General features: G+C 69.2%; 171 protein-coding genes and 1 riboswitch. Of the genes, 87 read left to right on the top strand and 84 right to left on the bottom strand.

Annotated elements, in window-relative coordinates:
* Positions 1–158: 158 nt before the first annotated feature.
* On the top strand, positions 159–1,088 hold the full coding sequence (rsmI, locus tag CDO46_RS05235) for a 16S rRNA (cytidine(1402)-2'-O)-methyltransferase (protein ID WP_087837512.1): 930 nt from the start codon (positions 159–161) through the stop codon (positions 1,086–1,088).
* A gap of 127 nt (positions 1,089–1,215) precedes the next feature.
* Here the strand turns inward: rsmI and CDO46_RS28300 are convergent, their stop codons facing one another.
* Both CDO46_RS28300 and CDO46_RS28305 read right to left on the bottom strand, forming a co-directional pair.
* Positions 1,216–2,094, bottom strand: coding sequence for an IclR family transcriptional regulator (locus tag CDO46_RS28300; protein WP_176400661.1), 879 nt, complete (start codon positions 2,092–2,094; stop codon positions 1,216–1,218).
* A gap of 80 nt (positions 2,095–2,174) precedes the next feature.
* Positions 2,175–2,843: a cupin domain-containing protein gene (locus CDO46_RS28305; protein WP_165963023.1), complete on the bottom strand. Its 669-nt coding sequence runs from the start codon at positions 2,841–2,843 to the stop codon at positions 2,175–2,177.
* 173 nt (positions 2,844–3,016) lie between these two features.
* Here CDO46_RS28305 and CDO46_RS05250 point away from each other — a divergent pair, with 173 nt between their 5' ends.
* A complete protein-coding gene (locus CDO46_RS05250) occupies positions 3,017–4,273 on the top strand; it encodes an MFS transporter (RefSeq protein WP_087837514.1) in 1,257 nt (418 codons plus the stop codon).
* Positions 4,274–4,288: 15 nt separating this feature from the next.
* On the opposite strand, the gene CDO46_RS05255 is transcribed toward CDO46_RS05250, so the two are convergent.
* The 11 genes from CDO46_RS05255 to CDO46_RS05305 all read right to left on the bottom strand — a co-directional run bounded on the left by CDO46_RS05255 (position 4,289) and on the right by CDO46_RS05305 (position 14,291).
* A complete protein-coding gene (locus CDO46_RS05255) occupies positions 4,289–5,275 on the bottom strand; it encodes a septal ring lytic transglycosylase RlpA family protein (protein WP_087837658.1) in 987 nt (328 codons plus the stop codon).
* A 126-nt stretch (positions 5,276–5,401) separates the two neighbouring features.
* The gene (gene rapZ / locus CDO46_RS05260; RefSeq protein ID WP_087837515.1) at positions 5,402–6,319 is read right to left on the bottom strand and encodes an RNase adapter RapZ; all 918 of its coding nucleotides are present in this window, start codon (positions 6,317–6,319) and stop codon (positions 5,402–5,404) included.
* A 346-nt stretch (positions 6,320–6,665) separates the two neighbouring features.
* The gene (gene hprK, locus CDO46_RS05265) at positions 6,666–7,598 is read right to left on the bottom strand and encodes an HPr(Ser) kinase/phosphatase (protein WP_087837516.1); all 933 of its coding nucleotides are present in this window, start codon (positions 7,596–7,598) and stop codon (positions 6,666–6,668) included.
* A gap of 38 nt (positions 7,599–7,636) precedes the next feature.
* A complete protein-coding gene (gene ptsN / locus CDO46_RS05270; RefSeq protein WP_087837517.1) occupies positions 7,637–8,113 on the bottom strand; it encodes a PTS IIA-like nitrogen regulatory protein PtsN in 477 nt (158 codons plus the stop codon).
* A gap of 421 nt (positions 8,114–8,534) precedes the next feature.
* Positions 8,535–8,864, bottom strand: coding sequence for a ribosome-associated translation inhibitor RaiA (gene raiA / locus CDO46_RS05275; RefSeq protein WP_087837518.1), 330 nt, complete (start codon positions 8,862–8,864; stop codon positions 8,535–8,537).
* A gap of 275 nt (positions 8,865–9,139) precedes the next feature.
* Complete coding sequence (locus CDO46_RS05280) at positions 9,140–10,615, bottom strand: RNA polymerase factor sigma-54 (protein ID WP_087837519.1); 1,476 nt, start codon at positions 10,613–10,615, stop codon at positions 9,140–9,142.
* Between the two features lie 9 nt (positions 10,616–10,624).
* Positions 10,625–11,434, bottom strand: coding sequence for an LPS export ABC transporter ATP-binding protein (gene lptB / locus CDO46_RS05285; protein WP_087837520.1), 810 nt, complete (start codon positions 11,432–11,434; stop codon positions 10,625–10,627).
* Positions 11,431–12,039 (bottom strand): lipopolysaccharide transport periplasmic protein LptA, encoded by a 609-nt coding sequence (lptA, locus tag CDO46_RS05290; protein ID WP_132979081.1) that lies wholly within the window; start codon positions 12,037–12,039, stop codon positions 11,431–11,433. Before lptA ends, lptB begins: the two co-directional genes overlap by 4 nt.
* Before the next feature lie 7 nt (positions 12,040–12,046).
* Entirely contained in the window at positions 12,047–12,664 is a 618-nt protein-coding gene (gene lptC, locus CDO46_RS05295) for an LPS export ABC transporter periplasmic protein LptC (protein ID WP_087837522.1), read from the bottom strand.
* A complete protein-coding gene (locus tag CDO46_RS05300) occupies positions 12,661–13,269 on the bottom strand; it encodes an HAD family hydrolase (RefSeq protein ID WP_087837523.1) in 609 nt (202 codons plus the stop codon). The genes lptC and CDO46_RS05300 overlap by 4 nt, the downstream gene beginning before the upstream one ends.
* Before the next feature lie 5 nt (positions 13,270–13,274).
* Entirely contained in the window at positions 13,275–14,291 is a 1,017-nt protein-coding gene (locus tag CDO46_RS05305; protein WP_087837524.1) for an SIS domain-containing protein, read from the bottom strand.
* A 211-nt stretch (positions 14,292–14,502) separates the two neighbouring features.
* Here CDO46_RS05305 and CDO46_RS05310 point away from each other — a divergent pair, with 211 nt between their 5' ends.
* Positions 14,503–15,042: an adenine phosphoribosyltransferase gene (locus tag CDO46_RS05310; protein WP_087837659.1), complete on the top strand. Its 540-nt coding sequence runs from the start codon at positions 14,503–14,505 to the stop codon at positions 15,040–15,042.
* A 37-nt stretch (positions 15,043–15,079) separates the two neighbouring features.
* Here the strand turns inward: CDO46_RS05310 and uvrA are convergent, their stop codons facing one another.
* Complete coding sequence (gene uvrA, locus CDO46_RS05315; RefSeq protein WP_087837525.1) at positions 15,080–17,986, bottom strand: excinuclease ABC subunit UvrA; 2,907 nt, start codon at positions 17,984–17,986, stop codon at positions 15,080–15,082.
* 384 nt (positions 17,987–18,370) lie between these two features.
* Between uvrA and CDO46_RS05320 the strand changes: the two genes are divergently transcribed.
* The 3 genes from CDO46_RS05320 (at position 18,371) to CDO46_RS05330 (ending at position 20,676) form a co-directional block, all read left to right on the top strand.
* Positions 18,371–19,585, top strand: a complete 1,215-nt coding sequence (locus tag CDO46_RS05320) for an MFS transporter (protein WP_254914555.1) — start codon at positions 18,371–18,373, stop codon at positions 19,583–19,585.
* Positions 19,586–19,745: 160 nt separating this feature from the next.
* Positions 19,746–20,258 (top strand): single-stranded DNA-binding protein, encoded by a 513-nt coding sequence (gene ssb, locus CDO46_RS05325; RefSeq protein ID WP_087837527.1) that lies wholly within the window; start codon positions 19,746–19,748, stop codon positions 20,256–20,258.
* A gap of 19 nt (positions 20,259–20,277) precedes the next feature.
* Positions 20,278–20,676, top strand: coding sequence for a VOC family protein (locus CDO46_RS05330; protein ID WP_087837528.1), 399 nt, complete (start codon positions 20,278–20,280; stop codon positions 20,674–20,676).
* A 56-nt stretch (positions 20,677–20,732) separates the two neighbouring features.
* On the opposite strand, the gene CDO46_RS05335 is transcribed toward CDO46_RS05330, so the two are convergent.
* Positions 20,733–20,945 carry a hypothetical protein gene (locus CDO46_RS05335; protein ID WP_087837529.1) on the bottom strand — a complete coding sequence of 71 codons (213 nt, stop codon included), beginning with the start codon at positions 20,943–20,945 and terminating at the stop codon, positions 20,733–20,735.
* A gap of 19 nt (positions 20,946–20,964) precedes the next feature.
* Positions 20,965–21,348, bottom strand: coding sequence for a fluoride efflux transporter CrcB (gene crcB / locus CDO46_RS05340; RefSeq protein ID WP_087837530.1), 384 nt, complete (start codon positions 21,346–21,348; stop codon positions 20,965–20,967).
* A gap of 100 nt (positions 21,349–21,448) precedes the next feature.
* On the opposite strand from crcB, the gene CDO46_RS05345 reads away from it, so the two are divergent.
* Both CDO46_RS05345 and CDO46_RS05350 read left to right on the top strand, forming a co-directional pair.
* The gene (locus CDO46_RS05345) at positions 21,449–22,936 is read left to right on the top strand and encodes an AMP nucleosidase (RefSeq protein WP_087837531.1); all 1,488 of its coding nucleotides are present in this window, start codon (positions 21,449–21,451) and stop codon (positions 22,934–22,936) included.
* A 60-nt stretch (positions 22,937–22,996) separates the two neighbouring features.
* Positions 22,997–24,571, top strand: a complete 1,575-nt coding sequence (locus CDO46_RS05350; protein ID WP_087837532.1) for an EAL domain-containing protein — start codon at positions 22,997–22,999, stop codon at positions 24,569–24,571.
* 6 nt (positions 24,572–24,577) lie between these two features.
* Here the strand turns inward: CDO46_RS05350 and CDO46_RS05355 are convergent, their stop codons facing one another.
* Genes CDO46_RS05355 through CDO46_RS05385 form a run of 7 tightly spaced genes read right to left on the bottom strand, consistent with a single transcriptional unit; the run spans position 24,578 to position 32,484 of the window.
* The gene (locus CDO46_RS05355; RefSeq protein WP_087837533.1) at positions 24,578–25,333 is read right to left on the bottom strand and encodes a citryl-CoA lyase; all 756 of its coding nucleotides are present in this window, start codon (positions 25,331–25,333) and stop codon (positions 24,578–24,580) included.
* A 14-nt stretch (positions 25,334–25,347) separates the two neighbouring features.
* On the bottom strand, positions 25,348–27,465 hold the full coding sequence (locus tag CDO46_RS05360) for an acetate--CoA ligase family protein (RefSeq protein ID WP_087837534.1): 2,118 nt from the start codon (positions 27,463–27,465) through the stop codon (positions 25,348–25,350).
* Positions 27,462–27,947, bottom strand: coding sequence for a MaoC/PaaZ C-terminal domain-containing protein (locus CDO46_RS05365; RefSeq protein ID WP_087837535.1), 486 nt, complete (start codon positions 27,945–27,947; stop codon positions 27,462–27,464). The genes CDO46_RS05360 and CDO46_RS05365 overlap by 4 nt, the downstream gene beginning before the upstream one ends.
* 7 nt (positions 27,948–27,954) lie before the next feature.
* A complete protein-coding gene (gene fabG / locus CDO46_RS05370) occupies positions 27,955–28,701 on the bottom strand; it encodes a 3-oxoacyl-ACP reductase FabG (protein WP_087837536.1) in 747 nt (248 codons plus the stop codon).
* A gap of 43 nt (positions 28,702–28,744) precedes the next feature.
* Entirely contained in the window at positions 28,745–29,707 is a 963-nt protein-coding gene (locus tag CDO46_RS05375) for a tripartite tricarboxylate transporter substrate binding protein (protein ID WP_087837537.1), read from the bottom strand.
* A 49-nt stretch (positions 29,708–29,756) separates the two neighbouring features.
* A complete protein-coding gene (locus tag CDO46_RS05380) occupies positions 29,757–31,223 on the bottom strand; it encodes an aldehyde dehydrogenase (RefSeq protein WP_087837538.1) in 1,467 nt (488 codons plus the stop codon).
* A 4-nt stretch (positions 31,224–31,227) separates the two neighbouring features.
* Complete coding sequence (locus tag CDO46_RS05385) at positions 31,228–32,484, bottom strand: iron-containing alcohol dehydrogenase (RefSeq protein ID WP_087837539.1); 1,257 nt, start codon at positions 32,482–32,484, stop codon at positions 31,228–31,230.
* A 95-nt stretch (positions 32,485–32,579) separates the two neighbouring features.
* Between CDO46_RS05385 and CDO46_RS05390 the strand changes: the two genes are divergently transcribed.
* From CDO46_RS05390 to CDO46_RS05410, 5 genes are all read left to right on the top strand, one after another.
* Positions 32,580–33,365, top strand: a complete 786-nt coding sequence (locus CDO46_RS05390) for an IclR family transcriptional regulator (protein WP_087837540.1) — start codon at positions 32,580–32,582, stop codon at positions 33,363–33,365.
* Positions 33,362–34,387, top strand: coding sequence for a nitronate monooxygenase family protein (locus CDO46_RS05395; RefSeq protein WP_087837541.1), 1,026 nt, complete (start codon positions 33,362–33,364; stop codon positions 34,385–34,387). The genes CDO46_RS05390 and CDO46_RS05395 overlap by 4 nt, the downstream gene beginning before the upstream one ends.
* Positions 34,388–34,430: 43 nt before the next feature.
* On the top strand, positions 34,431–35,636 hold the full coding sequence (locus CDO46_RS05400; protein ID WP_087837542.1) for an MFS transporter: 1,206 nt from the start codon (positions 34,431–34,433) through the stop codon (positions 35,634–35,636).
* Between the two features lie 105 nt (positions 35,637–35,741).
* Entirely contained in the window at positions 35,742–36,833 is a 1,092-nt protein-coding gene (locus CDO46_RS05405) for a glycosyltransferase (protein ID WP_087837543.1), read from the top strand.
* 67 nt (positions 36,834–36,900) lie between these two features.
* The gene (locus tag CDO46_RS05410) at positions 36,901–37,245 is read left to right on the top strand and encodes a hypothetical protein (RefSeq protein ID WP_087837544.1); all 345 of its coding nucleotides are present in this window, start codon (positions 36,901–36,903) and stop codon (positions 37,243–37,245) included.
* A gap of 11 nt (positions 37,246–37,256) precedes the next feature.
* Here the strand turns inward: CDO46_RS05410 and CDO46_RS05415 are convergent, their stop codons facing one another.
* From CDO46_RS05415 to CDO46_RS05480, 14 genes are all read right to left on the bottom strand, one after another.
* Positions 37,257–38,366 carry a sensor histidine kinase gene (locus CDO46_RS05415; RefSeq protein ID WP_176400663.1) on the bottom strand — a complete coding sequence of 370 codons (1,110 nt, stop codon included), beginning with the start codon at positions 38,364–38,366 and terminating at the stop codon, positions 37,257–37,259.
* A gap of 82 nt (positions 38,367–38,448) precedes the next feature.
* Positions 38,449–39,465 carry a UDP-glucuronic acid decarboxylase family protein gene (locus tag CDO46_RS05420; RefSeq protein ID WP_087837546.1) on the bottom strand — a complete coding sequence of 339 codons (1,017 nt, stop codon included), beginning with the start codon at positions 39,463–39,465 and terminating at the stop codon, positions 38,449–38,451.
* Entirely contained in the window at positions 39,462–40,463 is a 1,002-nt protein-coding gene (locus CDO46_RS05425) for a glycosyltransferase family 4 protein (protein WP_087837547.1), read from the bottom strand. Before CDO46_RS05425 ends, CDO46_RS05420 begins: the two co-directional genes overlap by 4 nt.
* Positions 40,456–41,541, bottom strand: coding sequence for a glycosyltransferase family 9 protein (locus CDO46_RS05430; RefSeq protein ID WP_087837548.1), 1,086 nt, complete (start codon positions 41,539–41,541; stop codon positions 40,456–40,458). The genes CDO46_RS05425 and CDO46_RS05430 overlap by 8 nt, the downstream gene beginning before the upstream one ends.
* On the bottom strand, positions 41,538–42,527 hold the full coding sequence (locus CDO46_RS05435) for a glycosyltransferase family 2 protein (RefSeq protein ID WP_254914556.1): 990 nt from the start codon (positions 42,525–42,527) through the stop codon (positions 41,538–41,540). Before CDO46_RS05435 ends, CDO46_RS05430 begins: the two co-directional genes overlap by 4 nt.
* The gene (locus CDO46_RS05440; RefSeq protein ID WP_087837550.1) at positions 42,524–44,263 is read right to left on the bottom strand and encodes a carbamoyltransferase C-terminal domain-containing protein; all 1,740 of its coding nucleotides are present in this window, start codon (positions 44,261–44,263) and stop codon (positions 42,524–42,526) included. Before CDO46_RS05440 ends, CDO46_RS05435 begins: the two co-directional genes overlap by 4 nt.
* A gap of 22 nt (positions 44,264–44,285) precedes the next feature.
* Positions 44,286–45,431 (bottom strand): glycosyltransferase family 9 protein, encoded by a 1,146-nt coding sequence (locus tag CDO46_RS05445; RefSeq protein WP_087837551.1) that lies wholly within the window; start codon positions 45,429–45,431, stop codon positions 44,286–44,288.
* Complete coding sequence (locus CDO46_RS05450) at positions 45,428–46,009, bottom strand: HAD-IIIA family hydrolase (RefSeq protein WP_087837552.1); 582 nt, start codon at positions 46,007–46,009, stop codon at positions 45,428–45,430. The genes CDO46_RS05445 and CDO46_RS05450 overlap by 4 nt, the downstream gene beginning before the upstream one ends.
* Positions 46,000–46,731, bottom strand: coding sequence for an SDR family oxidoreductase (locus tag CDO46_RS05455; RefSeq protein ID WP_087837553.1), 732 nt, complete (start codon positions 46,729–46,731; stop codon positions 46,000–46,002). Before CDO46_RS05455 ends, CDO46_RS05450 begins: the two co-directional genes overlap by 10 nt.
* 16 nt (positions 46,732–46,747) lie before the next feature.
* Entirely contained in the window at positions 46,748–48,040 is a 1,293-nt protein-coding gene (locus CDO46_RS05460) for a glycosyltransferase (protein WP_087837660.1), read from the bottom strand.
* 146 nt (positions 48,041–48,186) lie between these two features.
* On the bottom strand, positions 48,187–48,705 hold the full coding sequence (locus tag CDO46_RS05465; protein ID WP_087837554.1) for a hypothetical protein: 519 nt from the start codon (positions 48,703–48,705) through the stop codon (positions 48,187–48,189).
* Between the two features lie 36 nt (positions 48,706–48,741).
* Complete coding sequence (locus CDO46_RS05470) at positions 48,742–51,462, bottom strand: ATP-binding cassette domain-containing protein (RefSeq protein ID WP_087837555.1); 2,721 nt, start codon at positions 51,460–51,462, stop codon at positions 48,742–48,744.
* Positions 51,463–51,543: 81 nt separating this feature from the next.
* Positions 51,544–52,473 carry a glycosyltransferase family 2 protein gene (locus CDO46_RS05475; RefSeq protein WP_087837556.1) on the bottom strand — a complete coding sequence of 310 codons (930 nt, stop codon included), beginning with the start codon at positions 52,471–52,473 and terminating at the stop codon, positions 51,544–51,546.
* Positions 52,460–53,137, bottom strand: a complete 678-nt coding sequence (locus tag CDO46_RS05480) for a PIG-L deacetylase family protein (RefSeq protein WP_165963021.1) — start codon at positions 53,135–53,137, stop codon at positions 52,460–52,462. Before CDO46_RS05480 ends, CDO46_RS05475 begins: the two co-directional genes overlap by 14 nt.
* Before the next feature lie 111 nt (positions 53,138–53,248).
* Here CDO46_RS05480 and CDO46_RS05485 point away from each other — a divergent pair, with 111 nt between their 5' ends.
* Positions 53,249–54,616, top strand: a complete 1,368-nt coding sequence (locus CDO46_RS05485; RefSeq protein ID WP_087837557.1) for a UDP-glucose/GDP-mannose dehydrogenase family protein — start codon at positions 53,249–53,251, stop codon at positions 54,614–54,616.
* 22 nt (positions 54,617–54,638) lie between these two features.
* Here CDO46_RS05485 and CDO46_RS05490 read toward each other — a convergent pair whose 3' ends face one another.
* Positions 54,639–55,517: a manganese catalase family protein gene (locus CDO46_RS05490; RefSeq protein WP_087837558.1), complete on the bottom strand. Its 879-nt coding sequence runs from the start codon at positions 55,515–55,517 to the stop codon at positions 54,639–54,641.
* 214 nt (positions 55,518–55,731) lie between these two features.
* On the opposite strand from CDO46_RS05490, the gene CDO46_RS05495 reads away from it, so the two are divergent.
* The 5 genes from CDO46_RS05495 to aspS all read left to right on the top strand — a co-directional run bounded on the left by CDO46_RS05495 (position 55,732) and on the right by aspS (position 62,461).
* A complete protein-coding gene (locus CDO46_RS05495) occupies positions 55,732–57,765 on the top strand; it encodes a methyl-accepting chemotaxis protein (RefSeq protein WP_087837559.1) in 2,034 nt (677 codons plus the stop codon).
* A 378-nt stretch (positions 57,766–58,143) separates the two neighbouring features.
* Positions 58,144–59,421, top strand: coding sequence for a putative Na+/H+ antiporter (locus tag CDO46_RS05500; RefSeq protein ID WP_087837560.1), 1,278 nt, complete (start codon positions 58,144–58,146; stop codon positions 59,419–59,421).
* A gap of 188 nt (positions 59,422–59,609) precedes the next feature.
* Positions 59,610–59,939: an FmdB family zinc ribbon protein gene (locus tag CDO46_RS05505; RefSeq protein WP_087837561.1), complete on the top strand. Its 330-nt coding sequence runs from the start codon at positions 59,610–59,612 to the stop codon at positions 59,937–59,939.
* A gap of 46 nt (positions 59,940–59,985) precedes the next feature.
* Positions 59,986–60,585 (top strand): DUF502 domain-containing protein, encoded by a 600-nt coding sequence (locus CDO46_RS05510; RefSeq protein WP_087837562.1) that lies wholly within the window; start codon positions 59,986–59,988, stop codon positions 60,583–60,585.
* 76 nt (positions 60,586–60,661) lie between these two features.
* A complete protein-coding gene (gene aspS, locus CDO46_RS05515) occupies positions 60,662–62,461 on the top strand; it encodes an aspartate--tRNA ligase (RefSeq protein WP_087837563.1) in 1,800 nt (599 codons plus the stop codon).
* A gap of 123 nt (positions 62,462–62,584) precedes the next feature.
* Here aspS and CDO46_RS05520 read toward each other — a convergent pair whose 3' ends face one another.
* Positions 62,585–63,208 (bottom strand): metalloregulator ArsR/SmtB family transcription factor, encoded by a 624-nt coding sequence (locus CDO46_RS05520; RefSeq protein WP_087837564.1) that lies wholly within the window; start codon positions 63,206–63,208, stop codon positions 62,585–62,587.
* A gap of 171 nt (positions 63,209–63,379) precedes the next feature.
* On the opposite strand from CDO46_RS05520, the gene CDO46_RS05525 reads away from it, so the two are divergent.
* From CDO46_RS05525 to CDO46_RS05540, 4 genes are read left to right on the top strand one after another with little or no spacing between them, the layout of a single operon-like run.
* The gene (locus tag CDO46_RS05525; RefSeq protein WP_087837565.1) at positions 63,380–64,486 is read left to right on the top strand and encodes an efflux RND transporter periplasmic adaptor subunit; all 1,107 of its coding nucleotides are present in this window, start codon (positions 63,380–63,382) and stop codon (positions 64,484–64,486) included.
* Positions 64,487–64,499: 13 nt separating this feature from the next.
* Complete coding sequence (locus CDO46_RS05530) at positions 64,500–67,586, top strand: MexW/MexI family multidrug efflux RND transporter permease subunit (protein WP_087837566.1); 3,087 nt, start codon at positions 64,500–64,502, stop codon at positions 67,584–67,586.
* A gap of 10 nt (positions 67,587–67,596) precedes the next feature.
* Complete coding sequence (locus CDO46_RS05535; RefSeq protein ID WP_087837567.1) at positions 67,597–69,009, top strand: efflux transporter outer membrane subunit; 1,413 nt, start codon at positions 67,597–67,599, stop codon at positions 69,007–69,009.
* A complete protein-coding gene (locus CDO46_RS05540) occupies positions 69,006–70,430 on the top strand; it encodes an MFS transporter (protein ID WP_087837568.1) in 1,425 nt (474 codons plus the stop codon). The genes CDO46_RS05535 and CDO46_RS05540 overlap by 4 nt, the downstream gene beginning before the upstream one ends.
* Positions 70,431–70,433: 3 nt before the next feature.
* Here the strand turns inward: CDO46_RS05540 and CDO46_RS05545 are convergent, their stop codons facing one another.
* Together CDO46_RS05545 and CDO46_RS05550 are read right to left on the bottom strand one after the other, a co-directional pair.
* Positions 70,434–70,862, bottom strand: coding sequence for a VOC family protein (locus CDO46_RS05545; RefSeq protein ID WP_087837569.1), 429 nt, complete (start codon positions 70,860–70,862; stop codon positions 70,434–70,436).
* A gap of 125 nt (positions 70,863–70,987) precedes the next feature.
* Positions 70,988–71,869: a LysR substrate-binding domain-containing protein gene (locus CDO46_RS05550; protein WP_369597218.1), complete on the bottom strand. Its 882-nt coding sequence runs from the start codon at positions 71,867–71,869 to the stop codon at positions 70,988–70,990.
* A gap of 127 nt (positions 71,870–71,996) precedes the next feature.
* On the opposite strand from CDO46_RS05550, the gene CDO46_RS05555 reads away from it, so the two are divergent.
* Complete coding sequence (locus CDO46_RS05555) at positions 71,997–72,419, top strand: VOC family protein (RefSeq protein ID WP_087837663.1); 423 nt, start codon at positions 71,997–71,999, stop codon at positions 72,417–72,419.
* Positions 72,420–72,532: 113 nt separating this feature from the next.
* Positions 72,533–72,901, top strand: a complete 369-nt coding sequence (locus CDO46_RS05560) for a DUF423 domain-containing protein (protein WP_087837570.1) — start codon at positions 72,533–72,535, stop codon at positions 72,899–72,901.
* Between the two features lie 81 nt (positions 72,902–72,982).
* Here the strand turns inward: CDO46_RS05560 and CDO46_RS05565 are convergent, their stop codons facing one another.
* Positions 72,983–73,546 (bottom strand): NADPH-dependent FMN reductase, encoded by a 564-nt coding sequence (locus tag CDO46_RS05565; protein WP_087837571.1) that lies wholly within the window; start codon positions 73,544–73,546, stop codon positions 72,983–72,985.
* 137 nt (positions 73,547–73,683) lie between these two features.
* Here CDO46_RS05565 and CDO46_RS05570 point away from each other — a divergent pair, with 137 nt between their 5' ends.
* Entirely contained in the window at positions 73,684–74,556 is an 873-nt protein-coding gene (locus CDO46_RS05570; protein WP_087837664.1) for an endonuclease/exonuclease/phosphatase family protein, read from the top strand.
* Here CDO46_RS05570 and CDO46_RS05575 read toward each other — a convergent pair.
* Together CDO46_RS05575 and CDO46_RS05580 are read right to left on the bottom strand one after the other, a co-directional pair.
* Positions 74,548–75,900 (bottom strand): MFS transporter, encoded by a 1,353-nt coding sequence (locus tag CDO46_RS05575; protein ID WP_087837572.1) that lies wholly within the window; start codon positions 75,898–75,900, stop codon positions 74,548–74,550. The genes CDO46_RS05570 and CDO46_RS05575 overlap by 9 nt on opposite strands.
* Positions 75,901–75,938: 38 nt before the next feature.
* A complete protein-coding gene (locus CDO46_RS05580) occupies positions 75,939–76,718 on the bottom strand; it encodes a M15 family metallopeptidase (protein WP_087837573.1) in 780 nt (259 codons plus the stop codon).
* Positions 76,719–76,783: 65 nt separating this feature from the next.
* Positions 76,784–76,949, top strand: a riboswitch (yybP-ykoY riboswitch).
* An 18-nt stretch (positions 76,950–76,967) separates the two neighbouring features.
* On the opposite strand from CDO46_RS05580, the gene CDO46_RS05585 reads away from it, so the two are divergent.
* The 5 genes from CDO46_RS05585 (at position 76,968) to CDO46_RS05605 (ending at position 84,076) form a co-directional block, all read left to right on the top strand.
* Positions 76,968–77,528 (top strand): TMEM165/GDT1 family protein, encoded by a 561-nt coding sequence (locus tag CDO46_RS05585; protein WP_087837574.1) that lies wholly within the window; start codon positions 76,968–76,970, stop codon positions 77,526–77,528.
* Positions 77,529–77,640: 112 nt separating this feature from the next.
* Positions 77,641–79,605, top strand: a complete 1,965-nt coding sequence (locus CDO46_RS05590; protein WP_087837575.1) for a bifunctional UDP-sugar hydrolase/5'-nucleotidase — start codon at positions 77,641–77,643, stop codon at positions 79,603–79,605.
* 234 nt (positions 79,606–79,839) lie between these two features.
* The gene (locus CDO46_RS05595) at positions 79,840–82,245 is read left to right on the top strand and encodes a 3-hydroxyacyl-CoA dehydrogenase/enoyl-CoA hydratase family protein (protein ID WP_087837576.1); all 2,406 of its coding nucleotides are present in this window, start codon (positions 79,840–79,842) and stop codon (positions 82,243–82,245) included.
* 147 nt (positions 82,246–82,392) lie between these two features.
* A complete protein-coding gene (locus CDO46_RS05600) occupies positions 82,393–83,592 on the top strand; it encodes an acetyl-CoA C-acyltransferase (protein ID WP_087837665.1) in 1,200 nt (399 codons plus the stop codon).
* Between the two features lie 67 nt (positions 83,593–83,659).
* A complete protein-coding gene (locus CDO46_RS05605; RefSeq protein WP_087837577.1) occupies positions 83,660–84,076 on the top strand; it encodes a DUF2007 domain-containing protein in 417 nt (138 codons plus the stop codon).
* Between the two features lie 9 nt (positions 84,077–84,085).
* Here the strand turns inward: CDO46_RS05605 and CDO46_RS05610 are convergent, their stop codons facing one another.
* On the bottom strand, positions 84,086–84,577 hold the full coding sequence (locus CDO46_RS05610; protein ID WP_165963020.1) for a MarR family winged helix-turn-helix transcriptional regulator: 492 nt from the start codon (positions 84,575–84,577) through the stop codon (positions 84,086–84,088).
* 144 nt (positions 84,578–84,721) lie between these two features.
* Between CDO46_RS05610 and CDO46_RS05615 the strand changes: the two genes are divergently transcribed.
* From CDO46_RS05615 to CDO46_RS05635, 5 genes are all read left to right on the top strand, one after another.
* Complete coding sequence (locus CDO46_RS05615) at positions 84,722–86,152, top strand: sulfatase-like hydrolase/transferase (RefSeq protein ID WP_087837579.1); 1,431 nt, start codon at positions 84,722–84,724, stop codon at positions 86,150–86,152.
* 61 nt (positions 86,153–86,213) lie between these two features.
* The gene (locus CDO46_RS28580) at positions 86,214–87,182 is read left to right on the top strand and encodes a tripartite tricarboxylate transporter substrate-binding protein (RefSeq protein WP_087837580.1); all 969 of its coding nucleotides are present in this window, start codon (positions 86,214–86,216) and stop codon (positions 87,180–87,182) included.
* A gap of 52 nt (positions 87,183–87,234) precedes the next feature.
* Positions 87,235–87,558, top strand: a complete 324-nt coding sequence (locus CDO46_RS28585) for a 4a-hydroxytetrahydrobiopterin dehydratase (RefSeq protein ID WP_254914562.1) — start codon at positions 87,235–87,237, stop codon at positions 87,556–87,558.
* A 9-nt stretch (positions 87,559–87,567) separates the two neighbouring features.
* Positions 87,568–88,458, top strand: a complete 891-nt coding sequence (gene phhA, locus CDO46_RS05630) for a phenylalanine 4-monooxygenase (protein ID WP_087837582.1) — start codon at positions 87,568–87,570, stop codon at positions 88,456–88,458.
* 1 nt (position 88,459) lies between these two features.
* Positions 88,460–89,167 (top strand): SDR family NAD(P)-dependent oxidoreductase, encoded by a 708-nt coding sequence (locus tag CDO46_RS05635; protein WP_176400664.1) that lies wholly within the window; start codon positions 88,460–88,462, stop codon positions 89,165–89,167.
* Positions 89,168–89,174: 7 nt separating this feature from the next.
* Here the strand turns inward: CDO46_RS05635 and CDO46_RS05640 are convergent, their stop codons facing one another.
* From CDO46_RS05640 to CDO46_RS05650, 3 genes are all read right to left on the bottom strand, one after another.
* Positions 89,175–90,110, bottom strand: a complete 936-nt coding sequence (locus CDO46_RS05640) for a TIGR03571 family LLM class oxidoreductase (protein WP_087837584.1) — start codon at positions 90,108–90,110, stop codon at positions 89,175–89,177.
* A gap of 7 nt (positions 90,111–90,117) precedes the next feature.
* Positions 90,118–90,810 carry a substrate-binding domain-containing protein gene (locus tag CDO46_RS05645; protein WP_087837585.1) on the bottom strand — a complete coding sequence of 231 codons (693 nt, stop codon included), beginning with the start codon at positions 90,808–90,810 and terminating at the stop codon, positions 90,118–90,120.
* Positions 90,811–90,908: 98 nt separating this feature from the next.
* Entirely contained in the window at positions 90,909–91,262 is a 354-nt protein-coding gene (locus CDO46_RS05650; protein ID WP_087837586.1) for a VOC family protein, read from the bottom strand.
* A 167-nt stretch (positions 91,263–91,429) separates the two neighbouring features.
* Here CDO46_RS05650 and CDO46_RS05655 point away from each other — a divergent pair, with 167 nt between their 5' ends.
* Positions 91,430–92,674 (top strand): DUF445 domain-containing protein, encoded by a 1,245-nt coding sequence (locus CDO46_RS05655; protein WP_087837666.1) that lies wholly within the window; start codon positions 91,430–91,432, stop codon positions 92,672–92,674.
* 16 nt (positions 92,675–92,690) lie between these two features.
* On the opposite strand, the gene CDO46_RS05660 is transcribed toward CDO46_RS05655, so the two are convergent.
* The 5 genes from CDO46_RS05660 to CDO46_RS05680 all read right to left on the bottom strand — a co-directional run bounded on the left by CDO46_RS05660 (position 92,691) and on the right by CDO46_RS05680 (position 96,851).
* Entirely contained in the window at positions 92,691–94,235 is a 1,545-nt protein-coding gene (locus CDO46_RS05660) for an MFS transporter (protein ID WP_087837587.1), read from the bottom strand.
* Positions 94,236–94,242: 7 nt separating this feature from the next.
* Positions 94,243–95,523, bottom strand: a complete 1,281-nt coding sequence (locus CDO46_RS05665) for an RNA polymerase sigma factor (protein WP_087837588.1) — start codon at positions 95,521–95,523, stop codon at positions 94,243–94,245.
* Between the two features lie 4 nt (positions 95,524–95,527).
* Positions 95,528–95,935 carry a VOC family protein gene (locus tag CDO46_RS05670; protein ID WP_087837589.1) on the bottom strand — a complete coding sequence of 136 codons (408 nt, stop codon included), beginning with the start codon at positions 95,933–95,935 and terminating at the stop codon, positions 95,528–95,530.
* 36 nt (positions 95,936–95,971) lie between these two features.
* Positions 95,972–96,382: a YciI family protein gene (locus tag CDO46_RS05675; protein ID WP_087837590.1), complete on the bottom strand. Its 411-nt coding sequence runs from the start codon at positions 96,380–96,382 to the stop codon at positions 95,972–95,974.
* A 115-nt stretch (positions 96,383–96,497) separates the two neighbouring features.
* Positions 96,498–96,851 (bottom strand): YciI family protein, encoded by a 354-nt coding sequence (locus CDO46_RS05680; protein WP_087837591.1) that lies wholly within the window; start codon positions 96,849–96,851, stop codon positions 96,498–96,500.
* A 252-nt stretch (positions 96,852–97,103) separates the two neighbouring features.
* Between CDO46_RS05680 and CDO46_RS05685 the strand changes: the two genes are divergently transcribed.
* The gene (locus CDO46_RS05685; protein WP_176400665.1) at positions 97,104–98,114 is read left to right on the top strand and encodes a tripartite tricarboxylate transporter substrate binding protein; all 1,011 of its coding nucleotides are present in this window, start codon (positions 97,104–97,106) and stop codon (positions 98,112–98,114) included.
* Between the two features lie 5 nt (positions 98,115–98,119).
* A complete protein-coding gene (locus CDO46_RS05690) occupies positions 98,120–99,460 on the top strand; it encodes an amidohydrolase family protein (protein WP_087837668.1) in 1,341 nt (446 codons plus the stop codon).
* 31 nt (positions 99,461–99,491) lie between these two features.
* Here the strand turns inward: CDO46_RS05690 and CDO46_RS05695 are convergent, their stop codons facing one another.
* Positions 99,492–100,400 carry a LysR family transcriptional regulator gene (locus tag CDO46_RS05695; protein WP_087837592.1) on the bottom strand — a complete coding sequence of 303 codons (909 nt, stop codon included), beginning with the start codon at positions 100,398–100,400 and terminating at the stop codon, positions 99,492–99,494.
* 81 nt (positions 100,401–100,481) lie between these two features.
* Entirely contained in the window at positions 100,482–101,060 is a 579-nt protein-coding gene (locus CDO46_RS05700; RefSeq protein ID WP_087837669.1) for a type 1 glutamine amidotransferase domain-containing protein, read from the bottom strand.
* Between the two features lie 141 nt (positions 101,061–101,201).
* Here CDO46_RS05700 and CDO46_RS05705 point away from each other — a divergent pair, with 141 nt between their 5' ends.
* Together CDO46_RS05705 and CDO46_RS05710 are read left to right on the top strand one after the other, a co-directional pair.
* Positions 101,202–101,834 carry an OmpW family protein gene (locus tag CDO46_RS05705; RefSeq protein ID WP_087837593.1) on the top strand — a complete coding sequence of 211 codons (633 nt, stop codon included), beginning with the start codon at positions 101,202–101,204 and terminating at the stop codon, positions 101,832–101,834.
* Positions 101,835–101,893: 59 nt separating this feature from the next.
* A complete protein-coding gene (locus tag CDO46_RS05710) occupies positions 101,894–103,333 on the top strand; it encodes an MFS transporter (protein ID WP_343927774.1) in 1,440 nt (479 codons plus the stop codon).
* 25 nt (positions 103,334–103,358) lie between these two features.
* On the opposite strand, the gene CDO46_RS05715 is transcribed toward CDO46_RS05710, so the two are convergent.
* A complete protein-coding gene (locus CDO46_RS05715) occupies positions 103,359–103,961 on the bottom strand; it encodes a CoxG family protein (RefSeq protein WP_087837594.1) in 603 nt (200 codons plus the stop codon).
* 138 nt (positions 103,962–104,099) lie between these two features.
* Positions 104,100–104,471, bottom strand: a complete 372-nt coding sequence (locus tag CDO46_RS05720) for an acyl-CoA thioesterase (protein ID WP_087837671.1) — start codon at positions 104,469–104,471, stop codon at positions 104,100–104,102.
* A gap of 174 nt (positions 104,472–104,645) precedes the next feature.
* On the opposite strand from CDO46_RS05720, the gene CDO46_RS05725 reads away from it, so the two are divergent.
* The 6 genes from CDO46_RS05725 (at position 104,646) to CDO46_RS05750 (ending at position 110,533) form a co-directional block, all read left to right on the top strand.
* Positions 104,646–105,557, top strand: coding sequence for a LysR family transcriptional regulator (locus tag CDO46_RS05725; RefSeq protein ID WP_087837595.1), 912 nt, complete (start codon positions 104,646–104,648; stop codon positions 105,555–105,557).
* Positions 105,558–105,707: 150 nt separating this feature from the next.
* A complete protein-coding gene (gene aspA, locus CDO46_RS05730) occupies positions 105,708–107,141 on the top strand; it encodes an aspartate ammonia-lyase (RefSeq protein WP_087837596.1) in 1,434 nt (477 codons plus the stop codon).
* A gap of 128 nt (positions 107,142–107,269) precedes the next feature.
* Entirely contained in the window at positions 107,270–108,175 is a 906-nt protein-coding gene (locus CDO46_RS05735; protein WP_087837597.1) for an amino acid ABC transporter substrate-binding protein, read from the top strand.
* A gap of 132 nt (positions 108,176–108,307) precedes the next feature.
* Positions 108,308–109,060, top strand: coding sequence for an amino acid ABC transporter permease (locus CDO46_RS05740; RefSeq protein WP_087837598.1), 753 nt, complete (start codon positions 108,308–108,310; stop codon positions 109,058–109,060).
* A 12-nt stretch (positions 109,061–109,072) separates the two neighbouring features.
* Entirely contained in the window at positions 109,073–109,765 is a 693-nt protein-coding gene (locus tag CDO46_RS05745; RefSeq protein ID WP_087837599.1) for an amino acid ABC transporter permease, read from the top strand.
* Between the two features lie 33 nt (positions 109,766–109,798).
* Entirely contained in the window at positions 109,799–110,533 is a 735-nt protein-coding gene (locus CDO46_RS05750) for an amino acid ABC transporter ATP-binding protein (protein WP_087837600.1), read from the top strand.
* 306 nt (positions 110,534–110,839) lie between these two features.
* Here CDO46_RS05750 and CDO46_RS05755 read toward each other — a convergent pair whose 3' ends face one another.
* Entirely contained in the window at positions 110,840–111,760 is a 921-nt protein-coding gene (locus CDO46_RS05755; protein WP_087837601.1) for a LysR substrate-binding domain-containing protein, read from the bottom strand.
* 141 nt (positions 111,761–111,901) lie between these two features.
* Between CDO46_RS05755 and CDO46_RS05760 the strand changes: the two genes are divergently transcribed.
* Together CDO46_RS05760 and CDO46_RS05765 are read left to right on the top strand one after the other, a co-directional pair.
* Positions 111,902–112,969, top strand: a complete 1,068-nt coding sequence (locus CDO46_RS05760; protein WP_087837602.1) for a tartrate dehydrogenase — start codon at positions 111,902–111,904, stop codon at positions 112,967–112,969.
* 8 nt (positions 112,970–112,977) lie between these two features.
* Positions 112,978–113,877, top strand: a complete 900-nt coding sequence (locus CDO46_RS05765; protein ID WP_087837603.1) for an alpha/beta fold hydrolase — start codon at positions 112,978–112,980, stop codon at positions 113,875–113,877.
* Positions 113,878–113,880: 3 nt separating this feature from the next.
* On the opposite strand, the gene CDO46_RS05770 is transcribed toward CDO46_RS05765, so the two are convergent.
* Positions 113,881–115,140, bottom strand: a complete 1,260-nt coding sequence (locus CDO46_RS05770) for a citrate synthase family protein (RefSeq protein WP_243724393.1) — start codon at positions 115,138–115,140, stop codon at positions 113,881–113,883.
* Positions 115,141–115,257: 117 nt separating this feature from the next.
* Here CDO46_RS05770 and CDO46_RS05775 point away from each other — a divergent pair, with 117 nt between their 5' ends.
* The gene (locus CDO46_RS05775; RefSeq protein ID WP_087837604.1) at positions 115,258–115,968 is read left to right on the top strand and encodes a glutathione S-transferase N-terminal domain-containing protein; all 711 of its coding nucleotides are present in this window, start codon (positions 115,258–115,260) and stop codon (positions 115,966–115,968) included.
* Between the two features lie 144 nt (positions 115,969–116,112).
* Positions 116,113–117,396 carry a glycerate kinase gene (locus CDO46_RS05780; RefSeq protein WP_087837605.1) on the top strand — a complete coding sequence of 428 codons (1,284 nt, stop codon included), beginning with the start codon at positions 116,113–116,115 and terminating at the stop codon, positions 117,394–117,396.
* Here the strand turns inward: CDO46_RS05780 and CDO46_RS05785 are convergent.
* On the bottom strand, positions 117,362–118,567 hold the full coding sequence (locus tag CDO46_RS05785) for a M20 aminoacylase family protein (RefSeq protein WP_087837606.1): 1,206 nt from the start codon (positions 118,565–118,567) through the stop codon (positions 117,362–117,364). The two genes, CDO46_RS05780 and CDO46_RS05785, sit on opposite strands and share 35 nt — an antisense overlap.
* 170 nt (positions 118,568–118,737) lie before the next feature.
* Between CDO46_RS05785 and CDO46_RS05790 the strand changes: the two genes are divergently transcribed.
* The 3 genes from CDO46_RS05790 (at position 118,738) to CDO46_RS05800 (ending at position 123,060) form a co-directional block, all read left to right on the top strand.
* Positions 118,738–119,901, top strand: coding sequence for an aminopeptidase (locus CDO46_RS05790; RefSeq protein WP_176400666.1), 1,164 nt, complete (start codon positions 118,738–118,740; stop codon positions 119,899–119,901).
* Between the two features lie 39 nt (positions 119,902–119,940).
* Positions 119,941–121,635, top strand: coding sequence for a long-chain-fatty-acid--CoA ligase (locus CDO46_RS05795; RefSeq protein ID WP_087837608.1), 1,695 nt, complete (start codon positions 119,941–119,943; stop codon positions 121,633–121,635).
* 81 nt (positions 121,636–121,716) lie between these two features.
* On the top strand, positions 121,717–123,060 hold the full coding sequence (locus tag CDO46_RS05800) for a phospholipase A (RefSeq protein ID WP_087837609.1): 1,344 nt from the start codon (positions 121,717–121,719) through the stop codon (positions 123,058–123,060).
* A gap of 7 nt (positions 123,061–123,067) precedes the next feature.
* Here the strand turns inward: CDO46_RS05800 and CDO46_RS05805 are convergent, their stop codons facing one another.
* Positions 123,068–123,952: an inositol monophosphatase family protein gene (locus CDO46_RS05805; RefSeq protein WP_243724377.1), complete on the bottom strand. Its 885-nt coding sequence runs from the start codon at positions 123,950–123,952 to the stop codon at positions 123,068–123,070.
* A gap of 336 nt (positions 123,953–124,288) precedes the next feature.
* Between CDO46_RS05805 and mnmC the strand changes: the two genes are divergently transcribed.
* Both mnmC and CDO46_RS05815 read left to right on the top strand, forming a co-directional pair.
* Positions 124,289–126,178, top strand: coding sequence for an FAD-dependent 5-carboxymethylaminomethyl-2-thiouridine(34) oxidoreductase MnmC (mnmC, locus tag CDO46_RS05810; protein WP_343927784.1), 1,890 nt, complete (start codon positions 124,289–124,291; stop codon positions 126,176–126,178).
* 333 nt (positions 126,179–126,511) lie between these two features.
* On the top strand, positions 126,512–128,740 hold the full coding sequence (locus tag CDO46_RS05815) for a TIM-barrel domain-containing protein (RefSeq protein WP_087837612.1): 2,229 nt from the start codon (positions 126,512–126,514) through the stop codon (positions 128,738–128,740).
* 256 nt (positions 128,741–128,996) lie between these two features.
* Here the strand turns inward: CDO46_RS05815 and CDO46_RS05820 are convergent, their stop codons facing one another.
* On the bottom strand, positions 128,997–129,815 hold the full coding sequence (locus tag CDO46_RS05820) for a copper resistance protein NlpE N-terminal domain-containing protein (RefSeq protein WP_087837613.1): 819 nt from the start codon (positions 129,813–129,815) through the stop codon (positions 128,997–128,999).
* Between the two features lie 192 nt (positions 129,816–130,007).
* Between CDO46_RS05820 and CDO46_RS05825 the strand changes: the two genes are divergently transcribed.
* Together CDO46_RS05825 and coaE are read left to right on the top strand one after the other, a co-directional pair.
* Positions 130,008–130,862, top strand: a complete 855-nt coding sequence (locus CDO46_RS05825; protein ID WP_087837614.1) for an A24 family peptidase — start codon at positions 130,008–130,010, stop codon at positions 130,860–130,862.
* Positions 130,856–131,497: a dephospho-CoA kinase gene (gene coaE, locus CDO46_RS05830; RefSeq protein ID WP_087837615.1), complete on the top strand. Its 642-nt coding sequence runs from the start codon at positions 130,856–130,858 to the stop codon at positions 131,495–131,497. Before CDO46_RS05825 ends, coaE begins: the two co-directional genes overlap by 7 nt.
* A gap of 15 nt (positions 131,498–131,512) precedes the next feature.
* Here coaE and CDO46_RS05835 read toward each other — a convergent pair whose 3' ends face one another.
* Entirely contained in the window at positions 131,513–132,469 is a 957-nt protein-coding gene (locus CDO46_RS05835; protein ID WP_087837616.1) for a tripartite tricarboxylate transporter substrate binding protein, read from the bottom strand.
* Between the two features lie 126 nt (positions 132,470–132,595).
* Here CDO46_RS05835 and CDO46_RS05840 point away from each other — a divergent pair, with 126 nt between their 5' ends.
* The 3 genes from CDO46_RS05840 to CDO46_RS05850 all read left to right on the top strand — a co-directional run bounded on the left by CDO46_RS05840 (position 132,596) and on the right by CDO46_RS05850 (position 134,738).
* Positions 132,596–133,561: a LysR family transcriptional regulator gene (locus tag CDO46_RS05840; protein ID WP_087837617.1), complete on the top strand. Its 966-nt coding sequence runs from the start codon at positions 132,596–132,598 to the stop codon at positions 133,559–133,561.
* A 167-nt stretch (positions 133,562–133,728) separates the two neighbouring features.
* On the top strand, positions 133,729–134,484 hold the full coding sequence (zapD, locus tag CDO46_RS05845) for a cell division protein ZapD (protein WP_087837618.1): 756 nt from the start codon (positions 133,729–133,731) through the stop codon (positions 134,482–134,484).
* A gap of 38 nt (positions 134,485–134,522) precedes the next feature.
* Positions 134,523–134,738, top strand: a complete 216-nt coding sequence (locus CDO46_RS05850) for a DNA gyrase inhibitor YacG (RefSeq protein WP_087837619.1) — start codon at positions 134,523–134,525, stop codon at positions 134,736–134,738.
* A 7-nt stretch (positions 134,739–134,745) separates the two neighbouring features.
* Here CDO46_RS05850 and CDO46_RS05855 read toward each other — a convergent pair whose 3' ends face one another.
* A complete protein-coding gene (locus tag CDO46_RS05855; RefSeq protein WP_087837620.1) occupies positions 134,746–135,654 on the bottom strand; it encodes a LysR substrate-binding domain-containing protein in 909 nt (302 codons plus the stop codon).
* A gap of 120 nt (positions 135,655–135,774) precedes the next feature.
* Here CDO46_RS05855 and CDO46_RS05860 point away from each other — a divergent pair, with 120 nt between their 5' ends.
* Positions 135,775–136,923 carry an FAD-dependent monooxygenase gene (locus tag CDO46_RS05860; protein WP_087837621.1) on the top strand — a complete coding sequence of 383 codons (1,149 nt, stop codon included), beginning with the start codon at positions 135,775–135,777 and terminating at the stop codon, positions 136,921–136,923.
* A gap of 61 nt (positions 136,924–136,984) precedes the next feature.
* Positions 136,985–137,947 carry a tripartite tricarboxylate transporter substrate binding protein gene (locus tag CDO46_RS05865; RefSeq protein WP_087837622.1) on the top strand — a complete coding sequence of 321 codons (963 nt, stop codon included), beginning with the start codon at positions 136,985–136,987 and terminating at the stop codon, positions 137,945–137,947.
* Positions 137,948–137,993: 46 nt separating this feature from the next.
* Here the strand turns inward: CDO46_RS05865 and CDO46_RS05870 are convergent, their stop codons facing one another.
* The 6 genes from CDO46_RS05870 to CDO46_RS05895 all read right to left on the bottom strand — a co-directional run bounded on the left by CDO46_RS05870 (position 137,994) and on the right by CDO46_RS05895 (position 144,575).
* A complete protein-coding gene (locus CDO46_RS05870; RefSeq protein WP_303395831.1) occupies positions 137,994–139,103 on the bottom strand; it encodes a thiamine phosphate synthase in 1,110 nt (369 codons plus the stop codon).
* Between the two features lie 144 nt (positions 139,104–139,247).
* Positions 139,248–140,144 (bottom strand): ATP-binding protein, encoded by an 897-nt coding sequence (locus tag CDO46_RS05875; RefSeq protein ID WP_254914557.1) that lies wholly within the window; start codon positions 140,142–140,144, stop codon positions 139,248–139,250.
* A 296-nt stretch (positions 140,145–140,440) separates the two neighbouring features.
* On the bottom strand, positions 140,441–141,667 hold the full coding sequence (gene argJ / locus CDO46_RS05880) for a bifunctional glutamate N-acetyltransferase/amino-acid acetyltransferase ArgJ (protein WP_087837623.1): 1,227 nt from the start codon (positions 141,665–141,667) through the stop codon (positions 140,441–140,443).
* A 51-nt stretch (positions 141,668–141,718) separates the two neighbouring features.
* Positions 141,719–143,002 (bottom strand): glutamate-1-semialdehyde 2,1-aminomutase, encoded by a 1,284-nt coding sequence (hemL, locus tag CDO46_RS05885; protein ID WP_087837624.1) that lies wholly within the window; start codon positions 143,000–143,002, stop codon positions 141,719–141,721.
* A 2-nt stretch (positions 143,003–143,004) separates the two neighbouring features.
* The gene (gene thiE, locus CDO46_RS05890) at positions 143,005–143,688 is read right to left on the bottom strand and encodes a thiamine phosphate synthase (protein ID WP_087837625.1); all 684 of its coding nucleotides are present in this window, start codon (positions 143,686–143,688) and stop codon (positions 143,005–143,007) included.
* On the bottom strand, positions 143,685–144,575 hold the full coding sequence (locus CDO46_RS05895; RefSeq protein WP_087837626.1) for a hydroxymethylpyrimidine/phosphomethylpyrimidine kinase: 891 nt from the start codon (positions 144,573–144,575) through the stop codon (positions 143,685–143,687). The genes thiE and CDO46_RS05895 overlap by 4 nt, the downstream gene beginning before the upstream one ends.
* Before the next feature lie 135 nt (positions 144,576–144,710).
* Between CDO46_RS05895 and CDO46_RS05900 the strand changes: the two genes are divergently transcribed.
* The 9 genes from CDO46_RS05900 (at position 144,711) to CDO46_RS05940 (ending at position 150,090) form a co-directional block, all read left to right on the top strand.
* Positions 144,711–144,875, top strand: a complete 165-nt coding sequence (locus CDO46_RS05900; protein WP_087780643.1) for a rubredoxin — start codon at positions 144,711–144,713, stop codon at positions 144,873–144,875.
* A 27-nt stretch (positions 144,876–144,902) separates the two neighbouring features.
* Positions 144,903–145,469: a YqgE/AlgH family protein gene (locus CDO46_RS05905; RefSeq protein WP_087837627.1), complete on the top strand. Its 567-nt coding sequence runs from the start codon at positions 144,903–144,905 to the stop codon at positions 145,467–145,469.
* Positions 145,462–145,872, top strand: a complete 411-nt coding sequence (ruvX, locus tag CDO46_RS05910; protein WP_087837628.1) for a Holliday junction resolvase RuvX — start codon at positions 145,462–145,464, stop codon at positions 145,870–145,872. The genes CDO46_RS05905 and ruvX overlap by 8 nt, the downstream gene beginning before the upstream one ends.
* Before the next feature lie 12 nt (positions 145,873–145,884).
* Positions 145,885–146,424 carry a bifunctional pyr operon transcriptional regulator/uracil phosphoribosyltransferase PyrR gene (gene pyrR / locus CDO46_RS05915; RefSeq protein WP_087837629.1) on the top strand — a complete coding sequence of 180 codons (540 nt, stop codon included), beginning with the start codon at positions 145,885–145,887 and terminating at the stop codon, positions 146,422–146,424.
* Positions 146,369–147,364, top strand: a complete 996-nt coding sequence (locus CDO46_RS05920; RefSeq protein ID WP_087837630.1) for an aspartate carbamoyltransferase catalytic subunit — start codon at positions 146,369–146,371, stop codon at positions 147,362–147,364. Before pyrR ends, CDO46_RS05920 begins: the two co-directional genes overlap by 56 nt.
* 3 nt (positions 147,365–147,367) lie before the next feature.
* Entirely contained in the window at positions 147,368–148,660 is a 1,293-nt protein-coding gene (locus tag CDO46_RS05925; protein ID WP_087837631.1) for a dihydroorotase, read from the top strand.
* 2 nt (positions 148,661–148,662) lie between these two features.
* Positions 148,663–149,433: a 1-acyl-sn-glycerol-3-phosphate acyltransferase gene (locus CDO46_RS05930; RefSeq protein ID WP_254914558.1), complete on the top strand. Its 771-nt coding sequence runs from the start codon at positions 148,663–148,665 to the stop codon at positions 149,431–149,433.
* A 73-nt stretch (positions 149,434–149,506) separates the two neighbouring features.
* On the top strand, positions 149,507–149,785 hold the full coding sequence (locus CDO46_RS05935) for a YlcI/YnfO family protein (RefSeq protein WP_087837676.1): 279 nt from the start codon (positions 149,507–149,509) through the stop codon (positions 149,783–149,785).
* Positions 149,782–150,090 (top strand): type II toxin-antitoxin system RelE/ParE family toxin, encoded by a 309-nt coding sequence (locus CDO46_RS05940; protein WP_087837632.1) that lies wholly within the window; start codon positions 149,782–149,784, stop codon positions 150,088–150,090. Before CDO46_RS05935 ends, CDO46_RS05940 begins: the two co-directional genes overlap by 4 nt.
* On the opposite strand, the gene CDO46_RS05945 is transcribed toward CDO46_RS05940, so the two are convergent.
* The 4 genes from CDO46_RS05945 to CDO46_RS05960 form a co-directional block, all read right to left on the bottom strand.
* The gene (locus tag CDO46_RS05945) at positions 150,084–151,058 is read right to left on the bottom strand and encodes a LysR family transcriptional regulator (protein WP_087837633.1); all 975 of its coding nucleotides are present in this window, start codon (positions 151,056–151,058) and stop codon (positions 150,084–150,086) included. The two genes, CDO46_RS05940 and CDO46_RS05945, sit on opposite strands and share 7 nt — an antisense overlap.
* 366 nt (positions 151,059–151,424) lie before the next feature.
* A complete protein-coding gene (locus tag CDO46_RS05950; protein ID WP_087837634.1) occupies positions 151,425–152,705 on the bottom strand; it encodes a cytochrome c in 1,281 nt (426 codons plus the stop codon).
* A 1-nt stretch (position 152,706) separates the two neighbouring features.
* A complete protein-coding gene (locus CDO46_RS05955) occupies positions 152,707–153,255 on the bottom strand; it encodes a (2Fe-2S)-binding protein (protein WP_087837635.1) in 549 nt (182 codons plus the stop codon).
* Positions 153,252–156,038 (bottom strand): xanthine dehydrogenase family protein molybdopterin-binding subunit, encoded by a 2,787-nt coding sequence (locus tag CDO46_RS05960; RefSeq protein ID WP_087837677.1) that lies wholly within the window; start codon positions 156,036–156,038, stop codon positions 153,252–153,254. The genes CDO46_RS05955 and CDO46_RS05960 overlap by 4 nt, the downstream gene beginning before the upstream one ends.
* Before the next feature lie 292 nt (positions 156,039–156,330).
* On the opposite strand from CDO46_RS05960, the gene CDO46_RS05965 reads away from it, so the two are divergent.
* The 10 genes from CDO46_RS05965 (at position 156,331) to CDO46_RS06010 (ending at position 168,205) form a co-directional block, all read left to right on the top strand.
* Complete coding sequence (locus tag CDO46_RS05965) at positions 156,331–158,511, top strand: indolepyruvate ferredoxin oxidoreductase subunit alpha (protein ID WP_087837636.1); 2,181 nt, start codon at positions 156,331–156,333, stop codon at positions 158,509–158,511.
* Positions 158,508–160,076, top strand: a complete 1,569-nt coding sequence (locus CDO46_RS05970; protein WP_087837637.1) for an indolepyruvate oxidoreductase subunit beta family protein — start codon at positions 158,508–158,510, stop codon at positions 160,074–160,076. Before CDO46_RS05965 ends, CDO46_RS05970 begins: the two co-directional genes overlap by 4 nt.
* Positions 160,077–160,135: 59 nt before the next feature.
* Positions 160,136–161,128 carry a TRAP transporter substrate-binding protein DctP gene (gene dctP / locus CDO46_RS05975; RefSeq protein ID WP_087837638.1) on the top strand — a complete coding sequence of 331 codons (993 nt, stop codon included), beginning with the start codon at positions 160,136–160,138 and terminating at the stop codon, positions 161,126–161,128.
* Positions 161,125–161,655: a TRAP transporter small permease gene (locus tag CDO46_RS05980; protein ID WP_243724374.1), complete on the top strand. Its 531-nt coding sequence runs from the start codon at positions 161,125–161,127 to the stop codon at positions 161,653–161,655. Before dctP ends, CDO46_RS05980 begins: the two co-directional genes overlap by 4 nt.
* Entirely contained in the window at positions 161,652–162,968 is a 1,317-nt protein-coding gene (locus tag CDO46_RS05985) for a TRAP transporter large permease subunit (RefSeq protein ID WP_087837639.1), read from the top strand. The genes CDO46_RS05980 and CDO46_RS05985 overlap by 4 nt, the downstream gene beginning before the upstream one ends.
* A 461-nt stretch (positions 162,969–163,429) precedes the next feature.
* A complete protein-coding gene (locus CDO46_RS05990) occupies positions 163,430–164,683 on the top strand; it encodes a Rieske 2Fe-2S domain-containing protein (RefSeq protein ID WP_087837640.1) in 1,254 nt (417 codons plus the stop codon).
* A gap of 13 nt (positions 164,684–164,696) precedes the next feature.
* A complete protein-coding gene (locus tag CDO46_RS05995) occupies positions 164,697–165,203 on the top strand; it encodes an aromatic-ring-hydroxylating dioxygenase subunit beta (RefSeq protein ID WP_087837641.1) in 507 nt (168 codons plus the stop codon).
* A 31-nt stretch (positions 165,204–165,234) separates the two neighbouring features.
* Entirely contained in the window at positions 165,235–166,209 is a 975-nt protein-coding gene (locus CDO46_RS06000) for a tripartite tricarboxylate transporter substrate binding protein (RefSeq protein WP_087837642.1), read from the top strand.
* A 2-nt stretch (positions 166,210–166,211) separates the two neighbouring features.
* Positions 166,212–167,414: a sulfurtransferase gene (locus tag CDO46_RS06005; RefSeq protein WP_087837643.1), complete on the top strand. Its 1,203-nt coding sequence runs from the start codon at positions 166,212–166,214 to the stop codon at positions 167,412–167,414.
* On the top strand, positions 167,414–168,205 hold the full coding sequence (locus CDO46_RS06010) for an alpha/beta fold hydrolase (RefSeq protein ID WP_087837644.1): 792 nt from the start codon (positions 167,414–167,416) through the stop codon (positions 168,203–168,205). Before CDO46_RS06005 ends, CDO46_RS06010 begins: the two co-directional genes overlap by 1 nt.
* Positions 168,206–168,241: 36 nt before the next feature.
* Here the strand turns inward: CDO46_RS06010 and CDO46_RS06015 are convergent, their stop codons facing one another.
* Entirely contained in the window at positions 168,242–169,144 is a 903-nt protein-coding gene (locus CDO46_RS06015; protein ID WP_087837645.1) for a LysR family transcriptional regulator, read from the bottom strand.
* A 135-nt stretch (positions 169,145–169,279) separates the two neighbouring features.
* On the opposite strand from CDO46_RS06015, the gene CDO46_RS06020 reads away from it, so the two are divergent.
* From CDO46_RS06020 to CDO46_RS06030, 3 genes are all read left to right on the top strand, one after another.
* Positions 169,280–171,388 (top strand): CHAT domain-containing protein, encoded by a 2,109-nt coding sequence (locus tag CDO46_RS06020; RefSeq protein ID WP_254914559.1) that lies wholly within the window; start codon positions 169,280–169,282, stop codon positions 171,386–171,388.
* Between the two features lie 3 nt (positions 171,389–171,391).
* A complete protein-coding gene (locus CDO46_RS06025; RefSeq protein WP_087837647.1) occupies positions 171,392–173,032 on the top strand; it encodes a ShlB/FhaC/HecB family hemolysin secretion/activation protein in 1,641 nt (546 codons plus the stop codon).
* Between the two features lie 67 nt (positions 173,033–173,099).
* Positions 173,100–180,287: a filamentous hemagglutinin N-terminal domain-containing protein gene (locus CDO46_RS06030; protein ID WP_087837648.1), complete on the top strand. Its 7,188-nt coding sequence runs from the start codon at positions 173,100–173,102 to the stop codon at positions 180,285–180,287.
* Positions 180,288–180,299: 12 nt separating this feature from the next.
* On the opposite strand, the gene CDO46_RS06035 is transcribed toward CDO46_RS06030, so the two are convergent.
* Both CDO46_RS06035 and CDO46_RS06040 read right to left on the bottom strand, forming a co-directional pair.
* Positions 180,300–182,195: a hybrid sensor histidine kinase/response regulator gene (locus CDO46_RS06035; protein ID WP_087837649.1), complete on the bottom strand. Its 1,896-nt coding sequence runs from the start codon at positions 182,193–182,195 to the stop codon at positions 180,300–180,302.
* A gap of 14 nt (positions 182,196–182,209) precedes the next feature.
* Complete coding sequence (locus CDO46_RS06040; protein ID WP_254914560.1) at positions 182,210–183,235, bottom strand: ABC transporter substrate binding protein; 1,026 nt, start codon at positions 183,233–183,235, stop codon at positions 182,210–182,212.
* Between the two features lie 312 nt (positions 183,236–183,547).
* Here CDO46_RS06040 and CDO46_RS06045 point away from each other — a divergent pair, with 312 nt between their 5' ends.
* Entirely contained in the window at positions 183,548–184,159 is a 612-nt protein-coding gene (locus tag CDO46_RS06045) for an OmpA family protein (protein WP_087837650.1), read from the top strand.
* 38 nt (positions 184,160–184,197) lie between these two features.
* Positions 184,198–184,587, top strand: coding sequence for a DUF4280 domain-containing protein (locus CDO46_RS06050; protein ID WP_087837651.1), 390 nt, complete (start codon positions 184,198–184,200; stop codon positions 184,585–184,587).
* Positions 184,588–184,612: 25 nt separating this feature from the next.
* On the opposite strand, the gene CDO46_RS06055 is transcribed toward CDO46_RS06050, so the two are convergent.
* From CDO46_RS06055 to CDO46_RS06085, 7 genes are all read right to left on the bottom strand, one after another.
* The gene (locus CDO46_RS06055; RefSeq protein ID WP_087837652.1) at positions 184,613–186,826 is read right to left on the bottom strand and encodes a hypothetical protein; all 2,214 of its coding nucleotides are present in this window, start codon (positions 186,824–186,826) and stop codon (positions 184,613–184,615) included.
* Between the two features lie 562 nt (positions 186,827–187,388).
* A complete protein-coding gene (locus CDO46_RS06060) occupies positions 187,389–188,012 on the bottom strand; it encodes a peptidoglycan-binding protein (RefSeq protein ID WP_087837653.1) in 624 nt (207 codons plus the stop codon).
* Between the two features lie 3 nt (positions 188,013–188,015).
* Positions 188,016–190,286 carry a type VI secretion system tip protein TssI/VgrG gene (gene tssI / locus CDO46_RS06065; RefSeq protein WP_087837654.1) on the bottom strand — a complete coding sequence of 757 codons (2,271 nt, stop codon included), beginning with the start codon at positions 190,284–190,286 and terminating at the stop codon, positions 188,016–188,018.
* Between the two features lie 5 nt (positions 190,287–190,291).
* Positions 190,292–192,943 (bottom strand): type VI secretion system ATPase TssH, encoded by a 2,652-nt coding sequence (gene tssH, locus CDO46_RS06070; RefSeq protein WP_165963018.1) that lies wholly within the window; start codon positions 192,941–192,943, stop codon positions 190,292–190,294.
* A complete protein-coding gene (tssG, locus tag CDO46_RS06075; RefSeq protein WP_087837655.1) occupies positions 192,934–194,013 on the bottom strand; it encodes a type VI secretion system baseplate subunit TssG in 1,080 nt (359 codons plus the stop codon). The genes tssH and tssG overlap by 10 nt, the downstream gene beginning before the upstream one ends.
* A 4-nt stretch (positions 194,014–194,017) precedes the next feature.
* On the bottom strand, positions 194,018–195,850 hold the full coding sequence (gene tssF / locus CDO46_RS06080; protein WP_087837656.1) for a type VI secretion system baseplate subunit TssF: 1,833 nt from the start codon (positions 195,848–195,850) through the stop codon (positions 194,018–194,020).
* Positions 195,851–195,958: 108 nt separating this feature from the next.
* Positions 195,959–196,504, bottom strand: a 546-nt coding sequence (locus CDO46_RS06085; protein WP_254914561.1) for a 3D domain-containing protein, incomplete at its 5' end; no start/stop codon positions are given.

A 196,504-nucleotide genomic window follows, 5' to 3' on the forward strand; every position in this document is an offset into this window, starting at 1 on the left:
GGCCTGCTGCGTGGGCGAGCGGCGGCGCGGCGACTCCGCTTCCTGCCGGCGGCCCGGCCGGGGGCGGCGGCGCGCCGCCCGCCGCTGCGCCGCATGGGCCAGGGCGTAGGCCTGCGTGTCGGCAGCCGTCATGCGCGCCCTCGCGGTATCCTCGCGCCATGGACAACGAATTCGAATCTTCCGGGCCCGCCACCGGCGCCTGGGAACGGTTGGCCGGCAAGGTCGCGGCGCAGCACTGGCCCGCCCCCGCGCTGTATGTCGTGGCCACCCCCATCGGCAACCTGGGCGACCTGAGCCTGAGGGCCCAGGCCTGCCTGCAGCGGGCCGACGTGATCGCCGCCGAAGACACGCGCATGACGCGCCCCCTGCTGGACGCCTGGGGCATTTCCACGCCCTTGATGGCGGCCCACCGGCACAACGAGGCGCAGGCGGCCCAGGCCATCGTCGGCCGGCTGGCCGCGGGCGAGCGGGTGGCCCTGGTTTCGGACGCCGGCGCGCCCGGCGTCAGCGATCCCGGTTCGCGCATCGTGCGCGAGGTGCGCGCGGCCGGCTACCCGGTGGTGCCGGTGCCCGGCGCCAGCGCCGTGATCGCCGCCCTGATGGCCAGCGGCGCAACCTCGGACGAGAATCCGGCGTTCGTCTTCGCCGGTTTCCCGCCTCCCAAGGCGGCCGCCCGCCAGCGCTGGCTGGCCCAGTGGTGCGCGCTGCCGGCGCCGGTGGTCATGTACGAGTCGCCGCACCGGATGGCCGCGACCATGGCCGACCTGCTGGCGGTGTGCGGCGCCGCGCGGCGACTGACCGTGGCGCGGGAGCTGACCAAGCGTTTCGAGGAGATCGCCGCCATGCCGCTGGCCGAGGCGCAGGCCTGGCTGGCCGCCCATCCCCAGCGGGCGCAGGGAGAGTTCGTGCTGATCGTGGAGGCGGCGCCCGAGGAAGCCGCCGGGGCGCTGGATGCCCGGACGGACGAGGTGCTGCGGGCCTTGCTGGATGTGCTGAGCGTGCGCGATAGCGCCAAGGTCGCGGCCCGCATCACCGGCGCGCCGCGCGATGCCTTGTATGCCCGTGCGCTGGCGCTGAAGGAAGCGTAGCGGCAAGGGAAAGCCACGGCGGGGCGGATAGGGAAGGGACATGGCATGGCGACCCGGGATGCGAGTCGCCCAGCATGCCTCAATCGGACGGGCGCCGGCGCGCCGGTAGGACAGGCGTGTCCCGGTCTCAGCCCGGCGCGGCCGCGCCCGCCTGGCCCGCGCCCAGCACGGCGGACACCGCGGCGGCCGCCTGCATCAGCTCCCGCACGGTATCCGGATGGGCCCGCGCCGGCAGGTAGTGGATCGAGGCGACGATGGCCAGCGCGCCGAACAGCGAGCCGTCGGCCTGGAAGATCGGCGCCGCCAGGGCGTTGATGCCGGTGAAGATTTCCTCGGGCGCCTCGGCCCAGCCGCGCTGGCGCACGAGCTGGATCTCGGCGCGCAGGCGGTCGGGGTCGGTGATGGTCTTGGGCGTGCTGGCCGCCAGGGGCTGGGACAGCATCGCGTCGCGCAGCGACGGCGGACCGAAGGCCAGCACGACCTTGCCCTGCGCCACGGTGTGGAAGCCGGGGAACTGCGTGCCGGGACTGAGCAGGATTTCCAGCGCGCTGCGGCCGCGCACGACGTCCAGCACGACGACCTTGTTGGGATCGAAGGTGGTGATGACGATGGTCTGCCCGACGCGGTTGCGCAGGTCTTCCATGATGGGCTTGGCCAGCGATACGACGTCGAACTGCTGCACCAGCTTGCGTCCCAGCAGGAACAGGCGCCAGCCCACGCGGTAGCGGCTGGTGCGCTTGTTCTGCGTGACGTAGCCCTGCTGGCGCAGGGCGGACAGGTGGCGATGCACGCGCGCCTTGGGCATTCCGAGCAGTTCGGCCAGTTCCGTGACCCCGCATTCGGTGCCCTGGGCCGCCATCAATTCCAGGATGCGCAGGGAGATGACCGAGGTCGACGAGATCGCGGCCTCGTCGCCCGAGGTCGGCAGCGCATGGCCGGTCTGGGCGTCGTCCGCGGCGGGTGCGGTGGCGTCGGAGGGAAGAAGGTCCGGGGCGGGGGGATGCATGGATCGAAGCGTGTCTTGGCAAGGCCGGTGGATTCTCGATGGACGCATGCCCGCCCCGTGCCTGGGCCGGGAAGCGCCCGTCAGGGCAGGGTCAGCATGCGCTCGCCGTACACATGATAATGCTGACGCTTGGGCTTGCCGGCGTCTTCCGGCAGAACATAGCGCAGGGAACTGCGCAGGCGGCATCCCTGGGGCAGGATGAAGCAGCGGATGAAGCTGGTGTCCGTGGCCTCGGTGGTGGGCGCCAGGACCGGGGCGTGGCCGAGCTCGAACCACGCCGAGCCTGCCGGATGCACCGTGGTCTTGCCCTGGGTCTCGATGGTGATTTCGCCCTTCAGGCAACAGCGTATGCCGGGGCCCTGGTGCACGTGCGTCAGCGCCACGCCGCCGGGCGGGAAGTCGACGCGGTCGCAGCGCATCAGCCAGTCGAACTGGCTGTCCAGCTCGATTTCCTGTTGCAGCTTGAGGGTGGACGTGGCGCCCGGGGCGCTGCGCAGCGTGCCCGCGGGAGCATCGGGCGCCACCAGTTCCCAGCGCCACAGCACGGCGTCTTCCTCGCCCGCCACCAGCGCGATCTGGTCCTGCCCGACCCAGGCCGATTCCTGGCGCTGGTGCTGGGTGCCGTCCGAGAACTCCACCGTGATCCCGCCCTGCACCACGTAGACCGACCGCGGCATCCGCGGCAGGTAGACCGGCGCGTGGCCGGCGGGGATGCGGTCTTCGTAAAGCCTGATGATGAAACTGCGCATGGATGACTCCTGAAGATATGGCCGGCCCCATGCCGGGCAACGGACCATTTGTATCGATAAACAATACGTTCGTATCATTTATCGTAAACCATGAATGCATGGCTTGGGAATATTCGGATAGAATATTTATCGATACGTTTGTATCGTTGATCGATACACCAAGGAGACGAAGCATGGCATCCTCCGCGACCTCGCTATCCGGCGTGGCCCAGGAAAAATGGTACGTAGGGCGTACCAAGGAACAATGGCGCGCGTTCGGTTCGGCCTACATAGGCTGGATGCTGGACATCATGGATCTGATGCTGTTTGCCATGGTGATCACGCACATGCGGGCCGAATTGAATTTCGACAGCGGCGCGGCCGGGGTCATCGCCTCGATGACGCTGCTGGCCACGGCCTTCGGCGGTCTGATCTTCGGTTTCCTGGCCGACCGGCTGGGCCGCACGCGGTCGCTGGTGCTCAGCATCGCGTGCTATTCCATCGGCACGGCCCTGTGCGGGTTCTCGCAGAACGTCACGCAGCTGCTGATCTTCCGCTTCCTGCTGGGACTGGGGATCGGCGGGGAATGGTCGGCGGGCGCGGCCCTGGTCACCGAGACGTGGCCGGCCAAGCACCGCGGCAAGGTGATGGCCTGGGTGCAGAGTGCCTTCGCGGCGGGCTACGCGCTGGCCGCCATCGTCGCGGCGCTGGTATTGCCCACGCTGGGCTGGCGCTGGGTGTTCGCCGTCGGACTGGCGCCCGCGCTGTTCGCGTTCTGGGTGCGCCGCCATGCGTCCGAGCCTGAAATCTGGGCGGGCCAGAAAGAGCGCCTGGGCGTCGGGGCGACCCTGAAGCTGCTGTTCGGGCAGCATCTGCGCAGCACGGTGGTCGGCCTGGCGTTCACGGCCGCCGCCATGTGCGGCTACTGGGGCTTGTTTACCTGGATTCCCACCTATCTCGCGACGCCCGTCAGCGCAGGGGGCGCCGGCCTGGACCTGACCAAGTCCACGACCTGGATCGTCATCATGCAGGTGGGCGCGGCGCTGGGTTTCGTCTGCTTCGGCTACATCGCCGACCGGATCGGCCGCCGCATGGCCTTCATCCTGTTCTTCCTGCTGTCGGCCGTGTGCGTGCCGCTGTACGTGCAGATCGAGTCCAGCCTGGTGCTGCTGGCGTTCGGGCCGCTGGTCGCGTTCGTGGGCACGGGCTTCTACAGCGGTTTCGCGCCCACCTTCGCCGAACTGTTCCCGACCAGTATCCGCGCGACCGCCCAGGGCTTCATCTACAACACCGGCCGGGCCACCAGCGCGCTGGCGCCGGCCGCCGTGGGGTTCTTCTCGGCCACCCACGGCGTGGCGAGCGCCCTGGGCGCCACTGCCGGGTTCTTCGCGCTGGCCGCGGTCATCGTGTATTTCTTCCTGCCCGAGACCAAAGGCGGCGAACTGGAATAGCGATCGCGCGCCCGGTCAGCGCACGACGATGACCGGGGCGATGTCCAGCCGCGCCTGCACGCGCTGCGCGGCCGCCAGCGCGCTCTCGCGCGAGGGGTAGGGGCCCAGGTGCACGCGGTGCAGGCTGTCGGTGTTCACGATGCGCAGCGGTTCGGCCTGCTCCCCCAGCTGGGACCGGATCCGGGCCGCCAGGTCTTCGGCGTTGCGCTGGCCGCTGAAGGCGCCTACTTGCAGGAAGATGCCCGATTGCGGCGCCGAGACCACCGGCGTGGTGGCGGCCAAGGGGACCTGCACGCCGCTCGCCATGGGACGAGGGACTGCCTGCATGGCGTTGCCGTCCGGCGAGGCGGACGCCAGCGGCGGCAGTTCCCGTATCTGGCTGGCCGGCGCCTGCGTGGCCACCGGAATGGCGACCACCTCGGCTTCGGCCGCCGGCGCGGGGGCGGCGGCCAGCATGGGGGCGCTGCCTCGCTCGCTGCGGATCCTGGCGATTTCCTCCGGTCCCAGCCACTCGACCTCGACCTCTCCGCTGCCCTGTGAGAGCAGGCCCAGCTTGTAGGCGGCCGTGTAGGAAAGGTCGATGATGCGGTCGCTGTGGAAGGGGCCGCGGTCGTTCACGCGCACGATCACCGACTTGCCCGTCCCGACCCGCGTGACGCGGGCGTAGCTGGGGATGGGCAGCGTGGTGTGGGCCGCGGTCATCGCGTACATGTCGTAGATCTCGCCGTTCGACGTGCGCGCGCCATGGAACTTGCGCCCGTACCACGACGCGATCCCGCGCACCTTGTAGGGCTGCATGGACGTGTCGGGCACGTAGCGCTTGCCGAAGATCACATAGGGCTTGTTGGCGCCGCTGGCCAGCGGCTCGACGGCCGGCAGCGGGTCGGGCACGAGATCCAGGTTGGCGGGCGGGTTGGACGGCGGACCGTCGTCCTTGTAGTAGCCGCCGCCGCGCGAACCCGAGGACCCCTTGGGCGTGGTGCCGCAAGCGGCCAGCAGCATCGCTGCGCAGACCGCCGCCAGGAGCAGGGGGCCTTCGGTCCTTCCGCGCGGTGGGCGGCTGGTGGTGGGGCGCGCGCCAGGCAAGGGAAGCCGGTCGGTCTGCTTCATCGTCTAGGGTCCTGAATGCTAAGGTCTGGCAAGCGGCGGCGCCTCGGTGGGGCCACCGCCCGGATCATAAAGGTCGAACTGCTTTTGTGCACGGTGGCGCACCAGCACCTGTCCCTGGCCCGCGAACATGGCGGCCAGTTGCTCCACCACGTAGACCGACCGGTGCGTCCCGCCCGTACAGCCTATGGCCACCGTCAGGTAGCTGCGCGTGTCCTGCATGTACTCCGGCAACCAGGTGCGGATGAAGGCGGCGATGTCGTCGATCATGCGCCCCACGCTGGGAATGGCTGCCAAAAAGTTCGCCACCGGGGCGTCCCGCCCCGTCAACGGCCGCAGGACCGGGTCGTAGTGGGGATTGGGCAGGCAGCGCACGTCGAACATCAGGTCCGCGTCCAGCGGCACGCTTTCCTTGAACGCGAACGATTCGAAGGTCAGGACCAGCGGCACGGTATCGGCCTGCACCACGTTGCGCACCCAGGACCGCAGTTGCGAGGGCGTCAGGCCCGTGGTGTCGATGACGTGCCCCAGTTCGCGCAGCGGCCCCAGCAACTCCCGCTCGTGCGCGATACAGGCTTCGACCGAGGGCGCCACGCCTTCGTGGAACAGCTTGTCGGTCAGCGGATGGCGGCGGCGCGATTCCGAATAGCGCTGCACCAGCGTGCCGGTATCGGCGTCCAGGAACACTACGCGGATCTCGGTGCCCAGCGCGCGCAGCGCATTGATGGTGCCGGGCAGGCTGGCGATGGCCCCGCTGGAACGCGCATCGATGGACACCCCGACACGCTGCAGCCCTTCATCGTGCGCGGCCGCGATGAAATCGTGAAGAAAGCGGACCGGAAGATTGTCGACGCAGTTGTAGCCGGCATCCTCCAGGGTACGAAGAGCCACGGACTTGCCCGAGCCCGAGATACCGGTGATGAAAACGACACGTAACACAGCAGGCTTTGCCTCGTAGGAGGTTCATTCATCGAAGCCTGAACAATAACGCACATTCGTCGCCCCCCCTACGCGCTTCGCGCGCCCCCCAGGGGGCGAAACCGGCGGACCGGCAAAGCCGGATCCGCGGTTTCCTGGGTCTAGGGAAACTATCTTGGATCGAAGCACTGTTGCTACCGCTGGCAGCCAGCGAAGCAACGGTGCCACAAACCAAGATAGCGGCACCAGACCCAGGATGCGGTGGATCCGGCTCCGCCGGTCCACCCGCATCGCCCCCTTGAGGGGGCCCGCGCAAGCGGGTAGGGGGTGGGCTTCCCTTGCGCCCGAAGGGCGTAGGGGGGGGCCTCTACGGCTCGCCGTTCTGGATCGCGTCCATCTGCCGTTCCATGAATTCGGTCATGGTGTCGATGCCACGCAGTTGCAGGATGGCGTTGCGCACCGCGGCTTCGACCAGTACGGCCAGGTTGCGGCCGGCGGCCACCGGCAGGACGACCTTGCGTATGGGCAGGGCCAGCACGTCCTGCGTCAGGGCCTGGAGGGGGAGGCGTTCGAAATTGGCTTCGGGCGAGGTGGTGCGGACCAGGTGGACGATGATCTTGAGCTTCATCTTCCGGCGCACCGAGGTCTCGCCGAAGATCGCGCGGATGTCCAGCAGGCCCAGGCCTCGCACTTCCAGCATGTTCTGCAGCAGCGGGGGGCAGCGGCCTTCGATGATGTTGGGCGCGATGCGGGAGAACTCCACCGCGTCGTCGGCCACCAGGCCGTGGCCGCGGGAGATCAGTTCGAGCGCAAGCTCGCTCTTGCCCAGGCCGGATTCGCCGGAGATCAGCACGCCCATGCCGAGCACGTCCATGAATACGCCGTGGACGGTGGTGACGGGGGCGAGCTTCTTGCCCAGGTAGATGCGCAGGAGGTCGATGACCTGAGCCGCCGAGCGGGGCGATGCCAGCAGCGGCACGCCGCGCTGTTCGCAGTGCTCCAGCAGGTCGGCCGGCGCGGCCAGGCCGTCGGCCATGATGATGGCCGGCACGCCGCTGGCCAGCAGCTCGTCCAGGTGGTGGGCGCGTCGGCGTGCTTCCAGCCGGGCATAGAACGCCAGTTCCTCGTGGCCGAAGACCTGGATGCGCGACGGGTGGATGAGGTTCAGGTGGCCGACCAGGTCGGCGGCGGCCAGGCAGGTGTCGGGCAGCGGCGAGCGATTCGCGTTCGAGCGCCCGGCCAGCCAGCTCAAGGAAATCTTGTCGGTGTTCTCGTCGACCAGTTTTTCGATAGTAAGCATGGGGCACACGGAGAAGGCGGCCGGCCGGGTCCGCCGGGTCAGACCGCGGCGTCGGACTGGGCCGGCTCCCAGTGGGTCAGCAGCGAATGGATCGCGCTGGCCGACGGTTCGGTGGCCAGGGCCTCGCGCAGCGCGCGGTTGGACAGCATCTGCGCCAGCTCGGACAGGATTTCCAGGTGTACCTGCGTAGCCTGCTCGGGCACCAGCAGGAACACCAGCATCTGCACCGGCTTGCCATCGGGGGCGTCGAAATTGATGGGCTGGGCCAGGCGCACGAAGGCGGCCACGGCATCTGTCAGTCCCTTGATGCGGCCGTGCGGCACGGCAACGCCTTGCCCCAGGCCGGTCGAGCCGAGCCGTTCGCGCGCGAACAGGCTGTCGAACACCACCGAGCGGGCGATGCCGTGATTGTTCTCGAACAAAAGGCCGACTTGTTCGAAAACGCGCTTCTTGCTGGTGACTTCCAGATCAAGCAGCACGTTCGAAGGGGGGAGTATCCGCGAGATCAGATTCATAACGTATGCGCCGGTCGGGCGATACAAATTCGCACAATAGATGGACCAGGCGACATCTTTTGGAGATGGACGTCGATTATAGCCACCGGCCCGGTTCTGTCACGGAAAGCGGCACTTTTGTGCCCCGCAAACAACCCGTCCGTATCCCGACCCGGCATCACATGCCCTCGTCCCACGAAGGAAGCGCCCACCCGGGACCCTACACAGTCCCTCGAAAACCATGGCGCAGCGCGGCATTTCTCGATCCCGATCACGGCTAACTGGACGCAAACCCATCCCTTAAACGTTACAACGGCGGGAAAAGCCTCCTTTCCCCGCCGACCGATGTTTACCCCCAGGGCACAGCGGATCCGACTTTGCCGGTCCGCCAGTGCCGCCCCCTTGAGGGGGCGCGCGAAGCGCGTAGGGGGTGGGCTTCCTTTCAGGGCGAAGGGGGGGGCACCCTCTTTATTGCTTCCTCGACCCGAGGTCGCTGGACCTTGTCCTTGTACTTGATGACCTGGCGGTCGACTTTATCGACAAGGGCATCGATGGCCGCGTATAGATTTTCTTCTTGGGCCTCGCAATGGACGTCCTTGCCTCGGAGATGCATGGTGATTTCCGCGCTGTGGCGCAGTTTTTCCACGGAAAGCAGCACCTGGATATCGATGACGTGATCGAAATGCCTCAGCACCCGCGTGAGCTTGTTCAGGACGTACTCACGTATGGCAGGGGTCACGATGAGGTGATGTCCGCTGATGCTCAGATTCATGTAAAGCCCTCCTTGAAGCAATGTACCGGGAGACTTCCCCGGAGCCCGCGCCCATGTCCGCAGGGCATGGGCGCTTGTGGCACGAGCGTGCCACTTTGCTTGCGTCGCTCCGATGTTCCGGATGTCGCCACGCAATCGAAGTGGCTGGCACATGCGTTTTCAGCGGTTGCTATAAAGATGAGCCTTTATCCGGGGCTTTCAAGTACGGTCTAACCCTAGCATCGCGATTGGGTGATGGATACGCGGCATGCGATGCCGCGCGGGCGCGATCCGTACTAGATGCTCTTACGCAGCGAAACCGGCGGAATCTTGAGCGCTTCGCGGTATTTGGCCACCGTGCGGCGGGCCACGACGATACCCTGCTCCCCCAGCGTCTGCGCAAGTTGGCTGTCGGATAGTGGCTGGGTAGGATCCTCCGCACCAATGAGTTGCTTGATCAGCGCACGGATCGCCGTGGACGATGCCGCTCCTCCGGTCTCCGTGGCGACGTGGCTGCCGAAGAAATACTTGAGCTCGAAAGTCCCCAGGGGGGTAAGCATGTATTTCTGCGTAGTGACGCGTGAGATCGTCGACTCATGCAAGCCTAGTGTATCTGCTATTTCGCGTAATACAAGAGGCCGCATGGCGACTTCGCCATGGTTGAGGAAACCCTGCTGCCGGTCGACGATGGCCTGGGCCACGCGCAGGATGGTGTCGAAGCGTTGCTGGACATTGCGTATCAGCCAGCGCGCCTCCTGCAGCTGCGAGGACAGCCCGGGATGGGCCGAGCTGCGTTCCGATTTCAGGATCTGCGCGTACATCTGGTTGATGCGCAGCCGCGGCATGGCTTCGCCGTTGAGCGTCGCGCGCCACTGGTTGCCGACCTTGCGCACGATCACGTCGGGCACGACGTAGTCCGCCGCGGGCGACGAATAGCGCGAACCGGGCCGGGGGTCGAGCCGGCGGATCAGGCTCTGGGCCGCGCGCAACTGGTCGTCGTTGCAGCCCAGCGCCTTGCGCAGCTTGGCGTAGTCACGCGCACCCAGCAGGGGCAGGTGCTGGGCCGCGATCTGGCGGGCCAGCGCCAGCACCTCGGCATCGCGGGCCTCGGGCAGGCAGTCGAGGTCCGGCGTGCGCAATTGCAGGCAGAGGCATTCGGAAATGTTGCGGGCGCCCACGCCGGCAGGGTCGAAGGACTGGAGCAGCCCCAGCGCGGAGCGCAGTTCGTCGGCGTCGATTTCCAGCTCGGGCGGGAACAGCGCGGCGAGCTCTTCCAGCGACACGTCCAGATAGCCGTTGTCGTCCAGCTCGTCGACCAGCGCCGTCACCAGCGCCGCATCGCGCGGCGTGGCCTGCGTGAGCGCGAGCTGGCCCAGCAGGTGCTCGCGCAGCGACGCGTCGGGCGCGGCCAGTTGCGGCGCGGTGTCGTCGTCGTGTTCGCCGCCGGGGCGGTGCAGCTCCGGCATGTCGGGCAGGTCCGGTCCGTCGCCGGCGTCGGCCGGCGTCGGGGCTTCCACGGTCTCGCCGCCGGGTTCCCCGTCGGCTTCCGGCGCGGCGGGCGCGGTCGTGTGCATGCTGCCGTCGGCGTCGACCCGCAGCGTAGCCGCCACGGGATCGTCCTCGCGTTCGAGCAGCGGGTTCTCTTGCAGGATCTGCTCGATCTCGTGCTCGAGTTCGAGGGTCGACAGCTGCAGCAGCTTGATCGACTGCTGCAGCGCCGGCGTCAGCGCCAGGTGCTGGGAGGTGCGAAGTTGGAGTCCGGGTTTGAGCATGGGCACCGCTTACATGCGGAAGTGTTCTCCGAGGTAGACCCGCCGCACGGCCGGATCGCCGACGATCTCCTCGGGGTGTCCGCTGGCCAGTACCGTGCCGTCGCTGATGATGTAGGCGCGGTCGCAGATGCCCAGGGTCTCGCGCACGTTGTGATCGGTGATGAGCACGCCTATGCCGCGTCCCTTGAGGAAGCGCACGATGCGCTGGATCTCGATGACGGCGATGGGGTCCACGCCGGCGAAGGGTTCGTCCAGCAGGATGAAGCGCGGATTGGTGGCGAGCGCGCGCGCGATCTCGACGCGGCGGCGTTCGCCGCCGGACAGCGAGATTGCGGCGTTGCTGCGGATGTGTCCGATCTGCAATTCGTCCAGCAGCGATTCCAGGCTTTCGTTCACCTGTTTCGCGTCCAGCGGCGCGCCCTGTTCGTTGCGCTGCAGCTCGAGCACCGCGCGGATGTTCTGTTCGACGTTGAGCCGGCGGAAGACCGAGGCGTCCTGGGGCAGGTAGGAAAGCCCCAGCCGCGCGCGCTTGTGGATGGGCAGGCTGGTGACCGAGACGCGATCGATATCTATGCTGCCGGCGTCGGCGGGCACCAGTCCGACGATCATGTAGAAGCAGGTGGTCTTGCCCGCGCCGTTGGGGCCCAGCAGTCCCACCACCTCGCCGCCGTCCACGTGCAGCGACACGTTCTTGACCACCGTGCGTCCTTGATAGGACTTGCGCAGGCCTTCGGCCCGCAGGCGGCCGTCGCCCCGGGCGGACTCTTCGGCGCGCGGCGCCCCGGCCGGCGTTCCGGCCTCGACGAGCGGCGCGTTCATTGTGCCGCCTTGCCCGAGGTCGGGGCGCCGCAGCCCGCCGCCGGCGCGCCGGCGGCCGTCTGGCCGCGCGGCTGGATGATGGTGCGCACGCGCTGGTTGGACGTCGGGGCTTGCGGCCCGCCGGTGGCGGTGTAGGTATCGGTGCGCTGGTTGTAGGTCACGCGCTGGCCGCGCACTTCGTCGACCATCTGTTCGCAGGCCAGGCGCTTGACGACCGCCTTCGAGATGAAATGGATCAGCTCGCCGCGTCCGTCGTACTCGACGCGTTCGGCCACGCCCTCGACGTATTCGTCCGTGCCTTCGCGCCGCTGGCGCACGTTGACCAGCTTGCCGCCGTTGGCGGTGGCGACGCCGAACTGGTAGCCCTCGGCGTCCTCGCGCAGCTCGAGGCGGTCGGCGCGCAGGATCAGCGAGCCCTTGGTCAGCACGACGTTGCCGGTGAAGATGCTGGTCTGCTTCAGGTCGTCGTAGCGCAGCGCGTCGGCATCCACCGTCGTCGGCTGGTTGCGGTCGGCGGCGGCCGCGAGCGCCTGGGCGCCGCAGGCGAGGGCCGCCAGGGCGAGCATGGCCTGGGCGGCGTATCGGGAAAATCGGTGATGTGGCACGGTGTTTCTATCCTTTGGATGGCTGTCGGGCCGAGGGAGCGGCCGGCCGCGTGCTGCCCGGCACGATCTGCACCCGCGTCTGCTCGTTGACCTTCAGTTCGCGCGAGACGTTGTCGTAGCGCATGCCGCGTCCCTGTATGCGCGTGGTGCCGTTGACCACGGTGGCGGGCAGGTCCGTGTAGGCGACATCCTCGTCGGGCAGCAGGGTGACTTCCTCGCTGCGTATGTCGAGCTCGGGACGTCCCTGCCCGGCCAGCCTCCGCAACTGGACGTCGCCGCGCATGACCACGCGCGCGCCGTCCTGGTCCATCCTGGCGTGCTGCGAGGTCGCCGTCATGGTCGGCCGCTCGGTGCGCTGGCTGACCGCGCGGAACTGCGTGACTTCCGAGGAGTCGTCGTCCGGGTAGTGCTCCAGCCGGTCGCCTTCCATGCGCGTCATCGGCATGCCGTGCTCGTCGCTGCGGACCATGACGAACTGCTCGACGAAGGAGTCGATCTCGTGGGTCAGCCGGCGCGGAGGATCTTCCTTGACCGCCCGCTTGGCATAGTCGGCCGCCCACCACGTGCCGGCCACCAGGGCGGCCAGCAGCGCGATCGATACCCCGGAGGCGAGTCGGTCTTTCATTGGGGAGAGGATCCGGCGGTGATGGTCGTGCGGGTGCGGCTGGTGATGTAGCCGCCCAGCCGGCCCTGCGCGGCCAGGATCAGGTCGCAGCACTCGCGTGCCGCGCCATCTCCGGCGGGGCGGGTGGCCACCCAGTGGGCGGCCTGGGCGACGTAGACCGGCGCTTCCGCCACGCTGGCGGCGAAGCCCACGCGCTGCATGGCGGCCAGGTCGATGATGTCGTCGCCCATAAAGCCGACCGCGTCCAGCTCGACGTTGCAGCGCTGCGCCAGCGCGGTCACGGCCGCGCTCTTGTCGCGCACGCCCTGCTGGACCTCGGAGATGCCCAGCTCGGCGGCGCGCCGCGATACGGTGGGCGAGTCGCGCCCGGTCATGAACACGACCTCGATGCCGCTTTCGTGCAGCATGCGCAGCCCGAAGCCGTCCAGCGCATGGAAGCGCTTCACGGTCTCGCCGTGCTCGCCGTAGTAGAGGCGGCCGTCGGTCAGGACGCCGTCGACGTCGAAGATCATCAGTCGCAGCCGGGAGACGCGTTCGCGCACGTCTTGCGGCACGCGGGCCAGGATCAGGGCTTCGGCCGGATGGGGAGTGAGGGGGATCGCCATGGAACTCAGAGCACCTTTGCTGCCATCAGGTCGTGGGTATGGAGGGCGCCGACCAGCCTGCCGGTGGCGTCGAGCACCAGCAACTGGTTCTTGCGGTTGTCGTCCATCAGCGCGGCTGCCTCGGTGGCGAGCGCGTCAGGACCGATGTGAAGGGGGTTGCGCGTCATGCCGGCGACCACGGTCAGGTTGCGGATGTCGCCTTCGCGCTCGATCAGGCGGCGCAGGTCGCCATCGGTGAAGATGCCGACCACCCGGTCGCCGTCGAGGACTGCGGTCATGCCCATGCTCTTGCGGGTGATTTCCACCAGGGCTTCGGTGACCGAGGCCGTGACCGGCACGATGGGCAGGTCCTTGCCGGTGCGCATGACGTCGCTGACATGGGTCAGCAGGCGGCGGCCCAGGGCGCCGCCCGGGTGGGACCGGGCGAAATCCTCTGGGCCGAAGCCGCGCGCCTCGAGGCAGGCCACCGCCAGCGCGTCGCCCAGCGCCAGCGCGGTCGTGGTGCTGGCGGTGGGGGCGAGGTTCAGCGGGCAGGCTTCCTGGGGCACGCTGGCGTCCAGGTGCACGTCGGCGAGCTGGGCCAGTTCGGAATCCGGGTTGCCGGTGATCGCGATCAGCGGCGATCCCAGGCGCTTGACGACGGGCACGATGGTCAGCAGTTCGGCCGTCGTGCCCGAATACGATATCGTGACCAGCACGTCGTTGGCGGTGATCATGCCCAGGTCGCCGTGGACGGCCTCGGCCGCGTGGACGAAGAAGGCCGGCGTGCCGGTCGAGGCGAACGTGGCGGCGACCTTGCGGGCGATGTGCCCGGACTTGCCGATGCCGCTGACCACCACGCGTCCGGGGCAGGCCAGCAGGATGTCGACCGCGCGCACGAACGTGCGGTCCAGGCGGCTGGACAGGGCCTTGAGCGCCTCGATTTCCACCGCCAGGGTGCTGCGGGCCGAATCGATGATGTCGACGGGGCCGGAAGCGCCGGGAACGTATACGTTGGACGTGCCGTTGTCTGAGGTGTTCATGATGGGTCTGAGCCGGTACCGTGGAAGGGCGGGCAGCGAAAAACGCGCCTCGTGTCGCCTTGCGCGGCAACGGTCATTCAATTGCGATGATCTACCAGTATAGTAGCAAGGGCACGATCCTTGCTTCACGCTCTTTGCGTTACAGTGGCGTCCTGTGTCGCCGGGGCCTCCCATCCCGGTTTCCTCCGATTCCTTCCTGTCCGAGCCCGCCATGTTCCTGGACCCGAACTACATCCGAGACCGCATACGCACGGTGCCCGACTGGCCCGAGCCCGGCGTGCAGTTCCGGGACATCACGCCGCTGCTGCAGGACCCGCGCAGCTTCCGCGTGCTGATCGAGCTGTTCGTCTACCGCTACATGAACCAGCGCCTGGACCTGGTGGCGGGCATCGATGCGCGGGGATTCATCGTGGGCAGCGTGATCGCGCACGAGCTGAACCTCGGTTTCGTGCCCGTGCGCAAGAAGGGCAAGCTTCCCTACGACACCATCGCCGAGCAATATGCCCTGGAATACGGCAGTTCGACGGTGGAGATGCATGCCGACGCCGTGCGCCCCGGGCAACGGGTCGTGCTGGTGGACGACCTGGTCGCCACCGGCGGCACCATGCTGGCCGGCATGAAGCTGCTGCAGCGGCTGGGGGCCAACGTGGTCGAGGCGGCCGCCGTCATCGACCTGCCGCGGTTGGGCGGATCGAAGGCGATACGCGATTCGGGACTGAACCTCTACACCGTCTGCGAATTCGACGAGTAAGCGGCCCGGCCTTCGGGGGCCGGCCGGGCCTGGCGCGTCAGCCGGCCTTGCGCCGGGGCGCGCGCGCCGCCCTGGCCGGCGCGGAAGGGGCGCCGGCGGCCAGGAATTTCTTCAGATAGCTGCCGGTATGGCTGCCGGGCGCCTGCGCGATCTCCTCGGGCGTGCCCTGGGCCACGATGCTGCCGCCGCCGTCGCCGCCTTCCGGACCCATGTCGATGATCCAGTCCGCGGTCTTGATGACGTCCAGGTTGTGCTCGATCACGACCACGGTGTTGCCGGCGTCCACCAGGTGCCCGATCACTTCCAGCAGCAGCGAGATGTCGTGGAAATGCAGGCCGGTGGTGGGTTCGTCCAGGATGTAAAGGGTGCGGCCGGTGCCGCGCTTGGACAGTTCCTGTGACAGCTTGACCCGCTGCGCCTCGCCGCCCGACAGGGTGGTGGCGCTTTGTCCCAGGCGGATGTAGCCCAGCCCCACGTCGATCAGCGTCTGCAGCCGCCGGGCGATGGCCGGCACGGCCTCGAAATACTCCAGGGCCTGCTCGACGGTCAGGTCCAGCACCTCGCTGATGTTGCGGCCGCGGTAGCGGATTTCCAGCGTTTCGCGGTTGTAGCGGCTGCCATGGCAGACGTCGCAGGGGACGTAGATGTCGGGCAGGAAGTGCATCTCCACCTTGACCACGCCGTCGCCCTGGCAGGCCTCGCAGCGGCCGCCCTTGACGTTGAAGCTGAAGCGGCCGGGATCGTAGCCGCGGGCGCGGGCTTCCGGCACGCCCGCGAACAGCTCCCGTATCGGGGTGAACAGGCCGGTGTAGGTGGCCGGGTTGCTGCGCGGCGTGCGGCCGATCGGGCTCTGGTCGACGCTGATGATCTTGTCGAAATGCTCCAGCCCCTCGATGGACTCGTAGGGCGCGGGCTCGGTCTGGCTGTTGTACAGGTGGCGCGAGACCACGTTGACGAGCGTGTCGTTGATCAGGGTCGACTTGCCCGAGCCCGAGACCCCGGTGATGCAGACCAGGCGGCCCGCCGGGATGCGCAGGTCCACGCCTTTCAGGTTGTTGCCCGAACAGCCCCTGAGCTCCAGCCACGGCAGTTCGTCCTGGCCCGCCACCGGCCGGCGGGGCGGGATGGCGATGGACTTCTGGCCGCTGAGGTATTGGCCGGTCAGGGACTGCGGGTCGGCCACGATGTCGGCCGGCGATCCCTGCGCCACGACTTTCCCGCCGTGTTCGCCCGCGCCGGGGCCCATGTCCACGACCCAGTCGGCCTCGCGGATCATGTCCTCGTCGTGCTCGACCACGATCACGCTGTTGCCGAGGTTGCGCAGGTGCCGCAGGGTGCTGATCAGCCGGTCGTTGTCGCGCTGGTGCAGGCCGATGGAGGGTTCGTCCAGCACGTACATCACGCCGGTCAGGCCCGAGCCGATCTGGCTGGCCAGGCGGATGCGCTGGGCCTCGCCGCCCGAGATGGTATCGGCGCTGCGGTCCAGCGACAGGTAGCTTAGCCCCACGTTGTTCAGGAAGGTCAGGCGGGCGGAAATCTCGCGCACGATGCGGTCGGCGATCTCGCGCTTGGCGCCGGTCAGCGCCAGTTCCTCGAACCAGTGCAGGCAGTCGGACAGCGGCAGGGCTTCCAGCTGGTAGATCGCGCGTCCCTGGTCATCCTCGCCCACGCGGACGTTGCGGGCCTCGGCGCGCAGCCGCGAGCCGCCGCAATCGGGGCAGGTCCGCACGTTCCTGTACTTGCCCAGTTCCTCGCGCACCGTGGCCGAGTCGGTTTCCTTCCAGCGGCGCTCGAGGTTGGGAATCACCCCCTCGAAAGGGTGCGAGCGCACGGTCGTGCGTCCTTTCTCGTTCACGTAGGTGAAGGCGATTTCCTGGTCGCCCGAGCCGTACAGCACCCGCTGCTGGGTGTCCTCGGACAGTTCCTCGAACGGGGTGTCCACGTCGAAGTCGTAGAAGGCCGCCAGGCTGGTCAGCAACTGATGGTAGAACGGGTTGCGCCGGTCCCAGCCGCGAATGGCGCCGCCGGCCAGGCTCAGTTCGGGAAATGCCACCACCCGTTTCGGATCGAAGAAGCCTACGTGGCCGATGCCGTCGCAGCTGGGGCAGGCGCCGATGGGATTGTTGAAGCTGAACAGCCGGGGCTCGAGCTCCGGCAGGCTGTGCCCGCATACCGGACAGGCATAGCGGCTGGAGAACAGATGCTCGCGTTCGTGGCCATCGGCATCGGCGTCCATCTCCAGCACGATGGCCCGCCCCTCGGCCAGGCCGATGGCCGTCTCGAAGCTCTCGGCCAGCCGCTGCTGGGCCTCGGGCCGCACGCGCAGGCGGTCGATCACCACGTCGATGCTGTGCTTCTCGGTCTTCTTCAGCGGGGGGACGCTGTCGATGTCCAGCACCTGGCCGTCCACGCGCACCCGCACGAAGCCCTGGGCCTGCAGGCTGGCCAGTTCGTCCTCGAAGCTGCCCTTGCGGTCGCGTACCAGCGGCGCCAGGATCGCCAACCGGCTTTCGGCCGGCAGCGCGAGGGTGATGTCCACCATCTGGCTGATGCTTTGCGCCTGCAGCGGCAATTGGTGGTCGGGGCAGTAGGGCGTGCCCACCCGCGCGAACAGCAGGCGTAGGTAGTCGTGGATTTCCGTGACCGTGCCCACGGTCGAGCGCGGGTTGTGGCTGGCGGCTTTCTGCTCGATGGAAATGGCCGGCGACAGGCCCTCGATCAGATCGACCTCGGGCTTGTCCATCAACTGCAGGAACTGGCGGGCGTAGGCGGACAGGCTTTCCACGTAGCGCCGCTGGCCTTCCGCGTACAGGGTATCGAACGCCAGGGAGGATTTGCCCGAACCGGATAGCCCAGTGATCACGACAAGCTGGTGGCGGGGCAACTCCAGCGAGACGTTCTTCAGATTATGGGTGCGCGCACCCCTGATGCGGATGACATCCATCAAGCAAACCTTTACGCGAGCGGTGGCGAAAGCCAACTTGGTAATATAACCCCCCCGTACGCGCTGACGCGCGCCCCCCAGGGGGCGGGCGGCGGGGGACCGGCGGAGCCGGATCCCCCGTGCCCTGGTCTAGTGGGGCTTTCTTGGGATGTGGCGCTGGTGCTGTCGCTGGCTGCCGGCGTTCGCGATGGGTGACATGACAAAGAGACTCGTATTGGATTCAGAGGATTGCGGGTTCGGTTCCGCCGGCCGGTCACTGTCCTTCGGGCAAAGGCCCGCGTTGCGAAACACGGTTACACGACTCAGGATGCCGCGGATCTGGCTCCGCCAGTCCGCAGGCATCGCCCCCTGGGGGGCGCGCGTCAGCGCGTACGGGGGGGCCCAATGACTTCATTTCGGATGACCCCTTTCGAGCGCCGCGCCAGCTTGTCGCTGGCGGCGCTGTTCATGTGCCGGATGCTGGGGTTGTTCCTGCTGCTGCCGGTGTTCGCGGTGGCGGCGAAGGCCTTGCCGGGGGGGAACGATCCGGCGCGGGTGGGATTGGCGCTGGGCATGTATGGGCTGACCCAGGCGTTCATGCAGATCCCGTTCGGGCTGGCCTCGGACCGCTGGGGCCGGCGGCCGGTGGTGGTGATGGGACTGGTGCTGTTCGTCGCCGGCAGCGTGGTCTGCGCCACGACCGACGACCTGTTCTGGATCACGATCGGGCGGGCCATCCAGGGCTCGGGCGCGATTTCGGCGGCGGTGACGGCGTGGCTGGCCGATGCCACGCGCGACGAGGTGCGGACCAAGGCCATGGCCATGATAGGCGCCTCGATCGGCCTGACCTTCGCGGTGTCGCTGGTGCTGGCTCCCGTGCTGGTGGGCTGGGGCGGGCTGACCGGCCTGTTCTGGACCATCGCCGCGCTGGGCGTGGCCGCACTGGGCGTGGCCGCCTGGGTGGTTCCGGCCGCGCCGCCCGCGCCGCGGGGCGAACCCGCATCCATGTCCAGCGTGCTGTCGCACCCCGACCTGCTGCGACTGAACCTGGGCGTCTTCACCCTGCACCTGATCCAGGTGGCCCTGTTCGTGGTGGTACCCGCCGCGCTGGTGCACACCGGCGGCCTGGACACGGCCACCTTGTGGAAGGTCTACCTGCCGGTGGTGCTGGCCTCGTTCGTCGTCATGGTGCCGGTGATCGGCATCACCGAACGCTACGCCACCCACCGCAAGACCCTGCTGGGCGCGATCGCCGGGCTGGTGCTGGTGTGCATGTTCCTGCCGTGGGCCCAGGACCACTATGGATGGCTGGTGGGCGCCATGATCGCCTTCTTCTCCGTCTTCAACATCCTCGAGGCCATGCAGCCTTCGCTGGTATCCCGCGTGGCGCCGCCGTCGCTGAAGGGGCTGGCCCTGGGTTTCTATAATACGAGCCAGGCCATCGGGCTCTTCGCCGGCGGGGCGCTGGGCGGCTGGCTGGTCTCCCACCTGGGGTCCGCGGCGGTATTCCAGGCGGCGGCGGGGCTGGCGGTAATATGGCTGCTGGCGGCCTGGGGGATGAAGCCCCTGCCCGCCAGGCGGACCGCTCGGCCGGATCGGGTGTCCCATCCCGCGTCCTGAGCCCTTCCTGTCCCATTTACGCACGAGACCGTATTGCGGTCGGCGCATTTTCAACCAATGATGTTTTTTTTCTTGTGGCCCGTGGCCGCGCCGGGCGGGGGTGGCTACAATCCACCCGCCTCGCCGCGGGCCGGTGAATACAGTCAATAGGAGTGTGGTAATGGCATCCGTCAACAAAGTCATCCTGGTCGGCAACCTGGGCCGCGACCCCGAAGTTCGCTACACGCCCGACGGCGCAGCGATCTGCAACGTGTCCATCGCCACCACGTCCCAATGGAAGGACAAGAACTCGGGCGAACGCCGCGAGGAAACCGAGTGGCACCGCGTGGTGTTCTACAACCGCCTGGCCGAGATCGCCGGCGAATACCTGAAGAAGGGCCGTTCGGTGTATGTCGAAGGCCGCCTGAAGACCCGCAAGTGGCAGGACAAGGACACCGGCGCCGACAAGTACACGACCGAGATCGTCGCCGACCAGATGCAGATGCTGGGCGGCCGTGAAGGCGGTGGCGGCGGTGGCGAAGGCGGCTACGGCGGTGGCGGCGGCTATGGTGACTCCGCGCCGGCCCAGCGCCCGTCCAACCGTCCGGCCAGCGGTGGCGGCGGCCAGCGTCCGGCCTCGCAGTCGAGCTCGGCGCCGAACTTCGCCGACATGGACGACGACATCCCGTTCTGACGGGCGCGCCATCCCGTCGATGCTCCATCACCTTTCTTTCGGCGTGGCCGACCTGCGTGCCGCCGCCGATTTTTATGATGCGGTGCTCAGGCCTCTGGGGTACGAGCGTGTCTGGACGGATTTCGACGGCGAGCCCGACAGGCAGGCCGTCGGATACGGCCTTCCCGGAGGGGGCGACAAGTTCGCGCTCAAGCAATGCCCGAAAGGCGGGGCCGTACCCGGGCCCGGCTTTCACCTCGCTTTTTCCGCGCCAAGCCGGGATGCCGTCGACCGTTTCCACGAGGCGGCCCTGCGCCATGGGGCCGTCGACAATGGCGCTCCGGGGCTGCGGCCTCGCTACGGCCCGGATTACTACGCGGCGTTCGTGATCGATCCGGAAGGCAACCGCATCGAGGCCGTCATCAGCACGGCGGCCTGACGAGCCGAACCCCGCCCGACCCGGCGGGGTTTTTTGTTGCAACCGATCCTGGCGTTTCAGCCCGCCGCCGGCGCCCGAGCGCCCACCCGCCCGAACTCCACCGGCTGCTTCACGTAGAACAGGTCGATGGGTTCTTTCGCCAGGGCGTCCAGCAGGGTGCCGCCCAGGGCGCCCTGGGCCTGGGCGAAGGCCAGCAGCCAGTGGGCCAGGGGCTGGCCGCCGTGGCGCCGGTCCTGCCGGGTGAAGAAAGTCAGTTGGAAACCGTTCACGATGCGTCTCCTTGCAGGGTCAGGACTGCCGCAACCCGGCGTAGGTGGCGATGCCGAGCAAGGTCATCGCGACGGAACCGCCCACGTGGACCAGGATGGTCGCGGCCACCCAGCCCAGCCGCTGCTGCTGGATCAGGGCGACCAGTTCGGCCGAGAAGGTGGAAAAGGTGGTCAGGCCGCCGCAGAAGCCGGTGATGATCAGCAGCCGCCAATGCGGCGGCAGGGCCGGGTTGCCGGCGAAATAGGCCACGGCCAGGCCGATGATGTAGGCGCCGATGAGGTTGGCGGCCAGGGTGCCAGGCGGCATGGCGGGCAGCAGGGCGTTCAGGCCCAGCCCCATGACCCAGCGCAGCAGCGCCCCGACGGCGGCGCCGACGGCGATCGCGATTACCGCGAGCAGCATGACGGACTCCTTGCGAAGGCGGGCTAGTGTAGTACGAGGCCGCGGGACCGGCCAGGCCGCGGTAGGCTAAGCTATATCAGGACCTTCTCCAACTCCGATCATGACCCCGCCCGCCAGTGTCCTCCTTCGCCATCCCGCCCCCTGGCCCACCGAGTCCTTCCGCGATCCCGACGCCGCCGTCCAGCGCCTGATCGACATCTACGCGCGCAATACCGCCTTCCTGTGCGACAGCTTCCGCGAGGTGGTCGCCACGCAGGCATCCTCGCCCGGGCGGTTCCGCGCCTGCTATCCGTTCATCCGGATCAGCGTGGACACCTACGACGAGGTGGATTCGCGCCTGTCGTATGGGCACGTGGCCGAGCCCGGCGTCTACCAGACCACCGTCACCAAACCCAGGCTGTTCCGCTCCTACCTGACCGAGCAGCTGCGGCAATTGATGGCGAACCATGGCGTCGCGGTCGAGATCGGCGAATCCGACGTGCCCATCGCCCTGCACTTCGCGTTTCCCGACGGCATCTATGTCGAGGGCGAGGACATCGAGGCGCTCAAGCGGCCCCTGCGGGACCTGTTCGACACGCCCGACCTCGCGGTCACCGACGACGCCATCGTCAACGGCACCCACCGCCATCCGCCGGACGGGCCGCAGCCGCTGGCCCCGTTCACGGCGCCGCGCATCGACTACTCGCTGCATCGCCTGCAGCACTACACCGCCACCGCGCCTTCGCACTTCCAGAATTTCGTGCTGTTCACCAACTATCAGTTCTACGTGGACGAGTTCTGCCTGCGCGCGCGCACGCTGGTGGCACAGGGGCACTACGACGCGCTGGTCGAGCCGGGCAATCGCGTCACCCGCGCGGGCGACCCGCTGCCGGACCCGGCGGCGCCGATGTCGCGGCTGCCGCAGATGCCCGCCTATCACCTGGTGCGCGAGGGGCATTCGGGCATCACCCTGGTCAACATCGGCGTGGGGCCGTCCAACGCCAAGACCATCACCGACCACATCGCCGTGCTGCGTCCGCATGCCTGGCTGATGCTGGGGCATTGCGCCGGGCTGCGGGCCTCGCAGCGGCTGGGCGACTACGTGCTGGCACACGGCTACGTGCGCGACGACCACGTGCTGGACGCGGATCTGCCGACCTGGGTGCCGATTCCCCCGCTGGCCGAGGTGCAGGTGGCGCTGGAGCAGGCGGTGGAAGAGGTGGCCGGGCTGTCGGGCTGGGAGCTCAAGCGCATCATGCGCACCGGCACGGTGGCGACCATAGACAATCGCAACTGGGAACTGCGCGAGCACCTGGAGCCGGTGCAGCGTTTCTCGCAGTCGCGCGCCATCGCGCTGGACATGGAGTCTGCCACCATCGCGGCCAATGGCTTTCGCTTCCGCGTGCCCTACGGCACCTTGCTGTGCGTGTCGGACAAGCCCCTGCACGGCGAGCTGAAGCTGCCGGGGATGGCCAGCGCGTTCTACCGCCGGCAGGTGGGCCAGCACCTGGACATCGGGCTGCGGGCGCTGGAGATCCTGAGCAAGATGCCGCCCGAGCGGCTGCATTCGCGCAAGTTGCGCAGCTTCCTGGAGACCGCGTTCCAGTAGCGGGGTGTGCCGCCCGCACGGTAGGATGCGATCCATGATCGGTACGTGCAAGGGGGGCGCGTGACGACCGGGGAACGGCAGAACAAGCGGTGGTGGCTGAGGTGGCTGCTGGTGGCGGCCGCCGCCGCCTTGCCGCTCGCGGTGGCGGTGCCCTTCGTCTACATGCAGGCCGGCCTGCTGGCGCGCCACGACGCGCGTGGCGCGGCCGAAGTGGTGATGCGCCAGGCCGATGCCATTTTCGCCGAGGCCGACAGGCTGGCGGCGGAGATGGCGCCGCAGGCCGGCAAGTCCTGCGCCGAGGCCGACTCCACCCTGCACGATGCGGCCTTCCAGCCCTACTTCCGCGCCATCGTCCTGGTGCGGCACCGCGTGCTCTATTGTTCCTCGATCACGGACGCCTTCACGCTGCCGCTGGCGCAACTGCTGCCGGACAGCGCAGTGCCGCCGGGGCGGTCCTTTCATTTCGTTCCCGGCACACCCATGGTCCCGGACCGGCCCGCGGTAATGGCGGTCCGGCTGGACGCGGCCGGGGACGGCGTCATCGTCACGGTGGACGGCCGCTATCTGCGGGACCTCCTGGACGCGGTGGGCGGCAGCGGCCGCTACCGGATCGGCATCGAGTCGCTGGATGGCCGGCAAGGCCTGGCGGGCCGGCGCGCGGGCGTCCCGCCGCCCGGCGCATCGTCCGTGCGGGAGGTGGTGTCGACGATCTATCCGTTCCGGGTGCGGTCCCTGGCGGATGCCGCGCTGCTGGCCGAATACCGGAAGCGGCTGGCGGGCAGCTATGCGCCTTTCGTCGTGCTGCTTGCCCTGCTGCTGGGCTATCTGTGCCACCACTTCCTGAAGTACCGGTTCTCGCTGGTGGCCGCCATCAGGCGCGGCATGCGGCGGGGCGAGTTCGAGGTCCACTACCAGCCGGTCATCGACCTGCGCGATGGGTCCTGCGCGGGTGCCGAGGCGCTGATGCGCTGGTTCCGCCCGGGCCTGGGCGCGGTGCGGCCGGACCTGTTCTTCGCCGTGGCCGAGTCCAGCGGCCTGGCGATTCCGCTGACGCGGCACCTGTTCAAGCTGGTGGGGCGCGACCTGCGCCGCTGTCCGATGGGGCCGCTATTCCGCGTGGGCCTGAACATCACCGCCAGCCATCTGGTGGAGCCGGGCATCGTCGACGACGTTGCCCGCCTGCGCAAGGTGGTCGGGTCGGGGGCGGCGGACTTCGTGCTGGAGATCACCGAGCGCGAGCCCTTGCCTCCCATCGAGCAGGTCTACCGGAACATGGGCGTGCTCAGCGCCAGCGGCGTGAAGCTGGCCATCGACGATTTCGGCACGGGCCACAGCTCGCTGGCCTACCTGGAGCGGTTCCCGGTCGATTACCTGAAGATCGACCGCGGCTTCGTGGCGGCCATCGGCACGGACGCGGTCAATGCCTCGGTGCTGGAGATGATCATCGGGCTGGCCGCGCGGCTGGGGGTGGAGCTGACGGCCGAGGGCGTGGAGACGCACGGGCAGCGCGACTATCTTGCCGCCCAGGGCGTGCACTACGCGCAAGGCTTCCTGTATGCGCGGCCCATGCCCATCGAGGCCCTGCGCGCCTGGGTGGATGAGCTCCGCGGCGGGCCGATGCCGGCGGAGCCCTGAAGGCGGTCAGGCCTGCAGCTTGCCCGCCGCCATGTCCCACACCTGCTGGCCCAGGGGGGTGCGCTGTTCCTCCAGAATGTGCGCCATCAGGCCCGCCGTGCGGCCGATCAACGTCAGCGCCTTGCCCTGCTCCGGCGTCAGCCCCATGTCCAGCGTGATCGCGCCCTTGGCGCCCGTGGCGTTGAGCGGAATCTTGCGGCCAGTGGCCCGGCTGGCGGCGGCCGCCAGTTCCACCGCGAAGCGGCAGTAGGCGCCGTAGTAGCCGCAGTCGCGCGCGATCTCGAACATCTTCTCGCAGCGCGGGTCGCCGTCCACATGGACGGGGTGGCCCACGCCTGGGATCTTGCGCTTGGCCGCGCGCGTCTCGCGCACGCAGCGCTCGGCGGCTTCGCGCAATTGTTCGTCGGTCCAGCTTTCCTGCCGGGGCAGCGCATCGCGCAGGAAGCGCGCGCTGTATTCGATCACGCCCAGGAAACGGCTGCCGGCGCCCAGCAGGCCGGCGGCCAGCGCGCCCTGCATGGCCTCGGGCGCGCCATGCAGCGTCAGGCGCGCCGACAGGGCGCTGGGGGTCAGGCCATGATCGGTGGCGCTGACCAGGAACAGGTTGAGCATGCGCTTGAGCCTGTCGTCGGGAAACCTGCCCAGCAGCTCCAGCGACATCACGTCGATGAAGTCGCGTTTGTCGAACAGGTCGTGCACGAGGTCATGGCCTCGCACGGTGATGCGGTGGGCGTCGCCGCCGCCGATTTCGCTGCGTATCATCCGGGATTCCATCATCAGTGAATGACGCCGTCCAATGCGACGGCGCCCTGGCCCTGTTCGAGCACGAGCAGGGGGTTGATCTCCAGCGCTTCCACGCCGTCGCCCAGCGACAGGAAGAGCGCCGCGGTTCTTTCTATCGCATCGACCAGGGCATTCCGGTCGTAGGCGGGCCGGCCGCGGTGGGCCGGCAGCAGCCGCGCCACCCGGGTCTGGTCCACCATGGCTTCGATGGCCGGGCGGTCGGCGGGCAGGCGGCACCGTGCCACGTCGGCCACGATTTCCACCGCCACGCCGCCCGCGCCGAAGGACAGCATGGGGCCGAACACCGCGTCGCGATGCACGCCGACCAGGGTTTCGATGCCACCGCGCACCATCTCCGCGACGATGACGCCGCGTATCGCGGACGCGGCCACGCCGTGCCGTGCCGCCGCGTCCATGATGGAGGCGAAGGCGCGTTCGGCGGCGGCCTCGTCCCGCACGCCCAGCACGACGCCGCCGACATCGCTCTTGTGCTGCACACCGTCGGCGACCAGCTTGAGCGCCACCGGAAAGCCTATCCGGGTAGCCGCCTGCGCCGCCTCGCGCGCGGTGGCCGCCGTGGCCTCCCGGGGAACGCGGATGCCGTGCCGGGCGAAAAGGGCCTTGGCCTGCGCCTCGTTCCACGGTCCGGCCGCCGCCGGCGTGGCGGGAGCGGCCAGCGGCAGGCCGGCCAGCCGCTCCCGCGGCGCGCGCACGTAGGCGTCGCAGCGGGCCATGGCCCGCGTGGCGTTGCGCAGGCTGTAGAGCGGCGCGAAACCTTGTTCGATGAGCAGGTCGTGGGCCGGGCCGCGCCGGCTGCTCATCCAGACCGGGACGAAGGGAATGGGCGCTTCGCGGGCGATGTCCATCAGGTTGCGCACCGAGGTTTCGGTGGTGGCGGCGTAGTTGGACGTGATCGGATAGATGACCGCGTCGATGCCGGGATCGGCGAACAACGGCACCAGGCAACGGCGGGCCAGCGCGGTATCGGTCAGGGCCTTGGTGGTCAGGTCGACGGGATTGGCCAGCGCGGCATAGGACGGAGCATGGCGCGCCATCTCCTGGATCGTGGCGGCAGACAGTTCCGCCATCTCCAGGCCCGCGGCGCTGATCATGTCGGCCGCCAGCACGCCCGCGCCGCCCGACGACGAGTACACGCAGATGCGCCGGAACGGCCGCCCGCCCGCTCGTGCCAGCAGGCTGGCGACGTCCAGCATCTCATCCAGGTCGTCGACGCGGATGACGCCGTACTGGGCGAACACGGCTTCGTTGACCGCATCCTCGCCCGCCAGTGACGCCGTGTGCGATTGCGCGGCCTGGGCGCCGAAGCTCGACCGGCCGACCTTGAGCACCGCGACCGGCTTGCCCGCCCGGTGGGCGGCCTGGATGGCGGCCAGGAAGCGGACGCCGTCCTTGAGGCCCTCCATGACCACGCAGATCGCCCGCACGTCGTGCTGCCGCGCCAGCCACGCGATGAAGTCGGCGCTGTCCAGGTCCACTTCGTTGCCGGTGGAGAACCAGCGGCCGAAGCGCACGCCGCGGTCGCTGCCCTGCATCAGCGATCGTCCCAGTCCGCCGCCCTGCGTGACCAGCGCCAGCGGGCCGCCGTGGCCGTCGTTGCGGAACTCGGTGGAGAACGTCAGGCCCAGGCGCGGTGCCAGCGAGGTCAGACCCGCGCAGTTGGGGCCGTAGATGCGCATGCCCGTGTCGCGCGCCAGGTCGCGCATGGCTCGTTCGGCCGCCTTGCCGTCGTCGCCGACCTCGCCGAAGCCGCCGGTAAAGACCACGGCCGTGCCCACGCCGCGCGCGGCGCAGCGGCGCAGCGCGTCCAGGGCGGCCTCGGCGGGCACCAGCAGCAGCGCCACGTCGATGGGGCCGGCGGGGACGCTGTCGATGTCGGGATGGAGCACATGTCCCTTGAGCTCGCCGCCGCGGGGGTTGACCAGATGGACGTCGCCCTGGAAGTCGGAGTGCTCCAGCACATTCTCCACCGTCGTGTGGCCCAGGGAACCGGGCGTGGACGAGGCGCCCACGATCATGATCGAGCGCGGCTTCATGAGCCGGTCGAGGTCGGCGAAGGAAATGCCGGCCGTCGTCGTTGCGGATGCCGTCATGCCTGCGACTCGCGAAGTTTCATCAGGGTGATCCAGGCGCTTTCCATGACGACCTCCCCATGCTGGTTCAGCACGGTGCGCTCGAGCGTGACCTTGCCCGTGCCGGGACGCCTGCCGGACAACCGCTTCTCGCCCACCGACAGGGCGACCTGGATCGTGTCGCCGATGAACACCGGCTTGCGCCAGCGGCACGACAGTTCGGTCAGCGCCAGCCGCGATGGGTCCATCAGCCGGTAGACCGGCATGCGTGTCGTCAGGCCCGAGGCAATCGCCAGCGTCAGCAGGCCGTGCGCGGCACGTTGGCCGAAGGGGTGCTGCGCCGCGTGGACGGCGTCGGTGTGCAGCGCGTTGTAGTCGCCGGACAGGCCGGCGAAATTGACCACGTCCGCCTCGGTGACCGTGCGGCGCGGGCTGAGCCATTGCCCGCCGGGTTCGAGGTCGTCGTAGTAGAGCGCCTCTTGCAGGTAGCGTTCGATGTCCATGCCGGCCTCAGGAGCGGCCGCCGGTGACGTGCACCGTCTCGCCTGTGATGAAGCCCGCCAGCGTCGAGGCCAGGAAGGCGACGGTGGCCGCCACGTCCTCCGGGTCGCCCAGGCGCGCGACCGGCGTGTTCTGCCTGGCCCGTTCGGTCAGCGTCTCGTAGTCGGCGCGCTGGCGCATCCGGGGCGTGGAGATCACGCCGGGGGCCACGGCGTTGGCCGTGATCCCGAACTTGCCCGACTCCAGGGCCAGAGAACGGGTGAAGCCGATCAGGCCGGCCTTGGCCGCCGAGTAATTGGTCTGGCCCGGGTTGCCGCGATGCGCGCGGGAGGCGATGTTGACGATGCGCCCGAACCTGTTCTGCATCATGCCGGGCAGCACGGCGCGCGAACAGTGGAAGGCGCCTTGCAGCGTGACGTCCAGCACGGCCTGCCAGTCTTCTTCCTTCATCCGGGTCAGGTAGGCATCGCGGGCGAAGCCGGCGTTGTTGACCAGGATGTCCACGCCGCCGAAGCGTTCCTGCGCCCGGGCCACGGCCGCGCCGACCTCGTCGCGCGAGGTGACGTCGGCACGGCACCCCAGCACATGGGCGCCTTCGCCCTCCAGGATGCCCACGGCACGGGCAATGGCTTCTTCGTTGGCGTCGCAGATGACGATCCGGGCCTGTTCCCGGGCGAGGCGCTGAGCCACCGCCAGCCCCAGCGTGCCGGCGCCGCCGGTGATGAATGCGGTGCGGTCCTTGATTCCTAGATCCATGATTCCTGTCGCAAGTGTTGTAAAGAGTCGGGGTCGGGCAGGTTCAGTCGATACGGATCCTGGCCCGTTCGATCAATTCCTTGGCGGCCTTGCGTTCCTTGTCCAGGAACACGGCGAACTCGTCGGGAGTGCTGCCGACCAGCGGCGTATTGATGGAGGCGAAGCGTTCGCGCACGACCGGGTCCTTGAGCGTGTCGCGCAAGGCGGAGGCCAGCTTGTCGATGACGGGGCGCGGCGTTCCGGCCGGAACGACCACCGCCTGCCAGGTGGTGACGGAGAAGCCCGGCACGCCGGCCTCGGCCACGGTGGGCACGTCCGGCAGGTCTTCCACGCGCTTGGGACCGGTCAGGGCAAGCGCGCGCAGCGTGCCGCTCTTGATGTGCGGATTGGTGGTCGAGCGACTGTCGGCCATGAAATCCAGCCGGCCGGCCAACAGGTCCTGGATGGCGGGGCCGCTGCCCTTGTAAGGTACGTGAGTCATGGATCCGCCCAGCGCGAGGGCGAGCGAGGCGCCGGCGATGTGCATGGAGCTGCCGTTGCCCGCGGACCCGTAGGCCAGCGGCGTTCCTTTCCTGGCCGCGGCGATCAGGTCGCCCATGGTCTTGTAGGGCGAGTCCTTGGGAACCACCACCACCAGCGGCGAATCGGTCAGCTGGGTTACCGGCGCGAAGGCCTTGGCCGGATCGAGCTTGTTGCCGGCGTACAGGTACTGGTTGACCGCCAGCGGGCCGACGTTGGCCCACAGCACGGTGTAGCCGTCGGGCGCGGCGGCGGCCACCGTGTCGTTGGCGATGTTGCCGTTCGCGCCGGGCTTGTATTCCGGCACCACGGGCTGGCCGAGCCGCTTGGACAGTTCGTCCTGCACCATGCGGAACGCGATGTCCGAGGCGCCGCCGGGGGCGAAGCCGATCACGACCCGCACGGGCTTGGCGGGATAGTCGGCCATGGCGGGCGCGGCGGCGGCCAGTGCGGCGCCGAGCAGCAGGGGCCGGTGGAAAGTGGTCATGCCTGTCTCCTTGTACTGGGGTGAAAGGGTGGGGCGCCGCGGGCAGCCCTCATAGCGAGGTGTCGTATTTCACGTTCTTGAGCTGGGTGTTCTCCAGGATGGCCTCCAGCCCCCGCTCCTTGCCGATGCCCGAGTGCTTGTAGCCGCCGAAGGGCGCGTCCACCGACGTCCTCACGCCGGTATTGACGGCCACGCTGCCGGATTCCAGGCGCCGGGCCATGCGCAGGGCGCGCCCACCGTCGCGGGTGAACACGACCGCGGCCAGTCCATAGCGCGTGTCGTTGGCGATGCGCAGCGCCTGCGCCTCGTCCTTGAAGCCGATCAGCGACTGGACGGGACCGAAGATCTCTTCCTGCGACGTTCTCATGCCGTTGTCGGCCGTGGTCAGCAGCGTGGGCGGGACGTAGAAGCCGCGCGCCGTCTCCGGGCGGCTGGCCGGATCCGGGTAGGACCGTGGCGTGGCGCCTTCCTGCCGGGCGATGTCGAGGTAGGCACGCACGCGTTCGGCCTGGGCGCGGCTGACCAGCGGCCCCATCTGGGTCTGCGGGTCGGCCGGATCGCCCATCCGGATCGCGGCCAGGCGGGTTTCCAGTCTTGCCTGGAAGGCTTCGCGGATGCCGTCCTGCACCAGCAGCCGCGTGCAGGCGATGCAGACCTGGCCCGAATTCTTGACGATGTCGCCCACCGCCACGTCCACCGCCGCATCCAGCGCGGCGTCGTCGAACACGATCAGCGGCGACTTGCCGCCCAGCTCCAGCGTGACGCGCTTGACGTCGGCGGCGGCCGCGGCCTGGATCGCGGCGCCGGTGGCGGTGTCTCCGGTGAACGAGACGCGCGCGACGCCCGGATGCCGCACCAGCGCTTCGCCCACGCTGGCGCCGGAGCCGTTGACGACGTTCACCACGCCATCCGGAAAGCCTGCCTCGGCGAACAGCGCCGCCAGCGCCAGGGTGGAGAGCGGCGTGATCTCCGAGGGCTTGATCACCACCGTGTTGCCCGCCGCCAGCGCCGGCGCCAGCTTGTGCAGCGTCAGCGTCATGGGGTAGTTCCATGGCATGACCAGCGCGCACACGCCCAGCGGCTCGCGCAGCGTGAAATTCAACACGCTGGCGTGGTTGAGCATGGGAATGGTGTCGCCTCGTACCGCCGGGATGATGCCGGCGAAATAGTCCAGCGAGGCCGGCATGGCGGACAGCGATTCGCGCGAATGGGTGATGGGCTTGCCGACGTTGCGGGTCTCGATCCAGGCGAGCTTCTCCACTTCGCGCTCGAACAGCGCCGCAAGCCGGCGCAGCAGCCGGGCCCGTTCGCGCGGCGTCGTATCGCGCCAGTGTTCGTCGTAGGCGCGGCGTGCCGCGCGGACCGCCGTGTCCACGTCGCGCGCGGTGGCGGCGTGGACCTGTGCCAGGACGTCGCCCGTGGCGGGATCGTAGGTGGGGAACAGGGCGCCTTCGCCGCCGGCCTGCCAGCGGCCGTCGATCAGCATGCGATAGGGTTGGTCGTCGATGGGGTTCATGTCGCTACGGGGCGGGAAGGATGACGGTGGATGGGGCGGCTTGGCTGCGCGCGGCGATGTCCAGGTAGAGGCCGGCGATGTCGTCGCGGTCGAGGGCGCGCGGGTTGAGCCGGGTCGATGGGCTGAGCAGGGCCTGGTCGGCCAGCGCCAGGGCGTCGTCGCGTGTCAGCGCCAGCGGCGGCAGGCGGTCGGGCAGCCCGCCCAGGGCGCGCATGCGGCGTATCGCGTCCAGCAGGCGGCCGGCGGCCTGCGCGTCGTCTTCATCGGGGCCGGCCAGGCCGCAACGGCGCGCCGCACGGGCGTAGCTGGCGGCGGCTTTCCGGGCGGTGTGGTCCGCGATGGGATCGAAGATGGCGGCCAGGACTTCGGCATGGGCCATGTCCACCCGGCCTTCGAGCGGCGTGCACAATCCATGCACGGCATCCACGCGCTTCATTCCTATCGCGACGCCGGCCAGGTAGCTGGCCATCAGCATGGCGGCACGCGCGTCGGCATCGTCGGGCGTGGCCAGGACGCGCGGATAGGCATGAAGCGCCCGGACCAGGGATTCGGCGGCCAGGGCCGCGCCCACCGGAGCGTCGCAGTCGTTGACCAGGGCCCCCATGGCATGCAGCAGCGCGTCGAAGCCGCCGGCGGCCGTGGCCGCGCGCGGCAGCCCCAGCGTCAGTTCCGGGGCCAGGACCACGGCTCCCGGACGGCTGCGCGCGCTGCGGAACATCAGTTTGCGGCCGTGCTCGTCCTTGACGAGCGCGGCGGTGCTGCTTTCGCTGCCGGTGCCGGCGGTGGTGGGCACGGCCAGGAAGAGCGGGTCGTCGGCCTGCGGGGCGCCAGCCATCCAGGCATTGCCGGGGGCCAGCAGGTCGGCGGGGTCGGCCTGGCCGCCGAACACGGTGGCGTAGGCCACCTTGGCGGTGTCGATCGCGCTGCCGCCGCCGATCGCTACCAGCGCGTCGCACCGGTCCGCGCGGATCGCGGCCGCCGCGGCGCGGACCTCGTCCAGCGACGGATTGGGGCGCACGCCGTCGTACACGGCGGCGATGCGGCAGCCGGCCCGGTCCGCCGCGCGTTGCAGCGCCGGTGATGCCAGCGGCCAGACCCGCGGGTCGGCGATGACCGCCACGCGCCGCGCGCGGCGCAGGACCTGGGCCGCGAAGGGCCACGCCGCCTGGCCATGGCCGCAATGCCCGGGCCACAGGACGACTCGCTCCAGATCGGCAAGCACGGCGGCATCGCCAATGGCGGGCGCACTTGCGTTTGACATGCGTCTCCTTTATAATTTGCACAGCGAATTAGTAATTCGCTAAACGGATTCAGATTAACGTCCAAGCTTTCCGTCCGTCAATCCCTGGAGGCTGCATGGCCGACGCTCCCGCTCGCTCCGAACCCGAAGACCGCCAGTTCGTCGTGGCGCTGGCACGCGGGCTGGAGATCCTGCGCTGCTTCGACGCGGAACACCGCCAGCTCGGCACGACCGAGATCGCCGCCCGCACCGGGTTGCCCCAACCCACGGTGTGGCGGCTCGCCCATACCTTGCAGAAACTCGGCTACCTGGTCATGGAGTCCGGCGCGGACAAGCTGCGCCTGGGGCCCGCGGCCGTGGCGCTGGGGGGCGCCGCGCTGGCAGGCCAGGAGTCGCTGGACATCGCGCGGCCGCGCATGCAGGAATTGGCCGATCGCTACCAGGCGGCCGTCGCGCTGGGGCGGCGGGACGGCGACAGCATCGTGTACCTGGCGCGCTGCCAGGGCGACTCGCCGCTGCTGATGAACCTGCGGGTGGGGTCGCGCATCCCCCTGTACCGCAGCGCGATCGGCTGGGCCTACCTGGCCTCGGGAGCCGGCGGCGAACGAGACCTGGCGCTGGCCGAGGCGGGCGCGCCCGGGCCCGAGGCCCTGCAGGCGTTCCAGGACGCCGTGGACCTGTACGACGAGCGCGGTTTCGTCATCCATTGCCGGCCGCAGCATCACGTCAACACCGTCGCCACCGCCATCGTGGTACAGGGCAACGACCGCTATGCCATCAGTTGCGGCGGCCCGGCGTCGGCCCTGCCGGTGGAAGCCATCCTGGACGAAATCGGGCCCGCGCTGGTCAAGCTCGCGGCCGAACTGCAACCCATCTTCCTGCTCGGCAGGCGCTACGCATGAACTCCGCATCCGCTGCCCAGGCTCCGGCCATCGATACGCCCATCACTCGCCTCTTCGGCATCCGCTATCCCGTGCTGCTGGGCGGGATGATGTGGCTGTCGGACGCCTCGCTGGTGGCCGCGGCCGTCAATGCGGGAGCCATGGGCTTCATCACGTCCCGCTCCTCGGCCGACGTCGGCGCCTTCCGGGAACAACTCCAGAAATGCCGCGCGCTGACGGCGGGCAAGGCCTATGGCGTGAATCTCACGCTGTCGCGGCGCCAGGGCGCCAACGACATCGTGTCCGACATGCTGCGCGTCGCCCTGGACGAAGGCGTGCGCCATTTCGAGACCGCCGGCCTGCCGCCTTCCCCGCTGCTGCCCGCGCTGCGCGAGGCGGGCGCCGTGGTCGTGCACAAATGCGCCCACATCCGCCACGCCGTCGCGGCCGAACGCATGGGGGTCGACGCGGTCACCCTGGTTGGCATGGAAGAAGGCGGGCATCCCGGCTCCAACCCGTTGCCGACCTTCGTCAACGGCGCCTTCGCGCTGGACCGCCTGTCGATCCCGCTCGCGCTGGGAGGAGGCATCGGCCACGGCAGGCAGATCGCCGCCGCGCTGGCCATGGGGGCGGCGGGCGTGGTCATGGGCAGCCGCTTCACCACGGCGGCAGAGACACCGGCGCATCCGGCCTACAAGCAGCGCGTGGTCGAGGCGGACGAACACTGCTCGCGCACCGTGCTGTCCACGTTGGGCGATACCTGGCGCGTCCTGGACAACGAAAACGCGCGCCGCGTGGCGCGGTTGGAAAACGAAGGGGCCCGCAGCTACGAAGCCTTCGGCGAATGGATACGCGGCCATCGCGCACGTGACTACGCCTATGCCCAGGGCCTGCACGAGGAAGGCATGCTGTCGCTGGGGCCGGCCGCCGGCTTCTCGCGGGTGGTCGAGCCCTTCGCGCAGACGCTGCAGGCGCTCATGCTGCAGTGCCGGGAAGCCCTGCTGGGCGCCGGCAGGCTGGCGGGCGGGGGCGAAGCGCCGTGAGCTAACATCCTGGGACGTCCCGCCCACTCACGCCGCCCCTCCCATGCTGCAGCTCGAACGCGTATTTCCCGCATTGTCCGAACCCACGATGCGGCGCTACCTGATGGGGCAGGGGGTGTCGGTGCTGGGCAGCTGGACCCAGAACGTGACGCTCAACCTGGTCGTCTACCATCTGTCGGGCTCGGCCGCCGTGCTCGCCCTGCTCAATTTCCTGCTGTACGGACCGCAGCTGGTGATCGCGCCGCTGGCGGGGGCGCGGGTCAACGCGGGCAACGCGCGCCGGTCTACGCTGAGCGTGCTCTATTCCTCGATGACCGTCGCCTGCGTCCTCGCGGTGCTGTCGATGCTGCACTGGCTGACCTTGCCCATCATCCTGGCCCTGGCGCTGTGCGCCGGCGTGCTGAACGCAATCGAGACCCCATCGCGCCAGGTCCTGCTGCTGACCGGCCTGGAGGATCCGGCGCTGCTGCCCAACGCCATCGCCATGAACACCATGGTCTACAACGTGGGGCGCATGGTCGGGCCGAGCATGGCCGCCATCATCTATCCCACGTTCGGCCAGGCGGCGGCCTTCCTGACCTATGCCGCCGCGCTAGTGTTCATGGCCTGGTGCGTGCGATCGATGCCGCGCCGCGCGACGGCGGCGGCATCGCCCTCGCACGACCGGGGAGGGCTGCGCAATGCACTGGTCTACGTGCTGGACGACCGCTTCACCGCCAAGTACCTGTCCATCCTGGCCTGCATGGGCCTGCTGGCAGGCAGCTACCAGACGCTCGTGCCGCTGCTGGCGGACCGGGTCTTCCACGACGCCGCCCGCTACACCGGCGTGTTCTTCGCCTGCGCGGGCATGGGGGCGCTGGCCGCCGCGGTCGTCCTGTCCTCGTCCATCGCGTCGCGCACCGCCAGTCTGCTGCGGTTCGCCCCCTGGATCGCGTGCGCGGCGCTGGCCCTGTTGTCCACGAGCTGGAGCAGCGTCGTCAGTGGAGCCGCCTTCGTGCTGCTGGGCTTCTGCCTGAGCTTCTCGGCCACCTCCACCAACGCGACCATCCAGCGGCGCTGCCCGGAGTCCGTCCGCGGCGCCCTGGTCGGCCTCTACGGCATGGCCTACAACGGCACCATGCCTTTCGGCTATCTGCTCGTGGGGTCGTTCTCGGAGGCCTTCACGGTGACCGGGGCGTTCGGCACCATGGCCGTGGTACTGGCTGCGTGCATCGGTTTCTTGACGCTGCTGTACTGGCGCAAGACCTGAAGGGAAAGCGCCGATCAGAGGGAGGATTCGCACGCTGGAGCATCGACTCCCGCCCGCCATGGCCGGTAGAATGGACTGCGCTTCGAGCAAGGTTCGTTTTTCTCCATGCGCGTGCTCCATATTTGCAGAGTCTATTTTCCCGATGGATGCGGCGTTGCCGAGCGTTCCGTCCACGGCATCGCTTCCAAGGGCGGCGCCCACGGGATCGACAGCCGCGTGTTGACCGTGTCGGCGCGTGGGGGCTGCGACGAGGCCGATCTGTCCGGATATCGCATCAAGCGCTATCCCGCATGGCGCAGTGGCGTTTCTCCCTCTTTCATCGCCAGGTTCCGCGGCGAGGCTGCGTGGGCCGACCTGCTGCACTTCCACTTTCCATGGCCATGCGCCCAATGGGCCTACCTGCTGGGCCGCGTGGCGGTGCCGGCCCTGGCGACGGTCCATGCCGATGCGGCGGGCGGCGGATTCCTGGCCCGGTCCGCGCGAGACGGTTTCCTGCACCGCATGCGGCGCATCATCGTGACTTCGCCGAATTACCTGGCGGGCAGTGCGGTCCTGCGCGGGCTGCAGCAGCGGACGGAAGTGGTGCCCACGGGCGTCGAGGATGTTCCTGCGCGCGATCCCGAGGCCGTGTGGCGCTGGCGGCAACGCATCGGCCAGCGCTTCTTCGTGTTCCTGGGGGGCTTGCGCGACTACAAGGGCCTGCATCACCTGCTGGACGCCATGGAAGGGCGCGATTACCCCCTGGCCGTCGCCGGAGACGGGCCCGAGCGGTCCTCGCTCGACGCCCATGCCCGGGCGGCAGGGCTGCGCAACATACGTTTCCTGGGACCGCTGGACGACGAGGACAAGCACGATCTGCTGGCCGCGGCATACGGCTTCGTCCTGCCGTCCTGTCGCCGCGACGAAGTCTACGGGCTGGCGCTGGTCGAGGCATCTGTCCATGGGTTGCCCATGATCTCCTGCGAAGTCGGAACGGGCACGAGCTACATCAACCTGAACGAGGAAACCGGCCTGGTCGTCCCTCCTGGCGATGCCCGTGCACTGGGAGCCGCGCTGGATCGATTCTGGCTGGAGCCCGGGCAGGTCCGGGCCTGGGGCGGCGCCGCCCGCCGGCGCTACGTGGAGCGGTTCACCGACGAGGCGATGGTTGCGCGACATGCCGCATGCTACGGCGAGATACTGGGGCAAGCCGCCTGACGCAGCGGGCGTCCGGGCGGCGGGCACGCGCATTGCTGATCGATGCAGTGATTCCAAGGAGACCACCATGCCCATCGACTCCAGGCGCGGCCAGCCCCCATCGTCCGCGCATCGCCCCGGCGGCCCCTCCGCCCCCGCCAACCTGCCCGAAGCCGCGGTGGACGAGACCGGCAATGAAGATCCGGGTGCCGAATTGACCGAACTGCCGGATCACGAACAGCAGGAACAGGCCGGCACCCCGCCGCGCGAGCGGGATGGGCAAGCCGGGCGCGAACGCACCATCGGCAATCATCCCGTGGATCCGAACAGCATGCCCTCGCGCATCGGACTGCCGGTGGGCGTCGATCGGGAGACCGCCGCCGACCCGGGAAACCAGACGCCAGACGCCCCGGAGACGGACAACCGGAGCTGAGCAACGCCGTGTCAGTCCGGGGACGGATCGTCGGGCAGCCATAAGGTGAAGGTGGTGCCCGATTCGGACGAGGCGACGGTCAGCGTGCCCCGGTGTGCCACCGCGATCTGCCGGGCGATGTACAGGCCGAGCCCCAGCCCCGTACGGCGTCGCTCGGTGCCGGGACGCTGTCCTCGCATCAGCGGGTCGAAGATCTGGTGCCGCATGTGAGGCGGGATCGGCGCTCCCTCGTTATGGACTTCGGCGATCACGCAGCCCTCGTCGCGGCGCACCCGCAGCGCGACCGGGCGGCCGGCGTAGCCATGCTGGACCGCGTTGCCCAGCAGGTTGGCCAGCAGCTGGGCGAGGCGATTGGCGTCCCAGCGGCCGGCAAGCCGTCCGTGGCATTCCAGCAGAAAAGTCTGCTCGGGATGGATGGCCCGGATCTCGTCCAGGGCGCGCGTGCAGATGTCTTCCAGGTTGGCGTTCGAGAGCGCCAGCGGCAGCGGACTGCCCAGGCGGGTACGGGTAAAGTCCAGCAGGTCGTCGATCATGCGCTGCATGCGCGAGCCGCTGTGTCCGATGCGCGTGGCGGCTTCCCGGCACCGGCCGGGCAGTTCGTCGGCGAGCATGAGCGCCTGCGCGGACATGGCGATGGCGCCCAGCGGCGTCCGCAAGTCGTGGGCGAGAATGCCGACGAACAGATCGCGCGCCCGCTCGAGGCCCGCTGAATAGCGGGAGATCGATTCCTTCAGCGCCTGGTCCAGCGCCTGGTTGAAGCGAACCAGGTCGTCGTGGGCTTGGGCGTCCATTTCACCGTTTTCGCGCGCCCATCGTTCCAGGATGTTGGCACGCAACGCGCAGAACTCCGACACCATCTCGGTCAGGGTAAAGCCGGCCCGCAGCCGGTTGCGGGCATGGACGTGCGCCAGGCGGGTGGCGCCGGACGGCCGGTGTCCGGCGGAGGGCTCGTGGGGCTGGGCCCGCAGGTCCGCGGCAAGCTGCCGCAGCAGCGACCGGGCCGACGTCTGCAAGGCGTGCTCGGATACGGCCGTTCGCCGCAGGTCCAGTTGCCGGGCGAACGCGCGCCAGTCGCTTAGAAGCAGGTCCAGGTTCGCGTCGATGAAGTCGGCCAGTCTCATAGCCCCTCCCGGCATATATGGCCACGCGTGGGACAGCGCTGCACGGCAGGGCGCCAGCATGTCTGCCGGCAGATTGTAGATCCTAGGGCGGACTGGCGGCCGCATGAGCAAAGCTGGTTACAACGTTGGCGGCGGGAGCGGGTGCATGCTGGAAGAAATGCTCCCGGAAATAGTCCAGGGTGCGGCGCAGTCCTTCTTCCAGGGGCGTAGCCGGCTCCCATCCCAGCATGCGGCGGGCGAGATCGATGTCGGGGCAGCGCCTGACCGGATCGTCCTGGGGCAGCGGCCGCAGTTCGATGTCCGAAGCCGAGCCGGCCAGGCCGCGGATCGTGCGCGCGATATCGAGCACCGTGGTTTCGTGGGTGTTGCCCAGATTGACCGGCCCGTGGAAATCATCGGGGCTGTTCATCAGGCGCACCAGGCCGTCGATCAGGTCGTCCACGTAGCAGAATGACCGTGTCTGCCCGCCGTCGCCATAGACGGTCATGGGCTCGCCTGCAAGCGCCTGCATGATGAGATTGGATACCACGCGTCCATCGTCGGGCCGCATGCGGGGACCGTAGGTATTGAAGATGCGGGCGATCTTGACCTGCAGTCCATACTGGCGCTGGTAATCGGCGAACAGTGTCTCCGCGCATCGCTTGCCTTCGTCGTAGCAGGCGCGTATCCCGTTGGGGTTGACGTGGCCCCAATAGTCCTCGCGCTGGGGATGGCGGTCGGGGTCGCCGTACACCTCGCTGGTCGACGCCTGCAGGATGCGGGCGTTCAGCCTCCGGGCCAGGCCCAGCATGTTGATGGAGCCGTGCACGCAAGTCTTGGTGGTCTGCACGGGGTCGTGCTGGTAGTGCACCGGCGAGGCCGGGCAGGCGAGGTTGTAGATCTCGTCGGCCTCGATGTAGAGCGGGAAGGTGATGTCGTGGCGCAGCAGCTCGAACGAGGGGTGGCCGATCAGGTGCGCGATGTTGGCCTTGGTGCCGGTATAGAAATTGTCGACGCACAGGACTTCGTGCCCGGCCTCGATCAGGCGGGTGCACAGGTGCGATCCCAGGAAGCCGGCGCCTCCGGTGACGACGACGCGGCGTGGCAGGCGCGGGTTCATGATGACATCTCCTCGGGTTGGTCGACGTGCTCGGCGGCCGTGCGGGTCGCTTGTGCGAAGACGTCCATCCAGTCGCGCACGAAGCGGTCGATGCCGAAGCGCTGCAAGGCGCGCAGGCGCGCCTCCTGGCCCCAGGCGCGCGCCAGTTCGGGATCGGCCAGCAGCTCGTGCATGACATCGGCCAGGCAGTCCAGGCGCGTGTCCACGTAGCCGTTGACGCCGTTCTCGATCACCGTGCTCATCTCCGTGGTGGCCAGGCCGACGACGGGAACGCCGGCCATCATGGCTTCCACCACCGCCAGGCCCAGGCTGGTATAGCGTATGGGATTGAAGAAGAACCGATAGCGGGCCATGAGCGCCGGCAGCTCCAGGTTGGGCACTTCGCCCAGGCCGCCCAGCGACTGCGCATCCATGCCGGCCAGGTCCAGCGGAACGCGCGCACGCAGGGCATCGAAGACATCGGCCCCCAGGCGACGGCCGCGCCGTTTCAGGTGGTTCACGACGACGATCCCGCGCGGCGTCGTGCCCTGGTACTCGACGTCGGGCGGAAGCCGCACGCCATGCTCGACCACCCGCATGGGAGTGCAGCCGCTATCCCACATCAGGGCATTGAACGGCGTGACGTGCACCAGGGTTCCGCGCGGCTCCTGGAACCAGTGCACCGTGTTGGTCGGATGCAGCTGCGGCGGGTCGTGCTCCAGATAGATCTGGGGCAACTGGCGCTGCGCGGCCGACAGCAGTTGCTCCCTGTCCTCCAGGTAGGCCTGCTTGGACTGGTAGAGCACGCAGTCGAAGCGCATGTCGCGCACCTTGTCCGCGGAAACCTCGTGGACGTTGCGGCCCCAGGGCAGTCCGGGGCCCAGCGGCGCGTAGCCGGGGCCGCCCTCGGGGCGGATGACGACATGGAATTCGTGCGGCACCTGTGTCAGGTAGTAAAGATAGTTGCCGTGTACGTGCCAGGTCAGGATGCGCAGTGGCCGCGCGAGGGTTTCAGGCATGAGTGGGCTCCTTGCAAAGCATGCGTTCGGCCTGGAGGATCACGTCCGAGGCCTTGACTCCGAGCGCGCACGGGTGGCCGATCGGACAGTCGGGGAAGGCGCAGGGCCGGCAGGCGACGTGGTGCCAGAGCACCACGTGCCGCGAGCGGTCGGCCGGCGCCCAGCGATGTACGTCGCTGCCGCTGGCGATCACCACGCTGGGCGTGCGCATCGCCGCCGCCACATGGGAGACGCCGGTATCGTTGCAGACCAGCAGGCGGCTGCGTTCGAGCATCGCCGCCAGCGTGCCCAGGCCCGTGCGGCCGGTCAGGTCGCGCAGCGGCTCGCTGGCCAGCCGGGCCACCTGGCGCGTCAGGGGGCGTTCTTCGTCGGTTCCCGTCAACGCCACGTCGAAGCCTGTCCGGGCGATCGCGGAGGCCACGGCGGCATAGCGTTCGGCCGGCCAACGGCGCGACGACAGGCGGGCGCCGGGGTGGACGAGCACCGTGCGGCCCGGCCTGAGTCCTTCCTGCCCGGCCAGCATGGCGGCCGAATCGCGGTCTTCGTCCGTCAACGGGAACTCCAGCGTGGCGTCGGGGCAGGGAATGTCCAGGAACCGCATCAGCGCCAGATAGCGTTCGACTTCGGGCAGGTGGTCGGGCCAGGCCAGCCACCAGGCGTCGCGTTCGGAATCGCGCGCCTGTCCGGGCTGGAAGCCGGCGATGCGCGCCGCTCCCAGGCGGCGAACGATATCGTTGGTCAAGCGGCCGCTGCCGTGCAATTGCAGGGCGACGTCGAAGCGCTGCGCCCGGGCCCAGTCGAAGAAGGCAGGCAACGCCTCCTCGCGGAACGGCTGTTCCGGCATTCCTTCCATTCCCGGAAAGGGGGCCAGTTCATCGACATAGTTGGCGAAGCGTTGCTGGAACGCCTTTGCGCCGGCCAGGCCGATCAGGGTGATGCGGGCCCGGGGAAAGCGCGCGCGCAAGGCCCGCAACGCCGGCACGGTGCACAGCATGTCGCCCAGTTGCAGCGCGCGGAACACGGCGATGCGGCCGGGTTCGGGCTGCCACAGCGGATGGGAGCCGGGTACGCGCGTCATAGGAACCTCGCCTTGAAATGCCAGGCCCCGCGCAATCTCCAGAATAGCGAAAGCGGGGGAATGAGCACCGACGTGACCAGCATCTCGATCACGTGCGACGGCGCGAGCGACGCGCCGCGCAGCCGCGCGATGCAGAAATGCAGCGTCAGGGCCGACCAGATCGCCAGTCCGCCCCACGCGAGCCAGGCGAGACCGGCCGCCGCGCCCGTGACGGTGGCCAGTGCGCCGGCGACGATGGCGAAGTAATTCCAGGGCGGCCGGCGGCGTATGCGGGAGCGGTAGAGCGACGGATGTTTCTTGTAGAGAAGGGCATCGAAGAACACCTTGCGCTGCTGGCCCACGCTGATGCCGATGGGAGCGGGCCTGACGGGATGCAGGACGATGGCGTCCTCGGCCCTGGCGATGCGATGCCCGCGCGCCAGCAACATGAATTGCAGGTCGGAGTCCTCCCGCCAGGCCAGCGTGAACCGTTCGTCGAAGCCGCCGACGGCGACGAGCGCGCGCTTGCGCACCAGGCAGTTGGCCGTGGCGAATTCCGCCCGTTCCAGTCCTCCCGTATCTCGTTCGTGATCGCGCGGCCTGTCCGGCAGCGGTACGCGTATCCGGCCCACCACGGCATCGACCCCGTCCGTCATCGCATCCAGGCCATGGCGCAGCCAGGACGGGGTGGGAATCGTGTCGTCGTCGGTGAAGGCCACGACCGCCGCACGCGCCTGTTCCCAACCCCGGTTGCGCGCGCCCGACGGCCCCTGCGTGCCTTCCGCCTCGAGATAGCGCACGGTCAGTCCACGTGGGGCGTGTTCCCGCGCGAGCGTCTCCACCACGCGCCGGGTGTGGCGATCGGGCCCATCGTCGACCACCAGTATCTCGAAGCGGCGGGGATCGATGTCCTGCCACGTCAGCGCCCGCAGGCAGCGTTGCAGCATGTCGGGCCGGCGATACGTCGGCACGACCACCGACACCAACAAGTCCGAAATGCCGTTCATGCCGCTTTCTCCAGCAGGAAGGAGCCGATGGCCAGGGCATCGAGCGGGGAAGTCCAGAAGCATTCGATCGCATCGCGCGGCGAGCACACGACCGGTTCCCCGCGGGTATTGAAGGAGGTGTTCACCAGCACGGGCACCCCCGTGCGCCGCTCGAACGCCGCGATCAGGTCGTAGTACGCGGGATGCTGTTCGCGCCGCACCGTCTGCACCCGGGCGGTTCCGTCGGTGTGGCGCACGGCCGGGATGCGGTCGGCCTTGTCCGCCAGCAGGTCGAAGACGAACAGCATGAAGGGCGCGACGATGGGGCCCGGGCGGGACGTGGCGAACCATTCTCGCGCGCGTTCTTCCATGACGACCGGCGCCACCGGGCGGAAATCCTCGCGGTCCTTGATCTCGTTGAGCCGGGATTGCATGTCCGGGGAGATGGGCGAGGCCAGGATGGACCGGGCGCCCAGGGCCCGGGGACCGAATTCCATGCGGCCCTGGAACCACCCTATGATCTTGTCCTGGGCCAGCAGCTCCGCGGTGGCCTCGGCGATGTCCGCCGGCTTGCGGTAGGGCAGCTTCGAGCGTTGCAGGAACGCCTCGATCTCGTCATCGTCGAACGCCGGCCCGAGGAAGGCATGATCCATGGTCCAGCTGCGGCCTTGTCCCGGGCGCTGCTGGCTGTCCACCCATAGCGCGGCGCCCAGGGACGTGCCGGAATCACCCGCGGCGGGTTGCACCCAGACCTCGCGAAAGGGACCGCGTTCGCGCAGGCGCGCGTTCATGACGCAGTTCAGCGCCACGCCGCCGGCCATGCAGAGATTGGGCGAGCCCGTCTCGCGATGCAGCCACCGTGCCATGCGCTCGACCGTCTGTTCCAGCGCGAACTGCAGCGACCGGGCCAGATCGTAGTGGTGCTGCTCCAGGGGGCCGCCGCGCAGTCGCGCCGGACCGAAGCGCTGCGCCAGCGACAGCGGCGATACCGTATAGCCGCCATCGTCGCCCACGCGCATGACCTCCTCGAAGAAATCCGCATGGCGCGGTTGGCCGAAGGAAGCCAGCGCCATCACCTTGTATTCGTCGGAAGAATGCAGGAATCCGAGATGGCGGGTGACTTCCTCGTAGAGCAGGCCCAGCGAGTGGGGAAGATCGATCTGCTTGATCCGGCGGTAGCTGCCGTCGACGTAGTGCCCGTAGCTGGTGGTTGCGCGCTCGCCCCGGCCGTCCATCGTCAGGACCGCGGTATCGTCGAAGGGAGCGGCCAGGAAGGCGCTGGCCTCGTGCGCCAGGTGGTGCTCGACGAAGTGCCAGCGGCGCTGGATGTCGCCGGACGTGGCTCCGCGAAAGCGTTCCTGCAGGTGATGCGGGGCGCCGTCGGCCAGTTGCCGCGGCGCGTTGACCACGTAGGACAGGAACAGGGGGTCCCAAGGAGAACTCGTGGCCGTGGGGCTGCCGCTGCGCGAGGGCTCCAGCGGCAGGGTGATGTGGCCGTCCGCGGCCTGCTCCTGCAGCAGCAGGGACGGGTCGTACGAGTAGGCGAAGTGGTCGACCTGGTGGATGTCGATGCCCGCCTGCGCCAGGCAGTAGTCGATGGCGTGGAAGGGCAGTTGCCATGTCGTGAACGGCAGCGGGCGCTTGCCATGCTTGACGCGGGAGAACCGCTCCTCTTCCGCCGCCGCCAGCACCACGCCGTCGCGGACCAGCGTGGCGGAACAGTCGTGGTAGACCGCGTTGATTCCCAGTGTGTACATGGACGGACTCCTTGAAAGGTGTTCAGGCGGCCTGTGTGGCGGCGGGGGAGTGACGCCGCCACGCCAGCAGTTCGTGCGCTGCCTGGACGACGGCCGCGGGGTCGACGCCCGTCAGGCAGGCGTGATGGCCTTCCGGGCAGACGCTGCGGTAGCAGTACTTGCACGGCACGTCGCGATTCAGCAGCCGATGCTCGACCCCCCAGGGCGCGTGCTGGGGATTGGTCAGCGCATACAGGTCGGCCACCGGCGTGCCGACGGCCGCGGCCAGGTGCACGGGTCCGCTGTTGTTCGATACCAGTACCGCCGCGTCGGCCAATAGCGCGCCCAGTTCCCCCAGGCCCAGCTCGCCCGACATGTCGGTCGCGCGTCCGCCCGCCAGGACGTTGACGTGCCCGGCCAGCGGCCGTTCGCCGGCATCCCCGGTCAAGACGACGGGAGCGGCGGCGGACAATTCGCGGACGACCTGCGCGAACAACTCGGGCGGATAGCGCCGCGAGGGCGCGCTGGCGCCCGGATGGACCACGATGCACGAGGCCACGTCGGCGATGCCGCGCGCGGCAAGCTTTCCCCGCATGGTCTCGCGGTCGGCCGGCCGCACGGCGAACTCCAGTCCTTCGGCGGCCGGGCGCACGCCGATCGATGCCACCAGATCGAGTTGCCGGCGGGTTTCATGGCGCCCGCCGTCCATGGGGGCGTCGTCCTTGACCCACTGCGTGACCAGCCGGTAGGGGTTCTCGCGCGCGTGGGCCAGGATGCGAGGGATGCCGGCCAGCCTGCACATCAGGGCCGCGGGCAGCGCGCTCTGGCTATAGACCGTGAAGATCACCGCCGCATCGAAGTTCCCGGCGCGCAATCGTTCGATCATCGCCAGGTCGGGGGCGGGGTTGGCGGTGCGCAGGTTCTTCACCCAGGGCGCGTCGTAGGCGATCGCCGCATCCACGCTGGGCAGGTAGGGGGCCAGGCGCGCGCCCGCCGGCGAGCACAGCAGCGTGATGCGCCGGCCGGCCGTGGCGCCCTTCAGGGCACGTACCGCCGGTGTGGTCATCAGCACGTCGCCCAGGTTGTCCAGCCGGACACACAGGACGTTCGCCGCCCGGTCCCAGTCCGCGCGGGCCGTGTCCTCGTCCAGGCGCTGCGCGACGTCGTCGCCATGAATGGCCGCGTTCATGCCACCTCCCTGGCGCGCAGCGCCACCGCCACGATGGCCGCGGCCTGTTCGAATCCGTCCACGATGTAGTCGGGCTCGCGGAACGGGCCGCGCACCCATTCGGTCTCGTGGCCGTTGTTCAGCAGCACGGTGCGGCAGCCGGCGCGCCGGCCGGCCTCCACGTCGTCCAGGATGTCGCCGATGAACCAGGAGCGTTCCAGGTCCAGGTCCAGGTCGCGCGCGGCCTGGCGCAGCAGTCCGGGCTGGGGCTTGCGGCAGGTGCAGGGCAGGGCGTAGGGGCGGCGCACCCCGCGTGCCAGGTGGGGGCAGTAATAGAATCCGTGCAGCCTCGCATGGGCGTTCTCGAACATGCGGGCGAGCTGGAGATGCACGCCGATCAGCGCCTCTTCCTCGAACAGTCCCAGCGCGACGCCCGGCTGGTTGGTGATGACGACCATCGGGGCGCCCGTGCTTCCCAGGCGGCGCAGCCCCGCTTCCACGCCTTCATCCAGCCGCATCCGCGCGGGATCGACGTTGTAGGCGTCGTTCACCAGCAGCGTGCCGTCCTTGTCCAGGAATACCGCCGGTTTCAAGGCCATGACGTTTCTCGCATCGGCAGTACCATCACCTCCGGTATGACGGTTTCATCGGGTTGCAGCAGGACGAAGCGCACGGTGCGCGCCACGTTGGCCGGATCCTGGAGCGTGCCCGCGTCGATGTCGGGAAAGCGGTCCAGCAGGAAAGGCGTGCGCATGCCGCCGGCGACCACCGCCGAGACCTTGATGCCCTGGGGGCGAAGCTCGGCGTGCAGCGCATGCGACAGGCCCAGCAGGCCCCATTTGGTGGCGTGGTACACGGCGGCGTTGGGCCAGGCGCGCTTGGACGCCGTCGAGGCGATATTGACGATATGGCCATGCCCGCGTTCCTTCATGTGGGCGCACGCGTGCCGGGACACCAGGAAGGGGCCGGTCAGGTTGGTGCGCAGGATGCGCTCCCAGTCCGCCAATCCCAGCTCGTCTATGGGGACGGTCAGGTCGATCGCGGCATTGTTGACCACGGCATCCAGGTGGCCGAAGCGCGAAATCGCGCGATCGATGGCCGCCCGCACGTCGCTTTCGTTGCCCACGTCGAAACCGATCGCGTCGGTGTGCGCGCCGATGCGCCGGGCCATCGCATGGGCCTTGCCCTCGTCGATGTCGCCGATCAGCACATGGGCTCCGTCGGCGGCGAGTTCCTGGCATATCGCCGCGCCCAGCCCCTGGCCGCCGCCTGTCACCAGTACCGTCCTGCCCGCCATGTTCGTAGGTGTCCGGGATGTCATGCATTTCTCCTTGAAGTCATTTGGCGGCCAGCGCGGGCTCGGCCATGGGTTCCCGCCGCATGCGGCGGGACGCGGTCGGCGCCTGGGTCAGGCCGGCGTAGGCGCGCAGCATGTCGCGGGCAACGAAGGTCCAGGTGAACATCTTCTGTGCGCGCCGCAGGCCATTGCGCCCCAATCGCCTGGCGGTCTGTTCGTGCCGCGCCAGAAAGGCCAGGCGTTCGGCCAGCGCCTCGGGGTCGCGGGGCGGGACGAGATAGCCGGTCTTGCCATCGATGACGGTCGACCGTATGCCGCCCACCGCGGCGCCCACCACCGGCCGCGCGCAGGCCATGGCCTCGACCGGCGTGATGCCGAAGGGCTCGTACCAGGGCGTGGTGACGAACACGTCGCAGGCTCCGTAGAACATCGACAGGCGGTCGCGGTCGCACCTTCCGCAGAAGTGCACCGCCTCGCTCACGCCTTCCTCGTCCGCGATGCCGCGTAGCCGTCCCAGTTCGGGCGTGGCCAGGTCGTCGGGCCGCACCGCGTCGCCTCCCACCACGCGCAGGACGGCGTCCACGCCATGGCGGCGGCGCAGGATGGCAAGTGCGCGGATGACGTTGTCCACGCCCTTGCGCGGCACCATGCGGCCGAGCTGGAGCAGCGTGAACCGTCCCGGCTCCCATCCCAGGGCCATGCGCGCGGCGGTCCGGTCCATGGGGGCGAGCTCGGTGGCGTCGAAGCCGCAGGGAATGATGTCTATCTTCGCCGGGTCGGCGGCATAGTGCTCGACCAGGTCTTCCAGGTCCTGCGGGCATTCGGCGATCAGCTTCTCGGCCCGGCGCACGAGCTCGAGCTCGATGGCATAGCGTTCCGCGGGAAACTGGTCGGCACTGCCCTGATGCTTGCGGCGCACGCGGTCCAGCGCATGGAAGGTCATGACCAGCGGCACGCCGAATTCCCGCGTGACCGGCAGGGCCGCCAGCCCGGACATGAAGAAATTGGCGTGGACGACGTCGTAGATTGGCCAGTTGTTGCGGAAGTAGTGAAGCAGGAACTCCGAGAAGTGCCCCATGTATGGCAGCAGCGCTTCCTTGGGGATCGGGCGCGCCGGTCCGGCGGGAACATGGATGACCCGCACGCCGGGCTGCCAGGCCAGCGTGCGGGGGAGCGAGGGATCGTCCTGGCGGGTGAATACGTCGACCCGGTTGCCCTGGGCCGCGAGTTCGCGCGCCAGGTGGGCGACATAGATGTTCTGGCCGCCGCTGTCCACGCTGCCGGGAGGAGCCAGCGGGGAAGCATGTTCACTGACGAGGGCGATGGTGCGCATGGTGATGTCCCTTTCGTTGATCAGCACAACTACAGGGGCAGCCATGGCATCTTCCGTTCCCGGCCCGAGAAGCGGCTCCAGTGCCCATGGGGCTCCCGGCTTCACCAGTAAGGTCTACACAAGCGTGAACTTCTTGCCGGGTTTGCCTACAGGACCAGTCCTCGGGACTCCGACAGCGCGCGGCCCTTGACGATCGCCCGCAGGCAGGCCGCGACCGTCATCGCGAAGGCTTCGTCGTACCAAGGGTTGACGCCGCTGGACGCGACCACGTAGCCGTCCAGGCACGCGGTGCCCCACAGCGTGGAGTCGTTCTTCTGCAACAGGTGCGGATAGGCGGTCTGCACGAGATGGCTTTCGAGTCCCGTGCGCCAGCTGATCCGGGCCTTGCCGCGCGCGAAGGCGGCATAGTCGGCGTCCCACTGCTCCGGGTCGCCCACCGCGTGCTCGTAGAGGATGGCTTCTTCGAACTGGTCGCGATCGGGACAACTGGCCGGGTCCATGATGACGAGATAAAGAAAGCCGCTGTCGCCGACGTGGGGATCGCGCATCGCGGCTTCGATCATCGGCATCGCCATGCGGACGGCCTGCGCCGCGGCCTGCCTGTCCGCGTAGAAGCTCGGCGCGGACACCGTGGGGGCCGAGGCCAGGAAGGGATTGCCGTTCATGGGGATACTCCTCTGTCGTGGGAATGTCGGACAAGCTCAGGCGGCCGGGCCGGGCGGGGGAGCGGGCCGGGCGTGGTCGCGCGCCAGCGTGGCGACCGTGGCGGCCAGTTCGTCGGGGTTCACGGGCTTGGCCAGGTGAACCTGGAATCCCGCCAGCAGCGCGCGCATGCGGTCCATGGGTTGGGTGCGCCCCGTCAACGCGACGGCCGGCATGAGGTCCGGCAGCGAGATCGAGCGCCGGGATTCGAGGGCCCGGATCTCCTGCAGGACCTGGTGGCCGTCCTCGTCGCCCAGCGACAGGTCGCACAACAGTACGTCCGGCCATTGTTCCGAAGGGGTGCGTTCCAGGTACGACAGGGCGGCGCGGCCGGAGTCCATGGGCAGGACCTTCGCGCGGTAGGTCTCCAGCACGGCGCCGATCTGATCCAGCACCTCGGCCTGGTCATCGACCGCCATCACTGTGATGCCGTCCAGCAAGACCTCGCCCGCCTTGCCGTGCGCGGGGGGCGTTTCCTCGGCGACTGCGCGCAGGGGCAGGCTGAGCACCCGCGTCTCGCCCCGGCCGGTGCGGACGGCGTGCGTCGTGAGCTTGCCGCCCTGGCCCTCGACCACCGCCCGGATGTGCATGGGGTCGAAGACCGCCGAGCCGTCCGGCGGCAAGGGCGGCGGCGCGGCGCCGTGCTCCAGTGCGACGATGGCCTCGTCATCGCGCCCGTCGGTGATGGACAACTGCGCGTTGCCGTCCGTCGTATCCAGCCGCAGTTCCATGCGGCCGCCAGGGGGGCTGACGGCGATGGCGTTCATGCAAAGCTCGGACACGACTTGCTGCAAGGTGCTGGGGTCGCCGGTGACCCGATAGGGATGGGATCCCATGAAGGTGTAGAGCTCGATGGCGCGTTCCTCGATCAGCGGACGCAGGCCGTCCAGCACGCTGGCGACCAGCGCCACCATGTTGACGGGCTGCCTGCTGAGCTGGCGGCTGGTGCGTTCCAGCTCGCTCTGTTTGAGTTGCAGGTTCCACATCTGGGCATACATGCCCTGGCCGGCCAGCAGGGCTTCGTGCGTACCCCGCTCGACGATGCGGCCCTGGTCCAGCACCAGGATCTCGTCGGCATCGACCACGGTGGACAGCCGGTGGGCGATGATGAGCGTGGTCCGGTCGCGCGAGAGCTGCGCGAGCTCGGTCTGGATGGCGCGTTCGGCCATGGTGTCCAGCGCCGAGGTCGCCTCGTCGAAGATGAGAATGGGAGGATTCTTCAGGATCGCGCGGGCGATCGCGATGCGCTGGCGCTCGCCGCCGGACAGCTTCACGCCGCGTTCGCCCACCATCGTGTCGTACTGGGCGGGCAGGGCATTGATGAACTCGTGGATGCGCGCGGCCCGCGCCGCTTCGATGATTTCCGCCATCGAGGCGCCGGGCCGTCCGTAGGCGATGTTGTAGGCCACGGTCTCGTTGAACAGCGCGGTGTCCTGCGGCACCATGCCGATATGGGCGCGCAGGCTCTTCTGGTCGACGCCGGCCAGGTCCTGATCGTCGATGGTGATCCGGCCGGTGTCGGGTTCGTAGAAGCGGAACAGCAGTCGCGCCAGCGTCGATTTCCCCGAGCCGCTGCCGCCCACCACGGCCACCGTCGCGCCGGGCGGGATCCGGAAGTCCACGTTCCAGAGTATCTGCCGGCCGGGCTCGTAGCTGAAATCGACCGATTCGAACCGTACCTCGCCCCGCTTGAAATCCAGCGGCGGCAACTGGCGCGCCTCGTCCGCTTCGGGCGGCGTGTCCAGCAGCGCGAACAGGCGTTCCGCGTTGATGATGGCGTCCTTGGACTGGCGGAACACCATGCCCAGCGTATTGAGCGGCAGGCTGATCTGGATGATGTAGGCATTCACCAGAACCAGGCTGCCCACGGTCATGTGGTCCAGGACCACCTCGCGGCCGGCCAGCAGCATGACCGAGGCCACGCCCATCGCGATGATGGCGCTCTGGCCGACGTGCAGCACGGACAGGGCGTGCTGGTTGGCCACGCCCGCCTGGCGCCATCGTTCCAGCAGCTTGCGAAAACGCACCAGCTCGTAGCGTTCGTTGGTGTAGAACTTGACGGTTTCGTAGTTCAGCAGGGTATCGACCAGGCGTCCGCTGGTGGCCGAATCCGCAACGTTCATCTCCCGCTGCAGCGCGGCCCGGCGTTCGGTCAGCGCGAAGGTGAAGATGCCGTAGCCCAGCAACGCCAGCACCACGATGACGGTGAACCAGATGTCGTAGCCGATGGACAGGACGACCGCGACCACGCCGATCTCGAACAGGGTCGGCACGACGGTGAACAGCGTGGTGCCGAGCAGGAACGTGATTCCCGCCGAGCCGCGGTCCACGTCGCGCGCCAGCGATCCTGTCTGGCGTGCGATGTGGAAGCGCGGCCCCAGGCGGTGCAGATGCGCGAACGTGCGCTCGTTGAACTCGGCCACCACCTGGTGCAGCACCGGCGAAAACACCACGTCTCGCAGTTCGTTGAACAGGGTGCCCAGGAAGCGCAGCAGCGCATAGGCCAGCAGCAGGAAGACGGGCAGCACCAGGGGATGGGTGGGCTGGCTCAATTCGTCCACGACGCTCTTGAGCACCATGGGAACCGCGACCATGACCAGCTTGGCCAGGATGAGCAGGGCAAGCGCCGTGAGCACCCGCCGTCGCGCCGCCCATATGGGCGGCCCCAGCGTGCGGGCGAGTTGTTGAACGAGGGGCTTGGCGCTCGGGTCCTGGGCCATGGACGACGGACTCCCGTGGCGGCGCGGTCGCGCCGGAACGCGGCCCACAGCAATATGCATACCCGGGGAATCCGGGTAGCGTCAGCGTTCGCGCGAGGATGGGGCCGAGCGCCGGCCCGGCAGCGGCACGGGGCCCGCGCCGGCCTGCGCATCGTGCGCCAGCGTCCGCCGCATGGCCAGGACTTGCGGCGGAACGACCCGGCGCTGGCCGGGAATCCACAGCAGTCCCCGCAACGCCGACCAGGCAACGCCAAGGCGGGCGGTTCCCCGCAGGCCGCGCAGGATACGCAGGGTTTCACGGCCTGCCTCGGCCAGGGGCAGGCGCAGCCACGCCGTCCAGATCTCGTTGCGGGCCAGCAGTTGCCGCCGCAGCGGAGCGTCGCGCCGGGCAGATGGGTAGTGGCGTGTGAAGATGCGCGGGCAATAGACCATGCGCCAGCCTGCCGCCGCGAAGTCCAGGGCCATCAACGCTTCCTCGGCCCCGATGAAGAAGGCGGGATGATAGCCCCCGGTCTCGAGGAAGGCGCAGGTCCGCATGACGGCGGCACCGGCCAGGAAGCCGAGCAGGGCCTTGCCCGGCATCCCGCGCGACGGCAGCGGACTGCGCGCCATGCGCTCGCATGCGGGATCGGGCCGTCCGTCGTCACCCACCTGTACCTGTGCGCAAAGCACGGCGATGTCCGGATGGCGGTCCAGGATGTCGGCGGCCAGGTCCAGCGAATGAGGCTGCCAGCAGGTGTCGTCGTCGCAGAACGCGACGTAGGGCGTGCGGGCCCACCGTACGCCCAGGTTGCGCCCGGCGGCGCCCAGGTTGCCGCCGGCCTCGATGACGTGCACGCCGGGAAAGGCCGCGCGCAGCGCGTCCGCGCTTCCGTCCCGGCTGCCGTTGTCCACCACGCACCGCCGTACCCTGTCGGGCAGTGCGCTCAGTCCGCCGACCGTGCGCAGCACTTCGTCGCACCTGTCATGAGTCAGTACCACGACGGTGACGCGGGGTTCAGCCGATGTCATGGCGCTCCAGCCTCCAGAGTCGTTCAGGCAGGTCCGTATCCTCGTAGCCGCCTTCGCCGAAGGCGCGCAACTGGCTCGCATAGGCCCTTACGGCGCGCGCCTTGGCGCCTGACGCGGAGGTTGGCGCGATGACCGGCGTGAGCCGCCATCCCGATCGCAGCAGCGAGGCCAGGCGGTCCTGCAGCAGGCCCGGCAGTCGGCGGTACAAGGCGTCCTCGTAGCACAGCCACTCGAGTTCCGGATGCCCCGCATGCAGGCGCAGGCACGCCTCATGGACCACCTGATGATCGGAGTGGAACAGGCCCAGCGGCACGGCCACCATGCCGCCGCGCCGGCGGTCCAGGCAGGGGGCGAGATGCTGCTCGATGTCCTCCGGCCGATAGGCGCCGCCGTACTGCGCGTCCAGCAGGTCCAGCCATACCGGGCTGGCGCCCAGCATCGCCAGCGCCTTGGCGTCCTCGGTCCGGCGCGCCTGCATGGCTGCTTGCGCGCTTGCGAAGCCGCATTGCCGATCCCAGTCGGTCAGCGGGGCGTCCCGGGGCGTTCCGGCGAAAACGGTGACGACCGTGGCCCCGGGTGTCCGCTCGAGCAACGTGCCGCAGCTGAACACGGCATCGTCCAGGTGCGGGGAAACGATGGTCAGGGAAGAGAGTGATGGGCTCATGGCGGCTACCTTGCCACCGGCCGGCGGGAACAGGTGTAACCAGATTGAGGCGTTCGCCGGGGGAATGGAACTTGCTGGATGGGGGTACCGATATCCAAAGGGAGCAAGGCCATGAATCTCGCCGTCATCGGCGCCGGCTATGTGGGACTCGTGACCGGAGCCTGCCTGGCCGACGTGGGCAACCGGGTGCATTGCGTGGATCGCGACGCCGCCCGGCTGCATCTGCTGCGGGGCGGCCACCTGCCCATCTATGAACCCGGGCTGGACACGCTCGTCGCGCGCAATGCGGCGGCGGGCAGGCTGGTGTTCACCGACGACCTGCCGGCTGCCGTGGCGGATGCCGACGCCGTCTTCATCGCGGTGGGTACGCCCTCGAGGGAGGATGGCGCGGCGGACATCGGCCAGGTGTTGCAGGCGGCGGGAGACGTCGCGCGCTCGGCCACGCGCGACCTGCTGGTGGTGGTCAAGTCCACCGTCCCGGTGGGCACGTGCGACCGCGTGCGCGAAGTCGTCGAAGCCGAGCTGGCTCGTCGCGGCGCGCCGTGCGAATTGCGGGTGGCCTCCAATCCGGAGTTCCTGAAGGAAGGCCACGCGGTCGAGGACTTCCAGCGGCCGGACCGCATCGTGATCGGCACGTCCGACGACGATGACGGCGCCTTGCTGCGCGCGCTCTACGCGCCCTACAACCGCAACCACGACCGGCTCATCTGCATGGACATCCGGTCGGCCGAGTTCACCAAGTACGCCTCGAACGCGATGCTGGCGGCCCGGATCTCGCTGATGAACGAACTCGCCTGCCTGGCCGAGAAAGTCGACGCCGACATCGAATCGGTGCGTCGGGGCACCGGCGCGGATCCCCGCATCGGCTACGACTTCCTGTATGCCGGGGCGGGATACGGCGGGTCCTGCCTGCCCAAGGATGTGCGCGCGTTGATACGGCTGGCCGACGAGTATGGCGCGGCGGCCGATATATTGGGCAGCGTGCAGGCGGTCAACCTCCGCCAGCGGACGCTGTTGTACGAAAAACTCGAACGCTTTTTCCGGGGCCGCCTGGCCGGCCGCACCATCGCGGTATGGGGGCTGGCCTTCAAGCCGGCCACCGACGACATCCGAGAGGCGCCCTCCATCGACCTGATCGGACGTCTGTTGCGCGCCGGCGCTTCGGTGCGCGGCTACGACCCCGTGGCCGGTGCGAACGCGCTGCGCGCCCTGGGGCAGGACGGATTCTCCATCGCCGACGATGCCCGCGCCGCGTGCCGCGGCGCCGACGCGCTCGTGGTCATGACCGAATGGCGCGAATTCAAGTCGCCCGATTTCCGCGGCCTTGCCCAGACCCTGCGCGCGCGGGCCGTATTCGACGCCCGCAATCTGTACGATCCTGCCTACGTGAGGTCCTGCGGCCTGCACTACGAGGGCGTGGGGCGGGCCGCCGGCCGCCCCGCGCGGCGGGCGGCGCCCGCCGCGGCCACGGTACGCTAGCGGCCGGGCCGCCGCCCGGGCGTCAGCGCCCGGCTTCCGACCCCAGTTCCGCCCCGGTGGTCGGATCCACTTCCGGATCGGAGGCCGTGCGGGTGGCAAGATCCTCCAGCGCGGCTTGCTCATCCGCGGTCAACGTTACCTGCGGCTGGCCGTCGCCCCCGTCCACCGCGCACTGTTCCTCGCGCTCGGAGACGTAGGTGAAATGGCCGTCGTCGTTCCAGGAGCCGCGCATGTCGCCTTCGCCCTGCGACATATTGAAATACACGTTGGTGAAGTGGGGGTCGCCCGGGAGCTTGCCGGGAGGGAAGTTGGGCGTGATCGCGTACAAGGCCTTCTCGAAGGACTGCTGGTGCGCGACCTCCCGCGTCATGAGGAATTGCAGCGCGTTCTTGACGCCCGGGTCGTCGGTCAGGTTGATCAGGCGCTCGTAGATGATCTTGGCGCGGGCCTCGGCGGCGATGTTCGACCGCAGGTCCGCGGTGGGCTCGCCTATGGAGTCGATGTAGCCGGCATGCCAGGGGGCGCCGCCCGAGTTGATCAGGGCCGGCCCACCGCCGTAGAGAACCTGGGTCAGGTGAGAATCGTTACCCGCTCCGGTGATGGAGCGGTAGAGCTCCGCGGTTTCCTCGGCCGCCTCGGCCAGCTTGCCCTTGGCGCCCTTGTTGAGCATGGCGACGATGGTCCCGATCACCTCGAGATGGCTCAGCTCCTCGGTGGCGATGTCCAGCAGCATGTCCTTGCGGCCGGGATCGTCCTCGGCCAGCCCCTGGGTGAAATAGCGACACGCGGCCGCGAGTTCTCCCTGCGGGCCGCCGAACTGCTCCAGCATCAGGTTGGCCAGGCCCGGGTTGCATTCCGAGACGCGGACGGTGTATTGCAGGCGTTTGTTGTGCGCGAACATGAGGATCTCCTTGAAGGGCGAGCGCTTCGCTCCGCAGGAATCATTCCCATGCCGCCTACCGGGATATCCCTGGTAGGCCGGCCCGCAATACTCCCGCAAAAAATGCTCAATTCCCGGCCCCCGCTGCCGTAAACACGGACACGCCCGCCCGCGAAGGGAACGCGAGCGCACGAAACGACCGGCACGAGCCGGCAACAACGGTTTGGGGTAAACAATGGCTGTGTCTCTCGGCTTGGGTCAGCGATCTCTGGCCAAGCAGGTACTGGTGCTGGCGCTTTCCGTCAGCGCCGTCGTCTCGCTGGTGACCGCCGTCGTCGTGGCCTGGCAGGGACTGCAAGCGGGCAAGGAGGCGGTCGAGCGCGAGATGATGGACGCGCTCGGTTCGATCAATTCCAGCCTGGTGTCCTCTTTCGAGTCCTCCCGCGGGCGGGTCGAACGCCAGCTGCTGGTATTCCAGCGCATGCTGGGCGAACTGCCGTCGCCGGATGGCACGATGACCGAAACCGGCGTCGCCGGCGAGGTCATGACCGTGCGCGCCGGGGAAAACGTGCTCAACGGCAACTCGGCGATCCTGCAGCGCATGCGCAGCTATACCGGTGCCGAGCCCGAACTGGTCGTGCGCCACAACAACCGGTGGATCCGCGCCGCGACGCTGCTGCGCGGGCCGGACGGCTCGCCGATGACCGGCCAGCCCATTCCGGCCGACGATTTCGTCGCGACCACCATGGATACCCAACAGGCCGCGACCAACATCGTCTATCGCAACAAGCGCTGGTACGCGCTACACGTGCGGCCGCTCAAGGACGATACCGGCAAGATCTTCGGCGGCATCACGCTCCAGGTCGACCTGTCGGACGACGTCGGCAGCGCGCTGGAGTTCATCGAGAAAACGCAGGTGGCGGGCTACGGCACCATGTTCGCGATGACGCCCAGGATGAACGGCACCTCGGAGTTCCTGGTCCATCCGCTCTACAAGGGCAAGACGGTCGAAGAGGCCGCCGAGGCCGACCGCTCCTTCTACTACCACATGGTCGACCAGGACCGCGGTTTCCTGGAAGCCACGCGTTCCACCGACGACTCCACCATGCTGGTCGCCTTCCAGACCGTGCCCAACTGGGGCTGGACGCTGGTGGCGACCGGGCCCAAGGCCGAGTTCATGGCGGCGCAGTACCGGCAGATCGGGTTGATGGTGGCGCTGCTGGTCGTGGGCGGCCTCCTGACCGGCCTCCTGACCTATTACCAGATGTCCACCGCGCTGCGGCCGGTGCGCGACGTGGTCGAGGGAATCGGGCGGCTGGGCGATGGCGACCTGACGCGCGACGTGCCGGCGGGGCCGCGCGGATCGCGCAACGAGATCCACATCATGGCCGACCGCATCAACGCCACGCGGGCGCGCATCGCCCACCTGGCCCAGCAGATGAATTCGACCGGGTCGCAGGTCGCCACGGCCACGACCCAGACGCTCCAGGCCCTGCACCAGATCGGCAAGGGTACCGAGGTGCAGTCCGAGGCGGCCAGCGGCGTCGCGGCCGCGGTCGAGCAACTGACCGTGTCGATCTCCCAGATCGCCGACAACACCCGCGAAGCCAACAGCTTCTCGCGCACGTCCAGCACGGCCGCCGAGGAAGGCGCGGTGGTCGTGACCCAGACGGTGTCCGAGATCGAGAAGATGGCCAGCCAGGTGGCCAGTTCCGCCGAGGTGGTGCAGGAACTGGAGGCCTCGTCGCGCCAGATCTCGGCGGTGGTCAAGACCATCCAGGAGATCGCCGAGCAGACCAACCTGCTGGCGCTGAACGCCGCCATCGAGGCGGCCCGCGCCGGCGAGGAAGGGCGCGGCTTCTCGGTGGTGGCGGACGAGGTACGGGGCCTGGCCGAGCGCACGAAGTCCTCGACTTCCCAGATCGCCCAGGTCATTGCCGCCGTGCAGAAGCAGACCGCGCTGGCCGCCGACGCCATGCGCCAGGTCAATGCCGACATGCAGCGCTCGGCCGAGGGCGCCCGCCAGGCGGGCGACGTGCTGGTCCGCATTCGCGAGGCCGCCGGCCGCACCGCCGAGGTCATCGCCGACATCTCGAACGCCGCGATGGAGCAGAAGTCGGCGTCCGAGCAGATCGCCAGCCGGGTCGAGCAGATCGCCCAGTACTCCGAGGAATCGGCGGCCGCGGTGCAGCAGTCGGTCGCGTCGGCCGAGTCGCTGCAGAACCAGGCGCAAGTCCTGGACGAGACCATCCGCACGTTGAGGACGTGATTGGGGCCCCCCCTACGCGCTTCGCGCGCCCAGAATGGTGGGCCCCCAGCCGCTACGCGGCAGCCCCCCAAGGGGGCCGGGACCCGCCTTGGGGCGGCCCGGCGCCGGGTCCCGAGGGGGCGAAACCGGCGGACTGGCGGAGCCAGATCCGCGGTTTCCTGGCTCTAGGGAAACCATCGTGGACTGAAGCACGATTGCTACCGCTGACAGCCAGCGAAGCACCGGCACGACAACCCAAGACAGCGGTACTAGACCCAGGATGCGGTGGATCCGGCTCCGCCGGTCCACCCGCATCGCCCCCTTGAGGGGGCGCCCGAAGGGCGTAGGGGGTGGGCTACACTCCACAGGCACCTTGCCAGTCTAAGACGCCCACCAGCAATGACTCCTGCCTCCGTCAGCGCGATCGAGCTGATCGCCACCGTCCTGTTCGCGATCGCGATCATCCACACGTTCTCGGTGCCCGTCTTCGCCGCGCTGGCGCACAAGGGGGGGCGGCATGCGGGGCTTTGGCACATGCTGTCCGAGGTCGAGGCCGTGTTCGGATTCTGGGCCTTCGTGCTGTTGGTGGCGATGGCGGGCCTGGCGGGCGCCGGGGCGGCGGTCGAGTACATGGACACGCGCAATTTCACCGAGCCGCTGTTCGTGTTCGCCATCATGGTCATCGCCGCCAGCCGGCCGATCCTGAACCTGGTCACGCAACTGGTGGGCGCCGTCGCGGCGGTGGTGCCGGGCAGCCGGTCGGTCGCGGTCTATTTCCTGACCTTGTCGGTGGTGCCGCTGCTGGGGTCGTTCATCACCGAGCCGGCGGCCATGACGCTGGCCGCGGTCATGCTGCGCGACACCAGTTTCCATCGCATCGACAGCTCCCGCTTCAAGTACTTCACCCTGGGCGTGCTGTTCGTCAACGTCTCGATCGGTGGCGTCCTGACCTCCTACGCGGCGCCGCCCGTGCTGATGGTGGCGTCCACCTTCGGCTGGGACAGCGCCTACATGCTGGCCCATTTCGGCTGGCGCGCGGCATGCGCGGTGGTGCTGAACGCGCTGATCGTGACGCTCTGCTTCCATCGGCTGGTCCGGACGCACGCGCCGGCGGCGTCCGGCCCGGGAGGCGAGGAACGCCGGGTGCCGGCCACCGTGACGGCCGTGCACGTGGCCTTCCTGGCCGCGGTCGTGCTGTTCGCGCACCATCCGGCGGTGTTCGTGGGCCTGTTCCTGCTGTTCATCGGCTATACCGAGGCCTACCGGAAGTACCAGCGTCCGCTGATGATCAAGGAAGGGCTGATGGTGGGCTTCTTCCTGGCCGGGCTGGTGGTGCTGGGAGGCCTGCAGAAATGGTGGCTGCAGGACCTGCTGGCGGATATGTCGCCGCTGGTGCTGTACTGGGGGGCGACCGCCCTGACCGCCGTCACCGACAACGCGGCGCTGACCTACCTGGGCTCGCTGGTGGACGGCACCTCGGAAGCATGGCGCACCATGCTGGTGGCGGGCGCCGTCACCGGCGGCGGGCTGACTGTCATCGCCAACGCGCCCAATCCGGCCGGTTTCGCGGTCCTGAAGGGCTCTTTCCCGGGCGGGACCATCACGCCGGTGGCGCTGCTGATGGGCGCCTCGCTGCCCACGGCGATCGCGGCGGTCTTCTTCCTGCTGCCGGTCTAGGGACGGGGGATATTTCCCGCCCGCGCCGTTTTTCCACCTCGTCGCGCTAAATACCCAAAAAATCGCTAAAATTCAAGGCTTTGATTAATTTCCCGAAGTCCGGCCCGCCGGTCCAGATAGCTTTGGCCGCTCTTTGAGTGTTCCCCGCTGACGTGGGGATGAACCGGTATGCCTGAGGAGTCTTGGCGATGCCTATCTACGCCTACAAGTGCAGTGCCTGCGGACACCAGCAGGATGTATTGCAGAAGCTGTCCGATGCCCCGTTGACCGACTGTCCCCAATGCGGACAGTCCACGTTCTCCAAGCAATTGACCGCGGCTGGCTTCCAGCTCAAGGGGTCGGGCTGGTACGTGACCGATTTCCGCAACAACAGCGGCGGCAAGTCCGGCGGCTCGGCCTCGCCAGCCGCCTCGTCCACGGAAAGCAGCTCGTCCGCCGCAAGCGCTTCGTCCGGCTCGGATTCGGGAACTTCGTCGACGCCCGCCGCGCCGGCGCCGAGCACGCCGGCCTCGACCTGACCGGGGCGCGGCGCTGGCGGCGCCGTCCGCTCCTACTGGAACCTTCGTGTTCAAACGCTACTTCGTCACCGGTTTGCTGATCTGGGTCCCGCTGGTCATCACCTTGTGGGTGCTGGGCCTGGTCGTGTCGACGCTCGAGGCCGTCGTGCCCTCGGTGCTCACGTCCGAGTCGCTGTTCGGCACCCATATTCCCGGGTTCGGCCTGGCGGTGGTGATCCTGGTGGTGCTGCTGACGGGCATGGGCGCGGCCAACCTGCTCGGGCGCAAGCTGCTCGAGGTCTGGGAAGGCCTGCTGGGCCGCATCCCGCTGGTGCGTTCGATCTACAACTCGGTCAAGCAGGTCAGCGACACGGTGCTGGCGCCCAATGGCCAGGCCTTCCGCAAGGCGGTGCTGGTGCAGTATCCCCGCGCCGGATCCTGGACGCTGGCCTTCCTGACCGGGACGCCCGGCGGCGAGGTGGCCGAACACCTGCCCGCCGACTGCGTGAGCGTTTACGTGCCGACGACGCCGAATCCGACGTCGGGTTTCTTTTTGATGGTGCCGCGCGCCGATATCGTCGAGCTCGGCATGTCTGTGGATGCGGCCTTGAAGTACATCGTATCGATGGGGGTGGTGGCGCCGGGTTCCCCGGCGCGGGGCAATTGACGTCGCCAAGGACGTCCGGCGCGCGCGTGCGCGGCCCGGCCCTGCATCGATACACACCAATTTAGACGGAGATTCCATGCGTACCTGCTATACCGGCCAGGTCTCGACCGAGCACCTGGGACAAACCGTGACCCTGTTTGGCTGGGTGCACCGCCGCCGCGACCATGGCGGCGTCATCTTCATCGACCTGCGCGATCGCGAAGGCCTGGCCCAGGTCGTCTGCGATCCCGACCGCGCCGACACCTTCCAGATCGCCGAGCGCCTGCGCAACGAATTCTGCGTGCGCGTCACCGGCCTGGTGCGCAAGCGCCCCGAGGGCACGACCAACCCCGCGCTGAAGTCGGGCGAGATCGAAGTGCTGGCGCACGACATCGAGATCCTGAACGCGTCGGTCACGCCGCCCTTCCAGCTCGATGACGAGAACCTGTCCGAGACCACCCGCCTGACGCACCGCGTGCTGGACCTGCGCCGCCCGCAGATGCAGCAGAACCTGATGCTGCGCTATCGCGTGGCGATCGAGTCGCGCAAGTACCTGGACGGCCTGGGCTTCATCGACATCGAGACGCCCATGCTCACCAAGAGCACGCCGGAAGGCGCGCGCGACTACCTGGTGCCCTCGCGCGTCAACCCGGGCCATTTCTTCGCGCTGCCGCAATCGCCCCAGCTGTTCAAGCAACTGCTGATGGTGTCGGGCTTCGACCGCTACTACCAGATCGTCAAGTGCTTCCGCGACGAGGACCTGCGTGCCGACCGCCAGCCCGAGTTCACGCAGATCGACTGCGAGACCTCGTTCCTGAACGAGCAGGAAATCCGCGACATCTTCGAGAACATGATCCGTCACGTGTTCAAGGAAGTGAAGGGCGTCGAACTGGCCAACCCGTTCCCGGTCATGCCGTGGAGCGAGGCCATGGGCCGCTTCGGCTCCGACAAGCCGGACCTGCGCGTCAAGCTCGAGTTCACCGACCTGACCGACGTCATGAAGGATGTCGACTTCAAGGTCTTCGCCAGCGCCGCCAACAGCGCGGGCGGCCGCGTCGTCGCCCTGCGCGTGCCGGGCGGCGCGGAATTGAGCCGCAGCGAGATTGACGCCTACACCCAGTTCGTCGGCATCTATGGTGCCCGCGGCCTGGCCTGGATCAAGGTCAACGAACTGGCCAAGGGCCGCGAAGGCCTGCAGTCGCCCATCGTCAAGAACATCCATGACGCCGCCCTGCAGGAACTGCTGGGCCGCAGCGGCGCCCAGGACGGCGACATCCTGTTCTTCGGCGCCGACAAGGCCCGCATCGTCAACGACTCGATCGGCGCGCTGCGCGTGAAGATCGGGCACAGCGAGTTCGGCCGCAAGCAGGGCCTGCTGGAAGGCGACTGGAGGCCGCTGTGGGTGGTCGACTTCCCGATGTTCGAGTACGACGAGGAAGAGCAGCGCTACACCGCCGCCCACCATCCCTTCACCTCGCCCAAGGACGGCCACGAGGACCTGCTGGAAACCGATCCCGGCGCCTGCCTGGCCAAGGCCTACGACATGGTGCTGAACGGCTGGGAAATCGGCGGCGGCTCGGTTCGTATCCACCGCGAGGAAGTGCAGAGCAAGGTGTTCCGCGCGTTGAAGATCGATGCCGAGGAAGCCCAGGTCAAGTTCGGCTTCCTGCTGGACGCGCTGCAATACGGCGCGCCTCCGCACGGCGGCATCGCCTTCGGCCTGGACCGCATCGTCACGATGATGGCCGGCGCCGAGTCCATCCGCGACGTGATCGCCTTCCCCAAGACCCAGCGCGCCCAGTGCCTGCTGACCGGCGCGCCGTCGGAGGTGGACGAGAAGCAGCTGCGCGAACTGCACGTGCGCCTGCGCGCCGCCGAGGTCAAGACGGCGCAGTAAGCGGCCGGCTTCGCCGCACGCCATCCGGGCCCCGCTTCGCAAGAGGCGGGGCTTTTTTCATCGCCGGACCGTCGCCAGGATGAAAAGGCCCCCTTGGGGGGCGGCGCCGCCGCGAAGCGGCACCTACACCTTGTGGATGCGGTACACGCAGCGGCCGCCTCCCGCCAGCAGGTGCTGCTCGCGCGCCACTTGCGTGTCCTTGCCCGCGATCTCCTGGAACAACTGCAGTTCCGAGCGGCAGAAACCCTGGCATGCCTGCGCCGCCGCGCAGATCGGGCAATGGTCCTCCACCAGCAGCCAGTCGGCGCCGTCGCGTTCCACTCTCGCCATGTAGCCCTCGTTGGAGCGGACCTGCGCCAGCTGGCGCAGGCGTTCCTCCAGGCTCTTGCCGTCGCACGCCGCCGCATAGGCGGCCCTGGCTTCGGCTTCGCGCTTGGCAATCAGGCGGTCCAGTCCTTCCTCGCCGAACAACTGCCGGATCGAGTCGATCAACTGCGTCGTCAACTGGGCGTGCGTATCGGGAAAACGACGATTGCCCGCCTCGGTCAGGACCCAGTCCTGGCGCGGCCGGCCGGCACCCGCCGCGGGCTGCTGGCGGCCCTCGACCAGGCCTGCCGCCACGAGCTTCTGCACTTGCTGGCGCGCGGCTTCGGTGGTCAGGTCCAGCTTGCGGGCGAGGGTGGCGGTGGAGACCGGCCCATGGGTCTTGATGAAGAACAGGATGCGATCGGCGGTGGGGAATACCATTCAATTTTCCAAGGTCTTTCTTGCATAAATAAAAGACGCTCTCTAATATGCAAGAAATTTCTTTGATAATAGGCCCTGCCGGTCCCGTTGTCGAGGAATCCGGCTTGCGTTCGCGTTCCCGGGTTCTCCGGCCGTGTCCGAACGGGCCTCTCCTCCTTCAAGGTCCGCATCATGCGCAAGAAAATCCTGGTGGGCACGGCGATACTGGCCGCCGTCGTCCTGGCCGGCGTGCGCGTCGCCGCATCGGGCGGCGACGAGCCTCCCCCCGCCGCCTATCCCGCGCCCAAGGTGGCGGTCGCCAGCGTGCAGCGAGCCCGATTGCCCCGGGTCTACGTGGGCGTCGGCGAACTGGAGGCGGTGCGCCAGGTCCTCCTGGCCACCGAAGCGGGCGGGCGCATCACGCGTATCGCGTTCGAGTCGGGCCAGCGGGTCAAGGCCGGGCAGGTGCTGGTGCAGCTGAACGACGCACCCGAGCAGGCCGAGGCGCGTCGCCTGGAGGCGCAGTTGCGCAATGCCGAACTCCAGCACGCCCGCGTGCTGCGGCTGCTGGAGGAGGATGCCGCCACGCGCGAACAGCTCGACAACGCCCGTGCCGCGCGGGACATGGCGCAGGGAGAACTGCAGCGGGTCCAGGCCCTGATCGCGCAGAAGACGGTGCGCGCGCCCTTCGACGGCGTGCTGGGCCTGCGCCGCGTCCATGCCGGCCAGTACCTGAACGTCGCCGATCCCATCGCATCCCTGGTCGATGCCGCGTCGCTGCGGGCCAACTTCTCGCTGGACGAACAGGCCGTTCCACGGCTGCGTGCCGGCCAGCCCGTGGAGGTGCTGGTGGACGCCTATCCGGGCCGGCGCTTTCGCGCCACGATCAACGCGATCGATCCGATGATCTCGCGTTCGCGCACCGTGCGGGTCCAGGCAACCCTGCCCAATCCGGAAGGCGCGTTGAAGGCGGGCATGTACGCGAGCGTCAGGGTCGAGCGCCAGGACGGCCCGGCCTCGGTGCTGGCGGTGCCCGAGACCGCGGTCACCTATACCGCCTACGGCGATACCGTGTTCGTCGTGCAGGACGCGCCGGGCAAGGGGCTGGTGGCCAAGCGGGTGGCGGTCAAGGTGGGCGCGCGCCACGAAGGCCTGGTCGAGATCGAAGAGGGCTTGCGCGAAAGTGATCGCGTGGTCACTTCGGGCCAGCTCAAGCTGAACGACGGGATGCCGGTGGAGCCGAGCGCGGGCGATACGCTGCGCGAGACGGTGTCCGCCACGCGCGTCTCCGGCATCTGAACCGGGTGCCGCCATGACGTTCACCGACGTATTCGTCCGCCGCCCGGTCCTGGCCCTGGTGGTGAGCGCGCTCATCCTGCTGCTGGGCCTGTTGTCCCTGACCCGGCTGCCGATCCGCCAGTATCCGCTGCTGGAGAGTTCCACCGTCACCATCACGACCGAATATCCCGGCGCTTCCGCCGAGCTGATGCAGGGCTTCGTCACGCAGCCCATCGCCCAGGCCGTGTCCTCGGTGGAAGGCATCGACTACCTGTCCTCGTCCTCGGTCCAGGGCCGCAGCGTCGTGACGGTGCGCATGGAGCTGAACCGCGATTCCACGCAGGCCCTGGCCGAGGTCATGGCCAAGGTCAACCAGGTGCGCTATCGGCTGCCCGAGCAGGCCTACGATCCGGTGATCGAACGGTCGGCCGGCGAGTCCACCGACGTGGCCTATGTCGGCTTCGCCAGCGACACGCTGTCGATGCCGGCCCTGAGCGACTATGTGCGGCGGGTGGTGGAACCGAAGTTCTCCGGCATCGAGGGGGTGGCCAAGGTCTCGGTCTACGGCGGGCAGCGGCTGGCGATGCGCCTGTGGCTGGATCCCGACCGGCTGGCCGGCCGCGGCCTGACCGCGGCGGACGTGGCCGAGGCGGTACGGCGCAACAACTACCAGGCGGCGCCCGGCAAGGTGAAGGGCATGTACGTGATCGCCAACGTCCGGGTCAATACCGATCTCATCAGCGTCGAGGAATTCCGCGACATGGTGGTCCACAGCGGCGCCGACGGACTGGTGCGGCTGCGCGACGTCGGTACCGTGGAACTGGGCGCGGCCTCGACCGAGAGCAGCGCCACCATGGACGGCACGCCGGCGATCTTCGTGGGCCTGGCCTCGACGCCGTCCGGCAACCCGCTGGTGATCGTGGACGGCATACGCAAGCAACTGGCCGAGATCGACAAGACGCTGCCGCCCGGCGTGCACGCGCGGCTGGCATTCGAGACCTCGCGCTTCATCAAGGCCTCCATCGACGAGGTCGTGCACACATTGATCGAGGCGCTGGTCATCGTGGTGGCGGTGATCTTCCTGTGCCTGGGGTCGCTGCGCACGGTGCTGGTGCCGATCGCCACCATCCCGCTGTCCATGCTGGGCGCGGCGGCGCTGATGCTGGCCTTCGGGTTCAGCGTGAACCTGCTGACGCTGCTGGCCATGGTGCTGGCCATCGGACTCGTGGTGGACGATGCCATCGTGGTGGTCGAGAACGTCCACCGGCACATCGAGGAAGGGCGTTCGCCCGCCGCGGCCGCGCTGATCGGCGCGCGCGAAGTGGCGGGTCCGGTCATCGCGATGACGTTGACCCTGGCGGCCGTGTACGCCCCCATCGGCCTGATGGGCGGGCTGACCGGCGCCCTGTTCAAGGAGTTCGCTTTCACGCTGGCCGGCTCGGTGGTGGTGTCCGGCGTGATCGCGCTGACGCTGTCCCCGGTGATGAGCTCATTCCTGCTGCCCGCGCAGCAGAACGAGGGACGCATGGCGCGGCTGGCCGAGCGTTTCTTCGGCGGCCTGACGCGCGGCTACGCGGCGGTGCTGCAACGTTCGCTGCGGCACCGCTGGGTAACCGGCGCGCTGGCGCTGGCGGTCTGCGTGAGCCTGCCGGTGCTGTATTCGATGCCGCAGCGCGAACTGGCACCGGTGGAGGACCAGGCCAGCGTGCTGACCGCGGTCAAGTCGCCGCAGTATGCCAACCTCGATTACGTCGAACACTACTCGCGCAAGCTGGACGACATCTACAAGAGCCTGCCCGAAACCACGGGGCGCTGGATCATCAACGGCAGCGACGGGCTGGCCTCCAGCATCGGCGGCATCGACCTGTCGGCGTGGGGCGAGCGCGAGCGGTCGGGGGCCGAGGTCCAGTCGGCGCTGCAGGCGGCCGTGAACGACGTCGAGGGCAGCAGCATCTTCGCGTTCCAGTTGCCTGCGCTGCCCGGCTCCACCGGGGGACTGCCGGTGCAGATGGTGTTGCGCAGTTCAATGGACTACCGCACGCTGTTCGACGCCATGGAAGACATCAAGCAGCGGGCGCGCCAGAGCGGCCTGTTCGTGGTGGTGGACAGCGACCTCGACTACAACAACCCCGTCGTGCAGGTGAAGGTGGATCGCGCCAAGGCGAACAGCCTGGGCATAGGCATGCGCGACATCGGCGAATCGCTGGCGGTGCTGGTGGGCGAGAACTACGTCAACCGCTTCGGCCTGGACGGCCGTTCGTACGACGTGATCCCGCAAAGCACGCGCGAGCGGCGGCTCACGCCCGAGGCCCTGGCGCTCCAGTACGTGCGCACCGCCGACGGCGACCTCGTGCCGCTGTCGGCGGTGGTCGCGGTGTCGGTGCAGGTCGAGCCCAACAAGCTGACCCAGTTCGACCAGCAGAACTCGGCCACCTTCCAGGCCATTCCCGCGCCTGGCGTGACGCTGGGCGACGCGGTGGCGTTCCTGGAGTCGGTCGCGGCGAGCCTGCCTGCCGACTTCAGCCACGATTGGCAATCGGACGCCCGCCAGTACAAGCAGGAGGGCAATGCGCTGGCGCTGGCCTTCGCCGCGGCGCTGATCGTCATCTACCTGGTGCTGGCGGCCCAGTACGAAAGCCTGGTCGATCCGCTGGTCATCCTGATCACCGTGCCGCTGTCCATCTGCGGCGCGCTGGTGCCGCTGGCGCTGGGCGGGGCCACGCTCAACATCTATACGCAGATCGGGCTGGTGACGCTGATCGGCCTGATCAGCAAGCACGGCATCCTGATGGTGGAGTTCGCCAACGAGCTGCGTGCCGCCGAAGGGCTCACGCCCATCGAGGCCGTGCTGCGCGCCGCGCAGATCCGCCTGCGGCCCATCCTGATGACCACGGCCGCCATGGTGTTCGGGCTGCTGCCGCTGCTGGGCGCCTCCGGCGCGGGCGCGCAAAGCCGCTTCGGCCTGGGCATCGTCATCGTCTGCGGCATGGTGGTGGGCACGCTGTTCACCCTGTTCGTGCTGCCCACCGTCTATTCGCTGCTGGCCCGCGACCACGCCACCGGCGCAGCGCGCCGGCGCGAGCTGGCCGAGGCCGGCGCCGCCGCGCCGCAGGCGCACTGAGGAGCATCGCATGTACAAGCAACCTGTCATGCCCGCCATGCTGGCCATGGCGGCACTGATCGCCGGATGCGCCGTCGGGCCCCGCTACGAGGCGCCGCAGGTGGCCCCGATTGCGCTGGCCAGCCCCGAGCAGGCCCGGTTCGCCGCCGAGCCTTCCACGGCGCCCTGGTGGTCGTTCTTCGACGATCCCGCGCTGGAACGCCTGATCGCCGCCGCGCTGGAACACAACCACGATGTCCGCCAGGCCTATGCCAGCCTGCAAGGCGCGCGGGCGATGTACGACGAGCGCGAGCTGGACCGCTATCCCGCCGTTACCGCGCAGGCCGCCTGGCGCCGCGGCGTCCAGCAGCAGGCCATGGCCACGGGCGATCCCGAGCGCAAGCCCTTCGAGAACTTCCGCGCCGGGTTCGATGCGCAGTGGGAAATCGACCTGTTCGGCCGCCTGGCCCACCTGGCCGCGTCGGCCCAGGCGCAGGCCGATGCGGCGCGGGCGGACCTGGACCGCGTGCGGCTGGCCATCGCCGCCGACGTCGCCCGTTATCACTACGAGTACCAGGGCTTGCAGCGCCGCCTGGATGTCGCGCGGGCCCAGGCCGAGAGCTGGCGCCAGACGGTGCGGCTGGTGGACGCCAGCGTCCGCGCCGGCAGCGGACTGCGGGAGGATCTGGAAAACGCGCGCGCCAACCTGGCCCGCAGCGAGGCGGCCATCGCGCCGCTGTGGGCGGCCAGCCAGGAGACCCGCTACCGGCTGGACGTGCTGCTGGGGCGGCGGCCGGGCGAGACGGCTGCGCCGGCCGATGCCGGCAGGCAGGCTCCGCTGGTGGGCCGCCTGCCGCTGGGAGACGTTGATGCGCTGATCCGCAACCGGCCCGATGTGGTGCGCGCCGAAAGACTGCTTGCCGCCAGCACCGAAAACGAGGGCGCGGCTACCGCCGACCTCTATCCGCGTGTGAGCCTGGGCGGGTTCATCGGTTTCTTCGCACTGCGCGGCGGCGACCTCGGCGGCGCCGCGCGGGCGTTCGAAGTCGCGCCCACCGTCGACTGGCCGGCGTTCCGGCTGGGCAGCGCCCGCGCACGCCTGCGCGCCGCTCACGCGCAGTCGACCGGCGCGCAGGCGCGCTACGAGCAGACGCTGCTGCTGGCGCAGGAAGAGGTCGAGGGGGCGTTGACGCGGCTGGCCCGCCAGCAGGAGCGCCTGGCCGCGCTGGCGCGCTCCGCGGAGCATGCGCGCGCCGGACTGGAGATCGCCACGCGGCGCTACCGGGCCGGCGCGGGGCCGTATCTGGCCGTGCTGGAGAACCAGCGCAGCTACTACCAGATCAGCCAGGAGGCCACGGAAGCGGAGACCGCCTCGTACGTGAACGCGGTGGCCCTGTACAAGGCCCTGGGCTGGGGCATGGGCACGGACGGAGGAAATTCATGAGCGCATCGACCTTGCCCGAGGCTTCCTGGGGCGAACTGCTCCATGGCCGCAACGCGTTGCGGTCCATCGCGCTGGCCGGCGGCGTCGCGCTGCATGCCATCAACGTCTACGTCGTGACCACCATCCTGCCCAGCATGATCGCCGACATAGGCGGCCTGGAGTACTACGCCTGGAACACTTCGCTGTTCGTCGTCGCGTCCATAGTCGGGTCGGCGCTGTCTGCCCGCCTGCTGGAACTGCTGGGTCCTCGCGGCGCCTACCTGCTGGCGCTTTGCGCCTTCGCGGCGGGGTCGGCGTGGTGCGCGTTGTCCCCGTCCATGCCCAGCCTGTTGGCCGCGAGAACGGTGCAGGGCTTCGGCGGCGGCGTGTTGCTCGCGCTGAGCTATGCGCTGATCCGCCAGGTGTTCGAGGCGCGGCTGTGGCCACGGGCCATGGGCCTGGTGTCGGGCATGTGGGGCGTGGCGACGCTGTGCGGCCCGGCGGTGGGCGGGCTGTTCGCCGGGCAAGGGCACTGGCGCTGGGCCTTCTGGTCGCTGATCCCGGTGGCCGCCGTGCTGGCCGCGATCGTATCCGTCCAGTTGCCGGGCCGGAGCCGTTCCGCCGGCGACACTGGCATGCGGCCGCCCTACGCGACCATAGGCCTCCTGGTGGTATCGGTGCTGGCCGTGTCCCTGGGCAGTCTCAGCACCAGCGCCGCGTGGAACCTGGCCGGCGTGGCGGCGGGTTGCGTGCTGGCCGTGGGCATCGCGGCGATCGACCGGCGCGCGGCCGCGCGGCTGCTGCCGGCTGGCGCATATTCGCTGTCGGCGCGGCTGGGCCTCCTGTATGCGCTGATGAGTCTGCTGGTGGTCGGCATCACGACCGAGATATTCGTGCCGTACTTCCTGCAGGTCATCCACGGAATGACGCCGCTCGCCGCCGGTTACCTCACCGCCGTCATGGCCGGCGGCTGGACGCTGGGTTCGGTGGGCAGCGCCGGCCGGCGCGGCGCCGCGGCCGACCGGATGGTGCGGGCCGGCCCTTGGATCAGCCTGGGCGCGCTGGTGGCCATGGCGGTCCTGACGCCACGTGCCGGGTGGCTGGAGGGCGTGCCCGGACTGGCGCTGTATTGCCTGGCGCTGGCGGGCGTGGGGCTGGGCATAGGGGTGGGCTGGCCGCACCTGCTGACGCGGCTATTCGTCGCGGCGCCGCCGGGGGAAGAAAACCTGGCCTCGGCATCCATCACCACGGTGCAGTTGTACGCCATGTCGCTGGCCTCGGCGCTGGCCGGCATGGTGGCGAACGCGGCCGGATTGGCCGATCCGGGCGGCGTGGCCGGCGCCCAGCGGGCCGCCCTCTGGCTGTTCGGCACTTTCGCCATCGCGCCCGCGCTGGCCGTGCTCCTGTCGCGCCGCGTGGCCGGACGGCAGGAGACGGCGTAAGGACTACGGGGGATTCAGTTCCGAGTCCTGCCACGGGTCGTAGCTCCCGAAGTGCCAGACATAGCCTTCGGGATCGGCGAGCGTATAGCCCTTGCCGCCGTAATCTTCCTCCTGGATGGGGCGCACGATGCGGGCACCGGCCTTGATGGCGGTGGCGTAGTGCGCGTCGGGATCGGCGACGACGACGTAGGGCGTCTGGGTCTGCCGGCCGCCGATGTCGGCCGGCAGGGCGGTAAGCTGGCGCATGAGTTCGCTCGTACCCGAGCCGAGCATGATCATGCCGTCTCCCAGGGTGAGCTGGGCATGGGCGATGGTTCCGCCGTCCCCGGGCACCACCAGGTGCTGGGTGAAGCCGAAGGCCTGGCACAGCCAGTCGATGGCGGCGGGGGCATCGCGGTAGACCAGGCAAGGCATGATGGAGGTGCGTGTCATGGGCGGTCTCCTGGCAGGCAGGCGTCGGAACGTACGAAAACCGTAGCATGGCATGCGCGCGATGGACAAGGCGCCGCGCCGCCCGCATCGTTTCCGGGGATGTCCGTGCCAGCCGGCGGGCGGCGTCAGGCGCGCGCCTCCAGCTCGACCGCCTGTTTCCGCATGCTTTCGACCAGCGGTGCCAGCACGGCTTCGTTGGCCTCGCGCGGATGCGCGACCACGCCGATCTCGCGGAAGAAGGGCGGACCGGGCAGCTCGACGATGCGCACCTGCCTGTCGGCGGCCGCATCCACCAGCGTGCCCGGGATGACGGCGCAGCCCAGCCCCTCGCGGACCATGCGCAGGATGACGGCCGGTTCGTCCAGTTCCATCAGCTCGTCCACGCCGGTCGACAGGCGGCGCAGGAACTGGTCGACCAGATGGCCGCCATGCGACTTGCGGTTGTAGCGGATGAACGGCAGCGCCGCCGCCACCGCCTCCCAGTCCCCCCGCGTTCCGCGCGGCGCGATGCCGACGTAGCGCTCGCGCATCAGCGCGGTCCATTTCAGGTGGCGCGGCAGGTTCAGGTTGGGCTTGATCAGCACGGCCAGGTCGAGTTCCTGCTCGTCCACCTGCGCGAGGAGCTGCGAGGACATGCCCGGCACCACGTTGACATGGACGGCGGGCAGGGACTGCCGGAAGCGCCGCAGCGCGCCGGGCAGCAACCCCGTCTGTGCAGTGGAAATCGCGCCCACGGTGATGGCCACCGGCGCCGGCTGCCGGCTGGCGCCGCGCATGGCCTGGTAGCGCTGCACGATGTGCTCGGCCTCGGGCAGCAACTGGCGCCCGCGTTCGCTCAACCGGACCGACTTGCCCGCCCGCTCGAACAACAGGCAGCCCAGGTCTTCCTCTAGCCGCTTGATCTGGGTGCTGACGGCCGACTGGGTCAGCCCCAGGCGCGCGCCGGCGGCCGAGAAGGACGAAGCCCGCGCGGCGGCCATGAAGGTTTGCAGGTAGCGGATCACCATGGGGATGCCTGGGTGCTAATAGAAAAAATCGATGACAAGGCCGGGAAACTTTCGTTTCGCATCGGAAGTTTCGTTCAATACAATCATAGCCCGGGCCCGGATGGCGGGCCTGCACCGGAGTTTCCTCATGGCTGGCATCCCGCTCTTTCACCTGGCTTTCCCCGTCGACGATCTCGCGCAGGCGCGAGCCTTCTATGGCGGCCTGCTCGGCTGTCCCGAGGGCCGCAGCTCGGACGCGTGGGTCGATTTCAATTTCTACGGGCACCAGATCGTGGCCCACCTGTCGCCGGGCGAGGCCCGCACGCGCCATACCAGCGCGGTCGACGGGGACGACGTCCCCGTGCGCCACTTCGGCGCCATTCTTCCCATGGACGAATGGGAGGCCCTGGCCGAGAAACTGCGCCAGGCCGGCACCCGGTTCGTGATCGAGCCACACGTCCGTTTCAAGGGGGAAGTGGGCGAACAGGCTACTATGTTCTTTTTGGATCCTTCGGGCAACGCGCTCGAATTCAAGGCATTTGGCGATCTCGGCCAGGTGTTCGCGAAGTAGCCGGCCGGCGGCGCGACCCGGGCCCGACCGGTTTTTCATCGCCGGGCCGCCCCTGGCGGGGCAGCGCCGCCGCGCGGCGGCAAGCGTGGGGCCATTTTTCAAGGAAGCGCTGCATGTTGTTATCTTCTCGAGTCTTGCTGGGCTGCGCCGCACCGATGGGCGCGGCCGGCGTCATGCTGGCCGCCATGGCCACGCACCTGACGGGTGGAGGCATCCTGTCCACCGCCGCGTTGTTCCTGCTGCTGCATGCCGCCGCCATCACCGGCCTGGCCGCCGTGGTGCCCCACGTCCAGCGCGGCCGCACCGCCCTGATCGGCGCCGCGGCCCTGATCATCGCCGGCACGCTGCTGTTCTCGGTGGACCTGGCCCTGCGCCAACTGGCCGGCATGAAACTGTTCTGGGGCACCGCCCCCTTCGGCGGCGGCGCCATGATCGTAGGCTGGCTGGGCGTCGCCATCGCCGCCCTCATGCCCAACCGCTGACCCCCACCAGCCCGTTGGTTGCCAGGGCACAGCGGATCCGGCTCCGCCGGTCCGCCAGTGCCGCCCCCCGGGGGGCGCCCGTCAGGGCGTAGGGGGGGGAAACTTCTCCATCCACCCCACGTACCGATCCACGAATCCCTGGATGAACTTGGCGCTGGCCTCATTGGTGATCTTGCCGTCCGCATCCACCAGCCCGCCGGTGTACTGCACGAAGATGCTCGGCTGAGGCAGCACGGGCACGTCCAGCGCCGACAGCACCATGCGCAGGTGTTCCTGCGCCAGGGCCGTGCCGACCTGGCTGGGCGAGGCGCCCATGATGCCGGCGGGCTTGCCCGGCCACGAACTCTTGCCCCAGGGGCGCGAGCCCCAGTCCAGCGCGTTCTTGAGCACGCCGGGGTACGACCGGTTGTATTCCGGCGTGAAGAACAGCAGGCCGTCCGCGGCTTCCACCTGCCGCTTGAACGTGACGACGGGCCCGGGCAGGGCGGTATCGAGATCCTGGTTGTACAGGGGGAGATCGCCGATGGCGATTTCCTCCGTCTGGAAGTTGGATGGCAGCAGTTTCGTCACGGCCTTCGCCAGCTGGCGGTTGAACGATTCCTTGCGGAGACTGCCGATGATCACGCCGATCTTGTAGGTGCTCATGAAGATTCCCGGATCTGGATGAGAAAAGGGGATGCCGGAGCGCGGCCGCCGGCCGCACCGGAGCGGGGGAACTGCCGATTCATGATAGCGCAGCGAATCCACTAGAATGAATCCCTTGTCCCCCCTTGATGCTCACGATGTCAGTCGTTCGTATCGTCAGCTACAACATCCACAAGGGCGTGTCCGCCCTGGGCAAGCGCGAGTCCGTGCAGGAACTGCGCCTCGGCCTGCACGGGCTGCGCGCCGACCTGGCTTTTCTCCAGGAAGTCCAGGGGCGCAACGACAAGTCCGGTACCTTGCACGAGCAGCATGAGATGCTGGCCGCGGCCCTGAGGCTGGAGGCCGCCTATGGCCGCAATGCCGTCTACCGGCACAGCGATCATGGCAACGCGCTGCTGTCGCGCTTTCCCATCCTGTCGCACCAGAACCAGGACATCTCCGATCACCGCCTGGAGCAGCGCGGCCTGCTGCATGCCCGCGTGGGCATCGGCGGCCACGAGGTGCATTGCTTCGTGGTGCATCTCGGACTGTTCGCCGGCAGCCGGTCGCGCCAGGTGGGAGCGCTGGTGTCGCGCATCGAGGAAGTCGTGCCGTCGTCGGATCCCATCCTGATCGCCGGGGACTTCAACGACTGGACCAACGTGCTGTCGGACATCCTGGTCGAACGCCTGGGCTTGCACGAGGTGTTCGCGACCGCGCCTCGGGGCAACAACGTGGAACTGCCGCGCCTGCGCGATTCGGTCCGCATGCTGGGCCGGGTGCTGCGGGGCGGGGAAGCCTCGCCCTGGCGGCTGCGGCCCGGGTTCCAGGGCCCGCCCAAGCTCGGCATGGGCAACGAACTGATGGCGCCGCGTCCGCCCCGCACTTTCCCCGCCATCTTTCCGTGGCTGCGGCTGGACCGGATCTACCAGCGCGGATTCTCGGTCAGGCAGGCCAGCGTGTTGTACGGCAGGCCCTGGACACGCCTGTCGGACCACGCGCCGCTGCTGGCCGAGCTCGAACTACCTTGACATGCGGGTGCCTGGCCGCGCCGCGCTGACCGCGGACGCCGCGGCCAGGAAGACGGCGGCCAGCACGAGGCCCGTGGTCGGCCCGTGCGCCGAGGCGGCGGTGAACGCCAGTGCCACCAGCGCCGCGCCCAGTGCCATGCCGAACTGGCGCGCCGTGGCCTGCAGGCCGCCCGCTCCGCCGCTGCGATGGCGCGGGGCCGCGGTCAGCATGACCCGGTTGTTGGGAGTCTGGAACATGCCGAAGCCGGTGCCGCAAAGCACCATGCAGGCCATGATCCAGCCGTTGGGCGTGCTGGTGGGCAGCAACGAGATGACCACCAGGCCGCCGGCGACCAGTCCGGCACCTATCGAGCACAGGATCGAGGGTGCGACGGATTCCGACAGGCGTCCGGCCACGGGGGCCGCGATGGCCACGGCCAGCGGCCAGGGCACCATCAGCATGCCCATTTCCAGCTGGCTGCGGCCCAGGATCTGCTGGAAGTAGAACGGCAGCGAAATATAGGAAATGGTCTGGCCCGAGAACGCGCAGACCGAGGCGCCGACCGAGAACGCGAACTGGCGGATGCGCAGCAGGTCGAGCGGCAGCAGCGGCGTCGCCTGGGTCAGTTCGCGCCGGACCAGCGCCAGCCCGGCCACCGCGCCGCCGGCCAGCAGCGCGAGCGCCGTCATGAAATCGTGCAGCAGCCGGTCCACGCCCACCACGATCAGGCCGAAGGTCAATCCGCTGAGCGTGGCGCTGAGCGCATCGAAAGGACGCTTGGCGAGTTCGGTCTCGGGCAGCATGCGGCTGCCGATGGACAGGATGAACAGGCCGATGGGAAGGTTGACCGCGAACAGCCAGGGCCAGGAGGCGACCGACAGGATCAGCGACCCTATCATCGGCCCGGCGGCGGACGAGGTCGCCACGACCAGGGCGTTATAGCCGATGGCCCGGCCGAACTGCTTCTGGGAATAGATGAAGCGCAGCAGGGCCGGCGTGACGCTCATGACCGCCGCCGCGCCCAGGCCCTGGAACACGCGGAAGGAAATGAGCATCGTGAACGACTGCGACATCGCGCAGCCCGCCGAGGCGATGGTGAAGGCCGTCAGGCCCGCGCCGAACACGCGCCGGTAGCCCAGGATTTCTCCCAGCGACGAGAAGGGCAGCAGGGCGACGACGATCGCGAGCTGGTAGGTATTGACGATCCAGACGGCCTGGGCCGGAGAGACGCCCAGGTCCCGCGCGATGGACGGCAGCGCGACGTTGGTGATGGTGGTTTCCAGGACGGTCATCGCCATCGCCAGCATCGTGGCTGCCAATGCCCAGTACTTGCGCGGCGGGGTGAGTCCGTCCAGGGGATGCATCTTCTTGTTGTGCGTGCGCCGTGCGCGCGGCGCGCGGATCAGCGTACGGGGAAATTGAAATAGGTGTCCGGATACGGTTCTTCGTCCAGAGTGTAGTGCCACCACTCTTCGGGCAGGTTGCGAAAACCGTGCCTGGCCATCAGTTCCTTCAGGAACCGGCGATTGTGTCGGACAGCCTCGGGTAAATCAGGATTGTCTGTATGCGACTTTACATCAAAAAGATCGAAGGGGGTTCCCATGTCGACCTCGCCGCCGGCCAGCAACGGACCGCGGGTGGGCAGGGCCGAGGCGGCTCCGGGCTCCAGCGCGGCCAGGGTCAGGTCCACCGTGCTGCCCCGGCTATGGCTGGATCGCTCGGCGATGTAGCCCAGGTCGAGCAGCGCGGCCTTGTCCACGCCGGGGAAGTATTCGGCCTTGGTCTTCTGGTCGGCGGCGTCGCGCGTCCAGGCCACGAAATCGGTCACGGCGCGCTGGGGCCGGTAGCAATCGAAGACCTTCAGCGTCAGGCCCTGGGGCCGGATCTCGCGCTGCACCGCCAGCAGGCGCCGCGCGGCGGGCTCGGTCAGGATGCAGGTGGGGGCGTCGTAGCCCGCCGCCGGCCGGCCCATGAAATTGGCGCTGCCGTGATAGCGGATGTCCAGCCGCACGGTCTGGGCGACGTCGGTCAGGTGGACGAAGCCGACCGGGATGGGAAGCGGATCGTCCTGGGCGTGGGCGACCGGCGAGAGCAGCGCCGCGGCGGCGAGGCAGGCGCCGGTGACCTGGGCCAGCGGGTTGGCCGGGCTCCGGTCGTCCTGGTCGGAGGAGCGGTTCTTCATGCGGACATTCCATCTTGAAGCAGCGCATATTATGCGGCGTACGGCGGAGCAGTTGCGCTATACTTGCGCCCGTCATTGGGGAGTAGCCTCCTTGCCCTCGGGTGCAAGGGCCTGCGTCAACACACTTGCCTACGGGCATGGCGCAGGCGGTCCAGGACTTGGCAAGACCTTTGATCGTGCAGCTTCCGGTGGGCCGGGGCTGTTGCACGATCATTCGGTCAACCGTCCGGCCCGGAGCGCGTATCAAACATGGAAGCCTTCCTCGTCTCGACCGGCATCGTGGCCCTGGCCGAGATCGGCGACAAGACCCAACTGCTCGCCCTGTTCCTGGCCGCCCGCTGGCGGCGCCCCTGGCCCATCATCCTGGGCATCTTCACCGCGACCATCGTCAACCATGCCCTGGCCGGCGCCGTTGGCGCGTGGCTGACGCAGGTGATCGGTCCCGACGCGCTGCGCTGGATACTGGGCGTCTCCTTCATCGCCATGGCGGTCTGGATGCTGGTTCCCGACAAGCTCGACGCAGCCGAGACCGGCAAGCTCAGGCTGGGCGTGTTCGGCACCACGGTGGTGGCATTCTTCCTGGCGGAAATGGGCGACAAGACGCAGGTGGCGACCGTGGCGCTGGTCGCGCAATTCCATGCCTACTACGCCGTGGTGGCCGGCACCACGCTCGGCATGCTGATCGCCAATGTGCCCGCCGTGCTGCTGGGCGACAAGCTGGCCCATCGGCTGCCGGTGCGGCTGGTGCATGGCATCGCGGCACTGATCTTCGCCTGTCTGGGACTGGCCGCGCTGCTCGGCCTGTTCTGATCGCGGGGCTCGTCCCCGGACGGCCCGGGGACGGTGCAACACGATCTTCATGCAAGCTTCACGACCGTTTCATGACACGCCTCCATCCTTCGAGTCCTTCAGTGACAAACGGATGAAAACCATGAAAAGACTCGTGAGCGGCGGTGTGGGGCTCGCCGCGGTATTGCTGGCGGCAGGATGCCTGTCCTCGGGCGATGACGATCCCATTCCCGTCAATCCGGAGCCGCAGGGGCGGCCCCTGGCCCTGACCATCCTGCACGTCAACGACCATCATTCCCACCTGGATGCCACCTCGGCCACGCTGCAACTGAAGGTGGCCGACGGATCGCGCAAGGCCGTCGCGGTATCGGCCGGAGGCTTTCCCCGGGTGAAGGCGGCGATCGACCAGCTGGCGGCGAAGTCGACCCACGTGCTCAAGCTGCACGCGGGCGACGCGCTGACCGGCACGCTGTATTTCAACCGGGCGGGCGAGATGGGCGAGCCCGATGCCGCCCTGATGAACACGGTCTGCTTCGACGCCTTCGCGCTCGGCAACCACGAGTTCGACAAGGGCGACAGCGGCCTGAAGCATTTCATCGACCTGCTGCACGCCGGCAGTTGCAGAACGCCCGTGCTGAGCGCGAACGTCAGCTTCGCCGCGTCCTCGGCGCTGCATCCCTCGCGCGCGGCGGGCGCGGTATCGCCGTCGACGGTCGTGGTGCGCGACGGCCAGAAGATCGGCATCATCGGACTGACGATCGCGGCCAAGACCCAGGCGTCCTCGAGCCCGGACAAGGGTACGGTGTTCGAGGACGAGGCGGTGGCGGCGCAGCGCGAGATCGACGCGCTGCGCAAGCACGGCATCGACAAGATCATCCTGCTCAGCCACACCGGCTACGGGTACGACAAGCAGATCATCGCCAGGCTCGATGGCGTGGACGTGCTGGTGGGCGGGGACTCGCATACATTGCTCGGCCCCGACGCGATGGCGGGCACGTACGCGCTGGGTGCGACGCCCGGTGGCGCCTATCCCACGCGGATGACCGACAAGCAGGGCAAGCCCGTGTGCCTGGTCCAGGCCTGGGAATACAGCCGGGTGGTGGGCGAGCTGAAGGTGGAGTTCGACGCCAGGGGCGAGATCAGCAAGTGCGAAGGCACGCCGCATGTGCTGATCGGCGACGATTTCGCCATTGGCGGCGCGGCGGCGGGTGCGCCGGACCGGGCCGCGATCCTGGCCGACGTGCAGGCCAGCGGTTTCCTGAAAGTGGTGGCGCCGGACGCCGCGGCGGCGCAGCTGCTGCAGCCGTTCAAGCTGCAGGTGGATGCGTTCAACAAGACGGTCGTGGCACAGGCGCCCGACGAACTGTGCTCGCGCCGCGTGCCGGGCGGCTCGCCCACGCAGACGGCCGGCTGGAACGACTACGGCCGGTCGAGCGCGGCCTGCAACGCGCTGGGCGACGTGACCCGGCGCGGCGGCGACATCCAGCAGATCGTGGCGCAGGCCTTCCTGGAAATTGCGCAGAAGGCCTATGGCGGTGCCGACCTGACGCTGCAAAGCGGCGGTGGCGTGCGGGTGCCCCTGCAGGGCGACATCACCGCGGGCCGCGCCATCGAGGTCGTGCCTTTCGGCAACCAGCTGTATCGCCTGGAGGTGACCGCGACGGAGATCAAGAACCTGCTGGAGGACGGCATCGAGGCCACCTATGGCGGCACCGGCGCCACGGGGCCCTATCCCTACACCGGTGGGCTGCGCTGGGACGTGGATGCGACCCAGCTCAAGGGCAGCCGGGTCAGCAACATCGAGCTGCGCGACAGTGCCACGGGGAACTGGGGATTGCTGGACCTGGGCAACGCCACCCGCACCTACAAGCTGTTCGTGCTGAGCTTCAACGCCAACGGCGGCGATGGCTACGCCACCCTGGCGGCCGTGCCGGCCGCGCGGCGGCTCGACGTGGGCGTGCTGGATGCCGACGTGTTCCTGGAATACATCGCGGCGCAGCCCAAGGGGACGAACGGCCTGCCGCAACTGCGCAAGCTGGAACCTGGCCTCTATAGCACCAAGTCCCATAAGGACGTGTGGACCCTCTCTACGCGCTGACGCGCGCCTCCCGGGTCTAGTCCCAGGGCGCGGCCATCGGCCGCGCGGGGCGGGCTTTCCTTCCGGCCCGCCAGCGCCGCTCCCTTCAAGAGGTAGACTATGCGAGTAGGCAGTTGCTGCGATGAGGCGTGGCGGCTGCGCGTGTCTTTAGTCCCGAATCGCCCGTGCGCGGCGGCTGTCGCGCATGCCCTAGATTGGGCCGGCCGCTCCGGCCCGTTTATCGCCAGGAAGACCATGTCGAATTTCCTCGTCCGCAAAGTCGCAGTGCTGGGTGCCGGAGTCATGGGCGCCCAGATCGCCGCGCACTGCGTCAATGCCAAGGTGCCGGTGGTGCTGTTCGACCTGCCCGCCAAGGAAGGCCCCAAGAACGGCATCGTGCAGAAGGCCATCGACAACCTGCGCAAGCTCAGCCCCGCTCCGCTGGCGGTGCCGGAACTGGCATCGCTGATCGAGCCCACCAATTACGAAGACGACCTGGCCAGGCTCAAGGAATGCGATCTGGTGATCGAGGCGATCGCCGAACGCATGGACTGGAAGCATGATTTGTATGCGAAGGTCGCCTCGGCGATCGGTCCGCGGGCCATCTTCGCCACCAATACTTCGGGCCTGTCGATCACCGAGCTGTCCAAGGGCATGGCCCCCGCGCTGCTGCCGCGCTTCTGCGGCGTGCACTTCTTCAATCCGCCACGCTACATGCACCTGGTGGAACTGATTCCCACCGCGCATACCGAACCCGCCATCCTGGACCATCTGGAGGCTTTCCTGACCACGGTGCTGGGCAAGGGCGTGGTACGGGCCAAGGACACGCCCAATTTCATCGGCAACCGCGTGGGCGTGTTCGGATTGCTGTCCGCGATGATCGAGGCCGAGCGCTTCGGGCTGACCTACGACGTCGTGGACGACCTGACCGGCGCCAAGCTGGGCCGGGCCAAGTCCGGCACTTTCCGCACCGGCGACGTGGTCGGGCTGGACACGCTGGCGCACGTCATCAAGACCATGGAAGACTACCTGCCCGATGATCCGTTCGCCGCGCACTACGGCACGCCGCCGGTGCTGGCCGGGCTGATCAAGCAGGGCGCGCTGGGGCAGAAGACCGGCGCGGGGTTCTTCCGCAAGCAGGGCAAGGCCATCCTCAGGCTGGATCCGGCCAAGGGCGAGTACGTGCCGGCCGACGGCAAGGCCGACGATGCCGTCGCCCGCATCCTGAAGAACAAGGACGCCGGGCAGCGCCTGCAGGCGCTGCGCGACAGCGAGCATCCGCAGGCCCAGTTCCTGTGGGCCATCCTGCGCGATACCTTCCAGTACATCGCCGTGCACCTGGCCGACATCGCCGGCACCGCGCGCGACGTGGACTTCGCCATGCGCTGGGGATTCGGCCATGGCGTGGGCCCGTTCGAGCTGTGGCAGCAGGCCGGCTGGCTGCAGGTCGCGCAATGGGTGCAGGCCGACATCGCGGCAGGCAAGACGCTGTCCAGCGCGCCGCTGCCGGCCTGGGTGACCAGCGGCCCGGTGGCCGAGCGCGGCGGCGTCCATACGCCGGAAGGGTCGTGGAACCCGGCCGCGGGCAGGTTCGAGCCGCGCTCCAGCCTGCCGGTCTATGCGCGCCAGATCTTCCGCGCGCCGCTGGTAGGAGAGGGCATCGTGCCGCTGGCCGCCGGCAAGACCGTCTTCGAGGACGAGGCGATCCGCCTGTGGACCCTGGACCGCGCCGGCCTGGACGATGTGCTGATCGCCTCGTTCAAGACCAAGATGCACACCATCAGCCCCGCCGTGACGCTGGGGCTGCTGCGGGCCGTCGACCTGGCCGAGCAGGACTACCGCGGGCTCGTGGTCTGGAATCCGGGCGAGCCGTTCTCGGCCGGCGCCGACCTGCAGGCCATCGTGCCGCTGTTCATGAGCGGCGGCGTGCAGGCCGTCGCGCCCGAGGAGGAACGCCTGCAGCAGTTGATGCTGCGGCTGCGCTACGCCCAGGTGCCCACGGTGGCCGCGCTGGCGGGCATGGCGCTGGGCGGCGGCTGCGAGCTGTCGGTGTATTGCGCGCGCCGCGTGGCGCATTTCGAGACCTATCTCGGCCTGGTCGAGGTGGGCGTGGGCCTGATCCCGGGCGGCGGCGGCCTGACCTACCTGGCCCGGCGCGCGGCGCAGGAGCGGGCGCTGGCGCCGGACATGCCGCTGATGGCCTTCCTGAAGAAGTACGCCTTCCAGGCCGCCACCGCGCAGGTCTCCAAGTCCGCGGTCGAGGCCCGGCGCATGGGCTACCTGCTGGACGACGACCCCATCGTCTTCAACGTGCACGAGGTGCTGTACGCGGCCATCCGCGAGGCGCAGGCCCTGCACGACACGGGCTGGCGCGCGCCATGGAAGGAGCCGTTCGCGGCCGCCGGCAGCGAAGGCATCGCCATGCTGAGCGCGCAACTGGTGAACATGCGCGACGGCGGCTTCATCTCGGACTACGACTACCGCCTGGGCCATGCGATTGCCGAGATCCTGTGCGGCGGTGAGATCGAGGCGGGGTCGCTGGTGGACGAACAGTGGATCATGGCGCTGGAGCGCAAGACGTTCATGTCGCTGCTGGGCGAACCCAAGACCCAGGAGCGCCTGATGGGCATGATGCAGACCGGCAAACCTATAAGGAATTGATGTGGCCCCCCCCTACGCGCTGACGCGCGCCCCCCAGGGGGCGATGCGGGTGGACCGGCGGAGCCGGATCCACCGCATCCTGGGTGAGCAGGGCTTTGGAATATGGCGGCGCTTGCCGGCGCCACGGACGAATTGAAGGAGATGGGGATGTCACGTCAGGTTCAGGATGCGTATGTCGTTGCCGCGTCGCGCACGCCGATCGGGAAGGCGCCGCGGGGAGCGTTGCGGACGGTGCGGCCGGATGATTTGTTGATCCATGTGCTGCGCGCGGCGCTGGCGCAGGTGCCGGGGCTGGATCCGGGGCGTATCCAGGATGCCATCATCGGCTGCGCGATGCCCGAGGGCGCGCAGGGGATGAACGTGGCCAGGATTTCCACCCTGCTGGCCGGCCTGCCGCAAAGCGTGGGCGCGGTCACGGTGAACCGTTTCTGCGCGTCGGGGCTGACCGCGGTGGCGATGGCCGCCGACCGGATCCGCGTGGGCGAGGCCGACGTGATGATCGCGGGCGGCACCGAATCGATGAGCATGGTGCCGATGATGGGCATCAACCCGTCGCTGAATCCGCGGGTGTTCGAGGGCGACGAGAATATCGGCATCGCCTACGGCATGGGCCTGACCGCCGAGAAGGTGGCCGCCCAGTGGCAGGTGTCGCGGGAAGACCAGGATGCGTTCGCGCTGGCCTCGCACCAGAAGGCGCTGGCCGCCCAGCAGGCGGGCGAGTTCAAGGACGAGATCGCTCCCATCGAGGTGGTGACGCACTTCCCCGACCTGGAGGCGGAGAAGGTGGCGGTGCGCAAGCGCACGATGTCGCTGGACGAAGGGCCGCGTGCCGACACCAGCGCCGAGGCGCTGGCCAGGTTGCGGCCGGTGTTCGCGGCCAAGGGCAGCGTGACCGCCGGCAACAGTTCCCAGACCTCGGACGGCGCGGGCGCGCTGGTGCTGGTGTCCGAGAGAGCGCTCAAGGAATTCAACCTCGTGCCGCTGGCGCGTTTCGTGACCGCCACGGTGCGGGGCGTGCCGCCGGAGATCATGGGCATCGGCCCCAAGGAAGCCGTGCCCGCCGCGCTGCGGCAGGCCGGCCTGTCGCTGTCCGATATCGACTGGATCGAACTCAATGAGGCGTTCGCCGCGCAGTCGCTGGCGGTGATCCGCGACCTGGGCCTGGACCCGGCCAGGGTCAATCCGATGGGGGGCGCGATCGCGCTTGGCCACCCGCTGGGGGCGACCGGCGCGATCCGTGCCTCTACCGTGGTGCATGCGCTGCGGCGCAGGAACCTGAAGTACGGCATGGTCACGATGTGCGTGGGCACGGGCATGGGCGCCGCGGGAATCTTCGAGCGGGTCTAGTCGCGTGGTCGAGACGGGGCGTGGCGATTCCTGGCGGGACGCCGCGCGGCGACGGGAGGGGCGTGCAATGGCGGAGTTCGTCACCCTGGAAGTCCATACCAACCCTTGGGACGCCCACATCACCCGTGGGCTGCTGGAAAGCGAGGGCATCCCGGTGCTGCTGCAGAACGAGCACCAGGTATGGGCCAACTGGCCTTTCTCGCTGGCCCTGGGCGGTGTGCAGGTGCAGGTTCCCGCCTTGTCGCTGCCGCGCGCGCAGGCGGTGCTGGCGCGCCGCAACAGCGGGGAGTATCAGCAGGAAGTGTTCGACCAGCCCGTCGCCGCGCGATGCGAGGCCTGCGGCGGCACGCGGTTCGCGCGCGACGTGAACTGGCCGCAGGTGGCGCTGGCACTGGTGACGCTGTGCTGGAGCAGCGTCATCTTCCCGCCTCGCAGGGGACCGATGAAATGCGTGGACTGCGGAACGCCAGCTGGCGAGGCCTGAGCCGGGCGGCTACCGGCCCTTCGCGCGATCGGCGTTCTCCTGCATCCGGCGCAGCAGTTCCAGCAAGCGTTCCACCTCTTCCCTGTCGAATCCTTCCAGCATCCTGGCCTGCCTGTCCATGGCCCGGGCGATCAGCGCCTGGCCGGTCTGCCGGCCCCGCGGCGTCACGCTGAAGATGGTGCGGCGCGCGTCGGCGGGATCGGGGATGGAGCCCACCAGTCCCGCCTGAGCCAGCTTGGCCAGCGTGCGGCTGACCCAGGCCTTGTCGATGTGCATGATCTGGCACAGGGGCGTGACGCCCATGTCGCCGCGCGTGGCCAGGACCACCAGGCAGCGGTATTCGGGCAGCGTGAGGCCGGCCACTTCCTGCGCATCCCGTTCGGCCAGGCCGCCCAGGCTGGATGACAGCCGGAAGATGACGAAGCCCAGCAGCGAGGTCAGGTCGAAATCGACCGGCGCGGTTCCGCGCCGGCGGGACGAGGATCGGGAGGGGGCGGTCATGGGCATCGGCCGGGACGAAAGTGGAACGGACAGGCGCCATGTTGACAGAAGAGCGTGCCGGCCGCCAATTGGTTGTCAAAACATCATTGACAACACAACAAAAAGCGCGCATCGTCTCTTCCGCAGCGTTCAACGATCCGTTTCATGGCTTCCAATCTCCTGATCATCCTGTCGGACGAACACAGCCCCGGCGTCATGGGCTGCGCCGGCCATGGCGAGGTGTCGACTCCGCACCTGGATGCGCTGGCGGCGTCGGGTACGCGTTTCGCCAACGCGGTATGCGCCAGCCCCATCTGTGTGCCGACCCGTGCCGCGCTCGCCACCGGGCGGGCGGTGCACGAGGCCGGCTACTGGGACAATGTCGATGCCTACGACGGTGCCGTGCCCAGCTGGCACCACGTGCTGCGCGAGCACGGGCATGAAGTGGTGTCCATAGGCAAGCTGCACTATCGCGGCGCCCCGGGCGAGGACTACGGTTTTTCCGAAAGCCTGCTGCCCATGCACATCCATGGCGGCCGGGGCGAGGTCAAGATGCTGCTGCGCGATCCGCCCGCCTCGCTGGGCGACGGCGCGAACATGCTGGCCTCGGCGCGTGCGGGCGAGTCGGACTACAACCGCTACGACGACCGCATCTGCGACACGGCGGTCCGATGGTTGCGTCGCAAGGCGGCGACGCCCACCCCGGACAAGCCCTGGGTACTGATGGTATCGCTGGTCGCGCCGCATTTTCCGCTGACGGTGCCGGCGCCCTTCTTCGACCGCTATGCCGCGCAGCCCCTGCGCCTGCCCAAGGCCTATCGGTTCGGCATCGACGAGGCGGCCCATCCCTTCATCCGCCAGTATGCGCGCGAGACCGGCTACAACGTCCATTTCCGCGACGAATCGGATGTCAGGCGGGCGCTGGCCGGCTACTACGGCCTGGTCAGCTTCCTGGATGCCAAGGTGGGCACGCTGGTGCGCACGCTGAAGGAGTGCGGGCTGGACGACGCGACGCGCATCATGTACCTGAGCGACCATGGCGACAACGTGGGGGCGCGGGGCCTCTGGGGCAAGAGCACCATGTATGCCGAGTCGGTGGGCATACCGATGATCCTATCCGGTGCCGGCATCGAGGCCGGACGGGTCGAGCGCACGCCCGTCGGCCAGACCGATGTCTACGATACCGTGCTGGACGCGGTGGGCGTACCCGCCGATGCCGGACGCGTGTCGCCATCGGCGCGTTCGCTGCTGCGGGAGCTGCCCGCCGACCGCGCGGTGCTGTCCGAATACCATACCGTGGGTTCGCGCGCGGCCGTCTTCATGCTGCGCGACGTCCATACCAAGTACGTCCACTATTGCGACCATCCTCCCCAGTTGTTCGACCTGGACGACGATCCGGACGAACTGCACGACATCGCCGCGAAGTCGCCGGGCCGCGTGCATGCCTGGCGCGAGCGGCTGGCCGGGTTCTGCGACCCCGACGAGGTCGATCGCCGCGCCAAGGCGCGACAGGCCGAATTGATCCGGCGCCATGGCGGCGACGCGGCGATCCGGGCCGGGACGGGCATAGGGGGATACACGCCGGTCTTGGCGTGAGGAGCGGATTCCATCGCGGCGCCCGGCGCCGCATCATCACAAAACCGGCAGGAGACAAGACATGAAGTACCCCAGGGTCCTACGCGGACTGATCGCGGCCGCGCTGGCCGCCGTGGCCGGCATGGCCCAGGCACAGCAGGCCGGCGCGCGGTTGCTGGTGGGCTATCCGGCCGGCGGGGCGCCCGATGCCGTGGCGCGCGTGTTCGCCGAGCACCTGCGGCAGGTCGCCGGCTTTCCCGTGGTGGTGGAGAACCGCGCCGGCGCGACCGGCAAGCTGGCCATCGATGCGGTGCAGGCCGCCCCCGCCGACGGCCAGACGCTGATGGTGATGCCGGCCAGTTCGCTGCTGCTGACGCCCATGGTGCTGAAGTCCGCCCACTACGACGCAGTCCGGGATTTCGCGCCGGTGTCCGCATTGGCCGAATACGGCTTCGGCGTGGCGCTGGGGCCCGCCGCGCAGGGCGCCACGCTGGCGGCGTTCATGGCCTGGGCCAAGGGCCATGCCGACCAGGCCAACTACGCGACGCCCGGCCTGGGGACGCCGCAGCACTTCCTGGGCGCGGAGCTGGCCAGGCAGGGCGGCACGCCGTTGACGCACGTGCCCTACCGCGGAGGCGCCAATGCCGTCACCGACGTGCTGGGCGGGCAGGTCGCGGCGCTGATCACCACCGAGCAACTGCTCGTTCCCTACCAGGCCCAGGGCAAGCTGCGCGCCGTGTTGATCACCTCGCCGCAGCGCAATGCCAAGCTGCCGGGCGTGCCGACCGCGCGCGAAGCCGGCCTGCCGCAGCTCGAGGCGGTGGATTGGTTCGGCCTTTTCGCCAAGGCGGGAACGCCGGCCGACCGGCTGGCGCAGTGGCAGGCGCGGGCCGATGCGGTGCTGGCCAGCCCCGCCTATCGCAAGGCGATCGCCGACCTCGGCTACGCCCTGCCGGCTCAGCCCACCGCCGGGCTCGGGTCCAGGCTGGAGCGCGAACGTGGCCAGTGGCGCGACCGGATGCGGGTTTCCGGTTTCCAGGCAACGGAATAAGATTTGTCGGGGAGCGCAGGCCGCGCGACAGCCGGGGCGCGGCTGCGGTGCGATCTCCCGGCGCAAGGAGCAGGCCATGCAGAAGTTGAGTGCGCAGGACATCGAGCAGGCGATGGCGAAGCTGCCCGAGTGGCAGCTGGACGCGCAGCGGGGCGCCATCCGGCGCCGGTTCCAGTTCCAGGATTTCAGCCAGGCCTTCGCGTTCATGACGCGCATCGCCCTGTATGCGGAAAAGAACGATCACCATCCCGAGTGGTCCAACGTCTACAACCGGGTGGACGTCACGCTGACCACCCATGACGCGAACGGCCTGACACAGCGCGACATCGACCTGGCGCGCCACGCCGACGAGGCTGCGCGCGCCCATTCCGGATAAGAGGCCAGGATGAAGCACCCATCGACCGCGCCCAAGCACGGTCTTGCCGCCGGCGACGCGGGCCGGCCGGAGCGGGCGGACTGGACCATAGACCAGGGCTGGGAGCGCTACACCCAGGAAGAGCACGCCGTCTGGAGGTTCCTGTTCGAGCGGCAGTCCAGGCTGGTGCCGGGCCGCGCCTGCCGCGAGTTCGAGGAGGGCATGCGCGACCTGCCCATAGGCGCGGACCAGATTCCCGATTTCCGCCGCCTGAGCGACGTGCTGTCGCGGCGCACCGGCTGGCAGGTGGTGGCCGTGCCCGGCCTGGTGCCCGACGACGTGTTCTTCGAGCACCTGGCCAACCGGCGTTTTCCCGCCGGGCAGTTCATCCGCCGCGCCGACCAGCTCGACTACCTGGAAGAGCCCGATGTCTTCCACGACGTCTTCGGCCACGTGCCCATGCTGATGAACCCCATCCTGGCGGATTTCGTGCAGGCCTACGGCGAAGGCGGGCTGCGTGCCCAGCGCATGGGTGTGCTGCCCAACCTGGCGCGCGTGTACTGGTACACCGTGGAGTTCGGCCTGGTGCAGCAGACCGAGGGGTTGCGCATCTACGGCTCGGGCATCATCTCGTCGTACGCGGAAAGCCTGTTCGCGCTGGCAGACCCCTCGCCCAACCGGGTCCGCTTCGAACTGGAGCGCGTGATGCGGACGCGCTATCGCATCGACGATTTCCAGGAAACCTATTTCGTGCTGCACGACCTGGAAGAACTGCTGGAGCTCGCGCGGGTCGATTTCGCGCCCGTCTACGAGCGCGTACGCCAGCAATCCGAACTGGAGCCGGGCATCCTGCTGCCGGGGGACGACATCATGACCCGGGGTACGGGCGCTTACCATGCCGCGCGGGCGGAAGGGAACTGACATGGCATCGACACATACGGGGCGGCGCACGGTCATGGTCACCGGCGCGGCTGGAACGTTGGGCGGCGCCGTTGCCGCCGCCTTTGCCGCCGAGGGCGCCAACCTGGTGCTGCTGGACCGCCGCGAGGCGCAACCGCCGGCGGGGCTGGGCGCGGCCTCGTGCCTGATCGCGCCGGTGGATCTGCTGGATGCCGGGCAGGTCGCGGATGCGGCGGACCGCGCGCGGGACCGCTTCGGCGCGATCGACGTGCTGTGCAACATCGCCGGCGGTTTCCGCATGGGCGAGGCCGTGCACGAGATCCGCGACGCCACCTGGAATTTCCTGCTGGACCTGAACGCCCGCAGCATCGTCCATACCGCGCGCGCCGTCGTGCCCGGCATGGTGGCACGGGGTGAAGGCCGGATCGTCAACGTCGCCGCCCATGCCGCCTTGCGCGGCACGGCCGGCATGGGCGCCTATTGCGCCTCGAAAAGCGCGGTCATGCGGCTGACCGAGTCCATGGCAGCGGAGCTGCGCGAGCGGGGCATCAACGTCAATTGCGTCATGCCCACCATCATCGATACGCCCGAGAACCGGCGCGACATGCCGGATGCCGATCCCGCGCGCTGGGTGGCGCCGGCCGACCTGGCCGAAGTGATCCGCTTCCTGGCTTCGCCGGCGGCCCGCGCCGTCCACGGCGCGGCATTGCCGGTGACGGGCCTGTCCTGAAGGCCGTTCAGGACAGCTCGGCGTTCAGCGGGGCCAGCTCGGCGATGACATCCGGCAGCGGCCGGGCGCCTGCGGGCAGGTTCAGGCTGACATGGTGGGTGCCGGCTTCGCGCATGCGCGCCAGGATGCCGGCCAGCGCCCGTGCGCCGGTGCGATAGCCCAGTTCGATGGCTTCGGCCGGGGCTTCGGGGCGGTCCAGCAGTTCCACGCGCATGGCGACGCCGAAGGCACGGAACTGGCCCGGCGCGGCGCGTTCCACCGCCTGGCGCCACATCCCGTGGCGGCCGCGCTGTACTTCCGGCGGACGGTGGTAGGTGGTCCAGCCCACCGCGTGGCGGGCGATCCAGTCCAGGCTCTGGCCGGCCGAACCGACGGCCAGCATGGGCACGGGCGTGGCGGGGAGCGGCCGCAGGCTGAAGGCCACGGGCGGATCGTCCTGCACGTCGGGCACGACGCGCGGCGGGGTCCCCAGCGCGGCCGACAGTTGTTCCCAGCGCGCGCGGAAATCCTCGCGCCGGGTGGCGGCATCACGGCCGAACGCCAGGTATTCGGGCGGCCGGTCGCCCGATCCCAGTCCCAGCACGAAGCGTCCCGGCGCCAGCGAGGCGATCGAGACGGCGCCCTTGGCGACGTGCAGCGGATGGCGCAGCGTCAGCACGACGGCACCCGTCACGAGGCCGATGCGCCGGGTGCGCGCGGCCAGCGCGCCCAGCCATGTCCACGGATCGAGATGGCCGATGGCTTCGGGATAACCGGGATGGTTCAGCGGCACGTCGCGCACCCACAGCGCGGCGAAACCCGCCGATTCGGCCTGGGCCGCCAGTTCCAGTTGATGGTGGAAATCGACTTCGCGCCGGCCGGCATGTTCGGCGGCGTCGACCCAGGGCAGGGCCAGTCCCAGCGTCAGCCGGTCGGCCTGGAACAGGGACGCCGCGGCGTTCATGGCGGCCCTAGGCGGGGTCCATGCCGTTCTTGCGCTTGATCTCGGCCGCGTCGGCGCTGGCCATGAAGGCCAGCAGTTCGCGCACGGTGTCCTGCCGGGTGCAGGTGGCGGCCACGCCGGCGGAGAAGGTGGTCATGACCTGCAGGCCGGGGGGCAGGGGACCCACGATGTCGATGCCCGGCACGTTCATCATTTCGCTCAGTTGCTGGAATCCGAGATCGACTTCGCCCTTGGCGATCAGGGTCCCCACCGGGATGCCGGGCTTGGCCTGGACGGTGCGGTCCTTGATCTGGTCGGCGATGCCCCAGCGTTCGAACAGTTTGGACAGGTAGACGCCGCTGGGACCGGTGGAGTAGCCGATGGTGCCAGCGTCCAGCACGGCCTGCCTGAGGGCGGTTTCGGAGCCGATGTCCGGGCGCGGCGCGCCGGCGCGCACGGCCACGTAGACGCCCGATACGACCAGGTCCACGCGGCTGCCCGCCACGATATGCCCGGCTTCGGTCATCTGGTCGATGACGTTGGCGGCCAGCACGACGGCGTCCAGGGCTTCGCCGGACTGCACGCGCCGGGCGGCATCGACGCCGCCGACGGATTCCACGAGGATGTCCTGCTGTGCGTGCGATTGCTGGAATTGGGCGACGAGATCGGCAAGCAGCTGCTTGGTTGCCATCGAGGAAAGGATGTGGATCTGGGATGCCATGGTTTGCGTCCTGTGAGTCGGCGGCCGGCACGGCCCTGCCGGCAGATTAGAACATAGGGGCGTCGCGCGTCGGGACGCCTGCTCGGCCGGGTGCCGGCCTACGAGCGATGCGTCAGGATGTTGACCAGATTGCCGAACGGGTCGCGCACGTAGAAGCGCCGCACGCCCCAGGCTTCGTCGCAGGGCCCGTAGACGATCTCGGCCCCGTGCGCGCGGGCGCGGGCCAGCACGTCGTCCACGTCGTCGACCTCGATGGACAGCGCCGGCACGGGCGTGCCCGAACCGCCTTCGCTGGCCACGCTGACCTGGGGCGTCTGGCTGCCGCCGGACGCGAAGGTCATGAGCCAGCCGTGGTCCATGACCACGTCCAGGCCCAGCAGCCTGCCGTAGAACTCCCGCGCGAGGGCGGGGTCGGGGGTGGAGAGATTGGCGACGATGCGGCGGACGGTCATGGCGGTCGTGCTCCGGAAGCGAATCTTGACCGGAGATTCTATCGCCCGCGACCCCCGCGGCTGGAAGCGCGCCGCGGCCGTGGGTAAAGTGGAGGCTTGCCCACCGAAGCACCGCCGTCTTGAATCCTTCCCCATCCGCCGATCCCCGCCTGGCCCGCCTGCGCCGCATGAAACTGGGCGCGCTGGGCCTGCTTGCCGCGTCGTTGGCGGGTTTCGGGCTCAGCCATGCGATGGGCGGGCAGGGCGCCTGGGCCTGGGTCCGGGCCTTCTGCGAGGCCGCCACGGTGGGCGCGCTGGCCGACTGGTTCGCCGTGGTGGCGCTGTTCAAGCGGCCGCTGGGCCTGCCGATTCCCCACACCGCCATCGTTCCCGCCAACCAGGCGCGCCTGGGGGACAACCTGGCCGTGTTCGTGCGCGATCATTTCCTGGCGCCCGACGCGCTGCTGGCCAGGCTCCAGGTATTCGACCCGGCCAGCCGGCTGGGCGCATGGCTGAGCGAGCCGGCCCAGGCGCGCATGGCGGCGGGCATGGCGCGCACGTGGCTGTCGCAGGCGCTGGACCTGCTGGACGAGCGGGTCGTGCGCGAGGCCATCCAGTCTTTCGTCGTCGCCCGCCTGCGGGCCTGGGATGCCGGGGCGACGGCGGGAGAGGTGCTGGGATTGCTGACGCGCGACGGCCGCCATCATCAATTGCTGGACGAGGCCCTGCGGCGCCTGGGGGGCTACCTGGACGACGAGGGCGTCAAGGAGCGGGTGTCGGATCTGATGGTGAAATACGCGCGCAAGGAATGGCCCAGGATCGTCGGGACCGTGAACCTGGTGAAACCGGTCGAAGGGATCGCCGACAATCTGGCGGACCGGCTGGCGCGCGCGCTGCTGGATGAACTGCACGAGGTGTTGTCGCGGCCCGATCATCCGCTGCGCCAGGACTACGAGGCCTGGGTGGCGGACTACGTGGCGCGGCTGCGCGACGATCCGCAATTGCGCGAGCAGATCGACGGCATCAAGTCGCGGCTGATCGATCACCCCTCGGTGCAGGCGTACGTGCAGGGGCTGTGGGCAGAGATCCACGCGGCCCTGCGCCGCAACCTGGATGCGCAGGACTCGCCGCTGGCGCGGCACCTGGAGCAGAGCCTGCTGGGACTGGGCCGCCAGCTGGCCGCCAATCCCGCCCTGCGCGAAGCGATCAACGAACATGTCATGACCGGCGCGCGCAGCCTGGCGGCCCGGCTGCGCGAAGGGGTCACCGAGCATATCGCCCAGACCGTCAGGGGCTGGGACGAAAAGCGGCTGGTGCAGGCGCTGGAGCTGAGCGTGGGCCCCGACCTGCAATACATCCGCTACAACGGCACGCTGGTGGGCGGGCTGATCGGGATCGGCCTGCACGCGCTGGTGCTCGCCTTCGGCGGCTGAGCGGCGGCCGGCCGCGCTACGCCGCGTCGTCGCGCAGTGCCTGGGCGCGGGCGGATCCGCCGCGCAGGATGCAGGCCGCGGCCACGGCCGCGCACAGTGTCAGTACGGCGCCGACCGCCGCGGAGAGTTGCAGCGCATCGACGAACGCCCCGCGCGCCACCGCCAGCATGGCGTCGGCCTGCGGCGTGGGCAGCGCATGCGCCGCCGCCACCGCGGCGCCCAGCGTCGACGAGGCGGTCTCGGCTACTTGCGCCGGGATGCCCTCCGGCATGCCCGCCGATAGGCCGGAACGGTAGATCATCGTGCCCATGCTGCCGAATACCGCGATGCCGAGCGCGCCGCTGAATTCGGCGCTGGTTTCGGAGATGGCCGAGGCCGAGCCCGCCCGCTGCGGCGGCGCCGAGGTGATGATCATCTCGTTGCCGATGGTGAACACCGGCGCCATGCCCAGACTCATCACGATCAGGCCCGCCATGATGGCTTCGAGTCCGTAGGGGCGGTCGGCCAGCAGCACCATCAGGAAACCGGCGGCGGCCGCGAGCAGTCCGCCCACGAAGATGGACAGCGGCGGCACGCGCCGGGCCAGCCTCGGGGCGAGCAGCGAGCCCGCGACGAAGCCCAGCGCCCAGGGCACGGTGACCAGGCCCGCCCGCAGCGGGTCCAGGCCCAGCACCAGTTGCAGGTACTGCGTGATGAAGATGTAGACGCCGAACATGGCGAGGCAGGACAGCGCGTAGGCGGCGATGGCGGCGCTGAAGGCCGGCCGCATGAACAGGTTCAGGTCCAGCAGCGGATAGGGCAGGCGCCGCTGGCGCCGCACGAAGGCCACGCCCACCGCGAATCCCGCCGCGATGATGGCGGCGGCGGTCCACGACGCGCCGTGCTGGGCGATCTGCTTGAGTCCGTAGATCATCGCCAGCACGGCGAACAGGGACTGCGCCACGCTGGGCGGGTCGATGCGGCCGGCGTCCGGGTCGCGGTATTCCGGCAGCAGCACCGGGCCGAGCACGAGCAGGAGCAGCATCACCGGCACCGCGACCAGGAAGACCGATCCCCACCAGAAGAATTGCAGCAGCACCCCGCCCACCAGCGGCCCGATGGCGCTGCCGAGCGAGAAGCTGGCGATCCAGACGCCGATCGCGAACTGGCGCTCGTGCTCGTCGTGGAACATGTTGCGGATCAGGGACATGGTCGATGGTGCCAGGGTGGCGCCCGCGATGCCCAGCAGGGCCCGCATGGCGATCAGCATGCCCGCGCTGTCGGAGAAGGCCGCGATGGCCGAGGCGACGCCGAACGCCGCGGCGCCGATCAGCAGCAGCTTGCGGCGCCCGATGCGGTCGCCCAGGGTGCCCATGGTGATGAGCAGGCCCGCGACCAGGAAGCCGTAGATGTCGATGATCCACAAGAGTTGCGAACTGGACGGGTTGAGCTGGGCGCTGATGGCGGGCAGGGCCAGGTTGAGCACGGTCAGGTCCATCGCGTAGACCATGCAGGGCAGCGCGATGACGGCCAGTCCTATCCATTCCTTGCGGGTGGCCTTGGGAGACGGGGATGAGGTCATGGGAGGATCAGTGGGAAGGGAGGGCTTGGGCAGCACGCTCCAGGAGAAGTTCCTGTTCCCGTAGGTTGCGGGTCATGGCGGCGGCGCGCAGGAATTCCTCGCGCGCCTCGGCGTGGCGCCCGAGTTTCTGCAGCAGGTCGCCGCGCACGCTGGGCAGCCAGTGGTAGTTCGCCAGGGCCGGCTCGGAACGCAGCGCGTCCGCCAGCGCCAGGCCGGCGGCGGGGCCGAAGGCCATGCCGACCGCCACGGCGCGGTTCAGCTCGACCACGGGGGACGGGGCCACCTGCGCCAGGGCGTCGTACAAGGCCACGATGCGTTCCCAGTCGGTCTCGTCCGGCGTCCGGGCCCGGGCATGGCAGGCGGCCAGCGCGGCCTGCAAGGCATAGGGGCCGTGCGCTCCGCCCAGGGCTTCGGCCCGGGCCAGGGCCGCCAGGCCGCGCCGTATCAGCAGCGGGTCCCAGCGCGTGCGATCCTGGTCCATCAGCAGGACGGGGCGCCCGTCGGCGTCGGTGCGGGCCGGCAGACGCGAGGCCTGGATCTCCAGCAGCGCGCACAGGCCATGCACCTCGCCCTCGTCCGGTGCCAATCCCGCCAGTACGCGCGCCAGCCGCAGCGCCTCGCCGCACAGCGCCGGCCGCATCCAGTCGTCGCCGGCCGTGGCCGAATAGCCCTCGTTGAAGACCAGGTAGATCACTTCCAGTACCGAGTCCAGGCGGGCCGCGCGCTCATGCGCGTGGGGCACCTCGAACGGCACCCTGGCCGCCGACAGGGTGCGCTTGGCACGCACGATGCGCTGGGCGATGGTGGCCTCGGGCACCAGGAAGGCGCGGGCGATCTCGCCGGCCGTCAAGCCGCCCAGCAGGCGCAGCGTCAGCGCCACGCGGGCGTCGGTGGACAGGACGGGATGGCAGGCGGTGAAGATCAGGCGCAGCAGGTCGTCGCCCACTTCGTCGTCGCGTGCGGCTTCGACCAGGGCCGCCGGATCCGGCGCATGGCCCGCGCCCAGCACTTCGGTCTCGTGGCCGTACTCCTCGTGCTTGCGCGCGTGCAGGGCGGCCTGGCGCAGGCGGTCCAGCGCCCGGTTCTTCGCGGTGGTCATCAGCCAGGCTCCGGGATTGTCCGGCACGCCATCTCCGGGCCATCGTTCCAGCGCGGCCACCAGCGCGTCCTGCGCCAGTTCCTCCGCCAGGCCGACGTCGCGCACCAGCCGCGCAACGCCCGCGATGATGCGGGCCGATTCGATCCGCCAGACGGCTTCGATGGCCCGGTGGGTGGCGGCCTGGGTCACAGGCTCAGCCCTGCTCGACCGTGGCCGGGTCCATGTAGAAGACCTCCCATGCATGGCCGTCCGGGTCGTCGAAGCCATGGCTGTACATGAAGCCGTGGTCCTGCGGAGGCCGCGGTGCCGTGCCGCCGGCGGCCAGGGCCTTGCGCACCATGTCGTCGACGGCTTCCCGGCTGTCGCAGGTCAGGGCCACCAGGACTTCGGTGCTTTCCCGGGCATCACTGATCGGCTTGCTGGCGAAACCGCGGAAAAAATCCGTGGTGAGCAGCATGGCGTAGATGTTCTCGCCGATGACCATGCAGGCGGCCTTTTCGTTGGTGAACTGGGCGTTGAAGGTGAAGCCGAGCTGGCCGAAGAAGGCCTGGGTGCGCGGCAGGTCGGCGACGGGCAGGTTGACGAAGATCTGCTTGTGCATGATGGATTCCTTGGGAAGAGAGGGGCGCGCGGCGCGTTATCGGCTGGTCGTTTCCAGCTTCCGGAAGCGGTCCACCGCTTCGCTCGGGCCGAGGTCGTCCAGCTCGAAGAGCTCGCGCACCTCGATCTCGCCGTCGGCCTCGGCCATGGGCGAGGGAAAGCGCCGGGCCCATTCCATGGCTTCCTCGCGCGAGCGGACCTGGATCAGCGTGTAGCCGGCGATCAGCTCCTTGGTCTCGGCGAAGGGGCCGTCGATGACGGTGCCCTTGCCGGCACGGTAGCGGATACGCCAGCCCCGGGACGAGGGCTTCAGGCCGTTGGCGTCCAGCAGCACGCCGGCCTTGGCCAGTTCCTCGTGGTAGGCGGTCATCGCGGCTAGCAGGGGTTCCTCGGGCATGACGCCGGCCTCGGTGTCGGCGGTGGCGCGGACGATGATCATGAATCGCATGGCGGTTTCTCCGGTGGTTGCAAGCCCGGGCGTGGGCTCTTGTCCCTACGACGATCGGCGCGGGCCGGAATCGACATGGCGGAGACGGCCTAGGGAAACTACCAGGTCGAGCGGTTCAGCGGTAGCAGGGAGCCACCTCGCGGACCTCGACCGTGCACCATTGCGCCGCCGGGCAGGCTTGCGCGATGGCTACGGCCTCCTCGCGCGTGGCGCAGTCCAGCAGGAAGAAGCCGCCTATCATTTCCTTGGCTTCGGCGAACGGCCCGTCCACCAGGCGGGTGCGGCCGTCCCGCTTCTGCACGCGCACGGCGCCGTCCTGCGAGGCCAGCGATTCGGCGGCCAGCAACAGGCCGCGCGTCTTCAGATCGGCGCCGAAGGCGACCATGCGGTCGTAGAGGTCGCGGCCCGCCGCCTCGCTGCGTTCGGCGCGCTGGCCGGTGGGTTCGACGATGAGCAGCATGTAGGCCATGGGGACTCGCAAGAGAGGGCCGCGGGGCGCGGCCGGCGAAGGCGGAGCGCCCGATTCTTGCAGATTTCGCGTCTTTTTTCATGACAGCGTGTAAGCGCGGCGGGAGCACGTATTTAGATGGCCAACTGATAGAACTACAAATTTTTCTCGTTTGCCTGTCCCGCCGCCCGCGGGTGAAATGCCTGCCATGTCGCCGCGGGACATCGGAAGGCGGGCCTTGCTTTCCGGGCCGTCCGGCGGGAAGGAGAAGTGATGAGGCAAGCAAGTACAGCGGCGGCGCAGGGTCGCCGCCGGTGGCTGGCGGCATGTGCCGCGGCCCTGGGCGTCGCGGCCGCGGCGCCGGCGATGGGGCAGCCGGCCTGGCCGGCGCGGCCGGTGCGCATCGTGGTGCCCTATGCGCCCGGAGGCGGCGTGGACGTGATCGCCCGCGCCCTGGCCGAGCGCCTGGGGCAGAAATGGGGCCGGCCGGTCATCGTCGAGAACAAGCTGGGAGCGGCTTCCATCATCGGCGCCGACGCCGTCGCCAAGGCGGCGCCCGATGGCCACACCCTGCTGGTCACCAGCGAATCGACCATCACCAGCAACCTCTTCCTGTACGACAAGCTGCCCTACGATGCCGTGCGCGACCTGGCGCCGATCTCGCAACTGGTCAGCCTGCCACAGATGGTGCTGGCGCATCCGTCCGTGAAGGCCGCCACGCTCGACGAACTGGTCGCGCTGGCGAAGGCCAGGCCCAACGAGCTGAACTACGCCTCGATGGGATCGGGCAGCCTGCCCCATCTGCTGTTCGAGGGGCTGCGGCACAAGACGGGCATACGGATCACCCAGGTGCCCTACAAGGGCATCATGCCGGCCGTGACGGCGCTGATCGGCGGCGAGGTGCAACTGGCCATGGTGGGCGCGGCCATCGCCGAGCCTCACATCCGCGCGGGCAAGATGAAGCCGCTGGCCATCGCGCGGGCCAGCCGGCTGGCGTCCGAGCCCGACGTGCCTACCCTGGCGGAGGCCGGCCATGCCGACGTCGACCCGCGCGAATCCTGGTTCGGCCTGTTCGCCACCGGCGGCACGCCCGACGCCGTGATCCAGCGCATCCATGCCGACGTGAAGGCGATCGCCGCCGATCCGGAATTCCAGCAGCGCTTCGTGGCCGCGCGCGGCTTCGACCCGGTGTTCTCGGCGCCGGCTGAATTCGCCGCCGCGCTGCGCGACGAAATGCGCCACAAGGAACGCCTGATCCGCCTGACCGGAGCCAAGGCCGACTAATGGGCATGCAGTCAGCAAGATGGCACGAGGCGGCCGGACACGTGTCCGGCCTGCCCGCGCGCGAGGAATTCGTGATACGGGGCGGCCATGTGATGACCATGGCCGACGGCATGGACGACCTGCCCGATGCCGACGTCCATGTCCGCGACGGAACGTTGGTGGCGATCGGCCGCGGACTGCGCGCGCCGGGGGCGCGGGAGCTGGATGCGCGCGGCATGATCGTGATGCCGGGCTTCATCGACACGCACTGGCACCTGTGGAACTGTTCGCTGCGCGCGCTGATCAGCGGCGACGAAGCTGCGCGCGGCTATTTTCCGGTGACCTTGTCCATGGGGCCGCGCTTCACGCCGGACGACTCCTACCACTCGGTGAGGCTCGGGCTGGCCGAGGGCCTGGCGAGCGGTATCACCACGGTCCACAACTGGTCGCACAACACCCGCACGCCCGATCACGCCCGCGCTGAACTGGCGGCCATGCGCAGCCTGGGCATACGGGGCCGCATGGCCTATGGCTGGGGGCAGGACCTGCCGCTGGGGCGCGCGATGGACCTGGATGGCCTGGCGGAAATCGCCCGGGCCGAGGGCGGTGATCCCATGATCCACCTGGGCGCGGCGCTGCGGACGCCGGTATCCAATCCGCGCGGCACCGTGCCCATCGACATCGTGCGCGCCGAGTTCGCGGGCGTGCGGCGCCTGGGCCTGCCGATCACCATGCACGCGCGCCCGGGGGTGGTCTCGGTGCTGGACGCGCACGGCCTGCTGGGGCCCGACCTGCAACTGGTGCACCCCCAGGGCGTGTCGCAGCAAGAACAGCTGCGGCTGGCCGCCTGCGGCGTCTCGTTCTCGTGTTCACCGGTGATCGAGGTGTTGTACGCCCAGGCATCGCGCGGCGTGATCCAGTTCCACGAGCTGGAGTGCGCCTGCGTGCGGCAGAGCCTGTCGGTGGACAGTTCGTCGGCCTCGGCCAACGCCGATTTCTTTGCCTGCATGCGCGCCCTGCTGTGGTCGCATCGCCAGCGTTTCGGCGCCGAGGTCCCGCTCACGGCGCGCCGCCTGCTGCGGCTGGCCACGCTGGACGGCGCGCGCGACCTGGGCATCGCGGACCGCGTCGGTTCGCTTGAGGCGGGCAAGCGGGCCGACGTCATCCTGGTCCGCACCACGGACCTGAACATGGCGCCGGTGGCGGACCCGGCCTTCTCGCTGGTCTACTCGGCCCAGCCGGCCAACGTGGATACCGTCATCGTCGACGGGCGGGTCTTGCGTCGGCACGGGCAGTGGACCGCCTGCGATCCCGCGCAGATCGTGCGTGACGCGGCCCAGTCCGTGCGCGAACTGGCAGCGCGGTGAACGTGCGCCGGCCGGGACGGCCGGCGCGGCATCAGCCGCGTTCCTCGAATTCCTTGCAGTGCGCCGCCAGGTGGGCGCGGAAGGACGCCGCCGCCGGCGACAGCGAACGGCCGGGCTGCGTGACCAGTTCGATCTTGCGATACACCACCGGGTCGTGCAGCACGCGAAAGCGCGCGCGTTTCGATCGGGCCAGCAGCCCCGCGTAGGACGGCATGACCGCGATGCCCAGGCCGGCCTCGACCAGGCCGATGGCCGACCACAGGTAGTGCACTTCGAAGCGCGGCTGGGCCGCGATTCCCGACTGGTGCAGCACGCGGTCCATCTGCGGCAGCGATCCGCTCAACTGCGGCACGACGATCATGGGCTGGCTGGCCAGGTCGGCCCATGTCAGGTCCCGTCTCTTTCGCGCCAGCGGCCACGCGCTCGGGATCATGGCGCCCAAAGGGTGCCGCAGCAGCAGGCTGCGGTTCAGCTCCACCTCGTTGCCGGTGAACACGCCCACGCCCAGGTCGGCCTCGCCCTGCTGCACCTGCCGCAGGATGACGTCGGGCGGGGCGTCGGACATCCTGACGTCGATGGCGGGATGGGCGGCCTGGAAGGCCGCGATGGCATCCGGTAGCAGCGTGGCCGCCATGACCGGAGTGGTCGCCACCGTGACGCGCCCACGGCGCATCTGCACCAGGTCCTGGGTGCGGCGGATGGCCTGTTCCACCTCGCCCAGGATGCGTTCCGCGTGCTGCAGGAATTCCGTGCCGGCCTCGGTGACCGCGAGCTTGCGCGTGGACCGGTCCAGCAACTGCAACCCCAGTTGGCCTTCGAGCTCCCGCACCAGCAGGCTGGTGGCGGACTGGGTCAGGTGCAGCCGGCGCGAGGCCGCGGTGAAACCGTCGCAATGCACGACTTCGACGAACGCGCGCATCTGGCGCAGGGTCACATTCATACGGCGGCGCTACCTATACTTGCCTGGTCGCGGCAAGTATAGGGGTTGCCGGCCGCCCCCGCGCCGGGCACATACCCGGGGTCAGGTAGGCTGCGCGCCCGATGGCGTGTCGGCGCTCTCGACGTTGGACAGCGCGGCGATCAGCTTCGCGTTGAATGCCGGCAGGTCGTCGGGCTTGCGGCTGGTGATGAGGTTGCCGTCCAGCACGACTTCCTCGTCCACCCACTGTCCGCCGGCATTGCGGATGTCGTCCTGCAACGATGGCCAACTGGTCAGTTGCCGGCCGTCGACCATGCCGGCCGACACCAGCAGCCAGGGGCCGTGGCAGATGACGGCCACCGGCTTGCCCGTGTCGTGCAGCGCCTGCACGAAGCGCTGCGCGCCCTTGTCGGTGCGGATGACGTCCGCGTTGAAGACGCCGCCGGGCACGACCACGCCGGCGTAGCGGGTGGGGTCGGCGTCGTTCCAGCTCGCCTCCACGCGGAAGCGGTCGGCCTTCTCGTCATGCTTCATGCCCCGGATCTCGCCGGCCTGGGCGGAAAGAATGTGCACCGTGGCACCCGCGCGTTCCAGCGCTTCCTTCGGGCTCGTCAGTTCGACCTGTTCGAAATTGTCGGTTGCCACGATGGCAACGGTGAGTCCTTGCAACGGCTTGGCCATGTCGATCTCCATAGTGGGGCGCCGCGTGGGCAGCCGGATGCCCCAGCAAGCGGCGTGCCCGAGGGCGGCTTGATCTGGGACAAGGCGCGCGGGGCGAGGGGCTGCCAAGCTGGAGCCTCATCGTTCGATATGGAGCTCCTCATGTTTTCCCGCCGCACGCCGCCCATCCTGCTTGCCGCCCTTCTTGCCGCGGCGTTTTCGGCCGCGCAGGCGCACGAAGCCGGCGACTGGCTGCTCAAGGCCGGCATCAGCCAGGTCCGGCCGAAATCGGACAACGGCACCGTCCTGAACGGGGCCGTGCGCCTGGACGCCGGCAATTCGACGCGGCCCAGCGCCAGTCTGACCTACATGGCCACCCGCAACGTCGGGATCGAGCTGCTGGCCGCCGTACCCTTCCGGCACGACATCGGCGCTTCCGGCGCGGTGGGCGGCAACATCGGTTCGTCCCGGCAACTGCCGCCCACGCTTAGCGTGCAATGGCACTTCCTGCCCGATTCGCAGGTGCAGCCCTATGTCGGCCTGGGCGTGAACTACACGCGCTTCTTCCACACCCGGGCCGCGGGCGCCCTGGCCGGCCAGGACCTGAGCCTGGGCGACTCGTGGGGGCTGGCAGCGCAGGTAGGGGTGGACGTGAAGATGGGCGAGCGCTGGTTCCTGAACGCCAGCCTGCGCTACATCGACATTTCGTCCAAGGTGAAGCTGAACGGCAGCCAGATCGGCAAGGCGCGCATCGATCCGTGGGTGCCGACCATCGCTATCGGCTATCGCTTTTGAACGGCGGGCCATTGGGGGGGTAGGGGTATACCCGGGGCGCGGTATATGATTATGCGCAAATGTCCGAGAACCCGCCGCACCCGCCATCTCCGCCCGGGAACGCCAGTCCCCACCCGCCTTCCGACCTCGCTTCACCGGTAGAAGACCAGCGCCAACTGATCCTGGCGCTGATCGGCATCTGCGCGGTCGTGATGCTGGTGGCGCTGGATTCGACCATCGTCGGCACCACGCTGCCGCGCGTGGTGGCCGAACTGGGCGGCATGCCGCTTTACGCCTGGGTCGGCACCGGATATCTGCTGGCCTCGGCCATCGTCATTCCCATCTTCGGCCGCCTGGGCGACCTGTTCGGACGCAAGTACTTCATCCTCGTCTCGCTGGGCCTGGTGTCGCTGGGCTCGGTGCTGTGCGGCATCAGCCAGTCGATGCCGCAACTGATCGCGGCCCGCACCCTGCAGGGTGTGGGCGGCGGCATGATGATCGCCACCGCCTTCGCGGCGCCCGCCGACCTGTTTCCCGATGCCATGCGGCGGGTGCGCTGGCAGGCCCTGATCTCGACGTCGTTCGCGGTGGCCAGCGGCGTGGGGCCGCTGCTGGGCGGGGCGATCACCGAATCCTTCGGCTGGCGGGCGGCGTTCTTCGTCAGCCCGGTGATGGGGGTGATCGCCTTCGTGATGCTGTGGCGGTATTTCCCGCCGCTCAAGCCCCGGCACGACACGCCACCGCGCATAGACTGGCTGGGCGGGGCGCTGCTGGCGCTGGCCGTGGGCACGCCCATGGCGGCGCTCGAGCTGGGCTTCTCCACCCACCCGCGTCCGGTGCTGGGCCTGGTGTTCCTGGCAGTGGCCGCCGTGTCGGTCTTCCTGCTCGTCTGGTACGAGCGCCGCCTGGAACAGCCCATGTTCCCGTTGCGCGTGCTCGAGCGCAGGGAGTCGCGCCTGTTGAACGTCGTCGGCGTGATGACCGGCGCGGTGATGTTCATCCTGATCTACTACGGCCCGCTGCTGCTGCAGGTGGAGGTGGGGCTGAGCCCCACCCAGGCGGGCATGATCCTCGCGCCGCTGGTGGCCTGCATACCGGTGGGCAGCGTCATCAACGGGCGCCTGTTCCCGCGCCAGAGCCAGCCTCAGCGGCTGATGGTGTTCGGCGCGCTGCTGCTGGCCGTGGGCTGCCTGGGCGTGATGTTCCTGGAGCGTGGATCGTCCATGGCCTTCGCCGTGGTCTCGTTCGGCCTGGCCGGCGTGGGCATGGGCTTCATCATCCCCAACCTGACGCTGTTCATGCAGATGATCGCCGAGCGCCGCGACGTGGGCGTGGCCTCGGCGCTGATCCAGACCATGCGCACCCTGGGCAGCGCGGTGGGCACCGCGCTGGTGGGGCTGGTCATCGCCCGCACGTCGGTCAATACCGGCATCGAGGCCGGCATGGTGATGGCCATCGTGTTCTGCGTCGCGATGATGGCCCTGTCCCAGCGCATCAAGATGAAGAACGTGCGCCGCTGAACGCCGCGGCGCGCCGTTGCCGCGCTCAGTGCAGGAAGGTGTGGTAGACCACCAGGCCCGCGATGACGGCCAGCGCGGCCAGCCACGACAGCCGGTTGACCCATTGCGAGGGCAGGTGCAGGGCATGCGCGCCGCCGGCGGCCATCGGCCTGGCCACGCGCGGCGGACGGGGCGCGGGACGTTCCAGCGCCCGGCACGCGCAGACCGAGAACAGCGCGAAGAAGTTGTCCATCATCTTGCGCGCGATCTTCTCGGCCTGGTCCGTGCGCAACTGGGCGAGCTTGCCTTCCAGGTCGGCGTGGGCGGTGTACGAGACCCGCGTGCCGTCGCCTTCCGGCGTCAGCCGGATGTCGGCGTAACCCTTGGCCGATCCGGCCACGCCGCCTTCCCCCTCGAAAGTGAGGTGGTAGGAGTCCTGGGGCCGGATGTCGGTCAGCTGCAGCCGGCCGTGGAAGCGGGCCGACAGCGGGCCGACCTCGGCCCGCAGGTTGACCCGGTATTCGTTTTCGGAGAGGCGCTCGACCTTTTCGCATCCGCTGATACAGACCTTGAGGGTCTCGGGAGCGACGAGCTTGTTCCAGGTGCGTTCCTGGGACGCTGGAATCAGGCGCGAACCGGATATGTCCATGGTGAGTCTCCTTCGCCTTGGGGGCAGGGCCTGCGTGCCTGCCGTGTTGGCTGGCCGGCCGGTCTGTGCCGGCTGGGCTGGGGCGGTGACGTCCTTGTGGTCAATGTGCCACTAATCGCCATGGGTGTCCAGACGGGTTCAGTCCGCGCGCAGGTCCGGCAGGGGGCGCGGGCGCCGCTGGTGGTCGGTCGCCACGTAGACCAGGGTGGCCTCGGTGACCTTGACGACTTCCGAGTTGAGGCGGATGCGTTCGGCGTAGACCTCGACCGCGACCGTGATCGAGGTGCGGCCGGTCTTGACGATGTGGGCGTAGAAGCTGAGCAGGTCGCCCACGAACACCGGTTCCTTGAACACGAACGAGGTCACGGCCACGGTGGCGACGCGGCCGTTGGCGCGGCCCTGGGCGGGCACCGACCCGGCAAGGTCGACCTGGGCCATGATCCAGCCCCCGAACACGTCGCCCGACGGGTTGGAGTCGGCGGGCATGGGGATGACGCGCAGCACCGGCATCTGGCCGGCGGGCAGCGAATTGGGGGCAGGGGGCGGGTAGGGGAGCGAATCGGTCACGCTGGACTCCACGAAGATGGTCGGTGCGGCGCGGGGCCATGCGGCAAGTGTATGCCCGGCCGGGCGCGGCACCGGCCCCACGGTACAATTTCCGCCGGTTCCTCCACGGTTGCAAGCATGGAAGCCAAGTGGCTCGAAGATTTCATCGCGCTGGCCGAGACCCGTTCGTTTTCGCGGGCGGCCGAGCTGCGACACATCACGCAGCCCGCCTTCTCGCGCCGTATCCAGGCCCTGGAGGCCTGGGTCGGCACCGATCTGGTCGACCGCGCCGTCTACCCCACCCGCCTGACGCCCGCCGGCGAGACCTTCCGCGCCGAAGCCATCGCCATGCTGGCCAAGCTGGACGAGACCCGCGCGATGCTGCGGGGCATGCGTCCCGCCTCGCAGGCGGTGATCGACTTCGCCGTACCCCATACCCTGTCGCTGACCTTCTTCCCGCGCTGGCTGAGCCGTATCCGGGCCGAGGCCGGCCTGCCGGATTTCACGGCCAGGCTGATGGCGCTGAACGTCCATGACGCCGCGATCAGCCTGGTGCAGGGCGGCAGCGACCTGGTCATGGTCTATTACCATCCCCGCCAGCCGGTCCAGCTCGATCCGCGCCACTACGACATGCTGGTGCTGGGCAGCGAGGCGGTCTACCCCTATGCGCGCAGCAAGCCCGACGGCACGCCCGAGTACGTCCTGGGCGGGGGCGGCCCGGTGCCCTACCTGGCCTACGCGCCCAACGCCTACCTGGGCCGCATCGTCGACCTGATCCTGGCGGGCGCCCAGCCCCGGCCGCCGCTGGACGAGCGCTACGAAACCGACATGGCCGAGGGGCTGAAGGCCATGGCGCTCGAGGGGCACGGGGTGGCCTTCCTGCCCGAGAGCGCGGTCAGCCGCGAGGTGGCCGCGCGCCGCCTGGCCTGCGCGGGCGAGGCCTATACCGAGACCATGGAGATCCGGCTCTACCGCGAACGCGCGCCGGCCGGCGTTCCCGCCAAGCCGCTGGTCGACGCCCTTTGGGACTATCTGTCCGCCGCGCGCTGACGCGTCCCTGGCCGCCGGGCATTTTCCTGGCAATGCAAAAAAAACATTGGCCAATGCGAACACGGCATTGGCGCTATCGCGGGGCGCCTGCCTATAGTGTTTTCCATCGGGCGCCGCATGGTGCGGCGGCCTTTCCGATGGACATCGAACATGAGCAGCAATGCCGCTTCCGGCCTCTTCCGCATCGAACACGACCTGCTTGGCGAGCGCGAGATTCCCGCCGACGCCTACTGGGGCATCCATTCCCTGCGCGCCCGCGAGAACTTTCCGATTTCCGGCTCGACCATAGGCGGCCAGGCCGACCTGGTGCGGGCCCTGGCCTGCGTCAAGCTGGCGGCGGCCCGCGCCAACCAGGACCTGGGCGTGCTGCCCGCGGAACGGGCCGGGGCGATCGTCCAGGCCTGCCAGGAGATCATCGAAGGCGCGCTGCACGACCAGTTCATCGTCGACGTGATCCAGGGCGGGGCCGGCACCTCGACCAACATGAACGCCAACGAGGTCATCGCCAATCGTGCGCTGGAGCTGCTGGGGGCCAGGAAGGGCCAGTACGACGTCCTGCACCCCATCCAGGACGTGAACGCCTCGCAAAGCACCAACGACGTCTATCCGACCGCGCTGCGCATCGCGATGTGCTTTTCCTTGCAGCGCCTGCTGGTGGCCATGGCCGAACTGCGCGGCGCCTTCGAGGCCAAGGCGCTGGAGTTCGACGACGTGCTGAAGATGGGGCGCACGCAGTTGCAGGACGCGGTGCCGATGACGCTGGGCCAGGAGTTCCTGACCTATGCCGTCATGCTGGGCGAGGACGAGGCGCGGCTGGGCGAGGCCCGGACACTGATGGTGGAAGTGAACCTGGGCGCGACCGCCATCGGTACCGGCATCAATACCGATCCCGACTACAGCCCGCTGGCGGTGCGGTACCTGGCCGAGATCACGGGGCTGCCGCTGGTGCGCGCGGCGAACATGATCGAGGCGACGCAGGACACGGGCGCGTTTGTGCAGTTGTCCGGCGTCCTGAAGCGCGTGGCCTGCAAGCTGTCCAAGACCTGCAACGACCTGCGGCTGCTGTCGTCGGGACCGCAGTCGGGGCTGAACGAGATCAACCTCCCGGAGCGCGCGGCGGGCAGCTCCATCATGCCGGGGAAGGTGAACCCCATCATTCCGGAAGTGGTCAACCAGGTGGCCTTCGAGGTCATCGGTAACGACATGACGATCACGATGGCGTCCGAAAGCGGCCAGCTGCAGCTCAATGCCTTCGAGCCCATCATCGCGTGGAGCCTGGTCAAGAGCATTTCGCACCTGGAAGCGGCATGCACCACGTTGACGCACAACTGCGTCAAGGGGATCACGGCGAATCGCGAGCGGCTGGCGCAGGCCGTGAAGCGGTCGGCGGGGCTGGCGACGGCCCTGAATCCGGTGCTCGGGTACGAGGCGGCGACGCGGATCGCGCGGGATGCGATGCGGACGGGCCGGCCGGTGGCGGATCTGGTGCTGGAAGCGGGGCTGCTGGATGCGGAGACCCTGGAGCAGGTCCTCAAGCCGGAGGTGTTGACGCGGCCCTACCGGTTCAAGAAAGTGGCGGTTTGAGATGAGGGGTGGTCCGGGAGGGTGACGGCACGTTCCCGGGCTTCGGCTCGGGTAAAAATCCATGTCCGTACTGTCGGCTTGTTGCTACACTCGGCCGACATCGTTACTAGTTACGGAAGGGAGATTCCATGAAGAAACTCGTGCTGCTCTCCGCCGCGCTGACCCTGGTCGCCGTGTCGTCTGTCTCGGCGCAAGACCTGACCGGCCGGCTCAAGAAGATCAAGGACACGGGGACGCTGACGCTTGGCTATCGCGATTCCTCCATTCCTTTCTCCTACCTGGACGACAACCAGAAATCCATCGGTTACTCGATGGACATCTGCTACAAGATCGCCGACGCGATCAAGAGCCACCTGAAGCTGCCCAAGCTGAACGTCGCGCTTGCGCCGGTCACCTCGGCCACCCGTATTCCCCTCATCGCCAACGGCACGGTGGACCTCGAATGCGGGTCGACCACCAACAATGCCGAGCGCCAGCAGCAGGTGTCGTTCGCGCCGACCACGTTCGTGACGGCCACGCGTTTCGTCGCCAAGAAAAGCTCGAAACTGAACGACCTTTCAGACTTCAAGGGCAAGACCGTCGTCTCCACGGCCGGCACCAGCAACCTGAAGTGGCTGACCGAGACCAACGGCAAGGAAAACCTGGGCATGCAGATCATCCCCGCCAAGGACCATGCCGATGCCTTCCTGATGGTCGACAGCGGGCGCGCCGCAGCCTTCTTCATGGACGACATCCTGCTGTACGGGCTGGTGGCCAACTCCAAGAGCCCGGACCAGTGGATGGTCAGCAGCAAGGCCTATACCGTCGAGCCCTACGGCATGATCGAGCCCAAGGACGACCCGGCGTTCAAGAAGGTGGTGGACGACGCCGTCGTGGCGATGATGAAGTCGGGCGAGGTCGAGAAGCTCTATCAGAAGTGGTTCAACTCGCCCATTCCGCCGCGCAACGTCAACCTGAAGGTGCCCATGAGCGATTCGCTCAAGAAGGTGATCGCCAATCCCACCGATTCGGGAGACCCAGCAGCCTATCGCTGATTGCCGGGCCGGAAGGCCAGGCAGCCGGCCATGCGCTGCGCATGATCGAGCAGGATTCCAGGGGACCCGAGCGGTCCCCTGTTTCCATGGGGCCGGCCCCGTGCCGGACCGGGTAAGCACGTCGGAGCCGCGATGAACTACAACTGGAACTGGAAGATCTTCTGGGAGCTGTCGCCAGACGGCCAGGGCACCTACATGGACACGTTGCTGTCGGGCCTGCAGTGGACGCTGGCCACGGCCCTGGCGGCATGGGTGATCGCCTTCGTGCTGGGCTCCATCGTCGGCGTGGTGCGCACCACGCAGGTCAAGTGGGCGGTACGCCTGGCCGGGGCCTACGTGGAGCTGTTCCGCAACATCCCGCTGCTGGTGCAGCTTTTCCTGTGGTATTTCGTGCTGCCCGAGCTGCTGCCCGAGGCGCTGGGCAACGCGATCAAGCAGATCGCGCCGCCGTGGGGCGCGTACTGGCCGGCGGTGCTGTGCCTGGGGTTCTTCACCTCGGCGCGGGTAGCGGAACAGGTACGGGCCGGCATCGAGTCGCTGCCGCGCGGGCAGCGCATGGCGGCCACCGCGCTGGGGCTGCGCGGCACGCAGGTCTATCGCTATGTGTTGCTGCCCATCGCCTACCGGGTGATCCTGCCGCCGCTGACGTCCGAGTTCATGAACATCATCAAGAACTCGTCGGTTGCCATGACCATCGGCCTGCTGGAACTCACGGGCCGCGCCCGGTCGATGCAGGAATTCAGCTTCCAGGTGTTCGAGGCCTTCGCCGCGGCCACGGTGCTGTACCTGATCGTCAGCCTGGTCGTCGTCACCTTCATGCGCTGGGTGGAGCGGCGCGTGGCGGTGCCCGGCTTCATCGGGCCCGCGCGCGGCGGCTCGCACTGAACGGGGGCGGACATGTTCGGCAATTTCGATTTCGACGTCATCTGGCGCACGCTGCCCTACCTGTTCAAGGAGGGCATGACCTTCACGCTGACGCTGACCGCGATGGCGACGGCGGGCGGCATCGTCTTCGGCACGTTGCTGGCGATGATGCGGCTGTCGCGCTTCCGCTGGCTGTCGGCCGTGGCGGGCGCCTACGTCAACCTGATGCGCTCGCTGCCGCTCTTGCTGGTGATCTTCTGGTTCTATTTCCTGGTGCCCTACATCGGCGCGTGGATCATCGGGTCGTCCACGCCGATCAAGGTCGGCGCCTACTGGTCCTCGGTCATCACCTTCACGATGTTCGAGGCGGCCTTCTTCTGCGAGATCATGCGGGCCGGCATCCAGTCGATTTCGCGCGGGCAGACCTACGCCGCCTACGCGCTGGGCCTGAACTACTGGCAGACCATGGGCAGCGTGGTCCTGCCGCAGGCCTTCCGCAACATGATTCCGGTGCTGCTGACGCAGACCATCGTGCTGTTCCAGGACACGTCGCTGGTGTATGTGCTGTCGATCACGGATTTCCTGGGGGCGGCGTCGAAGGTGGCGCAGCGCGACGGGCGGCTGGTCGAGATGTACGTGTTCGCGGCGGTGGTGTATTTCATCATCTGCTTTGCGGCGTCCAGGCTGGTGCGGCGCTTGCAGCAGCGGGTGGCGATCGTCCGCTGACCCGGCCCGGGGATATTTTCAGGAGAGTCTCGAATGATCGAGATCAAGCATGTCAGCAAGTGGTACGGGTCTTTCCAGGTGTTGGCCGATTGCACGACGTCGGTGGCGACCGGCGAAGTGGTGGTGGTGTGCGGGCCATCGGGGTCGGGCAAGTCGACGTTGATCAAGACGGTCAACGCGCTGGAGCCCTTCCAGGAAGGGGAGATCGTGGTGGACGGCATCTCGGTGGGCGATGCGAAGACGAATCTGCCGAAGCTGCGCTCGAAGGTGGGGATGGTGTTCCAGCATTTCGAGCTGTTTCCCCATTTGTCGGTGATGGACAACCTGACGCTGGCGCAGGTGAAGGTGCTGGGGCGCGGGAAGGACGAGGCCGAGGAGCGGGCGCAGAAGTTGCTGGACCGGGTGGGGCTGAAGGCGCATCGGGAGAAGTTCCCGGGGCAGTTGTCGGGGGGGCAGCAGCAGCGGGTGGCGATCGCGCGGGCGTTGTCGATGGACCCGGTCGCGATGCTGTTCGATGAGCCGACGTCGGCGCTGGATCCCGAGATGGTCAACGAGGTGCTGGATGTGATGGTGGATCTGGCGAAAGAGGGAATGACGATGATGGTGGTGACCCACGAGATGGGGTTCGCCAGGAAGGTGGCGCATCGGGTGGTGTTCATGGACGGGGGAAGGATCGTGGAGGACACCGACAAGGAAACGTTCTTCGATCCGTCGGCGCAGCGGTCCGAGCGTGCCCGCCATTTCCTGTCGAAGATCCTGCCGCATTGATTTAGAAAGGGGGGCGGTCTGTACGGCGGCAGGGGGCGGCTGGCGGGCACGGCCCTGTAAGGGCTAGCGAAGCCGGTCTCGGCTTCGCCGAGACTTCCCGGGTTTCAGGCGTCCGTCGGGGCGGGCGCAGAACTCGCGCGGGGATAGCCCCCCGGGCTATCCCTACTGCCGCGCTCGAACAGCTGCGCCCTTGCTTCCCCGCCGGACGCCTGAAACCCGGCGGCTCCGAATAGCCCTCACAGGGCCGTGCCCGCCAGCCGCCCCCTGCCGCCGTACAGACCTGGAAGAGGGGGCGAGGTATCCCCGTTACCACGACAACCCTTCTTCCCTGTCCCGTCGCCGATGCGCGAACCGTTCCGCCAGGAAATCCACGAAGGCGGTGGTCTTGGCGGACAGATTCTGGCGTTCGGGGTAGAGCGCGAAGATGTCGGCCGAGGGGGTGTGCCATTCTTCCAGGACGGCGACCAGCCTGCCCGAGCGCAGGTAGGCGCCGACTTCCCATTCCGAACGCATGATGATGCCGTGGCCCTCCAGGGCCCAGTACAGGGCGCTTTCGCCGTCGTTGGCGCTGAGGGGGCCGCGCACCTTGACGGTTTCGGCGCGGGTACCGGAGCGCAGGTGCCAGGTGCCGTAGGCGGTATCGCTTTCACGGATGACGATGCAGGGGTGGCGGGCCAGGTCGCGCGGGGAGGCGGGGGGCGCGTGGCGCTTCAGGTAGATGGGCGAGGCGCACAGCAGGCGGCGGTTGGAGGCGATCTTGCGGGCGGTCAGGCGGGCGTCGGGGAGGTCGCCGATGCGGATGCAGACGTCGAAGGATTCGTCCAGCAGGCTGGCGGGGCGGTCGGTCAGGTGCAACTGGGCCTGGACGGCGGGGAAGCGTTTGAGGAAATCGGACAGGGCGGGGGCGATGTGGTGGCGGCCGAAGCCCAGGGTGGCGTTGATGCGCAGCAGGCCCCGGGGTTCGTCGCGGCTGCGGCCGACGGTATGTTCCAGTTCCTCGACGTCGGCCAGGATGCGGTTGCCTTCGCGCAGGTAGAGCTCGCCCTCGTGGGTCAGCGCGATGCGGCGGGTGGTGCGGTTGAGCAGGCGCACGCCCAGGCGCCGCTCCAGCCGCTGCAGGCGCTTGCTGACGGCCGGGGTGGACAGGCCCAGTTCGCGGGCGGCGGAGGACAGGCTGCCCTGGCGGATCAGGAGCGAAAAGAAGGCGAGGTCGGAGATGGTGTCCATTGTTAACTTCCATTCAACAATGGTTTTTATCTCGTTCAATTATGAAGGACAAGCGCGAGATACACTTGATCCATTCCATCCCGCACCGGTTTTCGCGACAGGCTTGCGTGCCGGCGCCATCACGACAAGGACGTTTCATCCATGGCCCACCGCATTGCAGTGATCCCCGGCGACGGCATCGGCACCGAGGTCGTCCCAGAAGGCTTGCGTGTCCTGGAGGCGGCGGCGTCGCGCTTCGGCATCGGCCTGTCGTTCGACCGGTTCGATTTCGCCTCGTGCCAGTACTACGCCCGGCATGGCGCGATGCTGCCCGACGACTGGAAGGAGCAGATCGGCGGCCATGACGCGATCTTCTTCGGCGCGGTAGGCTGGCCGGCCACGGTGCCGGACCACGTCTCGCTGTGGGGTTCGCTGTTGAAGTTCCGCCGCGAGTTCGACCAGTACGTGAACCTGCGCCCCGTGCGGCTGATGCCCGGCGTGCCCTCGCCGCTGGCCAACCGCAAGCCGGGCGACATCGATTTCTACGTGGTGCGCGAGAACACCGAAGGCGAGTATTCCAGCGTGGGCGGCCGCATGTTCGAAGGCACCGACCGCGAAGTCGTGCTGCAGGAAACGGTCATGACGCGCACCGGGGTCGACCGGGTGCTGAAGTTCGCGTTCGACCTGGCGGCGTCGCGGCCCCGCAAGCACCTGACTTCGGCCACCAAGTCCAACGGCATCGCCATCAGCATGCCGTACTGGGACGAGCGGGTGGAGGCGATGGCGGGCACGTATGGCGACGTGCGCGTGGACAAGTTCCACATCGACATCCTGACCGCCAATTTCGTGCTGCATCCCGACTGGTTCGACGTGGTGGTGGCGTCCAACCTGTTCGGCGACATCCTGTCCGACCTGGGGCCCGCCTGCACCGGCACCATCGGCATCGCGCCCTCGGCCAACCTGAATCCCGACCGCCGCTTCCCGTCGCTGTTCGAGCCGGTGCACGGCTCGGCGCCCGACATCGCCGGCAAGGGCGTGGCCAATCCCATCGCGCAGATCTGGTCGGGCGCATTGATGCTGGAGTTCCTGGGCCACAAGGCGGGGCACGACGCCATCCTGTCTGCCATCGAGACCGTGTTGTCCGACGGCCCGCGCACGCCCGACATGGGCGGCAAGGCGGTCACGGCCGACGTCGGCAAGGCGGTGGCGGAAATCGTCGCGAAAAGCTAGGGGCCGCCATGTCCGAGATCTCGCTCTTCAACGACCGGCTGCAGCACTTCCACGTCAATGGCGTGGACATCGCCACGCGCGTGGGCGGCACCGGGCCGGCGCTGCTGCTGATGCACGGACATCCCCAGTCCCATGCCATGTGGCACAAGCTGTGGGCCCGGCTGACCAACCGCTATACCTGCGTCGCCATCGACCTGCGCGGCTATGGCGACAGCGGCATGCCGGCGGACGAGCCGGCCGGGCACGAGGCCTTCTCCAAGCGCACGATGGCGGTGGACGCGGTGGAGGTGATGCGCTGCATCGGCTACGAGACTTTCGGCGTGCTGGCCCACGACCGCGGGGCGCGCGTCGCGCACCGGCTGGCGCTGGACCATGCCGAGCGGATCGAGCGCATGATGCTGCTGGACATCGCGCCCACGCTGGACATGTACGAGGGCACCACGCGCGGTTTCGCGCAGGCCTACTACCACTGGTTCTGGCTGATCCAGCCGGCGCCCTTTCCGGAAAAGCTGATCGGCGCCGATCCGGCGTTCTATCTGCGTTCCGTGATGGGCGGCCGCCACGCGGGCCTGGCTCCCTTCGCCGATCGCGCGATGGCCGAGTACGAACGCTGCGCGCGCCATCCGCATTGGGCGCACGCGATCTGCGAGGACTATCGCGCGGCCGCCACCATCGACCTGGAACACGATCGCGCCGACCGCGACCAGGGCAACCGCGTGGATTGCCCGCTGCGGGTGCTGTGGGGCGGGAAGGGCGTGGTGGGGCGCTATTTCGACGTACTGGACCTGTGGCGCAGGCAGGCCTCGCAGGTCGACGGCCGGGCGCTGGACTGCGGCCACTACATCGCCGAGGAAGCGCCCGACGCGCTGTGGGCCGAGATCGAGTCGTTCTGGCCCGCGGCCGACTGAGGTTCAGGGGTCGCCGGCGGCGCCCACGAACTTGGCCCGGGGCCGCAGCAGCATGCCGCTCAGGCGCTGCTCCTGCACGTGGGCGACCCAGCCCGCCATGCGCGCCAGCGTGAACAGCGTGCCCACCGATTGGCGTGGCACGCCCATGGCCATGGCCAGGACGATGCCGCCGAGCTCATGCCGGGGATGCAGGCCGAACTCGCCGCGCACGTCGTCGATGAAGCGATGGACCTGTTCGAGCGCCGCCTTCTTGCGCGGCCGGTTGCGGGCCAGTTCGAGCAGCAGCTCGGCGCGTTCGTCGCCCTTGGGATAGAGCGGGTGGCCGAAGCCGGGCACGCTGGCGCCGCGCTCGTGTTGCGCGCGCGCCCGCTGCATGAGGCCGGCGGCGTCGTCGGCGCTGCGCAGGAAGTCTTCGATCCGGTCGTACATCCGCCCCAGGTGCACGCCGGCCGAGCTGCAGATGGCCGATGCGACGCAGCTGTGCAGGGTCGATCCGCCCGAGGCCGCCACGCGCGCGGCGAAGGTGCTGGGCGAGAGCTCGTGGTCGGCGAACAGCACCAGGAAGGCTTCCATGGCTTGCAGGTTGGCCGGGCTGGCGGGCAGGTCCAGGGCCGCCAGCAGGCCCTCGGCCATGGACGCCTCGTCGGGTATGGCATGGAAGCGCCGCCGGCGCGACACCAGGCCCATGCAGCCGGCCAGGGTCTTGATCAGCTGCCGCGCGGCTTCGTGCATGTGGCCGCCGCGCATGCGGTCTTCCACCGATCCTCGCGACATGCCCAGGCGCAGGGTGACGATGGCCATGATCTCCAGCAGCCCGCTGTTGGACTTGGGCGGCGCCAGCGATTCCAGCAGGGTTTCCTGGAGCCGGGGCGTGATGCCCGTATCCCAGCGGCGCGGCGCATCGTGCCAGACGCCGGTCCACAGCAGCTCGCACACGGCTTCGTAGCTGGCGTGGCCGCGGGCCAGCCGTACCGCGGAATGGCCGCGGTAGTGCGGACCGTCGGAACGGATCTCGGTGATCGAGGTGGGAATGATGGGCTCGCCCCAGTTCATGGCCGAGGCGGCCACCGCCCCGTGCCCCGAGCGGGCGGTGGAGCGCGCCTTGACCCGCAGGACGTCCTCGTGCAGGTACAGGCGCTGGCGCGTGTCCGGCTGCTTGACGCTGCGTATCCATCCCTTGCTGACGTAGGCATAGAGGGTCTGCATGCGTATGCCCAGCAGCTCCACGGCTTCCTTGGCGCTGAGATAGTCCTTGTGCGGCATGGTCTTCAAGGTTGATCGATCTTCATCAATATTCTACGGCCCCGCCCCCCTGCGTGGCTGCCGTGCACGGCTGGTATAGTCGGGCGGACCGACACTTCCATCGAGCAAGGATTCCCCATGACGGATCTTTCCGCTTTCCCGATCACCCGCAAATGGCCCGCGCAGCATCCGGACCGCATCCAGCTCTATTCGCTGCCCACGCCCAATGGCGTGAAGGCCTCGATCATGCTCGAGGAAACCGGCCTGCCGTACGAGCCGCACCGGGTGGCGTTCGACACCCAGGACCAGATGTCGGCGGAGTTCCTGTCGCTCAACCCGAACAACAAGATTCCCGCCATCCTCGATCCCGACGGCCCGGGCGGCAAGCCGCTGCCGCTGTTCGAGTCCGGCGCCATCCTGATCTACCTGGCCGAGAAATCGGGCAAGTTCATCCCGCGGGATCCCGCCGGCCGCTACCAGGCCATGCAGTGGGTGATGTTCCAGATGGGAGGCATCGGCCCCATGTTCGGCCAGGTGGGGTTCTTCCATAAATTCGCCGGCAAGGACTACGAGGACAAGCGCCCCCGCGACCGCTACGTGGCCGAGTCGCGTCGCCTGCTGGGCGTGCTGGACCACCACCTGGAAGGCAAGGCCTGGATCCTGGGCGACGACTACGGCATTGCCGACATCGCCACCTTCCCCTGGGTGCGCAACCTGGTGGGCTTCTACGGCGCGGGCGAGCTGGTCGGGTTCGCCGACTTCGCCAACGTGAAGCGGGTGCTGGATGCCTTCGTGGCGCGTCCCGCCGTGCAGCGGGGCTTGCAGATTCCGGCGGCGCCCGGCGCCTGAGGACGGCTGCGACCAGGTGCCACGCGGGGGCGTGGTGCATGCCGGCGCGATGGGTGGAATAGGGATTTCATCCAGCTAGCCAAGCGGTGGCGGGCAGCCATAATGGCTATCACCACGAAAAGAGACATCAGCCGTTCCCCGCGTATGCATCAACTCCTCCTGGAATCGTTTCAAGCGGCCGTCGCCGCCGCCGACCCCCTCCACATCACCGCCCGCCACCTTCCGGCCCCACCCAGGGGCCGCACGGTCGTCGTCGGCGCGGGCAAGGCCGCTGCCAGCATGGCCCGCGCCGTCGAGGCCGCCTGGCCCGCCGACGCCCCGCTGGAGGGCCTGGTCGTGACCCGCTACGGGCACGGCATGCCGCTCGACCGCATCGCCTGCGTCGAGGCCGGCCACCCCGTGCCCGACGCGGCCGGCGAACGGGCCGCCGGCGACATCCTTCGGCTGGCTTGCGACCTGGGCGAGGACGACCTGCTGATCGTGCTCGTGTCCGGCGGCGGTTCCAGCCTGTTGTCGCTGCCGGTGCCGGCGGTGCCCATGGCCGCGCTGCGCGAGGTCACCCAGTCGCTGCTGCGCAGCGGCGCCCCCATCGAATCGATGAACGTGGTGCGCAAGCACCTGTCGCAGTTGCAGGGCGGACGCCTGGCCGCGTCGACGCGGGCCCGGGTCCTGGGCCTGATCGTCTCCGACGTCGCCGGCGACGATCCGTCCGCCATCGCCTCCGGTCCCACGGTGGCCGATCCCAGCACCTATGCCGACGCGCTCGACATCCTGCGCCGCCACGGCGTGCAGGCGCCGCGGCCGGTGGTCGACTGGCTCGAGGGCGGGGCCGCGGGGCGCCACCCCGAGACGCCCAAGGCGGGCGATCCGGTGTTCCAGCGGGTGGAGAACCACGTCATCGCCACCGCCCAGCAAAGCCTGCAGGCCGGCGCGCGCGTGCTGCGCCGCGCGGGTATCCAGGCGGTGGTGCTGGGCGACACCGTCACGGGCGAGGCCCGCGAGGTGGCCAAGGTCTATGCCGCGCTGGCGCGCCAGATCGTGCGGCATGGCGAACCCTTCGATGCGCCGGTGGCGCTGGTATCCGGAGGAGAATGCACGGTCACGGTGCGTGGAAGCGGCCGTGGCGGGCGCTGCACCGAATTCCTGCTGTCGCTGGCCGCCGAGCTGTGCGGCGAAGCCAGGATCTCGGCCCTGGCCTGCGACACCGATGGCATCGACGGCAGCGAGGACAACGCCGGCGCCTGGTGGGACAGCGAGCGCCTGCGGCGGGCTGCGGCCCGGGGCGTCGCGCCCGGCCCGTGGCTGGACGCCAACGACGCCTGGGGCTATTTCCGGGAACTCGACACCCTGATCACGACGGGGCCCACGCTGACCAACGTCAACGACTACCGGGTCATACTGATCGAGGCCGAGCGAACCAGTCGCTGACCAGCTTCACCCAGAAGCTGGCCCCCAGCGGCAGCAGTTCGTCGTTGAAGTCGTAGCTGCCGTTGTGCAGGGTGCATGGCCCCAGCCCGTGGCCCGCCTCGCGATGCGCGCCGTCGCCGTTGCCGATGAAGACGTAGCAGCCGGGTTTTTCCTGCAGCATGAAGGCGAAGTCCTCGGCGCCCATCGTCGGTTCGGTCGCGGCATCCACCTGGTTGGGCCCGACCAGCGAGCGCAGCACGTCGGTCACGAAACGGGTCTCGTCGGGATGGTTGATCAGCGGCGGGTACTTGCGCTGGAAGTCGACCTCGATGCGGGCGCCGTGGGCCAGCTCCATGCCCCGGGCGATCTCGTGCATGCGCTGCTCGATCAGGTCCAGGACCTCGATGGTGAAGGTGCGCACCGTGCCGACCATCTCGGCCTCGTCGGGCACGATGTTGGTGGTCGTGCCCGCGTGGATCTGGGTGATGCTGAGCACCGCGGTGTCGATGGGCTTCTTGTTGCGGGTCAGGATGGTCTGCAGCGACTGCGCGAGCTGCACCGCGATCATGACCGGATCGATGCCCAGGTGGGGCAGCGCGGCGTGGGTGCCCTTGCCCCGGACGACGATGCGGAAATCGTTGCTGGAGGCCATCATCGGGCCCGGCGTCACGGCGAAGCTGCCCACCGGGATGCCGGGCCAGTTGTGCATGCCGAACACCGCCTCCATGGGAAAGCGCGTGAACAGCCCGTCGTCGATCATGGCCTTGCCGCCGCCGCCGCCTTCCTCGGCCGGCTGGAAGATCAGGTAGACGGTGCCGGGGAAGTCGCGGTGCGCCGCCAGGTGGCGGGCGGCGCCCAGCAGCATGGCGCAGTGGCCGTCGTGGCCGCAGGCGTGCATCTTGCCTGGGTTCACGCTGGCGTGCTCGAAGGTGTTGAGTTCCTGCAGGGGCAGGGCGTCCATGTCGGCCCGCAGGCCGATGGCCGGTCCGTTCCTGTCCGTGCCTTCCAGGACGCCGACCAGGCCGGTGCCCCCCAGGCCGCGCACGACGGGGATGCCCCATCCTTCCAGCAGGCGGGCAATGGTGTCCGACGTGCGGTGCTCCTCGTAGCACAGCTCGGGGTGGGCGTGGAGGTCGCGTCGGATCGTCTTCAGGTCGCTGTGGAAAGCGACGATGGGTTCGAGCAGATTCATGTGGAACTCCTGAACGTTGCCCCGCCGCGGGTGCGAGCGCGCCGCGCCTTGTCCAGGCGGTCGCGAAGGCGGGAAGGGCCGATGTGCCGCGCCGTGTCCGGCGTCGCCGGCGGGGTCGTGTGCCCCGGGGCCGGCGGTTACCATAGCCATTATCTCCAATGAGCTTGTCCATGGCGAGTGTAACGACGAGGGGCCGGGCGGCCTGGGGCGCCCTGGTCCTGGCAGCGGCGCTGGCCGGGTGCGCCGACCTGCGCTACTACGCGCAGTCGATAGGCGGACATTCGTCGCTGCTGCAGGCGGCGCGGCCGGTCGACGAGGTCCTGGCCGATCCCGCCACCTCCCCCGATTTGCGCGAGCGATTGCGTCATGCGCAAGACGCGCGCCGCTATGCCAGCCAGGTGCTGGGCCTGCCCGACAACCGCAGCTACACCGAATACGCCGACGTCAAGCGCCCCTACGTGGTCTGGAACGTGTTCGCCACGCCGGAACTGTCCCTGCGGCTCAAGCAGTCCTGTTTTCCGGTGGTGGGATGCATAGACTACCGGGGCTACTACAGCGAAGCCGAGGCCCGGCGGACGGCCGCCGAACTGAAGGCACGGGGCTGGGACGTGCACGTGGGCGGCGTGCCCGCCTATTCGACGCTGGGCTGGTATCCCGACCCCTTCGTCAACACTTTCATCCGTCTGCCGCCGGCCGAGGTCGCGCGCCTGGTCTTCCACGAACTGACCCACCAGGCGGTCTACGCGAAGAACGACACGACGTTCAACGAGTCGCTGGCCACGGCGGTCGAGCAGATCGGCGTCGAGCGCTGGCTGCGGGAGCCCCGCAACCAGTCGCTGCGGCCGGCCTACGAGGCCTTCGATGCGCGTCGGCGCGATTTCGTCGCGCTGCTGCTGGAGACCCGGCGGCAACTGGCGCAGGCCTATGGCGAGACCGGCGCCCGGCAGGGTCCGGCGCCCACCACGCCCGATCCGGTGGGCCTGGGGCCGGACGAGATCGAGCGGCGGCGCGCGCGCAAGGCCGAAATCATCGCCGACCTGCGGTCCCGCTACGAACGGATGAAGCGCGAGCGCTGGAACGGCTACGCCGGCTACGACGCCTGGTTCGCGCAGGCGTTGAACAACGCGCAGTTCGCGGCCATGGGCGCGTACCACCAGTGGGTGCCGGCGCTGCGGGCCATGGCGCGCCGCTGCGAGAGTTGCCGCGACGGCAGCCTGACGCCGTTCCTGGACGAGGCGCGCGAGCTGGCGCGGCTGCCGTATGCCGAGCGCCGGCGGCGATTGCAGGCGGAAACCGACCGCGTGCAGGCCGCTGGGCTATCATCGGCCCCATAGGCCGACACCACGCGGCACAGACTAGACCAGGAGACGTGCATGCAAAGACCGTGGCTGGCGTACTACCCGCCGGGCATTCCCGCCGACATCGACCCGGGACGCTATCGGTCCCTGATCCAGTTGCTGGAGGAATCGTTCGCGCAGTACGCCGAGCGCCCGGCCTTCGTCTGCATGGGCAGGACGCTTGCCTACGCCGACATCGACGCCATGTCGCGCAAGCTGGGAGCCTGGCTGCAATCGCGCGGACTGCCGCGCGGCGCGCGCGTGGCCCTGATGATGCCCAATGTCCTGCAGTATCCCGTGGCCATCGCGGCGGTGCTGCGGGCCGGCTATACGGTGGTCAACGTCAACCCCCTCTACACCGCCCCGGAACTGGAGCACCAGCTCAAGGACAGCGGCGCCGAGGCCATCGTCATCCTGGAGAACTTCGCCCACACCCTGCAGCGGGTGCTGTCCGCCACGGCCATCCGGCACATCGTGGTGGCGTCCATGGGCGACCTGATGGGCGGCGTGAAGGGCACCGTGGTCAATGCCGTGGTGCGCTACGTCAAGAAGCTCGTCCCGCCGTTCAGCCTGCCGGGCGCGGTAAGCTTCCGGCGCGCGCTGGCGCAAGGGGCGGCGCGGGAACTGGCGCGCCCCGAGATCGGGCCCGACGACGTCGCCTTCCTGCAGTACACCGGCGGCACGACGGGCGTGGCCAAGGGGGCCGTCCTGTTGCACCGGAACCTCGTCGCCAACGTCCTGCAATGCGATGCCTGGCTGCTGACCGACGAGCAGCCCGCCAGGCAGGGCGGACAGCGCACCCAGCACATCTTCGTCTGCGCCCTGCCGCTGTATCACATCTTCGGTCTGACGGTGTGCGCCCTGCTCGGCATGCGGGCCGGCGGCCTCAACGTGATGGTGCCCAATCCGCGCGACATTCCCGACCTGGTCAGGACGCTGTCGGGCTACCGCTTCACGCTGTTTCCCGGCGTCAACACCCTGTTCAACGCCCTGCTCAACAACGAGCAGTTCCGGTCGCTGGACTTCTCGGGCCTGCGCGTGAGCGTGGGCGGCGGCATGGCGGTGCAGAAGGCGGTGGCCGACCGTTGGCGCGAGGTGACCAAGTCCCCGCTGTGCGAGGGCTACGGGCTGTCGGAAACGTCGCCGGTGGCCTGCTGCACGCCCATCAATATCAAGGAATATTCCGGCACCATCGGCATTCCGCTGCCGTCCACCGACGCGGCGATCCTGGACGACGACGGCGCCGCGCTGCCCATCGGCGAGCGCGGCGAGATCGCGCTGCGCGGCCCGCAGGTCATGCCGGGCTACTGGAACATGCCGGAGGAGACCGCCCGCGTGATGACGGCCGACGGATTCTTCAAGACCGGCGACATCGGCATCATGGACGAACGCGGCTACATCCGCATCGTCGATCGCAAGAAGGACATGATCCTGGTGTCGGGCTTCAACGTCTATCCCAACGAGGTCGAGGCCGTGGTATCCCAGCACCCGGGAGTGCTGGAGTGTGCCGCCATCGGCGTGCCCGACGAACATTCCGGCGAGGCCGTGAAGGTGGTCGTGGTCAAGCGCGACCCGGCGCTGACCGAGCAGGACCTGAAGGCGTTCTGCCGCGATCGCCTGACCGGCTACAAGCGGCCGCGCTATGTGGAATTCCGGTCGGAGCTGCCCAAGACCAACGTGGGCAAGATCCTGCGGCGCGAACTGCGGACCGGCACCGAGGCCGCCGCGTAACGGATTATTCCCGGCATGCCCCTACAATGGCGGCGTCTGCCCCATCGCGGGCGTTGTCGGGGAGTCCACATGCCAGGTCGGATGGCTGACCATCGTCTTCGTGCGCCGCATGGCATCGTGCGCCGCGCGCTCGCGCCCGCGGGCCTTTTCGCCCTGATGGCCGCGGCGCCCTTGCGGGCGGACGCGGGCGTGACCTTCAAGCTGGACCGCATGCAGGCCGGGCCGGGCGAGACCGTGCGCATCGAGGCCATGTTCTTCAACGACGGCAACGCCACGGCGACCTGGGACGCGCCGCGCGAGCTGGTGCTGCAATGGCGCGACGCCGCCGGCCGCGTCGTGCGCGCGCCCGCGCGGCTGGACGGCGGCACCGCCGTGCTGCAGATTCCCGTGGGACAGTTTTCGCGCGCGACCTGGTCGGCCGTGGTGCCCGAGCAGGCGCGCGGCCTGCAGGCCATCGCGATCGAAGGCGAGCCGGTGCTGCTGGCGCTGGACGCGACGCCCGCCGAGAAAGGGGCCATCGTGGGGTCGCGCGCGATCGGTCCCATCGTCGATCCGCGCGCGCCCGGCGCGGTGCCGCAGGTGCCGGACAGCGGCGTGCTGGCGGCGGTCAGCGGCCTGTCGGCCGGTTCGGGGCCGGGCAGCACCGCGCTGTCGGGGCCGGCGCCGTCGGACGCCACCGCCCCGGGCAACGACGAGCATGACGTGCTGAGCCGCTTCCGCAGCGCGCTGTCGCCCTACGAGCCCGTGTATTTCAGCTTCGGCGCCCGCCCCAACCTGAACGCGCGCTTCCAGGTCAGCCTGAAGTTCCGGCTGTTCCAGCCCTACGACGGCGAGGAAACCGGTTTTCTCAACAACCTGTACCTGGGCTATAGCCAGACCTCGCTGTGGGACATAGGCGAGAACTCGGCCCCGTTCCGCGACAGCAGCTATCGCCCCGCGGTCTTCTGGCTGTCCGACCGGGTCTGGGAGTCGCAGGACCGCCGCAAGTCGCTGGGTTTCGACGGCGGCTTCGAGCACGAATCCAACGGGCGCGACGGCGATACCTCGCGCGCCATCAATTCCCTGTACGCCCGGCCCACGCTGCGCTATCGCCTGGACGACGGCAGCACGCTCAGCTTCGGCCCCAAGATCAAGTACTACATGACCCGCGAGGGCAATCCGGACATCGCCGACTATCGGGGCCACGTCGACTACCAACTGCGCTGGGCCAAGGATGACGGCCTGATGGTGTCGGCGCTGGTGCGCAAGGGCCACGAGAAGGGATCGCTGCAACTGGACATGGCCTACCCGCTGCGCAAGCTGGGCCTGGGCCGCCTGAACGGCTTCCTGCACGTGCAGTATTTCAACGGCTACGGCGAGACCCTGCTGGACTACAACGTGCGCGCCAAGTCGCAGGTGCGCATCGGCCTGATGATCGTGCGCTGAGCGGTCTTCAGCCCGCGCCGGCGGCCTTGAGGTTGGGACCGATCAGGTCGTGCAAGGCCTTGGCCACGCCGGGGCCGCCGGCGACGATGTTGCCTTGCTCGGGCCAGGGAGCCCGCCCGAACGGGTCGAAGGCCTGCCCGCCGGCTTCGCGCACCAGCAGCGTGCCGGCGGCGACGTCCCACGGCTTGAGCCGCAGCTCCCAGTAGCCGTCGAAGCGCCCGCAGGCCACCCAGGCCAGGTCGAGCGCCGCGGCGCCGTTGCGGCGCACGCCGCGCGTGCCGTGCATGGCGTCGCGCAGCATGGGCAGGTAGCTTTCGGTGAACGACATGTCGCTGTAGGGAAAGCCGGTGGCCAGCAGGGCATCGGCCAGGGTTTCCGTGCGCGAGCACTGGATGCGGTGGCTGTTGAGCCAGGCGCCCACGCCGCGTACCGAGGTGAACATCTCTTCACGACAGGGATCGTAGATCACTCCCACCACGGGCCCGGGCTCGCACCGCGTCTCTTCGAAGGCGATGCCGCAGCCTTCCTGGGCCACCAGCGCGATGGAAACGGCGTAGTGGGGAATGGCATGGACGAAATTGGTGGTGCCGTCCAGCGGGTCGATGTACCAGCTGGCGGGACCGGAAGGCGAGCCCCCCGTCTCCTCGGCCACGATGCCGTATTGCGGCGTGCGCGCGCGCAGGACCTCGATGATCGCGATTTCGGCTTCGCGGTCCGCCTGCGAAACCAGATCGTTGCGGGCCTTCAGGTCGATCACCAGTTCCGAGCGCTTGTGCGCATAGGCTTGCAAGATCGCCGCGCCGGCGTGCGCGGCGGTGACGGCGGCTTCGAGCGCCTTGAAGAGATCCAGCGGGACGGGCTTGTCCATGGTGGCGGCTGCGGGGATGCTCATACAGGGAGTGTACCCCCCCCTACGCGCTTACGCGCGCCCCCCAGGGGGCGAAACCGGCGGACTGGCAAAGCCAGATCCGCGGTTTCCTGGGTCTAGTACGCGCTTCTTGGATTGGATCACCGTTGCTACCGCTGGCAGCCAGCGATAGCACCCGTGCCAAACCCAAGATAACGGTACTAGACCCAGGATGCAGTGGATCCAGCTTTGCCGGTCCACCCGCATCGCCCCCTTGAGGGGGCCCGCGTAGCGGGTAGGGGGTGGGCTTCCCTTCCGGTCCACCCGCATCGCCCCCTGGGGGGCGCCCGAAGGGCGTAGGGGGGGGTTATCATCCTCGCCGTGTTTACCCCCCTGACTCCTTCCCGCCCGGCCTTCGATCAGGACGGCCTGCCTTATAGCCCGCTCTACGGCGACATCTACCATGCCGCCCAGGGGGCGTTGGAGCAGGCTCGCCATGTGTTCCTGGCGGGCAACGGTCTGCCGGAGCGATGGCGCGGACGCGAGCGCTTCACCGTGTGCGAGACGGGATTCGGGCTGGGGCTGACTTTCCTGGCGCTATGGCGCGCCTGGCGCGACGATCCCCGGCGCAGCCGGAGGCTGCATGTGGTGTCCGTCGAGGCCCATCCCTTTGCCCGCGAGGACCTGGCGGAGCTGCTGCGCGCGCGGGTGCCCGCCGGGTGGGACGACATGGCGGCGCAACTCTTGGCGCAGTGGCCGCCTCTTCTTCCCGGCCTGCACCGGCTGGACCTGGATGGCGGCGCGGTGACGCTGACCCTGGCCTTCGGGCTGGCCGAACAGATCGTGCCCCGGCTGGTCCTGCGCGCGGACGCTTTTTTCCTGGATGGATTCAAGCCGTCCGCGAATCCCGGCATGTGGTCCGAGCCGCTGATGAAGGCGCTGGCCAGGCTGGCCGCGCCGGATGCCACGGCGGCGACCTGGGCGAGCGCCGGCGCGGCGCGCCGCGCCTTGCAGGCGGCGGGTTTCGAGGTCGAGCGCAGGGAGGGCTTCGGCGGCAAGCTGCACATGACGGTGGCGCGCCATGCGCCGCGCTTCGAGCGCCGCCACGCGCCGGCCGAGCCGCCGTCCTTCGCCGAGCGCCATGCCATCGTGGTGGGAGCGGGCATCGCCGGGGCCGGTGTGGCGCATGCGCTGGCGTTGCGTGGCTGGCGCGTGTCCGTGTTCGATGCGGCCTGGACTTTTCCCCCGCAAGGTGGCGGCCATCTGGCCGCCGCATTGACGCCGTTGCTGGCCCGGGACGACAGCCCCCGCGCGCGCCTGAGCCGTGCCGGTGCCTTGCGCGCGGCCGCGCGCTGGGCGCCGTGGATGGACGGCGGGATCGTCGCCCGCTGCGGCACCGTGCAGCAGGCCAAATCCGACGACAAAGAGGCCGGCATGCGCGCCATGCTGGAGGAGCTGCGTTTTCCGGCCGACTGGGTGCGACCGGTGACGCGGGACGAAGCCAGCGCGCTGGCGGGTTGCCCGACGGCGCGCGGCGGGGTCTATTTTCCGGGCGGACTGCGGGTGCGTCCGCGCCTGCTGGGGGCGGCGCTGCTGTCCCGGCCGGGCATCGAAGTCCGGGCGGCCCGGGTAGCCCGCATCGAGGCGCTGGCGGCGGACGTGCCGTCGGGCCGCCGGTGGCGGGCCCTCGACCAGGAAGGCGCCACGCTGGCCGAGGCCGAGATCGTGGTGCTGGCCAATGCGGCCGAGGCGCCGCGGCTGCTTGCCGCCAGCGGACTGGCCGCCGACGGCGAACTGCCGGGTTTCTTCGGGCAAAAGGCCATAGCGGGACAGATCACGCTGCTTCCCGCGCAAGATGCCGCCTGGCGCCCGCCGCGCTGCGTGGTGGCGGGCGACGGCTACGTGCTGCCCGCCGTGGACGGCGCCTGCGTGGCCGGCAGCACGTACGTCCACGATGCCTCGCGCGCCGTCGTCACGGCCGAGGGCCACGCGGTCAACCTGGACCGGGCCGCGCGGCTGCTGCCGGCACTGGCCGGGGCCGGCCTGGATCCCGGCGCGTTCACGGGCTGGGCCGGGTGGCGCGCCGTGCTGCCCGGCAGGTTGCCGGTGATCGGCGAATCGCCTGTCCATGGCGGGCTCTGGGCCGCCTCGGGCTATGCCTCGCGTGGCCTGAGCTGGTCGGCGCTGGGAGGCGACATACTGGCCGCTTCCCTGGAGGGAGAACCCATGGTGCTGGAGGGGGATTTGCTGCGCATGATCGCCTGGCGCTGATCCCGGGCCGAATCGTGGGAAAATAGCGGGATTAACAGCAAAAAAGACGTGCCTGGGGGCGCGCGGTGCCCGGCCCGCGTGTCCCGATCCGCTGCTTCCAGGGGCGCGGGATGGCCCCGGATACGGCCTTGCCGGGCCTCTCGCGGCGCCCCGCGAAGCGCGTCCGTGCGGGAGACGGCTTCTTCCACGGTTTATTTGCCTCCCCGAATCCGTCAAAATAGAGGTTTTGGCGAAAAAGTGCGGTCATTTGCCGCATTTGGGGCGGATAGCGGGGCCTCGCGAGGGTTGCGTCTTTGCTATTGCCAATCTGTCGAAAGCGATCGAGGGAAACCTGTGCCACTTCAATTCGACTCCTCCCGCTACCAGCGTCTGGAATCCCTGTCTCTCAACACGACCAGCCCGTCCGCCGTCCGTTTCACGACGGACCAGGGCCAGCCGGTGCTGGTCGAGGCCAGCGCGCCAGGCGTGTTCAGGTTGAGCATGGGCACGCCCGCCGCCACCGGCAAGCCGGCCTCCGGCTCCGCCACGCGCGCCGCCGCCCTGCATGATCTGCTGGCCCGGGACGAGGCCATAGGCGAGGCCGTGGTTGAACAGGCGGATGTGGCCGGCCAGCCCGGCTGGCGCATCGTCCAGGGCGACAACGTACTCGAGATCGCCGCCAATCCCGTGCGGCTGGCCTTGTACCGCAAGGGGCAGCAGGTGCTGGCCTCGTCCGCGGACCAGGACCTGTGCCCGCTCGGCACCGAAGACGCCGCGGCCCCGACGTCGTGGGCCCTGTGCTTCGACCTCGCGGTTGGCGAAGCCGTCCACGGCCTGGGCGAAAGCCGCATCATGCTGGACCGCCGCGCCGAGCGCGTGGTGTCCGACGAGGCCGAGTCGCGCGCCCTGCCGCTGGCCTGGAGCCCGCGCGGCTGGGGGCTGTACGTCAATACGCTCGAATCCGTCGTGCACGACATCGGCCTGCCCGAGTTCGCGCCCGACAGCTACGTGGTGACCGTGGCCGACGCCCAGTTGGACGTGTTCCTGTTCGTGGGCGAGCCGGCCGAGATCCTGAACCAGTACACCCAGTTGACCGGCCGCGCGGGACAGCCCACGCTGTGGAGCATGGGCACGTGGCTGCACCAGGCGCCCGATACCGGCGCCGAGCAGCTCGCCGCCGTGGCCGGCCAGATGCGCAGCCGCGGCGTGCCCCTCGACGCCGTGTCGTTCCGGCCACCCGCGGCCTGGGAGATCCGCGCCAAGCTGAACCTCGAATGGGACGCCGCCCGCTTCCCCGATCCGCGCCAGGTGCTGGGCGAGTTCAAGGGCCTGGACCTGAAGGTGTGCGCACCCGGTTTCCCGGGCGTGCCCACCCACAGCCCCATGTTCGCCGAACTCGAGGACAAGGGCTGGCTGCTGACCGACGAATCCGGCGCCGCGCAGGTGTTCGCCGGCGTGCCCGCCAGCGCGGGCGTCGCCTTCGGCCTGCTCGACCTGACCCACCGCGACGTGTGGACCTTCTGGCGCGACAAGATCCGCCAGGTCATGGACGAGGGCGTCGATGCGGTGTCCTGCGACATCCAGTTCGACATCCCCGACGGCGTCGAGGCGCGCAACGGCGATACCGGAGCGCGGCTGCGCACGGCCTATCCCATGCTGGTCAAGCGCTGCCTGTTCGAGGCGGCGGCCTGGAACAAGACCCCGCCCGAGGGCGTGGTGTGGAGCCGCGATCTCTTCCCGACCGGCCAGCGCCTGCCCATGCAGGCCCCCGTGTCCGTGCCCAACACCTGGGAAGGACTGGCCGAATCGCTGCGCGCCGCGCTGACGGCGGGGGCCAGCGGGCTGCCCGCCCATGCCCACGACATCGGTTCGCCCCAGCATCCGCGCGACGCCATGACGCCCGAGCTGTACCTGCGCTGGCTGGCGGCCGGCGTGTTCAGTTCGCACCTGCGTTTTCACGCCGTGCCGGGGCTGCTGCCCTGGGACTTCGGCGAGGAGGCCTTCCAGCACGCGCAGACGCTGATGCAGTGGCGCTATAGACTCATTCCCTACGTGCTGGGGGTGATCGAGGACGCGGCCCGCACCGGCCTGCCGGTGCAGCGTTCCATGGCCCTGTCCTTCCCGGACGATCCCGAGGCGCATGCCCACGAGCTGCAATACCTGCTCGGCCCGGCCCTGCTGGTCGCGCCGGCCGTGCAGCCCGGCAACCAGATCCGCGTCTATTTCCCCAAGGGCGAAGCCTGGTGGGACCTGAACACGGGCTGGCGCTACGAGGGCGGCACGACCTGGACCTTCGAATGCGGCCTGGACCGCCTGCCCGTGTTCGGCCGCGAAGGCCACATGCTGTGCCTGGGGCCCGCCGCCCAGCACACCGGCGAGTTCAACTCCGCCCGCATCCTGGACGAGGTCTGGCTGTTCGGCATGCCCGTGCACAACCCCAGCGTGATGCGCAACAAGATCCGCGTCATGCAGATGCAGGGTTCGAGCTACGCCAAGGGCCTGGAAGGCCTGAAGATCCTGCCCTCCGAAGGCCTGGAAGTGAAGCGCCGCGGCGCCGAGGTACGTATCTCTCGGGCGAGGTAGAAGCCCCCCCCTACGCGCTTACGCGCGCCCCCCAGGGGGCGAAACCGGCGGACTGGCGGAGCCAGATCCGCGGTTTCCTGGGTCTAGTACCCGTTTCTTGGGTTGTGGCGCCGGTGCTTCGCTGGCTGCCAGCGAAGCACCGGCGCCACAACCCAAGATAAAGGAACTAGACCCAGGATGCGGTGGATCCGGCTTTGCCGGTCCACCCGCATCGCCCCCTTGAGGGGGCGCCCGAAGGGCGTAGGGGGTGGGCCTATCAGTCCTCGCAGGGGCTGTCCAAGGTGCCGCGGGCCAGCTTGTCTACGACCACCGACTCTACCGGGGGTTCGCCGCTGCGGGCGATGTGGCCGTCTATCCACATCAGGACCGGGGTGCCGGGGGCCACGCGCAGTTTGGCGTAGGCGTCGGCCAGGGCCTGGGCCTGGCCGGTGGACGACACCGGATAGCGCTTGCCGGTGCTGCAGATGGCGAAGGTGGGCTGGCCGTCCTTGGCCATCACCTTGCCGCGCATGGTGAAGGTGTCGGTGATGAAGTCCACCTCGAACTGCTGGGTCAGGGCGTAGTTCAACGTGGACTGGATGGGTTCGCCGTTCTGGTCCAGCATGCGCAGCGTGCTGCCGGAGATGAACTCGTAGAGTCCGCCCTCGTTGCGGTCGCCGATCAGGCGGATCTGGTCGGGCGAGTCGAACAGGCGTTCCCAGCGGCCGGTGCTGATGAAGCTTTGTTCCTTGTTGTCGCGCGTGCCGAAATACACCCGGCGCATGCGCCAGGTCCAGTCGGGCAGCAGCGTGAGCGTGACGCGCTGGCCGGCGCAGTCGGCGCAGGGGATCACGCCGCGGAAGGTTTGCGGCTGGGCCAGGGGCACGCCCCTATCCTGTCCGCCTCGCTCGGCCTGTTCCCGCGTCACGGCGGGCGGCGGCGGGATCACCGCGTCGGCGGCGGCCAGGGTGCCGGAGCGCTCGCGGTCGGGCAGGGGGATGGAGCACGCGCCCAATCCGGCCGCCACGGCCAGGGCGGCGGCCAGGGTGGCAAGGCGGGAAGGGGCGGGGCGGGAGGAAAGGGGCGGGTTGGTCATGACGGCTCCGGCTCTTGAGATTTATCGCAAGTCTAACCTGTTGCGTCTGCCGGCATGCGAAGGGAAGCGCGGCGGGCATCGACGGATGCCGTGCCGGGGGCAGGACATTTATTGCCGTGCCCGTCCCACGCGGGGCCCCGGGGGCGGTTAAGCTTGCGGGGGGCCGCCGTGGCGGCGTTTACATCCTTGTCTATGTCATTCGTGCAGATACTCGCGGCCACCCCGTGGCTGGCCTATGCGACCGCCGCCGTGCTGGGGCTGGTGGTGGGCAGCTTCCTCAACGTCGTGATCGCGCGCCTGCCGCAGATGATGCAGCGCGCCTGGCAGGAGCAGTGCGCGGAGCTGCACGGCGCCGCGCAACCCGGGCAGGCCCGCTTCGACCTGGCCTATCCCCCCTCGCATTGTCCGGCCTGCCGGCATCCGATCGCCTGGCGCCACAACATCCCGGTGCTGGGCTGGCTGGCGCTGCGCGGCCGCTGCGCCCATTGCGCCGCGCCCATCTCCTGGCAATACCCGCTGGTGGAACTGGCGTCGGCGGCGTTGTTCGCGGCCTGCGTCGTGGTGTTCGGCGTGACCTGGACCAGCCTGGCCGCCATGGCATTCTGCGCGGCCTGCCTGGCGCTGGCCGTGATCGATCACCAGACCTCGCTGCTGCCGGACGACCTGACGCTTCCGCTGCTGTGGGCGGGCCTGTTCGTCAACCTGTGGGGCGGTTTCGCCTTCCTGCCCGACGCGGTCATCGGCGCGATGGCCGGCTACGGGGTGCTGTGGTCCGTGTACTGGCTGTTCCGCCTGCTGACGGGCAAGGAAGGCATGGGCTACGGCGATTTCAAGCTGCTGGCCGCCATCGGCGCCTGGCTCGGGTGGCAGAGCCTGCCGCTGGTCATGGTGGCGGCCTCGCTGGCCGGTGTGGCGGTGGCCGGGGTGCTGATGATCGCCGGCCGCGTGCGGCGCGACCAGCCGCTGCCATTCGGGCCGTACCTGGCGGCGGCGGGCGTGGCCGCGATGTTCGCGGGCGACGCATGGATTAAGCTGCTGGCATGGTAGGCACACTTCCTTCTTTCCCCGCCCGTCCCTTGCGCGTGGGCCTGACCGGCGGCATCGGATCCGGCAAGACCGCCGTGGCCGATATCCTGGAGGCGCAGGGCGCGGCCGTCATCGATACCGATGCCATCGCGCATGCGCTGACCGCGCCGGGCGGACTCGCCATCGAGCCGCTGCGGCGCGAATTCGGTCCGGACATGATCGGTCCCGACGGCGCGATGGACCGTCCCCGCATGCGGGCCCTGGTGTTTTCCGACGCACAGGCCAAGACGCGGCTCGAGGCGCTGATCCACCCGCTCATCGGCCAGGAGGTCGAGCGCGAGGCCGCCCGGCGCCAGGGGCTCTATCAGGTCTTCGTGGTGCCGCTGCTGGTGGAGTCGGGTCGCTGGCGGGACCGGGTGGACCGGATCTGCGTGGTCGATTGCGACGAGGCCACCCAGGTCCGGCGCGTGCAGCGCCGCAGCGGCCTGGCTCCCGACATGGTCGCCCGCATCATGGCCGCCCAGGCGACGCGCGCCCAGCGGCTGGCCGTGGCCGACGACGTCATCCTCAACGATGGCCAGACCACGCCCGGCCAGCTGTCCGAGCGTACGCTGGCCCGGCATCGCGCGTGGCTCGACCTGCTGGCGCTGCCCTAGCAGGCTGCCCGGGCTTTACTGGATGTCCAGCTTGCGGATCAACGCGTCCCAACGCGCACGCGTGTCGCGCAACCACGCCGTGGTCTGCGCCGAGTCGGCCCAGAACGGCGTCACCGCCATCTGATCCAGTTGCCGGCGCACTTCCGCGCTTTCCAGGATGTCGTGCAGCAGGCCTTCCCACTTCGTCACCACGGCCGCCGGCGTGCCGGCGGGAAACAGGACCACCTGGCTGAATCGCACGTCGAAGTCGGGTACGCCCTGTTCCTGCGCCGTGGGGACTAGCGGCAACTGGGGATTGCGGATGGCGGCGGACGTGGCCAGCGCCTGCAGCGCGCCGGACCGGACATAGGGAAGGGTGTTGGACGAGGCCACGAAGGCCAGCGGCACGTGGCCGGCCACCACGTCCGACAGGGCGGGGGCGTTGCCCTTGTAGGGCACGTGCGTGCCGCGTATGCCGGTGCGGGCCTTCAGGAGTTCGAAGGTCAGGTGGCCGGGCGAGGCCAGGCCGGCCGAGGCGTAGGTCAGGTCCTCCTTCCTGGCCCGGTCCAGGAAGTCGCGGAAATCCTTCAGCCCCAGCCTGGGGTGGGCCACCAGCACCTGCGAGGTGGTGCCGAAGATGCCGGCCGGCACGAGATCGCGGTAGGGGTCCAGTCCCATGTTCCGGTAGACCGACGGATTGATCGTCAGCAGGTGGTCGACGCTGACCAGCGCCGTATAGCCGTCCTTGGGCGAGCGCGCGACGTATTCGGCGCCGATGTTGCCGCCGGCACCCGCCCGGTTCTCGACGATGACGGGCTGTTTCAGGCGCGATGCCGCCTGTTCGGCGATCAAGCGGGCGATCAGGTCCAGCGGCCCGCCGGCGGCGAAGTTGACGACCAGCTTGACCGGATGGTCGGGATAGTCGGCGGCTCGCACCGAGGGCGCGGCGGCAACGAGGGAAAGCACGAGGAAAAGGCGCGCAAGCGGTCGCATGGGGTGTCTCCGTGGAAGGGGGGCGGGCTGGCTGGAGCCAGTCTGGTCGGCGCCGTGCCGGCATTATGGGAACGGAGAGGTATTTGTTTCCAATGATAAAATTCCGCTCTGTCATACATAAAATTCATGGCAATGGACTGGACCCGGCGCCTGCGCATCCGGCAGCTCGAAGTGCTGAGCAGCCTGGCCGACACGTGCAATCTCAGCCACACCGCCGAACGTCTCTGCATGACGCAGCCGGCCCTGTCCAAGTGGCTGGCCGAGCTCGAGGCCGAACTGGGCGTGCCCCTGTTCGAGCGCCATTCGCGCGGCCTCGTGCCCACGCGTTTCGGCACCGCCATGGCCGAACATGCCCGCGTCATGCTGGCCGAGGTCGAGCGGGCCAGTCACGCCATGGCGCTGATGGCCGAAGGGGCGGACGGGCACCTGTCGATCGGGGTGACGGCCACGGTCTCGACCGGCCTGCTGCCGGACAGCGTGGCCTTGCTGCTGGCCCGGCGTCCCGAGACCCGGCTCTCGATCACCGAGTCGACGCTGGACCAGCTTCTGCCGCCCTTGCTCGAGCGCCGCCTGGATTTCGTGGTCACGCGCCTGGAGGGCGACGCCATCGACGATCGCCTGCGCTGCACGCCGGTCTATGGCGAAAGCATCGCGGTGGCCGCGCCTCCCTCGCACCCGCTGGCCGCCCGCCGCGGCCTGGCCTGGACGGATCTGGAAGGATGCGGCTGGGTGGTGCCGCCCCAGGGCAACCCGCTGCGCCGCGAGCTGGACGCCGAGTTCGCGCTGGCCGGCCTGCCCGCGCCGCGCTACCGGGTCGAGGCGGTCGGCATCCTGATGCTGGTGGCCATGATGCAGCGGGCCAACCTGCTGACCGCGCTGTCGCGCCGCGTGCTGGGCTACTTCCAGGCCGCCGGGCAGCTCGTGGCGCTGGACCTGCCCACGCACCGGCAGGGCATGGTGGGCATCCTGCGCCATCGCGACGCGCCCGACACCGCCTTGCATCGCGACTTCCACGAGGCCTTGCTGGAAGCGGCCGGCGCGGCGGGCGTCACAACTCGAAACCGCATTGCCGAGCCGCCTGCTTCAAAGTAAGGGGTGATCGGGCCACGGTTGAGTGTTTTTCCGGTGGGCTCCGTACCTACAATGGAGGTGTTCCGAAGCGCCCGCGCAAGGGCCGTTCGGAAGCGGGCGCGGCAAGTGTCGCCGTGTCCATGCCGTACAGGTATATTTCTACGAAATTCCGATTCCGGACGGTCTACGTGGTTCTTTACGAATACCCATTCAACGAGCGCGTCCGTACGCTGCTGCGTCTGGAAAGCCTCTTCGACAATCTGTTCTTCTTCGTGCGGCAACCGGATGCCCGCGGGCATCACGTCGCATTGACCACGCTGTTCGAAATCCTGGATGTATCGGCGCGCGCCGATCTCAAGTCCGACCTGCTGCAGGACCTGGAGCGCTATCGCCAATCCCTGAGCTCGCTGCGCGAGCATCCCGGCGTCGATCGCCAGACCCTGGACGTCATGCTGTCCAGCATCGAGCAGGCCACGGGTTCGCTGGTGGCACAGGGCAAGACCGGCCAGCCGTTGCGGCAGAACGAATGGCTGACCAGCATACGCAGCCGCCTGGCGATCCCGGGCGGGGCGTGCGAGTTCGACGTTCCTTCCTTTCATGCCTGGAAGCACAAGCCTGTCGAGCATCGGGTCCAGGATCTCGCCCAGTGGGTCGAGCCCTTCCTGCCCATACGCGACGGCCTGGCCATCGTGCTGAAGATGCTGCGCGAATCGGGCCGCCAGGTCGCGGTGGTGGCCGAGGGCGGAGCCTTCCAGCAGATGCTGGGAGGCAAGGCCTATCAGTTGCTGCGCATCTACGTCGACGAGGCGCTGGGCGTGTTTCCCGAGGTCAGCGCCAACAAGTACATGGTGTCGGTGCGCTTCTCGTCGCAGGGGGGCGACCTCAAGCCCCAGCCGGTGGTGGCCGACGTGCCCTTCCAGCTGACGCTGTGCAACAGTTTCTAAGCGCGGCGGCCCCTTCGTCCGCTGGCTACAATGCTGCCATGGTCAAGAACGTCAAATGTCCCACTTGCGCCAAGCTGGCTCCGTGGAGCCCCGAGAACGCCTGGCGGCCCTTCTGTTCCGAGCGCTGCCGCCAGATCGACCTGGGGGCGTGGGCGGCCGAGAAATTCTCCATTCCCGGCGCGCCGCTGGAGACCGACGACCTGAGCGGCGACACCTCGGGGCGCCTGTTTCCTCCGCCGCAATCGGTGAACTGAACGGGCCCTAGGCGTTGGCCAGCAGTGCCCGGATGTCCAGCGACCGCAGCAACTGCATGGTTTCCCGCGTCAACCGGGTCAGCGGCTGCAGCCGTGCCGTGCACATGATCAGATTGTTGTGCATGGACGGCGTGTGTACGCGGGCCGTGGCCAGCGTGCCGGCGCGTCGCTGCGGCCCGATGGCGCTGGCCGACAGCAGCGCGTAGCCTTCGCCGCTTTCGGCCAGCGCCACCATGGTGTGGACCGCGTTGACCTCGGCGACGATGTTCAGGGCGATGCCGCGCCGGCGGCAGGCGGCGTCCACCACCGCGCGGATGGTGTTGGGCTCGCAGGGCAGGATCAGCGGATAGTCCGCCAGGGCATCGACCGGCAGCGATTCGGGCAGCCGCTCGCCCGGACCCGGCACGCATCCCACCAGCATCAGTTCCTCCTGGAATACCGGTTCGTAGTCCAGCGTCTCGCCGGGGGCGGGATCGTACAGCAGCGCGACGTCGACCCGGCCTTCGTGCAGCCATTCCCTCAGGCTCACGCTCAACCCCTCGGTCACGGTCAGCGCGGCGCCCGGCAGGCGTTCGCGAAAACCGCGCACCAGGCTGGGGGCCAGCAGGTGGGCGATGCGCGGCGGAAAGCCGACCACGATCTTGCCGCGGGGCACGGCCTTCAGTTCGTGGATTTCCTGGCGCGCGGTGGCCAGTCGGGCCAGGACGACCCGGGCGTGCTCCAGCAGGCACCTGCCCGCCTCGGTCGGCTCCACGCCGCGGCCGTTGCGGTACAGCAGGTGCTCGTGCAGCTCCACCTCCAGCAGGCGGATCTGCCGGCTCAGGGAAGGCTGGGTCATTTCGAGCACCATGGCGGCGCGCGTGAAGCTGCCGGCATCGACGACCTGGACGAAGTACTCGAGTTGCTTGATATCCATGCCTGTCTCGCGTTACATAGAGAAGTTCTATAGCTGCTAGAGCTGTTCTGCAATTTACTCGATATGTCCCGACTTCAATAATGGGCGCTTCCGCAAAGGCGGACCCATCGGAGGCGTTTCATGAAGAAGTCGGAGTTGCCGGTTGCGATCATCGGCGCGGGCATAGGCGGGCTGGCGGCGGCGACCGCGCTGCGCGCCCAGGGCGTGGAAGTGCAGGTCTACGAACAGGCGCGGCAGTTCGCGCGCATCGGGGCGGGCATCCAGATGACGCCCAATGCCATGCGGGTGCTCGATGGGCTGGGGCTGCGCCCGCAACTGGAATCGATCGCCTTCGCCCCCCGGTCGTCGTTGAACCGCGCGCACGACACCGGCGCCGTGACGAACGAGTTTCCGCTGGCCGGCGCGGTCCTGGAGCGCTATGGCATGCCCTTCCTGGCCATGCACCGGGGCGACCTGCACGCGGCGCTGGCGGCGCGGGTACCGGCGGCGCACATCGCGCTGGGCAAGAAGCTGGTGCACCTGGACCAGGGCGATGGCGAGATCGCGCTGCGCTTCGAGGATGGCACCCAGGCCCGCGCCCGCGCGGTGATCGGCGCCGACGGCGTGCATTCGCTGGTGCGCGAACTGCTGCTGGGCGAGGAGCAGCCGCGTTTCACCGGCCGCGTCGCCTACCGGACGACGTTCCCGGCCAGCCGGCTGGGCTCGCTCGACATCGGCCAGTCGCGCACGAAATGGTGGGGACCGGACCGCCACATCGTCATCTATTACGTCACCCGGAACCAGGACGAAATCTATTTCGTCACCAGCCAACCCGAGGACGCCGGCTGGCTGACCCCTGAATCATGGTCGGCCAAGGGCGACCTGGAGGTGCTGCGGGCGGCCTATGCCGATTTCCATCCCGACGTGCGCGCGGTGCTGGCGGCATGCCCGGACGTGCACAAATGGGCGATCTTCCAGCGCGATCCGCTGCCGAGCTGGGGACGGGGCAACATCGTGCTGATGGGCGACGCCTGCCATCCGATGACGCCCTACATGGCCCAGGGCGCGGCCATGGCATTGGAGGACTCGGTCGTCCTGGCGCGCTGCGTGGCCGCCCACCGCACCGACCTCGATGCGGCGTTCCGCCTGTTCGAGCAGGTTCGCAAGCCCCGCACGTCGGCGGTGCAGGCCGGATCGAGCGCCAACAACTGGATGCGCGAGTCCACCAATCCCGATTGGGTCTACGGTTACGACGCCTGGAACGTGTCCCTGGACGCGGGCGCGCAATAAGCCTTCGCCGGACGGAGCCGGGAGGCCGGTGCCCGTCCGGCGCATCAAAATAGGAGACAGCATGAAGACACGCATCAAGACTTTCGTCGCGGCCATGATGCTCGCGGCGGTCCCGGCCCTGGCGGCGCACGCCCAGTATCCGGACCGGCCCATCAAGCTGGTGGTGCCGCACGGGCCGGGGGGCGTCGCCGACACGGTGTCGCGCATCTTCGCCGATGCGCTGGCGCGCGAGCTTAAGCAGCCGGTCATCGTCGAGAACAAGGCCGGTGCCAGCACCATGATAGGCGCCGAGTACGTCGCCAAGGCCGCCCCGGACGGATACACGCTGTTGATGGCCTCGGTGACCACCTTGTCGATCAATCCTTCGCTGTATCCCAACATCACCTACGATCCCAAGCGCGACTTCGCGCCGGTCTCCATGGTCGCGGCGCTGCCGTTCTACCTGATGGCCAGCCCCACGCTGGGCGTCAAGAACGTGAAGGAACTGGTCGCGCTGGCCAAGTCCAGGCCGGGGCAGCTCAACTATTCGTCGCCCGGGTCGGGCACGTCGCCGCACTTGGTGGGCGCGCTGTTCGCTTCCATGACCGGGGTCGACACCCTGCACGTGCCGTACAAGTCCACCGCCTCGGCCGAGGTCGATCTCAACGCCGGCCGCATCCATTTCGCCTTCACCGGTTCGGGCATGGCGCCGATCCGTTCAGGCCGGGTGGTCGGCCTGGGCGTGACCAGCGGCGAGCGCCTGGCGTCCATGCCCGAGCTGCCCACGCTGAAGGAACAGGGCCTGGACCTGGAGGCGACCGTCTGGAACGGCGTGGTCGCGCCCGCCGGCACCTCGCCGGAGATCGTCCGCAAGCTTGCCGACGCATTGGCCCGCATCGCGCGGTCGCCGGACATCAAGGAGAAAGTGCAGGCCCACGGCGGCATCGCGGTGGGCAATACGCCCGCCGAGTTCAAGCGCCTGATCGACACCGAGGCCGCGCGTTGGGAGAAAGTGATCAAGGAGGCCAGCATCACCGTGCAGTGACGCGGCCGGGAGGCCGGCGGAGGGGGCCGCCGGTCCGTCGCCCGGGTCAGCCGCCCCAGAAGCCGCTGATGCCCGCGATGCCATGCGCGCCGTGCGCCAGGGCCGTCGCGCGCGTGTCCGCCGACTGCCCGCCCAGCGCGAGCACCGGCAGGCCGGCGTGCAGCGCCAGCGTGCCGAAGGTCTCCCAGCCCAGGCCGGGCTGGCCGGGATGCGAGCGCGTGGGCAGCACCGGCGCCAGCACCGCGAAGTCGGCGTCCAGCTGGCGCGCGCGTTCCAGTTCCGCGGCATCGTGGGCCGATACGCCCAGCATCGCGCCGGGCGGCAGCTTGGGGCGCTGGGCCGGGACGTCGGCGGCGCGCAGGTGCACACCGTCGGCATCGGCGATCCAGTCGCGCGGATGCGCGCTGTTGACCAGTACCCGCGCGCCGGCCGGCCGGGCGCGTGCCACCACCTGTTTCAGCACCTGGCGCAGCGCGTCGTCCGCCGCGCCGCCGGGCCAGTCCGGTTCACGGAACTGGATCAGCTTCAGGCCCGAGGCCAGCGCGGCATCCAGGCGCCGCAGGAAGGCATCGACGTTGCCGGGCGAGCCGATATGGGTGATGGCATAGGTATCGGGCACGTGCAGCCACCGCAGCGGCGGCAGCGTGGCCGGCAGCAGGGGGCCGATGCGCGGCTCCAGCGCCAGTCCCAGCGCGTCCTCCGGCGACTGCGCGCGCGCCTGGGCCGTTTCCAGGTCGGTCGGCTGCTCGCCCCGGGCGATGCGCGCTTCCAGCGCCTTCAGCCGTTCCCCGTGATCGCGCCGCGCCGCCTGCACCTCGGCCTCGCTCGCGTCCCGTATCCGCCCCCATTGCAAGGCCTGCGATTCCAGCCCCCGGGGCTCGCCTTCCCAGCGGGTGACCCGGCAGAAATACAGCCTGACGGTGGCGTGCGAGTAGGCGTGCACGTGCGTGACCCAGGTCGACGACTCCAGCACCGTCACCCCCAGTTCTTCCTTCAATTCCCGCGCCAGGGCCTGCAATATCGTCTCGCCCGGCTCCAGCTTGCCCCCCGGCAGCTCCCACCATCCCGCGTAAGGCTTGCCTTCGGGCCGCTGGCCCAGCAGCAGGCTGCCGTCCGGCCGGAGCATCACGCCCACCGCGACATCCACGACTTTCACACCAGAACCCAGAGACCCCATAATCCTTCCAAAAATGCAATCCACACAAGAACAATACCCAGGGCACAGCGGATCCGGCTCCGCCGGTCCGCCAGTGCCGCCCCCTGGGGGGCGCGCGCAAGCGCGTAGGGGGGAGCCCTCCTGTCAGCGCGTAGGGGGGGGGACCTCCCTCCCGGCCCAATCCTTGGCGAACTGCCAGGCGACCCGGCCGGAACGCGAGCCGCGCTCGAGCGTCCATTGCAGCGCGGCCGTACGCGAGCGCGCGATGGATTCCTCGCTGCATCCCAGGTCGCGCAGCCAGTGCGCCACGATGTCCAGGTAGTCGTCCTGCTTGAACGGATAGAACGACAACCACAGTCCGAAGCGCTCGGACAGCGAGATCTTTTCCTCGACGGTCTCGCCGGGATGGATCTCGCCGTCGCTCTGGTGCTTGGCCTGCAGGTTCTCGTGCATGTACTCCGGCATCAGGTGGCGCCGGTTGGACGTGGCGTAGATCAGCACGTTCTGGGTCGATGCGGCGATCGAGCCGTCCAGCACCGACTTGAGCGCCTTGTAGCCGGCCTCGCCTTCCTCGAACGACAGGTCGTCGGCGAAGACCAGGAAGCGCTCGGGCCGCTCGGCCACGGTCTCCACGATCTCCTGCAGGTCGCCCAGGTCGCTCTTGTCGACTTCGATCAGGCGCAGTCCGCGATCGCCATACGTGGCCAGCATGGCCTTGACCAGGGAACTCTTGCCGGTGCCGCGGGCGCCGGTCATCAGCACGTTGTTGGCCGGTTTGCCTTCCAGGAACTGCACCGTATTCCGGTCGATCACTTCCTTCTGGCGATCGATGTGCTGCAGGTCGTCCAGGTCGATGCGCGCGATGTGCCGCACCGGCTCCAGCCAGCCTCGCGTTCCGCGCTTGCGCCAGCGGAAGGCGTGGGAATTCCAGTCCACGGGGGGCGGGGCGGGGGGGAGCCAGGCTTCGAGCTGGGCGAGAACGCCCTCGGCGCGTTTCAGGAAAGAGGCCAGATCGACAGGTGGGGAAGACTCGTTCGGCACAGCAGCGTTCCTATCTTCGGCCGGAGCCGCGCAGGCCCCGGATCGTGTTCTTGAACGACGGATTCCGGCCCGGGCAGGGGCGCCGTCCGATCGAAATCCGCCTACGGCATCGGGTATTGCACCATTTTTTTCAAGGGCGCGCCCGCAGGGCCGGATTGCCTGCCTGGCTACAGGCAAACGGCACCGCACCTGTTCTATGTCGAGAACGGGGACGCTGTCCTGGTGGACGATCAGGGTCATCACCAGGAGAGCAGATCATGCGTATGCACAACCCCGCGCCACCGGAGCGTGGAGGATCAAGATCTGTAGTCGGCGTTGATGCTCACGTACTCGTGCGAGAAATCGCAGGTGTACACCGTCTCGGTCACTTTCCCTCGGCCCAGCGAAATACGCACGGCGATCTCGGCCTGTTTCATCACGCGCTGGCCGTCTTCTTCCCGGTAGTCGGGATTGCGTCCTCCATGCTTCGCTACCCACACGTCGTCCAGCCACAGGTTGACCCGGCCCACGTCCAGGTCGTCGATGCCGGCGTAGCCGATGGCCGCCAGGATGCGTCCCAGGTTGGGGTCCGAGGCGTAGAAGGCGGTCTTGACCAGCGGCGAATGCGCCACCGAATACGCGACCTTGAGCGCCTCTTCCTGGCTGCCGGCGTCCTCGACCCGGATGGTCATGAACTTGGTCGCGCCTTCGGCGTCGCGCACGATCAGTTGGGCCAGCTCGGTCGCCGCGGCCTTCAGCGTGGCCAGCAGCTCGGGGTAGAGCGGATCCGACTCGGACTCGATGCGCAGGCCCGCGCGGCCGGTCGCGGCGATGATGAAGGAATCGTTGGTCGAGGTGTCGCCGTCCACCGTGATGCGGTTGAACGAGACGTCGGCGACCTGGCCCGCCATGCGTTTGAGCAGGGCGGGGGCGATGGCGGCGTCGGTGGCCAGGAAACCCAGCATGGTCGCCATGTTGGGCCGGATCATGCCGGCGCCCTTGCTGATGCCGGTCAGGGTGATCTGGTGGCCGCCGATGTTGGCCTTGCTGGACACGATCTTGGGCAGCGTGTCGGTGGTCATGATGCCGTGCGCGGCCTCGGTCCAGTTGCCCGGCGCCAGCGCCTTGACGGCGGCCGGCAGGCCGGCCTCGATGCGATCCACCGGCAGCGGCTCCAGGATCACGCCGGTCGAGAACGGCAGGATCTGGCGCGGGTCCAGGCCCAGCAGCTTCGCCAGCGCGTCGCAGGTGGCGCGGGCGGCGGCCAGGCCGGGCTCGCCCGTGCCCGCGTTGGCGTTGCCGGTGTTGATGACCATGGCCCGGATGGGCAGCGAATGCGCCAGGTGTTCCTCGCACACCTGGACCGGGGCGGCGCGGAAGCGGTTGCGCGTGAATACGCCGGCCACGCTGGTGCCTTCGGCCAGCCTGAACACGGTCAGGTCGCGGCGGCCGGCCTTGCGGATGCCGGCTTCGGTGACGCCGATTTCGACGCCGTCCACCGGAAAGACGAGTTCGGGAGCGGGAATGTGCAGATTGACGGCCATGGCTGTCCTCGCGGAGCGGAAGGGGCGGGGCGCGGCCTGCGCCCCGCCGGATCAGGGATTGAGTTCGGCAAAGGCCTCGCCGGCGATGGCGACGGTCCGGGCGATGACGTCGTCGTCGTGGGCGATCGAGACGAAACCGGCCTCGAACGCCGACGGCGCGAAGCTTACGCCGCGCACCAGCGCGGCGTGGAAGAATTTGTTGAACGCGGCGGTGTCCGAGGCCGAGACCTCGGCCAGCGAGGTCGGCACCGTGTCACGGAAATACAGCCCGAACATGCCGCCCACGTGGTCGGCGCTGAAGGGCACGCCCGCGCTGGCGGCGGCCGCGCGCAGGCCTTGCACCAGCTTGCCGGTCTGGGCTTCCAGCTTCTCGTAGAAGCCCGGTTCGGCCAGCAGCCGCAGGGTGGTCAGGCCCGCGGCCACCGCCACCGGGTTGCCCGACAGCGTGCCGGCCTGGTAGACGCCGCCCAGCGGGGCGATGTGGGCCATGATGTCGCGCCGGCCGCCGAAGGCGCCGATGGGCATGCCGCCGCCGATGACCTTGGCCAGGGTGGTCAGGTCGGGCACGATGCCGGTGCGGCCCTGCACGCCCTGGGGGCCGACGCGAAAGCCGGTCATGACCTCGTCGAAGATCAGCACCGCGCCGTAGCGGGTGCACTGGTCGCGCAGCGCCTGCAGGAAGCCGGGCACGGGCTGGACCAGGTTCATGTTGCCCGCCACGGGCTCCACGATCACGCAGGCGATTTCGTCGCCGTACTGCCTGAACGCGGCTTCCACGCCGGCGATGTCGTTGTAGTCCAGTACCAGGGTGTGCGAGGTGAACTCGGGCGGCACGCCGGCCGAGGTCGGGTTGCCGAAGGTCAGCAGGCCCGAGCCGGCCTTCACCAGCAGGCTGTCGGCATGGCCGTGGTAGCAGCCCTCGAACTTGATGATCTTGGCCCGGCCGGTGTAGCCGCGGGCCAGCCGGATCGCGCTCATGGTCGCCTCGGTGCCCGAGCTGACCAGGCGCACCTGCTCGATCGAGGGCAGGCGGTGCACGAGCATCTCGGCCAGCTCGACCTCGGCCTCGGTGGGGGCGCCGAACGACAGGCCGTTGACGGCGGCCTCCTGCACGGCCCGGATAACTTCCGGATGGGCGTGGCCCAGGATGGCCGGGCCCCACGAGCCCACGTAGTCGATGTACTGCTTCTTGTCGGCATCCCAGGTGTAGGGACCGGCGGCGCGTTCGATGAAGGGAGGGGTGCCGCCCACCGAGCGGAAGGCGCGCACCGGCGAATTGACGCCGCCGGGAATGGTGCGGCAGGCGCGTTCGAAGAGTTCTGCGTTGCGGATCATGGTCATGCCTTGTTGGGGTTGCCGGCGGGGTCCTCGGCCCAGGCCTGGGCGAAGTCCCGCGCGGCGGCTTCGATGTCGTCGGCGCCGAACAGCGCGGTGATGACGGCCAGCGCGTCGGCGCCCGCCGCCACGGCCAGCCGCGCGTTGGCCGGCGTGATGCCGCCGATGGCGACGATGGCCGGCCGGCCGGCGCCGGGGCGCCGCAGCCCGCGTGCCTCGGTCAGGCAGGACAGCGGGGCGTGCACGGCCGCGGGCTTGGTGGGGGAGTCGAACACCGCGCCGAAGGCCACGTGGTCGGCGCCCGCGGCCAGCGCGGCACGGGCGCGCCCGATCTCGTCGTAGCAGGAGGCGCCCACCAGCAGCGCCGGTCCGCCGGCCTGGCGGGCCTGGGCGATGTCGCCGTCCTCGCGCCCCAGGTGGACGCCGTCGGCGCCGGCCTCGATGGCCAGCCGCCAGTCGTCGTTGATGACCAGGAGCACGCCCAGGCGGTCGCAGGCGGTTCGCAAGGCCCGTGCCTGTTCCAGCCGCTTGGCCGGCTCGGCCAGCTTGCGGCGCAGTTGCACGGCGCGCAGGCCGCCGCGGGCGGCCGCTTCCACCGCGGCCACCAGCCGGGCGGTGTCGTCCCATTCGGGCGTGATGCCGTACAGGCCGCGCAGCGGGTGGTTCAGGGCGGGATCGGCGCTCATGGCTCGGACTCCGTGGAGTGGGGCGCCGCCTCGTCGCCGGCCGCCGCCTGCTCGCCCTGCTTGGCCCAGAAGAAACGGTCGGGCAGCAGCCGGCCCATGCCGGGCTGGAAGCCCGAGGCCAGCGCCTGCCAGGTGTATTCCTGGGCCTCCGCCGTGGCGTCGCGCACATCCATGCCGCTGGCCAGCAGGGCGGCCAGGGCCGCCGACAGGGTCGGGCCGGCGCCCCGGAAGTTGCCGGGCAGCCTTGGCCAGCGGTATTCGCCCGCCGGTTCGGCGGCCGTGTCGCCGCCGCCGCGCAGCGTGTTGACCACGATGTCGCCGGGCTGGTGCAGGCCGGTGGCCAGCACCCAGGCCGCCCCCCGGCGCAGCAGCGCCTGGGCCGCGGTCTCGTCGGCCGAGTCCAGGTCCAGCAGGCCGTCCGCCACCAGTTGCTCCAGCCGCAGGCTGTCGGCCACGACCAGGGTCGACTGGGGCACCAGCAGTTCGATGGTGGCGGCCATGATTTCCTCGGCCGAGTCCTCGGTTTCCGCGTCGTCCGCGTCCGGGGGATCCGCCCCCAGGTGCAGCACCACCGGGACGGCCGAGTAGTCGGCCAGGATCTCGGCCACGGCCGCCACCGCCTCGGCCGAGAACAGCCCGCCGATCTTGAAGGCCCGCACCGGCATGTCCTCCAGCAGGCTGCGGGCCTGGTCGTCTATCCATTCGGGCGCGACGGCTTCGCCGTCTTCCAGCCCGGCCGAGTCCTGCACGGTATAGCCGGTCAGCACGGTCAGCGCATGGCATCCCATGCTGGCACAGGTCAGCAGGTCGGCCTGGATACCCCCGCCGGCGCTGGGGTCGGAGGGGGCGAAGGTCAGAACGAGGGGAGGCGTGGGGGCGGCTGGCAACGAAAAGTCTCGAAAGGCGGCGCCGTCCGGCGGGATCCGGGCGGGGCCCACGGTGTTTCGGTAAGATGCGAGATTCTAATGGATGCCCGATGGTTCCCGGTCCGCGGGGACAGGGCTTGGTAAGATTGAGCGACGATGCGTACCTGGATGTGTCTGATTTGCGGCTGGATCTACGACGAGGCGGCCGGCCTGCCGGAAGAGGGTATCCCTCCTGGAACGAAGTGGGAAGACGTGCCGCCCAATTGGGTTTGCCCCGAATGCGGCGCCCGCAAGGAAGATTTTGAGATGGTCGAGATCTGACCCGCCGCGGGCGTTTACAATTCAGGTATGAGCGAACGCGCCAATATCGATCTCACGAACCAGTTCCTGATCGCCATGCCGGCCATGGCCGATCCGAACTTTGCCGGCGCGGTCATCTATGTATGCGAACACACCCCCAAGGGCGCGCTGGGCCTGGTCATCAACCGGCCCACCGACCTGACCCTGGCGGGCCTGTTCGAGCGGATCGAGCTGTCGCTGGACGATTCCCCCCAGGCGGCGTCCCCGGTGTTCTTCGGCGGGCCGGTCCAGACCGACCGCGGCTTCGTGCTGCATGCCCCGGTGGGCGACTACAACTCCTCCATCAAGGTTGGCGACCTCGCCCTGACCACCTCGCGCGACGTGCTGCAGGCGGTTGCCGACGGCCAGGGGCCCGGCAAGCTGCTGGTCACCCTGGGCTACGCGGGGTGGGGCGCGGGCCAGCTCGAGGACGAAATCTCCGAGAACGCCTGGCTCAGCGTGTCGGCATCGTCCGACATCATCTTCAACGTTCCGCCGTCCGAGCGTTTCGACGCCGCGCTGGCGCTGCTGGGCATCGCCCCGATCATGCTGGCGGGCGAAGCCGGCCATGCCTGACGAAACGCTGCTCGCCTTCGACTACGGAACCCAATTCATCGGCGTTGCCGTCGGCAATACGCTGACCGGCCACGCGCGTCCGCTGGAAGTCATCGCCAACACCACGCGCGAGGCACGCTTCGGCCGCATCGAGCAGTTGCTGGGCGAATGGCAGCCGTCCCGCCTGGTGGTGGGCCTGGCGCTGGATGCCGACGGCGGCGAGCAGCCCATGACGGCCCTGTGCCGGCGTTTCGCCAACCAGTTGAACGGCCGCTACGGCCTGCCCGTGGAACTGGTGGACGAGCGCGGCACCAGCCTGGCCGCCCAGTCCGAGATGGGGGCGGCCGGCCGCGGGCTGCGGGTGGACGCGGTGGCCGCCGCCATCATCCTGCAGAGCTACTTCGACACGCCCCGTTCTCCCTGATCCGAGACTGCCATGAACCCAACTCCTCCCAACCTCGACGCCGAGGCGCTGTATGCGCGGCTGCGCGATGCCGTGCGCAAGCTGCTGGACACGCTGCCGGCCGACCGCACCCACCTGGTCGGCATCCATTCCGGGGGATCGTGGATAGCCGAGCGGCTGCACCGCGACCTGGGCCTGCCCGAGGCGCCCGGCAAGCTGGACATCAGCTTCTATCGCGACGACTTCGCGCGCATCGGCCTGCATCCCCAGGTCAAGCCCTCCGACATCGCCTTCGACGTGGACGACAAGCACCTGGTCCTGGTGGACGACGTGCTCTACACCGGCCGCACCATACGCGCCGCCATGAACGAACTGTTCGACTACGGGCGCCCGGCCTCCATCCGGCTGGCCGTGCTGGTGGACCGGGGCGGGCGCGAGCTGCCCGTGGCCGCCGACTTCGCCGCGGCCACCGTCGATCTGGCGCCGGGACAGAGCCTCGTGCTGTCGCGCGCCGGGGATGCCTTCAAGATCGATTTCGAAACCCTGCCGCCCCAGGAGCCGCACCATGCGTAACCCGCAGCTCAACAGCAACGGCGAACTCACCCACCTGTTGACCGTGGAGGGATTGCCGCGCGCGATCCTGAACCAGATCCTCGATACCGCGGAATCCTTCGTGCCCCTGGCCGACCGCGAGATCAAGAAAGTGCCGCTGCTGCGCGGCAAGAGCGTGTTCAACCTGTTCTTCGAGAACTCCACGCGCACGCGCACGACGTTCGAGATCGCGGCCAAGCGCCTGTCGGCCGACGTCTACAACCTGAACATCAACGCCTCGTCGGCCAGCAAGGGCGAGTCGCTGCTGGACACCATCAACAACCTGTCGGCCATGCAGGCCGACCTGTTCGTGGTGCGGCACGCCTCCAGCGGCGCGCCGCACCTGATCGCCCAGCACGTGGCGCCCCACGTGCACGTGATCAACGCCGGCGACGGCCGCCACGCGCACCCGACGCAGGGGCTGCTGGACATGTACACCATCCGTCACTACAAGAAGGACTTCACCAAGCTCACGGTGGCGATCGTCGGCGACATCCTGCATTCGCGCGTGGCCCGTTCCGACATCCATGCGCTGACCACGCTGGGCGTGCCCGAGGTGCGGGCCATCGGTCCGCTGACGCTGCTGCCTTCCGGCCTCGAGCAGATGGGCGTGCGCGTGTTCACCGACATGGCCGAAGGCCTCAAGGGCGTGGACGTCATCATCATGCTGCGCCTGCAGAACGAGCGCATGCGCGGCGCCCTGCTGCCTTCCGCGCAGGAGTACTTCAAGCACTACGGCCTGACGCAGGAGAAGCTCGCGCTGGCCAGGCCCGATGCGATCGTCATGCACCCCGGACCGATGAACCGCGGCGTGGAGATCGATTCCCCGGTGGCCGACGGCAAGCAGGCCGTTATCCTGAACCAGGTCACGTTCGGCATCGCGGTCCGCATGGCCGTCATGAGCATCGTCGCAGGAGCCTGACCCATGAAAATCCATATCCAGGGCGGCCGCCTGATCGACCCGGCCAACGGCGTGGACGCCGTCAACGACATCTACATCGCCGCCGGACGCGTGGTCGGCATCGGCCAGGCGCCGGCCGGTTTCGTGCCCAACCGCCTGATCGACGCGCGCGGCCTGGCGGTGCTGCCGGGCCTCGTGGACCTGTCCGCCCGGCTGCGCGAGCCCGGCTTCGAGCACCGCGCCACGCTGGAGTCCGAACTGCAGGCGGCGCTGGCGGGCGGCGTGACCAGCCTGGTGCTGCCGCCCGACACCGATCCGGTGCTGGACGAGCCAGGCCTGGTCGAGATGCTCAAGCATCGCGCCCGCCAGCTCAACCAGTCGCACGTCTATCCGCTGGGCGCGATGACGGTCGGCCTGAAGGGCGAGATCATCACCGAGATGGCCGAGCTGACCGAGGCCGGCTGCGTGGCGTTCTCGCAGGCCGACGCGCACGTCACCGACACCAACGTGCTGCTGCGGGCCATGCAGTACGCCCGCACCTTCGACTATGCGCTGTGGCTGCGCCCGGAGGATCCCTGGCTGGCCCGCGAGGGCGTGGCCGCCAGCGGCGCCATGGCCTCGCGCCTGGGCCTGGCGGGCATCCCCGAGCAGGCCGAGACCATCGCCCTGCACACGCTGTTCGAACTGCAGCGGGCCACGCGCGCGCGCCTGCACCTGTGCCGCATTTCCAGTGCCGCCGGGATCGAACTGGTGCGCCGCGCCCGCGCCGAGGGCCTGCCCGTGACCTGCGACGTCAGCGCCCACCACGTGCACCTGACCGACGTGGACATCGGCTACTTCGACGCGCATTGCCGGCTGACCCCGCCGCTGCGCGGCCAGCGCGACCGCGATGCCATCCGGGCCGCGCTGGCGGACGGGACGATCGACGCGATCTGCTCGGACCACACGCCGGTGGACGAAGACTACAAGCTGCTGCCCTTCGGCGAGGCCGAGCCCGGCGCGACGGGCCTGGAACTGCTGCTGTCGCTGGCGCTGAAATGGGCCCGCGACGCCGATCTGCCGCTTTCGCGCGCGGTGGCGCGCGTCACCAGCGAACCCGCCCGGGTCCTGGGCACCAAGGTGCTGGCCTCGTGCGGTCAACTGGGCGCCGGGGCGCTGGCCGACCTCTGCCTGGTCGACCTGGACGCGCACTGGCTGGTCAGCGAGGACAGCCTGCAAAGCCAGGGCAAGCACACGCCGTTCCTGGGCATGGAACTGCCGGGCAAAGTCCGCATGACCATCGTCGCGGGCCACGTCGCGTATGAGGCGGCTGCCTGATCGTGCGCGCCTGGTTTCGCCTGGCCGCGCACCTGCTGCGGTTCTCGCTGCGGTTCCTGCTTGTCACCCTGTGGGTGATATTCGGGCTGATCGTGCTGGCCACCGTGTTCCGGCGGTTCGACGTGGCGCGGCGCGACCGGATCAACTGCTGGTGGTCCCGCTGGCTGCTGCGCTGGTGCGGCGTCCGCGTCTACGTCAGCGGCCATCCGCCGGTCGAGGGCGCGGCCCTGCTGATCGCCAACCACGTGTCGTGGCTGGACATCTACGCGCTCAGCAGCGTGCGCTGCACCATCTTCGTCGGCAAGCGCGAGCTGCGTGACTGGCCGGTACTGGGCTGGCTGATCGCGGGCGTGGGCACGGTGTTCATCGAACGGGGCAACCGGCGCGCCCTGCACCACGTGGCCCAGGCCATGGGCGAGCGCTTCGCGCGCGGCCAGTTGATCGGACTCTTTCCCGAAGGCACGACCTCAGACGGCCTGGACGTGCTGCCCTTCCACGCCGGCCTGTTCGAGCCCGCTCGCCGCGCCGGCGTGCCGGTGCTGCCGGTGGCGCTGCGCTATCTCCATCATGGCGCGCGCAGCACCTTGCCTTCCTACGTGGGCGAAGAAACGCTGATGGGCAATGCCTGGCGGGTACTGGGCTCGACCGGCGTGGCGGTGCAGGTCGTCTACCTGCCGCCCGCCACGGCCGAGAACGGCGACGAGGACCATCGCCATGCGATGGCGGCGCGGGTGCGGGAAGCCATACGGGCCGAGGTGCGCCAGGCGGATTGAATACGTCCCCTGGCTTGCCGATGGCCCTGCGTTGCGTTAATGTATTGCAAATGCGATGCATTTGGGAGTTGCCATGAAAACCGCCACGCTTCCTCCCCTGCGGGTAGAGCCGGAACTGCGCGAGGCTGCTGAAAGAGTCCTCGAAGCAGGGGAGAGTTTGTCCAGCTTTGTCGAGCAGGCTGTTCGTTCGGCTGTATCGCGCCGCGAGGCGCAGGCTGCTTTCCTGGCCCGGGCCTTGGCCTCGCGTGATCAGGCGCGGGAGTCGGGGGACTACGCATCGTCGCAAGCCGTATTGGACAAGTTGCAGCAGCGCCTGGAGGCAGCGAAGGTCGACCGGCGCAAGCGGTCTTGATGTACCGCGTTCGTTTCACGCGGGAAGCCGAGCAGGACCTTCTGCGGCTCTATGATTTTGTCCTGGAGAGGGATCCCGATGATCCGGGCCTGGCCGCCCAGGCCTTGGTCGCAATCCAGGGTGGCGTCGAGATTCTCGAGCGTTCGCCCTATACCTGCAGAAAAGCGACGCCGCATTCGCCCTACCTGCGCGAACTGGTGATTCCTTTCGGCCGTACGGGTTACGTCGCCCTGTTCGAGATCGATGGGCCTGATTCCGTCACCATCCTTGCCGTGCGCCTCCAGCGCGAAGACGACTATCACTGAGGCGCCGCCCGCCGCCGCGCGCGTTTGGCCGGAGCGGCGCCATCCTCGCCCGCCGCGGGCACCCGGAACAGCCTGTGCACCAGCGCCCGTACCCATTGCAGCGAGGGATCGCGCGCCGTGCTGGCGTGCCACAGCAGGCGCACGTCGTAGGCGGGCGCATAAGGCAGGGTCCATACCTTGAATCCATAGCGCGGCTGCGCGTTGCGCGCGTACGTGGTGGGTACGATCGCCAGCATGCGCGAATTCATGACCATCTCGGGCAGCGCGCCGAAATGGCGTGCCCGCACGGCGATACGGTCGTCGAGCTTCATGCGCGTGAGCATTTCGCTGACGCTGTCGTGGAAGGTTGCCGTGGGCGAGGCCACCAGCAGCGATGCGCTGGCCAGTTCGGCGGGACTCAGTGTCTTGCCCTTGTGTCCGGGCGTGGGCGTCCAGTCCGGCGAAGTGATCGCCACATAGGGCTCGTGGAACAGCACGTCGGCCTGGATGCCGCGCTGCTTGGGATGCAGGATGCCCAGGCAGAAGTCGATCTCGCGCGCTTCCAGGGCGGCGGCGACATCGTTGGCGGGCACGGAAATGTTGGTCAGCCGGGAGTGGGGGGCCTCGGTGTGCAGTGCCGCGGCCAGGGTCGGCAGGAAGGTCATTTCTCCCAGGTCGGACATGGAGACTCGCCACTCGACGTGGCTGTGCTGGGGATCGAAGGCTTCGCGTCCGGTCACCGCGGTTTCCAGGGCGCGCAATTCCGCCGCGACGGTGGGTGCGACCTGTTCGCAGATGCGGGTGGGGACCAGCCCCTGGGGGGTGCGCACGAAGAGCTCGTCGTCGAAGAAGTAGCGCAGGCGGGCCAGGGCGTTGCTGGTGGCGGGTTGGGAGAGGGAGAGGAGTTTGCCGGCGGCGGTGACGGAGCGAGTTTGGTGGATGGAGACCAGGACGCGTAGGAGGTTCAGGTCTAGTTGGCGGAAGTTCATGGGGGTTTCTGGTTCTTGAGACGGCTGTGTCCGGGGCGGCCGCCGTGGGGCGCAGAGGAGCCGGTCCCGGCCTTGCCGGGACTTCCCGGTGTCGGGGCGCTTGGCGGGGCGGGCGCAGAACTCGCGCGGGGACAGTCCACTGGACTGTCCCTACTGCCGCGCTCAAACAGCTGCGCCCTTGCTTCCCCGCCAAGCGCCCCGACACCGGCGGCTCCAATGCGCCCCACGGCGGCCGCCCCGGACACAGCCTGCGTCATCTGCCAGTGCAAGGGTGCTGGCGTCCTGGAGGATGGGGTGGGGGTATCCGGGGCCCTTATGGGGATTCTACGGAATATTCAGTGGGCAAATGAAGGGGGCTTGCCCCCTTCATTTGCCCTCGCGCAGTTTCGTCACGTCGGCGGCGGTGATCTGGCCTTCGCGGGCGCCCCAGGTGGTGCGCAGGTAGTTGGTCAGTTGGGCGATCTCGTCGTCGGTCAGGCGGCGGGCGAAGCCGGGCATGTCGCCGATGGTGGTGCCGTCGGGCAGGCGTTGGGCGGGCAGGCCGTCCAGGATGGAGAGCAGCAGGTTGCGTGGGTTTTCCAGGCGGACGGTGCTGTTGTTGGCCAGGGGAGGCATGCCGGGCGGGTGGCCTTCGCCGTCGACGCCGTGGCAGGCGGCGCAGGTGTTCAGGTAGACGCGGCGGCCGGGGGAGGGGGCGGCGTTGTCGGGCTTGGCTTGTGGGGCGGGGGCGGGCTTGGGGGGCTGGTCGCCCAGCAGGAAGGCGGACATGGCCTTCAGGTCGTCGTCGCTCAGGTATTGGGTGCTGTGCAGGATGACGGGGTACATCTCGTCGGCGGCGATGCCCTGGGGGGCGAGTCCGGTGCGCAGGAAGCGTTGCAGGTCTTCCGGCGTCCAGCCGCGTTCGGCCAGGGCCCGAGGGGTCAGGGACGGCGCCTCGAAGCGGTTCAGGGTGTAGCCCTGCAGCCAGTCGTCGCGGTGGAGCTGGCCCAGCTTGCCGCGCGGGGTGTGGCATTCGCCGCAGTGCCCCAGGACGTTGGTCAGGTAGCGGCCGCGCACCCATTGCGCGGAGTCGCCCTGCGAGGCGGCGGGCAGCGGGTCGTGGTCGAAGAACAGCAGGTTCCAGCCCGTCATCAGGATGCGCAGGTTGAGCGGGAAGGGGATCTCCGGTTTCTTGTTGGGCTGGGCGCTGGGGCGCACGCTCATCAGGTAGGCGTAGATCAGGTCGGAATCGGCGCGGGGGATGTCGTGGTAGGCCGTGTACGGCATGGCCGGGTAGAGGTTGCGGCCGTGCGGGGCCTTGCCCCGGGTCAGCGCGCGGTGGAATTCGTCGGCGGTCCAGCGGCCGATGCCGTGGTCGGGGTCGGGCGTGATGTTGGTGCCGTACAGCGTGCCGAAGGGAGTCTGCAGCGGGAAGCCGCCGGCGTAGGCGGCGCCGTCGGCGGTCTGGTGGCAGGCCGCGCAGTCGGCGGCGCGGGCCAGGTAGCGGCCCAGCTGTAATTGTTCCGGCGTGGCCTGGACCTGCTGGGGCGGGCGGTCGGGCGGATCGTCGCGGTTGCCCAGGATCGCCGCGGCGACGGCGACCACGATCAGGACCAGGATGACGAGGGCGACGATGGGACCGCGTCGCCGGGGGGACGGGCGGGCCATCTCAGTTCTCCTTGAGGACGAGGCCGGGGGTGGCGAGGATCACCGCCTTGGCCGCCTCGAAGTAGCGTACGTAGCCGGTGCAGCGGCAGATGTGGCGGCCCAGGTGCTCGGTGATCGTGTCTTCCAGCTGGTCGGCGCGCACCGGGTGGGCCTTGAGTCGTTCCATCAGCGCGGTCGCGCCGATGACGAAGCCGGGCGTGCAGTAGCCGCACTGGAAGCTGTAGTGGTCCAGGTAGGCCTGCTGGATCGGGGTGATGGCGATGATCTTCCGCTTATCGTCGCGCTCGGCCAGGCCTTCTATGGTCCGGATACGCTTGCCGTTGAAGTAGTGGGCACCGGTGATGCAGGTACGGATCTCCTCGGTGCCGTCCGGACCGTCCAGCAGCACCGTACAGGCATGGCAGACGCCGATGCCGCAGCCGAAGCGCGATCCGGTCAGGCCCAGGTACTCGTGCAGGAAGTCGACCATCATCAAGGTGTCGGGCACGTCCATGGGCCCGACTTGCTTGCCGTTGATGGTCAGCGTCAGGGGCGAGGTCGTGATCGTCATGATTCCAGGACCTCCCGTATTTTCTCCGGCGTGACCGGCAGGTCGGTGAAGCGGTGGCCGATGGCATGCGCGATGCCGTTCACGATGGCGGCGACGATGGGGATCATGACGACTTCCGCGATGCCCTTGGGCGGATCGGTGTCGGAGATGGGCGGCAGGATGTCGCCGGTCTGGCTCCAGACGGCCACGTCGTGCGCGCGCGGCAGGTGGTAGCGGTCGAAGTTCCAGGTGCCGTTGCCGGGGCCGTCCTCGTACAGCGGCAGGTACTCGTGCAGCGCGTGGCCGATGCCCATCGCGATGCCGCCCTGCAATTGCCCCGACACCAGTTCCTCGACCACCGGCTTGCCGCATTCGAGCACCGAGTGGTGCGACAGCAGCCGCACCTTGCCGCTGGTCGGGTTGACGGCCAGCTCGGCCAGGGCGGCATTGGCGCTGTAGTAGGTGACGCCGGCGTTGTTGCGCTGGGCCGGCGGATAGAAGACGTTGGCCCGCCTGATGACGTCGTAGGGCCTGGCCGAGCGGCCGCCGTCGCCGTAGCGCACGGCCAGGCCGTCGAGCGGGCGCCGGACGGTCGTGCCGCCCACGTCGAAGTCGGCCTCGGCCCATTGCCAGCGGTTGAAGGTATGGCCCACGGCGGCGGTCACCAGGTTGGCCTCGTAGGCGGCCTTGACCAGGCGCTCGAGCGGCAGCGGTTCCAGGCCGTTCGCGGTCAGGCCGCGTTCGGTCCAGCGCGCGTCCTCGCGCCGCACGACCAGGGGCGCGGCCTGGCCGCCACCCGCGCCGCGGGTCCAGATGGCCATCGCCGCCGGCCACAGTCCGTGCTCGAACACGACACGGGCCGTTTCCTTCGTGGCGTGCCCGAAGAAGTAGACGGAGTTGCTGGCGCTGGAGGGCGAGGCGTGGACCGGCGTCCACATCGGATCGGCGGCCAGCCGGTCCTGTTCCTCCTGCTTGACCGTGTAGGTATCGACGTTGCCGACCATGGGCAGGTCGGACCAGTCGGTAACGGCGGTGCGCACTTCGTCGGCGGGGCGGCCGAACCATTCGGCGCACATCACGGCCTGCGAGGTGCTCATGCCGGTGCCGATCTCGACGCCGGTATGGTGCAGCACGATGCGGCCTTCGCTTGTCAGCTCCACGCGCACGAAGGCGGCCTCGCCGCCGGTGCCGAAGTCCTTCTGCACGCAGGCGAAGCCCACGCCATAGCGTTCGTTCGGATGGGCGGCCTCGTAGTCGAGCTTGCGCTGCGCCCGTTCGGCCCACAGCGGATGGCGGCGCGCGCGCTCGAGCACCTCGTCCACCCGCAGGGCGCCGCCGGCGATGGCGCCCTGGGTGTTCTTCATGCCCGACAGCAGTGCGTTGCGGATACGGAACTCGATCGGATCGAGCCCCAGTTCCGCCGCCATCTCGTCGATCATCATCTCGGTGGCGGCCATGCTTTGCAGCGTGCCGTAGCCACGCGCCGAGCCCGCGTCGATGGCCCGCGTGGCCTCGGCCACGGCGATCAGGTCGTTCTTGGGGAAGTAGTACACCGACTGCGCGGCGGTGGCCGCCACCATGACCACCGAGGGCGAGAAGTTCGCGCGTCCGCCGCCGTTGCCGGTCAGCGTGCCCTGGAAGGACTGGAGCTTGCCGGTCTTGCGGTCTACCGCCATGGTGTACTGCATGTCGAAGGCGTGGCGCTTGAGCGAGGTCTGGAAGTGCTCGAAGCGGTCGACCGCGAAGCGCACCGGATGGCCGTCGCCGTACAGCGCGGCGACCAGGCCGTAGAACGGCACGTTGCAATGGTCCTTGGAGCCGTACCCGACCGTGTAGCAGGGGTGCACGAACAGGTGTTCCAGCGGGAAGCCGCTGTCGGCCACCATCTTGGCGGCGGCCTCGGCCACTTCCTGCGGCGATTGCGTGGCCAGCACCATGTGCAGGGAACGGGTGGCCGGGTCATACCAGCAGTTCGCGTTGTCGGGCTCGAGCGCGGCGGTGTCGATGGACTGCGTGGTGTAGCGTCGTTTCATGACCAGCCAGTCGGCGGGCGGCGAGGCCAGTTCCGCGCCGATCTGCTCGGCCGCGCGCATGCCCTGCGCGTCGATGCTGTCCTCGGCCTTGGTGGAGGGCCAGATCAGTGTCTTCTTTTCCGTGGGGAAGAGCGGGCTGTCTTTCAGGCTGGAATAAGCATCTTCGTCGTCGGGCGAGGCGCCGCCCACGCGCACGTAGCGGAACACGCCCCAGGGCTCGCGGTCGAGCGGCCCCGTGGTCGCGCCGTAGCGGATGACGTCGCGGGCGGCGCGCAGCCGGCCGCGGGCGAGCTGGTAGCGCGCGAAGTCGTGGAAGATCAGGATGGCGACCGCGTGTCCCAGGTAGGCCGGCGTCTTGCCGGCGGGCAGCAGCATGTCGTCGCCGTAGAAGCTGGGGAAGGCGAGCTTGTCGCGGGCCAGATCCTCGGCCGTGACGACGCGGTCGGGCTTGAGGTCATCGCCCAGCGGCGCGAGGTCGAAACCCTCGTAGAGCCGGTCGGCCAGCGTGGCGCGAAGGATCAGCGCGTGGGACTGCTGCTTGGGCCAGTGCGGCATGTCGGCGGCGCGGATGTCGCGGGCGAAGACCTTGCCGCCGACCACCTTCTCGTGGCCGTCGACCCGGAAGCGGGTGCGGCCGCTGGCCCGGTTCCATTCGGGACCGCGGAAGATGCGTTCCTCGAACAGGGCGCCGAAGGCGGCGCTGTACAGGGGGGCGATCCACACCGTGACGCCGCCCACCGCGATGGCCTTCAGGAAGCCACGGCGGGACATGCCGGCTCCGGTGGAGTCCGCGCGGGCCGTCGGGTTCCAGGCAGGATCTTGCTTCACAGCACGCTCCTTGCAGCAAAACCGCAGCTGTCATGCTGGCAGCAAAGGATGGATTTATCAATACCGGAAAATGTAGGGAATCAAGACAGGCCGGGCCGATATTCATGGATGATCCTTATAGGGATTATCCGGGGTATTCACAAAACAAATGTGGGATATACGAATAAACCATTAGCCCACGGCCCGCCGCTGGAGAAGAATGATGCGCTGACACCAGGCAGAGGAGAACGGGACCATGGCGGAGCGTTCGTTCACGAACGAGGTCGGCAAGCTGAAGCTGGGAGAGGGCGAGGAGTTCCGCGGCGAGGGGATCCTGGCGGTGACCAAGGCCCTGCTGCAGTCCGGCGTGTCGTACGTGGCGGGATACCAGGGAGCGCCGATCTCGCACCTGATGGATGTGCTGACCGACGCGAACGACATCCTGGAAGAGCTGGGCGTGCACTTCGAGCACAGCGCCTCCGAGGCGACGGCCACCGCCACCCTGGCGGCCTCGGTCAACTATCCGCTGCGCGGCGCCGTCACCTTCAAGTCCACCGTGGGCACCAACGTGGCCTCGGACGCGCTGGCCAACCTGGCCTCGGGCGGCGTGACCGGCGGCGCGCTGCTGATCGTGGGCGAGGACTACGGCGAAGGCTCCAGCATCATGCAGGAGCGCTCGCATGCCTTCGCGATGAAATCGCAGGTCTGGCTGCTGGACCCCCGCCCCAACCTGGAAAGCATGGTGGGCGCGGTGGAGCGGGGCTTCGAGCTGTCCGAGGCCAGCAATACGCCGGTCATGCTGCAGCTGCGCATCCGCGCCTGCCACGTGCATGGCCGCTTCACCACGCGGGCCAACAAGCGGCCGGCGTTCACGCTCAAGGACGCCATCGAGAATCCCGAGCGCGACGTCAACCGCATCGTGCTGCCGCCGGCCTCCTACCTGCACGAACAGGAAAAGGTGGCCAAGCGCTGGCCGGCGGCGGTGCGCTACATCGTCCAGCACGGCATGAACGAGTTCTTCGGCGCCGACGACCGGGACATCGGCATCGTCATGCAGGGAGGCATGTACAACGGCGTGCTGCGCGCGCTGGAGCTGCTGGGGCTGGCCGATGCCTTCGGCCAGTCGCGGATTCCCCTGTACGTGCTGAACGTGACCTATCCCCTGGTGGACGAGGAGTTCGTCCGCTTCTGCGCCGGCAAGCGCAGCATCCTGATCGTGGAAGAAGGGCAGCCCGACTACATCGAGCAGGCGGTGCACGCCATCCTGCGGCGTGCCGACCTGAACACGCGCGTCCATGGCAAGGACGTGCTGCCGATGGCGGGCGAATACACCGGCGGCGTGCTGCTCAAGGGATTGGCGGAGTATGTGCGCCGCTACGAGCCCGGCCTGCTCGAAGGGCGGACGCTGCCTCGCGCCGCGCGGCCGGCCTCGCCCGCGCGCATGCCGGACAATCCCAAGGCCTTCGCCATCCAGCGTGCTTCCGACCAGGTCCAGGGCCGGCCGCCGTCGTTCTGCACCGGCTGTCCGGAACGGCCCATCTTCACCGCCATCAAGCTGGTCGAGCGCGAACTGGGCCGGCACCACATCAGCTGCGACATCGGCTGCCATCTGTTCTCGGTGCTACCGCCCTTCAACCTGGGCGCCACCACCATGGGCTACGGCCTGGGGTGGGCCGGCGCCTCGGCGCTGAACACGCGCGAGACTTCCCGCCGCACCATCTCCATCATGGGCGACGGCGGGTTCTGGCACAACGGCCTGACCAGCGGCGTGGGCAACGCCGTGTTCAACGAGACCGACAACGTGCTGCTGGTGGTGGACAACGGCTATTCGGCCGCCACCGGCGGACAGGACGTGCTGTCGTCCAAGGCCGAGAACCCCATACGCAGCACCAACAACCCCATCGAGAACGCCGTGCGGGGGGTGGGCGTGAAGTGGGTGCGGACGGTGACGCGCACCTACAGCGTGGCGCAGATGCGCGACACGCTGCGCGAGGCGCTGACCACGCGCGAGAAGGGGCCGAAGGTGGTGGTGGCGCAAAGCGAATGCATGCTGAACAAGCAGCGCCGCGTGCGTCCGCTCATGCGCAAGGCCATAGGCGAAGGCCGGCGGGTCGTGCGCGAGCGCTTCGGCGTGGATCCCGATACGTGCACCGGCGACCATTCCTGTATCCGCCTGTCCGGTTGCCCCTCGCTGACCATACGGGACAATCCCGATCCGCTGCGCACCGATCCGGTCGCGGCGGTGGTGGACAGTTGCGTGGGCTGCGGACTGTGCGGCGAGGTGTCGCACGCGGCGGTGCTATGCCCATCGTTCTACCGGGCCGAGATCATCAACAACCCGGGACGCTGGGACAAATTCAAGGCGCGCGTCAGGAAGGCCGTCATCGGCGCCTTGCAGCGCCGCATCGACCGTCGGCTGGAGGGATTGGCGGCATGAGCATCGGCAACGAGACAGGCGCGCCGCGCGCGCTGACCATCGCGGTGCTGGCCATGGGCGGCGAGGGCGGCGGGGTGCTGGCCGACTGGCTGGTGGACCTGGCCGAGCACAACGGTTACCTGGCCCAGACCACCTCGGTGCCGGGCGTGGCCCAGCGCACGGGCGCGACGGTGTACTACATCGAGATGTTCCGCGAGGCGGACGTGCCGCCGGGCAAGGCGCCGGTCATGGCGCTGGGGCCGGTGCCCGGCGAGGTCGACGTGGTCATCGCCTCCGAGCTGATGGAGGCGGGCCGCGCCTTGCAGCGGGGCCTGGTGGCGGACGACCGCACCACGCTGATCGCGTCCACCCACCGGGTGTATTCCATGACGGAGCGCACGGCGATGGGCGACGACCGGGTCGATTCGGCCGCGCTGCTGGAAGGCGGACGGGTGGCGGCGCGGCGTTTCGTGGCGGCCGACTTCAGCCGGATCGCCGAGGACGCCGGCAGTCCCATCAGTCCGGCGCTGTACGGGGCGCTGGCGGCGACGGGCGCGCTGCCCTTCGGCCGCGAACGGTTCGAGGATGCCATCCGCCGCGGGGGCGTGGGGGTGAAGGCCAGCCTGGAGGCCTTCGCCGCGGGCTTCGACGCCGCCATCGCCGGCCAGGAGACGGTGCTGCACGAGACCACCGTGCGGCGCGAGGTGCCGGCGGCGGCTTCGCCGGCGGAGGCATCCGCGGCCCCCGGCCGGCTGCCCGCTGCCGTCGGCCCCCGGCTGGCGTCCCTGGAAGAGCGGATGGCGCGCGAATTCCCGGCCAAGTGCCACGCGGTGCTGCGCGCCGGCCTGGTCCGCGCGGCCGACTACCAGGACGTGGCCTATGCCGGCGAGTACCTGGACCGGCTGGTCCCGCTGCTGTCCGCGCTGCCGGATCGCGGCGCCGCCAGCATGGAGGTATTGTCCGAGACGGCGCGCCACCTGGCCTTGTGGATGACCTACGAGGACGTGGCGCGGGTGGCGGACCTGAAGACGCGCGGCGCGCGCTTCGCCCGCGTGGCCGCCGAGGTGCGGCTGACGCCGGCGCAGCAACTGGAGATCAATGAATTCATGCACCCCCGGCTCGAGGAACTGGCCGACGCCATGCCCGCCTGGCTGGGACGGTGGATGATGCGCAGCGCCTTCGCGCGGGCCTGCATCGGGCCGTTCACGCGCAAGGGCCGGGTGGTGCGCACCAGTTCGCTGCGCGGTTTCCTGCTGCTGTACGCGGTGGCGGGGCTGCGCGGCATGCGCCGGGCGTCGCTGCGCTATCGGGTCGAGCGCGAGCGCATGGATCGGTGGATGGAGGCCATCGTCTCGCTGGCGGCCGGGCAGCCGGCGCTGGCCGTGGAAGTGGCGCGCGCGCAGCGGCTGATCAAGGGCTACGGCGACACCCACGTGCGCGGCTGGGGCAATTTCCAGCGCATCATGTCGGTGTTGCCGGCGCTGCGGCAGGCCGACGACGGCCCCCCGCGCCTGCGGGCGCTGGTCAAGGCGGCCCTGTCGGACGACAGCGGCCGCGCGCTGGAGGAAAAACTCGCGACCGTCTAGGATGAGGCGGCGCCATCACGCAGCACTTCGTAGGTACAAGAAAAGACAGGAGACAACGCATGAAATTTCCGCTCGTCAAGGCAGCCGCCGCTTTCCTGGCCTGCGCGGCCATGTCCGCCGGCCCCGTCCAGGCCCAGCAGGCCACGCTGCGGCTGATCTCGGCCTTTCCCGAGAACGGCATCTACGTGCAGCACCTGCAGGCATGGGTCAAGAAGTTCAACGAGGAAGGTAAGGGGGTGCTGCAGCTCAACTTCCTGGGCGGCCCCAAGACCATGCCCCCGTTCGAGGTGGGCAACGCGGTCAAGACCGGCGTGGTGGACATCGCGCTGAACACCGGCGCCTTCTACACCAACGTGCTGCCCGAGGCCGACTTCCTGAAGCTCAGCGACGTCCCGGTCGCCGAGCAGCGCAAGAACGGCGCGTTCGAGGCCATCAACAAGGTCTGGAACGAGAAGGGCAACATGCAGTACCTGGCCCGCATGGTCGAACACCAGCCCTTCCACCTGTACATCAACAAGAAGATCGACAAGCCGGACCTGACGGGGATGAAGATCCGCATCACGCCGGTCTACCGCGAGTTCTTCCAGGCCCTGAACGCCAACGTCATCACCACGCCTCCGGGCGAGGTCTACACCGCGCTCGAGCGCGGCGTCGTGGATGGCTATGGCTGGCCGATAGGCGGCATCTTTGACCTGAACTGGCAGGAGAAGACCAAGTTCCGCGTGGACCCGGGCTTCTACGACGCCGAGGTCTCGCTGATCATGAACCTGCCGGCCTACAAGAAGCTGACCCCGCCGCAGCTGGCCTACCTGAACAAGCAGTTGCTGGCCCTGGAAGCGCAGAACGGCTTCTGGGACCGCTACGCCGAGGAAGAAACCGCGCGGCAGGCCAAGGCCGGCATCCAGACCATCAAGTTCGACGATGCCACCGCCAGGCGCTATCGCGACATGGCCTACGAAGTGGGCTGGGCCACCGCGGCCAAGCAGAGCCCCGAGGTCGCGGCGCGCTTCAAGTCGCTGCTGTCCCGTCCGGCCGCCGGCAGCCGTCCATGATCGCGCGCGTGTCCGCCGCCTACGGGCGGCTGCTGACGGCGCTGGCCGCCGTGGGATGCGCGTTGCTGCTGGCCATGATGCTCATCATCGTGGCCGACGTGCTGCTGCGCAACCTCGCCATCGCCGGCCTGCCCCGCGGCCTGGCCTGGAGCAACGAGGTGTCCGAGGCCATGCTGTATCTCCTCACGCTGTGCCTGGCGCCCTGGCTGCTGCGCCAGGGCCAGCACATTCGCGTGGACATCGTGCTGCAGGCCATTCCGCGCCGCGTGGCCTGGGGGCTGGAATGGCTCGGCGACGTCCTGGGCCTGGGATGCTGCCTGGCGATCGCCTGGTATGGCGCCCAGTCGGCCTGGGCCAGCTACCAGTCGGGCGCCATGAACATCAAGACGCTGGTCACGCCGGAATGGTGGATGCTGGCGCCGCTGCCCGTGGTGTTCCTGCTGCTGGCGGTGGAAATGCTGTTCCGCATGCACCGCCTGCTGCATGCCGAGGCGGGCCCGCGCAACGAAGCGGTGAGCGCATCATGAGCTGGCAGATCGCGGCCTGGATCCTGCTGGGCGGATCCACGGTGCTGCTGTTCATCGGCATGCCCGTGGCGCTGACCTTCATCTCCATCAATATCATCGGCGCGTGGCTGTACATGGGAGGCGAGATCGGGCTGATGCAGCTCGCCCGCAATAGCGTCAGCTCGGTGGCGGCCTTCTCGCTCACGCCCATTCCGCTGTTCGTGCTGATGGGCGAGGTGCTGTTCCACACCGGCCTCGCGCTCAAGGTGATCGACGGCATCGAACGGCTGATCACGCGCGTGCCGGGCCGCCTGGCCGTGGTCGCGGTGGTGGCCGGAACGGTGTTCTCGGCCATTTCCGGATCGACCATCGCCACCACCGCCATGCTGGGATCGCTGATGCTGCCGGTCATGCTGTCGCGCGGCTACCATCCCCGCATCGCGACCGGCCCCATCATGGCCATCGGCGCCGTGGACATGCTGATCCCGCCGTCGGCGCTGACCGTGCTGCTGGGTTCGCTGTCGGGCATCTCCATCTCCAAGCTGCTGATAGGCGGCGTGATGCCGGGGATCATCCTGTCGGTGGCCTTCGTGCTGTGGATCGTGGTGCGCGTGCGCATCACGCCGTCCTGGGCGCCGGCGTCCGATACCGGCGAGCGGCGCACCGGCTGGGCGCGATGGAACCTGTTCGTGGCCTACGTGCTGCCCACGCTGTCCATCTTCGGCGTCGTGGTGGGGGCGCTGGCGGCGGGTTGGGCCACGCCCACCGAGTGCGCGGCGCTGGGTTCCTTCGCCACCATGCTGCTGGCCGCGCTCTACCGGCGCCTGACCTGGGAAGCCGTGGTCAAGTCGCTCAAGGGAACGGCTGCGATCTCGGGCATGATCCTGTTCATCATCCTGGGTGCCACGACCTTCGCCCAGATCCTGTCGTTCTCGGGGGCGAGCAACGGCCTGGTGGAGACGATCACCGGCCATGGCCTGTCCACCGGCATGATCGTGCTGGGCATGATGCTGATGCTGATCTTCCTGGGCATCTTCGTCGACCAGATCAGCATGATGATGATCACGCTGCCGATCTTCATGCCCATCGTCGGCGTGCTGGGCATCGACCCGGTGTGGTTCGGGGTCATGTTCCTGATCTGCATGCAGCTCGGCCTCCTGCTGCCGCCGCATGGGCTGCTGCTGATGACCATGCGCGGCGTGGCGCCGCCGTCGGTCTCCATGGGGACGATCTTCATCGCGGTCGTGCCCTACGTGGTCATGAGCCTGTTGTTGCTGGGCGCGGTGTTCTTCCTGCCGGGCATCGCCACCTGGCTGCCGAAGATGATCGGCTAGCCTGGGCTGAATCGCCATGCATGGCATCCATGATGACTGGCCTCAACTGCAGGGACTGAGATATTGAACCGTCCTTGACCGGTGGGGTGGGGCGGCCCGCGGTGGGGCGCAGCGTAGCCGGTCCCGCTGCGCGGGACTTCCCGGAGTTGGCGCGGTTGGCGGGGCGGGCGTGAACTCGCGCGGGGACAGTCCCCCGGACTGTCCCTACTGCCGCGCTCAGACATGCACGCCCTTGCTTCCCCGCCAACCGCGCCAACTCCGGCGGCTCCGAATGCGCCCCACCGCGGGCCGCCCCACCCCACCGATCAAGGACTACGGCGGTGATGAGTGACGCCCATAATTGAATGGGATTTGCATCAAAAGTGGGATGATGAGTTCCAGCCATGTGGCTATGCCCCGGCCGGGCAAGTCCTTACCATCGCTCCGTCGCCCCAAGTTCGCGAGGCGTATTGGAGAAAACGATGGAGGCAGGAGAGGCGCTGGTCGACTGGCCCAGCGAAGGCATCACCCGGGTGCCGTTCCAGGTCTTTTCCGACCGGGAGGTCTACGACAGGGAACAGCAGCGGATCTTCCGCGGCCCGGTCTGGCAGTTTCTCTGCATCGAGCAGGACATTCCCGAACCGGGCGACGTGGTCACGTCCTGGATGGGCGAGACGCCGGTGATCGTCGCGCGTGACCACGATGGCCGCATTAACGCCATGGTCAACCGCTGTGCCCACAAGGGCGCGCTGGTCGCGTTGAAGAGCAAGGACAAGGTCAAGAATCTGACCTGTGTCTACCATGCGTGGTCATACCGGCTGGACGGCCGGTTGCGGTCCATCGCTTTCCAGAACGGCGTCAACGGCAAGGGCGGCATGCCCGAGGATTTCGACGTCGAGGCGCACCGGCTGCAGCCGGTGCGCGTGCAGGCCTTCTGCGGGCTGGTGTTCGGCACGCTGTCGGACGAGACGCCGCCACTGGACGAGTTCCTGGGGCCGCGCATGAGCGCCTTCATCCAGCGCAACTTCGGCCGGCCGCTGAAGGTGCTGGGCCGGCATAGCCAGATCATCCACAACAACTGGAAACTGTATGCCGAGAACGTGCGGGACTCCTATCACGCGACGCTGCTGCATACCTTCTACACCACGTTCAAGGTCAACCGGCTGGACATGGACGGGGGCATCATCCTGTCCGACCGCAAGTGGCACCACATCAGCTATTCCAAGCGCGCCACCTTCAATCTCGACAAGGAGTACCTGACGGCCGAGGTGCACTCCGCCAAGTACGGCGCCAAGCACGGCGAATCGGCGCTGGAAGGCCCCGAACTGCTGGACGCCTGGGAAGAGTTCGACGACGGCATCACCCACAGCATCCAGACCGTGTTTCCCAACGTGGTGTTCCAGTTCACGCTCAACTCCCTGGCTATCCGGTTCTTCGTGCCCCAGGGCGTGGACAGGACCGAACTGAAATGGATATTCCTGGGCTACGAGCGCGACACGCCCGAGCAGTCGAAGATGCGCATCATGCAGTCGAACCTGACGGGCGCGGCCGGCCTGGTGGCCCTGGAGGACGGCTGCATCAACGAGTTCGTGCAGCGGGGCACGGTGGGGGCGGGCCAGCGCGCGGCGTTCATCGAGATGGGCGGCCGCGTGGCCGAGTCGAACGAGTCGTCGCGCGCCACCGAGGCCTCGGTCCGGGGGTTCTGGCACGGCTATCGCGACATCATGGGATTCTGACGGAACGCTGATCATGCAGACCACACTTCGTACTGCTTCTTCCCCCGCCGTGCGCGAGGACGTCCAGGCCGCGATCGTACGGCTGATGGCCGACTATGCCCACGCGCTGGACGACGACGAACTGGAGTCCTGGCCGGACTTCTTCACCGACGATGGCACCTACCGGCTGACCACGCGCGAGAACGTGGCGGCCGGGCTGCCCGTGGGCATCATCCATTGCGAGGGGCGCGGCATGCTGCGCGATCGCATCGCGGCGCTGCGTACCGCCAACATCTTCGAGCCGCATTGCTACACGCACGTGCTGGGACCCAGCCGGGTCGCCGCGGTGGGCGACGGCATCTGGCGCGTGCGGTCGAATTTCAGCGTCTATCGCACGTTCGAGAGCGGGGAATCCCGGCTGTACGGCGTCGGCAAGTACCTGGACATCGTGCATGCCCAGGGCGACGGCCCGCGCCTGCGGGAACGCGTGGTCGTGCTGGATTCGCGCTGCGTCGACGTGCTGACCGTCATTCCACTATAACGGGCGCGCCGCGCACCGGAGGAGACACATCATGAAGAAAAGCTTGAAAGCCGCCGGCCTGGCCGCCGCGGCATGGGCCGCCTGTATCGCGCCGTCGCAAGCCGCCGACGACACCGATTGGCCGCGGCATGCCGTGCGGCTGATCGTGCCCTACGCGCCGGGCGGCATCGCCGACCAGATGGCGCGCATCACGGCCGAGGCGTTGCAGGCCGCGTTCAACCAGCCCTTCGTCGTCGAGAACAAGCCGGGCGCCAGCGGCAGCCTGGCGACGTCCTACGTGGCCAAGAGCAAGCCCGACGGCTATACGCTGCTGGTGGGCCTGGCCGCGCCCCAGACCCTGAACCAGTTCATCTACAAGGTGGACTACCACGGGCTGAACGATTTCGCGCCGGTGGCGTTGCTCAACACCAATCCGCTGATCCTGGCCGTGCATCCCTCGCTGCCGGTCAAGACGGTGGCCGATGTGATTGCGTATGCACGCAAGTATCCCGGCAAGCTGAACTTCGGCGGCGCCGGGGGACTGACGCAGTTCGCCGGCGAGGTCTTCAAGTACGACACCAAGACCGACATGGTGCACGTGCCCTACCGGGGGGGCGCGCCGGCCGTGGCGGCCGCCGTGGCCGGCGACGTGCAGATGACCTTCGCCAACTATTCCGACGTGCAGCCCTGGATCGAGTCCGGCCGGCTGCGCGCGGTCGCCATCACCAGTCCCAAGCGCTATCCCCGCAATCCCGACCTGCCCACCATCGCGGAGTCGGGCGTGCCCGGGTACGGCATGGACGGCTGGACCGGATTGCTGGCGCCCGCCGGCACGCCGCCCGCCGTCGTGCGGAAGATCTCGGCGGTGGTGCGCAAGACGCTGAACGAACCCGCGATGAAGGACAAGCTCGGGGCCATGGGCAGCCCGCCCGGGAACATGTCGCCGGAGGAGTTCCGGACCTTCATGGCCGGCGAGATCAAGCGCTGGCAGGGTTTCGTGGCCGAGTCCGGCATCAAGGTGGAATAGGCATGGCCAACGAGCGTGAAGCCGCCCCGATGCCGACCGGACCACTGATCGCCGCCTCCGACCTGGCCCGCATCGCGGGCAGCGCGGGCGTGGCCATCCTGGACTGCACCAGCCACCTGCCCGCGGAGCGGCGCGACGCGCGCCGCGAATTCGAGGCGGCGCACATACCGGGCGCGCGTTTCGTGGACCTGGCCGAGATCAGCGATCCGGCGTCCGGCCTGCCCACGATGCTGCCGCCGGTGGCGCAGTTCGAGGCCGTCATGCGTGGACTGGGCATCCAGGCCGGGGATCTGGTCGTGGTCTACGACACTCACGGCATACGCACCGCGCCACGGCTGTGGTGGATGTTCCGGGGCTACGGCCACGAGCGCGTGGCGGTGCTGGACGGCGGGTTGCCCGCGTGGCGGGCCGCCGGCGGCGCGGTGGAGCAGGGCCCGGCCGCGCCCGCGCGGGAAGGGGACTGGAGCGCGATGCGCGAGCACGACGCGGTGGCCGATACCGCCGCCACGCGCGCTGCCGCTGCGCACGCCTCGTCCCAGGTGGTGGACGCGCGCAGCGCCGAACGCTTCCGGGGCCTGGCGCCCGAGCCGCGGCCGGGACTGCGCGCCGGCCACATCCCGGGCAGCGTCAACCTGCCTTACGAACAACTGCTCGACCCGGTTTCGCATGCCTACCTGCCTGACGACCGGCTGGCCGAGGTCATGCGGGCGCATGGGCTCGGGCTGGGGCGGGACACCCGCTTCGTCTGCTCCTGCGGATCCGGCGTGTCGGCCTGCGTGCTGGCCCTGGCCTTGCACAAGCTGGGCGAACGCGACGTCAGGGTCTACGACGGGTCCTGGACGCAATGGGGCAGCGATGCGGCCTTGCCGGTCGAGACGGGGGACGGCCATGTCTATGCCTTGAAGACCTACGTGGCGGCTCCCGGCAAGTTCGCCGCCATGCGCGACCGCTTCCTGTCATCGGCCGCGCCCCTGCTGGCCGAGCAAGGGTTGATGCTGGAACGAAGCTGGACGCCGCCCGAGGCGCCCGACACCTTCGTCTACCTGCTGAAATGGCGGTCGGGCGTGGATTTCGACCAGGCCTGGGACGCGTTCGCGCGGGATCCGCGCTGGCTGGAGGTCAAGCGCCGCTCGGAAGCGCAGGGACCCCTGATCGCCCGCCAGGAGTCTATGATGCTGGGTACTTCAACAGGGGAGATGCGGTGATGAGCGCGCAGGGCAAGTTCGATGCGGGGTCGGGCCTTTACTACACGGTGCAGGGGCCGTCGGCGGGCGAGGCGGTGCTGCTGGTCCATTCGATCATGTCCGACGGGGAAAGCTGGGCGCGGCAGGCCGCCTGGCTGGCGCGCACGTACCAGGTGGTCGCCATCGACCTGCCGGGCCATGGCCGGGCGCCTGTCGCCGGCGAGGTGACGCTGCCCGGCCTGGCCGATGCGATCACGCGGCTGGCCGACACGCTCGGTCTTGCGCGCTTCCATTTCATGGGCGTATCGCTGGGCGCCATGATCGGCTTCGACCTGGCCACGCGCCATGCCGCGCGGCTGGCCAGCCTGGTGGCATGCGATGCGCCGTCCAGCACGCCGGACAACTACGGGGCGCTGTGGGACGAGCGGATCGCGCGCGCCAGGCGCGACGGCATGGCGGCGCTGGCGGACGAGACCTTGGCGCGCTGGTTCACGCCGGCCACGCTGGCGGAGCAGCCGGCCCTCGTCGCGCGGGTCCGCGAGCAGATCCTGAAGACGCCGGTGGAAGGCTATGCGCATTGCGCGCGGGCGATCAGCCGCTTCGACTATCGCGACGGGCTGGCGCGCAGCCCGGTCAGGGCAACGCTGACGGCGGGCGAGGCCGACGGGGTCATCGTGCCGGCCATGCGCGAGCAGGCGCGGGCGATGCCGCATGCCCAATGGGTGGAGATACCCGGGGCCGGGCACCTGCCCCAGCTCGAGAATCCGGCCGCCTTCGAGGCCATGATGGCGGGGCACTTCGGCAAGGCGTAGGCGCCTGCGCGGGGTTCCCGCTGGCGTGACCAGGCCCTAAGCGTCCTGCGACTTGCGGATGGCGTCCGCCAGGTATTTGAGCATCGCCCGGGTGGCACGGGGCACGCTGGTGCGCGAGACGATGTAGGCATTGAGCGGCAGGCGGGGCTCCCACTCGGGAACGATGCGCTTGAGGCGTCCGCCGGGCACGTAATCGCGTCCCAGGATCTCGGGGATCAGCCCCACGCCGGTTCCGCAGGCCACCATCTCGCGCAGCAGGCGGATGCTGTTCACGCGCGCCCGCACCCGCCCCAGCGCGGAGCGGCCCGCGCCCGACGGCACGGTGTTCCACAGGCTTTGTCCGGACTGCAGCTCGGTCACCACCCAGTCGAGCGCGGGCAGCGTGGCCAGGGATATGGGCTGGGGCAGGCCGGCTTCATAGGCGGGGCTGCAATAGAGCCCGTAGCGGATCTCGCCCAGCTTGCGCACCGTCAGCCGCGACGGCTTGGGCTCGCCGAAGGCGATCAGGATGTCCACGCCTTCGCCGATCAGGTCGATGGGCCGCGTGGTGGTGTCGACCACGATCTGCAGGTCGTTGTGTTCCAGGGCGAATTCCGAGATGGCCTGCCCCAGCCACGCCGTGCCGAACTCGATGGGCATCGCGACGTTCAGCGTGCCCGACATGCTGGTGGCGCTGCGTGCGATCTTGCGCGCGATGCTGTCGCGGGCGCGCGCGATGTCCGCGCACTCCTGCAGCAGGTCCAGGCCCAGGGCGGTGGGCGAGACCTTGCGCGTATTGCGTTTGAGCAGCATCGCGCCGCAGCTTTTCTCCAGCGCGATCAGGCGGCGGCTGAGCGTGGCGCGCGGCACGCCCAGCTTGTGCGCGGCCGACGTGAGCGAGCCGCTTTCCACCACGGATTGGAACAGCATCAGATCGTCGAGGTCGAGTGACAGATGCATGTCGCGGCCTTACCCCTTTAGCGCTATGTCCTATTGCGTATAGGCATGTTAGCGCACGCTACCTAGACTTCGTTCCTATATCCATGGCGGGACGCACCCGCTGCGAACGTGGAGCGCGAGAGCATGGGGCGGGCGATGCGGAAGGAGAGGATCTGGAGCGGCGCGCGCAAGGCCGTGTGCGCGCTGTCGTTCGGACTGGCCCTTTCGCCGGCATGGGCCCAGGAGCCCGTGCCGGACGCCGAGGTGGGGCAGGTCGCGCAGGAGCGGCTGGCCGATGCCGACACCCTGCTGGCGCTGACCCAGGACGGTGCGATCCTGTATGCCCAGGATCCGGTCAAGCTCAGCGGCTACCAGTATTGCAGCCAGGCGGTGGCGCTGGCCGAACAGGGCGAGTTCCGGCAGAGCGTGCGCGCCGCCAGCAAGGCGCTGCACCTGGCCCAGGCCACCAACGATCCCAACCTGGCCGCGCTGGCCAATCGCGACCTGGCGATCGCCTACAGCTATGCGGGCCGCCTGGACAAGGCGGAGTCCTTCGCGCGCGAGGCGCTGCGGCATCCTCCCAAGGAACCCGAGAAGGTGCTGGGGCCGGTGCACAAGGTGCTGGGCGACGTCGAAGTCCGGCGTGGCGACTACCCCGCGGCGATCAAGAGCTACGAGACCGCGCTGGCGAACAGCTCGGAACGCTATGCGCCGCTGGTGCGCGTGTCGCTGGTCAACGCGCTGGCCGAGAACGGCGATGCCGCGCGGGCGCGGCAGGTGCTGGACGCCACCGCCCAGCCTTCCGACCCGGTCCTGGCCACGCAGTGGCAGCGCACGCGCGCGCGGGTCTTGCTGGCCGAGAACCGGCCGCAGGAAGCGGCGGACCTGTACCGCTCGCTCACGACGCGACGGACCGGCGCCGACAGCGGCTACTACCAGCTGTGGGCGTGGGACGGCGTGGCGCGCAGCGAGATGGCGCTGGGCAACAAGCCGGCGGCGGCCGATGCGCTGGGCAAGGCGCTCGACGGGGTGGACGCGGTGCGCGCGCGTTTCCGCAGCGACGAATTCAAGATGGGACTGTTCTCGGACATGCAGTCGGTGTTCGAGCGCGCGATCGGTTTGTACAGCGACCTGGGCAACGCCTCGGCGGCATTCGAGTTGAGCGAGCGCAGCCGCAGCCGGGCCTTGCTGGACGCGGTGCGCGGGCGGGGCAGCGTACCGGATGCCGCCATGGCCACGTTGTCGCTGTCGGGGCTGCAACAGTCCCTGGCGCCCGACGAACGGGTGATCCAGTTCCATGCCCTGCCCGAGCGCCTCCAGGCCTGGATCGTCGGGCCATCCGAGCTGCGGGAAGTTTCCATCCCGATCGGGCGCGACGACCTGGCCAAGCTGGTCGACGCCTTTCGCGACCTGATCGTCAACGGCAAGCGCGGCGCGGTGGACGGCGCGGCACGGGTGGGCGAACTGCTGATCGCGCCGCTGGGCATCGCGCCCGGGCAGCGGCTGGTCGTGGTGCCGCACGGCCCGCTGCACTACCTGCCGTTCCAGGCGCTGCGCCTGAACGGCGCCTACCTGATCGAAAGCCACGCGATGTCGGTGGCGCCGTCCATGAGCATCGCCGTGCAGCTCGCGCGCAGGACGCCGCGCGTCGCGCCCACGCTGACCGCGTTCGGCAATCCGCGCATCGAGGACCAGTACGACCTGCCCGGCGCCGAGCGCGAGGTGCAGGAACTGGCGCGGCTGTTCCCGCAGAAGAACGTCTACATGGGCACCGCCGCCACCAAGACCCAGTTCAAGGAAGCCGCCGCCCGCGCGCCCCTGATCCACGTGGCCGCCCACGCGCAGGCCGACACCGTGGATCCGCTCTATTCGCGCATCCTGCTGGCCAACGAGGACGGCCGGCAGAGTTTCCTGGAGGCGCGCGAAATCCTGGGGCTGGACATGAACCACACGGCCCTGGTCACGCTGTCGGCGTGCGAGTCGGGGCTGGGCCGGATCGCGCAGGGCGACGAGGTGCTGGGGTTCACGCGGTCTTTCCTGTCCGCCGGGTCATCCAGCCTGATCGCCTCGCTGTGGCCGGTGTCCGACGACGCCGCGGAGCTGTTGATGAGTACCCTGTACGCCGAACTGGCCAAGGGCAACGACATCCAGCGGGCGATGCAGGCCGGCCAGCTTGCCGTCCTCAAGCGCAACAAGATGGCGCATCCGTTCTTCTGGGCGCCGTTCAACCTGATCGGGAACTGGCGCCTGACGGTGGAGGGCTGAAGCATGCGGGGTGCCGACAAGACATGGAATCGCCGAGGTATCGCCGCCGCGGCGATGGGGCTGGCATGCTCGGCCGCGCTGGCCCAGACGCCCGGGCCGCTGGCGCAGGCGCCGTCGCAGCGCCTGCCTGAACCGCCCGCGCCAGCCGCGCAGACGGCCTTCCGCTTGCAGCAGGTGACCTTCACCGGCGCCGCGGCCATACCGGCGGACGAATTGCAGGCGCTGGCGGCCGGGTATGTGGGGCGCGATGTTTCGCTGTCCGACCTGGAAGCGCTGGCGCAGGACGTGACCGGGCTGTACCGCAGCCGCGGCTACTTCCTGGCCCAGGCGCTGGTGCCGGTGCAGACCGTGCGCGAGGGACGGGTCGAGATCAGCGTCGTCGAGGGGCGCCTGGGCAAGGTGGACATCCAGGTCGCGCCGGATGCGCCGATCTCCGAGGGACGCGTCCGCGCCTACCTCGCGCCGCTGCAGCCGGGCCAGCCGGTCAGCGCGCAAAGCTACGAACGCGCCATGCTGCTGCTGTCCGACCTGCCCGGCATCAAGGTGTCGTCCGGCCTGCAGGAGGGCGGCGAGCCCGGCACGACGGACCTGGTGGTCGAGGTGACGCAGGCGCGGCGCGTGACCTTCGCCTTCGACGCGGACAACCACGGCACGCGCGAGTCGGGTCGGGTCCGCGCGGGCGGCACCATGCGCGTGGCCAGTCCGCTGGGGCTGGGAGACAACCTGGACGCCCGGCTCATGATGTCCGAGGGCAATTCGCTGAACTTCGGACGGCTGGGCTACGAGGCGCCGCTGGGCACGGACGGCCTGCGCCTGGGCGCGGGCATCTCGCGGGTGCGCTATGAACTGGGCCAGCCCTGGTCGCAACTGGGCGCCAAGGGCCGGGCGACGGTGGCCGACCTGTCGCTGAACTACCCCGTGATCCGGCAGCGTGGCCAGAATCTGTTCCTGCGCCTGGGCGTGGACCACAAGGACCTGCGCGACGATCTTTCCATGTTCTCGTATTCGGCGCGCAAGAATATCGTCGGCGTGGGACTGGGCTGGAGCTGGGAGCGGCGCGACGAATTGCTCGGCGGCGGCTATTGGGCCAGCACCGGTACCCTTTACCACGGGCGCCTGGACATCAAGGACGACCTGACGCGCGCGATGGACCAGGGGCCGGCGGGCCACCGCACGGACGGCGGATTCACCAAGCTGACCTGGCAGGTGTCGCGCCTGCAATCGGTGCTGCCGCGCCACACCTTGTACGTGTCCCTGGGCGGGCAGCTCACCAACGGCAACCTGGACGCGTCCGAGAAGCTGGCGCTGGGCGGCGCCCGCGCCGTGCGCGCCTTCCCGTCCAGCGAACTGCTGGTGGACGAGGGGGTGCTGGGCGTGGTCGAGTGGCGCTGGTCCGCCACCGAGGACCTGACGCCCTATGTGTTCTACGACGTGGGCAAGGGCCGGATGTTCCATTCGCCCACCAGCCTGGACACCAACAATACCCGCAGCATGCAGGGCTTCGGCATCGGCGCGGTCTGGTCGCGGCCCGGCGATTTCATGGTGAACGTCTCGCTGGCGTGGCGCCGCAACACCTCGGCGCCGGTCACCGACGGCGGCGATCGCAAGCCCAGGATCTTCGTGCAATTCCAGAAAGTGTTTTAAGGAACCGGGGCGGCGGAGACCGGCGCCCAAGGCGGCGCGGACCGCGCTCCGGGACCAGGAGAATCACATGAGTGCAGCCATCCGTTCCCCGCGCAAGGTTCGCGGGCCCGTTTCCGCGGTGCCCCAGGAGCGTTGGAGTCCCCGTCCGCTGGCGCTGGCGCTCGCCCTGGTGGGCACCAGCGCGGGCGCCCAGATGCCGACCGGCTTCAATCCCGTGCAGGGCAGCGTGCTCGCGCCCGTCACGAGCGGCAACGTCATGTCCATCCAGCAACAGAGCGATCGCGCCATCATCGAGTGGAGCACGTTCTCGATCGGCGCGGGCAACGCGGTCCGCTTCCTGCAGCCCGGCGCCTCCAGCATCGCATTGAACCGGGTGCTGGGCGGGGACCTGTCGCGCATCTCGGGAGATCTGTCGGCCAATGGCCGGATCTTCCTGATCAATCCGGCGGGCGTGCTGTTCGGGCAGGGCTCCAAGGTGGAGACCGGCGGCCTGGTCGCCTCGACGCTCAACATCTCCAATGCCGACTTCATGGCGGGCCGCTTCCGGTTCGAGCGCGACGACGCCAACACCGCTTCGGTGACGAACCTGGGCACCCTGACCGCGCCGGGATCGACCATCGCGCTGATGGCCGCTACCGTGGTCAACGGCGGCGAAGGCAAGATCGTGGCCGACGGCGGCACCGTGGGGCTGGTGTCGGCCCGCCAGGTGACGCTGGACTTCCAGGGCGACGGACTGACCACGTTCCGCTTCGCGCCGGACGCCGGCGCCAGCATGGCCGCGGTCACCAACGAAAGCGGCGCGGTGCTCCAGGCCAACGGCGGCCGGGTGGCGGTGCTGGCGGATTCGGCCCAGGTGGCGCAGCGCGTGGTCAACCAGCAGGGCACGATCCGGGCACAATCGCTGACCGCGCGCAACGGCGAGATCATCCTGGGCGCATCCGGCCAGGCGGACGTGGCGGTGGGCGGCACGCTGGACGTGTCGGGCACCGCGGGGGCGTCGGGCGGCACCCTCCGCATCGAGGCCGGCGGCATCCGGACCGGATCGGCGCGCCTGGATGCCTCCGGCGACGGCGGCGGCGGGCACATCGAACTGGCGGGCCGGCGGGCGGTCACCATGGACGAGGGCAGCCGCCTGCACGCGGATGCGCTGGCCGCGGGCAACGGCGGCACCGTCGACATCGGCGCCCCGGGGCTGCATGCGGCGGGCATCATGACGGCGAATGCCGCGGGCGACGGAGCGGGCGGCGTCGTCAAGACGTCGGGCAGCGTGGTCGAGGTCGGGGCGGCCCATGTCTCGGCGGCCGGCGCCGGCAGCGGCGCCAACGGCAAATGGACGATAAGCTCGCAGGGCGACGTGACCGTGGGTACCGCGCCGGCGGCACGGCCCGCCACCGAGGTGTCCGTGGCCGGTGACGACAGCCGGGTATCCGGCGGCGCCGTGGGCGAAGCGCTGGGGAACCGTACCGATGTGACCGTGGCCGCCACCGGCTTCGCGCTCGACGGCGGCCGGGGGCAGAGCGGCAACGTGGTGTTCGAGAGCGACGCGAGCGTGGTCAAGACCCAGGGCGGCACTTCCACCCTGCGCGTGGACGCCATGCGCAACATCGACATGTGGAACGGCGCGCGCATCGAGTCGCAGGCGGGCGCGCTGAACGTCGAGTTCAACGCCGATTCCTCGGGCAAGGCCGCGATGCGCCGGCCGGAAGGCGCCAGCGATTTCGTCGAGGAAAGCGGGGGCAGCATCGACGTGGAAGGCGCCACCATCGCTACCCGGGGTGGCGACCTGCGCCTGTTCGGGCAAGGCGATGCCGCCAACGGCAAGGCCACCGGCGGCACGTCCTTCGTGAATGGCCGGGCGCAGACCCGCCGCGCCGGCATCTTCGTCGGCTGGAGCGACGTGTCGCTGTGCGCCGACGATGCCTGCTCGGCAGGCGGTTCGCTGGCCGCCGCGGGGGCCGGCATCACCACCGTCGACGCGACGTCCGGCCGCGGCGTGGAAGGGGGCGAGGGCGTCACCCTCAGCGGGACCGGCGTGGCGGCGGGCGGCGACATCACGATAACCGGCCACGGCGGCGTGGCGGCGGCGGGCGTACGGATAGACGGGCGCCGCGAAGGGGGCACGCAGCACCAGTTGAACGCGGCGGGCGACATCACCATCGTCGGCACGGCGGCCAATGCCACGCTGGCCGACAATCTTCCCGTGGAGGTCCCGGAAGCCGGCGTGGCGATCCGGAACACCACCTTGGCGGCCGGCGGCGACGTGACGATCGACGGCAAGGGCTCCAACCTGGACGCGCTGACGCAGTCGCCCGACATCTTCGGCGTGCTGGGCTACGACACCATCGAGGCCGTCGATGGCGTGCACATGCTCGACACCCGGGTGCTGGCCGGTCCGCGCCGCGACATCCTGATCACCGGGGCGGCGGGCGGCGACGGCCTGCTCATCCAGAGCGACGGCGCCTCGGGGGCGACCTTCACCACCATCGCCGCGCGCGGCGTGCGCATCGAGAAAAGCGTCGAGGCCCTGGAGGCGCCGGGCGGGACGGCGCCCGACATCGCCACCGACGGTGGCCGCATACGCATCGCCGGCCGCGACAGCGACGTCTGGCTGGCGGGCGAACCGACCAAGGTGGGCGCGACGCTGCAGGTGGACGCCGGCAGCGCGGACGGCCGGGGCGGCAGCATCGAGGTCACCGGACGCAACGTGGGCGTGCTGGGTGCCACCGCGCTGCTGGCCGACGGCGCCGGCGGCGGGGGCGACGTGACGGTGCGGGCCGAGGCCGTGGCGGCCGTGGACGATTTCGCGCGCGTGCAGGCGAACTCGACCGGCGCCGAGGGCGATGGCGGCAAGGTACTGTTGACGGGGCAGGATGGCCTGCGCGTCCACGGCTCGCTCCAGGCGCGGGGCACGGGCGCGGGCCACGGCGGACGGATCGAGACTTCCGGCGGCGGCGTCGACGCCAGCGGCGTCCGGGTCAATGCCGGGACCGTCACCGGCGCGGCGGGAAACTGGATCGTCGATCCCTATGACGTCCGCATCGTCCACGGCACCGGGCCGGGCGCGCCGCTGGCCGATCCTTTCGAGGCGGTGGCCGACACCACGATCCAGGATTCCAGCATCAACACCGCCCTGGATGCCGGCACGAGCGTACGCATAGGGACGGGGGCCGGCAGCGGCACGGGCGGCGACATCACCATAGCCAGCGGCGTGGATATCCGCCGCACGACCGGCGCGGCGCCGCTGGCGTTCGCGCTGGACGCGTACCGCGGCATACGAGGCGATTCGTTCAGCATCGTGTCCGAGGCGGGCGCGCTCGACCTGGCGTTCAACAGCAACGCAAGCGGCACCTTGTCGGGCGATCAGTCCATCGCCTTCCAGAACGCGACGCTGACCACCAACGGCGGATCGGTCAGCCTGTATGGCCAGAGCGACCCGGTGGCGGGCAGCGCCAGCTCCAATCGCGGGCCGGCCATCCGGTTGGTGGACAGCGTCATCGACACGCGTGTCGGCCAGAGCGATGCCGGCGCCGGCGGGAACGTCCTGCTGCGGGGCGCGGGCGACGGGGTGGCCAGCGTGGACATCGAAGGCGGACGCATCGACGCGGCCAGCGGCAGCGTCACGGTGCGCGGCGTCTCTTCCAGTTATGGAGAGGGCGTGCAGATGACGTCGGGCAGCAGCGACGACACCATCATTACGACCACGTCCGGCAACATCGCCATCGTCGGCATCGGCGGCGGCGATTCGTCGACGGGCGCGGAAGGCGTCAGGATGGAAGGGGCGCACGTGCAGTCCGCCAGTGGCGACGTGGACGTGCGCGGGCTGGCGCGGGGGGCGGGCACGACCGCTTCCGGCGTGATCCTGGAGGACTCTTCGCTGGTCGCGCAGGCCGGCCGGGCGCGCGTGGCGGGTCAGTCCGAAGGCAGCGGCGCCGGCATAGACCTGCAAGGCGGCTCGTCCAGCCTGTCGTCGCATGCCATCGATGGCCAGCAAGGCGTCGTCCTGCGGGCCGACAACGACGGCAGCGCCGATGCGATCGCGCTCGCGGCCTCGGTGCGGTCGGGTGCGTCGATCAACCTGCGGCCGGGCGGCGTCGATGCCGCGGGCAATGCCACCGACCACACGGCGACCCGGATTTCCGTGGGCGGGGCGGGCGGCAACGGGTTCTCGCTGTCGGACGCCGACATGGGGAACCTGGATGCGCCCAACGTCATCGTCGGCAGCAATACCCACGCCGCCGACATCTCGGTGGACGGGCCGGTGGCCACGGCCGGCAACCTGACCCTGCAGAACGAAGGAGGCGGGGCGATCGCGCTGGGCGACAACGTGACGGCCGGCACGCTGGCGCTGCTGGCGGGCGGCAACGTGACCCAATCGCCCACCGCCGCGATCGCCGCGAACGCGCTGGCGGCCCGATCGGCCACGGGCGACGTCGTGCTGACCAACGCGGGCAATGCCGTGGCCACGGTTTCCGGCGGCGCGGCGGGCGACTTCCGCTACGTCGATGCCGACGGCATCACGGTCGGCAACGTGTCGGCCCTGGGCATGGACGCCGCGACCAACGGCGTGCAGACCCGGGCGCTGGATGGCATTTCGGCCGACCGCGCCATCGTGCAGGCCCGTGCCGGGAACATCACGGCCAATGCCGCGATTACCGCGCCGACCGCCATCACGCTGCAGGCGGATGCCGGCGCCATCCAGCTCAACCGGACCCTGGACAGCGGTTCGGTGGGCCTGCTGGCGGCCGGCGCGATCGGCCAGCAGGCGGGCGCCGCCATCACCGCCGGCACGCTGGTCGCCCGTTCGACCGGCGCGAGCGTGACGCTGACGGACGCGGGCAACCGGGTCGGGATCCTGGCGGGCAGCGCGGCCACCGATTTCCGGTATGCGAACGCCGACGGCTTGACCCTGGGAAATGCCGCCGTCGTGGGCCATGACACCGCGGGCAACGTGCAGGCCGTTGCCGCGTCGGGGATCTCGGCCGATACGACGCAGATCGCGGCTCGCAAGGGCGATCTGGACGTCGCCGCCGCCGTCTCGGCCGTCGACCTGCTCAGCCTGCAGGCCGACACCGGGGCGATCGGAGTGGGTGCCGCGGTCCAGGGGCGCACGGTGGCGCTGCTGGCCGGCGGCGACATCACGCAGGCCGCCGCCGGCGCCATTGCCGGCGACGCGCTGTTGGCCCGGTCCACGGCGGGCGACGTCCAACTGGCGGCGGGGAGCAATGACGTGCGTACGCTGGCGGCATCCGCCGCGGGCGACCTGCGCTATCGCGGCAGCGGCGACCTGGCGGTGGCAACGGTGACGGCGGGGGCGCTGGACGCCAGCGGCACGCCGCAGACCGTCGCGGCTTCGGGCCTGACGGCCACCGATGCGATCGTCCAGGCGACCACGGGCAACCTGTCGGTCCAGGCGGCTTCGAACGCAGCCAACGGGCTGACCTTGCAGTCGGACGCGGGAAGCGTGCAAGTCGGGCAATCGCTGCAGGCGCGAACCGTGGCCCTGCTGGCCCGCGGAGACATCGGCCAGCAGGCCGGCGCCGGCATCACGGCGGACACGCTGGCGGCCCGGTCGACGGCCGGGTCGGTGACGCTGACCGCCCCCGGCAACGACGCCGGCGTGTTCGCGGGCAGTGCGGCCACCGAGCTGCGCTACGCGGACGCGAATGCGCTGACCGTCGGCGAGGCCACTGTCGCCACCCAGGATGCGGGGGGTGGGCTGTCGTCATCGACCGTGGCCGGTGCGCAGGCCGGCACGGTGCGGGTCGCGGCGCGGACGGGCAGCCTGACGGTCGCCTCGGGCGTGACGGCCACCGATGCCGCCAGCCTGCAGGCCGATGCCGGCGCCGTGGCCGTGAACGCCGCGGTGCGGGCCCGGACCGTGGCATTGCTCGCCACGGGAGGGATCACCGAATCGACGTCCGGCGGCATCGCGGCGGATGCGCTGCTGGCGCGTTCGACCGGCGGCGACGTGCGGCTGGAGAACGGCGGCAACGACGTGCGCGCGCTGGCGGGCAGCGCGGCCGGCAGCCTGGCCTATCGCGGCACCGGCGACCTGGCCGTGACGACCGTGACGGCCGCCGGGCTGGATGGGGCGGGCGCGCCGCAGACGGTCTCCGCCTCGGGCGTGACGGCCGGCGATGCGTTCGTGCGGGCCACCTCGGGCAATCTGTCCATCGCCGCCGCCTCGGCCGCGGCCGGGGCGATGGTGCTCCAGGCGGACGCCGGCAACGTGACGCTGGGGCAGTCCGTGCAGGCCGCCACGGTCGCGCTGCTTGCCGGCGGCGACATCGGCCAGAATGCGTCGGGCTCGATCATCGCCGACGAACTGGCGGCCCGCAGCACGGACGGCAGCGTCGTCCTGGACCAGGCATCGAACCGCGTCGGCACGGTGGCGGGCGGGGCGCGTGGCGGGTTCGCCTACACCGACGCGGATGCCCTGCGCATAGGCGAAGTCACGCTGCCGACACTGGGCGCGGGGGAAGGCGTGGTGGCCGGCTCGGAACGAGGCATTTCCGCCGCCACCACGGTCGTGCGGACCCAGTCCGGCGACCTGACGCTGGATGCCGGCGTGACCGGCGGCACCGCCGACCTGGTGGCGGCGGCGCGCTTCCAGAATCCGGACGGCGCGCGCATCGATACTTCCGGGCGCTGGCGGGTATGGGCCGACACCTGGGAGGGCGAGACGCGCGGCGGCATGGCCGGCTCGGGCACGCTGCCCAACCTGTACGGCCGCGCCTATGGCGCATCCATCGCCGACGCGGACAACCACTTCATCTACCGGCAACAACCGACGGTGACCGTGACGCTGGACAGCGCCTCGCGGCCGGCCGGCATCGGCAATCCCGCCCTGGGCTACACACTGGAGGGCCTGATTCTGGGCGATACCGGAGCGGGCATCAGCGGCACGGCCGGCTCGGCCGCCACCGCGTCGAGCCCGGCCGGCACCTATGCCGTGACCGCGGTCACACCCTTCGTCTCGGCCGAGGGATATCTGATCAACGTCGTGCCGGGCGTGCTGACCGTGAACAGCTACACCCTGCCCAGCGTGGACCTTCAGCGCGAGATACCGACCACCTATCTGTACGACCGGAACCTGGCCCCCGTGGCCATGTGCTTCGCCACCGGGCCGATCGCCGGCGACCGGGTCGAGCAGGCGGGCGACGTGCTGGCCCGGGAATGGTCCCGGGTGCGGACACGGCCGAACCTGAGCAACTGCGTGTCCACCGATCGCCGCAACGCCTGCTCGGATTTTTAGGGGGAACGGGACCTAGAGACTGGCCGACCGGGCGCCGCGTCCGGCCGGCGTCCAGCGTCCCAGCAGCGCCCGCAGCTTGGCGGGCGCGACCGGCTTGGTCAACAGCGTGACCGAGGCTTCCCGTACCCGCTGCAGGATGTCCGGCGTGGTCGTGCCCGAGATCATGATGGCGGTGGCGCGCGGCCGCAGCTCCCGCGCCTGCAGCAGCAGCGCGAGCCCGTCGTCGCTGTCGCCCAGTTGCAGGTCGCACAGGATCACGTCGTAGCGCCGGCTGGCGTCGCGCAGCTTGCGCAGCGCGTCGCCGGCCGTAAGGGCCTGGTCCACGCGGCAGTTCCATTGCCGCAGCAGGTGGGCCGTTCCTTCCTGGATGGCCTCGTCGTCGTCGATCAGCAGGCAGTCCAGGTCCAGCGAGGTCGTGCCGGCGGTCTCGGACGCGGCGGCCATGGGCGCCACGGGCGGTGCGTCGGTGCTGGGCAGCAGCAGCGAGAATGTGCTGCCCCGGCGCAGCGCGGATCGCACGCCGATGTCGGTCTGCAGCAGGCGGGCGATGCGGGCGCAGATGGACAGGCCCAGGCCGAAGCCGTTGCGCCGGTCGCGCTGCGGATTGGCGACCTGGTAGAACTCTTCGAAGATGCGCAATTGCTGGATGGGCGCGATCCCGATGCCGTTGTCGCGCACCTCGATCCGGGTGGCGGCGCCGTCGCGCCGGGCCGCCACCAGCACCCTGCCGCCTTCGCTGTGGCGCACGGCGTTGCGCACCAGGTTGTCCAGCACGCGCATGACCAGGCCCGCATCGGTCATGACCGCGCGGCCGCGGTCGCGCCACACCAGCTCCACGCCGGCCTCGCGCGCGACCGCGCCATGCATGGCGTCGAGCTGGTCGAACAGGTCGCGCACGCGCACCGGGGCATAGGACGGCGACAGCACGTTGGCGTCGAGCCGCGAGATGTCCAGCAACGCGTCCAGCAGCGCGCTCATGACCTGGGTGCCTTCCTGCAGGCGCTGCATGGCGGGCAACTGCGCGGGGCTGGCGGTGGGCAGCAGGCCGTCGATGAACAGTCCCATCGCATGCACCGGCTGGCGCAGGTCGTGGCTGGCCGTGGCCAGGAAGCGCGTGCGCGAACGCGTGGCCTGTTCAGCCTGCGACAGCCGCGCGAGCGCCTCCTGGGTGGCGGCCTGGATGCGCTCTTCCTGGGACGAGTAGGCGTCCTGCAGGCGTTGCGCCATGTGGTCGACGTCGCTGGCCAGGGCGGCGATCTCGTTGCGGCCGCACGGACCGCAGCGGGCGTCCAGCTTCCCTTCCTGCAAGGACGAGACAGTGGCGGAGATCCGTTTGAGCGGCCGGACGACGGCGCGTGCCATGTGGCGGGCCGACAGCCAGGCCAGCAATAGGGCCGTGCCGCCTATCAGGCCGCCGGCCAGCATCGAGGCGGCGCGCGCGCTCCGGTGCTGGGCATCGTCCAGGAACACGCGCACCGTGCCGATGTCCAGCGCCGGTCCGCCGGGGCGGGGGTAGTCGGTCAGGCCGCGCGTGGCGCGCAGGCGCACCGGTTCGGCGAAAGGGCGGGCGTGCTTGAGCTTGCCCGACTCCGGCCCCGCCGCGATGGCGATGCCCGCGCCGTTGCCGATCTCCACGCGCGACGCGATCCCCTTGGCCACCATGTTCTCGGCCAGGTCGCGCAGCGTTTCCACGTCGCCCGCATACAGGCTCAGGTCGCTGGCCACGGCAAGCTGCCGGGCGATCGCCGCGCCGTTGGCGCGGAAGGCCTGCTCCAGCGCGTCCAGCCGTTCGTGGGTGAACCACAGGGTCAGCGCCACGGCGGCGGTGGCGCACGGCAGCACCCCGAGGCGTATGAGGTCCCGTTGCAGACTGTCCGATCGAAGCGCGGCGGGGAGCATGAGAGCCATGGAGCGGAACAGGCCTAGTCCCGGCGCGCCACGGCCGCGGTCAGGGCCTCGTCCGGCGGCAAGGCCAGGCCCAGCCGCTTGGCCACGTGGGGATTGGTGCGTACCGTCAACCGCCGCGGCGCCTCGACCACCGGCGGACCGGGAGGCGCCTGTCTGAGGCGCACGGCCAGGGCATGGGCCTGCTCGGCCAGCTGCGCGTTGCCGGGGACCAGCGCCGCCACGGCGCCGGCCCGCACCATGGCCTCGCTGGTGGCGAAAACGGGCAGGTTGGCCGTGGCCGCCGATTGCAGCAGCGCCAGGGCCGCGGCGGACGTCGATCCCACCGGGTCGGGCAGCACGAGCAGGGCGTCGCTGGCGGGAACGACGACCTGCAAGGCCCCGGTCAGCGCATTGGCGTCGGGGGCGTCGGCCGCGGCGATGGCCCAGGGCCGGCCGCCGCGCGAGGGATGCTGGGCGGGCCAGGCCAGGGCGGCGCTGGCCAGCTCGCGCATCAGCGGTTCGGCCTGGGGCGCGGTCACCACGCCCACGCGGCGCTTGCCGGGCAGCACGGCGTCTATCAGGCTGAGCTGCTCGGCCGCGGCCGGGTCGCGCAGCAGCACGGCGATGGCGCGTTCGGGGCGGCGCAGCGCCGGCAGGGCGCGCAGTTCCTCGTAGTCCAGGCGGCCCAGCAAGGCCGGCAGGACGGGTTCGCTGCCGGCGCGCTGGACCACGGCCCGGGCAGCTCGCGGGCCCACGGCGACCAGCACGCCCGGGTCGCTGCCCTCGGCGCGCGCCGGGGGCGGGGGGGAGGCCGATGACGCCGTATCGGGCAGCATGGAGCCGCGCGCGCTGCGCGTGCGCACGCCGGCCAGGACGGAATCGCCGTCGTCCGGACCGGCCCGCGGCGCGGCCGCCTGTGGCGCGCCGAGCTGGCGCAGCGAGTCCAGCGGCAGGATGTCGACCTTGCCCTGGGTCAGCCGGTGCGAGGCGGCGTTGACGCTGCGCAACTGCGCGGCGAATTCGCCGTACTGCTGCGCCGTATCGTCCAGGATGAGCGTCATGTCGGCCGCCCAGCACGCGGCCAATGGCGCGGCCAGCCATAGGATGGCCAACCGGCGCAGGAGCGGCAACAGAGGCGGCGCGGATGTTCGGAGCACGTTGCGAAGATTCGAAGATTCGTGAAAGCGGTATCCGCAATCTACGTAAGCCCGGCGCGCGCGGCGATAGGGCAGAGGGTCTATGCCGCCGGCAGGCCGGCCGCCGGGGGACGCCACGTCCGTAGGCGATGGAATAGGCCGCTTGGCATATCGATCCGGATCGGGGATTTGCGCACACTATGGCATCCGCCTGCCCATCTTCCTGGAGTGCGCGCCATGAAAACCTCCGTCCGGCCCCGCGCTTTTCCCCCGGGCTTTTTCGCCGCCGCGGCCCTGGCCTGCGCGGCCGCCTTTGCGATCCCGCACCCGGCACATGCCCAGTCCGGCAACTTCGGCACCGAGACCCCCTCGGTCAACCAGATCATCGACCAGCTCAAGGCCGGCGGCGGCGACGATGCCACCGCCGGCGTGCGCACGCGCGCGCTGCGTCCCGGCGCTTCGTCCCAGGCCACCGCGATGCCCGAAACCGCGCCCGCCCCCGCCGCGCCGGCCGCCATTTCCATGCAGATCCAGTTCGCGTTCGGCTCGGACCAGATCGCCGAAAGCTCGCGCCGGTCCATTGACAACCTGGCCGCCGCCCTGGCCTCCGATGAGCTGAAGGGCCGCACGTTCACGGTGGCGGGCCATACCGACGGGGTGGGGTCGGCCGACTACAACATGCGCCTGTCGCAGCGCCGTGCCGCTTCGGTCAAGACCTACCTGGTCGGCCATGGCGTCGACGCCGCGCGGCTGCGCACGGTGGGCAAGGGCCAGACCGAACTGCTGAATCCGGCCGATCCGCGTGCCGCCGAGAACCGGCGCGTGGAAATCATCGCCACCGGCTCGTAGCCGCGCGCCGGTTTCCGGCGCGCTGCGGGAGGACCGCCATGGCCATGCACGTCGTCAATGGGGCGCTGCTGCAATGCAGCTTCGGTCTGGCGCCCTCGTCCCTGGTGGTGCTGCCCGTCAATCGGATGATGTCCTCGAACCAGCCGGCGGCCAACATCATGGACCACAAGCCCATGGTCAACATCATGCCCTTCGGCATGTGCGCCAGCCTTGGCAATCCTACGGTCGCCTCGGCGACCTCCGCCGCCCTGGGCGTGCTCACCCCCATGCCCTGCGTGCCCGCGACCAGTTCGCCCTGGACACCCGGTTCGCCCACCGTCATGCTGGCCAACCAGCCGGTCCTGAACAACACGTCGACCTGCATGTGCAACTGGGGCGGGGTGATCACCATCACCATGCCGGGACAGGTGACCGAACTGGTGCCCTGACCAGGGCGGGCCGAACTGGCCGCCGCTATGCCGCCTCGGTGCCCAGTACGACCTTGCCGACCTGATCGATGTCGGGCTTCTCGGGCCGGACCGCTGCGCTGTCGCTTACCCGGATATTGCTGAAGGGGGCATCGCCGGCGGGCGGCGCATCCTCGTCGCCGCCGGCAAGCAGCGACCTGGCCTTGTCTTCGTCCGCGCCCGTGGCCTTGTCCAGGACGTCCTGCACGCCGTCCTTGCGTGCCCGGTCGACGTTGCCGACCTTGTCCTTCATGTCCTTGGCGCTGTTGGCCGGATCCAGGAAGTTGAACTTGTTGTCGCCCAGCTGGCTGACCGCGTCGTCCATCTTCTTGCCGCTTTCCTTGGCCTGTTCCGTGGCTTCGAGGAGATTGTCCTTGGTGTGCTTGACGTCCTGGACCATGCCGGTGGCCTGCTTGATCTTGTCGCGCACCGGATTCCAGACGGTCTGACCCACGGTATCGCCCAGGCCGAAGGCATCGAGCAGCAGGTTGAACAGCGGAAACAAGGTATTGCGAACCTGCAGGGCCAGCAGCATGGGCAACCGGCCCAGCCAGATCTCCATGGTCCGCGCATCCTTGCTGAGCGCCTGTCCACGCATCTTCTGCAATTCCGCGCTCAGCTCCTCGGCGATGAAATCGATGATGACGTCCAGGTGGGCGGCGTGCCTGGTCAGGAAGTCGCGCAACAGTTCCGCGCCCTTGTTGAGCAATTGCTGCTTGCCCATGCTGACTTTGCCGAGCTGGGTCTCGCCTTCGGCCTTCTTGTTGTCTCCAGGAGGAGGAAAGCCCGCGAGCTTGAACACCAGGTCCACGATCAACTTGCTCAGCGCTTCGCGCGTGGACAGCGCGGTCAGTACGCGAAGATCGCCGTCTCCGGCTGCCAGCAGCAGGTTGGTGTAGACGCGCTCGAGAATGGCGACCGAGGCCTTGGCGATCTCCTGGACCACGGTGTCGACGAAGCCGGGCAAGGGCTGGATGCCGGTACCCTGGGCGATCGCGCGCGAAATCAGCACCGGCGCGGGAACGATCTTGTCGAGGTTCTTGGGATCCGTACGGGGCTCGTTCCAGCGCGTGCCGCCCGCCAGCGTGGCGAAGGCCGCGGCCAGGGCGGCGGTGCCCGGCCGCGTGCGGGCGCCCGCCGTCTCCAGCCAGTCGGTCAGCGATTCCTGGGCACCCTTGGCCTTTTCCTGCGCCTCCTCGATCTTGTCCTGGGCATCGTCGACGGCCTTCTCGGCCTTGCCCAGGGGATTGTCGGCGTAGGTCTTGGCTGGCTCGGGCGGGGCCGCGCCTTGCGCGTCCGGCGCTTCCTTCTCGAAGAACCAGATGCCGAAGGTAGGTTCGCGGCCGTCCCGTATCGCCGCCACGGAGAAGGCCCGGCAGGCTTCCTCGATGCCGGCTTCGTATTCCGCGCGCGCCGCCTGGAACATGGCCTTGTACGTATCCTGGGCCTTGAACAGGTACTTGGGAATGTCGGCAATGAACCCGCCCACCCCGCCAACGGCGCCCAGCGGCCCGGGCAGGGGCAGCGACGGCAGTCCCGCGCCTCCGCCCGCCCCCGGCTTGAAGGCCGAGGCGCACAGCACGGCAAAATCGGCGCGTACCTGGTGCAGGTCCACGCCGGCCTGGTGCAGGGTGGGGTAATCGATCGACCCGACGTTCAGCTTGTCGCCGGTGGCCTGGATCTTGACCAGCAGCGGCGTGAATTGCTCGGGGCCGACCGCCGCGGACTTCTGGCCGCTGCCCAGCAGCGAACCGACGGTTTCCATGGCGTTGCCGATCGCGCCCTGCATGTTGGTTTCCAGCACGTGCTTGGCGGCATCGACGAAGCTGAACAGCAGCATGGTCTCGCGCAGCAGGGCGTCGCGGCAGCCTACGCCGTGGCCCGGCGGCCCTTTGCCGGCGAAGGTGTCGTTCATGTCGCCGTGCACCTTGCCGAAGTGGATGAATTCGATGGGCATGGGGCGGCTGCCTCGGTTCTCGTCCGAGGATTGGCTTTCGGAGCCCTGGGCGGTCGGTTTCAGGAAGAGTTTTTGCGGTTGGCCGAGTTTGTCGTTGAGTGTTTCGCGGGCGTAGTAGTACGGGGTGCCGCTGGGGACGCCGCCGGCACCGCCGCCGAGCTTGCCGGCGACGTCGTCGATCAGTCCGCCTAGGGTGGAGTCTTTGCCGGCGACGCTATCGGCTTTGTCCGCTGCTGTGCCGGCCGCGCTTTCGAGTAGTCCCATCGCTTATTTCTCCTCGGTCGTCGTCGGGGCGCCGGCGTGGTGCGGGGGTGATATCCATTGCGGAGAGATTCGAGTTCTTGACCCGGCCTTGGTTGGTGTGGCGGGGCCGCCCAGCCCCCGGGGCGCAGCGAAGCCGGTCCCGCTGCGCGGGACTTCCCGGTTTGGGTGGACCCGGCGGGGCGGGCGCAGAACTCGGGCGGGAACAGTCCCCCGGACTGTTCCTAAGGCCGCCCTCAAACAGCTGCGCCCTTGCTTCCCCGCCGAGCCCACCCAAACCGGCGGCTCCGAATGCGCCCCGGGGGCTGGGCGGCCCCGCCACACCAACCAAGGCCTGCGGCTTTGCGTTGCCACGATTCTCGCCCTGGATGGGTTAACTACGTTTGATCCACGCGACTCAGGGTGCAGGTCTTGTCTGGCGCGGAGGGGGCAGGCAGGGGGGGCCAACCCCATCCCCACCGGGAAGTCCCGCGTAGCGGGACCGGCTTCGCTGCGCTCGGCCCCCCCTGCCTGCCCCCTCCGCGCCAGACAAGACCGGATCAAGAACTCGATCCCATGCAATGTCCTACACATGGAGCTCTTCCAATTTGGCGCGCGTCGCATCATCCGGCTCGCCGGTCGCCTCCAACCCATACTGGCTCTGGAAGCGCTTGAGCGCATCACGCGTGGCGTCGCCGATGCTCCCGCTCTCGCCGCCGCAATCAAACCCCAGGTTCTCCAGCCTGCGCTGCACGCCGGCGTTGTCGCTGACCGGACGCAGCGCGCCGATGGCGATGTCGTAGACCTCGGCGCCCTCGGACAGCGTCAACGTGGCGCTGCGCGTCTCGCCCGGGATGGGATGCTCCAGCTTGCCGTCGCCGTCGGTCACGCCGTGGATCACCTTGTCGCCGAAGACCAGGGTATAGGCTTCCTTGGCGCGCGGCTCGTCCAGCACCGTCAGCCGCAGCTTGAGCTTGGTCGGTTCGCCCTTGCGCGTGAACGTGTGGCGGGCGTCCACCGGCTTGCTGACCGACTTCGTCCCCTTGTCGGGAATGAAGATCTCGTCGCCCGGGACGAGCTGGTTGGGATCCTTGCGCTTGGCGCGCAGGCCGGCGTTGTTGCCGTGTTCCCAGATCGTCTTCCACAGGAATCCGTGGTCCTTGGCGATGCTGGCGATACTGTCGTTCTCTCCCACCGTGTAGTTGGGCATGGCTTACTCCCAGGCCGAATCGTCCAGGCCGGGGAAGCTGATCTCGCAGTTCCCCGGGTCGAGGCGCGCCACCCGGGCCACGCCTTCCTGGTCGGTGGAGCGGGTGGCGGTCTTGCCGTTGGGCAGCTTGAACTTCACGCGTTCGCCCGTCACGGGCTGGCCTTCCTCGTCCAGCAGCTGGACCTCGATGTAGTGCGTCTTGTCCTGGTTCTCTTCCGACGTCGGGTCGTGCGTCGGCTCGTCGCCGTCCCCGCCGCCCTTGAAGACCTGGCCAGGGTCGGCGCGCGTGGCCAGCGCGGCCTGCATCGCCTGCATGGGGGACACGAGCGAAGCCGCGCTGCCCGAGGCCGGGCCGCCGCCGCTGTTGATCATCACCATGGGCGCCTGGATGTAGATGCCGCCGGCCGAGATGTCGATGAAGCTGCCGCCGACCTTGAGCGACAGCTTGGCGCCGGCCTCCAGCACCACGTTCATGCCGGCCTTCAGGTAGTAGCTTTGCGAAACCGATTCGCTATGGCTCTTGAAGGACTCGCCCACGCCGCCGTCCACCTTCACCGACTGCGAGCCGGCGATGGCGACGGCCTGCATGCCGGTGATCTTCAGGTGATCGTCGCCGCCTATCTCGGCCACGCGGTCCTGCTTGATCTTTTCGTGGCGGTGACGCTTGATCTCGTCCAGCCGGTCGCGTTCGACCACCAGGTGGTCGTCGTTGCCGATGGCGGCACGGCGGTCGTTCCCCACGCGCAGGTCCATGTCTTTCTGGGCGTTCACGAACAGTTGCTCCTCGCCCTTCTTGTCCTCGAAGCGGATCTCGTTGAAGCCCTCGCCGCCCTTGCTGGACATGGTCTTGATGGTGGACTTGGTCTGTTCCGCGGGCAGCGCGTAGGGGGGCATGTTGTCGGCGTTGTAGACGCTGCCCACCACGATGGGCCGGTCCGGGTCGCCGTCCAGGAAATCGACGATGACTTCCTGGCCGATGCGCGGGATGAACATCGCGCCCCACTGCCTGCCGGCCCAGACCTGGGCCACGCGCAGCCAGCACGAGCTCTTCTCGTTGCGGTGGCTGCGGCGGTCCCAGAAGAAGTGGACCTTGATGCGGCCGTACTCGTCGGTGTAGATCTCTTCGCTCTTGGGGCCGGCGACCACGGCCGTCTGCGGTCCGTTCACGCGGGCGCGGGGCGTGCGCTGCGGCGCGCGGTACGTCACCCGGTGCGGAATCACCGATATCCGGTTGCCATAGGTGCTGGCCCGCTCGCCGCCCAGGTCGCCCAGGTTGTTGGTGCCGCTGTGCTCCACCGACACGACCAGGTATTCCTCGTTCATGGCGTCGATGGGATGGTCTTCCAGCTCGAACACATAGCCCGGCGTCAGCGTGCGGACGTTGCTGGCGCCTTCCAGGGTCTCGTACTCGACTTCCTCGGCCTCGATCTCCACCCGGGTCAACTGGTCGCCGTCAGCCAGTTCGGCATAGCCGCCGGGATGGCGGTAGCGTTCGAACTCGGCGTTGTTGCCCACGCGTATCAGGGAATTGATCGAGACCCGCATATCAGTGCCGGGCTTGGTGAAGTCGTAGTCGTTGGACACGTAGCGGCCGGTGCGCGAGGCGAAGCGGCGCGACAGCCACGAGATGCCGTCGCGCTCTTCCAGCAGGATCTGCTGGTGGAAGGGCAGCGTGGCCGTCTCCAGCCTGGGGTTGTTGTCCCGGTTGTCGGTCAGCACCATGATCTCGGCATCTTCCTCGTGGCGGAAGAAGTAGTGGATACCCGCCCTCTCCAGCAGCCGCGAAATGAAGTTGAAGGTGGTTTCCCGGTACTGGGTGCAATAGACCAGGTCCGGATAGTCCTCGGTCAGGTGCAGTTCGTAGTCCGAGAAGCTGAATTCCTTGAACAGGGCCTCGACGATCCGGGGGATGCTCTGGTTCTGGAAGATGCGCGAGTCCTCGTGCAACTGCAGGAACCAGAACCACGGCACCACGTCGCAGACGTAGCGGGTGCTGTGGTTGTCGTCGTCGTTCTGGCGCGGCTCGCCTGCGCGCTCGAAGCTCGATACCCAGCCGGTCCAGTGGCGCTCGCCGTCCTCGGTGTAGACGCGCAGGGTCACGCGCTGGCCCAGCAGGGCGGACGGCTTGATGTCCTCCTGTTCCGAGGCCAGCGTCAGGTGGAAGCGGAAGGGTTCGGACAGTCTTTCGTGCCCCTCGAAGGATTCGACCAGCAACGCGTCCTCGCCCAGCGGCGTGGCCAGGTCGAACAGCCGTTCGGTGGTGGAGATGGCCATGGCCGTCAGCCGATGGTGTAGGCGAAGCCGCCGTCGGTCCCGATGCCGGCGCCGATGCGGGAGATCGGCTCGGCCGCGCCCATGCGGGCCAGCACGAGATCGGCCACCTCGGGCAACAGGGTGCCGGTCAGGATGTTGTCGATGTTGCGGGCGCCGGAGTCGACCTCGGTGCAGCGCTGCGCGATCGCGTCCACCAGCGCCTCGTCGTACTCGAACGCCGCCGCGTGATTGGCGCGTATGCGGCGGGCGATCTTGTCCAGCTTCAGCCGCACGATGCGCTTCATGTTCTCGTCGCGCAGCGGATAGTAGGGAACGAGCGCGCAGCGGCCCAGGAACGCGGGCTTGAAGGTTTCCTGCAGGTCGGGCCGCAGCAGCTCCAGCAGCTCGTCCACGGGCGGCCGGATGCGGCCGTTGTCGCTGGCCTGCATGATGAGGTCGGTGCCGGCGTTCGAGGTCAGGATGATCAGCGTGTTGCGGAAGTCGATCTCGCGCCCTTCGCCGTCTTCCATGTTGCCCTTGTCGAACACCTGGAAGAACAGCTCCAGCACGTCGGGGTGGGCTTTCTCGATCTCGTCCAGCAGCACGACGCTGTAGGGCCGCCGGCGGACCGCCTCGGTCAGGACGCCGCCCTCGCCGTAGCCCACGTAGCCCGGCGGCGAGCCTTTCAGGCTGGAGACGGTGTGCGCCTCCTGGTATTCGGACATGTTGATGGTGATCATGTTGCGCTCGCCGCCGTACAGGATGTCGGCCAGCGCGATGGCGGTCTCGGTCTTGCCCACGCCGCTGGTGCCCACCAGCAGGAACACGCCCTTGGGCTTGTTCGGGTCCTCCAGGTTCGCGCGCGAAGTGCGCACGCGCTGCGCGATGGCGCGCAGGGCATGGTCCTGGCCGATCACGCGTTCGGCCAGCAGCGTGTCCAGCCGGCGCACCGCGTCGATCTCGTCGGCCACCATGCGGCCCACCGGGATCCCCGTCCAGCCGGCGATCACTTCGGCCACCGCGTTGCCGTCCACCAGCGCGTGGACCATGGGCGCATCGCCTTGCGCGGCGCGCAGTTCGGCGCGCAGCCGGTCCAGTTCCTGCGCGGCGCCGGCGCGCTCGGGGGCGTCGGCCGGCAGGCCGGCCAGCGCATCCAGCCGGGTGCCGATCTCGGCCACCAGCTTGCGCTCGGCCGCCCATTTTTCCTTCAGGCGCTCCAGGGCGGACTGGACCTGTGCCGTGTCGGCCGCGATCTCCGCCAGGCGGCAGGCATGGTCCAGGCCCGTGGCGGCCTCCGACTCCAGTTGCGTGCGCTCGGTGGCCAGCGCCTCCAGCCTGCGCTGGGCGTCTTCCACCGCGGCCGGCGTGGCATGCTGGCCGACCGCGATCTTGGCGCAGGCCGTGTCCAGCACGCTGACGGCCTTGTCCGGCAACTGCCGCCCCGCCACGTAGCGCGACGACAGCTTCACGGCATCGGCCACGGCCTCGTCCAGGATGCGCACGCCGTGGTGCTTCGCCATGGCCGCCGCGACCCCGCGCAGCATGCCGACGGCCTTGGCGTCGGCGGGCTCCTCCACCTTGATCACCTGGAAGCGGCGGGTCAGCGCGGCGTCCTTCTCGAAGTATTTCTTGTATTCGCTCCACGTGGTGGCGGCGATGGTGCGCATCTCGCCCCGGGCCAGGGCCGGCTTGAGCAGATTGGCCGCGTCGTTCTGGCCGGCCGCGCCGCCCGCGCCGATCAGCGTATGCGCCTCGTCGATGAACATGACGATGGGCTTGGGGCTGCGCTTGACCTCGTCGATCACGCCCTTGAGCCGGTTCTCGAATTCGCCCTTGACGCTGGCCCCCGCCTGCAGCAGGCCCAGGTCCAGCGACAGCAGCGTCACCCCGCGCAGCACGGGCGGCACGTCGTCGGCCACGATGCGGGCCGCCAGGCCCTCGACCACGGCGGTCTTGCCCACCCCCGGCTCGCCGGTCAGGATGGGGTTGTTCTGGCGCCGCCGCGACAGCACGTCCACCATCAGCCGTATTTCCTCGTCGCGGCCCAGCACCGGGTCCAGGTGGCCCTCGCGCGCCCGTTGCGTCAGGTCTATGCAGAAGCGGTCCAGGTTGGGCGTCGCGCTGGGCTTGCCGCCTGCGCCATCGGCCGCCGGCGCCTGGTCGGCCGGTGCGCCGGTGTCGCCCAGCGCCAGGGCGTCGCGCGCTTCCACCGACGCCGCGGCGATGGCGTGGAAGTTCTGCTGCAGCGATTCCAGGTTGATGCCCTGCAGCGACTTGATGGCGGGCGCCAGCAGGCGCCTGAGGTCGGCATCCGCCAGCAGCGCGATCAGCAGATGGCCGCTGCGTATCCTGGCCTCGCCGTATTCCACCGACGCGAACACCCAGGCGCGTTCCAGCAGCAGCGGCAGATGGGGCGACAGCGCCGGCGTGCGCGAGTTGCCGGTCTTGAAGGTATCCAGCGCGCGGTCCAGTTCCTTGCGCGCCTGGTCGGGGGGGACGTCGAACTGGCGCAGGATGCGCGTGACGTCCGTGTTCTCGGTCTCGAGCAGCTTGGACAGCAGGTGCTCGATCTCGACGTCGTAGTGGGTACGCGACAGGCACAGGCCGGCCGCTCCCTCCATGGCGCCCTTGCATACGCCGTTCAGGCGTCCCACCAAAGCCCGCAGGTTCACCGCCATGACTGGCCTCCCGTTGCGCTGAATTGAAATTCGCAGTCGTCCGCCGGCCGCGCGCTGCGCCGCCCGCCCAGCCAGGTGTTCCAACCCAGGCGGGCGGCATCCGTGGTGGCGCCGCCCAGCCGCAGCGGCCTGACTTCGTCGGCGCGGACCGCCAGCCGGATGCGCAGGTCCAGCGCCAGCCCGGTCATGAACCGCGCCAGCTCCACCGTGCCGTCCAGCCAGCCCGCGCGCTTGTCCGGCGGCGGCAGCAACTGCTCGAAATGGCGGCGCCGCAGCGGTCCCACCCGCAGCCGCAGCGTGCTCTGCCGGTCCCAGAAGCGGCTGCCCAGCACGCATTGCCGCCCCAGCGTCGCGGCCTGCCGGCCCAGGCGCGTGCGGTCGCCGGCCGGCACCTCCTGCCAGGTGCCGACGCAGCTTTCCACCGCGACCGGCGCGCGCAGGTAGTCGCTCATGACCTGGGCCAGCGACCCGGCGCCGTGCGGCCGCTGCGACAGCAGGCCGGCGTAGTAGCCCAGCGCCGAGCCGGGCAGCGGGCGCCGCCGCGCCTGGGACCCTGCCGCGCGGCGCGGAAACAGGCTGCCGTAAAGATGGGGCGTGCCCATGCCGATCAGGTCGTAGACGTGCCGGTGCACGCCCGACTCGGCATCCGATTCCAGCGCGACCTCGGGGCGATGGCGGGCCCAGGCGCGCCAGAACAGTTCGATCAGCCGGTGGTTGAACAGGTCCAGGAAATCCTGCGCGGCTGGATCCCGCGCCTGGCGAAGGACCATCAGCCACTCGGTGTAGTGGCGGGGCAGGACGCCCGATGGGCCGGCCAGGCCCATGAAGTTCACCCGCATCAGCTGCGGTCCGTCGGCGCCGGCCCACGCCGGCCGGTCGATGGAGGCGATCTCGTTCGGCGGGAAGAACAGGCCCAGCGTGGCGCCGAAGCGCAGGGCGTCCGGAGGGATCGCGCGCGTCCCCGCCGGTATGCCGGCGCCGCGCAGCAGCAGCCGCACGGCCTGGAAGAAGCCATATCGCTCCGGATGCGCTTGCAGCAGGGCCAGGTGGCTGTGGACGGGAGCGGCCATGGCGCTACACCAGGTGCTGGTCGCCCGAGCGCGGGGCGAAGGTGGCCATGGCGGCTTCGCGCTGCAAGGTGCGCACGGTCAGCCGGGTCCAGGAATTCGCCGTGCAGTACAGCCCGAAGAAACGGTCGAGCACGCAGGCCAGCAGGTAGACGCCCGAGCCCACGTACTGGTTTTCGTCGAAGGTCAGGGTGATGTCCGTGCCGCGCACGAAGGCCTGGCGCGGCGCCGCGCCCACGCGTGCGACCGAGGGCGCGCCGGCCACGTCCACGATGCCGGCGATCTGCTTGCGCAGGCTGGCCGAGTCGGTGAAGTTGTACAGGCTCAGTATCTCCAGCAGCGCTTCGCGTCCGCCCTCGACGATGGACAGATGGTTCAGCGCCAGGTGGGAGATCAGCCGCCACTGGTTGGCCAGGCGCATGGGCGCGCGCCAGGTGGCGGTGGGCTTCTTCAGCAGCCGCGCGCCGGAAACGGCGCCGGCGTCCTCGAGTTGCAGATTGCTGTCCTCGCCGCCGAAGGGCAGGAGCGCCGGCAGGTCGCGGTTGGTGCAGGTCAGCATGATGGACAGCGTGTCCACCGACGGCACGCTGGGATCCATGTCCTTGTCGACCAGCGCGATGCGCATGTCCGTGCCCTCGTCCGACGGCTGCGACGAAGGGACCCGGCGGGCGATCCAGTAGGTGCCGGGCTCCTGCTCCAGGCCGTGCGCCACCGAGAAGAAGGGCAGGAACTCCCGTACGTGCTCCTGCGACACGCCGCGGGTGTGCCGGCGCACGCCGTCCACCGAATAGACCTCGAGTCCCAGCGGACGCCGCACGTCGGGGATCACGGGATATTCGTGCAGCTCGTGCGTCAGCCGCACCGGTTCGGCCGGTTGCGAGAAAAGATTGACGATGGGCGTGCAATGCAGCCTGAAGGTATCGCGGCCCACCGTCTGCTCCAGCCGGCCCAGGCGCTCCTGGCGGCCGAAGGGCGCGAGCAGGAAGCGTATCTCGATGCCGCGGGCGAAGCGGCGCAGGTCCAGGCCGGCCAGGTCCACGAACAGGAACTTCTCCGGCAGGACGAAGTATTCCTGGATCAGCCGGTAGCCCAGGAACGAGCGGGGATCGTAGTCCAGCAGCCCTTCGCCCTCGCCGAAGCCCACCGGACGCAGGCAGGAGGCGGGCAGCTCCAGCGGCTCGGCCGCGGGCTGTCCCTCGGCCGCCGCGATCTGCACCCGGCTGGTACTGTTGAGCAGCAGTTCGTGCAGCGCATGCACCAGCGGGCTTTCGCCATCCAGGTAGAAGCGCAGCGTATCGACGCCCAGCTTGGCGAAGCTGGCCTGGCCGCGGGTCTCCACGCGCACGCTGATGGTGGCGGCCGTCTCCGCGCCGCGCAGCGCGAAGGCCGAGCGTTCGATGGATTCACAGCGGGCGGCCGTGACCTCCAGCGGCCAGACCTCCACCGGCCAGGCATTGCGGTAGCGCACGGGCTCGCCCTGCACGGGGCGCGTCAACAGCGTGGTGCCGCGCTCGACGCGCTGCGCGCCGCTCAGCTCCGCGCCCGGCGCCAGCAGCAACTGGGCGATGGACATCGAAGGCACAGGCCGCAGGAAGTGCGGATACAGCACCGACAGGAAAGCCTCGGTGATCTGCGGGAAATCGTCGTCCAGCTTCTTGTGGATGCGCGAGGCGATGAAGGCGAAGGACTCGATCAGGCGTTCGACGTGAGGGTCTTCGTAGACATCGCCGTCCAGCAGCAGCCGCGCCGCGATCTTGGGATAGCGCGCGGCGAACTCCTTCGAGAGCTTGCGCAGATGCGTGAGCTCGTCTTCGTAGTAGGGAAGGAGTTCCTCGAGCATGGGCGGACGATCCGGCGCGTTGGAGCATGCAGTCTAGGAGGGGACGGCGGCCCCGGCCATTCGCCGAATGGCCTATTACTCGTGGCATCCGGCGGGTGCCGAGATGTCCTACTGCTCCACGCAGTTGTCCGGATCGGGGACCACGCATTCGGCCAGCACCGCCGGGCCGCCCAGCGAGCGCGTGCGCACCGCGGCCGTCATGGCCGCGGTCTGGAGATCTCGCGGCAATAGCAGCCACATCCGGCCGGTTTCCTTCATGCGCGCGGCCCGGTCGCCGGCCGTGGGGCCGAAGCCCCAGAAGTAGTCGGCGCGCACCGTGCCGCGTATGGCGCCGCCGGTGTCCTGCGCGAACATCAGCCGGTTGACGGTGCCGGCCGCGGGAGAAGGGTCGCCGGTGGATACGAAGACCGGGTAGCCCAGGGGCGTGGTGCGCGGATCCACCGCGATGGAGCGGCCCGCCGTCAGCGGCACGCCCAGCGCGCCCAGCGGACCTTGCGGGCCATCGGGGATCAGCCGGAAGAAAACGTAGCTGGGGTCGGGGATGCCGGTTGCCTGCCCGGCCCCGCCCATGGCGGCGGGCGCGGCGGGGGACGCATCCGGGGGCGTGGCGGGCGCGGGGCTCGCGACGGGCCGCGCCGGCGCCTTTCCGCCCAG

This window comes from Pigmentiphaga sp. NML030171 (assembly GCF_002188635.1).
GTDB lineage: Bacteria > Pseudomonadota > Gammaproteobacteria > Burkholderiales > Burkholderiaceae_B > Pigmentiphaga > Pigmentiphaga daeguensis.

What these genes read in the sequence shown, in the direction of transcription:
- CDO46_RS05640 (WP_087837584.1), bottom strand. Translation starts at nt 90,110, where the DNA reads ATGAACGCCGCGGCGTCCCTGTTCCAGGCCGACCGGCTGACGCTGGGA.
- CDO46_RS05990 (WP_087837640.1), top strand. Translation starts at nt 163,430, where the DNA reads ATGGAGGCAGGAGAGGCGCTGGTCGACTGGCCCAGCGAAGGCATCACC.
- CDO46_RS05495 (WP_087837559.1), top strand. Translation starts at nt 55,732, where the DNA reads ATGGCTGTGTCTCTCGGCTTGGGTCAGCGATCTCTGGCCAAGCAGGTA.
- CDO46_RS05555 (WP_087837663.1), top strand. Translation starts at nt 71,997, where the DNA reads ATGGCTGGCATCCCGCTCTTTCACCTGGCTTTCCCCGTCGACGATCTC.
- argJ (WP_087837623.1), bottom strand. Translation starts at nt 141,667, where the DNA reads ATGGCCGTCAATCTGCACATTCCCGCTCCCGAACTCGTCTTTCCGGTG.
- ssb (WP_087837527.1), top strand. Translation starts at nt 19,746, where the DNA reads ATGGCATCCGTCAACAAAGTCATCCTGGTCGGCAACCTGGGCCGCGAC.
- CDO46_RS05735 (WP_087837597.1), top strand. Translation starts at nt 107,270, where the DNA reads ATGAAGAAACTCGTGCTGCTCTCCGCCGCGCTGACCCTGGTCGCCGTG.
- CDO46_RS05775 (WP_087837604.1), top strand. Translation starts at nt 115,258, where the DNA reads ATGACGGATCTTTCCGCTTTCCCGATCACCCGCAAATGGCCCGCGCAG.
- CDO46_RS05670 (WP_087837589.1), bottom strand. Translation starts at nt 95,935, where the DNA reads ATGCACAAGCAGATCTTCGTCAACCTGCCCGTCGCCGACCTGCCGCGC.
- CDO46_RS05765 (WP_087837603.1), top strand. Translation starts at nt 112,978, where the DNA reads ATGTCCGAGATCTCGCTCTTCAACGACCGGCTGCAGCACTTCCACGTC.
- CDO46_RS05440 (WP_087837550.1), bottom strand. Translation starts at nt 44,263, where the DNA reads ATGTACACACTGGGAATCAACGCGGTCTACCACGACTGTTCCGCCACG.
- CDO46_RS05985 (WP_087837639.1), top strand. Translation starts at nt 161,652, where the DNA reads ATGAGCTGGCAGATCGCGGCCTGGATCCTGCTGGGCGGATCCACGGTG.
- CDO46_RS28580 (WP_087837580.1), top strand. Translation starts at nt 86,214, where the DNA reads ATGAAGTACCCCAGGGTCCTACGCGGACTGATCGCGGCCGCGCTGGCC.
- CDO46_RS05825 (WP_087837614.1), top strand. Translation starts at nt 130,008, where the DNA reads ATGTCATTCGTGCAGATACTCGCGGCCACCCCGTGGCTGGCCTATGCG.
- CDO46_RS05550 (WP_369597218.1), bottom strand. Translation starts at nt 71,869, where the DNA reads ATGGTGATCCGCTACCTGCAAACCTTCATGGCCGCCGCGCGGGCTTCG.
- CDO46_RS06035 (WP_087837649.1), bottom strand. Translation starts at nt 182,195, where the DNA reads ATGGCTCTCATGCTCCCCGCCGCGCTTCGATCGGACAGTCTGCAACGG.
- ruvX (WP_087837628.1), top strand. Translation starts at nt 145,462, where the DNA reads ATGCCTGACGAAACGCTGCTCGCCTTCGACTACGGAACCCAATTCATC.
- CDO46_RS05445 (WP_087837551.1), bottom strand. Translation starts at nt 45,431, where the DNA reads ATGAACGCGGCCATTCATGGCGACGACGTCGCGCAGCGCCTGGACGAG.
- CDO46_RS05390 (WP_087837540.1), top strand. Translation starts at nt 32,580, where the DNA reads ATGGCCGACGCTCCCGCTCGCTCCGAACCCGAAGACCGCCAGTTCGTC.
- CDO46_RS05690 (WP_087837668.1), top strand. Translation starts at nt 98,120, where the DNA reads ATGCAGTCAGCAAGATGGCACGAGGCGGCCGGACACGTGTCCGGCCTG.
- tssH (WP_165963018.1), bottom strand. Translation starts at nt 192,943, where the DNA reads ATGGCGGTGAACCTGCGGGCTTTGGTGGGACGCCTGAACGGCGTATGC.
- CDO46_RS05410 (WP_087837544.1), top strand. Translation starts at nt 36,901, where the DNA reads ATGCCCATCGACTCCAGGCGCGGCCAGCCCCCATCGTCCGCGCATCGC.
- CDO46_RS05900 (WP_087780643.1), top strand. Translation starts at nt 144,711, where the DNA reads ATGCGTACCTGGATGTGTCTGATTTGCGGCTGGATCTACGACGAGGCG.
- CDO46_RS06010 (WP_087837644.1), top strand. Translation starts at nt 167,414, where the DNA reads ATGAGCGCGCAGGGCAAGTTCGATGCGGGGTCGGGCCTTTACTACACG.
- CDO46_RS06055 (WP_087837652.1), bottom strand. Translation starts at nt 186,826, where the DNA reads ATGGGACTACTCGAAAGCGCGGCCGGCACAGCAGCGGACAAAGCCGAT.
- CDO46_RS05605 (WP_087837577.1), top strand. Translation starts at nt 83,660, where the DNA reads ATGGCGGAGTTCGTCACCCTGGAAGTCCATACCAACCCTTGGGACGCC.
- CDO46_RS05545 (WP_087837569.1), bottom strand. Translation starts at nt 70,862, where the DNA reads ATGACACGCACCTCCATCATGCCTTGCCTGGTCTACCGCGATGCCCCC.
- CDO46_RS05635 (WP_176400664.1), top strand. Translation starts at nt 88,460, where the DNA reads ATGGCATCGACACATACGGGGCGGCGCACGGTCATGGTCACCGGCGCG.
- CDO46_RS05995 (WP_087837641.1), top strand. Translation starts at nt 164,697, where the DNA reads ATGCAGACCACACTTCGTACTGCTTCTTCCCCCGCCGTGCGCGAGGAC.
- CDO46_RS05330 (WP_087837528.1), top strand. Translation starts at nt 20,278, where the DNA reads ATGCTCCATCACCTTTCTTTCGGCGTGGCCGACCTGCGTGCCGCCGCC.
- CDO46_RS05465 (WP_087837554.1), bottom strand. Translation starts at nt 48,705, where the DNA reads ATGAACGGCAATCCCTTCCTGGCCTCGGCCCCCACGGTGTCCGCGCCG.
- CDO46_RS05365 (WP_087837535.1), bottom strand. Translation starts at nt 27,947, where the DNA reads ATGGACATCGAACGCTACCTGCAAGAGGCGCTCTACTACGACGACCTC.
- CDO46_RS05835 (WP_087837616.1), bottom strand. Translation starts at nt 132,469, where the DNA reads ATGCGACCGCTTGCGCGCCTTTTCCTCGTGCTTTCCCTCGTTGCCGCC.
- CDO46_RS05680 (WP_087837591.1), bottom strand. Translation starts at nt 96,851, where the DNA reads ATGGCCTACATGCTGCTCATCGTCGAACCCACCGGCCAGCGCGCCGAA.
- CDO46_RS05580 (WP_087837573.1), bottom strand. Translation starts at nt 76,718, where the DNA reads ATGAAGAACCGCTCCTCCGACCAGGACGACCGGAGCCCGGCCAACCCG.
- CDO46_RS05695 (WP_087837592.1), bottom strand. Translation starts at nt 100,400, where the DNA reads ATGAATGTGACCCTGCGCCAGATGCGCGCGTTCGTCGAAGTCGTGCAT.
- CDO46_RS05305 (WP_087837524.1), bottom strand. Translation starts at nt 14,291, where the DNA reads ATGAACACCTCAGACAACGGCACGTCCAACGTATACGTTCCCGGCGCT.
- CDO46_RS05345 (WP_087837531.1), top strand. Translation starts at nt 21,449, where the DNA reads ATGACCCCGCCCGCCAGTGTCCTCCTTCGCCATCCCGCCCCCTGGCCC.
- CDO46_RS05650 (WP_087837586.1), bottom strand. Translation starts at nt 91,262, where the DNA reads ATGACCGTCCGCCGCATCGTCGCCAATCTCTCCACCCCCGACCCCGCC.
- CDO46_RS06040 (WP_254914560.1), bottom strand. Translation starts at nt 183,235, where the DNA reads ATGACGCTCATCCTGGACGATACGGCGCAGCAGTACGGCGAATTCGCC.
- hprK (WP_087837516.1), bottom strand. Translation starts at nt 7,598, where the DNA reads ATGCTTACTATCGAAAAACTGGTCGACGAGAACACCGACAAGATTTCC.
- CDO46_RS05250 (WP_087837514.1), top strand. Translation starts at nt 3,017, where the DNA reads ATGGCATCCTCCGCGACCTCGCTATCCGGCGTGGCCCAGGAAAAATGG.
- CDO46_RS06025 (WP_087837647.1), top strand. Translation starts at nt 171,392, where the DNA reads ATGCGGGGTGCCGACAAGACATGGAATCGCCGAGGTATCGCCGCCGCG.
- CDO46_RS05820 (WP_087837613.1), bottom strand. Translation starts at nt 129,815, where the DNA reads ATGACCAACCCGCCCCTTTCCTCCCGCCCCGCCCCTTCCCGCCTTGCC.
- CDO46_RS05960 (WP_087837677.1), bottom strand. Translation starts at nt 156,038, where the DNA reads ATGTCCCGCCGTGGCTTCCTGAAGGCCATCGCGGTGGGCGGCGTCACG.
- CDO46_RS05565 (WP_087837571.1), bottom strand. Translation starts at nt 73,546, where the DNA reads ATGAGCACCTACAAGATCGGCGTGATCATCGGCAGTCTCCGCAAGGAA.
- CDO46_RS05905 (WP_087837627.1), top strand. Translation starts at nt 144,903, where the DNA reads ATGAGCGAACGCGCCAATATCGATCTCACGAACCAGTTCCTGATCGCC.
- CDO46_RS05795 (WP_087837608.1), top strand. Translation starts at nt 119,941, where the DNA reads ATGCAAAGACCGTGGCTGGCGTACTACCCGCCGGGCATTCCCGCCGAC.
- CDO46_RS05280 (WP_087837519.1), bottom strand. Translation starts at nt 10,615, where the DNA reads ATGCTCAAACCCGGACTCCAACTTCGCACCTCCCAGCACCTGGCGCTG.
- CDO46_RS05790 (WP_176400666.1), top strand. Translation starts at nt 118,738, where the DNA reads ATGGCGAGTGTAACGACGAGGGGCCGGGCGGCCTGGGGCGCCCTGGTC.
- CDO46_RS05760 (WP_087837602.1), top strand. Translation starts at nt 111,902, where the DNA reads ATGGCCCACCGCATTGCAGTGATCCCCGGCGACGGCATCGGCACCGAG.
- CDO46_RS05655 (WP_087837666.1), top strand. Translation starts at nt 91,430, where the DNA reads ATGAAACTGGGCGCGCTGGGCCTGCTTGCCGCGTCGTTGGCGGGTTTC.
- CDO46_RS05490 (WP_087837558.1), bottom strand. Translation starts at nt 55,517, where the DNA reads ATGTTCGCGCACAACAAACGCCTGCAATACACCGTCCGCGTCTCGGAA.
- CDO46_RS06020 (WP_254914559.1), top strand. Translation starts at nt 169,280, where the DNA reads ATGCGGAAGGAGAGGATCTGGAGCGGCGCGCGCAAGGCCGTGTGCGCG.
- CDO46_RS05705 (WP_087837593.1), top strand. Translation starts at nt 101,202, where the DNA reads ATGTTTTCCCGCCGCACGCCGCCCATCCTGCTTGCCGCCCTTCTTGCC.
- CDO46_RS05600 (WP_087837665.1), top strand. Translation starts at nt 82,393, where the DNA reads ATGTCACGTCAGGTTCAGGATGCGTATGTCGTTGCCGCGTCGCGCACG.
- CDO46_RS28300 (WP_176400661.1), bottom strand. Translation starts at nt 2,094, where the DNA reads ATGCATCCCCCCGCCCCGGACCTTCTTCCCTCCGACGCCACCGCACCC.
- crcB (WP_087837530.1), bottom strand. Translation starts at nt 21,348, where the DNA reads ATGCTGCTCGCGGTAATCGCGATCGCCGTCGGCGCCGCCGTCGGGGCG.
- CDO46_RS05475 (WP_087837556.1), bottom strand. Translation starts at nt 52,473, where the DNA reads ATGACATCGGCTGAACCCCGCGTCACCGTCGTGGTACTGACTCATGAC.
- CDO46_RS05970 (WP_087837637.1), top strand. Translation starts at nt 158,508, where the DNA reads ATGAGCATCGGCAACGAGACAGGCGCGCCGCGCGCGCTGACCATCGCG.
- lptB (WP_087837520.1), bottom strand. Translation starts at nt 11,434, where the DNA reads ATGAACGCGCCGCTCGTCGAGGCCGGAACGCCGGCCGGGGCGCCGCGC.
- CDO46_RS28305 (WP_165963023.1), bottom strand. Translation starts at nt 2,843, where the DNA reads ATGCGCAGTTTCATCATCAGGCTTTACGAAGACCGCATCCCCGCCGGC.
- CDO46_RS05980 (WP_243724374.1), top strand. Translation starts at nt 161,125, where the DNA reads ATGATCGCGCGCGTGTCCGCCGCCTACGGGCGGCTGCTGACGGCGCTG.
- CDO46_RS05485 (WP_087837557.1), top strand. Translation starts at nt 53,249, where the DNA reads ATGAATCTCGCCGTCATCGGCGCCGGCTATGTGGGACTCGTGACCGGA.
- CDO46_RS05520 (WP_087837564.1), bottom strand. Translation starts at nt 63,208, where the DNA reads ATGGTATTCCCCACCGCCGATCGCATCCTGTTCTTCATCAAGACCCAT.
- lptC (WP_087837522.1), bottom strand. Translation starts at nt 12,664, where the DNA reads ATGAAAGACCGACTCGCCTCCGGGGTATCGATCGCGCTGCTGGCCGCC.
- CDO46_RS05725 (WP_087837595.1), top strand. Translation starts at nt 104,646, where the DNA reads ATGGAAGCCAAGTGGCTCGAAGATTTCATCGCGCTGGCCGAGACCCGT.
- CDO46_RS05700 (WP_087837669.1), bottom strand. Translation starts at nt 101,060, where the DNA reads ATGGCCAAGCCGTTGCAAGGACTCACCGTTGCCATCGTGGCAACCGAC.
- CDO46_RS05400 (WP_087837542.1), top strand. Translation starts at nt 34,431, where the DNA reads ATGCTGCAGCTCGAACGCGTATTTCCCGCATTGTCCGAACCCACGATG.
- pyrR (WP_087837629.1), top strand. Translation starts at nt 145,885, where the DNA reads ATGAACCCAACTCCTCCCAACCTCGACGCCGAGGCGCTGTATGCGCGG.
- CDO46_RS05540 (WP_087837568.1), top strand. Translation starts at nt 69,006, where the DNA reads ATGAGCGCATCGACCTTGCCCGAGGCTTCCTGGGGCGAACTGCTCCAT.
- CDO46_RS05530 (WP_087837566.1), top strand. Translation starts at nt 64,500, where the DNA reads ATGACGTTCACCGACGTATTCGTCCGCCGCCCGGTCCTGGCCCTGGTG.
- CDO46_RS05395 (WP_087837541.1), top strand. Translation starts at nt 33,362, where the DNA reads ATGAACTCCGCATCCGCTGCCCAGGCTCCGGCCATCGATACGCCCATC.
- CDO46_RS05535 (WP_087837567.1), top strand. Translation starts at nt 67,597, where the DNA reads ATGTACAAGCAACCTGTCATGCCCGCCATGCTGGCCATGGCGGCACTG.
- CDO46_RS05935 (WP_087837676.1), top strand. Translation starts at nt 149,507, where the DNA reads ATGAAAACCGCCACGCTTCCTCCCCTGCGGGTAGAGCCGGAACTGCGC.
- CDO46_RS05360 (WP_087837534.1), bottom strand. Translation starts at nt 27,465, where the DNA reads ATGACGGCATCCGCAACGACGACGGCCGGCATTTCCTTCGCCGACCTC.
- CDO46_RS05785 (WP_087837606.1), bottom strand. Translation starts at nt 118,567, where the DNA reads ATGAATCTGCTCGAACCCATCGTCGCTTTCCACAGCGACCTGAAGACG.
- CDO46_RS05660 (WP_087837587.1), bottom strand. Translation starts at nt 94,235, where the DNA reads ATGACCTCATCCCCGTCTCCCAAGGCCACCCGCAAGGAATGGATAGGA.
- CDO46_RS05865 (WP_087837622.1), top strand. Translation starts at nt 136,985, where the DNA reads ATGAAGACACGCATCAAGACTTTCGTCGCGGCCATGATGCTCGCGGCG.
- phhA (WP_087837582.1), top strand. Translation starts at nt 87,568, where the DNA reads ATGAAGCACCCATCGACCGCGCCCAAGCACGGTCTTGCCGCCGGCGAC.
- CDO46_RS05755 (WP_087837601.1), bottom strand. Translation starts at nt 111,760, where the DNA reads ATGGACACCATCTCCGACCTCGCCTTCTTTTCGCTCCTGATCCGCCAG.
- CDO46_RS05585 (WP_087837574.1), top strand. Translation starts at nt 76,968, where the DNA reads ATGGAAGCCTTCCTCGTCTCGACCGGCATCGTGGCCCTGGCCGAGATC.
- CDO46_RS05560 (WP_087837570.1), top strand. Translation starts at nt 72,533, where the DNA reads ATGTTGTTATCTTCTCGAGTCTTGCTGGGCTGCGCCGCACCGATGGGC.
- aspA (WP_087837596.1), top strand. Translation starts at nt 105,708, where the DNA reads ATGAGCAGCAATGCCGCTTCCGGCCTCTTCCGCATCGAACACGACCTG.
- CDO46_RS05740 (WP_087837598.1), top strand. Translation starts at nt 108,308, where the DNA reads ATGAACTACAACTGGAACTGGAAGATCTTCTGGGAGCTGTCGCCAGAC.
- CDO46_RS06015 (WP_087837645.1), bottom strand. Translation starts at nt 169,144, where the DNA reads ATGCATCTGTCACTCGACCTCGACGATCTGATGCTGTTCCAATCCGTG.
- CDO46_RS05525 (WP_087837565.1), top strand. Translation starts at nt 63,380, where the DNA reads ATGCGCAAGAAAATCCTGGTGGGCACGGCGATACTGGCCGCCGTCGTC.
- raiA (WP_087837518.1), bottom strand. Translation starts at nt 8,864, where the DNA reads ATGAATCTGAGCATCAGCGGACATCACCTCATCGTGACCCCTGCCATA.
- CDO46_RS05590 (WP_087837575.1), top strand. Translation starts at nt 77,641, where the DNA reads ATGAAAACCATGAAAAGACTCGTGAGCGGCGGTGTGGGGCTCGCCGCG.
- hemL (WP_087837624.1), bottom strand. Translation starts at nt 143,002, where the DNA reads ATGATCCGCAACGCAGAACTCTTCGAACGCGCCTGCCGCACCATTCCC.
- CDO46_RS05675 (WP_087837590.1), bottom strand. Translation starts at nt 96,382, where the DNA reads ATGCGATTCATGATCATCGTCCGCGCCACCGCCGACACCGAGGCCGGC.
- CDO46_RS05685 (WP_176400665.1), top strand. Translation starts at nt 97,104, where the DNA reads ATGAGGCAAGCAAGTACAGCGGCGGCGCAGGGTCGCCGCCGGTGGCTG.
- CDO46_RS05480 (WP_165963021.1), bottom strand. Translation starts at nt 53,137, where the DNA reads ATGAGCCCATCACTCTCTTCCCTGACCATCGTTTCCCCGCACCTGGAC.
- thiE (WP_087837625.1), bottom strand. Translation starts at nt 143,688, where the DNA reads ATGAGCGCCGATCCCGCCCTGAACCACCCGCTGCGCGGCCTGTACGGC.
- CDO46_RS05610 (WP_165963020.1), bottom strand. Translation starts at nt 84,577, where the DNA reads ATGACCGCCCCCTCCCGATCCTCGTCCCGCCGGCGCGGAACCGCGCCG.
- CDO46_RS05575 (WP_087837572.1), bottom strand. Translation starts at nt 75,900, where the DNA reads ATGCATCCCCTGGACGGACTCACCCCGCCGCGCAAGTACTGGGCATTG.
- CDO46_RS05850 (WP_087837619.1), top strand. Translation starts at nt 134,523, where the DNA reads ATGGTCAAGAACGTCAAATGTCCCACTTGCGCCAAGCTGGCTCCGTGG.
- coaE (WP_087837615.1), top strand. Translation starts at nt 130,856, where the DNA reads ATGGTAGGCACACTTCCTTCTTTCCCCGCCCGTCCCTTGCGCGTGGGC.
- CDO46_RS05470 (WP_087837555.1), bottom strand. Translation starts at nt 51,462, where the DNA reads ATGGCCCAGGACCCGAGCGCCAAGCCCCTCGTTCAACAACTCGCCCGC.
- tssF (WP_087837656.1), bottom strand. Translation starts at nt 195,850, where the DNA reads ATGCTCGAGGAACTCCTTCCCTACTACGAAGACGAGCTCACGCATCTG.
- CDO46_RS05745 (WP_087837599.1), top strand. Translation starts at nt 109,073, where the DNA reads ATGTTCGGCAATTTCGATTTCGACGTCATCTGGCGCACGCTGCCCTAC.
- CDO46_RS05320 (WP_254914555.1), top strand. Translation starts at nt 18,371, where the DNA reads ATGACTTCATTTCGGATGACCCCTTTCGAGCGCCGCGCCAGCTTGTCG.
- CDO46_RS05800 (WP_087837609.1), top strand. Translation starts at nt 121,717, where the DNA reads ATGGCTGACCATCGTCTTCGTGCGCCGCATGGCATCGTGCGCCGCGCG.
- CDO46_RS05710 (WP_343927774.1), top strand. Translation starts at nt 101,894, where the DNA reads ATGTCCGAGAACCCGCCGCACCCGCCATCTCCGCCCGGGAACGCCAGT.
- CDO46_RS05455 (WP_087837553.1), bottom strand. Translation starts at nt 46,731, where the DNA reads ATGACATCCCGGACACCTACGAACATGGCGGGCAGGACGGTACTGGTG.
- CDO46_RS05300 (WP_087837523.1), bottom strand. Translation starts at nt 13,269, where the DNA reads ATGGCGATCCCCCTCACTCCCCATCCGGCCGAAGCCCTGATCCTGGCC.
- tssI (WP_087837654.1), bottom strand. Translation starts at nt 190,286, where the DNA reads ATGGCCATCTCCACCACCGAACGGCTGTTCGACCTGGCCACGCCGCTG.
- CDO46_RS05420 (WP_087837546.1), bottom strand. Translation starts at nt 39,465, where the DNA reads ATGAACCCGCGCCTGCCACGCCGCGTCGTCGTCACCGGAGGCGCCGGC.
- CDO46_RS06000 (WP_087837642.1), top strand. Translation starts at nt 165,235, where the DNA reads ATGAAGAAAAGCTTGAAAGCCGCCGGCCTGGCCGCCGCGGCATGGGCC.
- dctP (WP_087837638.1), top strand. Translation starts at nt 160,136, where the DNA reads ATGAAATTTCCGCTCGTCAAGGCAGCCGCCGCTTTCCTGGCCTGCGCG.
- CDO46_RS05415 (WP_176400663.1), bottom strand. Translation starts at nt 38,366, where the DNA reads ATGAGACTGGCCGACTTCATCGACGCGAACCTGGACCTGCTTCTAAGC.
- CDO46_RS05840 (WP_087837617.1), top strand. Translation starts at nt 132,596, where the DNA reads ATGGCAATGGACTGGACCCGGCGCCTGCGCATCCGGCAGCTCGAAGTG.
- CDO46_RS05965 (WP_087837636.1), top strand. Translation starts at nt 156,331, where the DNA reads ATGGCGGAGCGTTCGTTCACGAACGAGGTCGGCAAGCTGAAGCTGGGA.
- CDO46_RS05770 (WP_243724393.1), bottom strand. Translation starts at nt 115,140, where the DNA reads ATGCCGCACAAGGACTATCTCAGCGCCAAGGAAGCCGTGGAGCTGCTG.
- tssG (WP_087837655.1), bottom strand. Translation starts at nt 194,013, where the DNA reads ATGGCCGCTCCCGTCCACAGCCACCTGGCCCTGCTGCAAGCGCATCCG.
- CDO46_RS05855 (WP_087837620.1), bottom strand. Translation starts at nt 135,654, where the DNA reads ATGGATATCAAGCAACTCGAGTACTTCGTCCAGGTCGTCGATGCCGGC.
- CDO46_RS05385 (WP_087837539.1), bottom strand. Translation starts at nt 32,484, where the DNA reads ATGTCAAACGCAAGTGCGCCCGCCATTGGCGATGCCGCCGTGCTTGCC.
- CDO46_RS05375 (WP_087837537.1), bottom strand. Translation starts at nt 29,707, where the DNA reads ATGACCACTTTCCACCGGCCCCTGCTGCTCGGCGCCGCACTGGCCGCC.
- CDO46_RS05750 (WP_087837600.1), top strand. Translation starts at nt 109,799, where the DNA reads ATGATCGAGATCAAGCATGTCAGCAAGTGGTACGGGTCTTTCCAGGTG.
- CDO46_RS05355 (WP_087837533.1), bottom strand. Translation starts at nt 25,333, where the DNA reads ATGATACGCAGCGAAATCGGCGGCGGCGACGCCCACCGCATCACCGTG.
- CDO46_RS05715 (WP_087837594.1), bottom strand. Translation starts at nt 103,961, where the DNA reads ATGGACATATCCGGTTCGCGCCTGATTCCAGCGTCCCAGGAACGCACC.
- uvrA (WP_087837525.1), bottom strand. Translation starts at nt 17,986, where the DNA reads ATGGATGTCATCCGCATCAGGGGTGCGCGCACCCATAATCTGAAGAAC.
- CDO46_RS05595 (WP_087837576.1), top strand. Translation starts at nt 79,840, where the DNA reads ATGTCGAATTTCCTCGTCCGCAAAGTCGCAGTGCTGGGTGCCGGAGTC.
- CDO46_RS05945 (WP_087837633.1), bottom strand. Translation starts at nt 151,058, where the DNA reads ATGAACTTCCGCCAACTAGACCTGAACCTCCTACGCGTCCTGGTCTCC.
- CDO46_RS05460 (WP_087837660.1), bottom strand. Translation starts at nt 48,040, where the DNA reads ATGCGCACCATCGCCCTCGTCAGTGAACATGCTTCCCCGCTGGCTCCT.
- CDO46_RS05310 (WP_087837659.1), top strand. Translation starts at nt 14,503, where the DNA reads ATGTTCCTGGACCCGAACTACATCCGAGACCGCATACGCACGGTGCCC.
- CDO46_RS06030 (WP_087837648.1), top strand. Translation starts at nt 173,100, where the DNA reads ATGAGTGCAGCCATCCGTTCCCCGCGCAAGGTTCGCGGGCCCGTTTCC.
- CDO46_RS06060 (WP_087837653.1), bottom strand. Translation starts at nt 188,012, where the DNA reads ATGCCCAACTACACGGTGGGAGAGAACGACAGTATCGCCAGCATCGCC.
- CDO46_RS05860 (WP_087837621.1), top strand. Translation starts at nt 135,775, where the DNA reads ATGAAGAAGTCGGAGTTGCCGGTTGCGATCATCGGCGCGGGCATAGGC.
- CDO46_RS05380 (WP_087837538.1), bottom strand. Translation starts at nt 31,223, where the DNA reads ATGAACCCCATCGACGACCAACCCTATCGCATGCTGATCGACGGCCGC.
- CDO46_RS05615 (WP_087837579.1), top strand. Translation starts at nt 84,722, where the DNA reads ATGGCTTCCAATCTCCTGATCATCCTGTCGGACGAACACAGCCCCGGC.
- CDO46_RS05430 (WP_087837548.1), bottom strand. Translation starts at nt 41,541, where the DNA reads ATGACGCGCGTACCCGGCTCCCATCCGCTGTGGCAGCCCGAACCCGGC.
- CDO46_RS05450 (WP_087837552.1), bottom strand. Translation starts at nt 46,009, where the DNA reads ATGGCCTTGAAACCGGCGGTATTCCTGGACAAGGACGGCACGCTGCTG.
- CDO46_RS05720 (WP_087837671.1), bottom strand. Translation starts at nt 104,471, where the DNA reads ATGCCGGTGCTGCGCGTCATCCCCATGCCCGCCGACTCCAACCCGTCG.
- CDO46_RS05500 (WP_087837560.1), top strand. Translation starts at nt 58,144, where the DNA reads ATGACTCCTGCCTCCGTCAGCGCGATCGAGCTGATCGCCACCGTCCTG.
- CDO46_RS05435 (WP_254914556.1), bottom strand. Translation starts at nt 42,527, where the DNA reads ATGAACGGCATTTCGGACTTGTTGGTGTCGGTGGTCGTGCCGACGTAT.
- CDO46_RS06050 (WP_087837651.1), top strand. Translation starts at nt 184,198, where the DNA reads ATGGCCATGCACGTCGTCAATGGGGCGCTGCTGCAATGCAGCTTCGGT.
- CDO46_RS05780 (WP_087837605.1), top strand. Translation starts at nt 116,113, where the DNA reads ATGCATCAACTCCTCCTGGAATCGTTTCAAGCGGCCGTCGCCGCCGCC.
- CDO46_RS05925 (WP_087837631.1), top strand. Translation starts at nt 147,368, where the DNA reads ATGAAAATCCATATCCAGGGCGGCCGCCTGATCGACCCGGCCAACGGC.
- CDO46_RS06045 (WP_087837650.1), top strand. Translation starts at nt 183,548, where the DNA reads ATGAAAACCTCCGTCCGGCCCCGCGCTTTTCCCCCGGGCTTTTTCGCC.
- CDO46_RS05505 (WP_087837561.1), top strand. Translation starts at nt 59,610, where the DNA reads ATGCCTATCTACGCCTACAAGTGCAGTGCCTGCGGACACCAGCAGGAT.
- ptsN (WP_087837517.1), bottom strand. Translation starts at nt 8,113, where the DNA reads ATGAATCTGATCTCGCGGATACTCCCCCCTTCGAACGTGCTGCTTGAT.
- aspS (WP_087837563.1), top strand. Translation starts at nt 60,662, where the DNA reads ATGCGTACCTGCTATACCGGCCAGGTCTCGACCGAGCACCTGGGACAA.
- rsmI (WP_087837512.1), top strand. Translation starts at nt 159, where the DNA reads ATGGACAACGAATTCGAATCTTCCGGGCCCGCCACCGGCGCCTGGGAA.
- CDO46_RS05570 (WP_087837664.1), top strand. Translation starts at nt 73,684, where the DNA reads ATGTCAGTCGTTCGTATCGTCAGCTACAACATCCACAAGGGCGTGTCC.
- CDO46_RS05425 (WP_087837547.1), bottom strand. Translation starts at nt 40,463, where the DNA reads ATGCCTGAAACCCTCGCGCGGCCACTGCGCATCCTGACCTGGCACGTA.
- CDO46_RS05950 (WP_087837634.1), bottom strand. Translation starts at nt 152,705, where the DNA reads ATGGCCCGCCCGTCCCCCCGGCGACGCGGTCCCATCGTCGCCCTCGTC.
- CDO46_RS05255 (WP_087837658.1), bottom strand. Translation starts at nt 5,275, where the DNA reads ATGCTGCTGGCCGCTTGCGGCACCACGCCCAAGGGGTCCTCGGGTTCG.
- CDO46_RS05805 (WP_243724377.1), bottom strand. Translation starts at nt 123,952, where the DNA reads ATGAGCATCCCCGCAGCCGCCACCATGGACAAGCCCGTCCCGCTGGAT.
- CDO46_RS05955 (WP_087837635.1), bottom strand. Translation starts at nt 153,255, where the DNA reads ATGACGATCACGACCTCGCCCCTGACGCTGACCATCAACGGCAAGCAA.
- CDO46_RS05405 (WP_087837543.1), top strand. Translation starts at nt 35,742, where the DNA reads ATGCGCGTGCTCCATATTTGCAGAGTCTATTTTCCCGATGGATGCGGC.
- CDO46_RS05920 (WP_087837630.1), top strand. Translation starts at nt 146,369, where the DNA reads ATGCCTTCAAGATCGATTTCGAAACCCTGCCGCCCCAGGAGCCGCACC.
- fabG (WP_087837536.1), bottom strand. Translation starts at nt 28,701, where the DNA reads ATGGATCTAGGAATCAAGGACCGCACCGCATTCATCACCGGCGGCGCC.
- CDO46_RS05645 (WP_087837585.1), bottom strand. Translation starts at nt 90,810, where the DNA reads ATGGCATCCCAGATCCACATCCTTTCCTCGATGGCAACCAAGCAGCTG.
- CDO46_RS06005 (WP_087837643.1), top strand. Translation starts at nt 166,212, where the DNA reads ATGGCCAACGAGCGTGAAGCCGCCCCGATGCCGACCGGACCACTGATC.